A 228,054-nucleotide genomic window follows, 5' to 3' on the forward strand; every position below is an offset into this window, starting at 1 on the left:
CAGGAAAAACAGCCCATATAGAGCTCGCGAATCGAGCCGGAAACGGCGGCTCTTCCAAAGCCTCGGAATGTTTGCCTGCGTTCGCGAGAAAGCTTCAGCTGTGCGACAGGCGGCGCATCGCCTCGTCGATCAGCAGATTGGCGATCATCATGCGCCTGTTGGCATTGTCGCGGAAAGGCTCTGCGACGCCATCAGGATGATTGGCCTTGGCAAAGGCGCGCCGCTTCTCGTTCAGTGTCTGTTGGGTATCGGCGGCAACGATCGCCAGTTCCGCAGCGATCTCTTCCGGAGCGATGCGGGCGAGATGGTCCGGCATGACGGGCTCGGGTGGAGGCGCAGACGCCGGTTCCTCCGCGAGCGCGGCGGCGGGATCGAGATCCAGATTGTCGAAATAGGCCTGGCCGACGCGTTGTGAGGCGGCCGAGACACCTTCCATGACATCGAAGGCAAGCCCGGTCGCAAGGCCCGGCACCCGATGGGCCGCCGGCGCCTCGGCGCCTTCGTCCGTCTCGTCCTCCGCCTTCAGCCGCTCGAGGACTGATTGAAATACCGACTGCCCGAACAGCATCCCGCCTTCCTTGAGAGCATTTCCGCTTTTTCTTCGAACCACGGAAATGCTCTATCTCCTTGTTCACGCAATTCCGGACGCAAAACCGCTACACACTTTTGCTGGAATTGCTCGAGGCGTATTAAAAGAGAGCAAGATGGCGCAGGGCTTGCGGCTGTCGTCAGCCGGCCTGCTTGCGGCTCTCCTCGAGGATGATGTCGTAGAGCAGCCTTGCACTCGGCGGCAGCGCCCGTTCTCTGGCGGTGATCATGCTGTAGGGCTTGACGTTGATGTCGAAATCGATCGGCAGCATGCGCACATCGGAAGCCTTCGAGCCCTGGCTTGCAAGGAACTGCGCGACATCGACGGCGACGGGAGCGATCGCATCGGTTTCGCAGATGATGGCACAGGTCAAAAGCAGCGAGGAGGTGTTGACGATGTTTTCGGGCAACGCCACGCCACGCGACAGGAAGACGTCCTCGATCGTGCGGCGCAGCAGCGTACCCGGCGGCTGGAACACCCAGTCGTAATCCCTGACCTCGGCGAGGCTGCTCGTCTTTTGCTTCATGAGCGGATGGCGGCTGCGCACGATCAGGCAAGCCCGTTCGATGCCGATCTCCTTCACCTCGAACAGGCGCGGATTGAGATCATCGGGAATGCGGCCGATGATGAAGTCATGGCGGGCGGCGAGCAGCTCGCGGGCAAGCACGTTGCTCGTCTCCACCTGGATGTTGATCTCAATGCCGGGATAGGCCTTGCGCACCTTGTTGATTGCCGGCACGACGAGGCTCATGGCCGGCGCCGTCACTGCGCCGATGAAGACCGAGCCGCCCTTGCCGCTTTTCAATTCACCGATCTCGCGGCTCGCCTCGCGCAGCTCCAGGAGGATCTTCCGAGCCCTTCGAGCAAGCGCTGCGCCGAAGGTCGTCAGCACCACGCCGCGGGCCACGCGCTCATAGAGCGACGTCTTGGTGATCGATTCCATTTCGGACAACATCCGCGACGCGGCAGGCTGCGAAATGTTCAGAACCTCGGCTGCGGCGGAAATCTGTCCGCTATCTTCGATTGCGACGATCATGCGCAGGTGATTCAGCTTAAGTCCTGCGCGTAACAGGCTGTCATCGCCGAAATTATCGCTGTGGATATCGACGTGATCCATCGAAAATGGCTCAGAAACAATCGTCATGGTTGCAGCCTCCTCACTGCGCTCCATCAAAAGTAATACTTTTTAACGATATACCAAAATTGTTATGCATATTACCACTTATTCTATTTGACAGTTATAGGAATCCATACCAGTTTGCCGCCGTGTGCTGGTTGGCACTCAACACGTGTGAGATCGTGGAGGAGACCTACTTCGTTTCTCACCATCTGAAGTAACTATCCAATACGGAACCTGCCACAGTTTCGGGGCGGGCGATTTTTCGTCCGCTGCTCTATTAACAAGGGAGAGAGAAATGAAATCCATTATCTCATTGATGGCTGCGGCTGCCTTCGGCGTCGCTTCGTTCGTTATGCCGGCAATGGCGCAGGACAAGGGGCTTGTCGGCATCGCGATGCCGACGAAGTCTTCGGCTCGCTGGATCGACGACGGCAACAACATCGTCAAGCAGCTCGAGGCCGCTGGCTACAAGACCGACCTGCAGTATGCTGACGACGATATTCCGAACCAGCTTTCGCAGATCGAAAACATGGTCACCAAGGGTGCCAAGGTTCTCGTCATCGCTTCGATCGACGGCACGACGCTTTCCGACGTTCTCCAGAAGGCTCATGACGCCAACATCAAGGTGATCGCATACGACCGCCTGATCCGCGACTCGGCCAACGTCGACTACTACGCCACCTTCGACAACTTCCAGGTCGGCGTTCTGCAGGCTGGCTCCATCGTCGACGCCCTCGGCGTCAAGGACGGCAAGGGCCCGTTCAACATCGAACTGTTCGGCGGTTCGCCGGACGACAACAACGCCTTCTTCTTCTATGACGGCGCAATGTCGGTTCTGCAGCCTTACATCGACAGCGGCAAGCTCGTCGTGAAGTCCGGCCAGACCGGCATGGACAAGGTCGGCACGCTGCGTTGGGACGCTGCAACGGCCCAGGCCCGCATGGACAACCTGCTCTCGGCGAACTACACCGACGCCAAGGTCAATGCCGTCCTGTCTCCCTATGACGGTCTGTCCATCGGCATAATCTCGTCGCTGAAGGGCGTCGGCTACGGTACTCCGGACCAGCCGCTCCCGGTTGTTTCCGGTCAGGACGCTGAAGTTCCGTCGGTCAAGTCGATCATTGCTGGCGAACAGCACTCGACGGTCTTCAAGGACACCCGCGAACTCGCCAAGGTCACCGTTGCCATGGTCGATGCCGTCATGTCCGGCAAGGAGCCCGAGGTCAACGACACGAAGACCTACGACAACGGCGTCAAGATCGTTCCGTCCTATCTGCTGAAGCCGGTTGCCGTCGACAAGACCAACTACAAGCAGATCCTCGTCGACGGCGGTTACTACACCGAAGACAAGCTGAAGTAATGAGAGGGACCGGAACCCGCGCTTGCGGGTTCCGGTCTTCGATTTTATGATCGCCTAGCCGCTCGACGGCTGGAGGCGCTGGAACTTTGACTATGGACAATACCATCCTCGAAATGCGGAGCATCACCAAGACGTTCCCGGGCGTCAAGGCGCTGGAGAACGTGAACCTCAAGGTTCGCCAGGGTGAGATCCACGCATTGGTGGGCGAAAACGGGGCCGGCAAATCGACCCTGATGAAAGTGCTATCAGGCGTCTATCCGACAGGAAGTTATGAAGGCGACATCGTCTATGAAGGCGAGACGCGCAACTTCAAAGTCCTCAAGGATTCCGAAGAAATCGGCATCGTCATCATCCACCAGGAACTGGCGCTCGTGCCGCTGCTTTCGATCGGCGAGAACATCTTCCTCGGCAACGAGAATGCCAAGAACGGCGTCATCAGCTGGGAAGAGACGTTCAACCGCACGAAGAAGCTGCTGACCAAGGTGGGTCTGCGGGAATCTCCGAACACGCTGGTCACCGACATCGGCGTCGGCAAGCAGCAGCTCGTCGAGATCGCCAAGGCGCTGTCAAAGAGCGTCAAGCTGCTCATCCTCGACGAACCTACCGCTTCGCTCAATGAAAAGGACTCGGACGCGCTGCTCAATCTGCTGATCGAGTTCCGCAACCAGGGCATCACTTCGATCATCATTTCCCACAAGCTGAACGAGATCCGCAAGGTCGCCGACCAGATCACCGTCCTGCGCGACGGCATGACCGTCAAGACGCTCGACTGTCACACGGACGAGATCAGCGAAGACATCATCATCAAGAACATGGTGGGCCGAGATCTGGCCGACCGCTATCCGCCGCGCTCCGTGCCGATCGGCGAGACGATCTTCGAAGTGAAGAACTGGAACGCCTATCACCAGCAGCACCGCGACCGCCAAGTGCTGCACGACATCAACGTCAATGTCCGCAAGGGCGAGGTCGTCGGCATTGCCGGTCTCATGGGGGCTGGCCGCACCGAATTCGCGATGAGCGTCTTCGGCAAATCCTATGGCCACAAAGTCAGCGGCGAGGTCTTCGTCAATGGCAAGGCTGTCGATGTCAGCACTGTGCGCAAGGCGATCGACGCCGGTCTTGCCTATGTCACCGAGGACCGCAAGCAACTCGGTCTCGTGCTCAGCGACAGCATTCTGCACAATACGACGCTTGCCAATCTCAATGGGATTTCGAGCAATAGCGTCATCGACGACATCAAGGAGATGAAGGTCGCGACCGATTACCGGTCGAAGCTGCGCATCCGCTCCTCTGGCGTCTTCCAGGAAACGGTCAATCTTTCGGGCGGCAACCAACAGAAGGTCGTGCTGTCGAAGTGGCTGTTTTCCGATCCAGATATTTTGATCCTCGACGAGCCGACCCGCGGTATCGACGTTGGCGCAAAGTACGAAATCTATACTATCATCAACCAGCTTGCCGCCGATGGAAAGGGCGTTCTGATGATCTCATCGGAAATGCCCGAACTGCTTGGCACATGTGACCGCATCTACGTGATGAACGAAGGACGCATCGTCGCGGAACTGCCGAAGGGAGAAGCAAGCCAGGAAACTATCATGCGCGCTATCATGCGCTCAGGGGAGAAGAGACAATGACTCCGGTCAACCCGACAACCGAGCATAGCAACGTCGTTTCCGTTGCCGATTATATCCGCGGCAATATTCGTGAATACGGCATGCTCATCGCACTCGTCGCGATCATGGTGTTCTTCCAGTTCTATACCGGCGGCATTCTCTTCAAGCCGGTCAACCTGACGAACCTTGTTCTGCAGAACTCCTTCATCGTCATCATGGCGCTCGGCATGCTGCTCGTCATCGTCGCCGGCCATATCGACCTGTCGGTGGGCTCGATCGTCGCCTTTGTTGGTGCGCTCGCGGCGATCTTCACCGTGTCATGGGGCATGAATTTCTGGCTTGCCGGCCTGATCTGCCTGATCGTGGGCGGCATCATCGGCGCGGCGCAGGGCTATTTCATCGCCTATCACCGCATTCCGTCGTTCATCGTGACGCTTGCCGGCATGCTTGTTTTCCGCGGCCTGACGCTGACGGTTCTGAACGGCAAGAATATCGGTCCGTTCCCGAAGGAGTTCCAGGTCATCAGCACCGGCTTCCTGCCGGGCGACATGATCGACATTGCCGGCACACCCGTGCAGTCGACCTCGCTGATCCTGACCGTGATCCTGCCTGTGATCCTCTTCTACCTCGCCTGGCGTCGCCGCAAGGTGAACGAAGACCACGGCATCGATGTCGAGCCGATGGGTTTCTTCATCGTCCAGAACCTGGTCGTTTCGCTCGCAATCCTGTGGATCGGCTATCTGCTCTCCACCTATAAGGGCCTGCCGAACGTTCTCGTCGTCATGCTGGTGCTGATTGCGATCTACGCCTTCATCACCCGCCGGACCACGATCGGCCGTCGCATCTATGCCATGGGCGGCAATTCGAAGGCGACCAAGCTTTCAGGCATCAATACCGAGCGGCTGAGCTTCTACACCTTCGTCAATATGGGCGTGCTTGCAGGCCTTGCCGGCATGATCATCGCGCTTCGCCTGAACTCGGCAACGCCGAAGGCCGGCGTCGGTTTCGAGCTCGACGTCATTGCGGCCTGCTTCATCGGCGGCGCCTCGGCGTCCGGCGGCGTCGGCAAGATCACCGGCGCGGTCATCGGCGCGTTCATCATGGGCGTCATGAATAACGGGATGTCGATCGTCGGGCTCGGCATCGACTTCCAGCAGATGGTGAAGGGCCTCGTGCTTCTCGCCGCAGTGTTCTTCGACGTTTACAACAAGAACAAGGGCTGAGCGCCTCAAGGCGCCAGCCAGGCATTCGCAGTCCTATGAATGATGGATTCCGGCTCCTGATGGAGCCGGACAGGCGGAGCTTTTTCCTGTCTTCGCCGAAACGAGAAGGATCGAAGACGTGCTTATTTCACAGATCAAGGGTGCAAACGGAGAGATCATCGTCGCCGTGCGTGAGCAGGGCGGCGCTGCAAGGTCGGTCAAGAACGCCGTCAGCGTCTATGCGCTGGCGATGGAAGCCGCAGACGGCGGCAAGTCTCTTGCCTCGGTCATCGAAGCCCATGGCTACGGCGATGCCGTCGATCTTGAAAAGGCCTATGCGGAAGGCCGCTTCCTTCCGCCGATCACCCATCCAGATGCCGCGCACCTGCATCTGACCGGCACCGGCCTGACACATTTGGGCTCGGCGGCAACGCGCGATTCCATGCACAAGAAGACCACCGAAGCCGCCGAGGAAACCCTCACGGACTCGATGAAGATGTTCAAGATGGGTCTCGAGAACGGCAAGCCGAAGGCCGGCGAAAAGGGCGTCCAGCCCGAATGGTTCTACAAGGGCAACGGCCATGGCGCCGCAGCCCCCGGCGCGCCGCTCATCTCGCCTTCCTTCGCGCTCGACGGCGGCGAGGAGCCGGAGATGGCCGGCATCTACGTGATCGCCAAGGACGGCTCGCCCTTCCGTATCGGTTTTGCGCTGTCGAACGAATTTTCCGATCACGTTACCGAGCGGATCAACTATCTCTATCTCGCCCATTCGAAGCTGCGCCCGGCCAGCTTCGGCCCGGAAATCCGCGTCGGCGCGGCGCCTGAGGATATTCGCGGCACTTCGCGCATCAAGCGCGGCGACAAGGTGATCTTCGAAAAGCCGTTCCTATCAGGTGAGGCGAACATGTCGCACACCTTCGCCAATCTGGAATATCACCATTTCAAATATGGCCTCTTCCGTGCTCCGGGCGATGTTCATGTCCATATGTTCGGCACGGCGACCCTTTCCTTTGCCGACGGCGTCAAGACCGAAGAGGGCGACGTCTTCGAGATCGAAGTTGCCGAATTCGGCCTGGCGCTCCGCAACCCGCTGAAGGTGGCCGCCGAGGAAGAGATCGCCGTCAGGCAGCTCTGAATTCAAGACCTGGCCGCATTCGGCGGCCGGCTCTTTGCTCGTAAACGGTAAAGGAGGCTTGTTAAGCCCATGACCATTTATCAAAATCTGATCGCCGGCGAATGGGTCGGCTCGAATGCGACGAAGAACATCAACCCGTCGGATACGAATGAAGTCGTCGGCCTCTATGCCGACGGCAGCGCTGATGACACGAGAAACGCCATCGCCGCCGCCAAGGCCGCCTTCCCGGCCTGGTCGCGCTCGGGCATCTGGGAGCGCCACGTCATCCTGAAGAAGACGGGCGACGAGATCATGGCGCGCAAGGACGAACTGGGCGCGCTGCTTGCCCGCGAAGAAGGCAAGACGCTGCCGGAAGCCACCGGTGAGGTGATCCGCGCGTCGCAGATTTTCGAATTCTTCGCCGGTGAAGCGCTGCGGCTGGCCGGTGAAGTCATTCCGTCGGTTCGCCCGAATATCGGCGTCGAAATCACCCGCGAGGCGCTCGGTGTCATCGGCATCATCACGCCGTGGAACTTCCCGATCGCCATTCCCGCCTGGAAGATCGCGCCGGCGCTCTGCTACGGCAACACCATCGTCTTCAAGCCGGCCGAACTGGTGCCCGCCTGTTCCTGGGCGATCGTCGATATCCTCAACCGCGCCGGCCTGCCGAAGGGCGTGCTGAACCTCGTCATGGGCAAGGGCTCGGTCGTCGGCCAGGCCATGCTCGAAAGCCCCGACGTTCACGGCATCACCTTCACCGGTTCCACCGGCACCGGCAGGCGCGTCGCCGCCGCCTCCATCGAGCATAACCGCAAGTTCCAGCTGGAAATGGGCGGCAAGAACCCGATGGTCGTGCTTGACGATGCCGATCTCAACGTCGCCGTCGAGGCCGCCGCCAATTCCGGCTTCTTCTCGACCGGCCAGCGCTGCACCGCTTCCTCGCGCCTGATCGTCACCGAAGGCATTCACGACAAGTTCGTCGCAGCACTCACCGACAAGCTGAAGACACTCGTCGTCGACAACGCGCTGAAGGCGGGCACTCATATCGGACCTGTCGTCGATGAGCGGCAGTTGAAGACCGATACCGACTATATCGAGATCGGCAAGTCGGAAGGCGCCAAACTTGCCTTCGGCGGAGAGGTGATCTCGCGCGACACGCCCGGCTTCTACCTGCAGCCGACGCTGTTTACCGAAGCGACCAACCAGATGCGCATTTCGCGCGAGGAGATCTTCGGGCCTGTGGTCTCGGTAATCCGGGCGAAGGATTACGACGAGGCGCTTGCCATCGCCAACGACACGCCGTTCGGCCTTTCGGCCGGCATCGCCACCACCAGCCTGAAACATGCGACGCACTTCAAGCGCAATTCCGAGGCTGGCATGGTGATGGTCAACCTGCCGACGGCAGGCGTCGATTTCCACGTGCCGTTCGGCGGCCGCAAGGGTTCGTCCTACGGCCCGCGCGAGCAGGGCAAGTACGCCGCCGAATTCTACACAACCGTCAAGACCGCCTACACCCTGGCTTGAGACAAGTGCGATAACCTGGGCCGTACGAGGCGGTCCGGCGATATCCTGAAGGATAGAGACGATGAAAAAGAAAGCGGAATGGCCGCGCAGGCTGAGGTCGCAGGAATGGTACGGCGGTACGAGCCGCGACGTGATCTATCACCGCGGCTGGCTTAAGAACCAGGGTTATCCGCACGACCTGTTCGACGGCCGGCCGGTGATCGGCATCCTCAACACCTGGTCGGATATGACCCCGTGCAACGGTCATCTCAGAGAGCTCGCCGAGAAGGTGAAGGCGGGCGTATGGGAGGCCGGCGGCTTCCCGCTTGAGGTGCCGGTGTTCTCGGCATCCGAAAACACCTTCCGCCCGACGGCGATGATGTATCGCAATCTTGCCGCGCTGGCGGTGGAAGAGGCGATCCGCGGGCAGCCGATGGATGGCTGCGTACTGCTGGTGGGCTGCGACAAGACCACGCCGTCGCTTATCATGGGGGCGGCTTCCTGCGACCTGCCTTCGATCGTCGTCACAGGCGGACCGATGCTGAACGGCTATTTCCGTGGCGAACGGGTCGGCTCGGGCACGCATCTGTGGAAGTTTTCCGAAATGGTGAAGGCCGGCGAGATGACGCAGGCCGAATTCCTCGAGGCGGAAGCCTCGATGAGCCGTTCGTCGGGCACCTGCAACACCATGGGCACCGCCTCCACCATGGCTTCCATGGCCGAGGCGCTCGGCATGGCGCTCTCTGGCAATGCTGCGATCCCGGGCGTCGATTCCCGCCGCAAGGTCATGGCGCAGCTGACCGGCCGGCGTATCGTGCAGATGGTCAAGGATGACCTGAAGCCCTCCGAGATCATGACGAAGCAAGCCTTCGAGAATGCCATTCGCACCAACGCGGCCATCGGTGGATCGACCAATGCCGTCATCCACCTGCTCGCCATCGCCGGCCGTGTCGGCATTGATCTTTCGCTTGATGACTGGGACCGCTGCGGCCGTGACGTCCCGACCATCGTCAACCTGATGCCGTCGGGCAAGTATCTGATGGAGGAGTTCTTCTATGCCGGCGGCCTGCCGGTGGTGCTGAAGCGCCTCGGCGAAGCAGGCCTCCTGCACAAGGACGCGCTGACGGTATCCGGCGAAACCGTCTGGGACGAGGTCAAGGACGTCGTCAACTGGAACGAAGACGTTATCCTGCCGGCCGAAAAGGCGCTGACAGCTTCGGGCGGCATCGTCGTGCTGCGCGGCAACCTCGCGCCGAAGGGCGCGGTGCTGAAGCCTTCGGCGGCTTCGCCGCATCTGCTGGTGCACAAGGGCAGGGCTGTTGTCTTCGAGGACATCGACGACTACAAGGCCAAGATCAACGACGATAACCTCGACATCGACGAAACCTGCATCATGGTCATGAAGAACTGTGGGCCGAAGGGCTATCCCGGGATGGCCGAGGTCGGCAATATGGGGCTGCCGCCGAAGGTGCTGAAGAAGGGCATCCTCGATATGGTGCGCATTTCCGACGCCCGCATGTCCGGAACGGCCTACGGTACCGTCGTCCTGCACACCTCGCCGGAAGCGGCTGTCGGCGGGCCGCTGGCGGTCGTGAAAAACGGCGACATGATCGAGCTCGACGTGCCGAACCGTCGTCTGCATCTTGACATTTCCGAGGAGGAACTGGCGCGGCGGCTCGCCGAATGGCAGCCGAACCATGATCTGCCTACATCCGGCTATGCCTTCCTGCATCAGCAGCATGTCGAAGGGGCAGATACCGGCGCCGATCTCGACTTCCTCAAGGGATGTCGTGGAAACGCCGTCGGCAAGGACAGCCACTGACCGGGTGGAAAGAGACTGAAATAGATCAAAAGGCGGGGCATTGCCCCGCCTTTTTCTTGTTCTTCCCGGCCGATGGCAATCAGCCGTTCAATACTGCCATGTGGTGGTTTTCCCCGGCGCCATGTTCGAAGAGTGCGCGGATCGCCGGCCATTTGCGGCGGAAGGCAGCGACGCAGGCGGGGTCGAAATGCGATCCGCTGCAGGCGATGATTTCCTCGTAGGCCTGCTCGATCGGCCATGCCTGCTTGTAGGGCCGGTCGGAGCAGAGCGCTTCGAAGACGTCGGCGACGGCGACGATGCGGGCTTCGATCGGGATTGCGTCGCCGGACAGGCCCTTGGGATAGCCGCTTCCGTCCCATTTCTCATGATGGCCGGCGATGATGGCGGTTGCGACGCGCGAAAGCTCGGCGGAGCTGTTGGCAAGAATGGCGACACCGATCGGGACATGCTCGCGCATGCGTTCGATCTCGTGCCGCTCGAGCTTACCCGGCTTCTGCAGGATGGCGTCGGGAATGGCGATCTTGCCGATATCGTGCAGGGGAGCGGCGAGATAGATATTGCGCCGCTGGATGCGATCGAGGCCGAGGCCTTCGGCAATCAGCTCGGCGATATTGGCGACGCGCTCGATATGATCGCCGGTATTGCCGTCACGCGAGGCCATCGCCTGGGCAAGGCACCAGATGATCTCCTGTTCGCGCATGTCGGCCTGTTCTGTGGCATGCCGGAAGGCCATGTCGAGTGATTTTGCCCGGTCGGCAAGCGCCAGCTGGGCCTTATGCAGGGCCATCAGGTTGAGGACGCGCGCCTGCAGTTCCAACGGGTCGAAGGGCTTGGCGAGAAAATCCGTGGCGCCGGCCTCCAGCGCTTCCAGCCGAACCGACCGCTTCGCCTGCGAGGTGATCATCACAACGGGCACATCCTCATAGCCCGGCCGGCGGCGCAGCCTGCGGATCATCTCGATACCGTTCATCTGAGGCATCATATAATCGACCAGCACGACGTCGAAATCGACGGCCTGGCAGCGATCAAGGGCTTCGAGCGGATTGGTGAAGCTTTCGACCACACAGCCGGCGAAACCACGGACGGCGGTCTCAAGGGCGAGAAGGCTAGATTCGCTGTCGTCGACGATAAGAAGAGGCATGGACGATCCCGTTAAATCCCAGAAACAAACAGGCCGCCCTCATCGGAGGGCGCGTTCGTCGCCTCATCCGTGCCGGCAGCTGAATATCATCATGAAAGCCTGCATCATGCCGCTTCTTGAACGGCGCCTGCCGAAATACACCAGGCGTCGCCGCAGACAAGCTTGTGCCTGCGGCCTTAAAATAGAGTTTAGTCTGCAATGAAAAATTGAGGAACGGCAATTATAACGTGCGCCGCGTGCCGGAATCAGGCGAAATTTCGGGACCGCCGGGCTCTATATTCAAGTCCAACATGTTTGTTTCGCGGCGCGTTCGGCAGCTATTCCATCGGCCCTATCGCAGGTGCGGTAAAGCTGTCTGTATGCCCGGCTCAGCTTTGGCTCTGGCTTTGCATCTGTCCGCCATCCTCGACCTTCACGGTGACCGACAGCGTTTCGCCCGGCGTGCCGATGCGCATGCCTGAAATCGGCGCGGCATCACGATAGCAGAGGCCGGAGGCGACTCTGATGTAACGGGCATCCGGGCAGATCTCGTTGGCGGGATCGAAGCCGACCCAGCCGAGGCCGGGAATATGCGCCTCTGCCCAGGCATGGGTCGCCGCCTGTTCGATCTTTTCCTCCATCATCAAATAACCGGAGATGTAACGCGCCGGCACCTGCAGGGCGCGGGCGGCGGCAATGAAAATATGCGCATGGTCCTGACAGACGCCGCTCTTCCTCTCCAGCGCCTGCTCGGCGGTCGTCTCGGTATTGCTGGTGCCGGGCCTGTAATCGACCGTTTCGTGGATCGCCGCCATCAGCGCATGCATGCGGGCAAGCTCGTTATCGCCACCAACGCCCTTGATCAGTTCCTTCACCAGCTTGCCACCCTTGGTCAGCGGCGTGTCGCGCAGGAAGAGCCAAAGCGGGCAGAAGCCGGTATGCGGGCCGGTGACGCCGTTGTTATCCCCTGTCTCGACCTCGCCTTCGGCGAGGATACGCGTTACGTCCTGCTCGCCTTCCAGCGAGACCAGATTGACGTGATTGCCGTACTGGTCGTCATATTCGACCTCCGGCGTAGCGCCCTCGACCTTCAGGGCCCAACCGAGTACTTTTTGAGTGGCGTTTGTCGGCGGCGTCAGCCGTAGCCGTTGCAGCGAGAATTGCGCCGGTTCGTCGTAGCGGTATTCGGTGAGGTGGCTGATCTTCAGTCTCATATTGTTATCCGCTTATACATAGAACCGGTAGCCGTCGGAAATTTCCGCGCCGAGCTTGTTATTGCGCGAGACGAAATCCTCCAGGAACTCGTGCAGGCCCTGATCCATGATATCCCGGATCGCCCTCGTCTGCAGTGTCGTGCGGATTGAATCCGCGGTATCGTGGGCAGGGAGCCGCGCCTCGTAATCCTGGGCCAGATAGCCGAGATTGCTGACGATCTTCTCGTAGCAATAGGCAAGCGAGCGCGGCATCTGGACATTGAGGGTCAGGAAGTCGGCAATGTTCATTGCCCGGTATTCGCCGTCATAGGCCCAACTATAGGCACGGTGCGCGGAGACTGAGCGCAGGATCGATTCCCACTGCACGTTGTCGAGGGAAGAGCCGACAGCCGAGACCGAGGGCAGCAGCACGTAATATTTCACGTCGAGGATGCGGCTGGTATTGTCGGCCCGCTCGATGAAGGTGCCGATGCGGGCAAAATTATAGAGCTCGTTGCGCAGTGTCGAGCCATGGAAGGCACCGCGAATGAGGCCGGCGCGGCGCTTGATGACATCGATCACCTCTGGCATTTCGGCCGCCTTGACGCGCTTTTCGAGCAGTGACTTCAGGTCGATCCAGCATTCGTTGGTGGCTTCCCAGGTCTCACGCGTCAGCGCCGTGCGCACCATGCGGGCATTGTTGCGGCCGGAATCGATGCAAGACATGACGCTCGACGGATTGGTGCGATCGCGCAGGAGATAGTCGATCGCGTCGGCGTTGGTCAGCTTGTTGTGGCCTTCGTCATAAGCCTCGCGCACGCCCGCACTTTGCAGCACGCCATCCCAATTGTCATCGCCAGTGCTGCTGCGGGTCAGCGACATGCGCAACCCCGCATCGATCAGGCGGGCTATATTTTCGGCGCGCTCGATGTAACGAAACATCCAGTAGAGGCCGTTTGCTGTTCTTCCGAGCATCAGTCCTCCAATACCCAAGTGTCTTTGGTGCCGCCGCCCTGGCTGGAATTGACCACCAGCGAGCCTTGCTTCAGCGCCACGCGGGTGAGCCCGCCCGGAATGATCTGTACCTTGTCGGATACAAGCACATAGGGGCGAAGGTCGACATGGCGCGGCGCAATGCCCTTGTTGACGAGGATCGGCACGGTGGAGAGCGACAGCGTCGGCTGGGCGATGTAATTGTTCGGCTTGGCTTTCAGCTTCTCGGCGAAATCGGCGCGCTCCTTCTTCGACGCCGTCGGGCCGACCAGCATGCCGTAGCCGCCGGAGCCGTGCACCTCCTTGACCACGAGCTCTTCCAGGTGTTCCAGCACATATTTCAGGCTGTCGGCTTCCGAACAGCGCCAGGTCGGCACGTTTTCGAGCAGCGCCTTGCGGCCGGTATAGAATTCGACGATCTCGGGCATATAGGAGTAGATCGCCTTGTCGTCGCAAATGCCGGTGCCCGGCGCATTGGCGATGGTGATGTTGCCGGAGCGGTAGACATCCATGATGCCGGGAATGCCGAGCGCGGAATCGGATCGGAAGGTCAGGGGATCGAGGAAATCGTCGTCGACGCGGCGGTAGAGCACGTCGATCGCTTCGTAACCGCGTGTCGTCCTCATCTTCACCTTGCCGTCGATGACGCGCAGATCCGCACCCTCGACCAGTTCGACGCCCATCATGTCGGCGAGGAACGAATGCTCGTAATAGGCGGAATTGTAGATGCCCGGCGTCAGCACGGCGACGCGAGGCTTGCCCTTGCAGCCGGGAGGGGCGAGCGAGGCGAGGCTTTGACGCAGCAGATAGGGATAATCCTCGACACGCTGCACCTTGTTCTCGTGAAAGAGCTCAGGGAACATCTGCATCATGGTTTCCCGGTTTTCCAGCATGTAGCTGACACCGGAGGGCGTGCGGGCATTATCCTCCAGCACGTAAAACTGGTCCTCGCCGGTGCGCACGATGTCGGTGCCGACGATGTGGGTGTAGACGCCGCCGGGCGGCCGGAAACCGATCATTTCGGGGATGAAGGTGACGTTGTTTTCGATCAGCTCGCGCGGAACGCGGCCGGCGCGGATGATCTCCTGCTTATGGTAGATATCGTCGAGAAAGGCGTTAAGCGCGATCACCCGCTGCTCGATGCCTTGGGCGAGCTTGCGCCATTCGCGGGCGGAGATGATGCGGGGAATGATGTCGAAGGGGATGAGTTTTTCGGAACTGTCGGCATGGCCGTAGACCGCGAAGGTGATGCCGGTCTTCCGGAAGATGTTTTCCGCATCGCGGGATTTGGCAATCAGATGCGCCCGGTCTTGGCTGTTGTACCACTCGAAGTATTTTTCATAAGGCGGGCGAGAACTTTCGTCCCCGGTAATCATTTCATCAAATGCCAAAGGCTCGGCTCCCCTTTTTTGTTCATTTGAATACAACGCAAATGGCAATGCAAGAACCATGCGCATTTCGAGGAAAAGATTTTGCGCTGCGGGAAACGGGTGAAAATCTGGGCATTTAAAGTGATGCGGTGCGGCATGGCGGATGGTGGATCTCGATGCTTGCGCAAAATCTGAGCATGTGATTGTTTTTCGTTCGGCCTACTGCATAATTTCACCCTTAAATCGACTCCGCTTTAAGGGTGAAATTATGCCGCAATGAAAGTGCTACAACGTCCTTTGCGCCTCTCGAAAAGACGCGCGGCGCTGTAGACGGTCGAATATGGTCATGCGCGGGCAACCGCGGGCTGGCGCGACCGCCACTGGATCGCTGCCATCAGCGAAATTTCAGATAAGCATCAACGCTTCGCCTTTGACGGCGGCGGCCGGGTAGGGCTATCAGCACGGCACCTCTTCTCTCCCGAGCCGCTCCATGTCCCTCGATCGCCTTGCCCCCGCCGTCTTCGTCCTGCTCTGGTCCACGGGCTGGGTGGTGGCGAAATACGCCTCGCTGCATTCCGAGCCCTTCACCTTTCTTTCGATACGCTACGCGCTGTCGGCGGCGGCATTCCTGGCGCTCTGCCTGGTGGTGCGGGCGCAATGGCCGAGCCGGGCGGCGGCGCTGCGCGCCGTCTATTCCGGCTTCTTCCTGCATGGCTTCTATCTCGCCGGCCTCTGGTGGGCGATCGCCAACGGCGTGCCGGCCGGCATATCCGGCATCATCGCGGCGCTGCAGCCGCTGTTGACGGCGATGGCCGCTCCCTTCCTCATCGGCGAGCGGCTGCAGCAGGCACAGAAACTCGGCCTTGCCCTTGGCTTCGTCGGCATTGCCATCGCCATTTCGCCGAAGCTGCTCGATCCGGCGACCGCCGATCTCACGCATGCCGCCCTGCCGCTGGCGATCAATCTCGTCGCCATGGCGTCCGTCACCTACGGCACGCTCTATCAAAAGAAACACCTGCAAGCCGGCGACCTCCGAACCATCGCGACCCTGCAATATGTCGGCGCGCTGATCCTCACGCTGCCGCTGTCGCTGGTCTTCGAGCATCAGCATTTCGATGGCGCCGCGCAGGCCTATGGCGCGCTGGCCTGGTCGGTCTTCGGTCTATCGATGGGCGGCGTCGGGCTGCTGCTCTATCTGATCCGCCGGGGTCAGGTGTCACGCGCCGCCTCGCTGATCTACCTGATGCCGCCGGCGGTTGCTCTCGAAGCCTTCATCGCCTTCGGGGAACCGCTGACCCTGCCGCTGATCGTCGGCACCGTGGTGGTCGTGACAGGCGTCTATCTGACGAACCGCAGGGCGTTCAGAGAGCATAGGCCTGCAGAGGCGTAGATAACAAAAAGGCCGGAGATCTCCGGCCTTTTTGCTTTTCAATCGTTCGACGTTCAGGCGCGTTCGCGGCGCTGGCCGCCACCGTTGCGGGAGCCGGAGCCACCGCGACGATTGCCGCCGTTGCCGTCGCGGCGCGGTTCGCCGGCCTGGGCCTGCTGCGGGCCGCGGTCCTCGCCATGCTTGCGGGCCGGGCGGCCGTGGGCATGGCGGCTGTTGCCGCGGTGATGACCGCTCGGCTCACCATTGGCATGGGCGCCGTGATGGGCCGGACGCTGCGGCTTTGCAGAGGCGCGGAAATCGGAGGTCGAGGCCAGATCGTTGTCGGGGCCGAGATCCGGGGTCGCTTCACCGCGGCGCTGACCGCGGAAGTCCTCGTTGCGGCTGGTCGGGCGCTCCGGACGCGGACGACGCTCCTCGCCGCCGGCGCGGACTTCGCTGCCTTCACCTTCGCGGCGCGGGCGGCGTTCCTGACGGCTGCCGCGATGCTCGGAGCGATTCTGGTCGCCACGGCCTTCGCCACGACCCTGACCTTCGCGACCCTGGCCGCCATTGCGATTGCGGTTGTTGCCGTTGCCGTTGGCGCGACGGGGGCCGCCGCCGATGTTTGCCGGCGCTTCGCCGCTGGCGACAGTGATGTCGATGCCCATCAGGCGCTCGATATCACGCAGCAGCTTGGCTTCGTCGGGAGCGCAGAAAGCGATGGCGATGCCGTCGCGGCCGGCACGCGCCGTGCGGCCGATGCGATGCACATAGGCGTCGGGCACTTCAGGCAGGTCGTAGTTGTAGACGTGGCTGACGGCCGGAATGTCGATGCCGCGGGCGGCGACGTCGGTGGCGATCAGCGTCTTGATGCTGCCGTCGCGGAAGGCCTTCAGCGCCCGCTCGCGCTGACCCTGGCTCTTGTTGCCGTGGATCGAGGCGACGGAATAGCCGATGTTTTCGAGATGCTTCATCAGCTTCTCGGCACCGTGCTTGGTGCGCAGGAAGACCATGGCGCGGCCATCGGGGTTTTCGGTCAGCGACTTGCGGAGCAGCTCCGTCTTGTCGTTCTTGCCGGCGACGAAATGAACGTACTGCTCGACCTTGTCGGCAGCCTTACCTGGAGGCGTGACTTCGACCTTGACGGGATCGACGAGATATTCGCCGGCAAGATCGGCGATCGCCTTCGGCATGGTCGCCGAGAACAGCATGGTCTGACGCTTTTTCGGCACCATCTTGGCGATCTTGCGCAGATCGTGGACGAAGCCGAGGTCGAGCATCTGGTCGGCTTCGTCGAGCACGAGATAGCGAACGGCAGTCAGCGTGATCGCGCGGCGATTGATGAGGTCGAGCAGCCGGCCGGGCGTGGCGACGAGAATATCTGTGCCCTTTTCAAGCTGAAGCTGCTGCTTGTTGATCGAGACGCCGCCGACGACGACATTGATGCGCAGCGACGACTTGCGGATGAATTTCTTCAGGCTCTCGGCGATCTGGTTCACCAGTTCGCGGGTCGGCGCAAGGATCAGCGTGCGCGTCGTGCGGTTGTCGGGGCGCCGTTCATCGGCGAGCAGCTTTTCGATAAGCGGCAGTCCGAAAGCAGCGGTCTTGCCGGTGCCGGTCTGGGCAAGGCCGATCAGGTCGCGGCCTTCGAGGAGGAGAGGAATGGCATGTTCCTGGATCGGCGTCGGCGTTTCGATGCCGAGCTGGAACAAAGTAGCGACGATCGGCTTGGAGACACCAAGCGATTCAAAATTAGTCAAGGTATAACCTTTCGGGGCGCCACAATGACTATCGCCGGAACGCACCATGCGATCCGGTTTCATTCTGGCGTCAAGAACCCCGCGTGAAGTGGGAACTTGTGAGTTGGAAAAAGCTTTCCAGCGCTTCTGGCCGCTCATGGGAGTGCGGCGCTCTATCGAAATGCGCTTTTGTCCCTTCTTCCTGCATCTGTATTTTTCAGCAGGGGCACGCTCACGCGGCGGCCGGAAGGGTGAAAGCTGACCCGCATTTGGGCTAGTTCGCGTGGAAAGTCAAGTGCGGTGCACAAGAAAGCCTCAGCCTTGGTCAGGTGAGGGCATGACGAGGACGAAGCTTTGCGATGCGGTCTCCGCGCCGTTGACGAGGATGGCGATGCGATGTTCGCCTGGATAATAACGCCGCGTCGTGATCGGCCGCATGGCGTGGCGACGCCCAATTGTATGGCTTTGCCCCGGAGCGAGCATTATCGCCTTGCACTTGAACACCTTGGGTGAGAGCGAACCGTCGCTCTTCACATGGTGAACGGCGTAGTCGATCATCAGCGACTGCGCTCGCTCGCCTGCATTCGTCACCCGGATTTCGAAATCCAGCCCTTCGCCGAACATCACCTCGCCGTTTACGAGCCGCAGTTCGCACTCGAGCGAATCGCTGGCGGCGAAGCCGAAATTGGCGAGCGCCTGCGCGTGGCCGTTCTTCAGCAGCGTGCGCGAGGCATGTTTCAGCAGCCAGCGGCGTTCGGAGGAAGCGCCGTCGATATGGCCGGCGATGAAGGCGGCGACCAGATCGGGGTGATCCTTGGCGACATCGTTCAGGCTGTTGGCCACGGATCGGCGCACATAATCCTCCGGATCATCCATCAGCGCGGTCAGGATGGGCAGGATCGGCGCCGGATCCTTCACGAGCTGCGGCAGGCGCATCGCCCAGGGCAGGCGCGGCCGCGTTCCCTCGCTCGCCAGCCGGCGCACATGCTGGTCGGGATCGTCGACCCAGCCTGAAACGATGGCAAGCGCGCGCTGCTGGTCGCGGTGGATAAAGGGGCGGATGCCGAATTCGGCGGTGAAATGCGGCGTCAGCGCCTTTAGGAGATCGAGACCGAGATCGAAGTGATCAAGGCCGCGTGCGGCGATGAACTGATTGACTGGCAGCAGCATCCAGCCTGAGAGCCCCGGCCTGCCGGCGGCGGGCAGGCTGGCCTTGAGAATGGCTGCGGCCTCCCGGAAATCACCGGGAAGCGTGGCAAACAGCGCGTCGCGGATCAGCGCCGACCGCTCCATCAGCTCCAGCGCGGAGAGGCCCTCGGTCGCCAGCGTCACGAAGCGGTTTTTATCGAAGATCTGCGCGTTGCCGGCAATACGATCGGCCATATCGCCGACCAATGTTTCATGCAGCAAGTTCTTGAGCGGTTCCGGCATGCTGGTCCTTCCTCTTTATGCGACCACCGCATGCCGGCCGAATGAGGGCAGCATGGTCTGCGAAACATCTGGCGATTTGCTATCAGAGAATAGAGTGATCGCACCCACTCGAGCAATCGTGTGCAGATAGTGGGGGTATGCGTGTGGCGCGAGCTTTAGCGTATCGGTGCCGTCGATTTCCTTGGAATAAGGGTTGGGGCCGAGATCCGAATACGCTCGTCGGCAGGACTGTTGTCACCGGCAAGAAGATCAAGGGCGTTTGACGCAATTTGCTCGAACGGCACCCGCAACGTCGTCAGCGGCGTGGGGAGGTGGCTGACAATCGGAATGTCGTTATAGCCTACGATCGAGATGTCCTGCGGCACGGAAAGGCCAAGTTTCGTCAGTCCCGACAAGGCGCCGATGGCAGTATTGTCGTTTACGGCGAAAACAGCGGTTGGGCGCGGACTAAGACGCATCAGGGTTTCGACGGCTACCGCACCGGACTCAATGCCGAATGTCGAGGGAATGATGTATGAGGGATCTGCATTCAGTCCAGCCTCTTCCAGGGCGTGGCGGAAACCCTCCACGCGGCCTCGCGAACTGGAGGCATAGGATGGACCGGCAATGACGCCAATTTTGCGATGGCCGAGATCGAGGAGATGGCGGGCCGCGAGGTAACCACCGAGCCTGTCATCGCCGACCGACGAGAGGCTGTGGCCATCCGTCCGGAGGGCCAGGACATAGGGAATACCGCGTTTTGCCAGCTCGTCCGGAAAGTCATCGTCTTCCCGCGCCGTCGAAAGAATCAGTCCATCGACACCGCGCTTCAGCAGAGACTCGGCCGCAAGCCGGTCTGCCTTTGGCTTGTCGTCGGTCGTTGCGACAATCGCGAAGCGGCCACTACGGCTGCAGGCCTTGGCCAGTGCTTCGTAAAGCATGGCCATGACCGTATCCGTCAGCCTGGGCACGATCACCCCGATTGTCATTGTGTTGCCACGCCTAAGGCTCGCTGCGGAAACGTCCCGAACGTATCCCAGCTCTTCGGCAACCTTGCGCACGCGACGCGCGGTCTCGCTGTCGGAGCGGGGAAGCCTTTCGTCGAGAATGCGGGACACGGTAGACTTGGAGACACCGGCTGCGGCAGCGACGCCGTGAATAGTGACACGGGTCTGCCCCTGAACTTCATCCGTCTTTGAATTCATTGAGCCTTTTCCATTCGAGTCGGCATTGAGCCGCCGCTCTCCAGCATGCCTCAAAAAAGATATTGACTCCAGAGAATTCGAGAACGATAGTGGGAACGTTCCCGTAAACGATCCTATACCGATCGCGAGCGAACCGCGATTGCACGAAGGAGGAGACCAATATGCAACCGATGGATATGCGCGGGCTGAGCCCGGCCCCCGTTACCGCTTTCACCCGCGACGGTGAAATTGATCACAAAGCCAATGCCAAAATCGCCAAATGGCTGGTCTCGATGGAAGGCGTCAAAAGCCTCGTCATCCTCGGCCATGCCGGCGAGGGCACCTTCCTCACGGAAGAGGAGCGCCTTGCTCTCATCCGCACCTATGTCGAAGCGGTCGACGGTGCCGTTCCGATCATTGCCGGGATTACCGGTGAAGGCACGAGGGTCGCCGCTGAAGAGGCCAGGAAATGCAAGGCGGCTGGTGCCACCGGCGCACTCGTCTATCCGAACCACGGCTGGCTGCGTTTCGGCTTTCAGAAGGGAGCGCCTCAGGATCGCTACAAGGCAATCTGGCAGGAGTCTGGCCTCCAGTGCATCCTGTTCCAATATCCCGACGCCACCAAGGCATCATACGATCTCGATACACAGCTTGCGATTGCCACACAGGAAGGCGTCGTCGCCACCAAGAACGGCGTGCGCAATATGAAGCGCTGGTATGTCGAAATTCCGGAGCTGAAGAAGGCCAATCCAAAGCTGCAGGTTCTGAGCTGCCATGATGAATGGCTGCTGCCAACCATGTTCGATGTCGACGGTCTGCTCGTCGGTTATGGCAATATCGCGCCGGAACTGCTGATCGACCTGATCAAAGCTGGCAAGGCGCAGGACTATCCGGAAGCGCGCAAGATCTTCGAACGCCTTCTTCCGGTGACGCGTGCCGTCTATCACCGCGGCTCTCACATGGAAGGCACCGTGGCCCTGAAACTCGGCCTTGTCCACCGTGGTATCCTTGATCACGCCACGATCCGCGAGCCGCTGAAGAACCTTGGCGAAAAGGCCGAAGCAGAGATCTTTGCTGCCTTCGACGCCGCCGGTATTGGCCGCGTTGACCAGTTGCTGGCTGCCGAGTGACCTCTTGACGCCCCTGCGCAGGTCGCAGGGGCGCATTCCGAAGGGAGGAGGAAACCATGGAAACCCGCCGAGGCAGACTTGAACGTCTTTGAAGGCCATTGCTCTGACAGGACGAACTGACGCGCAGTAGCAACCATCAAGCAGGAGCGCCCCTGGCCGGGAGAGTGGTAGGCCACGGGGCGAGAAGGAGGAACCAATGAATGTCATGCAGCCAATGCCGGCTGAGACGGCGACTGTCGCTGATCCTCAGGCCGAAATCAGCGCTCGTCTGGAGCGCCTTCCCATCACCCGCGAGGTATTCTGGGCGCGCAATATCGTCGGCGCCGCAACGTTCTTCGACGGCTACACGGTCATCGCCATCGCTTATGCCATGCCCGTCCTCGTGCGCGAGTGGGGCCTGACCCCTTCACAGACAGGCATGATCCTGTCGATGGGCTATCTGGGGCAGTTGATCGGTGCGATCCTGTTTGGCTGGCTCGCCGAGAAGATCGGCCGGCTGAAAGTTCTCCTGTTCACCATCCTGCTCTTCGTCAGCATGGATGTCGCATGCCTGTTTGCTGCCGGGGCAGGCATGATGATGGCCTTCCGTTTCGTCCAGGGGATCGGCACCGGCGGCGAGGTCCCGGTCGCCAGCGCCTATATCAACGAGTTGATCGGATCGAAGGGGCGCGGCAAGTTCTTCCTCCTCTATGAGGTCATGTTCCTGCTGGGCCTCGTCGGCGCCGGGCTGATCGGCTACTTCTTGGTGCCGGTTTACGGCTGGAAGGCGATGTTCGTCGTCGGTCTCGTTCCCGCAATCATCATGGTTCCTCTGCGCTGGTTCCTGAAGGAATCACCGCGTTGGCTAGCTGCCAACGGCCGCTATGGCGAAGCAAACGCTATCGTCACCCGCATGGAAGAAAGTGCTCGTGCAGCCGGCAAGGAATTGCCCGAACCGAAGCTCATCCAGGCGCCGGTCCGCCGAAAGTCGGACTGGCGCGAGCTCTTCCAGGGCATTTACCTGAAGCGGACGCTTTCCATCTGGGCAATGTGGTTTACCGCCTATACGGTTGCCAACGGTACGATCACCTGGCTGCCGACCCTGTATCGACAGGTCTTCAACCTCCCGCTTCAAACCAGCATCTTTTATGGGTTCCTGACGTCGGTCGGAGGCGTGATCGCCGCCGTCATCTGCGCGCTGCTCATCGACAAAGTGGGACGCAAGCGCTGGTACACCGGTGCGCTGCTTCTCGCTCCCGTGCCGTTGCTGGCTCTCGCATGGCTCGGCGCGACCTCACCCATCCAGGTCTTGGTTCTAGCCGGCCTCGCTTATGCGATCGTCCAGACCGTCACATTCTCCCTTTACCTGTACTCGGCAGAGATCTATCCGACGCGCCTCAGGGCATTGGGAACCGGAACCGGCAGCGCCTGGCTTCGCCTGGGATCATCGGCCGGCCCGATCCTCGTCGGTACGGTGATGTCTTCCATGGGCATCCAGTATGTCTTTGCGAGCTTCGCAGCCATTCTGATCGTCGGTGCAATCATCACGATGTTGTTTGCGATAGAAACCAAGGACCGCGTGTTGGAGGAGCTTTCTCCGTAACGATTGAAAATACGGTCTGATCAACTTTGAGCTGGCGGATGAAAATCCGCCAGTTTCATTTGGTCGTCGTTGAGGGCACTGGGTCGGCGCCGCCGGGAGGTCAAGCGGCGCCGGATGCGGTTTTCCTATTCCGGGCAGACTTTGACGCGATAAGGCTCGCCCCAGCGATCGTGCCGCCATTCGATATGGCAATAGGACGGCCGGTAATAGGTCCTATAGACGGGATAGGGGCGATAAACAGGATAGGCAGGGTAAACAGGGTAAGCGGGACGGGCGGCCTCCGACAGCAGGGCGCCGCCTACGACGCCGGCGGCAAGGCCGCCCCAGAAGGCATCGCGTGGACGGGCATCGGCAGTGGTGGCGGTGGCGAGCGAGGCGCCGGCAAAAGTCAGCGCAATCAGGCCCGTCGCCATGGTTTTATGAAGAACGGACATGGTATTTTCCTTTCATGGGCATGGCTTCCATAAAGCCATGCCGCAGACTCGGCCCGGATCGCGGCGGCGCAATGGCCGCGCAAGCGCTTTCGGCATTAAATTTTCGTCATGATTTCAACGGATCCCGACGTCGAAAGGATTTATGGCGGGCGACCTTTCAGTCTCGTGCAAGCGGGGGCTGGTAATCCCGAATTATCTTCAGCTTGGTGAGCCGGCTTGTAAAATTCCGCTGTCGAAATTTATGGTTAAAACCTTGTTAAAAGCCTTGGCGTTATAGTTTTTGTAGTCGATATTTCATTCATTGCGGGAGCGATATTTTTTGAAATCAGCCGGGGAACTTCTGGAGTTGGCTTGCCGCCGGATCGCTGATCTGGATACCCCGGCCTATGTCAAGAACAGCGAGCTGCGCTATATCGCCGTCAATGAGGCCTATGCCCGCTTTCTAGGCCGCGAGATCTCCGATTTTATCGGCAGGCGCAGCCGCGAGCTTCTCGACCGCCCCGAGGAAGAGGAGCGCGAGGACAAGGAACGCCGCGCACTGGTGTTCGGCACTGAGGAAAACGCCATCTGCTTCGATGCGGCAGGCCTCGGCCATGAGCGCATCCAGATCGAAAGCTTCTCGCCGTCGCCGGATCGGGCCTATGTGCTCGGCATTTTCGAAGTGCGCGAGCCGCCGCGTCGGACGGTTGGCGACCCTGGGATCGCCGGCGATCCTCGGATGACTGGCGACGCCGGCGGCGCCGCCGATTTCGCCCGCGTGCGCGAGGCGCTGGAACAGCTCGACCAGCCGATCGGCATCTTTGCCGAGGATGGCCGGCCGCTGGTCGTCAACGCCGCCTATCGCAGCTGCGCAAAGCCCGCGGCTGTCAGCGACACGGCCTGGCACGAGAGCGTCAATGAGCTCGACCTGCTGCGGACCATCCTGGAGGACCTCCCGGTCGCAGCCTTCGTGCGCGACGAGAAGCATCGCCTCGTCTACGCCAATCAATATTACGAGACCTTCAGCGGCCATAGCCGTTCCCGGGTCCTTGGGATGACCGAACACGAAATGTTCGGTCCGGACGGGGGCGAGGCGATCTACCAGGAAAACCTGCTGGCGTTGCAGGGAGGCAGGTCGAAGGAGATCGAAAGCCTGCTGCCGAGCAAGGACGGCCATATCTATTCCGTCCTCTCGCGCGTCAACCGCGTCGTGACAGCGGATGGTCGGCCCTATGTCGTCGGCTCCTTTTCAGACATCTCGCCACTCAAGGAACGAGAGAAGGCGCTGATCGAGGCGCAGAAACACGAAGAGGTGCTGCACCGGGATATAGAGAATATCCTGCGCTCGCTACCGGTCGGCGTGCTGATCCTCGATAACGATCACCGGATCCTCTACGTCAACGACGAGTTCTACGGCATCTGGGAGCTGCCACTCGACGATCCCTTCGACGGCCGCCCCTTCATCGACGTCATCCACCGCAATTATGAGCTCGGTCGCTACGACGGCACGCAGACGCCCGAGGAGATCTACGATTTCCGCAAGCACCTGTTCGAGACCGAGGAGCCCGAGCCGATCGAGCTCGGCTGGGCGGGCGGCAAATCCGTCATCTTCGATAGCCGCCGTATCTCGAACGACCGGATCCTGCTCACCTATGCCGACATCACGGCCGTGCGTGAGCGGGAAAAGGAGATCCACGAGGCCCGCGCCGCGCTGGAGCGGCTCGGCGAAATGATGCGCGATGCGACCCATGCCATGCCGCAGGGCCTGGCCATCGTTCAAGACGGCATCATCAAGATGTCCAACGAGGCGCTTTCTGACATCCTGCAGATTCCGGCCACCTATCTCGAGCCTGGCGAGAGCTGGATTGGCATGTTCGAATTTTGCGCGGCGCGTGGCGATTTCCATGATGCGGCGGTCGAAATCCTGCAGGGCTGGCGCGACAATATCGCGGCCAGGCTGCCGATTTCCACCGTCTTCCATGTCGGCGGCGAGCGCTGGGTGAACATGGATGCGACGGTCAGCAAGGGGCAACACTGGGTGGCGCTTTTTACCGACGTCACCGAGCTCAAGGGCCGCGAGGAGGAGCTACGCCAGCTGCTGTCGCGCGCCGAAGCCGCCGATCGCGCCAAATCCGAATTCCTCGCCAATATGAGCCATGAGATCCGCACACCGATGAACGGCGTGCTTGGGATGGCGGAACTGCTTGCGAAGACCAACCTCGATACGCGCCAGAAGACCTTCGTCGATATCATCGTCAAGTCGGGCAACGCGCTGCTGACGATCATCAACGATATCCTCGACTTCTCGAAGATCGATGCCGGGCAGATGAAACTGCGCAAAGCCGCCTTCGATATCACCGAAGCGGTGGAGGACGTGGCGACACTCTTGTCCTCGCACGCCGCCGAGAAGAACATCGAACTCCTGGTGCGGGCCGCACCCGACCTGCCCGCCGCCGTGATCGGCGACGCCGGGCGTTTCCGCCAGATCGTTACCAATCTTGTCGGTAACGCCGTCAAGTTCACCGAGCGCGGCCATGTCTTCGTCGATGTCGGCTTCCAGCCGGCGGCCGGCGGCGAGATCATGGCGTGCATCCGCATCGAGGATACCGGCATCGGCATTCCGTCGGAGAAGCTCGAATCGGTCTTTGATAAATTCTCGCAGGTGGACGCCTCGTCGACCCGGCGGCATGAAGGAACCGGCCTCGGTCTTGCGATCACCGCCGGGCTCGTCGACCTTTTCGGCGGTTATCTCAACGTCGAAAGCGAATGGGGCAAGGGCTCCGTCTTCACTATCAACCTGCCGTTTCCGGTGGCGGCCGCCCGCCTTGAGCCGAAGCCGTTGCCGATCAACGTGCAGGGCGCGCGTATCCTCGTCGTCGACGACAATGAAGTAAACCGGCGAATCCTCACCGAGCAGCTATCTCTCTGGGGCTTCGACGGCGTGGCCGCAGAAGGCGGCGGCACCGGGCTTGCGATCCTGGAAGCGGCGGCCGGCCTCGGCGTTACCGTCGATGCCGTCGTGCTCGACTATCACATGCCTGATATGAACGGCGCCGATGTCGCGCGCCGGCTGCGCGCCGACCCTCGCTTCGTCGAACTGCCGATCATCTTCCTGACGTCGATGGATATTTCGGGCACCGAAAAGGAATTCGCGGCGCTGAACGGCCACGCGCATCTGATGAAGCCGGCGCGCGCCAACGTGCTGCGCAACACCGTCGTTGAAGTGGTGCGCGCCAGCCGCGTCAAGCAGGCTTCCGAGGCCGAGATTGCCCGGCTGCAGACGGAAGTGGCCGTGCCGGCGCCTGCGCCGCAGAAACGGGCCGCTGAATTCGTCGACGTGCTCGTTGCCGAGGACAACGAGGTCAACCAGATCGTCTTCACCCAGATCCTGCAAGGCACGGGTCTTTCCTTCCTCGTCGTGGACAATGGCGAGGAAGCAGTCGCCGCCTGGGAGCGGCATACGCCGCGCATCATCATGATGGACGTCTCAATGCCCGTCATGAACGGCCATCAAGCCACCCAGACGATCCGCGAACGCGAAAAGGGGCAGGGGCACCGGGTGCCGATCATCGGCGTTACCGCCCATGCGCTCGAAAGCGACCGCGAACTCTGTCTCGATGCCGGCATGGACGACTACATGTCGAAGCCGATCAGCCCCGAACTGCTCGAGGAAAAAATCCGCCAGTGGCTCGGAACGAGCGAGCAACTGCCGGAGCGCACCAGCTACTGATCTCCGGATAATTTTTATGAACGGCGATGGTTAGTGGGTAGCGCTTCAGCGCCCAATATTTTTTACGCCGCAGAGCATTTCGCGCTTGCCGGCAAAGCCCTTGCGGCGCTCAACGGCAAAACCTGCGGCGATGAGGTTGCGGCGCACGAAGCCCGCCGCCGCATAGGTGGCGAAGGTGCCGCCGGCTGTGCTTTTCTCGCAGATGAGCCGCATCAGTTCCTCCGACCACATATCGCTGTTGCGCGATGGGGCGAAGCCGTCGAGATACCAGGCGTCGAAGCCGCGCTTGGCTGCCGCGACGCCCTGCAAAGCATGACCGCAGACCACGCGGAGCGTCGTCTGGGCATCGAGATCGAGCTCAACGATGCCATCAGGTGCTTGCGGCCACGCCGCCATCAGCGCTTCGCGTTCTGCATCGATCTCCGGCCAGTGCGACAGCGCCCGGCCGATTTCTTCGCCGCGCATCGGGTGGAGTTCGAAGGAGATGAAATGCAGGTGCTGGCCGTCTGCACGGTGGAGTTTCCATTGCCGCCAGGTCTCGGCGAAGTTCAGCCCGGTGCCGAAGCCGAGCTCGCCGATCAGGAATCGCTGCCGCCCGTTCCAGCGCTCCGGCAGGCCATTGCCGGCGAGAAAAACGTGGCCGCATTCCAGCCGCCCGTCGGTCTGACAATAAAAATGATCGCCAAAGGCCATGGAATAGGGCATATCGCCGTCGCGCCATTCGAGCGGCTGCGGCGCGCCTGCGCCAATCTGATCGGGGTTCACGTCTGTCATGGAAAAAGCCGATAGTCCTCGGCCGGTCTCAGGTCAATCGTCCTCAGAATTGCTGATCGTCGGCGGCGGCATCATGGGGCTCTGGGCGGCCGTCCATGCCGAGCGCCGGGGCATCCGTGCCGTTATTGCCGACGCCGGCAGGTTGGGCGAAGGTGCAAGCGGCGGCCTGCTCGGCGCGTTGATGCCGCATATGCCGGACCGGTGGTCGGAGAAGAAGCAGTTTCAGTTCGATGCGCTGGTCTCGCTCGAAGCCGAGATCGCCGTGCTCGAAGCCGAGACCGGACTTTCTGCCGGCTACCGCCGTTCCGGACGGCTGATCCCGCTGCCGAAGCCCCATCTCAACACAATAGCGCGCGGCCATTTCGAGGACGCCGAACGCCATTGGCGGGCGGGCGAACGTCGCTTCCACTGGCATGTGGTCGACGGGCCTGATGTAGACGGTTGGATCGAGGCGTCTGCCGGCGAGAGCGGCTTCGTGCATGACACGCTCGCCGCCCGCGTTGCTCCCCGCTTGCTGGTCGCAGCGCTCATCGCCTTCCTGCGGCGGGCAAAGCATGTTCGCATCCTGGAGCATGCGACGGTTGCCGGCCTCGATCCCGATTGCGGTACGGCCGAAATCAACGGCGAAACCATTGTTTTCAGTCACTGCATCCTGGCTGCCGGCCATCAGTCCTTTCCGTTGTTGCAAGGTCTGACGCCGGGGCTGAAACAACCGCTCGGCCAGCCGGTCAAGGGGCAGGCGGCATTATTGAAAGCCGATATCGACCCGGCGCTGCCGACGATCTTCCTCGACGGGCTCTATGTCGTCGCGCATGAGGGCGGGCACGCGGCAATCGGAAGCACCAGCGAGAACCGCTTTGACGATCCTACATCCACCGACGTCCAGCTCGACGTGCTGATCGAGGCGGCACGGGGCATCGTACCGACGCTTCGCGACGCCCCTGTTATCGAGCGCTGGGCCGGGCTTCGCCCGAAGGCGATCGATCGGGATCCGATGATCGGCCGCCATCCCGACCACCGGCGCCTGATCGCGCTGACCGGCGGCTTCAAGGTCAGCTTCGGCCTCGCCCACCGGCTGGCGGAGGCGGCGATATGTATCGCAGGCGATACAGACTGCGGATTTTTGCTGCCGGAAAGCTTCGCAATTTCAAGCCACATCGCGGCGGCTTCACGTTAAACGTGAATTAGACGCCGCTGCGTTTCGTTATTCTGTCATGCAAATCACCTATCTGCTTGCGCATCGACAGCGCCGGATCTGAACGGTGCTCACTTCCTTGATGGAGGAAATTGCATGCGCTATGCCATTTGCTTCACGCCTCCGGCGAGCGACCCGTTGTCGCTCGTGGCCGCCAATTGGCTTGGCCGAAACGTGTTTTCGGGCGATATGATGGAGCCTCCGGCAGTTCGTGGCCTCGGTATTCACGAGATCGCCTTCCATACCGCCGTGCCGCGGCGCTACGGCTTTCACGGTGTTTTGAAGGCGCCCTTTCATCTGTCCCACGACATGCCCGAATCGCAACTCCTGCGCGATCTGATGCGTTTTTCCGGGACCTTCGTTCCCTTTCAGATTCCGCGTATCGAAGTCGCCCGGCTCGGCAATTTCTACAGCCTGCTGCCGAGCACTCCCTGCGAGCAGATCCAGTATCTCGCCTCGGCGATCGTGCAGGAATTCGATCGTTTTCGCGCACCGCTCAGCGAGGCCGAGATCGAACGCAGCGATCCGGACGGGCTGTCGGCGACGCAATTTTCCAATCTGCATCGCTGGGGCAATCCCTATGTGATGGAGGAGTTCCGCTTCCATATGCCTGTGACAGGCCCCGTCAACGCGATCGACATGCCGCGCATCGAGCCGGTGTTGCGGACGATCTTCGAGCCTGTCCTCTGCGAACCTGTAATGGTTTCCAACGTTGCCCTGATGATCGAAGAGGGCACTGGCGGTCCTTTCCGCGTTCACTCGCTGCATCCGATGGGCAAGGTCAGCGCGCGCAAAATCGCTTGAATCTGCTGATGAGCTAAAGGCTTGTGCCGTAAACGCAAATCCGGCCGAGCAGTTTCCGTCTCGACATTCCGGCTGCGGATGCTACCGTTCCCCGTCTTTTCAGAAGGTGATTTGATGGTATCCGAGACTTATCCGCGCAATCTCGTCGGTTACGGGCGTCTGACGCCCGATCCGAAATGGCCGGACGAGGCACGCGTCGCCGTGCAGTTCGTCGTCAACTACGAGGAGGGCGGCGAAAGCTCGATCCTCGACGGAGATCCGGCTTCCGAAAACCTGTTGTCGGAGATCGTCGGTGCGGCCGCCTGGCCAGGGCAGCGCAACCTCAACATGGAATCGATCTATGAGTATGGTTCGCGTGCCGGCTTCTGGCGGCTCTGGCGAATGTTCACCGATCTCAAGGTGCAGGCGACCGTCTACGGCGTAACGCTGGCGATGGCCCGCAACCCCGAGGCCGTCGCTGCGATGAAGGAGGCCGGCTGGGAGATCGCCAGCCACGGCTACCGCTGGCTGGAATATAAGGATTTTCCCGAAGATCTGGAGCGCAAGCATATCCTCGAAGCCGTGCGCCTGCACACCGAACTCACCGGCGAGCGGCCCTACGGCATGTATCAGGGCAAGCCTTCCGACAATACGCTTCGGCTGGTGCAGGAGGAGGGCGGTTTCCTCTATTCCTCCGATTCCTATGCCGATGACCTGCCCTATTGGGTGAAGGGCGTCGACGGGAAACCCTTCCTGATCATCCCCTATACGCTCGAAACCAACGACATGCGTTTTGCGACGCCGCAGGGCTTCAATGCCGGCGATCAGTTCTTCACCTATCTGAAGGACGCTTTCGACACGCTTTATGAGGAAGGCAAGGCGGGCAGCCCAAAGATGATGTCGGTCGGATTGCATTGCCGCCTCGTCGGACGTCCCGGCCGGGCGGCAGCGCTGAAGCGCTTCATCGAATATGTGCTGAAGCATGACAAGGTCTGGATTCCGCGCCGCATCGAGATCGCCGAGCATTGGCACAAGCATCATCAGCCGGAAGCGCTCTGATGATGTCGCGCGAGGATTTCGTCTCCCGCTTCGGCGGCGTCTTTGAACATTCGCCTTTCATCGCCGAGCGCGCCTATGACGCCGGCCAGGTGCCGGAGCCGCTGACGGCGGCCGGCGTGCATGCGTCGCTAACCGCTGTCTTCCAGGCGGCAAGCCCGCAGGAGCGCCTCGGCGTGCTCAGCGCCCATCCTGACCTTGCCGGGCGCCTCGCGATAGCGGGCGAACTCACCGAAGACAGCCGGAAGGAGCAATCCGGCGCCGGTCTCGACCGCCTGACCCCGGCCGAACATGCCCGCTTCACCGAACTCAATTCGGCCTATGTCGAAAAATTCGGCTTTCCCTTCATCATTGCGGTCAAGGGGCTCGGCAAGGACGATATCCTGTCGGCCTTCGAAACACGGATCGGCAATGGCAGGGACGAAGAATTTGCGACCGCGACGGCGCAAGTCGAGCGGATCGCGCTGCTGCGCCTGACGACGATGCTGCCGGAGGCTGAATGAACGAGCGGCGCGCGATCGACTATCTCAATGAGATGTATGAGGCGGCATCCGAAGCGCTGTCTTTCGTCGGCGGAATGGATGGGGCGGCGTTCGCCGGGGACAAGCTCACTTTCAAGGCGGTTACCTTTTGCCACTTCACCATCGGTGCCGCGGCATCCCGCTTGCTGGTGACTCATCCGGAATTTGCGACCGAGCATCCCGATCTGCCGTGGACGAAAATCTGCGGCACGGGCAACCGTATCCTCGACGGCGTCTTCGATCTCGATCCTTCCGACATCTGGGAGGCGACGTATCGCACGCTGCCGGAGCTTCTTTCCGCGATCGATGCCATCCGTCACTGGCATGCCGAAGGTGAGTGAGCGATTGCCCCCACGTCTCGACATCCGTCCGCTTACGAGATCCGCCTTTGCTCCCTTCGGCGAGGTGATCGAAGCCGATCCCGCCTCGATGCGGCTCATCAATGGCGGCACGACGGAGCGTTTCCATGCGCTCGCCGCCACTGAGGCGACGGGCGCGGGTGCGCGCGTCATCATTAACCTCTTTCGCGGCCAGCCGCGCAGCTTCCCCTATGAAGTCACCATGATGGAGCGCCATCCTTTCGGCAGCCAGAGTTTCTCGCCGGTCTCGGGCCGTCCTTTTCTCGTCGTCGTCTCCGAGGACGAAAGCGGCCGCCCGGGCAGGCCGCAGGTGTTTCTGGCGCGCGGCGACCAGGGCGTGAACTATCGCCGCAACGTCTGGCATCATCCGCTGATGGCGCTCGGTGAAGCCTCAGATTTCCTGGTCGTCGATCGTGACGGGCCAGGCAATAATCTGGAAGAATACTTCTTCGAAACCCCTTATATCATTAAAGAGCCAGCCCCATGACCGGACTGACCACACATGTTCTCGACACCGCTCTCGGTAAGCCGGCCGAAGGCTTGAGGATCGATCTTTTCCAGCTCGACGGCGAGATCCGCAGGCATCTGAAGACGGTGGAGACCAATGCCGACGGCCGGGTTGATGGCGGCCCCATCCTCATTGGCGAAAATTTTCGGGCCGGCACCTATGAACTGGTCTTCCACGCCGGCGATTATCTGAGGGCCAGCGGCACGCCGTTGCCGCATCCCGCCTTCCTCGATCTCGTACCGATCCGCTTCGGTATTGCCGACGTCACGGCGCATTACCATGTGCCGCTGCTGATTTCGCCCTATGGCTATTCCACCTACCGAGGGAGTTAAAAAATGCGGTTTGCGGCAATTGCCGATATCCACGGCAACCATCTGGCGCTCGAGGCCGTGCTTGCGGATATTCGTGCGCAGGAGATCGATGAGATCGTCAATCTCGGCGATTTCTTCAGCGGCCCGCTCGAGGCCGGCAAGACGGCAGACTTGCTGATGCCGCTCGGGTTGACGTCGATCCGCGGCAATCACGACCGCTATCTGATCGAGCAGGATCCGGCGGCAATGCATGCTTCGGATGCGGCCGCCTACGGTCAATTGTCGTCGTCTCATCTTAATTGGATTCGAAACCTGCCGTTCGATACCATCTATCGCGGCGAAGTCTATCTCTGCCACGCGACGCCGAAGGATGACAATCTCTACTGGCTGGAATCGGTCTCGCCGGAGGGCGTCGTCTTCCTGAAACCGATCGAAGCGATCGAGGCGCTGGCCGAAGGCATCGACCTGCCGCTGATCCTCTGTGGCCACAGCCACATTCCTCGCGCTGTGCGCCTCTCCGATGGCCGCCTGATCGTCAATCCAGGCAGCGTCGGCTGCCCGGCCTATGACGACGAACTGCCCTATTACCACAAGGTGGAAGCCGGCCATCCGCTGGCGAGTTATGCCATTCTGGAAAAGGCAGCGGGCGGATGGACATGGCAGTTCCGAACCGTCGCCTATGACCATATGGCGATGTCGGCACTGGCCGCCGAAAGGGGCCGTGCCGACTGGGCAGGCGCGCTGGCAGCGGGTTGGGTGAGATAGAGCATGATGCCCGAAAAGTGTGAGCAGTTTTCGGGCGACATCATCCTGTTCTAGTCCAGACCCGCTTGCGCGGCGATCAGTCCTTCTTTGGTACCGGCTTCGGCGCCGGAGGGATGATCGTTTGTGTCGGGGCTACGGTCGGTGTTGCCGGCTTTGCCGGGGCTGCCGCGGGCGTTGCCGGTCTTACCGGTTTTGCGCCATCGAGATTTCCAAGAAGGGATGAGATGGCATCGTCGCCGTCGAAGCCGGCTTCCTTCAGCAATTTGTCGAGGATCGGTTTATTCGCCTGATAGGAGAGGAGCTGGCTAGCCAGTCCTTCGCCGAGCCCGATACCGTTTCCGCCGGTCGCTCCGTTTCCGCGGCCGAGCATGCCGCCGGTATCGAATATCCTGATATCGGAGATCTTCTCGATCGGCTTGACCGCCTCGGCGAGCGCCTGCGGAATGATGCGGATCCGTTCGCGGGTGATCTCGAACTCGATGATGGCAGAGCTCAACTTGTTGCGAGCGTCGTTGAGCAATGCCTCGCTCTCAGCCGCGGCCTTGCCGGTTTCGAGAATGCCCTTGGCCTTGATGATCGCCGCATCCGCCTCGGCGGTCGCCAGCGTCTTGATGGCCTCGGCCTGGTCGCTTGCCGCTTGTTTTTCAGCTTCGGCGCCGACGGTGACGGCGGTCGCTTCCGTCTCGGCTTTCTTGCGTGCGTCGATGACGGCAATCTGCTTTTCGCGTTCGGCAATCTCGATCGCCTTGGCGGTGCCGACTTTTTCCTCCGCCGCTATCGCCAGCGCGCGCGCCGTCTCCGCAGCCGCCTTCGCTTCGGATTCTTCACGGCTCTTGTTGGCAACGGCGATGGCGCTTTCCTGTGCCACGATCTGGAGGTCACGCTTGGCCTCGGTTTCGCGTTGCTGGACGGCGCGGGCGGCGTCGATGTTGGCGCTTTCGCGAGCCTGCTTGGCAGATGCCTCGCGTTCGGCGATCGCCTGTTCGGAAGCGATGCGGGCTTCCTCCTCGGCGCGTTTTGCGGCCTGCTCCTGCTGCGCGGTTTCAGCGCGTGTCGCCGCGGATTTGTTGGCGATGTCCCGTTCCTGGCTGAGTTCGGCTTCCCGCTTGGTCCGCTCGATGGTTAGCGATTGCTGGCGGGCCTCGAGATCCTTCTGGGCGATGGCGACTTCGGTGTCGCGAACGATCTCGTTTCGCTCCTTCTTGCGTCCCTCGGTGATGCGGGTCAATGCCGCAAGACCCTGCGCGTCGAAGAAGTTGTTAGCGTTGAAATGCTTGATATCCGTCTGGTCGAGGCGTGTCAGCGACACGGATTCAAGTTCGAGGCCGTTCGACTGGAGATCGGCGCCGACAGCTTCCTGCACGGCCTTGACGAAATCCATGCGCTGTTCCTGCAGCGCGTCGAGATTCATCGTCGCGGCCACCGAGCGAAGGCCGTCGACGAATTTCGCCTCGATCAGGATGCGGAGAGCCTCGGCGTCGTTGGTGCGGTTGCCGAGTGTCTGAGCTGCAAGCGCAATCGAGGAGGCATCGGGTTTCACGCGCACATAGAACTCGGCGCCGATATCGACGCGCATGCGGTCCTTGGTGATCAGTGCATCGCCTTCACCGCGGCGAACCTCGAGCCGCAGTGTCTTCAGGTTAACCCGGGCAGTCGAATGGAAGATCGGCAGGACGACCGAACCGCCGTCGAGCACTACCTTCTGGCCGCCGAGACCGGTGCGCACATAGGCCTCGTCTCTGCTGGAACGCGTGTAAAGCGAGGCGAGGACAAAACCGATGCCGAAGATCAGAACAATCCCAATGCCGGCTGGTAGAATAACGTCGTACATCATTGCTGCTCCCTCAAAGATTGATTGTCCGCATCGGTGGGGTCGACCGGCGCGGGAATGGCGATAAATACATTTGCCTTGTGATCGACGAGAAGAACCGAAGCGCCGATCGAGAGTGGACCTTCGCCCTTGGCGGCTCGGGCTCGAAGCACATGCCAGTTTCCATGCTGATCCTTGACGCGGACGCGGCCCGGCAATCCCTGATCGAGCGGGCCGATCGACACCTCGGCTGTCCGGCCGAGCAAGGCGTCGAGATCGACCGCATAGGTTTCGTCGTGCGGTACGATCCGCGCCACGGTTCTGCTCGATGCCCTGACCATGGGGATGGTTGCGAGCGCGGCAGGTATGACGGCTATCAAGCTTGGCAGCGGCGCCCAGAAGGCGTTGGCGACGGCCTGCAACGCAAAGCCCGTCATCGCGAAGAAGCCGAGCGTCAGCATCATGAGAATCAGCAGCGGAACACCGCCGAGATTGAGCCAGGAGAGATAAGCCAGGATGCCGTCATGGCCATGAACCTCCGGCTTTCCCAGGAATTCCGTCATCGAAAAACCCATGACCATCGCGAGCATCTCGATCGCGGTCAGGCCGACAAGGATCGCTGCGGCGATGGCGAAGGGCGCACATTCAGGGGCGAAAAGGAGTGCCATCGTGTTATCGGTTATCCGCCTTGAAGCGTGCGAGCCGGGCTTCGATTGCCTGTTCGCGGTGCAGTCGGTCGAGTTCGTCCAATTCGGAACTGTGGCCATGCTCGCCAGCGGGAACTCCGGTCAGCCGCGAGACCGCCGCGGCAGCGCGCGCAGCATCTGCACCCGGTGCGGGCTGGCTGTGACCGGCCGCTGCCTGTTCGGGATGCCGGGCGAGACTGCGTTTGAAATCGGCAAGGCGGGCGTCCGCCTCGCGGCGTGTGGCGAGCACGGCCTGCAAGGCTTTCTGGCCTTCATCCAACTGTTCCCTGGCATCGGCCAGCGCCTTGTCGAGCGCTGCGATCTGGGATTCGAGATCGATCTGACGGGCGACGCCGGCCTTTGCCAGGTCATCCCTCCCGGAGGAGACGGCGAGGCGGATCTTCTGGTCGAGCGCGTTCATGTCTTCGACGATTTCGTCTCTGCGGCTCTGGATGCGGTATTCCTCCGCGCGCGCCTTGCCGAGATCGGTGCGGGCCTCATCAGCCGCCGCATCGATCTCGCGGACCGCCTGTTCGATGACGGCGATCTTGTTTACGCCTTCCGCCTTGTCGATCGCCGCATTCGCGATGCCCGCGATCAGGCGACCCATGCGTGAGAGAATGCCTTCGTTCGTCATGTTTTCCTCCATCCGAGCGGAATTCGGCGTGACGCCGATGTGAATCTCGTAACGGTCCTGGCCCGCAACGAGGTAGGCTGGAAAAATACTCTCCCATCCCCGTGAATAACCCGCGACATCGAAGGGCACGGCAACGCGTCCGTGCACTGTGGCGATCGTCAGGTCCGAGGGGCCCTTGATGGCGAAGAGCTTGTCATCGAGCGGCAGATGCGGCGGATCGGCGGTCACGCCGCGATTGGCGGCGAAATCGCGAAGGCCGAGCGTGACCAGCCTTGCCGGCAGGCCCGTCTGCTCGCGGACAGTTTCATAGGCAAGGTCATGCAGCACGACGAGATTGGCGCCCGCCTTATCGGCAACGAGGCTGGTCAGGATTTCAATCATCCTGAGGTAGGCGGCAATGGTGTCGTCCAGCGCGTGCCGGGCACTGTCGTCAGGCGCCAGCGTGTAGCGCAGCAGCGATGGATGCGGTGTCTTGCCTGTGGTAGCCATAGGCAAAACATAAAGCACCGCTTTTGTGCTTTCAAGAGGTCGCGCTAAAAATACAACCTAGCCTTAACGCGCAGTTAGAAGGACTGAGGGCAGCGTCCAGTATCGAGATATTTAGGGAGCCGTTGCTGCGTCCGTCGCTGGCGGCAGGTCACTGCCGCCCGTCGATGATCGATGAATTCACGTCGTTGATGTCGCGTTTGCCGCAGAGCGCCATGGTGATGTCCATCTCCTTGCGGATGATGCCGAGCGCCAGCGATACGCCTTCCTTGCCCATGGCGCCGAGGCCGTAGAGGAAGGGGCGGCCAATATAGGTGCCCTTGGCGCCGAGCGCCACAGCCTTCAGCACGTCCTGGCCGGAGCGGATGCCGCCGTCGAGATGGACCTCGATACGGTCGCCGACGGCGTCGACGATCTTCGGCAGCATGCTGATCGATGAGGGGGCGCCGTCAAGCTGACGCCCGCCATGATTGGAGACGACGATCGCATCGGCGCCGGTGTCGACGGCGGCCTTCGCATCCTCCGGATCGAGTATGCCCTTGATGATCAGCGGGCCGCCCCATTGTTCCTTGATCCAGGCGACATCCGCCCAGGAAAGCCGCGGATCGAACTGCTCATGTGTCCAAGCGGCGAGCGAGGCGATATTGGTTACATTTTTCGCATGGCCAACGATATTGCCGAAGTTGCGGCGCTTGGTCTGCAGCATGTCCAGGCACCAGAGGGGCCGGGTCGCCATCTGCCAGACATGTTTCGGCGTGAATTTCGGCGGCGCCGACAGGCCGTTGCGTAGGTCCTTGTGCCGCTGGCCGAGGATCTGCAGATCGGCGGTCAGCACCAGCGCCGAGCATCCGGCCGCCTTGGCGCGGTTGATGAGGTTGAGGACGAAATCCTTGTCCCTCATCACGTAGAGTTGGAACCAGAAGGGCCGTGTCGTCGCTGACGCCACGTCCTCGATCGAGCAGATGCTCATCGTCGAAAGCGTGAAGGGAACGCCGAATTCCTCGGCGGCGCGTGCCGCCAGCATCTCGCCATCGGCATGCTGCATGCCGGTCAGGCCGGTTGGCGCCAGCGCCACCGGCATCGACACTTTCTGGCCGATCATCGTCGTTTCCAGCGTGCGGTTGGTCATATCGACCATCACCCGCTGTCGCAGCTTGATCTGACTAAAATCGCTCTCGTTTGCCGCATAGGTCGATTCCGTCCAGGCGCCCGAATCCGCATAGTCGAAAAACATCTTCGGCACACGGCGCCGTGCGAGCTTTTTCAGGTCGGCGATGGTGAGCGGGGTGGCCATGAATTGAACCTTCACGTCTGAATACGGCCATCGGCCATAACATGAAATTGGCAGAAGCGTTATGGGAAATTGACCTTGTCGGACAGCTGTTACGGCCTGATTTCAAGAGCAACGAGATGTGTCATCGTAGCTGCGCTTTCAACGCAACGCCGGCCACATAGGTCTCTGCAACAGCTCGGTCGTCGCCCATCGTCTGCAGTAGGAAAAGCTCCTCGGGCAGCGTCTTAACTACTTCCATCTTTAGCGCCATCGCCGATGTCGCCGTCGCATCGAGGACGACGAGATCGGCCTCAGTGCCGGGTTCCAGCGTGCCGATCCGGTCCGCCAGCGACAGGGCCTCGGCATTGCCACGCGTCACCAGGTAATAGCTTTCCAGCGGGTTCAGCCGTTCGCCGAGCAACTGCTGGATCTTGTAGGCCTCGTCCATCGTCCGCAGCATCGAATAGCTGGAACCGCCGCCGATATCGGTCGCCACGCCGATACGGACCGGCTTTTCCCGCCGCGCCAGCGCCCTCAGCGGAAACAAGCCGGAGCCGAGGAAGAGGTTCGAGGTCGGGCAGTGGACGGCGACGGCGCCTGCCTCGCTCATTACATCAGCCTCGCGCTCGGACAGGTGGATGGCGTGGCCGAAGAGGCTTTTCGGCCCAAGCAGGCCGTAGTGGGCGTAGATGTCGGTATAGTCGATCGCGTCGGGATAGAGCTCGCAGGTGAATCTGATTTCGTCGTGATTTTCCGAAAGATGCGTCTGGATGTGCAGGTCGGGAAATTCGCGGGCAAGGGCTGATGTCGCTTCCATCTGCGCCGGTGTCGAGGTGATGGCGAAGCGCGGGGTGATGGCGACGTGGTTGCGGCCCTTGCCATGCCAGTCCGATATCACCTGGCGGGTCTCGTCATAGCCCATCTCGGGCGTGTCGAGCAGGCCCTGCGGGGCATTGCGGTCCATCATCACCTTGCCGCCGACCATGCGCATATTGCGCCTCATTGCCTCGGCGAAGAAGGCATCGGCCGAGGTCTTGTGCACGGAGCAATAGGCGACCGCCGTCGTCGTGCCGTGGCGGATCAACTCGTCGTAGAAATGCGTGGCGATCCTTTCGGCATGCGCGCTTTCGACGAAACGGCATTCCTCGGGAAAGGTATAGGTATTCAGCCATTCGAGCAGGTTGGCGGCGTAGGAGGCAATCACCTGCATCTGCGGAAAATGCAGGTGCATGTCGATGAAGCCCGGCATGATCAGATGCGGACGGTGGTCAATCTCGGCCGTGTCCGCGGCTGCTTTTGCCTTGACGTCGGCATAGGGGCCGATTGCCGTTATCAGCCCGTCCCCGACCAGCAGGCCGCCATCCTCTTCGTAAAGATAGCTTTGGCTGTCAGCGAGGCTCAACGGCGCGCGGTGAAAGGAAAGCAGGCGGCCGCGCAGGAGTGTCGTCGTCATTGTTTCTTGCCTTCGACTGCGCTCTCGAACCAGGCGACCAGCAGCTTGCGTTCGTCCGGCGTGATGTCGGTGATGTTGCCGGGCGGCATGGCATGGCTGCGGCCCGCCTGTATATAGATATCGCGCGCATGGGCGGCGATTTCCGCGTCGTTTTCGAGCATCACCCCGTTGGGCGGCCGCACGATCCCCTCATAGACCGGCTCGGCCGCGTGGCACATGGAACAGCGCGTCGAGACCAGTTGCTTGACGGCGGGGAAATGCGGATCGCCGGCGAATTGCTGGAAGGCGGGCGCGACCGTCGCCGCATCGGTTTCGCCGGTCAGCAGCTTCGGCACGGTCGAAAGCCACATGATCAGGATGAAAAGGATGACGGTGACGATCCAGGTCCAGGTCGGCCGGCCCTTCCTGGCATGCGTGGTGTTGAACCAGTGGCGGATGGTGACGCCCATCAGGAAGACCAGAGCCGCAATCACCCAGTTGAACTGCGTACCGAAAGACAGCGGGTAATGGTTCGACAGCATGAAGAAGATGACGGGCAGCGTCAGGTAGTTATTGTGTAGCGAGCGCTGCTTGGCGACCTGCCCATATTTGGGATCGGGAACCCGTCCGGCGATGAGGTCGGCGACGACGATCTTCTGGTTCGGAATGATGATCATGAAGACGTTGGCCGACATGATCGTCGCGGTGAAGGCGCCGAGATGCAGGAAGGCGGCGCGGCCGGTGAAAAGCTGCGTATAGCCCCAGGCCATGAAGACGAGCACGACATAGAGCACCGCCATCAGTCCCCAGGTGTTCCGCCCGAGCGGCGACTTGCAGAGCAGATCGTAGACGACCCAGCCGAGGGCAAGCGATGCCAGCGAGATCTGGATCGCGACGGGCGGGCTGATATCCAGCACATGCCGGTCGATCAGGAAGAGGTCGGCGCCGCCGTAATAGACGATGCACAGCATCAGGAAGCCTGATATCCAGGTGAAATAGCTCTCATATTTGAACCAGGTCAGGTGCTCCGGCATCTGGGCGGGCGCCACCAGATATTTCTGGATATGATAGAAGCCGCCGCCATGGACCTGCCATTCCTCGCCATAGGCGCCGGGCGGCAGATGCGGGCGTTTCACCAGTCCGAGATCGAGCGCGATGAAATAGAAGGACGATCCGATCCAGGCGATCGCGGTAATGACATGGAACCAGCGCGCCGCGAAGGCGAGCCATTCCCATGCTATGGCATATTCATACATCGAGTTCCCCTATCTTCCTCCGACTCGTGACATTGCGGAAATTTTGGCGGGGAGGGAAGAGGAGATTGAAGGACCACACGCTCAATCGCTGACGCGGCCAAAGGAGCAATGGAATGATCACCGCACTCTACAGCGATCAGGTCATCGCCGAAAACGCGCCGATGGACCGCCGGCTTGCCGCGCTCGTCCTCGCGCGCGGAAACCGCATCGGCTACATCGCATCCGGTCCGTGCTTTCCGGTGACGAAGAGATCGGCCGGCTGTTTTCCTGCGACGCCATCCATCTTTCCGGTGGGCATACCGGCGATTTTCTGAGACGGCTGCGCCGAAACGGCATGCTGGACAAGCTGCGCTCATGGGCATTGGACGACGGCATTCTCGTCGGAACCAGCGCCGGGGCGATTTTGATGACGCCGACCATCGCCGTCGACGCGCTCTTTTTCGGCGGTCCGCCTGATGCGGTGCAGGATGGCGCGGCTCTTGATCTCTTGCCCTTCGAATTCTTCCCGCATCTGAACGACGATCCCGGCTATCTCTCCGCGCTGCTGCGCTACAGCGAGACGACGGCAAGACCCATTCTCGCGTGCCGGGACGGCGAAGGTCTCATCCTCGGCAACGGGTTCGTCGAGATCTTCGGCGCTCCGCTGACGATTTCCGGCGGTTTTGCCGAAGCTGCCGATCGCAGCCGCATCGCCGATCTGCTGTCGCGTGCCTAAAAGCTGCCGAGAAGGCTGTGTATTATCTCTGCCTTATACTTGATCTGCTAATTCAGCAGGCCTTGAACTACGACGACTCGATTACAGTTATTTTGCGGGCCGCCGGAATAAAATAAGAACCGTTAGATCATCGGCGGCGCATTCATCGACGGAGAAGATGCCCATGCGCAGCATTCTGACGTGTGTGATGATTGCGTATGCGTCGTTGGCGACGGCTCACGACGCACCTTCGGGGTGGAGTTATGACCCCTATTGTTGCAACGGCAACAGTCATAATGGCGATTGCCAAATGATCCCTTCGAAAAGCGTGGCGGTGACGCCAGGCGGATATCGTGTGACGCTGATGCCGGGCGACCACCGGCTGGTCACCCATGCTCATGTCTTCCTGCTGCCGATGACGAAGGCGATGCAATCCGGCGACAACGACTATCATCTCTGTCTGTTCCCGAACGAGGACACGCCGCGCTGCTTCTATGCGCCGGAAATGGGATTTTGAAGCCGAGCCAGCGGACCGGACCCGGCTCACGAACCGGGTCCGGCATGTCGTTGTCTGAAAATGGCTGCACATTTTTAGGTGACATGTATCAATTTCCGGCTGCCTTCATCTCTTGGAGGATCCAGTTGCGGAAGGCCTTGATCTTGGGCACGTTGCGACGGTTTTCCGGGTAGACGAGCCAGTAGGCTTTGCCGTCGCTGCGGGTCAGTTCGAAGGGTTGATAGAGCCGGCCGAGCGCGATCTCGGCCGCATAGAAGGCAGGATGAAGGATGGCGACGCCATGGCCGGCGATCGCCGCATCGGCTTCCACCGCCTGAGAGCCGAGCTGGTTGCGCGGACGCCGATCGAGATCCGTCTCCGTAACGCCGGCTGCCTCGAACCATTGTTTCCACCAGATGTCGCCGGCGTCGAAGAGGTCGAAGTTCAGGAGATCGCGTGGCTCCCTGATGCCGCCTGCCGCCTCCGCCAGCTTCGGGCTCAGCATCGGCGTAAACTCCAGTCCCATCAGCCGGTGCAGCGCCAGCCCCGGCCAGTTGCCGTCGCCCCAGCGGATGCCGACATCGATCTGCTCGCGGGCGAAGTCGATGATATCCGAACTCGCCTGAAAGCGCACCGCGATGGCCGGATGCTTTAAGTGGAAGGAGCCGAGGCGCGGCGCCAGCCACTTCGAGGCGAAGGTATGGGTCGAACTGATGGCGAGCGTGCCTTCGACGCTGTCGCGGGCTGTTGCCATCGCGTCGTGCAGCATAGCGAAAGCTTCGGTCACCTTCGGCGCCAGCCGCTCGCCGGTGTCTGTCAGTGCGATCTGGCGGGGACGGCGCAGGAAGAGCGGCTCGCCGACATTCTCCTCCAGCAGCTTGATCTGGTAGCTGACGGCGGTCTGCGTCATGCCGAGCTCATCGCCCGCCTTGGTGAAACTTCCGAGCCGGGCAGCGGCCTCGAAGACGCGCAACGCATTCAGCGGGAATTGTTTGGACAGTTTCATGGATAAGTTCTCTTGATGCAGGCAGACGGTTGTTCGATTGGAATTGCAGCATTTTTGGCCGCAAACTGCAACTCATACCATCAAACCATCGAGGTGATGTCATGGATTGCTATGCTATCGAACAGAGCCCGCCGCAGCCGACCATCGGAATTTTCCGGCGCATCGGCGGCCGGCTGGCGCGGATCTGGCGCATGCCCAGCCTCGATCTCGACACGGCGCCCGATCGCGTCAAGCGCGATCTCGGTTTCCTCGACGGACGCGATCCCTATTGCGAAGACGAGCGCATGCGGTAGGCGCCAAGCGCCGTCAGGATCTCGGCGGCGGTCATGGCGGCGATCACTTCAGGGCGCTTGTCTCTGACCGCCGCGCCGCCGATCGGCAGCGTCAGCCGCTCGAGCCAGGCACGCTCACCGCCGCCTTCACGGGAAAGCCAGCTGGCGAAGGTGGCGCGCTTGGTTGCCGAGCCGATCATGCCGGCATAGGCGAGATCCGTTCTTTCCAGCGCTTCGCGGGCGATGAGGAAATCCAGCGCGTGGTCGTGCGTCAGGATGACGACCGCGCCGCCAGCCGGAATATCCTTCACCAGCGCTTCGGGCATCGGCATGAGCCGCGTCTTCGTCTCGGGCGGCAGGTTGGCAAGTTCCTCCTGCCGTGTTTCGACGACCGTCACCGACAGCGGCAGCGGCGCAAGGGCCATTGCCAGCGCCCGGCCGACATGGCCGGCGCCGAAGAGATAGACTTCGGGCAGGCGCTCGATCTCACTGGTTAGCCTGGCTCCGATTTCTTCGGCAACCGCCTGCGTCACCCGGCGAAACCGCAGCTGCGTGCGCCCACCGCAGCACTGACCGATGTCAGGCCCGAGCGGAATATCCATCTCCGCCATCCCGCCGGTTCCCGCCAACATGTCCCGCGCATTCGTGATCGCCATGAATTCGAACTGGCCGCCGCCGATCGTGCCCCACAATGCGGTTTGCGATACCAGCATGAAGGTACCGGCCTCGCGTGGGGTCGAGCCTTGTGTGCCGGTGATGTCGACGAGGATGCTGTCGGGGTGGGCGGTGAGGAAGGGGAGGATGTCGGTCATCGGTGGATGGTCGATGCGTTGGTAGGTGTGTCACCCCCCTCTGTCCTGCCGGACATCTCCCCCACAAGGGGGGAGATCGGTATGAGGCGGCGGCCTCCCGGAACAGAGAAATCGTAGCGTAGAACCGAACTTTGGTGATGTAGCGGCAGGATAGCGAGGCGCAGAGCATACCGTCTTGCTGATCTCCCCCCTTGTGGGGGAGATGTCCGGCAGGACAGAGGGGGGTATCGCTCACTCCAAGCTCTCTGCCCGTCCTGCTCAACCAACAAACGAGCCGGACGCGTTTCCATCTCTTACACCTGCTTCATCCGCTCGACCGCCATCAGCACCCGCTCCGGCGTCGCCGGGGCGTCGAGCCTCGGGCAGACCTTGTAGTTGGCCACACTTGCTGCCGCCATCGACAAGGCTTCCAGTACCGAGATCGCCAGCATCAAGGGTGGTTCGCCGACGGCCTTGGAGCGGCCGACGGCGGCCTCAGTGTTCTCGGACCATTCGGCGAGGCGCACGTTGAAGATCTTCGGACGGTCGGAAGCGAGCGGGATCTTGTAGGTCGAGGGGGCATGGGTGCGCAGCCGGCCCTTGTCGTCCCACCAGAGTTCTTCCGTCGTCAGCCAGCCCAGTCCCTGCACGAAGGCGCCTTCGACCTGGCCTATATCGATCGCCGGATTCAGCGAGCGGCCGACATCGTGGAGGATGTCGGTGCGGTCGATCAGATATTCGCCCGTCAGCGTGTCGATCGAAACCTCGGTGCAGGAGGCGCCGTAGGCGAAATAATAGAAGGGCGTGCCGCGGCCGGCCTTGCGGTCCCAGTGGATCTTCGGCGTCTTGTAGAAACCGGCGGCAGAAAGCTGGACGCGGGCGAAATAGGCCTGCTTGATGAAATCGGGGAAGGGGATCTCGATCTCGCCGACCCGCACGCGGTTCGGCAGGAAGACGACGTCGGCGGCCCCAACATCCCATTTCTCGGCGGCAAAGGCGACCAGCCGTTCCTTGATCTGGCGGGCGGCGTCATAGGCGGCCATGCCGTTCAAGTCCGAGCCGGAGGAGGCGGCGGTGGCCGAGGTGTTCGGCACCTTGGCCGTCGTCGTCGCGGTGATCTTGACGCGATCGATATCGACCTGGAAGCTGTCGGCCAGCACCTGCGCCACCTTGGTATAGAGGCCCTGGCCCATTTCGGTGCCGCCATGGTTCAGGTGGATCGAGCCGTCCTGGTAGATGTGGACGAGGGCGCCGGCCTGGTTGAAGGCGGTCATGGTGAAGGAGATGCCGAATTTCACCGGCGTCAGCGCGATGCCCTTTCTGATATAGCGGCTGTCGCGGTTGAAGGCGATGATGGCGTTGCGCCGCGCCCGGTATTCGGCCGTTTCCTCCAGCTCCTCGACGATGCGGGCGATGATATTGTCCTCAACCTCCTGATGGTAGGGGGTGAGTGTGCGCTCCGAACCCGGCTGGCCGTAGAAATTCAGCTTGCGGACATCGAGCGGGTCCTTGCTGACGGCATAGGCGATCTCCTCGATGAAGCGTTCGGCGCCGAGCATGCCCTGCGGGCCACCGAAGCCGCGAAAGGCTGTGTTGGAGACGGTGTGCGTCTTCAGCGGCTTCGAGGTCAGATGCACATGCGGATAGAAATAGCTGGAATCGGCATGGAAGAGGGCACGGTCCGTCACCGGCCCTGAGAGGTCCGAGGAGAAGCCGCAACGCGCAGCATAGGTCGCGTCGACCGCGTGGATGCGGCCTTCGGCGTCGAAGCCGAGTTCGTAATCGACGAGGAAATCGTGGCGCTTGCCGGTGGCGCTCATGTCCTCGTCGCGGTCTGGACGGAATTTGATCGCGCAGCCGAGCTTTTTGGCGGCGATGGCGGCGAGGGCTGCGAACTGATTGCCTTGCGTCTCCTTGCCGCCGAAGCCGCCGCCCATGCGGCGCACATTGACGGTCACGGCGTTCGAAGGAATGTCGAGCACGTGGCCGACGATGTGCTGGATCTCGCTCGGGTGCTGCGTCGAGGACCAGACGGTAACCTCGTCATCCTCGCCAGGGATCGCCGTGGCGATATGGCCTTCGAGGTAGAAATGCTCCTGCCCGCCGATGCGCATCTGACCTTTCAGACGCATGGCGGCATTGGTCATTTCCGTGTCCGGCTCGCCGCGCCGCAGCGTCATCGGGGTGATGACGAGCGGGCTGCCATTGGCGAGCGCGCCGTCGATATCGCTCCAATGCGGCAGGTCGCGATAGTCGATCTTTGCCAGTCGCGCGGCGCGGCGGGCGGCATTACGCGTCTCGGCGATGACGGCAAAGATCGGCTGGCCATGAAACTGAACCAAAGTTTCGGCCAGCAGCGGCTCGTCATGGCTGCCGTTGGAGCTGACGTCGTTGACGCCGGGCACGTCCTTGCCGGTGAAGACCCAGACGACGCCGGGATAGGCGGCGACCGCGGAAAGGTCGATGCTGAGGATTTCGGCATGCGCCCGGTCGGAGAGGCCGAGGGCGCCATGCAGCAGACCTGCGGGTTCGGGAATATCGTCGATATAATCGGCGGTTCCGGTGACATGCTTATGCGCTGAATCATGCCGCAGCGAGCCGTGCATCGGGCCTGCGATGATGGCCTTGCGGTCTTCGAAGGTGGATTTGTCCATTAGATACCTCCTTCGCGAGAACGTGTGGTGCCGTGCGGCCCCGTCATCCGCCCTTCGGGCACCTTCTCCCCGAGGGGAGAAGGGGGAAAAGAGACGGCGCGGCAGTCCCTTCTCCCCAGCGGGGAGAAGGTGGCGGCAGCCGGATGAGGGGGGTGCTTTGCGCTGACATGTATCATCTTCATCACGCCACCTCCTCAAACCGCTTCAGCTCAGCCGGCGCTCCAACCGTTTCCAGATAGAACCGCGTCAACAGGTTCTTCGCCGTCAGCTGGCGGTATTCCGCCGTGGCGCGCCAGTCGGTCAGCGGTTGGTAATCGGCGTCGAATGCGGGGCGGGCTGCGTCGATCGTCGCTTCCGTCCATGGTTTGCCGATCAGCGCCGCCTCCACCGTGCGGGCGCGTTTCGGCGTTGCCGCCATGCCGCCGAAGGCGATGCGGATGTCGGTAACGATTTCGGCCTCGTCGAGCGTCAGGAGGAAGGCGCCGAGCACGGCAGTGATGTCCTCGTCGCGGCGCTTAGTGATCTTGTAGGCGGCAAAGCGGCTCATTGCTGCCGGATAGGGAAGGAAGACGCTCTCGACGAATTCGCCGGGCTTCCGATCCTGCTTGCCATAGGCGATGAAGAAATCCTCGAGCGGCATTCTGCGCTGGCCTTGCAGGGACCGCAGCGTCAGTGTCGCGCCGAGCGCGATCAGCGGTGGCGGGCTGTCGCCGATCGGCGAGCCGTTGGCGATGTTGCCGCCAATCGTGCCCATGTTGCGCACCTGCTCGCCACCGATGCGATCGATCAGCCGCCCGATCGCCGGGATTTTCGTGGAGATCGCCTCGAAGGCCTTGGTGTAGCTGACGCCAGCGCCGATGGTAACGCCGTCCTCGCCTTCCGTGACCGACTGCAATTCGCTGAGGTGGCTGATGAAGACGACCGGGCTTAACCTGCGCAGCTGCTTCGTCACCCAGAGGCCGACATCGGTCGCGCCGGCGACGATAATTGCGTCGGGTTCCTGCGAGAGGACTTCGGCCAGTGCCTGCATCGAAGCCGGCACGATCAGCCGGTCTTCGCCATTGGCAATCCTGATCGTGCCGCTCGCCTGCATTGCCCAAAGCCGCGCAACGATTTCAGAGCGCGTCCGTTCCAGCGGGTCGAAGAGCGTGCTCGGCCGCATCAGGCTCACCTGCTCGGCGGCCTTGACGATCGGCTCATAGCCCGTGCAGCGACAGAGATTGCCTTGCAGCGCCTTTTCGATTTCCTGGCGGCTCGGCTTTTCCTTGGCGAGCCAGAGACCATAAAGTGACATGACGAAGCCCGGGGTACAGAAGCCGCATTGCGAGCCATGACAATCGACCAATGCCTGCTGCACCGGATGCAGCGCGCCGTCCCTGCCGGCCAGATGCTCGACCGTTACCACATGGGTGGCGTGCAGCGAGCCCATGAAACGGATGCAGGCATTGACGGATTCATAGGCGAGCTTGCCGTCCGCCAGCCGGCCGACGAGCACGGTGCAGGCGCCGCAATCGCCCTCCGCGCATCCCTCCTTGGTGCCCGTCAGGCGTCGCTTCAACCGCAGAAAATCGAGAAGCGTCTCGGTTGGCCTGACATCAGTGAGCGTGATGTCCTCGCCATTCAGGATGAAGCGGATGCTGTCGTTCATGATATTCCCGGTTGTTTTTCCAAATGGTTAAGCCGCCGTCCAGCCACCGTCAATCGAGATATGCGTTCCGGTCACCTGCCGGGCCGCATCGCTGGCAAGGTAGAGCGATAGCGCGCCGATTTCCTCGGCCTTGACGAATTCATGCGTCGGCTGCGCCTTGAGGATGACCTCGCTCTTTACCTGTTCCTCGGTCATGCCGCGGGCCTTGGCGGTATCCGGTATCTGCTTCTCGACGAGCGGTGTCAGCACGTAGCCGGGGCAGATGGCGTTAACGGTCACGCCGAATTCGGCAAGCTCCAGCCCTCCCGTCTTCGTCAGGCCTAATATACCATGTTTTGCCGCGACATAGGCGGATTTGAACGGGGAGGCGACGAGCCCGTGGGCGGAGGCGATGTTGATGATGCGGCCGTACTTTTTCGCCTTCATCAGCGGGATCGCGGCGCGCATGGTATGAAAAGAACTCGACAGATTGATCGCGATGATCTGGTCCCATTTCTCGATCGGGAAATCCTCGATCTTCTCGACGTGCTGGATGCCGGCATTGTTGACCAGGACATCGACGCCGCCGAAGGTCTTGGCTGCGGTTTCGATCAGGTCGGCGATCTCGGCGGGCTTGGTCATGTCGGCCGGATGATAGAGCGCCCGGCCTTTGGAGAATGATTCAAGCCGTTCGACGATCACCTTGATTTCATCGGCCTTTCCGAAACCGTTGATGACGATGTTGTCGCCGGTTTCGGCGAAGGCAGTGGCGATCGCAAGGCCGATGCCGCTGGTGGAACCGGTGACTACGACTGTTCTGCTCATGCTGTTCTCCCTGAAATCGCGATGCTGCGTTGCAGCGTTGGCTGCGAAGTTATGCCCAAAGCCGGCGGGCTGGCAATTCCGCTTTATTCGCTTTTCTCGCCCGCATCCGTGTCCTATTGATTTGTCACGATAATCGACATGTTAAGGGAGAGATTTCATGCGCGGATATGTTCTGGCGATCGATCAGGGAACGACGTCGACGCGGGCGATCGTCTTCGATGGCGACATGCATGTCGCCGGCAAGGGCCAGAAGGAATTCACACAGATCTATCCGCGCTCCGGCTGGGTCGAGCACGGTCCTGAGGAGATCTGGGATTCGGTCGTCTCCACCGTCAAGGCGGCACTGCGCGATGCCGGGATCGAGGCCAAGGATCTTGCCGCACTCGGCATCACCAACCAGCGCGAAACCGTCGTGGTCTGGGAGCGCGAGACGGGCCGGCCGATCCAGAATGCCATCGTCTGGCAGGACCGGCGCACGGCAAGCTATTGCGAAAATCTGAAAAGGCAGGATCTCGAGCGGCTGTTCACGAGGAAGACTGGGCTGATCCTCGATCCCTATTTTTCCGGCACCAAACTCTCCTGGATGTTGGCTAACGTGAAGGGCGCGCGGGCGCGCGCTGCCAGGGGCGATCTCTGCTTCGGCACGATCGACACCTTCCTGATCTGGCGGCTGACGGGCGGTAAAAGCTTCGTCACCGATGCCACCAATGCCTCGCGCACGCTGATGTACAACATTGCCGTAAACGCGTGGGACGAGGATCTGCTCGATATTCTGAGGGTCCCCGCCGCCATGCTGCCGGAGGTCAAGGATTGCGCCGCGGATTTCGGCACGGTCGATCCTGATATCTTCGGTGCTGCCATCCCCATCCTCGGCGTTGCCGGCGACCAGCAGGCGGCGACCATCGGCCAGGCATGTTTTGCACCGGGTATGATGAAATCGACTTATGGCACCGGCTGTTTCGCGCTGCTCAACACCGGTGCCGATATGGTGCGTTCCAAAAATCGGCTGCTGACCACCATCGCCTATCGCCTGAACGGCGAGACAACCTATGCGCTGGAGGGTTCGATCTTCATCGCGGGTGCGGCCGTGCAGTGGCTGCGGGACGGGCTCGGGATCATCGGCAGCGCGGCGGAGACCAACGCGCTTGCCGAAAGCGCCGATCCGACCCAGGAGGTCTATCTCGTGCCCGCCTTCACCGGCCTCGGCGCACCGCATTGGGATGCCAAGGCACGCGGCGCGATCTTCGGGTTGACGCGCAACAGCGGTCCGGCGGAACTCTCCCGGGCGGCGCTGGAAGCCGTCTGCTATCAGACCCGCGATCTGCTCGACGCCATGCAGAAGGACTGGAAAAACGGCACTGAAGACACGGTGTTGCGCGTCGACGGCGGCATGGTTGCTTCCAACTGGACGATGCAGCGCCTTGCCGATCTGCTCGATGCGCCGGTCGACCGTCCGGTCATTCTCGAGACGACGGCGCTGGGGGCCGCCTGGCTCGCCGGGAGCCGGGCAGGGGTTTGGCCGGACAGGGACGGTTTTTCGGCGACCTGGAAACGCGATCGGCGGTTTGAGCCCGAGATGGACGAGAAGGTGCGGGCGGCAAAGCTCAAGGGTTGGAAGAATGCGGTTAAGCGGACGCTGAGCGAGGGGTAAAAGTGATGAGAAGCGCGTCGTAGCCCCGCTCGTTTCCGCGAGTTGGTTCGCTATTTCTTCAACCACGGCGTCGCCGTGCTCCAGAAGATCACGTTCGCGCCGAGATAATCCTCGGCGAAGGCGGTGAATTCGGCCTTGGTGAAGGGTTTCTTCGTCGCCGGGTTCTTGTAGGTCAGCGTCGGCTCCTGCACGGCCATGCCGACATAGGCGAGCTTGCCCTTATACTTGTTGAAGAAGGGGTAGGAGTTCTTCATCTGCGCCTTGCGGTTCGGCACGATATCGGGGCCGCCGAGGCCGATATTGTTCTTCGCCGCGAAGTCGAAAAGGCGGCCCATGTAGTTATGGTCGTTTTCCCACTCGCAGGGCCAGAAGTTGACGTATTGCACCACCATGGACTTGGCGAAAGCCTTGCGGGCAAAGGCGAGGTTTGCCATCTCGCCCTCGAAATAGGCGTCGCAGCTATAGCCCTTCGGCTCGTGCTTGGGATCAAGGTCGATCGCGGTTTCCGGCAGGTTGATGCCGTAGACCTTGCCGTCGAACGTGTCGGCCAGCGCCTTCAGCAGCGCCTGGTAGCGCTCGCGCACAGCCGGGTTCCATTGCTGCGCCACCCAGCCGGAGCCCACCGGCTTGTTTTCGCCGGGATTGTCGAACTGGGCGGTGAGACCGCCGTCTTATTCCGGGTCGCTCAACATGTACTCGGGAATGTTGCGCGCCTTCGGCTCGAAGAAGCGGTCCTGGACCTGGATGAAGAGTTTCCGGTTCAGGCTCTCTGCGAGCGCCAGATCCTTCTCGATCTGCGAGAAATCATATTGGCCCTTGGCGGGCTCCAGGCTCTTCCAGTTGTAGACGATCTGCACGCCTGAGATATCCGGCCGCGAGAGCAGCATCTTGGAGGCCTCGAGTTCGCCGGAGCTGGTGTAGATGAAATTCTCCGCGGCGGATGCTGCCTGATGTAGGGAAACGAAGGCGGCGCAGGCAAACAGCAGGCTTTGAAGCGGTTTCATTTTGTGTCCTGATAGCGGCGAGTTGATCGGTGCGGCGGCAGACACATCCAATGCAAAATGGGCAACTCCGTGACATCTGCCCCAGAACCAGCGACTTGGTTCATCGCGCGGCGCGGCCTTCGTTAACGGCAGGGTTCAGGCATTTTCCAGCGCGCCGAGATGCACCTTGGCATGGCGCTTGCGGTATTCGGCCGGCGTCACGCCGATCTGCCTTGCGAAAGCTCGGCGCAGCGTATCGGCATCGGCAAAGCCGCATTCGACAGCGACTTGCTTCGGTGCATGGCCTTCTTCCAGCAGGCGCCGTGCGGCGGTGATGCGGGCGGCCTCCACCCAAGCCGCGGGTGTCATGCCGACTTCCTCGCGGAACAGCCGAGCGAAGTGGCGGGGGCTCAATTCCATCCGTTGCGCCAGCGTCGCGACGCTGTGATCGGCTGCGGGATTGGCGGCGACCCAGCGCTGGACCTCTTGCAGTGCCGAGCGGCCAGCAGGTGCCGCTTCGCCCTTGCGGCTGAACTGCATCTGCCCGCCCGGCCGCTTGAAGAACATCACCAACTGGCCCGCCACCTTCATGGCGATCTCATGGCCGAGGTCCTCCTCGACGAGCGCCAGCGCAAGATCGAGCCCGGCGGTGACGCCGGCTGCGGTTCGCAACTGGCCATCCCTCACATGGATGGCGTCCGCCTCCACCATGATGTCAGGATAGGCTTCGGCCAATCTGTCGGCGACAGCCCAGTGGGTGGTGACGCGGCGGCCGTCGAGAAGGCCGGTTGCCGCAAGCAGGAAGGCGCCGCTGCAGACGGAGCCGTATCGCCTTGCCTCAGGTGCGGCCGAGCGCAGCCAGGCGACCATCGCGGCATCCGGTTGAATATCCGCCGCATTCGGACAGCCGGCGACCAGCAGCGTATCCACCGCGCCGATATTGTCGCCGATGAAGTAGTCCGCCACCAGCCGAACGCCGGAGGAACTGCGGATATGACCGTGAGATATGGCGATCACCACGGGCCGGTAGATCTCGCTGCCTGCCTGCACATTGGCTTCGGCAAAAACGTCTAGCGGCCCCGAGACATCGAGAAGTTGGACGCCCGGCACGGCGAGAATGGCAATGGTCTTCGTTCTGGTCACCGTAGCGTCCTGTCGATACCGATTTTGGCAGAAAATGACGTATTACGTCGATTACTGACATTTGCGCCTGTTCTAATGTGGAAGCAGGTTCAAACGCAAGGAGAAAAGCCATGACCCTGACGATCGACGGCATCAGCATTCCCGACAGCAAGCTGGCGCGAGAGGTGACGGAGGTGGTGCGAGACACTGCATCGCCGCTGCTCTTCCACCATTCCAGCCGTGTATATTATTTCGGCGCGCTGGCCGGCAAACAGCGCGGCCTCCGCTTCGATCCGGAGCTGCTTTATACTGGCGCAATGTTCCATGACATGGGGCTCACCCACCAGCACAGCAGCGCGGATGAGCGTTTCGAGGTCGACGGCGCCAATGCGGCGCGCGATTTCCTGAAGAGCCGCGGCATTGCCCAGGACGATATCGACACAGTCTGGACGGCGATCGCGCTGCATACGACGCCGGGCATTCCGCAGCATATGCATCCTGTCGTGGCACTGGTGACGGCTGGTGTCGAGATGGATGTGCTCGGGCTGACCTACAAGGACTACAGCGATCAGCAGCGCGAAGCGGTGGTGCATGCCCATCCGCGCGGCGAGCACTTCAAGGAAAATATTATCCAGACCTTCTATGAAGGCATCAAGCACAAGCCGGAGACCACCTTCGGCAACGTCAAGGCCGATGTTCTGGCCGACAAGGATCCGCACTTCCACCGCGGCAATTTCTGCAGCGTCATTCGTTGCTCGCACTGGGCAAGCTGACCCAAAAGGGGCGGCGACCCTCTCCGGTCGCCGCCCCTTTATTATCAGTAGCGCTTTATTTCCCATCAATAATTTTTTGATGCACGCTGTCGGCCAAGGCGGTACTCCTTCGTCATTCGGAAAGAGGAGTGAGCAATGCTTTATGCAATCCTTTGTTACGCCCATGAGGAAACCGTCTTCGCCTGGACCAAGGAGGAGGAGGCTGCCGTCATGGAGAAACTCTACGCCGTGCAGGAGCCGCTTGCCGCATCCGGCAAACTCGGCCCCGTCGGCCGGCTGATGCCGACGACGGCTGCGACCACGGTGCGCAAGGGCAAGGACGAGCCCTTGGTCATTGACGGGCCTTTTGCGGAAACGAAGGAGGCGCTTCTCGGCTTCTACGTCGTCGACTTTGAAACGCTCGACGAGGCGATCGCCTTCTCGAAGCAGCTTTCATCCGTCAATCCAGGTTCCACTTCTTACGAAATTCGGCCTTTCTACGTCTTCAGGCCCGGAGATGCTTCATCATGACAGACATTGCCTGGATCGACCTCGCGCTTGCATCGGCCCGTCCGAAGGCGCTCGGCGCGCTGCTGCGCTATTTCCGCAATCTCGATACCGCGGAAGAGGCGTTTCAGGAAGCGTGTCTGAGGGCGATCCGGACATGGCCGGAGAAAGGGCCACCGCGTGATCCCACAGCCTGGCTCATCTTCGTTGGCCGCAACAGCGGCATCGATGCGGTGCGCAAACGGGCGAAGATCCAGGCTCTGCCTGATGAGGACGTCATCTCCGATACCGAGGATGCCGAAAGCGATATCGTCGAGCGGCTGGACGATTCCAATTATCGCGACGATATTCTGCGGCTGCTGTTCATCTGCTGCCATCCCGATCTGCCGGCAACCCAGCAGATCGCGCTTGCGTTACGCATCGTTTCCGGCCTTTCGGTGCCGCAGATCGCGCGTGCCTTCCTGGTTTCCGAAAGCGCCATGGAACAGCGCATCACCCGGGCCAAGGCGCGCGTCGCCAAGGCTAGGGTGCCTTTCGAAACGCCGAGCCCGCAGGAAAGAGCCGAACGGCTTTCGATCGTCAGCACGATGATCTACCTGATCTTCAACGAGGGCTACAGCCAGGCCGATCCCAGGCATGAGGCGGCTGCCTTCAGCGACGAAGCGATCCGGCTGGCGCGCTTGATGCTGCATATCTTCCCATCCGAACCGGAGCTGATGGGGCTGCTTGCGCTTATGCTCCTGCAGATCTCGCGCCGGCCGGCGCGCTTCAATGCCGGAGACGAGATCGTGCTGCTTGAAGATCAGGACCGGTCGCTCTGGAACCAACCGTTCATCAATGAGGCCTTGGCGCTGCTCGACAAGGCGCTGCGCCACCGCAAGCCCGCTCCTTATCAGATTCAGGCTGCCATCGCCGCTGTTCATTCCCGCGCAAAATGCGCCGAGGATACAGACTGGGTGGAGATCGATCTGCTCTATCGCGCGCTGGAGCGTCTCCAGCCATCGCCTGTCATAACGCTGAACCGGGCCGTCGTCGTCTCCAAGCTCCAGGGTGCGCAGGATGCGCTCGACCTCATCGATCCGCTTGGCGAAAAACTCGGCGGCTATTTCTATTATCACGGCCTGCGGGGCGGACTGCTGAAGCAGCTTGGCTTGACCAGCCAGGCGCGGGAAGCCTTCGACCGCGCCATTGCACTGGCCCATTCGGCGGCTGAGGCCGCCCATATCCGCCGGCAGATCGACAAGATGCAGGAAGAGGCCACGCGGCCGATTGCAAAATAAAATGCGAAAAGGCCGGCGCGGTGTCGGAACGGCGAACTTCGACACGTCCTTGTAACAACCTGACAGGAAACAGGTTTCATTTAGATGGAGAGATGTCGACATGACCGCCAGCACACAACATGAACTCGTCCTCGTTCGCGAATTCGACGCGCCGCGCGAGAAGATCTATAAGGCATGGACCGATCCTGATCTGCTGAAGCAGTGGTTCGTGCCGCGTCCCTGGGGTGTGGCGGAAGCTACGCTCGACGTCCGCCCCGGCGGTTCCAGCGTCGTCGTCATGCATGACCCCGAGGGCAATCAATACCCGAACCGTGGCGTCTATCTCGAGATCGTCGAGAACGAGAAAATCGTCTTCACCGATGCCTATACCAGCGCCTGGGTGCCTTCCGAGAAACCTTTCTTCACGGGCGTCATCCTGCTCGAAGATCTCGGCAACGGTCGCACGAAATATACGGCCACGGCGTTGCACTGGCGCGCCGAGGACAAGGAAGCGCACGAGAAGATGGGTTTCCACGAAGGATGGGGCAAGGCTGCGGACCAATTGGCGGAGCTGCTGGCGAAGATATGAGCGGCGCCGTGAGGCGGCGCGGCGAGACTGCGTCGTCCTAACACTTCAAGCAAGGTTTGAGGCGGTTCGAAAGTTGATTCCGCTGATGCTTTGAGGTCGTTGAATTCAGATTCGAATTGGCCGTCGATCGGTCTTTCAGATCGCCAAAGACCGCTATCGAGATTCTCGAACATTTGGTTCCAGAATTTGTATTTGCGCTGCATCCCCGGCATCCTTATCTCAGCCGAGAATTCAACAGGATGCCGATGATGGAACTGGGGCTTTACACATTCGCCGACGTCAATCCCAACCCCTCCCGCAGCAAGGGCGCGGAAGGGGCCGAGCGGCTGAAGCATCTTATCGAGGAAATCGAGCTTGCCGATCAGGTTGGGCTCGACGTCTTCGGCCTCGGCGAGCATCACCGACCCGATTATGCGGCGTCTGCTCCGGCGGTCGTGCTGGCGGCGGCAGCCGTCAAGACCAGGAATATCCGGCTGACCAGTGCGGTGACCGTGCTCTCCTCCGATGATCCGGTGCGGGTCTTCCAGCAATTTTCGACGCTCGACCTGATTTCCAATGGCCGGGCCGAGATCATGGCGGGGCGCGGCTCCTTCATCGAGTCCTTCCCGCTGTTCGGCTACAATCTCGAAGACTATGACCAGCTTTTCGAGGAGAAGCTCGATCTGCTGCTGGCGCTGCGCGACAGCGAGGTTGTGGAGTGGAAGGGTGAGCTTCGCGCGCCGATCAATGGGCGCGGTGTCTATCCCAGGCCGCTGCAGGATCCGTTGCCACTCTGGGTCGCGGTCGGCGGTACGCCGCAGTCGGTGGCGCGCGCCGGCGCCCTCGGCCTGCCGGTGGCGCTGGCGATCATCGGCGGCGAGCCGCGCCGTTTTGCGCCGCTCTTCGATCTCTACCGCGAGGCCGCGCGCCGGGCAGGGCAGGATCAGTCGAAGCTGAAGACCAGTATCAATGTCCATGGCTTCATCGCCGACACGACGGCGGCGGCGGCCGACCAGTTCTACGGCCCGCAGGCCGAGGTGATGAACCGCATCGGCCGCGAGCGCGGCTGGGGACCGACGAACCGGGCGCATTTCGACATGTCGCGCGGGCCGAACGGTGCGCTCTTCGTCGGTGATCCCGAGGTGGTCGCCGAAAAGATCATCGCCCATCATGCACTCTTCAAGAACGACCGCTTCCTGCTGCAGATGGCGATCGGCCTGATGCCGCATGCCGAGATCATGCGCGGCATCGAGCTTTACGGCACGAAAGTCGCGCCGATCGTCAGAAAGGCGTTGACTGATAACAGCGAAGAGGCGAAAGCCACGGCTTGACGAGCGCATAGCCGAAAATCGGAATCGATTTTCGAAACGGAGTATGCGCAGATTCGAAGTGACAGAGCGTCCTTAGGGCTCCCTGTTGGAGGCGCGGCGCTCTAAGGCGGCTGCTGCCGCCCTGCGCAAGGCCGGAACAGACGAATGGTTATCGCAAACGACGACGAACTGACCAAGCTCAAGGAGATCGGCCGCATCTGCGCAAACGCCATTCAGGTGATGGCGGCGGCGATGGAGCCCGGCATGACGACGCTGGAGCTCGACCAGATCGGCCGCAAAGTGCTCGAGGATTCGGGCGCGCGTTCGGCGCCGGAGTTCTGCTACCAGTTTCCCGGTGCCACCTGCATCAGTATCAATGAGGAAATCGCCCACGGCATTCCCGGCCCGCGCGTCATCCGCGCCGGCGATCTCATCAATATCGACGTCTCGGCGGAAAAGGATGGCTTCTTCGCCGATACCGGCGCCTCTTTCACGATGCCGCCGGTCAAGCCGAAGATCGAGCGGCTCTGCCGCGACGGCAAGCGGGCGCTTTGGATCGGGCTCAACCAGGTCAAATCGGGCGAGCCGCTGGCGAAGATCGGCACAGCCGTCGGCGCCTTCGCGCAGAAGAACCGCTATACGCTGGTCGCCAATCTGGCGAGCCACGGCGTCGGCCGCTCCCTACATGAGGAGCCGGCCGAGCTCTCGACGTGGCCGGACCCTTCGGAAAAACGGATGATGACGGAAGGTCTCGTCTTCACCGTCGAGCCGTTTCTCTCACTCGGCGCGACATGGGCCGAAGGCGGCGACGATGCCTGGACGCTCTATGCCGATCCGAAGGCGCCGACCGTGCAATACGAACACACGGTGGTGGCGACGCGCAACGGGCCGGTGGTTCTGACCTTGCCGGATGAGCGAGGGTAGGGCGTTAGGGGTGCCTCGCCCTTCGAGGTTGGCATCTCCAGGACGTCTTGTGACGCGCGCCCACTTCTCCTCCCTCATTCCTGTGCTCGTCACAGGAATCCAGCCAACGCGCGTCTGCGCGGTGAATGACTCCATATTGAAGAGAGCTTCCCGCGCCCAAGGACTTGGGCGCACTGGATTCCTGTGACGAGCACAGGAATGAGGGAGGAGAGGTTAGCGCACACGTCAACTCACCGAGCTTTGGTGGCCAGCCTTCCTTTTTAACCCCGCGTTCCCGGCCTGCCGCCCTGCAGGATTTCGGTGGCGGCGCGTTCGAGGATGGTGGCGATGCGGGCGGCTTCGGGTTTAGACCAGGGATAGCGCATCCGCAGGGCCGATCGCAGCAGCATGCGGGCGGCGCGGATATCGCCGCCGTCCTGCATGAAGTCGCCGTCATCGCCCTCGTCGCCGCCACGCTGGTCGGTTTCGAAGACACGCTTCACATGGGCCATCTTCTCGCCGATGCGTTCCAGCTTGGCGAAGGTCTGCAGGATCATGGCGCGATTTTCCTCGACACGGCTGCGGCCGGTCTCGGTGATGCGGTAGAGCTTCTTGGCGCCCTCGGCCTCCACCTCGGCGAGGCCGGTTTCCTCGAGATAGGTCAGCGCGGGATAGATGACGCCCGGGCTCGGCACATAGAAGCCGCCGGAGCGCTCCTCCAATATCTTTATCAATTCGTAGCCGTGGCGCGGCTGCTCAGCGAGCAGCGCCAGGATGACCAGCTGCAGGTCGCCCGCCGCGAATTTGCGGCCCATGCGGAAATCGCCGCCGAACATGCCGCCTTTAAAACCTCTCATGGTTCTTCCTTTCATCGTTAGACGTATCGTTAGCTATGTCGTAAAACATATATCGTACGATAGTAGCTTTCAAGCGCGACAGAGAATTTTTGATGTTTCGGGAAATTGATCGATCGATCAGAATTACTTGATTGTGATGCCGGTGCTGCGGCGTGATAAACGCGGCATGCTCGTCAGCACCCGAAACTCCCCGCCGAACCTTGTCTCCACCGCCGCTGCCGGTGCCGTTGCCATGGCCGCCGCCATGGGCTTCGGGCGCTTCTCCTACACGCCGATCCTGCCGGGGATGATCAGCGGCGTGCCACTTTCGACAGCGGATGCAGGCTTCATCGCGTCGGCCAATTTCGTCGGTTATCTCGTCGGCGCCGTGCTTGCAGCCTATGGCTGGGCGGCGGGGCGGGAGCGGCTCGTGGCGCTGTTGTCGCTGCTGGCAACCGCGATTCTGCTTGCCGCCATGGCCGCCACCGATTCCGTCGCCGTCTTTGCCATCATTCGTTTCCTGGCCGGTGTCGCCAGCGCCTTTGCGATGGTCTTCACATCCTCGATCGTGCTCAGCCACGGGGCTGCTGCCGACAACGATCATGTGCAGGCGGCACATTTCGGCGGGCCGGGGGCGGGCATCGCGCTGTCCTCGGTCATGGTGTTTCTGATCGGCCTCGGCTTTCACGACGGGCCGGGCGGCTGGCGCGCCGACTGGATCGGCGGGGCGCTCTATTGCGCGGCAAGCCTTGTCGTCGTTTTCCTGCTGCTGCCGTCGGCGCCGGCGCAATCGGCGCAGGCGGGCAAGGAGCCGGCGCTGGTCTGGAATAGGCCGATGGTGCTGCTGACGCTGTCTTACGGACTGTTCGGATTTGGCTACGTCATTACCGCGACCTTCCTCGTCACCATCGCGCGCCTTTCTGCAACCGGGCCCTTCGTCGAATTCCTCTGCTGGTTCATCGCTGGCCTGACGGCGGCGGTGGCGCTGTTTGCTTGGAAGCCGCTGGTCAAGCCGCTCGGGCTTGGCGGGGTCTATGTCGCGGCCCTTCTGGTCGAGGCCGCCGGCGTGCTTGCGACCGTGGCGCTGCCGCCTTCCGTTGCACCGCTGATCGGCGGCGCGCTGTTCGGGGCGACCTTCCTGGCGATCACCGCTTACGGGCTGCAGATCGGCCGCAAGCTTTCGCCTGACAGTCCGCGGCGGATCCTGGCGATGATGACGGCCGCCTTTGGCGTTGGCCAGATTGTCGGGCCTGTTGTTGCCGGCTGGATCGCCGAGCGCAGCGGCAGTTTTACCGTCCCGACGGTGATCGCCGCCATCGCGCTCGTCGCCTGCGCGGCGCTGGTCATGCCGGTGATCAAGAAAATCGCTTAGCCGGTGACATCTCCGTAACAATCGGCCGAACCCATTGCTGCTTCCTTGGAACTGCCTTAGTTTCCGGCACAATCAGTGTTGACGACACTCCCGAGACTCACAGTTCAGGAAAGCAAAGCCCCCCGTGTTTCATTCGTTTTTTCCCCGACCGAAGTTGTTTTTTACGTCCGCGGTCGTATGGACGCTCGCCTGCGTTTTCTTTTGGTATTTCGCAGGCATTGGCCTTTTGACCAATCTTGGCTTTCCTCCGCTGCCGGAGGATGCGCAGCCGGTCGGAGCCGCGTTCTTTGTCGCACCCGCTAATCTGTCATTTTATCTATTTTTCATACTCTGCTCCGCTTTGTTCTGCGGTGTATGGCACGTTATCGCCCACGCGCATCCTTGGAAAATATGGTCGGTCTGGGGATCGGCGCTGATTATTTTCATTACGTATTTCGGCGTTCAGATGGATGTGGCAATTAATGTTTGGCGAGGACCTTTCTTTGACCTTCTTCAAAATGCACTCGCCGGAAAACCGGGTATCACCAATGAAAACTTCTATTATTTGATCTTGAAGTTCTTGGAGATCGGTACGGTGGGCGTGATTGTGTCCGTGGTGTCTGCATTTCTCATCAACCACTATGTGTTGAGATGGCGCGTGGCGATGAACGATTTCTACATGTCGAAGTGGCAGAAACTTCGTCATATCGAAGGAGCGTCGCAACGTGTCCAGGAAGACACGATGCGGTTTGCAAACATCATCGAAGGCCTCGGCGTCAGCCTCATCGGCTCGGTCATGACGCTTATCGTCTTCCTGCCAATCCTGTCAGCGCTATCGGCCCATGTAACCGACCTTCCAATCCTTGGCGCGGTTCCGAATTCCCTCGTCTGGCTCGCGCTTGGTTGGTCGGTTTTAGGCACCGTCCTCCTGGCTGTTGTCGGCGTAAAACTGCCAGGATTGAATTTTCGCAACCAACGTGTTGAGGCGGCTTATCGCAAAGAGCTCGTCTACGGCGAAGATCATGAAGATAGAGCCCAACCGGTAACCGTCGCCGAGTTGTTCTCGAACGTCAGGCGAAATTATTTCCGTATGTATTTTCACTATCTTTATTTCAATGTCGCACGTTATTCATACGGGCAGCTTGATGCGATATTTCTTTATTTCGTTTTGGTGCCGACTTTCGTCGCGCATAAGATCACGCTTGGGATATGGCAGCAGATTGCTACGGCTTTTGGCCAGGTCAGCAATTCGTTCCAATACCTCGTGAGTTCCTGGACGACTATCATCGAACTACTCTCCATCCACAAACGCCTCCAGGCCTTCGAAGCGGCAATCGACGACGAGCCGCTGCCTGAGATCGACCAGCGTTATCTGGAGCGTGAGGCGGGTGTTGTTCACGCCGACGGCTGATGGAGCGGGGGTATTCTGCGAGCGATCGGAAAGTTCGCGTCTGCGGCACCCGTCCGCCCTGTCGGGCACCGACCGGGGTCGAGCCACAGGTCTCGACCCGTCCTTCGGACCTCCGGTGGGTAGAATGGGGAATCGCAGCGTCGCAACGAATCTCTTCTCCCCAGCGGGGAGAAGATGCCGGCAGGCAGATGAGGGGGCGGCCCGGCATGCCGTCTCGTTCAAGGGAACTTAGAGACACCTTGCCAGCTCGACGGCGCCATAGCTGCCATCAAAGACCTGACGTCTGCAATTTCCCGCGGGCTTCGATCATCGGGATCGCTTCCGAATAGCTGACACAGGCCACATCCGTTCGGTGGCAGACGTCGCTGACCAGCTTGTCGAGCGCCCGCCAATAGGCGCCGCCGTTCATTTCGACGAAGTGGAAGCCGAGCTGTAGCGGGATGCGGGCGCCTGCATATTGCTTGTCGAAAGCCTCCTTGAAGGCGGCATAGGCGCGGTCCTCGAATTCCGCGGAATCGGCCGTATCCTCCTCACCCTTGGAATGGCGGACGAAGAGATTGTAGTCCATGCCGATGATCGGCTTCTCGTTCGGGCCTTCGGGGATCAGCGGCAGGCCAAAGCGGATGATGCCGTCTTCCTCGACAGGCATGGCAGGCCCTTTGGTGACGAGGCTTGCGTCATAGGTGAAGCCCGCCTTCTTTTCGGCGGCGATCATGTCGGCGCCCGCAGTTGCGGCGAGATAGGGGGCGCGAAAGCCCTTAATGCCGTGATCGACCAGATCCTGCCAGCCGGCCGGCTCCTGGAGAGCGACGCTCTTCCAGGCATTCTCAAGCGTCTCGTGGAAGGTGGCGTACTCGGCCGACCAGTCGGCCTCGCTCCAGAGGCGGCCGTCGAAATGGCCACAGGCATGGCTCGATATGTCATGTCCTTCGAGGTGGGCGTGCCAGATATTGCCGAGGCGCTCGCGGATCTCGTCGTCGCTCTGGGCGAAGCCGACATTGGATTTTCCGCGTTTCTGGTGCGGCGCCTGGTAGGCCTTCTTCGCCGCCTCGTTCATCAGAAAAGTGCAGGAAAGGAAATAGGTGAAATGGGCGCCGTTTTTCGCCGCCATCTCGCGGCTTTTCAGCCACAGCGCGTTGTCGTGGGCGCCGTCGAAGGAAATGATGACGAGCTGTTTCGGCCGATCGACCGCCTGGGCAATTGCCGGAACGAGGAGCGAAACAGAAAGGCAGGCGGAGAGGAGGGAACGAGACATGGGCACCGCGACAATTTGTTCGCGGTTTCCCTCCGACAGAATTGCGGCGAAGCTGCGGTCGCGCTGGCATTTTCTCGCGCCAGCCGGTAAGCCATGACAAACGGCACGGAAGGGATCCGCAATGACATTGCTTATCGTCGGCATCATACTTTTCCTCGGGGTGCATCTGGTGCGGGTGCTGGTGCCGGACTTTCGCCGTTCGATGATCGCAAGCCTCGGCGAGAAGGGCTGGCGGGCGGCCTATTCCATTGCCAGCATCGCCACGCTGATCCTGTTGATCTACGGCTTCGGGCAGGCGCGGCAGGTGACCGGAATGCTCTACAATCCACCGGTCTGGATGGCGCATATAGCAATCACGCTGATGCTGATCGCGATGATCTGTCTCGTCGCCTCGCTGCTGCCGGCGGGGCATATCGCGACCAAGACCAAACATCCGATGGTGCTGTCGGTGAAGATCTGGGCGCTGGCGCACCTGCTCGCCAATGGCGAGACGTCGTCGGTTCTGCTGTTTACCGCCTTTCTCGCCTGGGGCGTCATCCTGCGCATTTCCTTGAAACGGCGGCAGCGGTCAGGCGAAATCACGCTCCGACCGTTCGTCTCGGCCAAATACGACCTCTATGCGATCGTCATCGGCATCGTCGTCTGGGCGCTGATCATCTGGAAGCTGCACGAATGGTTGATCGGGGTTTCGCCGCTCGTCATCTGACCTGCGCATAACCCCAAAAATCGATTCCGATTTTCGGAGAGGATTATGCGCGGATTCAAAGCGTTAGAGCGTCCTTAGCGCGTCCTGTTGGACGTGCGGCGCTCTAATCTTTCACATCCCCCTTACAACGGCGGCAAAATGGAGTAGAAGGCCCGACAATATGCGTTTTGCATGGTGTATGGGTATTTCCGCGGCCGGAGACGAGAATGGCATTCAACGACGACAGCTTCATCCGTGAAGTCAATGAGGAATTGCGGTCTGACCAGATGAAGGGCGTCTGGCGCCGGTTCGGCCGCTATATCGTCGTCGTCGCCATCCTGATCGTCGTCGGCACCGCCGGCAAGGTTCTCTACGATTATTGGGACGACAACCGCTCCTCCGGCACCGGCGACCAGTTCCTGGCGGCGATGAAGCTAGCCGACGAGAACAAGAACGACGAGGCGCTGGCCGCGCTCGACAAGCTCGAGAAGGAAGGCCATGGCGCTTACCCGGTGCTGGCGCGCATGCGGGCCGCGACCGTGCAGGTGCAGAAGGGCGATACTGCCGCGGCAATCGCCGCCTTCAACGAGATTGGCAAGGACAATGTCGTTCCGGCCGCCGTGCGCGATGCCGCCAAGATGCGCGCCGGCTGGTTGCTCATCGAGAACGGCACTTACGAACAGGTTTCGGCGGCGATCGAGGAAATGGCCGTTCCGGGCAACGCCTTCCGTCATTCGGCGCGCGAGGCACTCGGCCTTGCCGCTTACAAAGCCGGCAACATGGCGCAGGCGCGGCAGTGGTTCCAGTCGATCGTCGAGGATACCGACAGCCCGCGCAATATTGCCAATCGCGCCCATATGATGCTTGATCTGATTACCGCATCCGGCAAGGCGCCCGCCGCTCAGGGCTGATCGCGTTAAGGACAAGATATGAGTTTCACGGTCGCCATCGTCGGTCGTCCGAATGTCGGCAAGTCGACACTTTTCAACCGGCTGGTAGGCAAGAAGCTGGCGCTCGTCGACGACACGCCGGGTGTTACCCGCGACCGCCGGCCCGGCGATGCGCGGCTGATGGGCCTGACCTTCACGATCATCGACACGGCCGGTCTGGAAGAGGCCGATGCGGAAAGCCTGCAGGGCCGGATGCGGGCGCAGACCGAAGCGGCGATCGACGAGGCGGATCTTTCGCTTTTCGTCGTCGATGCCAAGAGCGGATTGACGCCCGTCGATACCGACCTTGCCGAAATGCTGCGCCGGCGCGGCAAGCCGGTGGTGCTCGTCGCCAACAAATCCGAAGCGCGCGGCTCCGACAGCGGCTTCTATGACGCTTATACGCTCGGCCTCGGTGAGCCGACGCCGATTTCGGCAGAACACGGGCAGGGCATGCTCGACCTGCGCGATGCGATTGTTGCGGCGATCGGCGAGGACCGTGCCTATTCCGAGAAAGAGGATGTGGCGGTTACCGACGTCGACATTCCGCAATCATCAGACGAGGGCGACGAGGACGAAGAGCCGACCTATGACGAGACGAAGCCGTTGCGCGTGGCGATCGTCGGGCGGCCGAATGCCGGCAAGTCGACGCTGATCAACCGCTTCCTCGGCGAGGACCGGCTTTTGACCGGGCCGGAAGCGGGCATCACCCGTGATTCCATCTCGGTCGAATGGGACTGGCGCGGCCGCACCATCAAGATGTTCGATACGGCAGGCATGCGCCGCAAGGCGCGGGTGATCGAGAAGCTGGAGAAGCTTTCGGTTGCCGATGCGCTGCGCGCCATCCGCTTCGCCGAAACCGTGGTCATCGTCTTCGATGCAACGATCCCTTTCGAAAAGCAGGATCTGCAGATCGTCGACCTCGTGCTGCGCGAGGGCCGTGCCGCCGTGATCGCCTTTAACAAGTGGGACATGATCGAAGATCGGCAGGCGGTGCTTGCGGATCTGCGCGAAAAGACCGACCGGCTGCTGCCGCAGGCGCGCGGCATCCGCGCCGTGCCGATCTCCGGCCAGACCGGCTGGGGGCTCGACAAGCTCATGCAGTCGATCATCGATACCGACAAGGTCTGGAACAAGCGCATCTCGACGGCCAGGCTCAACCGCTGGCTGGAGACGCAGCAGATCCAGCATCCGCCTCCGGCCGTTTCCGGCCGCCGCATCAAGCTGAAATATATGACGCAGGTGAAGGCCCGCCCGCCGGCCTTCATGATCTCGTGCACCCGGTCCGATGCGCTGCCGGAATCCTATACGCGCTATCTGATCAACGGGTTGCGCGCCGATTTCGACATGCCGAGCGTGCCGATCCGCATCCATTTCCGCTCGCCTGACAATCCGTTCGAAGGCAAGAAGAGACGGACCTAGGGGCGGTCCTTTTTACGGCGTCCCGTGTCAGCCCCCCTCTGCCCTGCCGGGCATCTCCCCCACAGGTGGGGAGATCACAAGTGGCTAAATCTTCTCGTCACATCAACGTTTCGCCGAGCTGCAATGGATATTTGGTTGGGGAAGCCACCGCGCCCAGCCGATCTCCCCACTTGTGGGGGAGATGCCCGGCAGGGCAGAGGGGGGTATCACGAGCACTGCCGCAGCTATTTCAGCGGCTAAGCAACGCTTCGGTTCAGCGCTTCTCGCAACGCCGCGATCTCTGCCTGCAGGCGGTTGAGGTCGACTGCGTCGCGGCCGCTGGCGTCGACGATGCAGCTCGGGATGTCGCGGGCTTTTTCCTTCAGACGCATGCCTTCGTCGCTCAAGCGGATGACGACGACGCGTTCGTCCTCCCGGCTGCGTTCGCGTCTGACATAACCTGCGGTTTCGAGGCGTTTGAGCAGCGGGGTCAGCGTGCTCGATTCCAGGAAGAGCTTTTCACCCAAGCCGCCGACGGTCTGGCCGTCCTGTTCCCAGAGCGAAACCATCGCCAGATATTGCGGATAGGTGAGACCCAACGTATCGAGCAGCGGCTTGTAAACGCGGTTCAGTGCGTGGCTTGCCGTATAGACGGCGAAGCAGATGAAATTGTCGAGCTTCAGCTGATCCTGCATGGGGTTATCTCCAGAACTGATGGAAGTTATATCGCGCGATAAATAATCGTAAGCGATTTTTATGCATGGCTGCTATGCGCAAATTTAAATTGTCCAATAAACAATCGTGCGCGATATAAAAATAGTGTTCAGGACGAACATCGAACCCGAGAGGACAAGACAATGTCGACCATCAAGACCGCAGTTTCCGCAGCAGCACTCCTGACAGCTTCCGCCGTCGGCGCGCTTGCCGATCCGGTACTCGAACCGACAACGCAGAAATTCATCGACGGGCTTGCCGGCGGCAAGCCGATCTACACGCTGTCGCCGGCCGATGCCCGCAATGTTCTGGCGGGCGCGCAGAAGGGCGACGTGAAGAAGCTTGCCGCCCAGGAAGAGGACAGGGTCATCAGGGCCGGTCCGACAGGCAACATCAAGCTGCGCATCGTCCGCCCGGAACATGCCAAGGGCACGCTGCCGGTCATTCTCTATTTCCATGGCGGCGGCTGGGTGCTGGGCGATGCCGATACACATGATCGGCTGGTGCGCGAGATCGCCAACGGCGCCGATGCCGCCGTCGTCTTCGTTGACTACGAGCGCTCTCCGGAAGCCCGCTATCCCGTTGCCATCGAGCAGGCCTATGCTGCGACCAAATATGTCGCCGAGCATGCCAAGGAGTTCAAGGTCGATGCCTCCCGACTCGCGGTCGCAGGCGATAGCGTCGGCGGCAACATGGCGGCGGTGGTGACGCTGCTTGCCAAGGAGCGTGGCGGTCCTGCAATCGACCAGCAGGTGCTGTTCTACCCCGTCACCGACGCCAATTTCGACAATGGGTCCTACAACCAGTTCGCCGATGGGCCGTGGCTGACCAAGGAAGCGATGAAGTGGTTCTGGAACGCCTATCTGCCCGACGAGACCAAGCGCAAGGAGCCGACGGCCTCACCGCTGCAGGCGTCGCTGGAGCAGTTGAACGGCCTGCCGCCGGCGCTGGTCATCGTTGACGAAAACGACGTGCTGCGCGATGAGGGTGAGGCCTATGCCCGCAAGCTCAGCCAGGCCGGTGTCCGCGTCACGTCGATGCGATACAACGGCACGATCCACGACTTCGTGCTGCTGAACGCGATTGCCGAAACGCCTGCGGCGCGCAGTGCGATTGCGGTCGCGAACGACACGCTTCACAGCGCGCTTCACAAGTAAAACCAATCAGTCTGCGGACGGGAGAGGCCCGGCGGTTTCGCCGGGCTTTCTGCTTCTTGGGAGCGACTTGGTGGCAAACTGCCAGGCCTTCTTCCATTTCGGCGTGATGACGCCGTTGGCGGCGCGGATATTGTTGATGAACTGCAGCGTCGCCGCTTCCCAGGAATATTGCATGGCGAGTTCACGCGCCTTCTCTCGCGAGGCGGAGAGGGCGGCTAGGCAGGCGGCCTGTAGGTTCTGGTCGAGCGCCCCGACTTCGCTATCCTCGCCGATGATGTCGAGCGGGCCGGTGACCGGATAAGCTGCGACCGGCACGCCCGATGCCAGCGCCTCGAGGATGGTGTTGCCGAAGGTGTCGGTGAGCGAGGGAAAGACGAAGACATCGGCCTGGGCGTAGGTTTTCGCCAGATCCTCGCCGAACTGCACGCCCGCGAAGAAGACGTCGGGATATTGCTTTTCAAGCTCGGCGCGGGCAGGACCGTCGCCGACGACGACCTTGGAACCCGGCAGATCGAGATCGAGGAAAGCCGGCAGGTTCTTTTCCAGCGCCACGCGGCCGACGGTCATGAAGATCGGGCGCGCCAAGCCGAACGGGGTTTCCTCGAGCGCCATCGGACGGAACTGCGTGGCGTCAATGCCGCGGCTCCAGGGCATGAGGTTGCGGATGCCCTTTTCCGACAGTTCGCGGGCAAGGCTCGGCGTCGCCACCATGCAGCCGGCGCCGCCATTGTGGAACCAGCGAACGAAGGAGTAGAGCCAGCTCTTCGGTATCGGCAGGCGCGCGGAAACGTATTCCGGGAAGCGGGTGTGGTAGCTCGTCGAAAACGGCATGCGGTTTCTCAGGCACCAGCGGCGAGCGGTCAGCCCCAGCGGACCTTCGGTGGCAATATGCACGTAGGACGGATTGTGCTTTTCGATCTCGCGGGCGATGCGGCGGTAATTGGCGATCGACAGGCGGATCTCAGGATAGGTCGGGCAGGGGATGCTGTTGAATCGCTCCGGCGTCACCATCGAAACCTCGACGCCCATCTTCGCCAGTTCGCGGTTGGTGTTCTCGATCGAGCGCACGACGCCGTTGACCTGTGGGTGCCAGGCATCGGTGACAATCACCAGCCTCTCAGGCAGGTTCCCGGCGGCTGCGGCATTGGCCCAGCTCTCGCCGCTGTAAGTGTTTGCCGGACGTTGCAGCATGTCACGATTTCCATCCGCGTCGCAGTGATATGCCAACGCTCAACCCCTAAGCGGGGTTCCGGAACGGCGATTCCCGCTTCTCTATTTTGAGGCATGACCATGATGGAAATATTACAGCCCATATTGCGAGGATTGCAGGGCTTTCGCCGGTCTGATCGCCCCGATTATGTCGGCGGCTGGCGGCGGTTGTTTTTCATTTGAAAGAAGAAAGTCACGGCGCCGGTCGTGGACCGACGCCGCCTGGGAGGTCAAGCTGCAGCGGAAGCCGAGCTTGCGGTCGGAACTTCCGAGATCGTCTTCAGAACCTGCGAAGCGATCTGGTAGGGGCAGCCCTGCGAATTCGGGCGGCGATCTTCCAGATAGCCCTTGTAGTCGTTCTTGACGAAGGAGTGCGGCACGCGGATCGAGGCACCACGGTCGGCAACGCCGTAGGAGAACTTGTTCCACGGAGCCGTCTCGTGCTTGCCGGTCAGGCGCTTGTCGTTGTCAGGACCGTAGACGTCGATGTGGTCCATCAGGTTCTTGTCGAACTGCGCCATCAGCGCTTCGAAATAAGCCTTGCCGCCGACTTCGCGCATGTACTTGGTCGAGAAGTTGCAATGCATGCCCGAGCCGTTCCAGTCGGTGTCGCCGAGCGGCTTGCAGTGATACTCGATGTCGATGCCGTACTTTTCGGTCAGGCGCTGCAGGAGGTAGCGTGCCATCCAGATCTGGTCGGCGGCCTTCTTGGAGCCCTTGCCGAAAATCTGGAATTCCCACTGGCCCTTGGCCACTTCGGCATTGATGCCTTCGTGATTGATGCCGGCAGCGAGGCAGAGGTCGAGATGCTCTTCGACGATTTCGCGGGCAACGTCGCCGACGTTCGAATAGCCGACGCCGGTGTAATAAGGGCCCTGCGGAGCGGGGTAGCCCTGCTCAGGGAAGCCGAGCGGACGGCCGTTCTGGTAGAAGAAATATTCCTGCTCGAAGCCGAACCAGGCGTCTTCGTCGTCGAGGATGGTGGCGCGGGCATTCGATGCGTGCGGCGTGACGCCATCCGGCATCATGACTTCGCACATGACGAGAGCGCCGTTGGTGCGGGCCGGGTCGGGATAGATGGCGACCGGCTTCAGCACGCAATCGGAGCTGCGGCCTTCAGCCTGCTGCGTCGAGGAGCCGTCAAAGCCCCAGAGCGGAAGCTGTTCCAGCGTCGGGAATACGTCGAATTCCTTGATCTGCGTCTTGCCACGCAGGTTCGGTACCGGAGTGTACCCATCGAGCCAAATATACTCGAGCTTATATTTTGTCATCGTGACTCTCTCAATGCTACGAAGGTGAGCAAATCCGGAGGTGATCTCGGCGCGCAAGCGCATCCGACCGCCAGGGATGACGCTTTAAAAGCACGTAGCGTGCCAGTTTTGGCGCTATGCGAAAGAAAGATCGCGAATCAGCGTGCCGGCCGATTTTTTCCCTTTTGGAAAATCGGGCTGTTTTTAACGCTCGCAGGCGGTATCGCCCATCAAAACGCAGTTTTTTCATCTGGAACCGGATGAAAATTGTGGCGTTAGGCTGAAATGATGAAGTGTTAAACAAATTATCGGAAGCTTTTAGCCGAGACAGCATGCCGACCGATTACAATTGCAACATTGCCCTTATTTTATGCAATTTGCATAAACTATGTGCATTGTGCTATGTAGATGGTCCTGAAATGTTGATGCGCCGAACTGAATGGAGGCGATCTCATGCCCACCGGTTTCCATCGCGAATCCGCTACGATCTACCAGTTTCCCGTTAAGGCGATACGAAACGCCAACCGGTTCGAACGCGCCAGGCTGATGGAGCGCGAGGCCGCAGACGTCTGCGATGCTGCGCTCGACAGCTGCTGGTACCATGACGAGGCAGTTCGCGACGGCGATCGGCCGACGAAGTCCTGATTTCTTCTGGCAGCGGGGCAAACGATGCGGACAAAGCGGGGAGCGCTCGCACATGGCGTTCATACTGCGTCCGCATGTGCGGCCCAAAAGCATGTTTCGCTAAGCGAATCTGAAAGATCGCGCCGCTTTAGCCGCCATCCAATCCAAGCTTTTCCCTTACGACCAATGCGCCATGTTCGCTGACGACGCGGGCAGCGACCTTTGCTGCGAAGCGGGCGGCGGCAGACGCATCGCCTGCTTCGAGATATCGTGCGAGAAAAGCGCCGTTGAAGCTGTCGCCGGCGCTGGTCGTGTCGACCACCTTCTCCACCTTTTCGGCCGGAACGAAGGTCTGCTCGCCGGCAAAATTCAGCGTAACACCCTCCGCGCCGTTCTTGACGACGATATGGACGGCACCCAGTGCGCGGTAGCGGTGGATCGTCGCCTCGATGGAATCATCGCCGAAATGGGCCGCCTCGTCGTCGAAGCTCGGCATGACGAGCACGGAGGAGCGGGCACCTTCGCTGATCGTCGTGTGCATTACGTCGTAGCTCGACCAAAGCCGCGGGCGGATGTTCGGATCGAAGACGACGAGCTTGCCTGCGGCCTTGGCGCGACGGACTTCGGCAAGCAAAGTCTCGGCATCCTCATGCGGCAGTATGGCAAGCGTGATGCCGGAGAAATAGACGACTTCAGCGCTCTCCACCGCCTCGCGCAGGCGGTCCGGATCGGCGGCCAGGCTGCGGGCAGCCGAGCTGTCGCGCCAGTAGCTGAAGGAGCGTTCGCCGTCCTTCAGGTTGATCATGTAAAGGCCCGGCGTCCTGCCCCTGATGCGGCGAATGAGGCTGGTGCCGATGCCCGCCTTGTCGATAAAGGCCGCCATCTCGTCCGACATGGCGTCGTCGCCGAGCGCGGTGAAGTAGTCGACCGACCAGTCGGCGGCAAGGCAGGCGCGGGCATACCAGGCGGTGTTGAAGGTATCGCCGGCAAAGCCCTTGCGCAGCAGACCATCGCCTGCCTGCGAGAGTTCCACCATGCATTCACCGATCGATAGAAACCGTCTGCTCACCTTGTCCTCCCGGCACTAGAGCGCCGCGCGTCCAAGGACGCGCTAAGGACGCTCTATCACTTTGAATTGGCGCATACCCCCGAGAATCGATTCCGATTTTCGGGGGTATGCGCTGGCCCTCATTCGCTGATACGCGGAGAGTATGAAGGTGGCAAGCGCCTATATTCGGGAATGGAACCCCGCCTTCGCGGGCGAGGCAAAGGCCGCTTGCGCGGCCTTTGTATCACTCATGGCCTGTCCATGTGATAACAGGCGGCCTTCTGGCCGGGGCGGACCTCCTCGGTCGGCGGCATTTCGGTGCGACAGATGTCGGTCGCCTTCCAGCAGCGCGGTGAGAAGACGCAACCCTTCGGCGGATTGAGCGGCGAGGGCGGGTCACCCTGCAGGCGGATGCGGGTGCGCAGGCGCGCAAGCTTCGGATCCGGGATCGGCGCGGCGGAAAAGAGCGCCTGCGTATAGGGGTGGGCGGGGTGATCGAAGACGGTGGCACAACTGCCTGCTTCCACCACCCTACCGAGATAGAGCACCAGCACATCGTCGGAGATCAGCCGCACAACGGAGAGGTCGTGGCTGATGAAGATCAACGTCAGGCCGAATTCCTTGCGCAGCTTGCGCAGAAGCGTGATGACCTGGCCCTGGATCGAGACGTCGAGGGCCGAAACCGGCTCGTCGCAAATGATGAGCTTCGGCTTGGTGACGACCGCGCGCGCGATGCCGATGCGTTGCGCCTGGCCGCCGGAGAATTCGTGCGGGTAGCGGTTGATCATCTCCGGCACCAGGCCGACGGCGGTCATGATCTCGCGGACCCGCTCGGTGCGCTCGGCCCTTGATAGCTTCGGCTCGAAGACTGTGAGAGGCTCGGCGATGATGTCTCCAACAGTCATGCGCGGGTCGAGCGAGGCGATCGGATCCTGGAAGATGATCTGCATGTCGCGGCGGGCGGCTCGCATTTCCTCGTCCGACAGGTCGAGCAGGTTGCGGCCCTGCCAGAGGATGCGGCCCTTCTGCGATTTCAACAGCCGCAGGATGGACCGGCCGAGCGTCGACTTGCCGCAGCCGGATTCGCCGACGATACCGAGCGTGCGGCCTTCGCTGAGGTCGAAGCTGACATTGTTGACGGCGGTGAGGAAGATCGGCGGCTTGAAGAGGCCTTTCGCCGGCAGTTCGAATTGGGTCGTCAGGTTCTCGACCCTCAGAAGCGATCGTTCAGCCATGGTTCAGCAGCTCCTCGCGACGCGGGAAGGGGTGGTAGCATGCGGCGCAGTGATGCGGCGCCAGCACTTCGAGCGGTGGCGGGCGGTCGATGCAATCGTCCTGGACCTGCGAACAGCGTGGCGAGAAATTGCAGCCCTTCGGCAGGTGCTGCAGGTTCGGCGGACGTCCGGGGATGACGACGAGGTCGTCGACATCCTGGTCCGGCCGCGGGATCGAGGCATGCAGTGCTGCGGTATAGGGATGGGCCGGATTGTCGAAGAGCTCATCGACCGGCGCTTCCTCGACGATGCGGCCGGCATACATGACGGCGACGCGGTCGGCGAGGCCGGCAACGACGCCGAGATCGTGGGTGATCATGATCAGCGCCGTGTTCATCTCCGCCGTCAGATCGTTGAAGAGATCGAGGATCTGCGCCTGGATGGTGACGTCGAGTGCGGTCGTCGGCTCGTCGGCGATCAACAGTTTCGGCCGGGTGAGCAGCGCCATGGCGATGACGATGCGCTGGCGCATGCCGCCGGAGAGTTCGTGCGGGTAGAGATGGAAGCGCCGCGTCGGGTCGGGGATGCCCACACGCTTGAGCATGTCGAGGGCTGCCGCCGATGCAGCGCGCGCCGTCAGCCCGCCGTGAACCTCGAGCTGTTCCGTCAGCTGCCGGGAAATCTTCAGCGATGGATTGAGGGCGGTCATCGGATCCTGGAAGACCATGGCCATGTCCTTGCCGCGGATCTGGTCGAGCTCGCGCGGTTTCAGCGCCAGCACGTCCTTGCCTTCGAGCAGCGCCTGTCCCGTCGTTTTGCCGTTCTTGGCAAGCAGGCCCATGATACCGAGGAAGGTCTGGCTCTTGCCCGAACCGGACTCGCCGACGATGGCGATGCGTTCGCCGCGTTTGACCGTCAGGTTCATGTTGGAGACTGCCTTGACCTCTCCATCCGGCGTTTTGAAGGTGATCGAATAGTCTTTGAGTTCGAGAAGGGTGTCTTTTTGTGTTTCTTGGGACATTCTTATCGATCCTTCGGGTCGAACGCGTCGCGCAGGCCGTCGCCGATGAAGAGCAGGCTGAGCAGCAGGGCCACGAGGAAGCTCGCCGGGAAGACCAGCAGCCACGGCATGCTTTCCATGGCATCGGTTCCCTCGGCGATCAGCGTGCCGAGCGAGGTCAGCGGTTCCTGCACGCCGAAGCCGAGATAGGAAAGGAAGCTTTCGGTGGCGATGATTTCAGGCACCGTCAACGCTGCGAAGATGACCACGGGTCCGACGAGGTTCGGGATGATGTGCTTGATGATGATCTTGAACGGCCGCTGCCCGGATGCGCGGGCCGCTTCGATGAATTCGCGGTGCTTGATCGACAGCGTCTGGCCGCGGACGATGCGGGCCATGGTCAGCCATTCCAGCGCGCCGATCGCGGCAAAGAGCAGATAGACGTTGCGGCCGAAGATCACCATCAGCAGGATGACGAAGAGGATATAGGGAAGCGCATACATGATATCGACGAAGCGCATCATGATCGCATCCAGCCTGCCGCCGATATATCCCGATACCGCCCCGTAGAGCACGCCGATGAAGACGGAGACGACGGTCGCCGTCAGCGCGACGGCAAGCGAGACGCGAGTGCCGTAGAGGACGCGGGCGAGAAGGTCGCGGCCGTTCGGGTCGGTGCCGAAATAGTGGCCGGTTTCGATCGAGGGCGGTATGCGGAAGGCCGCCCAATCAGGATCCTCATAGTTGAAGGGAATGAACCAGGGGCCGAGGAAGGCGGCGAGGATCAGAACAGTCAGGACGACGATCGACAGGACGGCCGCCTTGTTGCGCCCGAGTCGGCGCAAGGCATCCTTGGTGAGCGAGCGGCTTTCGGGCGCAAGGCCCTCCGCCTCCAGAAGCTCCTGGGCAAGCAGCTCGCGTTTTGCGGGGTTGAGGATCATCGGTTTCTCACTTTCGGATCGAGCCACGCATAGGCGATATCGACGAGAAGATTCAGGAACACGATGAGCACCATGTAGAAAATGACCGTGCCGAGAACCATGCCGTAATCGCGGTTCAGCGCTGCGTTGACGAAATAGCGGCCGATGCCGGGCAATCCGAAGATGCTTTCGACAACCAGCGAGCCGGTGAGAAGGTAACTTGCCGCCGGTCCGAGATAGGAGACCACAGGCATCAGCGCGGGCTTCAGCGCATGGCGCATGACCGTCAGGCGGGGGCCGATGCCTTTGGCCTTAGCGGTGCGGATGAAGTTCTGGTTCATTACCTCGATCATCGAGCCGCGGGTGATGCGCGAGATACGGCCGGCATGCGGCAGGGCCAGAACGACGATCGGCAGGATGAGGTATTTGATCGAGCCGTCACCCCAGCCGCCGACCGGAAACCACGCAAGATGGATGCCGAAGACGAGCTGCAGGATGGGCGCGATCAGGAAGTTCGGTAGCACGACGCCGATCAGAATGAGCGCGCCCAGAATATAATCCGGCGCCTTGTTCTGATAAAGCGCCCCAAGACAGCCGACCGCCACGCCGACAATGATGGCAATCAGGAAGGCAGCCGTACCGATGGTGAAGGTGTAGGGCAGACCGATCATGATCTGCTGGGCGACGGTGAAATCTTCGCTGGCGAAGGACGGGCCGAGATCGCCGCGGAGCAGGTCACCGACATAGATCAGGTACTGCTGGATGAGCGGCTTGTCGAGATTGTAGTGGATAGCAAGGTTCTTCAGGATCACCGGCGGCAATGGCCTTTCGCCATCGAAAGGGCCGCCGGGGGCAAGGCGCAAAACAAAAAAGCAGGCTGTGACGGCGATCCACAGAACGGGGATCGTCGATAGCAGGCGACGGAGTGCGTATTTGATCATGATCGTGGGCCGGTCCTTTCCGCAGTGCGCGGAAAGGACCGTTTTCCCTTACTCTTTCATCGACAGCCAGCGGGTGCGGTGGATGTCCTGGATGTTGTCGACGAAGCCTTCGATCTTCGGCGAAACGACATTCTTCGAGACGTAGTAGTAGATCGGCAGGGCGGCGGATTCATCGAGCGCCAGCTGTTCGGCCTTCTTGAAGATCGCGGCACGCTTGGTGAGATCCGTCTCGGCGTTACCTTCCTTGATCATCTTGTCGTACTCGGGATTCGACCAGCGGCCGTAGTTCATCTGGACGCCCGTCACCAGGAGGTTCAGGAAGTTGTCCGGGTCGTTGTAGTCGGCGAGCCAGCCGGCGCGGCCGATTTCGACCTGGCCACGCTGCATCTGGTCGTAATGCACCTTGGTTTCGGCATTGACGAGCTCGACATCGACGCCGAGCGGCTTCCACATGGAAGCGATGGCGACGGCGATGCGCTTGTGGTTGTCGTTGGTGTTGTAGCTGAGGACAGCGTGAAGCGGCTTGTCCGGACCGAAACCGGCTTCGGTCAGAAGCTTCTTGGCTTCGGCGACCTTCTCGCTATAGGGCAGATCCTTCCAGCTGACATAGGCCGGCTCGCCGTAATTCGCCGTGCCCGGCGGAACCCATGAATAAGCCGGCAGTTCGCCGGTGCCGAGGATCTGCGGGCCGATCACTTCACGGTTGATCGCCATGGACAGAGCCTGGCGGACGCGCTTGTCGCTGAAGGGCGGCTTCTGCGAGTTGACGACATAATAGTAGAGGCCGGAGAAGGGAGCGACATGCGCCTGGCCAGGCAGGTTCTTCTTCATCCACTCGTACTGGTCGGTCGGGAAGTCGGTGAGGATGTCGAACTCGCCGGCGCGGTAGCGCTTCAGCGCGGCTTCCTGATCCTCGAGCACGAAGAACTTCGCGCCATCGATCTTCAGGTCCTTGGTGTCGTACCACTGGTCGTTCTTGACCGTCGTGACATGCGAGCCCGGAACCCATTCGACCGGCTTGTAAGGGCCGTTGGTGACGATGTTGCCGATCTTGACCCAATCCTGCCCCTTCGCCTCGACGACATGCTTCGGCAGCGGATAGGCGGTGTAATGCATCAGGGCATTAAGGAAATAAGGGGTGGAGTTTTCGAGGGTGATTTCGAGCGTCTTGTCGTCGATCGCCTTGACGCCGAGCTGGTTGAGATCGGTGATCTCGCCCTTGTTGATCTTTTCGGCGTTCTTGATGGTGAATTGCAGATAGGCATAATCGGCGGCATTCTTCGGGTCGACGAGGCGCTGGAAGGCGAAGACAAAGTCTCCTGCCGTTACCGGCTGGCCATCGGACCACTTGATGCCGTCGCGAAGCTTGAAGGTGTAGACCTTGCCATCAGGCGAAATCGTCCAGCTTTCAGCCTGGCCGGGGATCGGATTATCCTTGGCGTCCTCAGTGACGAGGCCTTCGAAAATGTCGCCGGCGATACGGTTCTCCCAGTCGCCGGAAAGCTTCTGCGGATCGAGCGACTGCGGGTCGCCACCATTGTGAATGTTGAGCGTGGCCGCATGGGCCGAAAACGCCAGCAATGTGCCAAGCATTGCAGAGGCGAGAAATTTTTTCGCGAAATGGTTCATGGTGGGTCCACCTTTCTAGGCTTTTCGCCTTTATTAGACATTTGTTCCCGGTGTTTGACCTCTTACGTGCAGGTCAGCGCGCACATTATCGCAAAGGCTTTGCGTTGCAACCCCAAATCCGGAGGGTGGAAACGGGTTGTGGACAAGCCAATATACGTCTCCCCCTTGTCGGATCGCGACGACGTGTCGCGGCGTTTCGCAACACCTTCATAACCGCTTCACATGGTTGTCTTTTGTTTCGTCCGCTTTAGTGTGACGAGCGCAAACGAGGCAGGAGATGTAGCCGATGGCATTGCAGGCAGGCGGGAGTGCGGACTGGTGGCGTGGCGCGGTGATCTATCAGGTCTATCCGCGCTCGTTTCAGGACACCAACAGCGATGGTCTCGGCGATCTCAGGGGAATCACCCGCCGGCTGCCGCATATTGCCAGCCTCGGCGTCGACGCGATCTGGCTCTCGCCTTTCTTCAAGTCGCCGATGGCCGACATGGGCTACGACGTTTCCGATTATTGCGACGTCGATCCGATCTTCGGGACGCTGGCCGATTTCGACGAAATGATGGGCGAAGCGCACAAGCTCGGCATTAAGGTCGTCATCGACCAGGTGATCTCGCACACTTCCGACCGGCATCCCTGGTTCGTCGAGAGCCGATCGAGCCGGACCAATCCCAAGGCGGACTGGTATGTCTGGGCCGATCCGAAGCCTGACGGTACGGCGCCGAACAACTGGTTGTCGATCTTCGGCGGGCCGGGCTGGGAATGGGATGGCGTGCGCCGGCAATATTACCAGCACAATTTCCTGACCTCGCAGCCGGACCTCAACTTCCACAGCAAGGCCGTGCAGGATGCGGTCCTCGAGACGGTAAAGTTCTGGCTCGACCGCGGCGTCGACGGCTTCCGCCTGGATACGGTCAACTATTATTTCTGCGACAAGCTGCTGAGGAGCAATCCGCCGCACGAGCCTGATGAAGATGACGCAGGCCTCGATGCGCCCGACAGCAATCCCTACGGCATGCAGAACCACCTCTACGACAAGACGCAGCCGGAAAATGTCGATTTCCTCAAGCGCTTCCGGGCGTTGCTCGATCAGTACGAGGATCGCACGACCGTCGGCGAAGTCGGCGATGGGGCGCGTTCGCTGAAGACGGTTGGCGCCTATACGAGTGGCGGCGACAAGCTGCACATGTGCTACACATTCGACCTGCTCGGGCCGGATTTCACCGCCGAGCATATTCGCGGCTGCGTCGAGGCCTTCCAAAAGGCCGTCACGGACGGCTGGGTCTGCTGGGCTTTTTCCAACCACGACGTCATGCGCCATGTCAGCCGTTTCGCGCGGACGGAGGAAGAGCGGCCTGTCATCGCCAAGCTGGCGATCTCGGTGCTTGCGGCGCTGCGTGGCTCGATCTGCCTCTATCAAGGCGAGGAACTCGGCTTGCCCGAGGCGGAACTCGCCTTCGAGGATCTGCGCGACCCCTACGGCATCCGCTTCTGGCCGGCCTTCAAGGGCCGCGATGGATGTCGCACACCGATGCCCTGGGAAGCCGGCAAGGCGCATGCGGGCTTCACCTCGGCGGAAAAGAGCTGGCTGCCGGTGCCTTACGAGCAGGCAGCGCTTTCCGTCGATACGCAGGAAGAGAGCGAAAGCTCTGTGCTGCATCACTATCGCAGGACGCTCGCATTTCGGAAGAGCCACCTGGCGCTGATCGACGGCGACATGACCTTCATCGGCACCAACCAGGATCTGCTCGCCTTCACCCGCGAAAAGAACGGAGAAAAACTGCTCTTCGTTTTCAACCTGACGCGCAAACCGGCGGAATTCCGCCTGCCCGATGGCATTGCGCTCAGAGAAGCGCTTGCCATGCCCGGCTTCGAGGCGGTGGTGAGTGCGGGATCAGTGAAACTTGCCGCGCTGGATGGGTTTTGTGCGCGGATTTGACATTCGCGCTGTCGTCGAGGGTCATGGATTTCGATAGGGCTGTATTTTTTAAATTACAACTGATATGTTCATCTTGAAGCAGACGGCCACTTTCCAGAAGTGGCACAAACGGTTGAAAGACGGAAAGGCCAAGGCAATGATTGCTTTACGCCTTCAGCGTCTTGCAACCGGGCATGCCGGCGATGCCGCTCCGGTCGGTGAAGGGGTGAGTGAGTTGCGCATTCACTATGGGCCTGGCTATCGGATCTACTACCGCAAGCGGGGAGAAACGATCATCGTGCTTCTCTGCGGCGGCGATAAAAGCACGCAGGAAACCGACATACGGACGGCAAAGAGAATGGCCATGGAATGGAGCGACGATAATGGCTGAACAGATTTTCGACTTCGATCCGGCTGAGCTACTCGATTCCGACGAGGCTATCGAAACCTTTATCACCGAGGCCCTGCAGACCGGAGATGCGAAATTCATCGCTTCTGCTCTTGGCGTCGTTGCACGCGCCAAGGGCATGAGCAAAATCGCCAAAGAAACCGGCCTTGCGCGCGAGCATCTCTACAAGGCACTCAGTGAAAACGGAAATCCCACACTCGAAACCACGCTGGCGGTGATGAAGGCCATCGGGCTTGAACTCACGACGCGACATCACGCGATTTGAGACCGTCTGGCGTTCACTGAAGCCCTCTCGCAAGTGAGAGTTCCGATATCCTGCATCATCCGATCAGCGCGAACTTGTCCACATCAACCATACCGCGGTCTGAAATCTTCAGGTGCGGGATGACCGGCAGCGGCAGGAAGGCGAGCTGGAGGAAGGGTTCCTCCAACGTGGCGCCGAGCGCGAAGGCGGCCTTGCGCAGATGGTGCAGTGTATCGCGGACGGTCTCGTAGGGCTCAAGGCTCATCAAGCCGGCGACGGGCAGGGCGATTTCGCCGGTGACCTTGCCGTCTTCGACGACGACGAAGCCGCCGTTGATCTCGCCGAGGCGGTTTGCGGCGCGCGCCATGTCGTCTTCGTTGACGCCGACGACGCAGATATTGTGGCTGTCATGGCCGACGGTGGAGGCGATCGCGCCCTTCTTCAGGCCGAAGCCCTGGACGAAACCGTTGGCGTGGTTGCCGTTCTTGCCGTGGCGTTCGATGACGGCGACCTTGATGATGTCGTTGGCGAGATCGACGGTCGTCTCATTGCCCTTGACGGGCAGGCGGTAGCGGCGATGCTCGGTGATGATCTTGCCCGGCATGACACCGATGACAGGCGTTTCGCCCTCGGCGACAGGCACGCCGAAATGGGCGGCGTTGACGGGCCTTGCCTTGACGCTGTCGAGGCCGATCGGGGCAATCGGCCTGCGTGTGGCAAAGAGCGCGTCGGTGACGCGGCGGCCGGCCGAGAAGACGATCTCGGCGCGGCAGCTTTCCAGGCTGTCGAGAACCACCAGGTCTGCGCGCCAGCCTGGCGCGACCAGGCCTCGGTCCCTGAGACCGAAGGCGCGGGCGGCAGAGATCGAGGCGGCGCGATAAATTGCCAGGGGCTCGACGCCGCTTGCGATCGCCGTGCGGATCATGTGATCGAGATGACCCTGTTCGGCGATATCGAGCGGATTGCGGTCGTCGGTGCAAAGCGCGAGGAAGGGTGAAAGCCGCTCGGTGATAATGGGTATCAGCGCCGCGAGATCCTTGGAGACCGAACCCTCGCGCACGAGGATATGCATGCCCTTGCGGATCTTCTCCAAGGCTTCGCCGGCGGTCGTGCATTCGTGCTCGGTGCGGATGCCGGCCGAGAGGTAACCGTTAAGGTCGTTGCCTGAGAGCAGCGGCGCATGACCGTCGATATGGCCGCCCTGGAAGGCGTCGAGCTTGGCCATGCAGACGGGATCCTTGTGGATCACGCCGGGGAAATTCATGAATTCGGCAAGTCCGATCACCTTCGGATGGTGGCGGAAGGGCAGGAGGCGCTCGATCGGCAGATCGGCACCGGAGGTTTCAAGATGCGTCGCCGGCACACAGGAGGAGAGCTGGACGCGGATGTCCATGATCGTCTCCAGCGCGGATTCGAGAAAGAATTCGATTCCGGCGGTTCCGAGCACATTGGCGATTTCGTGCGGATCGCAGATGGCGGTGGTGACACCATAGGGCAGAACGCAGCGATCGAATTCATGCGGTGTGACGAGTGAAGATTCGATGTGCAGATGCGTGTCGATGAAGCCGGGAACGACGATCCTGCCTGAGATGTCGATCTCGGTTTCGCCCTCATAATTGCCTGAGGTGCCGACGATGCGATCGGCGCCGATCGCAATGTCCGACTGGACGAGTTCGCCGGTGACGAGATCGAAGAAGCAGCCGCCCTTCAGCACGATATCGGCCGGCACACGGCCAACGCCCTGATCGATGAAGCGCTCGAGTCTGCTGGTCATGGTATTGCTCACATTACAACCGATTCCGAAACTTATAGCCGATCTGCCGCGACAAGCGAGTGCCGCAAAACGAAACCGGGCGCCACAGGGCGCCCGGTCGGTGACGGTCAGCGATGGTTTACTCGGCGGCGACGATCTTGCCGGCTTCCCACTTGTAGAGCGAGAAGCTCTGCGAGGTCAGGTCGCCGGTCTCGCCGTAGGTAACCTTGCCGATGGCGGTCGGGATCTCCTTGCCGTCCTTCAACGCGGTCGCGACGGTTTCCGCATCCTCGGCGCTGCCGGCCTTCTCGATGCCGGCCTTCAGCACTTCGACGGCGGCATAAGCGTTCAGCGTGAAGGCTTCGGCCGGGATGTTCTTGGCGGCGAGCGCATCGGCTGCGGCTTTGGAATCCGGGCTCTTGGTGGCGTCCGAAGCGTTGGTGAAGATCGTCCCTCCTGCCGCATCCGTGCCGATTGCCCAGAATTCGGTGTTGGAGAGTCCGTCGCCGCCGATGATCGTCGCGTTGGCGGCGAGGTCATGCAGCTGGCGGGCGAGCAGGCCGCCTTCCGGGTGGTAGCCGCCGAAATAGACCACATCGACCTTCTCGGACTTGATGCGGGTGGTGAGCGCACTGAAATCCTTGTCACCAGGCGTGATCGCGTCATTGACGACTTCGGTGATACCGCCGGCGTTCAGCGTCGCCTTGAAGGCGTCGGCGAGGCCCTTGCCGTAGGCGCCCTTGTCGTTGACGATGGCGACGCGCTTGTCCTTGAAATTCTTCAGCACATATTTGGCGGCGACTTCGGCCTGCTGGTCGTCGCGGCCGCAGGTGCGCAGCACGTTGGTCAGACCGCGCTTGGTCAGGTCGGGGGCCGTCGCAGTCGGGGTGACCATCAGCACGCCGTTTTCAGCAAGCACGTCCGAAACCGGAATGGCGACACCCGATGTCACCGGACCGACGACGAAGCGGATGCCGTCGCCGACGACCTTGTTGGCGGCGGAAACGCCCTGTTTCGGTTCGCCGGCATCATCGGCCAGTTCGAGGACGACCTTCTCGCCGAGAATTCCGCCCTTCTTGTTGATCTCGTCAACGGCGGTCTGCGCACCGTTCTTCACTTGGTCGCCATAGGCGGCGACGGGGCCGGTCAGCGGCGCGATCAGGCCGATGGTGATATCGGCATGGGCAAGCGGCGCAAAGGCGAGCGACGCGACGAGGGTCGCCGTCAATGTCTTGAGGGTCATTGTCTGTCTCCTTGGATGGGGTCATTCGACCCGCGATGAGGTGCCGCGCCGGATTTTCCGGATCGTTCAACGGCCCTCAGGCCGTGCCAAGGACGATCGATATCGGCGCGATCGATGCGCCCTCCGGCCATATTTGGCTCGAATGGGCGCAACGGCAAGATTTCTAGGAATTTTGGTGGAATTCCGCAAGTTGATAACAAAATGAAACGAAAATCGAGCCGATTCGGCGCGAAATAATCCAAAATCGTCGATCGTGGCGCCGTCTGCAGATCTCCAGAAGTGCTGTATCCGCATTTGCGCGGTGCCGATGAACCTGCCGAATTTCGCGAAACTCTTCGTCTTTCCGAATAGTCGAATTCGGTTTCGAGATTAACACTTGATTCTACCAATTAGAGTAGAATCATTGTTCGTGCATATATTGCTGCGATGCAAAATAACGGTCGATAATAGACAGAGAGATATTTCAGGAACAGAGATCTGGATGCTCAAGCGTATCGAAGCCAGACAGGTGCGCAACGGAATGTTTGTGGAGGCGATCGAGGGTGCATGGCAGGACCCCCATCTGTCCAAGCGAAGATTTCTGCTACGCCGTGAAGTCGATGCCCTGAAGCTTCGCAAGAGCGGCATTGAAGGTGTTGTTATCAACACCAGCAGAGGCCTCGACATCGACGGTCTGCCGGGCGGCAATGTCGAGATCGACACCAAGGCGGCACGCGAGACCATCCAGAAATCCGTGCAGGTCCTGGAAAGCGTTTTCGGCCGGCTCCAGCATGGCGATGGGATCAGCGTCGATCAGGTGGCGCCGGTGATTTCCTCGGTCTCCAAGTCGATGGATGACAATCCCACTGTCTTTCTGAGCGTTACGCGTCTGAAATCCAAGGACGAAGTGACGTTTCTGCATTCCCTTTCGGTGAGTGCGCTGATGATCCTTTTCGGCCGTCACCTCGGACTTGACGAGGCTACCGTGCAGACGCTCGGCACGGCAGGATTGCTGCACGACGTCGGCAAGCTCGAAATTCCGCTTGAGATACTCAACAAGGAAGGGCGCCTGGACGAGGACGAGATCAAGATGATCCGCGATCATCCGGAAAAGGGGCACGCAATCCTGTCACGCCAGGAAGGCATGCCGGAGATCGTTCTCGACGTCTGCCTCAACCATCATGAGCGTATCGACGGCAAGGGCTATCCCCGCAGGCTTTCCGAGGCGCAGGTCAGCTTCCATGCGCGTCTTGCTGCGATTTGCGATGTCTATGACGCCATGACCTCCGTGCGGCCGTACAAGGCGCCATGGAGCGCGAGCCAAGCACTGAAATGGATGTTTGGCAACGAAGGGCAATTCGATCGCCGGCTGCTGAAGAAATTCGCCCTCTGCCTTTCCGTCGCCGCCGTGACCTGAGGCCTATCGGTCTTCCCAACAAAAGGGCCTGCGTGGACTTACAGCGCCGCGCAGGCCGTGATGCCGGAGGCCTTCAGCGCTTTCTCAGATGTTGTTCTGTAGGATGGTCCGCAGCTTGCCGAAGAGCTCGTCGATGTGGTGCTTCTCGATGATCAGCGGTGGGGAGAGTGCGATGATATCGCCGGTGGTGCGGATCAGCAGGCCGCTTTCATAGGCTTTCAGGAAAGCGGTGAAGGCGCGCTTGGTCGGCTCGCCGGCGATCGGGTCGAGTTCGATCGCGCCGATCAGGCCGGTGTTCCTGATGTCGATGACATTGGGGCAGTCCTTCAGCGAATGCAGCGCGTCGGCCCAATAATCGGAAAGCTCGGCGGCGCGTGTCAGCAGCCCCTCTTCCTTGTAAGTGTCGAGCGTGGCGAGTGCGGCGGCGGAGGCGATCGGGTTGCCGGAATAGGTGTAGCCGTGGAAGAACTCGATCATGTGTTCCGGGCCGTTCATGAAGGCATCATGGATCTCGGAGGTGACGAAGACGGCGCCCATCGGAATGACGCCGTTGGTCAGTCCCTTGGCGGCGGTGATCATGTCAGGCTTGACGTCGTAATATTGCGCGGCAAACGGGGCGCCGAGGCGGCCGAAGCCGGTGATGACCTCGTCGAAGATCAGAAGGATGCCGTGTTTGGTGCAGATCTCGCGCAGCTTCTGCAGGTAGCCCTTCGGTGGGATCAGGACGCCGGTGGAGCCGGCCACCGGCTCGACGATGACGGCGGCGACGGTGGAGGCGTCATGCAGGGTGACGATGCGCTCGAGTTCGGTAGCGATGTCGCCGCCATGCTCGGGCTCGCCGCGGGTGAAGTTGTTCTTGCCGGGCTGGTGGGTGTGCGGCATGTGATCGACGCCGGTCAAAAGCGTGCCGAACATCTTGCGGTTGGTGACGATGCCGCCGACGGAGATGCCGCCGAAATTGACGCCGTGATAGCCGCGCTCCCGTCCGATCAGGCGGAAGCGTGATCCATTGCCCTTCACACGGTGATAGGCGAGAGCCACCTTGAGCGCGGTCTCCACGGATTCGGAACCGGAATTGGTGTAGAGAACGTGGTTCAGGCCTTCCGGGGCAATGTCGACCAGGCGGTTTGCCAGTTCGAAGGCCTTGGGATGGCCGAGCTGGAAGGCCGGCGCGTAGTCGAGTTCGCCGGCCTGCTCGCGGATCGCCTCGGTGATCTTCGGGCGGCAGTGGCCGGCATTGACGCACCAGAGGCCAGCCGTGCCGTCCAGCACCTGACGGCCGTCATGGGTCGTATAGTACATGTCCTTGGCGCCGACGAACAAACGCGGCTCCTTCTTGAACTGGCGATTTGCCGTAAACGGCATCCAGAAGGCGCGAAGATCGTTCGGTGCATTGAGGCGATTGGACATGCTGTTCTCCTGGCCGCCGACGGCCATTTCCCGGGGCTTCACGCCCATATTTTTACTGCCCGGTCAAATTATCAGGGCTTCCCAAGGCGTCAACGGGAAAAGTCCCCAGAGCCCCTCCTGATGGGAGGTTCAACGAGCGTCGCTCGATCCGGAAATATCCAGGGTCAGGCACTGCAGGCGGCCCGTCATCAATCCTTTGCCTCGGCTTGTTACAAAAACCGATAGCTCGCAGGACGCAATTGCATTTCATCAATTCACTGAAATCAAACGATATTTTGATCGGAGATACTGATGTCTGACCGCCAGAAGACAAGGGCGCGCCCCACGCGGCGCCATGCATTCGCGCCAAGTTATGGCGCCATTCTCGAAGAGGGCGTTCGCCGCCGCAGCGTGCTCAAGGGCTTTCTCGCAGCGATAGGCGCTGCGGCACTTTCGCCGGCGCTCGGCACCGCGCATGCCGAGGCTGCCGGCTCCAGCCTGACATTTCCGGAACTCAAGCGCGTGCGCGATACCGCCGACCACTGGCCGGAGGGTTATGAGCGCCAGATCCTGGCGCGCTGGGGTGATGCACTGTTTGCCGACAGCCCGGAATTCGATATCGCGACGCTTGATGGTAAGGCGGCCGAGCGACAGTTCGGCTACAACAACGACTTCACGCAGTTTCTGCCGCTGCCCTGGGGCGAGAAGAGCTCCGACCATGGGCTGATGGTCGTCAGCCATGAATATGCAACGCCTTTCCTGATGTTTCCCGGACTGACCGACGAAAACTATCGCGAGAAGCTGACGGACAATCAGATCCGCGCCATCATGGCCGCCCTCGGCGTCTCGATCTTCGAAGTGAAGAAGACGGACGGCAAATGGGCGATCGTCAAGGACGGCAAATACAATCGCCGCGTTCACATGAGCACCGAAATCGGCATCTCCGGTCCCGCCGCCGGCGACGACCGTCTGAAGACCAAGGCCGATCCGACCGGCACGGTCGTCTTCGGCACGATCTCGAACTGCAATGGCGGCATCACGCCCTGGGGCACGATGCTTTCGGGCGAGGAAGGCGCGATGGACGTCTTTTCCGGCGACTACAAGAAATTGCCGAACCAGGAACTGGTCGAGCGTCAGGGCTGGGACGAGGACGAAAACGACATCTATTCCGTCAGCCGCATCGAGCCGCGCTTCAAGTTCGAGGAAGAGCCGAACGAATGGATGCGTTTCGACTGGGTAGTCGAGATCGATCCGTTCGATCCCTCCGCAAAGCCGGTCAAGCGCACCTCGCTCGGCCGCATGACGCATGAGGGCGCGCAGTGTTGCGTCGCCCCTGACGGCCGCGTGGTGGTCTTCATGGGCGATGACGACGACTTCGAATATATCTACCGCTTTGTCACCCGCGATCCCTGGAACCCGAACGACCGCGCCGCCAACAAGGACCTGCTCGACCACGGCACGCTTGATGTCGCCAAGTTCGAAAGCGACGGCACGATGCGCTGGATCCCGCTCATTGCCGGCGAGGGGCCCTTGAGCGCGGAAGCCGGCTTCAAGAGCCAGGCCGACGTCGTGCTGGCGACGCGCGCCGCCGCCGATCTCGTCGGCGCCACGCCGATGGACGCGCCGGAAGGCTTCATCCCGCATCTCGGCACCGGCAAGCTTTACGTCGCCATGACGGAGAACGAGGACCGGCTGCCGAAGGTCGAGGGCGGCGACGAGAAGGAGATGGTCAACATCGCCAATCCGCGCGGCCCCAACCCGCACGGTCACCTGCTGGAACTCGCAGCACCTGGCGGTCCCGAAAAGCCGGATTATGCAGCTGACAGCTTCAAATGGGATGTCTTCATCCTCTGCGGCGATCCTGCCAAGGCTGAGGATCAGGCGATGTTCCATCCGGCCACGACCTCGGCCGGCTGGTTCACAGACCCCGACAATCTCGCCGTCGATCCGGTCGGGCGCCTCTGGGTCACCACCGACGGCCCGCCGCCAGAAGGCATTGCCGATTCCGTCTATGTGATGGATACCGAAGGCCCGGGCCGTGCGTTGCCGAAACTGTTCTATATTGCGCCCGTCGGTTCGGAAGCCTGTTCGCCGACCTTCACCCCGGACGGCAGCAGCGTCTTCCTCTCGGTCCAGCATCCGGGAGAATTGCGGATGGCCGACAACGAGGATGCGACTTCGATGGAGGATGCAGGCACCAACTGGCCGGACTTCAAGTCCGGCATGCCTGCCCGTCCGTCGCTGGTGGTGCTGAGCCGCATCAACAACGACGTGGTCGGCAGTTAAACAATTCCGGCAAAAGTGCGCGGCAGTTTTACGTCTGGAATTGCGCTAAAAAGATCGATTGCGGGACGGGCGCTCCGGCGCGACCGGGTTGCCATTCCAAAAGCACGACCGGCAAATCGCAAATTTGCCGGTCGTGTCATAAGGTTCACGTGCTGAAATATCGTTGCCAAGCCTCCGGGAACATTCCCTTGCAGCATGGCATCGGCCGACATTCATGTCAGCGCTATCATTAAGCGGCGGATCTATTCCGGTTTTGCACGAGGTAGATGTCTTCGAGCGTTGCCAGGATCTTCATGACCGGCTCGGAGGTGCTCGAATAATAGATGGTTTGTGCGTCCCGGCGGGTCTTGACCAGCTTTTGGGCGCGCAGTTTCGACAGGTGCTGAGAGAGAGCCGACTGGCTAAGCCCGACCTGCGTCGCAAGCACGCCGACGGCCACTTCGCCCTTCACGAGGCTACACAGGATCAGCAATCTCTTCGGGTTTGCCATGGCCGACAATAAAGCTGCCGCCACGTTCGTGTGATCGGCCAAATCAGAGGTTTCCATATGTTATCTTCCTAATGCGAAACGTACATCAAGCGTGTTGGCGCAGGCCGCCAGCCGGGATTTTGACTGACATCAAAAACTAGCAACTGGGCTCGAAGATTGTATATACCTAAATTTAAGGTATCGAGTATGCTATTTTAGATATGTTTGAACAAATGTGATCGACATCCACAGCGAGGGTTTCGAACTCGTATCGCAGCAGAAAATCGCTGGAAATCATGTCGAAACCTGAGGGATCGATACCACAAATGCGCCAAGAACCCGATTTCGGCGCCTCTAGCCTGATAGCGAGGCTTTCCTCCACATCGGGGTGACGTTCTACTAAATCTCGCACTGCTTCTGTTGCCCCGGCGGCAATCTCCTCATTCGCGGCCGACTGGATTATGAGATCGTTCCCATCGAGTTGGTAGGCGCGGCCGAAGCCGCCATTGAGGCTGGCCTTTTCCGGCTTGAGTCGGAAGAACAGGAAATCAGGAAAGTCGATATAAAGCTTCGCCTTGGTGTGGCGAGCGAGAAAACGCGTGCGGATACGCTCGTAGAATGCATTGCCGCGCTCGACAGGTTCTGCCACGCACTGGGTCGTGAGACGAGGATAGGCGAGGGGATCGCCTTTGCCGGGCTCGCCGGTCAGGAGCGAGGCGCGCAGGTCTTTGGCGAGCGCCCTGGTATGGGCCGACAGCTGCGAAACCAGGATGACCGGCGTGCCGTCGATATCAGTGGCAATCAGCACGCGGCTGGCGAAGGGAAAGCCGGTCTCGGGGTCGAGAACGGCAATCGCCGCGTGCCGTGCGGAGCGCAGCAGTACGCGGGCGAGCTTGCGGGCATCGTCGTCTGTTTCGCGTAAGGGGGAAGGCTGATCTTTCATATCCGCTTTGTGGCAAAGCGGATGGAAAACATCAAGCTTCCTGCTTGCGGCGATGGCGGGTGAGGCCGGCAACGATATCCTGAGCCGAGATGGTGCCGACGATCGCGCCGTTCTCGACGATGCCGATACTGCCCGGCTGGCGGGCAAGGGCATCGAGGATATCGATGAGCGGGGTCGCGGCGCGGGCAGTGGCGCTGACGCTCATGCCGGCGGCAGTCTGGCCGAGGCCAGGCTGCATGACGTCGGCCGCCGTCAGCATGTTGATCGGATTGAGGTTCTGCACGAAATCGGCGACATACTGGTCGGCGGGGTTCTTGACGATATCGTGCGGCGTCCCGCACTGGATGATGCGGCCGCTCTCCATGATGGCGATGCGATTGCCGATGCGGAAGGCCTCGTCGAGATCGTGGCTGACGAAGAGGATGGTCTTCTTCAGCCGCCGCTGGAATTCCAGGAGTTCATCCTGCAGGCGGGTGCGGATCAGGGGGTCGAGCGCCGAGAAAGGCTCGTCCATGAGCAGGATCGGGGCGCCGGTGGCAAAGGCGCGGGCGAGCCCGACACGCTGCTGCATGCCGCCGGAAAGCTCGTTGACCTTGCGATCGGCCCATTTCGTCAGGTTGACGAGTTCGAGCTGCTCGCCGACCCGGAGCTTGCGTTCGGCTTCCGGCATGCCGGCGAGCTCGAGACCGAAGCCGACATTGTCGGCGACGGTGCGCCAGGGCAGGAGGGCGAATTGCTGGAACACCATGGAGACGGTGTGGGTGCGCAGCTCGCGTAGCGCCTTGGCATTGCATCTGTAGGGGTTGACGGGGCCAGTGGCCGCCGAGACCGCAACATCGCCACGCACCACGGGAGCGAGCCCGTTGACGGCGCGCAGCAGCGTCGACTTGCCGGAGCCGGAAAGCCCCATCAGCACCAGGATCTCGCCTTCCTCGATCGTCAGCGAGGCGTTGGCCACACCGAGCACCAGACCGGTGGCGGCACCGATCTCGTCGCGCGTTTTGCCCTGGTCGACCATGGCAAGCGCGGTTTCCGGCCGATCGCCGAAGACGATGCTGACATTGTTAAAGCTTACCGCGGTCATGCAGCGCCTCCTTCGCCCGTGGTGCGGAACATCCGGTCGAGAATGATTGCCAAGATGACGATGCAGAAGCCCGCCTCGAAGCCCTTGGCGATATTGACGGTGTTCAGCGCACGGACGACGGGCACGCCAAGCCCGGGAGCGCCGACAAGGGCGGCGATGACGACCATCGACAGCGACAGCATGATGGTCTGGGTAAGACCCGCCATGATCTGCGGCGTGGCAAAGGGAAGCTCGATCTTGCGCAGCACCTGTAACGGCGTCGCGCCGAAAGCGACGGCGGCTTCGACGAGGGACGGCGGCGTCGAGATGATGCCGAGGCGCGTCAGCCGGATCGGGGCGGGGATTGCGAAGATGACGGTCGCGATCAGGCCCGGCACCATGCCGAGGCCGAACAGGATGAGCGCAGGGATCAGATAGACGAATGTCGGTATGGTCTGCATGAGATCGAGCACCGGGCGCATGGCAGCATAGACCCAAGGGCGGCGGGCGGCGGCAATGCCGAGCGGAATACCGATCACCATACAGACGAAGGTGGCGGCGAGCACGAGGGCGAGCGTCTCCGTCGTTTCCTTCCAATAGTCCTGGTTGACGATCAGCAGCAGCCCGAGACAGGTGAAGATGGCGACCGCGATCGACCGGCGCAGCCAAAAGGCGATGGCGGTGATGGCCGCGATGACGATCAGCGGATGAGGCTTCTGCAGCACGAAGAGCAGGCCGTCTATGGCGCTCGACAGCAGGAAGGCGATCTGGTTGAAGAACCATTCGCCGTTCGAGGTCAGCCAATCCACGAAGGATTTGGCCCAGGGGCCAACGGGAATCTTAAATTCGGTGATCCAATTCAAGGGCGCGCCTATCCAGAAAAACAACAATCGGACAAAAATGAAACGGGGCGGCGAGCCGCCCCGTTCGTATCATCAGAGGCCGAGGCCGGTCTTGGCGGCCGCGAGAGCTTCGCCCTTGCCGTCGCGGGTCTTGACGCCCGCGAGCCAGGGCTCGAGTGCTGCGGGGTTGGCCTTCAGCCATTCGGAAGCCGCAGCTTCCGGTTCCTTGCCGTCGTTGAGGATCTTGCCCATGATCTGGTTCTCCATGTCGAGGGAGAACGTCAGGTTCTTCAACATCATGCCGACATTCGGGCATTCTTCGAGATAACCGGCACGGACATTGGTGAAGACCTTGGCGCCGCCGAAGTCAGGGCCGAAGACGTTGTCGCCGCCTGTGAGGTAGGTCAGCTTGAAGTTGGTGTTCATCGGATGGGGTTCCCAGCCGAGGAAGACAACGGGCTTGCCCGCTTTGTCGGCACGGGCGACCTGGGCGAGCATGCCCTGTTCTGAGGACTCGACGACTTCCAGATCCTTGAGGCCGAACTCGTTCTTCTCGATCATGTCCATGACGAGGCGGTTGCCATCATTGCCAGGCTCGATGCCGTAGATCTTGCCGTCGAGATCGTCCTTGTGGGCGGCAATGTCCTTGAAGTCCTTGATGCCGAGCTCGGCGCCTTTGGCATTGGTGGCGAGCGTGTACTTGGCGCCGACGAGGTTGGGGCCGAAGGATTCGACCGACTTATCGTCGATATAGGGACGGACGTCCTTTTCCTGCGTCGGCATCCAGTTGCCGAGGAAGATGTCGATGTCCTTGTTCTTCAGCGACGTGTAGGTGACCGGCACCGAGAGAACCTTGACGTCGGTCTCATAGCCGATGCTCTTGAGGATCACGGATGCGGTGGCGGTGGTGGCGGTGATATCCGTCCAGCCGACGTCCGCGAAGCGGACGGTGGCGCAGCTGTCAGGGTCTGTGGCGAAGGCGGCGGTCGCAACGGAGAGGGCGGCGACGGCAGTTGCGGTAACGAGTTTGAACGTGCTTGTTGTTTTCATTTTAGACTCCCAGTCTTTAAGTTCCCAAGCCAACCATCAATAACCGAGTTTGACAAGCGACCTCAGTGCGTTTGCGCCGTATCGACCCATGCGATTGCGACGTTCGCGGATTTTTTGGCAATGCCTTGTTTTCGGGGCTTTCAGCGGTTTTCGAGCCGGATTCCTGTGATTATCGCTCACTCAGGGCTTTTCTTTGCCATTCCGAGCTTTCAATAAGCCGATCAAGGAGAAATCGGATGGCAAAACTCTATTTCAACTACTCGACGATGAACGCCGGCAAGTCGACGATGCTGCTGCAGGCCTCCTATAATTACCAGGAGCGCGGCATGCGCACGGTGCAGCTGATCGCAGCCTTCGACGAGCGCACTGGTCGGGGCGTCATCGGCTCGCGGATCGGGCTGGAGGCGAGCGCCATTCCTTTCGAGTCGCACGAGGACCTGTTCCGGTTGATCAAGGGACTGAATGGCGAGGGCGCGCCGATTTCCTGCATCTTTGTCGACGAGGCGCATTTCATGACGCCTGTCCATGTCTGGCAGCTTGCCCGCGTCGTCGACAGGCTCAATATCCCTGTGATGGTCTACGGGCTGAGAACCGATTTCCAGGGCAAGCTGTTTCCGGCCTCGCAGGAACTGCTGGCGATCGCCGATGAGATGCGCGAGGTGCGCACGATCTGCCATTGCGGGCGCAAGGCGACGATGGTCGTGCGGCTCGACGCGGAAGGAAAAGTGTTGCACGAGGGCGCGCAGATCGATGTCGGCGGCAACGAGAAATATGTCTCGCTCTGCCGCAGGCATTGGGACGACGCCATGAACGGTGCCTGGATCGCCGAGCCGGTCTGAAGCCGGCGACACCGCCTGTTTTCTTTGGCGCCGCAAGCGGCTAGTTTGGGCCAGGAGATTCCCTGGAGAGGCTTGGTGCGCAAACCCCCGTCATTCGACAGCCAGTATGAAGCTGCTGGCAGCCTTGCCGAAAGGATTGCAGGCGAGGGAGTCTATTGTGTGGCTGCGATCGGCGCCTTCAGCGGCGACGAAACACAGTCGGCCGACGAGGTTTTCCTTGAACAGAATGCCCGCTTCCAGGCCCATATCGCCGATGCTGCGGCGCTCGACGCTCAACTGGCCGAGCTGGTCTTTTGCCTTGATCGGCTGACGGCCGAGGTTTCAGCCGATCTCGACAGTTTCCGGGGGCTGACGCTGCGCGAGAAGATGGCCGGCTGGGTGTCGCGCCAACGGATGTGGCGCATGTATACCGAACGCGTGCGCGAGGCGCCCGTCATCGAGCGGCTGCTTGACCTTTTGACGAAATCGGACGCGCTCGCGGGGCTGATCGCCGGCCAGCGCGCCGCGCTCACCGAACGGCACAAGGCCGCCGAACTCAGCCTTGTCGATATCGTCGAGCAGCGGCGACGGCTGGTCGTTTCCATCGACATCGCCCGCCTCAAGATGAAGGAGCTCAATGCCAAGGCGCTGACGACGCAAGGCCGTATCGGTGTCTATGGCAACAGGGCGCATTGGGAGCAGATGGAGGCGGAGCGGCGGGCGCTGAAGGCGGAGGCCGAGCGGATTTCCGCCGGCGAGCGCGAGATGCGCGACGACAGCCAGCGGCGCGAGCGCTTCATCGGCCTGTTCCAGGCCTTTGTCGATTCGCTGAACGGCCGGATCGCCGCCTGCAACGTGCTGCTGCGCAAGCTGCTGATCGACGTGGAAGAACGGCTGATCATCTATCAGGCGCAGGTCGATACCGACCGGCCGGGCATGAAGGTGAGGATCAAGCCGGAGCTCTTTCCCGATATCGCGGCACCGATCAGGTTGTTCGAGAAGGGCATGCTGGTCGCCCAGGATCTGGAGCGGCGCAAGAGCCGCGCCGATCTCGAATTCGCCAGAAGGTTTCCGACCTATGCCGAACCGCCGCCGGAAACATCGGGAGCGCCTCTGATCGACACGGCGCGCAGGTCTTTTCGTTTCAGCCTGCCTTTCCTGCGCTCCTGACCAGCAAGGGCGCGGGCAGTATCGCTCTTGCGCAATGCTTTCATTCCGAAAAATCGAAGGGCTCGTGTTGTGCTCTGCCCATCGAGCGCATATGTGGGATGCAGCGGGGCGGCAATGTCCCGATGTTCGCCTCGCCTGACAGGAGACGACGATGCTTGACCGGATAGCCGGTTTTTTCAGGCTGATCGGCCAGACGATCGGCCGCTGGGCCCGCCTTTTTTCCGCCTGGGCCTTCTGGCCCTTTCTTGCCGCGCACGGCTGGTATCAGCGCCGGAGCTGGATGATCCGGCTGCCGGTCATCGCTTTCGTGGCGCTGCTGGTCGTACTCTACGGTTATTTCTTCTTGCAGACGCAGGTCTGGACGAATTTCAACCCCGCCTTCGTCGATCAGTACCGGCTTTCCGAACGCAAGGTTGCCGCCGGGCAGGAAGTGCCGGCCGCCGAGAGCGCCAATGCGACGGCGCCGAAGACCTGCCAACGCTCGGCGATCGTCGACGTCGCGGCCGATCTGACCGATTTCAATGTCAACCAGAACGCATGGATCTCCTCCATGCTGCTTTACAAGATGGGCTTCTTCGGCATCGACTGGGATCACACCCCCTTCCTCGACAACAAGGCCTCTTTCCAGCGCGGCATCAACCAGGCGGTCCGGCGGACTTCGGCGGAGCTTGTCGATACGCTCGGGCGTGTGCGCGGCACCTCGGGCATCAACAACGACCTGCAGAGCGCGCGCGGCAATCTGCAGTTCGACGAAAACAGCTGGTATTTCGGCCTCAACCCCTTCGGGCCGAAGACGCCGACGCCCTCCTATTATCGCTCTGCGATCGGCAGCCTGCGCAAATTCAACACCGATCTCGCCCTCTGCAACGTCGTTTTCGACGGCCGCGCCGACAATCTGATGCAGTTCATCGACCGTATTGCCAACGATCTCGGCGGCACCTCCGACATGCTCGCCGAGCGCTCGGAAAACCACAATCGCGGCTGGTTCGATACACGCGCCGACGACCGGTTCTGGTTCGCTTACGGCCAGCTCTACGGCTATTACGCGATCATGGCCGCCGCCCAGGCGGATTTCTCGCAGGTGCTGGCGGAACGCAATCTCGGAGCGATCTGGGGCGGGACCATGCGGCAGTTTCAGGCGGCGCTGCGCATCCAGCCGGCGATCATTTCGAACGGGCGCGAAGACGGCTGGATCATGCCGAGCCATCTCGCCACCATGGGCTTCTATATTCTGAGGGTGCGCTCGAACCTCGTCGAGGTCCGCTCGGTGCTCGACCGCTAAAACGTCTGGAGTCAGCGGGGTTTCGTGTTGTCCTCGAAGCCGACGACGCGCAGTTTCTCGACGAATTCATAGGTGATGCCGACGATGCCGCGGCCGCTTCCATCGTTTCGGAAGCGGCCGACGCTACGCACCAGCTTGTAGCCGCCAAGCCGGTTGTCGACGCGATAAACGAAATGGAAGCCGACGCCGTGAAGGCTCGCCTCTTCGAAGGTTTGGGCGATCAGGCTGCGGTCCTCCTCGTGGATGCGCGACATCAGCTCTGTCAGGTTGACAGGGCCGTCGCTGTAGGAGAGTCCGAAGATCGCGTGGACATCCTCGCTTGCAAAGAAATGTCCGGTCTCGATGTCGATGCGCCAGAAGCCGAAAAGACGATAGGCAGCAAGCATCTGGACGACTTCCGCATCGGTGATGCCGATGTGGGTGCGGGATTGTTCTGTCTTGTCAATAACGGGCTGTTCGAAGTGAAGAGGCACGATTCCCCCAGATCACGGGACGACGTGCCGACTCTCTTCTGATTCCTCAGTTGATCAGCTTCAATCGAATTGCCTTAGCTACCAACTGGGTCCGGTTGACGCAATCGAGTTTTTTGATCGCGTTCGTCATATAGGCGTTCACCGTATGATCCGAGAGCGTGAGGATCTGACCGATTTCGATCGAGGTCTTGCCCTGGGCAGTCCAGCGCACAACCTCTAGTTCTCGAGTTGATAGCGCGTTATGCGCGCATTCCTCGTTGCGTTTGACTGCATTGTATGCATCGAGTGCATGGAGAATGATCATTGCCAGCTCGTTGATTTCGCTCTGGCCGAGTGCGGCGCGCTCGCCGCAGAACCAAAAGACCAGACGCTGGCCGTCGGCTGCAATGGTCGGCATGGCAACGCCTGCTGGTATGGCATGGCGCAGCATCAGGGCACGAAGTTCGGCGGGGAAAGCCTGACCATTGGAGGCGTCGTTGAGGTGCCAGGCCGGCGGCACGGCAGACGCTCTTAACCTTACGCCGAAAGGGCAGCCGCGCATCATGTGGGCGCGGTCGAAATCCCTGACATAGGCGGCCGGAAGCGAGCTCTCGATCAGCAGGGGTTTCAAGAGAAGATCTTCCGGGGAGGGGGCGTGCATCAGCGTCGCATGCGACAATCCGAAGGCTGTAGAGACCCTGCCAAGCGCCTGTGCAAACAGGTTGCGCGTTCGTGCGGTCGAAAGTTCTGCCGAAAGCAATGACTGTCTTTCAGAGGTAGTCATGTAAGACATTTGTACGCCCCCGGCAGTCCCAATGTTACCGCTATCAAATACAGAAAGTCGGCGGGATGCTAGCCCCAATTGACCTAACGCAAGCCGATTCATTCAAATTGTGAAAAATTAGCCACAGTCGCTCGCGCCTCGGTTGAGTTTCGACTTGCAAACATAGCGTTGCGGTATCGTTGAGTTCCCTCATGGCAGCATCGCGATGGTCTTGCGCAACCGGGCAAGGAGAGAATCACTTGGGAGAGTTTCGGGGGGAGAGCTCGGGTCTCTCCGGCACGGGCGCAAAGGCGGTAGACCGGCCTACGTGCAGCACTTTGCGCGGGAGCAAGTGAACTGCGTGAAGGCCGCCGCAGCGGGTCGCCATGTCAGCCTGATTGGGGTGAGAGAACAGAGATAAGAAGGGATGGTAGCAGGCGGCGAAATCCGACTTGCTGCCAGTCAAGCCAATTGCTAAGCGTATGCTCAGTACAACTGAGGCAATTTAATCGTGCGCTTTGCAATTTCCTTTTTGGTGAAGTGTCTATTTTCCAGATTGTTACTTGTTTTTCTCCTTTTGACCTTGCCGATCGGCGCGGCAACCTCGCAGGCCGCCGGGGAGAAGAAGGCAGCGCATCCCCCGATGAATTTCATCCTCGTGCGTAGTCTCCTCTGCCAGGAAAACTGTCCGGAATGGATATCGGCGGAGGGACGCATAACGTCCGATACGCCCGCGCGGCTGAGAAAAATACTCAAGAAGATCGGCGGCCGTAAATTGCCTGTCGTTTTCCGTTCGGAAGGCGGCGACGTCGATGCCGCCTATGCGATGGGCCGGATGATCCGCAAGGCCGGGCTGGAAACGGCGGTCGGCGGCACGCGGCTCAAAGATTGCCCGGTTGGGGATACGCGCTGCCAAGCCGCTATTGCCAAGGACGGTAGCGCGGTCGGTTACACCTATTCGTCCGGTGCATACTGCTTTTCTGCTTGTCCGCTGGCGTTGGCGGGCGGTGTGTCGCGTGTCTCGTCGCAATGGGCCTTTATCGGCCTCCACCAGATCACGACCGTCTACAACAAGGTGCGTGTTTCCTATCGCATCGAATACAAGATCGTGAACGGCAAGAAGAAGGAGATCTCCCGCAAGGAGGTTGGACGCAAGGTGGCGGGGCAGGGCAGTTCCACCAAACTTGGAAAGAAGGCTACCGCTGCTTTGACGGCCTATTTGAAGGAAATGGGCGTCAGCGAAGATGTGATCGGTCTGATGATGAGCGCCACGCCTGACAACATCAATATCGTACCGGCTACAGAGGCACTTCGAACAGGTCTCATCACGGACATGTTGTCCTACAATGAGTGGCCCGGTATGCCGCTCTGCGCCCCGGATGCAGTGGCAGAGACTGTCTGTCATAGCCATCCGGTAGCGGAAGCCCCTGTGGTGGCTAAGGCGCCTGTCCCTCAAGCCCCCGTGGCCGCAGAGACAAGCGAGAAACTGCCAAAAACCCAGCCGATGGACTTCCTCCTGATGTCCAATGGCAACTGCCGGGAAGAGTGCACGCAGTGGATTTCTGCGGACGGAGACATCACGCCGGATACGCCGGCTCGGCTGAAGGCGATGTTGACGACGCTCGGCGAAAGAAAGTTGCCGATCGTCCTTCAATCTAATGGCGGGGACATGGATGCGGCTTTCGCGATGGGGCGTATGATCCGTGCTGCAGGTCTGGAGACCTCGATTGGCAGAACGCTGTTGCCCAATTGTCCAAAGTTGGATCCGCGTTGCAAAGCCAGCATCGCCAAAAACGGATGGACCGAGGGCGAAGTCTTTGCCGGGCGGGCGTACTGCCTTTCGACCTGTACTCTTGTCCTGATGAGCGGAACGCCGCGGCTTGTCGGATATTCTGCGATCGGCGTCGTTAGGCCCACAACGACTGAATATACGACATTTTTCGCTTATTTCGACGAGATGGGCGTCAATGCCGAGACATACGGGACGATGATGCCCGCCACATCAACCGAGCGAGGAAGGATCATACTTCCTACTGAGGCGCTCAAGCTTGGCATCATTAATGGTATCATCCCTTATGATGAAGAGCCCGGCTTGCATGTCTGTGGGCCGGAGGCGAAGGAAAGCCTTCGATGCCCGCGAAAAGCTGAGGCAGAGATCGCTCCTGTCGCTGCTTCGGTCAATTGATCTCAGGGCGCGAAAGAGCAGAGCTCGGCGTTTTGCGTGGGGCTTCTGTTTGTTCAAGCGCCGAAGGCGCCTCGTACCGCCTGTCAGTCCTTATCCTTCAGATCATTTTTCGACGTGACGCTCATTAGCTTCTCCAGGAAGCCGAGCATGACGGCGGAGGCGACGAAGGCGAGGTGCATGAAGGTCAGCCACATGATCTTGCCGTCCGCATATTGGTCGGCGTTGAGGAAGACCTGCAGCAGATGGATCGAGGAGATGGCGACGATCGAGGAGGCGACCTTGATCTTGAGGCTGCCTGAATCGAGTTTGCCGAGGAAGGAGACTTCGCTGTCGGTCTCGTCGACCTCGTCGAAGCGGCTGACGAAATTCTCGTAGCCGGAGATCATCACCATGACGATCAGGCTTGCGACGAGGGCCGCATCGATCAGGCTGAGCATGGCAAGGATCATCCCCGCTTCGTCCAGTACGAAGACGCTGGCGGCAATCTTCAGAAGCTTGTAGCCGAAGGAAACGGCATAAACAGCGAGCGCCAGCACCAGGCCGATATAGAAGGCCACGAGGATCCAGCGGCTCGACAGGATGATCCGCTCGACGAAGATTTCCAATGCTTTCATGTCTTCACCCTAAGAAGCCGCAATCGTTGACCGCCACATAAACGCCTAGCGCATCGACCCGAAAATCGAAACCGATTTTCGGGTCGATGCGTAGATTCAAAGTGTTACAGCGTCCTTTGCGCGTCTGAAAAGACGCGCGGCGCTGTAAGCGTGGCGGCCGCAAGGCGCAGCGCTATTCACACCCCGCCGATATTTCGCTATCTCGATGAAGAGAAAAACAACGACTCCGCTCCCGCGGGGCCGGACGGGGGAACATCCATGCCATCAATCAAATCCGATATCGAAATCGCGCGCGCCGCGGCCAAAAAGCCGATCTTCGAAATCGGGGCGAAACTTGGTATTCCGGTCGAGCAACTCGTTCCCTATGGTCACGACAAGGCGAAGGTCAGCGCCGAGTTCATCGCCGCGCAAGCGGGCAAGAAGGACGGCAAGCTGATCCTCGTCACCGCGATCAATCCGACACCGGCGGGCGAGGGCAAGACGACCACCACCGTCGGGCTCGGCGACGGGCTGAACCGGATCGGCAAGAAAGCCATAGTCTGCATCCGCGAGGCCTCGCTCGGTCCGTGCTTCGGCGTCAAGGGCGGGGCGGCTGGCGGCGGTTATGCGCAGGTCGTGCCGATGGAAGACATCAACCTGCATTTCACCGGCGATTTCCATGCGATCACATCGGCGCACAATCTGCTGGCGGCGATGGTCGACAACCACATCTATTGGGGCAACGAAGAGAATATCGACATCCGCCGCATCACCTGGCGGCGGGTCATGGACATGAACGACCGGGCACTCAGAAGCATGGTCTCATCGCTCGGAGGCGTCGCCAACGGTTTCCCGCGCCAGGGCGGGTTCGACATCACCGTCGCCTCCGAGGTCATGGCGATCCTCTGCCTTGCCACCGATCTCAAGGATCTGGAGCGGCGGCTGGGCGACATCATCATCGGCTATCGTTTCGACAGGACACCGGTCCATGCGCGCGACCTGAAGGCCGACGGCGCCATGGCGGTGCTGTTGAAAGATGCGATGCAGCCGAACCTGGTGCAGACGCTGGAGAACAATCCGGCCTTCGTGCATGGCGGGCCCTTCGCCAATATCGCCCATGGCTGCAATTCGGTGACGGCGACGAAGACGGCGCTGAAGCTCGGCGACTATGTGGTGACGGAAGCAGGGTTCGGCGCCGATCTCGGAGCGGAAAAATTCTTCGACATCAAGTGCCGCAAGGCGGGGCTGAAGCCGGATGCGGCAGTCATCGTCGCGACCGTCCGGGCGCTGAAGATGAATGGCGGGGTGAAGAAGGACGATCTCGGCACGGAGGATGTCACGGCGCTGAAGAAGGGCTGCGCCAATCTTGGCCGGCACGTCGCCAATGTGCGCCGTTTCGGGGTGCCCGTCGTTGTGGCGATCAACCATTTCGTCTCGGATACCGACGCCGAGATCGCGGCGGTCAAGGAATTCGTCTCGAGGCTTGGCGCCGAGGCGATCCTCTGCCGCCACTGGGCGCTGGGTTCGGCCGGCATCGAGGAACTGGCGCACAAGGTGGTGGAACTGGCCGAATCCGGGCAAGCGAAATTCCAGCCGCTTTACGGCGACGATCTTTCGCTGTTCGAGAAGATCGAGATCGTCGCCTCGAAAATCTATCACGCCGGCGAGGTGACGGCCGACAAGGCGGTGCGCGACCAGTTGCAGACATGGGAGGAGCAGGGTTACGGCAAGCTGCCGATCTGCATGGCGAAGACGCAATATTCCTTCTCCACCGATCCGAACCTGCGCGGCGCGCCGGAAGGCCACATCGTCACCGTGCGAGAGGTGCGGCTTTCGGCGGGAGCGGGCTTCGTCGTCGCCATCACCGGCGAGATCATGACGATGCCGGGCTTGCCGAAATCACCCTCGGCGGAACGGATTTTCCTGAACGACCAGGGTTATATCGAGGGGTTGTTCTGAGCCGGTGACGGCTTACCAAAGCGCTCGACCAGATGTTGCTGCCGACGCTTTTCAAAGTCCGGATCGATGAACAGCCAGATGAAAAGGCTTTGCAGCGTGCCGATGAACAACATTCCTATGGCAAAGAGCCAATGTAACTCACCGGTAAAAATGAATCCGATAGCGGCAACCAGGAGAACCAGGATCACGTTCCCAATGATCTTCATATGCTGCTGGCCTCTTCTACAAATTGCAGCTTCGATTTGGGTATTTCGCGGCTCGATTCAAGCGGGAATCGCAAGCTACTGAAATGACTAGTGACAGTAGCGATAGCCGCCCTTCCTCTCGATCACGTCGAGATGGAAATGCGTCTCATGGGCGGCGTCGCTTTCGGGGTCGAGGACGGTGGTGAAGTAGAGGCAGCCGGCGGCGCTGACGGTGCGCTGGAAGGCGCCGGTCAGCGTCGGATCCTCGCGGCGGGAGCGGACGGCGACATCCTCGCCCTTTTCGAAATGGAAGCTCGCAATATCGATGGCGTTGCCGCGGGCATGCTCGGAGATCTTGCCGGTTCCGGCGCCGTTGCGCAGACGGCACATATAGGACGTTGCCTGGTTGACGGTGGTGATGCGGCCCTGCTCCGGCAGGGCGGCGGAAGCCGCCGGGATGACGCTGTCCTTCATCCAGCGGGCAAGGGCGAGTGCCGCCGGGCAGCGCATCGTCGCCTCCGGCTTCAGCCTGATGCCGGGCAGGGCTTCGGAGACGATGATCGGCTTGTCGATGCCGCAGCCGTTGCCGTCGTCGATGCGCTGCGTGTCCTTGAAGACGACGCCCAGGGACTGGAGTGCGGCCGTGCATTTGGCATGCTCGGCATCGCTTTCGGGTTCGATCGTCAGGTTTTGCTCTTCAAGTGTCTGCTCGCCGGGCGGCTTACCTTCTTCCGTCGGCGGCTGCGAGCTATCGGGGCTACCTGGCGGCCGCGGCGGACCTTGCATCGGCTCTGCCGACCCGGGCTTTGAGGGTGCGGCCTGCGGCGTTGGCGGCGGGCTCGATGCCGGTGCCTGCGGATCCTTTAGATCGGGTTTCGGCTGAGGGGCCGGGACCTCTTCAGGCTTGGGCGGTTCTGCCTTTTCCGAAGAAGGGGAGGCGGGGCTGGTCGCCTGTCCGGCATCTGGCCGAGGTTCGGGCATTGGGCCTCGCGGGGGCAGGCGGGCGCCGGCAAGAATAGCGGTTGCGGCGAAAAGGATCGCCAATGTCGAAAGTTTTCTCAACGCGTCCGATTCCTCGTATCCGTGGCTAAAGACAACGCATGAGGGCGTTTTTCGTTGCAATTGTGCAACGTGATTGAAGATCGCTAAAACTTGATAGATATATTCAACATAAAACGAGGACTTATGTTGACAATGCTCCTCATGTTTTTTATGCGGCAAAAAGAAGGCGGAATTCTGCTCCGCCTTCATCCGTAAAAGCCCAGCCAGCCCCTCGAGCGTGCGAACGCCACGACCAGCCAGCCCGGTAGTCATCATTAGAGGGTAGGTTATGATCGTCCGGCATTGGCGCTCGGTTCTATTGGTCTGCACGGCAGCCACAGTTGTTCTTCCTGTTTCGCAGTCTTTCGCGCAAAGCGCTCCGGCAACGGCGCCGCAAGCCACGGCGGAGGACAGCACCGTCCTGCAGAAGATCGTCGTCAAGGGCAAACGCGTGGCGCCGGGCAGCGTCGCCGATACGCCGCTTGCCACCGAGATCACCGCCAAGCAGCTCGAAGAAAAGCAGGTCACCAATTTCGACGATATCGGCCGCAGCGTCGATGCAGGCGTGAATTATTCACGCGGCGACGCGGGCTTCAACCTGCGCGGCCTTTCCGGCGCTCGCATTCTGACCACCATCGACGGCATTCCGATCCCGTATATTTCGAATAGTTCGCGCCAGGGTGCCTTTGCGCCGGCCAACGCCAATGGCGGCGGCGACACCTTCGATTTCGATTCACTGTCCTCGCTCGATATCGTGCGCGGTGCGGATTCGAGCAAGGGCGGTTCCGGCATGCTCGGCGGCGCCATCGTTCTCAATACGCTGGAGCCGGAGGATCTTATTCCCGAAGGCCGGGATTGGGGTGCGATCGTCAAGTCGACCTATGACAGCGAAGACCGCAGCATTTCCGGCTCGGCCGCCGCTGCCAAGAAGATCGGCAACACGTCGATCCTCTTTCAGGGCGGCTACCGCAAGGGCCATGAACGCGACAATATGGGCGACAATGATAGCTACGGCCGTTTCCGCACCGAGGCGAATCCGGCTGATTTCGATCAGAACAACCTGCTCTTCAAACTGCGCCAGGAGCTGGAAGGCGGCCATCGCATCGGCTTGACAGCGGAGCGATTCCGCCGCGATCTTAAGACCGACCTGCGCCAACTCCAGGGAGGCACCAGTCCTCGCAACTTCATGATCAACAATTATGACAGTCGCGAACTGCGTGACCGCGATCGCGTATCGCTCGATTATGATTATGAAGCGCAGTCCTCCGACGCGTTCTTCAGCAGTGCACGTGCCACGCTCTATTGGCTGGATTTGAAGAAGGAAGCCGGCAGCAGGGGCCGTACGACCGCCAATGTCGCCTATGGACGTAACAACGAGATTGAAAACGAAACCTGGGGCTTCAGTGGTACGGCAACGAAGGATTTCGAATATTCCGGTCTTAGCCACTCCGTTCGGGTGGGCCTCGACGTCGGCGTTTCGAGCTGGAGCCAGTATAGCTGGGCACTTTGCCCGACGCCCACAACGTGCCCGGCGCTGAACAACCAGGCGGAAGTGCCCAATGTCGACAGCCAGAATCTTGGGCTTGTTGTCGAAGACAAGATCGAAATCGGCAATACCGGCTTCGCGCTGACACCCGGCTTCCGCTTCGACTGGTTCAACTACAATCCCTCGACCGGCGGGAGTTTCGCAAGCAATACCGGGCTTACCCGTTTCGGGGACCTGAACGACCGAACGGAAGCTGGCCTGTCACCAAAGATTCTTGCGACATACGAGCTGACGCCTGACGTGCAGCTCTACATGCAGCTGGCAGTGGGGTTCCGGGCACCCACCGTGGACGAACTCTACAGCCGCTTCTACAATCCGACGGGCCGCTACGCCCAGCTCGGCAATCCCGATCTGGAATCCGAAATCGGCCGCGGCGTCGAAATCGGCGCTAACTTTGACACGGGCGATTTTACCGGTCGGGTCGCGGCCTTCCACACCCGCTACCAGAACTTTATCGAGACGGTGACGAGCGTCGACGCGACCGGCTTTACGGAATTCAACTACACGAACGTGTCTGCGGCCACGATCTCCGGTATTGAAGCCAGCGCCGCCAAGACATTCAATAACGGCATAAATCTGCATGCGTCACTTGCCTATGCATATGGCAGAAATGAAGAAACCACTCAGCGCCTACGCTCGGTGGCACCGTTCAAGGCGATCGTCGGCGGCGGCTGGAGCAACGAGAATTTCGGCTTCGACCTTTCCTCGACGCTGTCGGCCGGCATGCTCACAGACCATCTCGATACGCCCGTCAGCAACACCAACGACACGACCTTCGATGCGCCCGGCTACGCAATCGTCGACCTGACTGGCTGGTGGACGCCGGAACAGGTGCCGGGCCTGCGCGTGCAGGCAGGCGTCTACAACATCTTTGATCAGGAACATTACAACGCGCTCGCCGTGCGCGAGGTCAATCTGAGCTCGGCGACGGCGTCCCAGCCGCGGGAGTGGTATTCGGAGCCGGGCCGTACATTCAAGGTCTCGATCACCAAGACTTTCTGATCGCGATCACGCCTTCAAGGCTGGGGAGGGGCGGCTTTTGGGCCGCCCTTTTTCATTCCCACAATCGCCTCTTGCGCAATGGCTGATCTCAGGCTAACAATTTTCTCATGATCAAGTCATTGAACATTGCTGTTTGGTGGTGGGTTCGCTAAGGCGGCCTCGACCAATCGTGTCCAAAGACGACGAGTGAGCCGCCCGAAACTTCGAGGCGGCTTTTTTTGTTTTATGGCCGCCTGTCGTCCGGGCCCCGATAACGGAGTGGAACAATGGTAACGATCCTGCGGGATGATGGTGCGGAAATCTACGAGACCAAGGGCGGCATTACGGTCACGCGGCAGCGGCGGGCGATCCCCTACGGCGATGCGGTCTCTTCCTATATCGACAAGCTCGACGAGCGCCGCGGCGCGGTGTTTTCGTCGAACTACGAATATCCGGGCCGCTATACACGCTGGGATACGGCCGTCGTCGATCCGCCGCTCGGCATCTCCTCATTCGGGCGCGACGTCTGGATCGAGGCCTATAATGAACGCGGCGAGGTTATCCTCGGCTTCGTGACCGAGCGGCTGAAGACCGTGTCCGACATCGTGCTCGGCGCTTCCTCGGCTCGCCGTCTCGACCTCACCGTCAAGACGCCGGACCGGGTGTTCACCGAGGAAGAACGCTCGAAGATGCCGACGGTCTTCACGGTGCTGCGCGCCGTCACCGACCTGTTTTATTCGCAGGCAGATGCAAGCCTCGGGTTCTATGGCGCCTTCGGATACGACATCGCCTTCCAGTTCGATGCGATCGATCTGAAGCTGACGCGACCCTCCGACCAGTGCGACATGGTGCTCTACCTGCCGGACGAGATCCTCGTCGTCGACAACTACGCCGCCAAGGCCTGGGTCGACCGTTACGACTTCGAAAAAGACGGCGTGACGACCGAGGGCAAGGCCCAAGATATCGCAGCGGAGCCCTTCAAACACACGGATGCCATTCCGCCGAAGAGCGATCACCGGCCGGGCGAATATGCCGAGCTCGTCACCAAGGCGAAGGAAAGTTTCCGCAAGGGCGACCTTTTCGAAGTCGTGCCCGGGCAGAAATTCATGGAGCGCTGCGACAGCAAGCCGTCCGACATTTCCAAGCGGCTGAAGGCGATCAATCCGTCGCCCTATTCCTTCTTCATCAATCTCGGCCATCAGGAATATCTGGTCGGCGCCTCGCCCGAAATGTTCGTGCGCGTTTCCGGCCGTCGCATTGAGACCTGCCCGATTTCGGGCACGATCAAGCGCGGCGACGACCCGATCGCCGACAGCGAGCAGATCCTGAAGCTCCTGAATTCCAAGAAGGACGAGTCCGAGCTCACCATGTGCTCGGATGTCGACCGCAACGACAAAAGCCGTGTCTGCGAGCCGGGTTCGGTCAAGGTGATCGGCCGCCGGCAGATCGAGATGTATTCGCGCCTCATCCACACGGTCGACCATATCGAGGGGCGGCTGCGCGACGATATGGACGCTTTCGACGGTTTCCTCAGCCACGCCTGGGCCGTCACCGTCACCGGCGCCCCGAAGCTCTGGGCGATGCGCTTCATCGAGAGCCATGAAAAAAGCCCACGCGCCTGGTATGGTGGGGCGATCGGCATGGTCGGCTTCAACGGCGACATGAACACCGGCCTGACGCTGCGCACCGTGCGCATCAAGGACGGTATCGCCGAGGTGCGCGCCGGCGCGACGCTGCTCAACGATTCCATTCCTGACGAAGAAGAAGCCGAAACAGAACTGAAGGCCTCTGCCATGCTTTCCGCCATCCGAGACGCCAAGACGGGCAATTCCGGCAGGGTCCAGCGCGATGTCGCAAGCGTCGGCAAGGGCGTCAGCATCCTGCTCGTCGATCACGAGGACAGCTTCGTCCACACGCTCGCCAATTACTTCCGCCAGACGGGGGCGACGGTTTCGACCGTGCGCACGCCGGTGCCGGAGGAAATCTTCGACCGGCTGAACCCGGACCTCGTCGTGCTGTCGCCCGGACCCGGAACACCGAAGGATTTCGACTGCAAGGCGACGATCAAGAAGGCACGGGCGCGCAACCTGCCGATCTTCGGCGTCTGCCTCGGTCTGCAGGCGCTCGCCGAAGCCTATGGCGGGGAACTGCGCCATTTGGCGCTGCCGATGCACGGCAAGCCCTCGCGCATCCGCGTGCTGGAACCGGGCATCGTCTTCTCCGGCCTTGCCAAGGAGGTGACGGTCGGCCGCTACCACTCGATCTTCGCCGATCCCTCGACGCTGCCGCGCGAGTTCATCATCACGGCGGAAAGCGACGACGGCACGATCATGGGCATCGAACACGCCAAGGAACCGATCGCCGCGGTGCAGTTCCATCCGGAGTCGATCATGACGCTCGGCGGCGATGCCGGGATGCGGATGATCGAAAATGTCGTGGCGCATCTGGCGCGCAAGGTGAAGACGAAGGCTGCCTGAGGATTTCGACGGTTATTCGGCCTGCCCTTTCACCGACTGCGGGGAGGGGCAGGCCGTTTTCGAAAGGCCGGTTGACTTCTTCAGACAAATCAGAACATTTCAGGAACGATCAATCGGGATATTCGACGTGGCCAATGCTGAAAAGTTCATCGTTCTTCCCTATCGCAAGAACCGCGGCAATCTCGTCCCCGGTGAAATGCGCCAGGCATCGAACTCCGTCAGCGCGGAGAAAATCGCCTCGGCGATGTCGGAGCGTTTCGTCGGCGTGGCGGCTTATGCCGTGATCGTCGATGAGGAAACCGGGGATATGTCGTCGCCGCGGCTGCTTGCAAAATACGGTGAGATTGCCGATCTCAACGCCGCCTGAGGCGCGGGTTTCAATATGGAGACATCGCTCTACCTGCCGGTCAAAGCTTTCCTGGAGGCGGCCGGTTATGTCGTGAAGGGTGAGGTCGGCGGGTGCGATCTCGTGGGCCTCAGCGATGCCGAGCCGCCGGTCGTGGTGGTCTGCGAACTCAAGCTCTCCTTCAACCTCGAACTGCTTCTGCAGGCGGTCGACCGTGCGGCGATGAGCGATGAGGTCTGGATCGCGGCCCGCGTCTCCGCCAAGGGTCGGGGGCGGGAGACCGACAAACGCTATCGCGATCTCTGCCGCAGGCTCGGCATCGGCATGCTCGGCGTCTCCGATGCCGGCGAGGTCAGCATCATCGTCAGCTCCGTCTCGCCGATGCCGCGCACCAATCCCAAGCGGCGCACGCGCCTCGTCAAGGAGCATCAGCGCCGCCACGGCGATCCCGCCGTCGGCGGCAGCACGCGGGCGCCGATCATGACCGCCTATCGTCAGCAGGTGCTGCTCTGCGCCGCCGCAATCGAGCGTGGGGTCGGGCGGCCGCGGGATATGAAGGCTCAGGTGCCCAATGCCGGCCGAATCCTGCTCGACAATGTCTACGGATGGTTCGAACGCAAGGAGAAGGGCGTCTACGCCCTTACGCCTGCAGGGCAGGCGGCGCTCTTGCGCTGGCCGCAGACTATTCTCTCCGAGCCTGCTCCTTGAGCCACTCGGAAGGGGAACCTCATTGCCCTTTGACAAATCCGCCGTCTTCCCCCATATCACCCTGAACTGAACCGCCTGCGCGACATTCGCGTGGGCGGTTTTGCGTTTCAACGGCTTGAAAGCTGCAATTCATTCGCAACCGCAGGGGAACGATATGAGTGACAACGGCGATCTTACGGTTCGCAAGCTGGCGATGTGGGGCATTCCGCTGTCGCTCGGCGTCATGGGGCTGAAGATGGTGGCCTGGTGGGTCACAGGGTCGGTGGCGCTGCTGTCGGACGGGCTCGAATCGTCGGTCAACGTCGTTGCCGCTTTCATCGCCTTCTTCGTCATCCGCTATGCGCAGAAGCCGGCCGATCACGACCATCCCTTCGGTCATCACAAGGCGGAATATCTGTCTGCCGTCACCGAGGGCGTGCTGATCGTCGTCGCCGCCCTGCTGATCGTCAACGAGGCGGTTGGTTATCTCGCCGAGCCGCGCATGCTGGACGCACCCGTGCTCGGCCTTGCGATCAACTTCGCGGCCGGTGTCATCAATGCGATCTGGGCGCGGTTGCTGATCCGGACTGGACGCAGACATCGCTCGGCAGCGCTGACGGCGGATGGACAGCATATCATGTCCGACGTCGTGACCTCCGTCGGCGTGCTCGTTGGCCTGCTGCTGGCGCTGGCAACGGGATATGCGATCTTCGACCCGGTGCTTGCCATTCTCGTTGCCGTCAACATCCTCTATCAGGGTTGGAAGGTGATCTCGCAATCGATCGGCGGGCTGATGGACCAGGCAGTCGAGCCGCAGGAGGAGGAGGCGATCAAGCAGGCGATCGCCAGCCACGCGGCGGGCTCGATCGGCGTGCATGACCTGAAAACGAGGCGGGCGGGCACCGTCACCTTCATCGATTTCCACATGGTGGTGCCCGGCGGGATGTCGGTGCGGCAGGCGCATGATATATGCGACCGCCTTGAGGATGCCATCAGGGCGGTGCACGAGGGCGCCACCATTGCAATTCATGTGGAACCGGAGGGCGAAAAGGCTCACGGCATCCGCGTCAAAGTCGTCAAGGAGGCATAATGCCGAATACCGATGTTTCCAGCCTGTCGATGCTGGGCCAGCAAACCGAAACAGCGCAGTCGCCGGAGGAGGCGGTGCTTGAAAAAGTGCCGTCCAACCATGCCGGCACCGATTACGTCGTGCGCTTTACCGCGCCGGAATTCACCTCGCTCTGCCCGATGACCGGGCAGCCGGATTTTGCCCATATCGTCATCGACTACATTCCGGGCGAATGGCTGGTGGAATCGAAGTCGCTGAAGCTCTTCCTGCATTCCTTCCGCAATCACGGCGCTTTCCACGAGGATTGCTCGGTCTATATCGCCAAGCGCATCGTCGAGCTACTCGATCCCCGGTGGCTCAGGATCGGCGCCTACTGGTATCCGCGCGGCGGCATTCCGATCGATGTTTTCTGGCAGACGGGCAAGCCGCCGGAAGGCGTGTGGCTGCCGGAGCAGGGCGTTGCCACCTATCGCGGCCGTGGGTGAGCCGCGGTGGGGCGCAGCCCGAGCAATCGATCCAGTGAATCGATTGCAGCGGCGAACGCCCTGAGCCCAAGCGAAGGGCCGGGCAACGGTGCAGCAAACGCTGTCCGTCGCCGGCCCCTAGAACTCACACATCCGTAACGTCGTCGCCGGACGAGTCGTCGCCATCGTCGTAATCGGCCTGCTGCACGTTGGCGTTATCGTTGTCATCGGCAGCGTTGTCGGAGGCCTGGCGGGTGTCGTCATTGCCGTAATAGTTGTTGATGACGGTTTCTTCGGTCGGCGCGCTGGCATTGCCGAAGGGGTTGGCGCCGAAGGGCGAGCCCCAGCCGAGCGAGGACATGTGGTTGCCGAAGATGCCGCTCAGCGAATTGGCAAGCAGCATGCCGCCGGCAACGCCCGCCGCTGTGCCGAGCGCGCCGCGCAGGAAGCTACCGCCGGCGGACGGCGCATAAGCCTGCTGGCTCCAGGGGCCGGTCGGCTGCTGCGGCATCTGACGGACATCGCCACCGCGGGTATCGTCATATTGCGACTGAGAGGCCTGGCGCGGCGCGCTGCCCCAGGGACCGGGAACGGGTGCCGACTGCTGCGTCTGGCTGGTACCGAAGATTGAGCTCAGGAAGCCGCCGCCCTGTTCGGCCTGGCGGTGTTCGCTCTCGCCGGCTTCCAGCTGGTGGACACGCTCTTCGAGTTCCTTGATGTGGTTGGCGGCCGCCTCCAGCCCCTTTTCCTGAACGATGACGGCCTGGGCCAGATAGTAGGTAGCGGAGGGCTGTTCGCGCGTCGCCTGGTCGATCAGGGCCTCGGCGTCGCGGTCGCGCGGTGTGGCCGCGGCGGTGCGTACGCGGTCGAAGAGGGCGGTCAGCAATTGGCGTTCTTCGGGTGACATTGTCCTGCCTCCTAATCATCTGATGCGGCGTTTGCCGCGTGAGGGCTGAGGTAGGAACCGATTTAGGCTTTTCAAAGCCTTTCGCCGTTACAATTCAGTAAGGCTTGCAGAACGGCGCGCGGCTTCTTAAGGATATCTCCATCGCTTCGGTGCCTTGTGTTTTTCCCGCATTGTTTTAGGCATTGAGTCGCACTATGTGCGAGGAACCCGAATTCATCTCCAAGAGGTTCGAATGAACGACGAAGACCAGGACGACAAGACGAAGGAACTGCCGCTCGGCAAGGAAACGGAGGCGAATCTTTTCAAGTCGCGTTCGATCTTCATCTACGGACCGATCAATCAGGAATTGGCGCAGAAGGTCTGCTCGCAGCTCGTGGCGCTTGCCGCGGCCAGCGACGAGGACATCCGTATCTATGTCAATTCGCCCGGCGGCCACGTCGAATCCGGCGATTCCATTCATGACATGATCAAGTTCATCAAGCCGAAGGTCTGGATGATCGGCACCGGTTGGGTCGCCTCCGCCGGCGCGCTGATCTATGTCGCCACTCCGAAGGAGCGGCGCCTGTGCCTGCCGAACACGCGCTTCCTGCTGCATCAACCCTCCGGCGGCACGCGCGGAATGGCATCGGACATCGAAATCCAGGCGCGCGAGATCATCAAAATGAACGAGCGCCTGAACAGGATCATGGCAGCAGCCACCGGCCAGCCGCTCGACAAGATCGACAAGGATACGGATCGCGACTACTGGCTTTCGGCCGAAGAGGCGAAGGAGTATGGCCTCGTTTCACGGATCGTCACGTCGCAGGCCGATATCTAAGTTTTATCAGCCAAAGCTGCCAGGAACCCGCCCTTGCCTGCCGATCGCAGGTGAGGGCGTTCTGTTTTCGGATAGTGCTTGAACGGAGATGGTCTCCTATCGGCAAGGTCTGAACGGAAAGCACTGAATCCGGACTTGCGTCTGGGACAACCATCATGCTCCATGCGCCATTCCAGCAGCCTACGAGTCCCGCCATGCTCAAAGATTTTTCCGTCCAGGCCCTGTTCATGGGGCTGCTGACCGCCTTCGTCGGTTCCGCCAGCTCCTTCGCCGTCGTGCTGCACGGGTTGCAGGCGGTCGGCGCCACGGAGGTGCAGGCGGCTTCCGGGCTGATGGCATTGTCGATTTCCATGGGCGTCTGCGCGATCGTGCTCAGTGCCGTGACCCGATTGCCGGTCAGCATCGCCTGGTCGACACCGGGCGCCGCACTGCTGGCAAGCACCGGGGCGATCGAGGGCGGCTTCAATGCGGCGGTCGGGGCATTCCTGATCTGTGCTGCGCTGATTATCGTTGCTGGGCTGTTCAAGCCGCTCGGGCGAGCGGTTGCCGCCATTCCGGCACCACTCGCCAATGCGATGCTCGCCGGCGTGCTGATCGGCCTCTGCTTCGCGCCGGTGAAGGCGATCGGCTTCAATCCGCTGTTCGGCCTGCCGATCGTCGTCGCTTGGATCGTCGTCGGCGCCTTCAAGCGGCTTTGGGCGGTGCCGGCAGCACTCGCGGCCTTCGTGCTGGTGCTCGCCTTCGGCGTCGATATCCCAGACGGTGCGCTCAGCTCGCTGGAACAATCACTGGTGCCGACGGTGGAAATCGTCCGGCCGGTGTTCAATCTTGCCGGCCTCATCTCGATCGCGTTGCCGCTCTTCATCGTCACCATGGCCTCGCAGAACATTCCCGGCATCGCGGTGCTGAAGGTCAATCACTACGACCCGAAGCCCGGTCCGCTCTTTGCCGTCACCGGCTTCTTCTCGCTGCTCTCGGCGCCGTTCGGCGGCCACGCGGTCAATCTGGCTGCGATCACTGCGGCGATGTGCGCGGGGCAAGATGCCCATGCCGATCCGAAGCGGCGCTACTGGGCATCGCTGATTGCCGGCGTCGGTTATATCATCCTCGGCTTGCTTGCCGGCGCGGTGACGGCCTTCGTCGCATTGGCGCCTCCCATCCTGATCGAGGCGGTGGCGGGACTGGCGCTGGTCGGCGCCTTCTCGTCCTCGGCAATGTCGGCCTTCCAGGCTCCGGACTCACGGGAGGCGGCGGCAATCACCTTCCTCGTCACCGCCTCCGGCGTTTCCTTCGGCGGTATTTCCGGTGCCTTCTGGGGCCTGATCGCGGGTGGGCTGATGCTCGCACTGTCTCGGCTGGTGAAGATTTGGAAAGACCGGGCTCAGTCGAGGTAACGGAAGCTCGTCGACCGTTGGCGGCGACCAAAAGCCGGGCAAGGACTTGCCAGCGTCACCGCCCGAGGCTATAAGCGCGGTCATGAAGACCACTGGCGCCAGAATTTCTGACACGATTGCACGCGGCCGCATCGCCCTGCGTGACAATACGCGCGCCCTGACCTCGCTTCTTCTCCTCGGCCTTACGCGCGGTTGCCGGGTCCTTTGAGGAGCGCCCGGCGGCCGAAAGCCCGCCCGGCCATCGCTCCTCGCGACTCACTTTCAAAATTGACCTAACGACCGACAAGGTCCGCATTTGTTTATCGCCAAGCCCGACGTGATCGGCTAAGAGCGGGCAAATGCCGGGACGAGGAGACGATACGATGGACGCGAAGACGCAATCCCCCCGAGATAAGATGGCCTCCAAGAGCGAGATGAGCCCCGCAAAAGGCATGCCCGACGCCGCGGTGAAATACCGGGCCTATCCGCAGGTGAACATTCCCGACCGCACATGGCCGACGAAGACCATTACCAAGGCACCGGTCTGGTGCTCGGTCGACCTGCGCGACGGCAACCAGGCGCTCGTCGACCCGATGGGCCACGATCGCAAGGCGCGGATGTTCCATCTGCTGATCGAGATGGGCTTCAAGGAAATCGAAATCGGTTTCCCCTCGGCTTCGCAGACCGATTTCGACTTCGCCCGCTGGTGCGTGGAGGAGGGCAATGTGCCCGACGACGTCTCCCTGCAGGTGTTGGTGCAGTGCCGCCCGGAACTCATCACCCGCACCTTCGAAGCGCTGGAAGGTGCAAACCGGCCGATCGTGCACTTCTACAACTCCACCAGTGAGTTGCAGCGCCGCGTCGTCTTCGCCAAGGATGTGCAGGGCATCAAGCAGATCGCCGTCGATGCCGCCAAGATGATCACCGATATGGCCACGAAGGCTGGCGGCGGTTACCGTTTCGAATATTCGCCGGAGAGCTTTACCGGCACGGAACTCGATGTGGCGCTGGAGATCTGCAACGCCGTCATCGAGGTCGTCAAGCCGACGCCCGATAACAAGCTGATTATCAACCTGCCGTCCACCGTCGAGATGGCGACGCCGAACGTCTATGCCGACCAGATCGAATGGATGTGCCGTAACCTCGACAATCGCGAGAACCTGATCGTTTCGCTGCATCCGCATAACGACCGCGGCACCGGCATTGCCGCTGCCGAACTGGCACTGCTGGCAGGGGCCGACCGTGTCGAGGGCACGCTGTTCGGCAATGGCGAGCGCACCGGCAATGTCGACATGGTGACGATGGCGCTGAACATGTTCACGCAAGGCGTCGATCCCGAGATCGACTGCTCGAATATCGAACGCATCAAGGAAGTGTTCGAATATTCGAACCAGATGGCAATCGGCGAGCGTCATCCCTACGTCGGCGAGCTGGTCTATACGGCCTTCTCCGGCTCGCATCAGGATGCGATCAACAAGGGCATGAAGGCAGCACAGGTCGCCAACCATCCCGTGTGGGAGGTCCCGTACCTGCCGATCGATCCGCGCGATGTCGGTCGTTCCTACGAGGCGATCATCCGCATCAACTCTCAGTCCGGCAAGGGCGGAATCGCTTATATCTTGCAGCAGGATTACGGGCTGAACCTGCCGCGTAACCTGCAGGTGGAATTCCGCGAGGATATCCAGCGTATCACCGACGTAGAGGGCAAGGAGCTTCCGTCCCGGCGCATCTACGACCGCTTCATCGAGCGCTACGTGACACAGCCGGAAGGGCGCCTGCGCTTCGTCGACCATCACACCTATCCCGACACCGAGCACAAGGGCCAGCGGATCGTTGCAGCCGAGATCACCGACAATGGGGAGATCAAGCGCATCGAAGGGCGCGGCAACGGCCCGATCGACGGCTTTATCAATGCGCTGTCGCATTATCTCGGCATCGAGATGTCGGTCGAGGACTATTCCGAGCATTCGCTCCAGCATGGCTCGAACGCGGCGGCGATCTCTTATGTCGAGACCTCCTATCCCGGCGGCAAACTCTTCGGCGCCGGCATCAATACCAACATCGTCGCGGCGTCGCTGGAAGCGATCGTCTCGGCCGCCAACCGCGTGCTCGACGTGAAGGCTGGCAAGGCCTGATTTCGGAAGGCTTCAGGCCGCGATCGCAGCAATTCAAAGTGTTACAGCGTATTATGCGCGTCTGAAAAGACGCGCGGCGCTGTAGCGCGGCGCGGCCTGACGATGCAGTCGGCGATCTCGTCGGCTTCATTTCGCGCCTCTGCGTGGCGCTGGCCCCATTGGCAGAGCGCCAGCAGCACCGGTTCGAGACCGAGGCCGAGTTCAGTCGCGCTGTATTCGACACGGGCGGGGACCTCGGCAAAGACTTGGCGGGCGACCAGCCCATGCTCCTCCATCTCGCGCAGCTGCTGGATCAGCACTTTCTGGGTAATGGCGGGCATCATCCGCTTCAGCTCCGAAAGACGCTTCGGGCCGGAGAAGACGTAATAGAGGATGATGGGCTTCCAGCGTCCTGAGATCACCTTCAGCGCACGCTCGACCGGCAGCTCGGGGAGTCTTTTCATCGGCTCAGCCATGGTCACCTCCTGGTGGGTATGGCACGAAAGAGTGTGTATTTTTATGTGATAGTCTATTGCTAAACCTGCCCCACGCCAATCAGACGTGAGGTGCATCTGCCATGAAAGCCGTCCAATTCACTCGCTTCGGTCCGCCCGATGTCCTCGAGGTCGTAGAACTGCCGGTGCCCGAGCCGGGGCCGGGTGAGGTTCTCGTCCGCGTCCATGCAGCGGGTGTCAACTTCTTCGAGGTGTTGATGCGGGCCGACCGTTACGCCGCAACGCCCGACCTGCCGATGTTTCCCGGTGTCGAGGTCGCGGGTACGATCGAGCGAGCAGGGCCTGGTGCCGACCGCTCGCTCATTGGCATGCGGGTTGCCGTTCCTCTCTTTGCGATCGGGCGCGGTTCGGGCGGCTATGCCGAATTCGTCGCGGTCGACGGCGGGGCGGTGATGCAGCTGCCGGATGCGGTTTCTTTCGAGGCGGCTGCCGGGCCGATGGTGCAGGGGCTGACGGCGCTGCATCTGCTGCGCCGCAGTCCCGCGAAAGGCAAGAATGTTCTCGTGAGTGCGGCAGCGGGCGGTGTCGGGTCGCTGCTTGTGCAGCTCGCGAGACGTGACGGGGCGAAGATGGTGATCGCGGCGGCGAGCAGTGACGAGAAGAGGGCGCTTTCCCTGTCTCTCGGCGCCGATCATGCGGTCGATTATACGGCGCCTGGCTGGCAGGAGGACGTCAAAAGGCTGACCGGAGGGCTCGGCGCGGATATCATCTATGAAACCGTCGGCGGCGTGTTTTCAAGGGCGGCACTCGATGCGCTGGCGCCTTGCGGCGAGCTGGTGCTGGCGGCGATGGGGCGGTTCGGGCTCGAGGCGGCCGATGTCGAGCACATGCTTGACGACAATCAGTCAATCAAGGGATTTTCGTTGCTGCCGCTGCTGACGCCTCAGGGGGTGCGGGAGGATCTTGCCGCGCTCTTCGAGCTTACCGCGGCGGGCGCCGTGACGGTTATCGACAGCGGTCGTTTCCCACTGCATCAAGCGGCGGAAGCGCATCGCGCCATCGAAGGGCGGCGGGCGGTCGGCAAGGTAGTGCTGGTGCCTTAAATCAAAGCGACGCACGATGTCGTACGATACTGCTCGGCATCATGCTCCGGCAATCAGATCGCGGTGGCGATCTCCATGGCGAGCTGGCCGAGCGTTGCTTCGGCGGAGGGGCCGGCAAGCACATAGGAGGTGCCGGCATTGTGCCAGGTCACGAGGCCGATCTCGTCCTTGATCGTTTCCTTGAAGTCGTCGGTCTCCGGCGGTTGCGCGTCCTTGCGGAAGCAAATGGAGATGATGTCGCCATCGGAATTAGAATAGACGAGCTGTCCGACAGGGCGGCTGTCGCCAAGGATGACGCGCGCGCCCTGGAAGGTCCAGGCTTCGGCGCTCAGATCCGGCACGCGGAAGGGCACGCCGATCGCCGTCGTCAGCCAGCTGGAGATTTCCTCGGCCTGCGAGGCGGGCACTTCGACGAGATGACGGGGTTGGCGGATCAGCAGGCGCTGATAGGCGGTGACGTCGCCCAGCCAGTCGCTGGTATTGGCCGGTGCCGCATTGGTGGTCGCCGTGCTGGCAATCTCGTCGGCATCCGGCGCGGTGCCGACGAAATAGCCGATACCACAACCGACGACAAAGAGGATGAGGGCGGCGGCCAGCGCCTGCGGGCCGCTCGGCGCCAGTTTCACTTGCGGGCGCGTGGCGCGCTGGGCGATCGGCGTTTTCGGCGGCTGCGTGCTCTTGATCGAGCGGACGAGGGCGAGCGGTACCGGCTCCTTCAGGATATCGTCGAGGCGGCGGCGGCCGAAATCAGCCCCGTGGCGCAGCTTCTCATGCAGCCGGCGTGCATTCTCGTCGCTTGCCAGACGCTGCTCCAGTTCGTGCCGCTGTTCGGGCGAGACTTCGCCGTCGAGGAGGGCGGTGAGCTGGGCTTCGAGCGGCAATTTCCTAAGATCGAGCAAATTCAGAACCTGTGGATCGGGTGGGTGCCGGCAAGCGCGGCGAAATGCAGCCTCGCGGTCGCGAGCTGCGAGACGACGTTTGCCACCGGAATGCCCATGATGTCGGCCGCCTGCTGGTAGCTGTGGCCTTCGACGTCTACCAGCAGGAACATGCTGGAAACGCCATCCGGCATATCGGAAATCATGTGATGGATGGTGTCGGGATCGACTGCGGCCGAGCGATCGCGCGCGGCCTCGCGAATATCGGTGACGTTGCCGCGGACGGAAGCCTTCGGCTTGCGCTTGCGGTTGTCGTCGGTCCATTGTTGGCGGGCAAGCGTGTAGATCCAGCTTTCCAGCCGGCCTTCGCCGCTCCATTGATGACCTTTGGAGATGGCGCGCTGACAGACGGCCTGAACGAGTTCATCGGCCACGGCAACCTCACCCGCGAGCGTGATCGCGAAGCGGCGAAGGCGGGGCAGGAGGCCGACGAGATCACGCCGGAGATCGATGGTCGTTGCGGGCTGACGCATTGTCTATCCAAAAAGCATTCACAATGGTTTCGCGGACGAAGGGTTCGCCGTCGGGCGCGAAACCGACTTTATCGACGCCGTCGATGCATGTGCTTTATGAAACAAGTCTCCTGCACTTCGCAAGCATCCGGTCGTCTTCATCCCTCTTTCCCAAGGGATTTTCGTATTGTGGCCTGCAAAGCTTGCGTCAATATGTCTTGTAGCCGTTCAAGCTTTGCAGCAGGGAGCGATAGGCCCAGGTGCCTTCGCCGCCGCGATCACGGATTTCGACAAGCTGGACGCGGGCGCCCTGGATGTCTCCCTGTTCCACCAGCGCCATGCCCATATAGGAGCGGGCGAGGATATAGTTCTCATCCGCCTGCAGCGCCTTGCGGTAGTAGGACATGCCGAGCTCCATGCGGCCGGCCTTGCGGTTGGCGTAGCCGAGATAGTTCAGGACGCGCGGGTCGTTCTGGTTGCGAGCGAGATTGAGCACGGTGATGGCGTTGTCATACTGGCCGGCATAGGCAAACTCGCGGGCGAACTGATAGAGATCGTCGTCGTTGAAGCTGCTCTTCTTCGGGTTGACGCATTCCTTCTTGGTCTTGTCCCAGACCTTGCCGCCGGTGCAGGTCTTGGTCGTCTGGGTCTTCGGCGGCGGATTGGTGTCATCGTTGCTGTCGCCGGCCGCGAAAGCGGCCGTGGCGATGCCGAAGGCAAAGCCAACGGCGAGCGAAAGTCTGGACAGGTGGCGGAAAGAAGAAGTCATCGGCGCGCTCCGTTCTCAGGCAATGCAGTTGCTCGGATTGTACGCTTACCACTAAAAATACCAAGAGGGTAAGCAACCTCCCTGGCAAATGTTGCGACGGCGGCCGGATGTCCTCGCGGATCGATTCAAGCGCTGCACAAAAAGAGTCTGGAACTGGAGCTAACGCGCGAAAATATCGGCGCTTTCCGGCATCACCGCGTCGCCGGCCCTGTTGAGGCTGAAGCGCTCGCCGCTGAGCTCCCAGGCGCCGGGAGAGCCATCGATGGAGAAGAGGTTGTAGGCGGCGGGCGGCTTGATGCTGCCAGGTCCCTGCGAGGCAGAGGCGATGCCGACGACCGGCACTGGCTGCATCTGGCCGCGCAGCCAATGCAGCGTGTTCAGGTGCGTATGGCCGTGCAGCACGAGTTCGGCGCCGCCCGTCGAAATCACGGCGGCGAAGCGCCGGATGCCGATCATCCGTTTGTAGAAGGCAGTGGCGCCGCGGATCGGCGGGTGATGGATCATGACGACGCGGAAAAGACCAGCTTCGCCAGCCGCACGCAGTATGTTGACAGTATCGCGGGCCTGTCGCGCGCCGAAAAAGCCAGAGGCGGCGAAGGGCGGGGTGGCGACCGCCGTCGAACAGCCGACAATCGCGACTTTGCCGCGGACGCGCAGATAGGGGAAGATATGGCGGTCGTCCTGCCATTGCGGCGGAGCGAGATCGCCGCGGACATAATCGTACCAGGCGCGCATCGTCTTCTCATAGGCGCCTGGCACATAGGCGTCATGATTGCCGGGAACGACCGACGTGTCTGCGGGATCTCCGAGCGCGCGCAGCCATGCAGCGGCGGCGCGAATCTCAATGCCGCTCGCCAGATTGACGAGGTCGCCGGTGACGGCCACGTGATCGGCCTGATGGGCGCGAATATCGTCGAGCAGCAGATCCAGCGTGCTGCCGAAAAGGTGCTTGCGTCGATTTCGATGCCAGTTCACAAAGCCTGTTATGCGTTTTGAAAACAGCTCTTGAATGGAAAGACTGGGCAACGGCCCGAGGTGGACGTCGGAGATATGCGCGAGCTTGAACATGCTACGAGACATAGACCAGCTTATTGACAAATCAAACACATCCGGCGCGATGAAGAGCTGAAACGGAGCGATGGTGGATAAAGAGAACCGGCCCCTTATCATGAGGCTGGCGTTGCGCCTGCTGCATGTCTATTTCAGTTTCGTCCGCAGCATGACGGTGGGCGTGCGGGCTGCCTGTTTCGATGCAGAGGGGCGCATCTTTCTCGTGCGCCACAGCTATATCGGCGGCTGGCACATGCCGGGCGGCGGGCTGGAGCGCAACGAGACGGTCGAGGAAGCGCTCGTCAAGGAATTGCGCGAGGAGGGCAACCTCAGGATCATCGGCAAGCCGCAGCTGTTCCAAGTCTATTTCAATACCACGACCACAAGGCGCGACCATGTCGTCTTCTACCGCGCGACCGTCGAGCAGACGGCGCCGCGGCCGCCGGACTGGGAGATATCCGACAGCGGCTTCTTTTCCCTCGACAGCCTGCCCGAGGGCACGACCAAGGCGACGCATCGCCGTCTCGCCGAGCTTCGCGGCGAGCAGGAGCCTGCCCACCGCTGGTGAGCTTCAGCCAGCCATTCAAACTGCTACAACGTCCTTTGCGCGTCTGAAAACACCCGCGGCGCTGTAGCGCGGCCATGCGGACTGTCGAGATCGAGCGCCGGGCCGACGGGAACGATGCCTGTCGGATTGATCGTCTTGTGGCTGCGATAATAGTGCTGCTTGATGTGGTTGAGGTTCACCGTCTCGGCAACGCCCGCCGTCTGGTAGAGGTCGCGCAGATAGTCAGGCAGGTTGCGGTAGTCGGCGATGCGGCGGATGTTGCACTTGAAATGGCCGACATAGACGGCGTCGAAGCGCACCAGAGTGGTGAACAGGCGCCAGTCGGCCTCAGTCTGACGGTTGCCGAAGAGGTAGCGACCCTTGCCGAGGCGTTCGTCGAGCATGTCCAGTGTTTCGAACAGCGTGCCGACGTTTTCCGCATAGGCCTCCTGGGTGGTGGCAAAGCCCGCCTTGTAGACGCCGTTGTTGACGGTGTCGTAGATGGTAGCGTTCAGCGCATCGATTTCGGAGCGAAGGTCCTCGGGATAGAAATCGGCTGTCGAGCCGGTCAGCCCGTCGAAGGCGCCGTTGAACATACGGATGATCTCGGCGGATTCGTTGTTGACGATCGTGCCGGTCTTCTTGTCCCAGAGCACGGGAACGGTGACGCGGCCGGAATAGTGCGGATCGGCCCTGACATAGACCTGCCAAAGCGCGGATGCGCCGAAGAGGTGGTCGCCGGTGGCGCCGTCGCCGACCTTGAACTCCCAGCCGTTCTCGAGCATCAGCGGATCGACGACGGAAACCGAGATCAGCTCTTCGAGCTTCTTCAGCTTGCGGAAGATCAGCGTGCGGTGTGCCCAGGGGCAGGCGAGCGAGACATAGAGATGGTAACGCCCGGCCTCGGCCTTGAAGCCGCCGCTGCCGGAAGGGCCGGCCCCACCGTCCGATGTCACCCAGTTGCGGAACTGCGAGGGCTGTCGCTTGAAATGGCCCTTACTCTCCTTCGTGTCGTACCAGGCGTCATGCCAGACGCCGTCCACCAGCATTCCCATGATCTTCATTCCCTTGATTGCGTGTTGGAACGGAAGATATCGCAGATGTCAGGGCTTTACAGGCGGCAAAGATTGAACAGTGCGTCACATCGTTCGGGACCTGCATAATTCAGTATTGCAGCGTCCTTTGTAGCTCTCGAAAAGATGCACGGCCCTGTGGTCGTGCATTTTGCGTTGGACGACGGAAATTTTTCCTGCTATCGGCCTTTTCACGATTTTCGGACCCCTGCCTGATGTTCATTTCCAGAAACCCGCGACGACGCTGATGCTCCCGAACGCCCAAGGCGTGTTCGAGACCCATCAATCTGTCCATCCGGTTTCTGTCATCATGTACAAGCACGATCTCGTCTACCTCACTGAAGACGCGTCTCACGACGCCGCCATCGAACACATCAACGAAGAAGCCTTCGGTCCCGGCCGCTTCACGCGCGCTGCCGCGCGCATCCGTGAGCAGGGGCCGCATGATCTGTCGCTTTCCTTCATCTGCACCGATAATGGTGAGACGATCGCCTCCGTGCGCATGACGCCGGTGCTGGCCGGCACGGTGAAGGGACATCTGCTCGGCCCGCTCGCCGTCCGCCCCTCCCACAAGAACAAGGGCATCGGCCGGGAACTGGTGCGGATTGCGGTGGAGGCGGCAAGACGCAAGGGCTCGGAAGCCGTCATCCTCGTCGGCGATCCACCCTATTACGGCCCGCTCGGCTTCGAGAAGGTCGCCTATAACGCGCTGTCTTTTCCAGGCCCGGTCGATCCCGGCCGCGTGCTCGTCGTTCCGATCGCCGAGGGCGTGCACGCGCGGCTGAAGGGCACGATCGCCTGGCGCGAATGATTTAGAGCGCTGTGCGTCCTTCCGGACGCAGAAAGGACGCTCCCAACTCTTTCAATCCGCGCATCGTGCTTTCCGAAAATCGGTTCCGATTTTCGGGCCGATGCGCTAGAGACTTTTCCGGAGGAAGCTGCGCGTGCGGCCTTCCGGGAAATCCTTAAGCTCTCCGAAAACCTCATAACCCTGGCGCAGATAGGCGCGCAGAGCCTGCGGGCTGAAGGTGTCGATCCAGGCGCCGCGGCACCCCCTAGCTCTCGCCTCTTCTTCCGCCTTTGCGAGGATATTGCCTGATATACCGGTGCCGCGCAGGGTATCGGGAATATAGAGCATCTGGGTGAAGAGCCAGCCCCAGGCGGTGAAGCCTGAAAGACCGCCCGTCACCTTGCCGTCGGTATCGCGGATGAGGACCGCGAGCGGCCGGCGATCCGATGGGCCGAGATCGGCGTTGTTGAAAGCCGAGAGCGCATCGGTGATCACTGCCAGTTCCTCCGGCGAGGGCGAGGCGGTGAGCTCGAATTCCGGCATGAGTGAGAGCCTTTCCTGGTCAGATTGAAGCATTCTGCCGGAGCAGGTTTTCGTCAGGGCAAAGGCGATTGGCGAAGGGCATACCTCTTGGTACGTCCGAGCCGATCGCCTCTGATCCTGGCGGATGCCCGGCCCTTCGGGTTGGCTGAAACGGGCCGGCTGATCGACCGGCCGGCTTGGCCGTAGAGCTGGGCTACGACGCGCGCCGGCCGGTCGACCATCCGACACCGTTTGAGCCAACAGAATGCTTCAATCTGACCAGGAAAGGCTCTAACGCCCTTCGCGCCACCACATGGCGCCGAAGGCGAGCAGCAGGATGCCGACGCCGGCGAAACCGGCAAAGAGCGGCAGCGTGTTGATGCCCTTCAAGACCGTCTCGTTGGTCATGCGAATCATCATGCGATCGTTGTCGGAGACGCGGACCTGGCCGCGCACCGGCAGGATCGGCGGCACGGAGATCGCGCCATTTGCATTGGAGACGCGGGCGACGAGACCCTTGCTTCTGTCGGCGACCGGCTGCAGTACATCGGTCGTCGAGATCATCGCCTTGAATTCCGGTGCGTCGACGGCGCCGATATGGACAAGCGTCGACAGCCTGCCGTTGCGGATTTCGAAGAGGCCGATTTCGTCCATCCTCTTCTCGGCCTTGTAGAGCCCCGGTTCGGACTGGGTGAGCGGCAGGGTTTCGGTCTTGCCGGAGGGATAACGCACGGTGGCATTGCCGGGATTGTCGCCGATCGTTTGGCGGGTGACTTCAAGGGTCCGGCCGGAGGCGCGCGCCGTCAGCGCTTCTTCCTCGAGCGCCGGTTCCTTCATCAGCCAATGGGCGATACGGCGATAGAGCGAAACGTTCGGACCGCCGCCTTCGAAGCCGCGCGCCCAGAGCCAGCCCTGATCGGAAAGCAGCATGGCGACGCGGCCCTGGCCGGCGCGGTTCAGCACCAGCAGCGGGTGGTTGTCGGCGCCGAGCATGATCGTCTCGCCCTGCGGCCGGTCGACATCGACGCTACGGAACCAGCGGCCCCAATGCGGCGGGTCCTCGCCCGAGCCGTCCAGGCCGCGCGTGACGGGGTGTTTGCGGCCTTCCTCGGAGAGGCGGGGATAGAAGGCCTTCTCGATCATCTCTCCGGTGGGCGTTGCGGGCAGGACCGAGGAAAGCGGCGTCAGCGCAATGGAATCGGGACCGGCATGCTCGGGACCGGCGGCGATCAGCAGCGCGCCGCCATTGTCGACATATTGCGCGATGTAATCGTAGTAGAGCAGCGGCAGCACGCCGCGATGCTGGTAGCGATCGAAGATGATCAGGTCGAAATCCTTGATCTTGTCGACGAAGAGCTCGCGGGTCGGGAAGGCGATCAGCGACAGCTCGTTGATCGGCGTGCCGTCCTGCTTTTCCGGCGGACGCAGGATGGTGAAGTGGACCAGATCGACCGAGGCATCGGATTTCAGCAGGTTGCGCCAGGCGCGCTCGCCGGCATGCGGCTCGCCGGAGACGAGCAGGACACGGAGATTCTGGCGGATGCCGTCAATGACATGGACGGCGCGGTTGTTGGCGGTGGTGACTTCGCCGGGAAGTGCTGCGACCGAGAATTCGAGCACATTGCTGCCGCCACCCGGCACCTTGAAAGAGAACGGCGTATCCTGCCCGGGTGTCGCCTGCAGGGTGGCGATCTCATCACCATTCAGCTTTACCGTGACATCGGCTGTGCCGCCGGGGCTCGGGCCGTCGTCGAAGACGCGCAAGATCACCTGCTGCTCTTCGTTGACGATGCCGAAACGCGGTCCCTTGATGACTTCGATGCGGCGATCGAATTCGTTGGCCTTGCCGGTGACGAGGCCATGGATCGGCGCGTCGAAACCGAGCGCCTGATTGGCGCCCGGAACATCATGGACTTCACCGTCGGTCAGCATGATGGCGCCGCCGATACGGGCGGGCGGGACATCGGCAATGTTGGCCGACAGCGCGTCGAACAGGCGCGTGGACGGCACGTCGGAATTGACGTCGCCTTCGACATCGACGAAGCGGGGCTCTATCTGGGGGAAACGGGCGAGCTGTCCCTTCAAGGCCGCAAGCGCATCGTCGGTCATCTTGACGCGATCGGGCGTCTGCTGGCTCTGGCTTCGATCGACAAGGACGGGAACGATCGTCGACAACTGATCCCGATCTTCCTGCAGCAGCACAGGATTGGCAAGCGCGGTCAGCATGGCGAGCGCTGCCAGTGTTCTGATCCAGGCGCCACGAATGCCACGCCAGATCGCGAAGGCGGCGATAACAGCGCTGACGACAGCCAATGCAGCCAGAACCGACCAGGGCAGGAAGGGCGAAAAGTCGAATGTCATCTCATTGTCCTAACCGTTCGAGGAGGTCGGGAACATGGACCTGGTCGGTCTTGTAGTTGCCGGTCAGCATGTACATCATGATGTTGACGCCGGAACGGTAGGCATATTCGCGCTGCGTTTCATCCGACGGCACGGTCGGCAGTATCGGTACGCCGTTCTCGTCGATCGCCCAGGCGCCGGCGAAATCATTGCCGGTGATCAGGATCGGCGAAACGCCGTCGGCCGTCGCCGCCGATTTTTCGCTCGGCCCCTGACCGCCTTGCCGGGCCTCGATCCAGAGAGGGCTGCCGGCATAGCGACCGGGAAAGCTCGACAGGAGATAGAAGGATTTCGTCAGCACGTGATCCGATGGTACCGGCTCGAGCGCCGGGATGTCGAGATTGGCGAGGATTGCCTGCAGCCTCTCACCGTTGGCGCTGACATTGCCGCCATTGTCCAATGCGCTGATCTGATCGCGCGTATCGAAAAGCACGGTGCCGCCATTGCGCATATAGGCATCGATACGGCTGATCGCCGCCGACGATGGCATCGGCGCCGTTGCCGAAACCGGCCAGTAGATGATCGGATAAAAGGAGAGCTCGTCTTTGGTGAGGTCGATGCCGACGGGCGGCGCTGGTTCCAGTGTCGTGCGAAAAGTCAGGAACTGGGTCAGTCCCTCGAGACCGCGCTCGGATATATTGTCCACGTCCTGTTCGCCGGTGACGACATAGGCGAGGTGGGTGTTATCAAGCCTCTGCAGGATGAGGTCGTCGCCGGGCTGGGAGTCGTCGGCGTGAAGCGTGCCGGGTTGGATGAGAAAGCCGGCGCAGACGGTGATCGCGATCATCGCGGCGGTGCGGACAGCCGGGCGCAATCGCGAGAATGCGCCATTCATGAAGAGGACGATCAGGCTATCGGCCAAGAGCAGCAGGAAGGCTGCGAGAAAGAGTGCGGGTTTTGCCGACCAGCTTTCGCCGCCGATCAGGCCTTCGCGCACGGCATTGGTCCCTGTTGTGTCGATCGGCTTCAGTTCGGCGTTCTCGGGCAGCACGTTCAGGGAGGTGAAACCATCCTCCGAACCGTAGAGCCCAGGAGGGTTGTCGAAATTCGCCGTCGGTTCGACTCCGGCCTGTGGAATGAGCGGCCGCGCCGATCCTGTCTCGGAGACGAGCGTGCCCTTGGCCGTCAGCATGCGGAATGGCGGCAGGGTTTCGGAGACACGCGCATTGCCACGCGCCTCCGGTGTCACGCCGCCCGAGCGCGATATCTGCAGGAGGTGGCGCAGCATGTCGACGAAAGTGCCGGAGATCGGCAGATCGGACCATGTCGCTTCCGCGGTGACGTGAAACAGGACGATCTGACCGGAGGCGAGCTGCTTCATCGTCACGAGCGGCGTGCCGTCAGCCAGGCTTGCCCAGGTGCGTTCGGCAAGATCGGGCGTCGGTTCGGCAAGCACCTGCCGCTTGACGACGACATCGGAGGGACGCGCTATGCCGGCGAAAGGCCCGAAACTCGGAAATTCGGCAAGCGACTGCGGCTCGCTCCAGGACAAGGTGCCGCCCAGCGCCCGTTCTCCCTGCCGCAGGATGACAGGGATCAGCGGATCGTCCGCAGGGGCTGCCGCCATGCGCGGGCCGGCAAAACGCAGGAGCATGCCGCCATTCGATATCCAGCGCGTCAAAGGCTCGTAGGTCTCCTCCGGCAGCCGGCCGATATCGGCCATGATGATGATGGAGGGATTGCTGGTGAGAAGTTTTGGTATTGCGACCGAAAGATCGGAATCGGCAGGTTGGATCAGATCCGCATAGGGTTGCAGCGCCCGCTGGATATAATAGAGCGGCGAGAGCAGCGGCTGGAACTCGTCCCCCCCTTCACCTGACAGCAAGACGACGCGGCGGCGCTTGAATGCGTCGTCGAGAAGGTGGACGGCGCCTGCCGTCGCGCCATTGTCGACGCTGACGCGCGCGAAATCGTTGCGCATCTCGAAGGGGGCGGTGATCGAACTCGTCGCGACGCTCTGGCCGGGGCGGAAATCCGCCCTGCCATTGGCGATCGAGCGTCCCTGGGTATCGACGGCGTTCAGCGCTACCGATGCCGCCTGCGAACTGTTGAGCCGCGTGACCTTGACGGTCATGGCATCCGCCGCATTGTTGGCCGCCGTGATCGCGACCGTCCTTGCGGCATCGCCCTCGATCAGGCGCAGATCGGTGGGCTGGAGTTCGGCGAGCCTGCGCACCGTCGCGTCGTCAGGCTTGGCGGCGGCGCCGTCGGTCAGGAAGGCGAGGGTGCCGGGCTTGATGCCGTTCAGGGCGGCGCGCAGCGCCTGGAAGGCGCGTTCGCGGTCCGGCACCAGCGGTCGTGGCTCGGCGGCGCGCAGTTTGTCGCGGGCGGCAGCGGCGGTGCCGGGCACGGCGTCGTTGGTCGGATCGGCGGTGAAGGCGATCGACACAGGCGTGCCGGCGGATTCGGCGTCGTCTATCAATGCGTCGGCGGTCTGGATGCGGCGCTCCCAGTCGGGTGCCGCCGCCCAGCTATTGTCGACGAAGAGGACGAGCGGGCCACCTGATGCGAGCGAACTGGTGCGTGGATTGAAAACCGGATCGGCGATCGCAAGGATGATGGCGGCGGCAAGCAGCATGCGCAGCAGCGTCAGCCACCACGGGCTTTGCGCCGGCGTCTCCTCGCGCTTCAGCACGGAGGCGAGGATTTTCAGCGGCGGGAAGACTTCGGTCTTCGGACGTGGCGGCGTCAGCCGCAGCAGCCACCAGATGACCGGCAAGGCAACGAGCGCGCCGAGAATGGCGGGATAGGCGAAAGCGAAGGGAAGGGCGTTCATAGCTGCCCTCCATGCGTAGCCTTGGCCGGCATGCCTGACAGATACATGTGCACCGCGACCAGCGCCTCCGACGCAAGGTGATCGGTGCGGTGGCTCGCGAAGGTCCAGCCGAGATGGCGCAGCGACTGGCCGAGGCTGTCCCTGCGGGCGAGGTAGGCGTTGCGATAGGCCTCGCGGATATGTTCGGCGCGGCCGGAGATAAGCTTGGCGCCGCTCTCCGGATCGGTGAATTCGGTGCGGCCGCTATAGGGGAATATCTCCTCGGCGGGATCTGATATCTCGACCACGTGGCCGCGCAGGCCGCGGCGGGCAAGCGGGCCGAGCCGTTCCATGATTGCCGGCGCATCGTCGAGGAAATCGCCGATAAGGACGAGGTCGCTCCAGCCGCGGATCATCGCCGTTTCCGGCAGGCCGCCGGTCAGCGGCGTGTGCATGAGAGCGGATGCGAGGCGTTCGGCGGCGTTACGGGCGGAAGCGGGTTCCATGATGCCGGGGCAGCCGATGCGCTCGCCGGAGCGGGCGAGGATTTCGGCAAGCGCCAGCATGATGACCAGCGCGCGGCTTTCCTTGGAGACGTTGCCATAGCTCGACTTGTACATCATCGAGGGCGACATGTCGCACCAGAGCCAGATCGTGTGCGCAGCCTCCCATTCGCGCTCGCGCACGTAGGTATGATCGTCGCGGGCGGAGCGGCGCCAATCGATGCGCGACAGGCTCTCGCCCTCGGCATAGGGTCGGAACTGCCAGAAATTCTCGCCGATGCCGCGCTTGCGGCGGCCATGCCAGCCGGCGATCACCGTGTTGGCGATGCGCTTGGCTTCCACCAGGCAGTCCGGCACTAGGGCTGCCCGCTGCCTGGCGCGGGAAAGGGCATCGCTGCCTGACGTCGGGTTGACGATCTGTCCGATAGATGCCACGCGTCCGGCTTCCTTATCCCTTTGCCTGCTTGACCAGTCCGGCGATGACGTCACGCACCGACATGCCTTCGGCGCGGGCGGCGAAAGTCAGCGCCATGCGGTGCTGGAGAATGGGTTCGGCGAGCGCGAAGATATCGTCCAGAGACGGTGCGAGACGGCCTTCGTAGAGTGCGCGGGCACGCGCGCAGAGCATCATAGCCTGGCCGGCGCGCGGGCCTGGACCCCAGGCGACGTTCTTGTCGGTCGAGGCATTGCCCTGTCCCGGGCGGGCGGAACGCACGAGCGCCAGGATGGCATCAACGACCGTGTCGCTCACCGGCATCTGGCGCACCAGGGTCTGGATCTCGATCAGCCGCTGGGCATCGATGATGGCTTCCGGCCGGGTTTGGCCCAGGCCCGTCGTCTCGAGCAGGATCTGGCGCTCGGCGGCGAGTTCGGGGTAGTGGACGTCGACCTGCAGCAGGAAGCGGTCGAGCTGGGCTTCGGGTAGAGGATAGGTGCCTTCCTGCTCGAGCGGGTTCTGGGTGGCGAGCACATGGAAGGGCGCCGGCAGGTCATAGCGCTGGCCGGCGATCGTGATGTGATATTCCTGCATGGATTGCAGAAGGGCCGACTGGGTACGCGGCGAGGCGCGGTTGATCTCGTCGGCCATCAGGAGTTGGGCAAAGACAGGGCCCTTGACGAAACGGAAGGAGCGGCGTCCACTGTCGTCCTGGTCCATAACCTCGGAGCCGAGAATATCCGAGGGCATCAGATCCGGCGTGAACTGGATGCGGTTGGCGGCAAGGCCGAGCACCTCGCCGAGCGTCGTCACCAGTCTGGTCTTGGCAAGGCCGGGAACGCCGACGAGCAGGGCATGACCACCGGACAGCACAGCGAGAATGGTGTTCTCGACGACGCTTTCCTGACCGAAGATCACTTTCGAGACTTCCCCGCGAATGGCGGCGATATCGGAGAGCGCCATTTCGGCGGCGGCGACGATCGCCTTGTCATCGAGGCTGGCTTCGGTCTTCATCATACCCATGCGTATCTCCAACGGCTGAAATCATTCGGCAGCGAATCGGCGGACTTATACATGTGCCTCATACCCGATAGAGTTATGGAGATGTGACGGGCTGACAAGTTCGTTGCGAATGACTATCTCGTGACTTTACTTCGTTAAGGACAAACCGGGACGGAAGAATGGCAGCCGAGGAAATCAGCGGACAGGCGGATGCGGCGGGACTTGCCGCACTGATTTCGCGCGCGTCTCAGGAAAATGGCGAGAAAAAACGCGGTTTGCCGCCGGTCGAGCGGTGGAATCCGCCTTTCTGCGGCGATATCGACATGGAAATCCGGGCTGATGGTACCTGGTTCTACATGGGCACGCCGATCGGCCGACCGGCGCTGGTGCGGCTGTTCTCAACGGTTTTAAGAAAAGATGACGACCAGAAGACCTATCTCGTAACACCTGTGGAAAAGGTCGGTATAAGGGTCGTCGACGCGCCTTTCATCGCCGTGGAGATGAGCGCCACGGAGGGGCAAGGCCAGCAGGTGCTGACCTTCCGCACCAATGTTGGCGATGTCGTGGAGGCGGGAGGAGAGCATCGGCTGCGCTTTGCCATTGCGGGCGAGAATGCCGAATTGAAACCCTATCTGCATGTGCGGGGGCGGTTGGAGGCGCTGGTGTCGCGTGCGGTGATGTATGAACTGGTGGCGTTCGGCGAGACGCTCGAGGTCGAGGGACAGGCGATGTTCGCCGTCCGCTCCGCCGGAGAGGTCTTTGCGATGATGCCGGCCGATGAACTGGATGCGCTTTCTCGATGAATGATGCGATTACCCAACGTTATCCGCTGTTTTCCGCAGCCGAATTCCGCCGCCGCGCGCTCAACCAGAATGGCGGGCCGGTCGATCATGCCTGGCGCGATCATGGAGACCATATCCTCAACCCCGATATCGTCGCCGAGGTCGAGACTTTCAAGCTGCGCGACGCCGCCGTGCTCGTGCCCGTCGTCGATGACGGCGATGAAGCGCATGTGATCTTCACCAAGCGCACGGCGACGCTGCGCAAACATTCCGGGCAGATCGCCTTTCCCGGCGGCTCGATCGATCCCGCCGATATCTCGCCCGAAATGGCGGCGATCCGAGAAACGGAGGAGGAGATCGGCCTGGCTGGTTCCTTCGTCGAAACCGTCGGGCGGCTGCCGAATTACCTTGCCTCGACGGGCTTCCGCATTACGCCGGTGCTCGGCGTCGTCTCCCCGGGCTTTGCGCTGACGCTGAACCCGACCGAGGTGGCCGACGTGTTCGAGGTGCCGCTTTCCTTCCTGATGGATCCTGCCAATCACACCCGCGACAGACGTGTCATCGACGGCATCGACCGGCATTTCTACCGCGTGCCCTATGAAACCAGAATGATCTGGGGCATCACCGCCGGCATCGTCCGCACGCTTTACGAAAGGCTTTATGCATGACCGGCATCGCCGACCAAGCATGGTTCCGCGACCCGGCCCTTGGCCGGATCTTAGCGCTTCTCAACGCCGATGGTGGGGCCGATGGCGGGGAAGCTCGGGTGGTTGGCGGAGCGGTGCGCAACAGCCTGATGGGCCTGCCGGTCAATGATGTCGACATCGCCACGACACTCAGACCGGAGGCGGTGATGGAGCGGGCGGCGGCGGCCGGCATCAAGGCAGTCCCAACCGGCCTGGAGCACGGCACGGTGACGCTCGTCATCGACGGCAAGCCCTTCGAGGTGACGACCCTTCGCACCGACGTCGAGACCGACGGACGCCATGCCAAGGTTGCCTTCAGCACGGACTGGAAGGCAGATGCCGAACGGCGGGATTTGACGATCAACGCGCTCTATGCCGATGCAAAGGGCGAGGTGGTGGATCTCGTTGGCGGGCTTGCCGACATCGAGACGCGCAACATCCGCTTCATCGGTGATGCCGCAAGGCGTATTGCCGAGGATCATTTGCGTATCCTGCGCTTCTTCCGCTTCTTTGCCTATTACGGTTCCGGGCGGCCGGATGCCGAGGGGCTGAAGGCGTGTTCCGTCGCGCGTTCGAAACTGACGACGCTTTCGGCAGAACGCGTCTGGTCTGAACTGCGAAAGTTGCTAGGTGCTGCCGATCCTGGCCGGGCGCTGCTCTGGATGCGGCAGGTGGCAGTGCTGACGGAAATCCTGCCGGAATCGGAACGATGGGGGATCGATGCGATCCCTTCGCTGATCGCCACCGAAAAGGCGCTCGGCTGGACGCCCGATCCTTTGCTGCGCCTTGCGGCGATCGTGCCGCCCGATGCGGCGCGCATGGAGGCGCTCGCAGCCCGGCTCAAGCTCTCGAATGCGGAAGCGGCCACTCTCAAGGCCTGGGCAATGGCAGCGCCTGTTAATGACGAGATGTCGTCGGCCGCCTTCGAACGGCTGCTTTACCGCAACAGCACCGACGGCATCTCGACACGGCTGAAGCTGGCGCTTGCGGTTGCGCGCGGCAAGGCTGAAAGCGATTTCGATGAAATGGCGCGGTCGGCGCGGCTTATCAAGCTGCTGGACAGGGCAATGCACTGGAAGAAGCCACAGTTTCCGCTGAACGGCGGCGACGTGATTTCGGCAGGAATCGCGTCCGGCCCGCGCGTCGGCGAGCTGCTTGCCGGCCTGGAAAACCAATGGGTGGAGGAAAACTTTGCTTCCGACCGGGCGGCGCTGCTCGCCCGGCTGCAGGAACGCGTGCAATAATCAGGCGGCGGTCGCTTCGTCACGGATGCGAGCCTTGATATTATCCACCATGTTCTCGCGGATCGTGGTTTCGCCGTGAGCATCTTTCAGGTGCTCGACGGCACGGCGGACCACCTCGGCGTCACTATCCGCTCGTGTATGCCAGGCGCAGCCCGGAACGAGAGTGCCGCATTCGAAAAGTCGCATGGTCTTCTCCTCTGTTCGAAACACAACGACGATCGCGATCTTACGCGATTTAAGAATGTGCGGGGGGAGGGAAGGTTCCGGCCGGCATCGACATGCCGGCCAGTAAAGGCCGTATCAGTCGGGCATCGCCCAGGCTTTGTAGGTATCCGAAAGCTGACCGGGCATGTTGCTGTTGGCGGCCGCTGCTTCGTTCTGCAGCTGTTCCGGCGACTTCCCGCCAGCCAGTTGCAGCTTGACCTGCTCGATGAAGCAGGACAGCGGCAGATCCGAGCCGCTCTTGGTCCGCAGTTTCTCGGCGATGCGCGTCAGAAACTCGGATGTGTCGATCGTGCGGGATGTTTCCTGGACATCCGTGGACGCTGGCGAGCCACTTTGTATCGTCATGACAATCCTCCTCCGATTGTTACGCACATACATATAAAGTTAGGACGCACTGAGTTTTCGTGAAGGTCTATCACCTCGAATTTATCGATGAGATATCACAGTTTCATGGCCAGCGGACGACGGGGGGCAACGAAGAGAGAATGGATTCAACGTTGCCGCCGGTCTTCAGGCCGAAGATCGTGCCGCGATCATACAGCAGATTAAATTCGACGTAGCGGCCTCGGCGGATCAATTGTTCGTCGCGATCGGCCTCTGTCCACAATTTATTGAAGTTGGAGCGGACGATTTTTGGATAGACCATGGCGAAAGCCCGGCCGACATCACGTGTGAAAGCGAAATCGGCGTCCCAGCCGCCGGCTTCCTCGCTTGAATGCAGCCAGTCATAGAAGATGCCGCCGATGCCGCGGGCCTCGTTGCGGTGTTTCAGGAAGAAATATTCGTCGCACCAGGCCTTGTACGCATCGTAATCGGCGACGGCATGATTGCGGCAGGCGATCTCCATGGCCTTGTGGAAGAGCTGGCTGTCTTCGTCCTCCTGAGTGCGGCGGCGCGACAGCACCGGCGTCAGGTCGGCGCCGCCGCCGAACCAGCGGCTGGTGGTGACGACCATGCGAGTGTTCATGTGCACGGCCGGAACGTTGGGGTTGACGGGATGGGCGATCAGCGAGATGCCCGAGGCCCAAAAACGCGGATCGTCCTTGGCGCCGGGTATCTGGGCGCGGAAATCCGGGGCGAATTCGCCGTAGACAGTGGAGGTATGGACGCCGACCTTTTCGAAGACGCGGCCTTCCATCATCGACATCCGGCCACCGCCGCCGGCGCCGTTTTCGCGTGACCAGTCCTTGGCGACGAAGCGGCCGGGCTCCTGGTCGGACAGCGGTCCTTCCAACTCATCCTCGATGGCTTCGAAGGAGGCGCAGATCGTATCGCGCAATCCCTCGAACCAATTGCGGGCGGCAGCCTTCTTCTCTTCGATATCGTCAGGCAAGCCGATCGGCAGTTCCGGTCTTTCCATTTACGCCTCCAACGGTCGACATCTCCTTTAGAGGCGACTCGCTCATTCTTGATTGCACGCCATGATTAGCAGTTGATGCTGCATCCCGCCAAGCCGAGGCAAGCACCCGGCGCTTCCAAGATTCGACTCGCAAATCGAGAATTTCGATACTACCTTTTCCGAGGAGGTAGGTTTGATGAAGAAAGTTCCAGGGCCTCCGTCCTTCGACGGCCTGAAGCGCAGGATAGCGAGACATCGGGCGGAAAATCCCCCGAGCAAGAAAGACCATTTCGTGCGTGAGACATATTGCCTCGGCCTCATGGACGCACGGGCCAAGGCGCGTGAATGGTTCGACGAATATCCGAAAGCCGCCTACTGGACCGAGGTGGAAAGCTGGCGCCAGCTCGACGGCGATCAGATCGAATTCACCATGCGCCGCCTGCCTTCGGCCGATTGACCGTCACTTCGCAGTGGCGCGCACGCGGCTTTCGATCAGCAGGCCGCTTTCATCCATGATCGGATGTGCCACGGAAACGATGTGGGCGTTGATGCGCTTCAGGTCGCGCAGCATGTCGAGATGCAGCGAACTCGTCTGCAGGCTGTCGGCGCGTCCGTCACGCAGGCGTTCGAGGTGGCGCTCGGCAGACTGTTTCTCCATCCGGCGCACCTCGACCTTCACCTCCATCATCTGGCGCGCCAGATTGAAATCGCGGGTGACGAAGATCGTCTGGGCGACGCGCAGATTGTCGATGGTCAGGTCGAACAGCTTGCGTAGTTCCTGATGACCATCCTCGGAAAATTTCAGGCCAAGGGAGATCTTCTTCGCCACCTGCTCCAGCAAGCCCTTCTCGATGATATCGCCCATATGTTCGAGGTTGATCGCATAATCGATGACGACGATCGAGCGGCGAGCGTTCTCGTCGCTGAGACCCTCGCGGCCGAGCTTCGAGAGATAGACCTTCACCGCCTGCTGCAGCCGGTCGACGCGCTCTTCGAGGGCGGATATCTCGGCAAGCTTCGATGCGTCGTTACGCTCGAAGGCTTCGGACACCCGGATCAGCATGCGCTCGATCAGGTCGCCGACGCCGAGCACTTCGCGGGTGGCGCTGGCAAGGGCCACGACCGGCGTTGAAAGCTCCTGCGCATCCAGATATTTCGGGGCGCTGTCGGGCTCGGCCTGATCCGGCACCAGCCGGGCCATCAGGGCGGCGAGCGGCCGGGAGAATGGCCAGGCCAGCGCCGCCAGCAGAAGGTTGAAGGCAAGATGCGCATCGACCGGCAGCTTGGCAGGACCGAAGGGCAGCATTTGGATGAGTTCCGCGCCATATCCCGCCAGCGGCAGGGCGATGAGGCAGCCGAGCGTCCGGACGGCGAGATTGCCGAGGGTGACGCGCCGAGCCGAAGCCGGCCCGGACAATGTCGCGACGACAGGCGGTATTGCGCCGCCGAGATTGGCGCCGAGCACGAGCACAATGACAAGTTCGGCGGAGACCATGCCGGCCGAGGCGAGCGACAGGATGAGCACCACCACCGCAAGGCTCGACGAGGACGCGAAGGCAAGTGCTGCCGAGACGATCATCGCCACGGGCAGGGCGCCGTCCAGCAGGCCGATGAAGGCGGCAAGGGCGGGAGAGGCGCGCATCGGTTCCGTCGCAAGGCCAAGGAGGTGCAGCGACAACAGCATCAGCCCGATGCCGATCAGCGCTGTGCCGCCGCCCTGGCTGGCGCTGGAACGGCCGCGGCAAAGCACGATGCCGGCAAGGATCAGAAGCGGAGAGAGCCATTCGATGCCCGTTGCCACGATCCAGGCGGTGATCGCGGTGCCGACATTGGCGCCGAGCAGGACAATCTGCGCCATGCGCGGCTTGATCAGGTCACGCTCGACGAAGGAGGCCGTCATCAGCGCCGTTGCCGTGGAGCTCTGCAGCGCGATGGTTGCGACGAGGCCCGACAGGAAAGAACGAAGGCTGCCGCGCGTGCCGGTCGCCAGACCTGTTCTCAGGCGGGCGCCGAAGGCCCTGGACACGCCATCCTTCACCTGTGCGAGGCCGAACAGCAGCAGAGCCACGGCGCCGAACAGGTTGATCATGATGATTGTAGAGTCCATTTTATTGTTTTTATTCTTCTTTCACAGAGCTGGAGAAGTGCTGTTTTTCTCACATGGCCATTCCAACTTGTTGGAATCATGGAAGCCAATGCGGAGTTTTTGATTGCCCGGCTAATAAATATACGCCGGTTTGACAGATAGACAACGCTATTTTGCGACATATTCTGGAGCGGATCGGCAATTCCGCCGGCTTTGCTCCGCCAGCGCCGGTGTCCGTCAGGCCCAGACGGTTTGGCGCATCGCCTCGCCGACGATCATCGCGGCCGAGACGGCGACGTTGATCGAGCGCTGGCCTTCGACCATCGGGATCAGCACGCGCGCATCGGCTGTTTCATGCACCTGATCCGGCACGCCGGCGCTTTCGCGACCGAAGAGCAGGACATCGTCCGGGCGGAAAGCAAGATCGGTGTAGCGCTCCGCAGCCTTTGTCGAGGCAAGGATCAGGCGGCGGCCGGTGCTCAGACGCCACGCCTCGAAGCGGTCCCAGTTGACATGGCGGGTGAGGGCGGCGGCGGCGATATAGTCCATGCCGGCCCGTTTCAGGTTGCGGTCGGAGATGTCGAAGCCAGCGGGTTCGATCAGATCGACCGCGAAGCCAAGGCAGGCGGCAAGACGCAGGATGGTGCCGGTATTGCCTGCTATATCCGGCTGATAGAGTGCCAGTCTGAGTGAAGTCATAATGCGCCGTTTTCCCGCTTTCGCCGCTCAAGGCCTAATGCAACTGTGATTTCGGCGCAACAGGGCGCGTTTTGACCCGAAGAGATGAAATTTTTGGCACAACAGGGCTGGAAAATTCCTCGTTTTCGCGTTATCGGTGCATATCTTCAATCGCCAGCAAGGAGCGCCAGAATGAATATTTTGCTGTATGTGCGCCTCCCGGCCACGATGCCAAGCAGTGCGATTTTCCGCCGATAGGGCGGGTTTCTTCCCTGAATTTCCTTTTTTGATCCATTGTGCGGCTGTCTCAGCCTCGCCCCTTGAACGTTCGGTTCCCATATGTGCTTGCATAGCGCTGGGATGGCGCGAAGCCGGGAGCCGGAACGCTGACGTTTCGGAGCAATTTCATGTTTGGCTGGTTCGAACAGCGACTCAATCCCTTTCCAAGCGAGGACCCTGTCGCCCCGCCGAAAGGTCTCTTTGCCTTCTGCTGGCATTACAGCAAGCCGGCTGCACCCTGGCTCGGCCTGATGGCCGTGCTGACCGCGCTGATCGCTATCGGCGAAGTGGCGCTCTTCCAGTTCCTCGGCGACATCGTCGACTGGCTGACCAATGCCGACCGCGCCACATTCCTGGAGAGAGAAGGCCACAAGCTTTTCTGGATGGCGGCACTGGTGCTGGTCGGCCTGCCTGTGGTAGCCGGGCTCGATTCGCTCATCATGCACCAGATGATGCTCGGCAATTATCCGATGATCGCACGCTGGCAGATGCACCGCTTCCTGCTGCGCCACAGCATGTCGTTCTTCGCCAACGAGTTTGCCGGGCGTGTCGCCACCAAGGTGATGCAGACCTCGCTTGCCGTACGCGAAACGGTGATGAAGATCCTCGACGTCTTCGTCTATGTTGTCACTTACTTCCTGACGATGATCATCGTGATTGCGGCGGCGGACTGGCGGCTGATGATCCCGATCCTCGTCTGGCTCGCGGTCTATATCAGCATCGTCGCCTATTTCGTGCCGCGGCTTCGCAAGATCGCGGCGGCGCAGGCGGATGCGCGTTCGATGATGACGGGCCGCGTGGTCGACAGCTATACGAATATCGCGACGGTCAAGCTGTTTTCGCATGCGGGCCGCGAGGAGGTCTATGCCAAGGAGGGCATGGACGAGTTCCTCCAGACCGTACACAAGCAGATGCGCAAGGTGACGCTCTTCCACATCTTCGTCTACATGAACAACTGCGTTGCGCTCTTCGTCATCTCGGGCCTGTCGATCTGGTTCTGGCTGAACGGGGCCATCTCGGTCGGCGCCATCGCCATCGCTATCGGTCTTGCCATGCGCGTCAACGGCATGTCGCAATGGATCATGTGGGAAGTCTCGGCGCTGTTCGAGAATATCGGCACGGTCTATGACGGCATGGAGATGATGAGCAAACAGCACGACATCGTCGACAAGCCGGGCGCACCCACCCTGACGGCGAAGAAGGGCGCGATCCACTACGACCGCATCCGCTTCCACTACGGCAAGAGCAAGGGCATCATCGACAACCTGTCGCTCGACATCAAGGCAGGCGAGAAGGTCGGTCTGGTCGGCCGTTCCGGCGCCGGCAAGACGACGCTGATGAACCTGCTGCTGCGCTTTTACGATCTGGAGGCCGGCCGCATCACCATCGACGGGCAGGATATCGCCGGTGTCTCGCAGGAAAGCCTGCGTTCGCTGATCGGCGTGGTGACGCAGGACACCTCGCTGTTGCATCGCTCGATCCGCGACAACATCGCCTATGGTCGTCCCGAAGCAACGGACGACGAGGTGATCGAGGCCGCCAAACGCGCCAATGCCTGGGAGTTCATCGAAGGCCTCGTCGACATGCAGGGGCGCGCGGGGCTCGACGCGCAGGTCGGCGAACGCGGCGTCAAACTGTCAGGCGGCCAGCGGCAGCGCGTCGCGATCGCCCGCGTCTTCCTGAAGGACGCGCCGATCCTGGTGCTCGACGAGGCGACCTCGGCGCTCGATTCGGAAGTCGAGGCGGCGATCCAGGAAAACCTCTTCGCCTTGATGGAGGGCAAGACGGTGATCGCCATCGCCCACCGGCTGTCGACGCTGACGGAGATGGACCGGCTGATCGTGCTCGACAAGGGCCGGATCATCGAGGCCGGCTCGCACGGCGAACTGATCGAAGCAGGCGGTATCTATGCCGACCTCTGGAACCGCCAGTCCGGCGGCTTCCTCTCCGATCACGCCGACGAAGCGGAAGAGGCTGCGGAATAAGATGAATGAGGCCCTCCCTGCGAAAGCGGAGAGGGCCTCTTTAATTCTTAGGATGGCTATAAGCTTGCCGGACGGTTGCTGAAGGCCTGACTGCGTTTGCCCCTTATCCGTTCAAAGACTGTCGGCCCAATCGATCACGCGGTGATGCTCGACGACCACCATGGTGTTGGCGGCGGCGATCGTGCGCAGCGCGACCAGGCGGCGGTGCTCCTCCTGATCGATCCAGGTGGCAATGGCCTCGGCGACGATCTCGTCGCGCGGCAACCCCAGGGCGAATGCGAGGGCATCCAGCCTTTCTGCAAGCGGAAGCGGAATATGCACATCGAGCATTTTCGTTTCCATGGAAGTGGTCTCCGGTAAAGCGCGATCGTAACGTGAGATTGTGACCGGTTCGGGGGCATTCAATGGGTATGCCGCCGATGTTACCATTAATTACCAAAATATAAGGTTTCGGTCGCTTTTCATTCCCTTTGCCGGTCCGGTTATTCCGCCTATATCGCTTCTATGTTCTTAAGCCCCATCCTCCGCCGGTTCGAAACCTGGATCGATCCGTTCCGCCCACGCGCCAATCTCCAGCCGCCGCGCTCGACGCTCGGATTCATCTGGTTCTATATCGGCCAGGCGAGGATGCCGTTCATCGCCATGCTCGTTCTCGGCGGCGCGTCGGCGGCGATCGAGGCAGCGCTCTTCTGGTTTGTCGGGCGGCTCGTCGATATCCTCGGCAGCATCACGCCAGGGGCCGGCTGGAGCGGCCTTCTCGCTGCCCACGGCGGCGAGCTGTTCGGCATGCTCGCCCTCATCGGGCTCGTGCGCTTCGTCATCGCCTTCCTGATCGCGCTGGTCGACCAGCAGGTGATCACGCCGGGCTTCTACAATCTCGCACGCTGGCAATCCTATCTCCACGTCTCCAGGCAGTCATTGTCGTTCTTCCAGAGCGATTTTTCGGGACGCATCGTCACCAAGGTCTGGTCGGCGGGGCAGGCCACCGGCGATCTTGTCACCTCGCTGATGGAAAGCGTCTGGTTCGTCGGCATCTATGCCGCAACGACGCTCGTGCTCGTCGCCCGGCTGGACTTTTCCCTTGCCGCCGTCGTGCTGTTCTGGCTTGGCGCCTTCAGCCTGCTGGCGCGCCACTTTGTCCCGCGGATCCGCCATCATTCCCGCGAAACGGCGGAAGCCGGATCGATGCTGAACGGCAGGATGGTCGATTCCTACAGCAACATGCAGACGCTGAAGCTGTTTGCACGCGACGAGGAGACCGACCGCTACATGCGGCAAGGCTTCGATATCTATCAGGATACGGTGCTGCGCTTCACGCGGTTCATCACCGGCGTCAGGGCCTCGATGGCGCTGCTCTCCGGCCTGATGATCGTGACGATGGCGGGACTGAGCGTCGATCTCTGGCTGCGCGGCCTCATCAGCTCGGGTGCGGTGGCGTTTTCGCTGGCGCTGGTGCTCAGGCTGAATTTCCTGCTCGGACGGTTGATGACGCAATTCAACGGCATCATGCGCAACCTCGGCACCATCCAGAACGCTGCCGAGCTGATCTCCCAGCCTCTGGGGCTCGTCGATCGGGCTGATGCGAAGACCCTGATAATCCGGCAGCCCGGTGTCCGCTTCGACAATGTTTCCTTCCGCTACGGCAAGGGCCATCAGCCGGTCGTCGAGAATTTCTCGCTGACCATCCGCCCGGGCGAAAAGGTCGGGATCGTCGGCCGTTCGGGCGCGGGGAAATCGACGCTGATGAACCTGCTGCTGCGCCTCTACGATATTCAGGACGGCCGTATTCTGATCGACGGCCAGGATATTGCAGCCGTGACGCAGGAATCTCTCAGGATGCAGATCGGCGTCGTCAGCCAGGACACCTCGCTGCTGCATCGTTCGGTGCGTGACAACATCCTGTTCGGACGGCCCGATGCCGGTGAGGAGGGGCTGGTCGAGGCGGCTAGGCGCGCCGAAGCCATCGACTTCATCGAACGCCTGCAGGATCAGCAGGGCCGCAGAGGTTTCGATGCGCATGTCGGCGAACGCGGCGTCAAACTGTCCGGCGGGCAGCGGCAGCGTATCGCCATTGCCCGCGTCATGCTGAAGGACGCGCCGATCCTCGTTCTCGACGAGGCGACATCAGCGCTCGATTCGGAGGTGGAAGAAGCCATCCAGTCCAATCTCCATCGGATCATGGAAGGCAAGACGGTGCTTGCGATCGCCCATCGGCTGTCGACGATCGCCGCGCTCGACCGGCTGATCGTCGTCGATCTCGGACGGATCATCGAGGAAGGCAGCCATGACGCACTGCTTCGCCACGGCGGGCTCTATGCCGAACTTTGGGCGCGCCAGTCCGGCGGCTTCCTTGCTACGGACGAGGATGCGGGCTCAAGGGTCGACGACGAATTCCGCCATGAGGCCAAAATGATTTGATCCGAAGCCGTTCTCGATGCGGCGGACCGATTTCAGCCGTAGCGGCGCCCGGGTAAAGATATGATCGATAGGAATACCGATGGCGCCGGCGCGGATCGGCCATGTCGCGGGCTCCAGCGATGCCGTGCCCAAGCCTTGAGTGCGCATGAGATACTGCACGTCGGGCGCCAAAATCGACGTATTGAAATCACCGGCAAGGACGAGCGGTCCCGAAAGGGAAGGGATGATCTCTGCTAGATCCCAGATTTCGAGGCCGTGGAACTCGTCGTAATAAGGTTTTGTCAGGTGCGCGGCGAGGAAATTGACCTTCTGGCCATCGAAATCGATTGTCGAGATCGTCAGCCGGTTGCGCCAGAGCAGGCCGAGATTCCGGATGCGCGGTTCGATCAGCGGACGCTTCGACAGCACCAGCGTATCGCATTGCTCCATGCCGACACCGCAGCCGATATAATAGGGATAGATCTTCAACAATCGCGGCAGTTCCGACAGCAGCGGTTCGGCCTCCAGGATGTTGACGACATCGGCGCCTGAGGCGATGACCATGTCGGCGATGTCAGGGCCGTTTGCGAAATTATCGTTCTCGATATTGAAGGACATCAGCCTGAACAGTGCGGGGCGGCTCTCCTCCACAGCCGGCTCGACAAATTCGCGCATCATCACGACACCGTGGATGGCAAGGGCCACCGATACTGCTAGGGTCAGCAGGCCATACCAGTGCCGCTTGACGAGAAGGGCAGCGACCGAGGCCACCGCGCCGGCTGCCGCCAGATGAACCTGGAAGCTGTAAAAGAAGGAGAGCAGATAGAAATCGGTGACGTATCGCAGGGAGACGATGGCGAGAACAAGCGTCGTAAGAACGCTGAATACGCAAAAAATCGTGTCTCTCATCCGCTCCGGTCCGGCTCACTGGCATGGCTCGGACTGCGCCTATCACGAGGGCCTTTTTGTTGCAATGCAACATAATGGCAGGCGCGTGTTTGCCTTAAAAAATTCATCCGAAATTTCCCGCGACATTGTGCCCTCATCCCCTTGCCAAGGCTGGACATAATTTGCGATCAAGCATAGAACGCGCCGGATTGCTGGGGAATCTATGGCCGAATTGTGTCTAGAGAGATTCGCCGGTAGAGGGGTAGGGCGGAATTCCGCGAAAATTGCGCAGAGGATGTTAGCCGTGAGCGAACACGAAACGACAAGCGAGGGCACGGGCGAACCCACTCGCCGTGATTTCCTTTATCTCACCACTGGTATGGCGGGCGCCGTCGGCGCCGTCGCGGTCGCTTGGCCGTTCATCGATCAGATGCGTCCTGACGCTTCGACGCTTGCTCTCGCCTCCATCGAAGTCGACGTTGCCAGCCTCGAGCCCGGCATGTCGCTGACAGTCAAGTGGCGCGGCAAGCCGATCTTCATCCGCAATCGCACGCCGGAAGAAGTAAAGGCCGCAGCCGATGTTCCCGTGTCGGACCTTAAGGATCCGGCAGCTCGCAATGCAAACCTTCCTGCCGAGGCTCAGGCAACGGGCGTCGACCGCTCGGGCGGCGAAGGCAAGGAAAACTGGATCGTCATGGTCGGTACCTGCACTCATCTCGGTTGCGTCCCGCTCGGCCAGGCCGGCGAATACAATGGTTGGTTCTGTCCCTGCCATGGCTCGGTCTACGACACGGCCGGCCGCATCCGGAAGGGTCCTGCGCCCGAGAACCTGGCGATCCCGACCTTTTCATTTGTGTCCGATACCAAAATCAAGATCGGTTGAGGGGAGACTGATATATGAGTGGCCATTCCAGCTACGAGCCATCAACCGGCCTCGAGAAATGGGTCGATGCGCGCCTTCCACTGCCGCGCATGGTCTATGACAGCTTCATCGCCTACCCGGTTCCGCGTAACCTGAACTATGCCTATACCTTCGGCGCCATGCTCGCCGTCATGCTGGTGGTGCAGATCCTGACGGGCGTCACGCTCGCCATGCATTACGCCGCTGAATCGTCGGTCGCCTTCAACTCCGTTGAAAAGATCATGCGCGACGTCAACCAGGGCTGGCTGCTGCGCTATATGCATGCCAACGGCGCATCCTTCTTCTTCGTTGCCGTCTACCTGCACATCGCCCGCGGCCTCTACTACGGCTCCTACAAGGCGCCGCGAGAAATTCTCTGGATTCTCGGTGTGGTCATTTATCTCCTGATGATGGCGACTGGCTTCATGGGTTACGTTCTGCCCTGGGGCCAGATGTCCTTCTGGGGTGCGACCGTCATCACCGGCTTCTTCTCGGCCTTTCCCCTGATTGGCGAATGGTTGCAGCAGTTCCTACTCGGCGGCTTTGCCGTCGAACAGCCGACGCTGAACCGCTTTTTCTCGCTGCATTACCTGCTGCCCTTCATGATCGCCGGCGTCGTCGTCCTGCACATCTGGGCGCTGCACGTCGTCGGCCAGACGAACCCGACGGGCGTCGAGGTCAAGACGAAGACGGACACGGTGCGCTTCACGCCCTATGCGACAATGAAGGATGCGCTCGGCGTATCGGTGTTCCTGTTGGTCTATGCCTATTTCGTCTTCTACATGCCGAACTTCCTCGGCCATGCCGACAACTACATCCCGGCCGACCCGTTGAAGACGCCAGCCCACATCGTTCCGGAATGGTACTTCCTGCCGTTCTACGCGATGCTGCGTTCGATCACCTTCAACGTCGGCCCGATCGATTCCAAGCTCGGCGGCGTGCTCGTGATGTTCGGCGCGATCATCGTGCTCTTCTTCCTGCCCTGGCTCGATACCTCAAAGGTCCGTTCCGCCGTCTACCGCCCCTGGTACAAGCTGTTCTATTGGCTGTTCGTGATCAACGCGATCATCCTCGGCTGGCTCGGCTCGCAGCCGGCGGAAGGCCTGTTCACCACGATCTCGCAGATCTGCACACTCCTCTACTTCGCTTTCTTTCTGGTCGCGATGCCGGTTCTCGGCTTGGTGGAAACACCGCGCCGCATCCCGAATTCGATCACCGAAGCGGTGCTCGAAAAGCGCAACAAGACCGCAGCGGTCAAGGCATAAGCGAGCGACGGAAGGGAATAGAAATATGAAAACGCTTGTTACAAGCATTCTCTCGTTCGCATTCGCCGCCGGTCTCGGCAGTGCGGTGCTGGCCCAGGAGGCGACGCCCGCCAACGGTGCGGCTCCGGCCCATCACGCGGAAGGTGAGACCCCGCATTATCCGCTGAAGCATCCGAAGGAGGAGGAATGGTCTTTCGCCGGTCCGTTCGGCCATTACGACAAGGGCCAGCTCCAGCGCGGCCTCAAGGTCTACACGGAAGTCTGTGCAGCCTGTCATTCGATGAAGCTCGTGCCTTTCCGCACGCTCGACGAACTCGGCTATTCCGAGGCGCAGGTGAAGGCCTTCGCCGCGAATTACGAGGTCCAGGACGGTCCCGACGCCAGCGGCGAGATGTTTACCCGCAAGGCGGTTCCTTCCGATTACTTCCCGTCGCCTTTCCCCAATGCTGAAGCCGCGGCTGCTTCCAACAATGGCGCGGCTCCGCCCGATTTTTCGTTGATCGCCAAGGCCCGCTCAGTCGAGCGCGGCTTTCCGCAGTTCGTTTTCGACATTTTCACGCAATATCAGGAAAGCGGCCCGGACTATATCCACGCACTGCTGACCGGCTATGAAGAGCCGCCGGCCGGTTTCCAGGTGCCGCAGGGCGGACATTATAACCCTTATTTCAATGCTGCCGCCGTCCTTGCCATGCCGAAGCCGCTCTCTGACGGCCAGGTGACCTATGACGATGGCGCGCCGGCGACGGTCGACCAGTATTCGAGGGACGTTACCGCCTTCCTGATGTGGGCCGCTGAGCCGCATCTCGATGAGCGCAAGCGCACCGGCTTCATGGTCATGATTTTCCTGGCGATCTTCACGGTGCTGATCTACCTGACGAAGCGCTCGATCTACGCCAATAAGGAACATTGAGCGGTTCCCCGCCGGATTTCGAAAGGCGGCCTACGGGTCGCCTTTTTTGTTGGTTCCGCCCCTGGCAATTGATAAAGTCCAGCCAGTTTCATGCGTTCGCAGATATGGATTTTCCATGAACAATACGATTTCGGAGCTCGCAGCCAGCATCCGCTCCATTCCTGACTATCCCAAGCCCGGCATCATCTTCCGCGACATCACCACGCTGCTTGGCAACCCTCGGGCTTTCCGCCGGGCGGTCGACGAACTCGTGCAGCCCTATGCGGGCACGAAGATCGACAAGATCGCCGGCATGGAGGCGCGCGGCTTCATCCTCGGCGGCGCGGTGGCGCACCAGCTTTCCTCAGGTTTCGTACCGATCCGCAAGAAAGGTAAGCTGCCGCACGAGACCGTGCGCATCGCCTACAGCCTGGAATATGGCGTCGACGAGATGGAGATGCATCGCGATGCTGTCCAGCCCGGCGAGAAGGTGATCCTGGTCGACGATCTGATCGCCACCGGCGGCACGGCGGTCGGTGCGACGAAGCTACTGCGCCAGATCGGCGCGGAAGTGGTCGGCGCCTGTTTCGTCATCGACCTGCCGGATCTTGGCGGCCGCAAGAAGCTGGAAGACCTCGGCGTCGTCGTGCATACGCTGGTTGAATTCTCCGGCCACTGAGCCCTCGTCCTGCTGCCTGCAGCGTCAGTCGAATTCGAGCACGCCGCTTTCGAAGCGGATAACGGCATCGCCGTTTTGATTGACGCCCTCGCAGAGGATGGTGTTGAGGTGCCATCCCGGCCGCGACGCGAGCGCCCGGCTGGCGAGGAAGGCGACGGAGTAGGTGACGACGTCGCCTGCGAAGACCGGCCGCAGCCATTGCAGTTTCTGGAAACCGGGCGAAGGACCGAGGTTCGGCGACGTCTGGCCCCTTTGCGCGAGTGCGGCGCTCTGCCTTTCCCAAAAAGCGAGGAAGGTCCGCATCCAGGCGGCGGTGGTGTGCCAGCCCGAGGCGCAGAGATCGCCGAAGAGGGTGTCCTTGGCGGCTTCTTTGTCGACGTGGAAACGCTGCGGATCGTAGCGCGTCGCGAAACGGATGATGTTTTCCTCGGTAAAAGTGTAGCTGCCGATCTCGGCCTTCTCGCCAACCGCGTAAAGCTCGGACATCCTCATGCTGATGTCTCCGGGTTTATGCCGATTTCCGCGGGCCGGGCGCGCATGCCGAACATGACCGAGTTCTCCGAGACGCAGACGAGTTCGCCGCGCTGGTTTTCCACGTCGTGGCGAAACTTGACGATGCCCATGCCGGGGCGCGATCGCATCGGCCGGGCTTCAAGCACGGTCGAGTGGCCGGACAGCGTGTCGCCGGCAAGCACCGGCTTTCGCCATTCCATCAGGTCGACGCCCGGCGCACCTTCGCAGAGCGAGTTCAGCACATAGCTGTCGGCCATCATGCGCATGAACATCGAAGAGGTATGCCAGCCGGAGGCGGCAAGGCCGCCGAGAATGCTGGCGCGGCCGGCAGCCTCATCGAGATGCATCGGTTGCGGGTCGAATTCGCTTGCGAACTCAATGATTTCCTCTGTGGTCACCGGCTTCGGGCCAAGCGCGAAGCGGCGGCCGGGCTGGAAATCCTCGAAGGAAAGCTTTTCTGCCGACATTCGCTCCTCCCGCCATATGCAGCGCACAATGCTTACAATAGCATCCGCGCGGGCTCAATGATTCCGGGGAGATAAACCGGCATGACTGAACTAAGGTCGATACTCGACGAGGCCGTGCGCCAGGAGCTGATTTCGCCGCAGGCGGGCGTGCGGCTTTTGCCGTTCCTGACGGAGCGCGGGGTCGTCATCGCTGAGGCACAGCCGGCAATGGAAGCGGAGGGGCAGGCCTGGTCGGATACCGAGACGCCACGCTTTGTGCGCGGCTTCCACGATGTGCTGATCACCATCGGCGTCGTGGTGGCGCTCGGCGGCCTCTGGGGGCTTGCCGCACTTTATGCCGTGCTGCCTGCGATCATCGTGCTTTCGGAAATCCTGGTGCGCCGCCAGCGGCTCGCTTTGCCGGCCGTCAGCCTGACGATTGCGCTGTTCTGCTGGACATTCGTGCTGATGTCCTTCTTCTTCAAGCCGGGAACATCAGCCTTCAATGATATCGGGGCGGAGGCGACGCAGTTCGTCGCCGGCTTCCCGATCATTCTCGGCCTCTATTATGCCCGGTATCGCGTGCCTCTGTCGCTGGCGCTCTGCATCACCTCGGCCCTTGCGCTGGTGCTCACCCTGCTATTGCGCCTCATGCAATGGGCGAGCGGCGATCCGCAATTCTTCGCCAACCATCCCCTCCTGCTCGCGGTGGTCTTCCTCGTTTGCGCGCTCGGGCTGTTTGCAACGGCGCTCCATTTCGACCTCGGCGATCGGCTGCGCCGGACAACGCGCTCCGATATCGCCTTCTGGCTTCACCTCGGCGCGGCACCGGCCCTGCTCTTCAGCGTAAGGCTGCTGATGTCGTTCGACGGCAATTTGCTCGATGTTGCTCAGGAGGTATCGATCAAGACACCCATCATTGTTATCAGCGTGGTGGTGTTGATGCTGATCGGCCTTGTCATCGATCGACGCGCCTTCGTCACGTCAGGCCTGCTGTCGCTCGGTTTTGCGATCTACGGCATTTTCCGGCAGGGGAGTGCGACGGTTGACACCTATATCTTCACGACGCTGATCGTCGTCGGAGCGATCGTGCTCATCATCGGTACCGGCTGGATGCCGCTGCGCCGCATCGTGCTGCGGGCACTGCCGGCTGCCATTTCGCAAAGACTGCCGCCGGCCGTCTTAGGGGCAACCCCGTAAATGTTACGATTTCGCCCAAACCGCTGAGCGATTTGGGCGAAATGAATTGATCGGGATAGCGGCAATTTCCGTTCAGGTGTTGAAGCGGAAGTGGATGACGTCGCCGTCCTGGACGACGTATTCCTTGCCTTCGTCGCGCGCCTTGCCGGCATCCTTGGCGCCGACTTCGCCGTTGTATTTGATGTAGTCGTCATAGGCGATGGTGTTGGCGCGGATGAAGCCACGCTCGAAATCCGAATGGATGACGCCGGCGGCCTGTGGCGCCTTGGTGCCGCGCTCGATCGTCCAGGCGCGCGTTTCCTTCGGGCCGACAGTGAAATAGGTGATGAGGTGGAGCAGCTTGTAGCCGGCACGGATCAGCCGGTCGAGGCCGGCCTCGTCAAGGTCGAGGGCGGAGAGGAATTCCTTGGCTTCCTCCTCGGGAAGCTGGGCAACCTCCGATTCGATCGCCGCCGAGATGACGACGGTTTCGGCACCCTGTTCCTTCGCCATGACGGCAACGGCCTCGGTGAATTCGTTGCCGGTCGAGGCATCGCCTTCGGCGACGTTGCAGACGTAGAGCACCGGATGCGAGGTCAGAAGATTGAGGCTCTTGAGGATGACGATTTCTTCCGCATCGAGCGTCGACAGCAGCGTGCGAACCGGCTTGCCTTCGTTGAGCAGCTTCAGCGAGGCATCCATGATCGGCAGCATCGCCACCGATTCCTTGTCCTTGCCGGTGGCGCGCTTGCGCGTCTGCTCGGTGCGGCGCTCCAGGCTTTCGAGGTCGGCAAGCATCAGCTCGGTCTCGATCGTCTCGGCATCGGCGACGGGGTTGATGCGGCCCTCGACATGAGTGATGTCGCTGTCTTCGAAGCAGCGGAGCACATGGACGATGGCGTCGACCTCGCGGATATTGGCGAGGAACTGGTTGCCGAGGCCTTCACCCTTCGAGGCGCCGCGCACCAGGCCGGCAATGTCGACGAAGGAGATGCGGGTCGGGATCAGTTCCTTGGACTTGGCAATGTCGGCAAGCTTGCGCATGCGTGGATCGGGAACGGCGACTTCGCCGGTGTTCGGCTCGATGGTGCAGAAGGGATAATTCGCCGCCTGTGCGGCGGCCGTCTTGGTGAGCGCGTTGAAGAGGGTCGATTTGCCGACATTCGGCAGCCCGACGATACCGCATTTGAAGCCCATGGCTAAAACCTGCTGTTCTTGAATTCCTTGCTGGTGCCTATGGGATAAAGGAGCAATATGGTCAAGTCTTAGAGAGCTTTTAGCGTCGCTCACTTGCCGACAGATCGGTGCTGGCCTATTCTTGAAAGCGACGGAGATTTGGACGTATTGCTGATTTCACCAGAATGCCGGTCGCTGTTCGCATAGACGAAGTTGACCTTTCGGTGACGATGCCGGCGACCAGCTCCTGCCCGTTTGAGGTCGGGAGCCGCACCGGTTAACCGTCAAAAATTCGTCATCGACAATGATTAGATGGTTTTGAAGATTGCTGACCCCATGTCATCAACGGGTGGATTTTTCCGATGAGTGACAATGACATTGCACTGAAACCGAAGGCCAAAGTGAAGCTCAAGCTGGACAAGCCGAAGCTCTACAAGGTCATTCTCGTCAATGACGATTATACGCCGCGCGAATTGGTGATCATGATCCTGAAGGCCGTCTTCCGCATGAGCGAGGAGACCGGCTACCGGGTGATGATGACGGCGCACAAGCTGGGTTCCTGCGTGGTCGTGGTCTGCGTCAGGGACATCGCCGAGACCAAGGCCAAGGAAGGCATCGACCTTGCCAAGGGCATGGGCTTTCCGCTGATGTTCACCACCGAACCGGAGGAATAGGCGTTTTCCGAGGGCCGCCCCGAATATGGATTCAGGGCCGGCGGATCTGATAGCCGGTCTTGTCCTGCACGAAACCGCAATTCTCATAGAACCGCAACGTTGCCGGATTCTTCGAGCCGGTAAGCAGCATCACCTTGTAGCATCCGTCGTTCCAGGCGTCTGCGACCGCGTGGCCGATGACGGCGCGGGCATAGCCGCGCTTGCGATGATCGGCATGGGTGACGACGTTTTCGATGAGCGCATAGGGCGCGCCGTTCCGTGTCAGGTTCGGCACGACGACGCTTGTGACGGTGGCGACGGCGACCTCACCCGCAAAACCGATGAAGACGGTCATGCCGGGCTGGGCCAGGATGGCGAAAAAGCGTTCTTCGGCGATGGCCTCGTCAAGAACCGGATCGGTGGGGTTCAGGTGACGGTAAAGCCTCATGAGACCGGCAAGATCGCCGCGGGCAGCCGGGCGGATGACGACGTCTTGATCCGGCATCGGTCTCAATCGCCCTTTTTGCCGAACATCTTTTTCAGCATGTCGGCCAACGGGCCGGTGGCCGGCAACTTCGGCTGATTGTGGTTGCGGGCCCGATGGATATGTGACTGGCCGGCCGGCTTCTTCTCGGCGTCCTTCTTTTCCTTCGCCGGTTTCTCCTCCTCGGCCTTTCCGCCGAGCGCCAGCGCGATCTTGTTCATCAGCTGCGAATCTTCGTTTCGCACCAGCATGTCGGCATTGTCGGCGAGCGTGTCGAGAAGCGGCTCCAGCCAGGCCTTGTCGGCCTTGGCGAAATCGCCGAGCACATGGTTCTGCACCATTTCCTTGATGCCGGGATGGCCGATACCGAGGCGTAGCCGCCGGTATTCCCTGCCGCAATGCGCATCGAGCGACTTGATGCCGTTGTGGCCGTTGTGGCCGCCGCCGGTCTTCAGCCGCGCCTTGCCCTCAGGAAGGTCGAGCTCGTCGTAGATGGCCACGAGATCGGCCGGCTGGAGCTTGTAGAAACGCATCGCTTCGCCGACGGACTCGCCGGAAAGGTTCATAAAGGTCTGCGGCTTCATCAGCAGCACTTTCTCGCCGCCGACCTCGCCCTCGGCGATCTCGGCCCTGAACTTCTTCGACCAGGGCGAAAAGCTGTGGCGCCTATGGATGGCGTCGACGGCCATGAAGCCGATATTGTGGCGGTTGCCGACGTATTTGCCGCCGGGATTGCCGAGACCCGCGATGATCAGCATGGCCTGTTTTTCCTCGCTAAAGCATGTCGCGCAAAAGTGTGCAGCGGTTTTGCGACAAACGACATGCGTAAAAACAAAGACCTAAAGCACGACAAGCGAATCTGAAAGATCGCGACGCGCTTTAGAACTTCCCGCCGTTCACCACCGCGAAATGAAAGCAAAGTCAAGCGGAAAGGGCAGTTGTCTTCGGAGTCATTCCGACAGGTTCATGCCGTATTTCAGGAAGATCTGCTTCTGGTCGCCATTGGCGATCAGCTTGTCGAGAGCAGCCTGCATCCTGGCGAGCAGATCGTCCGGAAAGTTCTTCTCGCAAGCGATGCCCATTGGCTGGGCGGAGAGCACGGTCACCAATTCCACCGGCTGGTCGGCCTTCAGCTTTTCGAAATAGAGTTCGGAGATCGGCATCATGTCGATGCGCCGGCCAAGCAGCTTGCGTAGCGTCGCATTGAAGTCGCTGGCGACATCGAGCTTGGTGAAACCCTTCTCCTTCAGGATCGTCTCGGTATAGTCCTCGCGCTGCGTGCCGACCGTATACTTCTTCGCCTCGTCCAGATTGCCGGCGGTGACGCCCGAGCCCTTGCGGGTGATCAGGATGTTGCGGTCGATGAGCAGCGGCTCGACCCATTTGAACAAGGGGTCGCGTGCGCCGTTGTGGGCGGTCGCAAAGACACAAGTCATCGGCGCCGTGCGGGCAAGGCCGAAGGCGCGCGCCCAGGGCATGATCTCGATCGTGTAGTCGACGCCGATCGCGGCCATCACCTTTTCGACCTGCTCGACGGTCGCGCCCTTGATCTCCTTGCCTTCGCGATAGTTGAAGGGGGCATAGTCCTCGGTCGTGAACGTCACCGTTTGCGCATGGGCGGTGCAGGGCAGCGCCAGGCATGCGAGAAGCAGGAGCTTTTTCATCTGCATCATCTCCTTGGTTCTTCGTTCACGAGGCGCGTGCGACGGCCGATTGCGAGGCCGCCAGTTCCTCGATCAGCGTGGCTGCGTGCTGCGGACGATGGAAGAGATAGCCCTGGCCATAGTCAAGCCCCATCTGATGGAGCGTGCGGCATTCCTCTTCGGTCTCGATACCCTCGGCAATGACGGTGCAATTCATCTTGTGGGAAAGCGTGGTGATGCCTTCGATCAGCATGCGGCTCTTCTGACGCACGTCGTCGTCGCCGTCGTTGATCGCGCGGGTGAAGGACTGGTCGATCTTGATGATGTCGACGGGGAAGCGGTTGAGGTAGCTCAGCGACGAATAGCCCGTGCCGAAATCGTCAAGCGCGATGCGGCAGCCGAAACGGCGAAGCTCCGTGACGATCAAGCGGATTTGCGGGTTGTCGTGCATCAGCACGGCTTCGGTGATCTCGACGACGATGCGCTCGGGCCGGATGCCGTGGCGGCCGACGATGGCGGCAAGACGGGCCGGCAGCGCCGGTTCGAACTGCAGCGGCGAGAAGTTGATGGCGAGATAGGTATCCTGCATGCCTGATATGCGGGAAATCTTCGCGAGGTTGGCGATCGCCTTTTCCATGATGACGTTGCCGACGCGGACGATCTTTGCCGTTTCCTCGGCGACGCTGATGATCTCGGCCGGCGGCATCAAGCCCTTCTGCGGATGGTTGAGGCGCATCAGCGCCTCGAAGCCGGCAATGCCGCGGCCGTTCAGGGTGACGATCGGCTGCAGGAAGGCTTCGAACCAGTTGTCGACGAGGCCGGCTTCGATATTGGCCTCGATTTCGGCGCGGCTGCGGGCACGGTCGAGCATGGCATTGTCGAAGAGCTGCGCGCCGTTCTTGCCGTCGCGTTTCTTGGCATACATCGCCATGTCGGATTTTTGCAGCAGTTCGGCCGCGGTTTCGGCATGATGCGGATAGATGGCGATGCCGACGGAAGCGCTCAGATGCATGTCGGGGGTGAATGGCGTTTCGAAGATCGAGGCGATCTGCTCGCACATCACCTTGGCGCGGGTTTCGGCGTCCTTGGCCGGCAGCAGGATGGCAAATTCGTCGCCACCGAGACGGGCCGCCTCGTCGGAGGGGGCAAGATGGGTCTTCAGGCGCTCGACGAGCTCGACCAGTGCCATGTCACCGGCGGCATGGCCCATATTGTCGTTGATCCACTTGAAACGGTCGAGATCGACGAAGAGACAGGCGAGTTCCTGGCCGGCGGCATCGGCGGCGGCAATCTTGTTGTCGAGGACGGCTTCGAAGCCCTGGCGATTGAGAAGCCCGGTCAGGTGATCGGTGATTGCCTGGCGGTGGTTGCGGTCCTCGGAGGCCTTGAGTTCGGTCACATCGGTCATGACCGATAGCGAGAGGCGGTCTTGAGCGCCAGCTCCCGCCTCCGATTCCATGATGAGGACGTCCATGGTGCGGCCGTCCAGGCAAACGAACTTGACGGTGACGGTCATGCCGCTTTCGGCTTGGCGGCGCTTGACGAATTTGTCACGGGTCGCGGGGGTGACGAGATTGGCGAAGTTGCGGCCGATGACGGCGGCACGGTTATAACCTGTGGCAAGCAGCCAATAATCGCTGACGGCGGTGATGCGGTCTTCCTCGTCGAGCGAGAAGAGCATGGCGGGCGTCAGATTGTAGATGTCGGTGGCGCGGCGGTGTGCGAGCTTCAGCTCCTTTTCCTCGCTTTCGAGCTTGGTCTGCATCTCGTTGAAGCTATGGGCAAGCCGTCCCATCTCGTCGTTCGACTGCCAGTCGACATGATGGCGGGAGCCCAACTGGCGGGTGGCCTCGATTGCCGCCGTCAGCCGCATCAGCGGCTGGATGACGAAGAAGCGATTGCCGATCAGCGCCGTGCCGAAAACGGTCAGCACCGCGAAGATGAAGATCGAGATGAAGACGACCTCTTCCTGCTTCAGGCCGGAAAACAGGCCGAGCGCAGGATAATAGACGCTGATGCTGCCGAGGTTTTTCGGACCGTCGACGGTGTTGTAGATGATGGCGCGCGACACCTGCACGAGCTTGCCGTCGAAGGAGCGCGGAATGGTGGACTGGCTGACGTCGAGCTGGCCTGACTGGTCACGCACTTCGACCCTGACGATGGCGCCCTGGGAAACGACCGTCGCGCTGATCTGGGTGACGCTGTCCTCATCGAGGTCCCACAGGGGTTTGGCCAGCGCCTGGGCATTGGCGACAAGAAGAACGGAGATATGGTCGCGTATTTCCTTGTCGGCCCGCTCGGAGGAAAGAAAAAGGAAGAGAACAAAGAGGGGAGCGACAAAAACAAGCAGCGCTCCGCAAACTATCGCAAAAAATCTGTTCTCAACGGAATTGTTCATGGTTCCGTCTACTCCCCAGGCCGGCCATATTTGCTGTCGTGCGTTGAGGCGGGCTTCTTCGCAACTGACGGAGCATGCTTTCACGAATTTGTTAAATGTTGCTGAAACGGGGCGTTTCCGGGCAATGAAAAGCCCGCTTTCCAGGGGAAAGCGGGCCATATGCTTTACAAATTGGTCGAAGCGATCAGGCTTCGGCTCCACCTTCCGCAGCAGTCTCGTCAATGCCGCCAGCCGGGGCAATGATGGTCGCGATCGTGAAGTCGCGGTCGATCACAGGAGTGACACCCTTCGGCAGGGTGACTTCCGCGATATGGATGCTGTCACCGATCTTCTTGCCGCTGAGGTCGATGTTGAAGAACTCAGGGATCGCATCGGCCGGGCAATGAACTTCGACTTCATGGCGAACGATGTTCAGAACGCCGCCGACCTTGAGGCCCGGGGACTTCTCTTCGTTGATGAAGTGAACGGGGATTTCAACGGTCACCTGGGTGTTGCCGGAGACGCGCAGGAAATCGACATGCATCGTGAAGTCACGGACCGGATCGAGCTGGTAGTCCTTCGGCAGAACCTTGTGCTTCTTGCCGTCGACGTCGATCGTCGCCACGGTGGTCATGAAACCACCGGCGTGAATGCGCTTCGTCACCTCATTGGTGTTGAGAGCGATGGCAATGGGGGCCTGCTTGTCACCATAGATGACAGCGGGAATCAAACCGTTGCGGCGAAGTTCACGGGCGGACCCCTTACCAACCCGTTCGCGCGCCTCGGCCTTGAGCTCGTAAGTTTCCTGGCTCATGGCTATTCCTTTCGAGGTTATTTGGAGAGTTCGGCGGCGGGCAAAAGCCTTGTTCCGACGAACCGGAGGCGGTATGACCCGACCTCATCCGCGTTGCCTCCAAGGGTGTCTACACGGACCGGTGGCCTATATTATAAGTCGATCGGAAACGCAAGTTGCGGATTTTGGTTGTTTTTTGCCCATATACACGCTTTCGCCAAGGTTTAACCATCGAAAACGAAATCGGCGGCGATTAATAAATCCTGCGTTTACCCGCCAATATAAGCAGGGCCGTCTCAATTTGCCGGTTGCCTCTCATGTTGCGCGTCCTTTCCTGTATCACCGTCGAACACAGCCTTCCGCATCTGATCTTCGCCACCATTATCTGTGTGCTCGGATCGATGCTGTCGATGCGCCTCTTCACCCGGGTGCGCCGATCGCAGGGGCTGCAGAAAACCAACTGGCTGTTTCTCTCCGGTTTCGTTGGCGGCTCGTCCATCTGGACGACGCATTTCATCGTCATGCTCGGTTACCAGACGCCGGTGGCGAACGGCTATGAGCCGACGTTGACGCTGCTGTCGCTGTTTGCCGCCGTCGCGACGACGATGATCGGCTTTGCCATCGCGTCAATCGCGCAGAAGAGCGCGCTTATTGAGGCAGGCGGCGTGATCGTCGGCCTCGGCATCGCGGTCATGCACTATGTCGGGATCGCCGGTTACGAGATCGAGGGTCGTCTCGAATGGCAGGCCTCCTATGTCGTCGCCTCGCTGGTCTTCGCCGGCTTGTTCGGCGCGGTCGCCACCAATCGCATCGGTCGGCCGATCACGCGTTTCTGCCGCCACGGGGCTGCCCTTTCGCTGATCCTTGCGATCGTGCTCACGCATTTCACCGGCATGGCGGGACTGACGATCCTGCCGGATGCCACTGTTGCGGCACCCACCGAGATCATCTCGGACGGCATCATGACCGGTCTTGTCAGCGCCGTCATGATCATCATCCTGGCGCTGGGTGCCTCCACCTATATCATCGACATGCAGTCGACGCAGGCAGCCGTCGAGCGTTACCGCCATCTGTCGCTGCATGACCCGCTGACCAATCTTGCCAATCGCGCCGCCTTCAACGAGCATCTGTCGGCTCTGGTCAACAAGCCGAAAGACATGACGGCCAATATCGCCGTGCTTTCCTTCGACCTCGACCGTTTCAAGGAAATCAACGACGTTCATGGCCACGCCGCCGGCGATGCCGTGCTGCGCGCCGTCGCCGAGCGGCTGTCCAGGATCATGCAGAACGGCCAGTTCGTGGCGCGGGTCGGCGGCGACGAGTTCGTGGCCGTCATGTGCGATTATTTCGTCCGTTCAGACGCCAAGGGACTGGCACAACGCATGCTCGACGAGATCGCCCGGCCGATCGAATGGAACGGCCATGCGCTCACCGTCGGCTCCAGTATCGGTATCTCCACCTATCCCGGACAGGCGGACACTTTGGACGACCTGCTGTCGCAGGCCGATATCGCCATGTATCGGGCAAAATCGACAGCGACCAACAGCATATGCTTCTACGAGCCCTCGATGGACCAGGCAGCGCGCGAACGCAACGCGCTGGCGAGCGAGATGCGGGAAGGATTGGCGCGCGGCGAATTCGAGCTGTTCTACCAGCAGCAGAATGACACGCTGACGCGCGACATCGTTGGCCTGGAAGTGCTCCTGCGCTGGAGACATCCCGTGCGCGGCTACATCTCACCCGTCGAATTCATTCCGATCGCGGAAAAGACCGGCTTTATTATTGAGCTTGGTGAATGGGTGCTGCGGGCCGCTTGCGCGGAAGCGGCGACCTGGAAGAACCCGCTGCGCATCGCCGTCAACGTCGCGCCGCAGCAGCTCGGCGACAACCGCCTACCGCAGATCGTGCATCAGATCCTTCTCGAGACCGGCCTGCCGGCGGCGCGACTCGAGATCGAGATCACCGAATCCGGCATCATCGCCGATCATCAACATGCGCTGCAGGCAATCCGCCGGCTGAAAGCGCTTGGCGTGAAGGTGGCGATGGACGATTACGGCACGGGTTATTCGTCACTGTCGACACTGCAGAGCTTCCCGTTCGACAAGATCAAGATCGACCGCGCCTTCGTCGACGGCGTCGTCACCAACAAGCAGTCTGCGGCAATCGTGCGTTCGACGCTCATTCTTGCGGCAAGCCTCGACATACCGGTGCTTGCTGAAGGCGTCGAAAACGAAGACCATATCGACTTCCTGCGACGGGAAGGCTGTCTGCAGGTGCAGGGCTTCCTCTTCGGTAAGCCGGGACCGCGCTCGGGCATCGAGGCGATCGTCAACGGCGAGGTGCCGGCCGTACAGCAGGAAAGGGTTCTTGCGCCGGCCGTGAAGAAATCCGCGGCCGCGTGAGTGGCAAATTGCCATTCTCTGCCGCAGCTGAGGTTGACATCGGCGCGCTTCGCATCTTTGGATGGCCCGCATTCAAAAAAGCGGCTGAGGAGAAATCGGACTATGCGTCTCAAACTTGTCACGGCAACGAGCTTGCTGGCACTTTGCCTTGTCACCACGGCCCAGGGTGTCGAGATCAATCAGGATGGCGCCAATGCGGTCAAAGACACGCTGACGAAGCTGCTTCCCGAGGATCTGGCGAAGAGCGGCCTGATCACGGTCAATCCGGCGGGGGCGCGATACGAGATCATCTACGATCTGGCGAAGCTGCTTGCCAAGGCCGATCCGGCGACATTCGCGATCAACGGGCTGACGCCGTTCTCGATGTTCGCCACGCCGCTCGACAGCGGGCTCTGGAACATCGAGGGTGACAACAACCTCAACGTTTCCGGCCATTTCAAGGGCCCCGACCAGAAGCCGACGGATTTTTCCTATTCCATCGCTTCGCTTGTCTACACCGGCGTCTTCGACCCGGCGATCAGCTATCTGCGCTCCGGCACCTTCACCGGCAAGGACATCAAGGTCACCAGCAAGTCCGACACCGAGGAAGTCCATGCCAGCATCGCCGCGATCGACCAAAAGCTGAGTTCGACGGACAGCGCGGGCGGCAACGGGCGTATCGATTTTGCGGGCAGCGGCTCGATGTCCACTTTCGTCGAGCAGGTTTCCGGCCTGCAAATGCCGCCCGTTGAAATCCGGGCTGATTCGATCGATTTCGATGCCAAGGTAAACGGCCTGCCGGCCAAGCAAATCCGCGAGATCGTCCTTTTCGTTCTCGACCATCTCGAAGAGAAGGAACTGAGCCCCGAAAACAGCGACAAGATAAAGGGAATGCTCAAGCAAGCCTTCCCGCTTCTTGCCTCGTTCAGCGAAACGATCGGGGTCAACAATCTGACCATCAGCAGCCAGATGGGCAATGGCGGCGTCAAGGCGTTCGATTACAATGTGGCTGTCGACGGGCCGAGCGACGCCATGCGTTTCGGCTTCGGCATCAATGCGCAGGATATCAGCCTCGACAGCCCGCTGATGCCGGCAAGCTATTCGCCTTTCGTGCCGACCAGCTTCGATCTGCAGCTGGCCATTCCGAATATGGATTTCGCAACCTTCGGCGACGCATTCATGGCGGTGGATTTCAGCAGCGCCGAGGCGCCTGAGACGAGCGGCGAGGAGATGGCGAAGAAGCTCTTCCGCGACGGCCGGCTCGCCGTCGAGTTTCCGAAGATCAGCGCCAAATCCGATGTCTACGACCTCGATATGACCGGCAAGATCGAGGGGCGGGTCGACACCGAAAAGGACTATTCGATGGAAGCGACGATCCTTGCCCGTGATCTCGACAAGACGATTGCCGCGGTTCAGGAGCTTGCCAAGACGGATCCCGATCTCAACCAGGTTTCCTTCGGCATCATGATGGTGAAGGGCTTCGCCAAGACCGATGCAGATGGCCGTTCGCGCTGGGACATCAGCATCAGCCGCGACGGCGCGATCGCCGTCAACGGGCAGGTGGTCAAGGGGCCGGATGGCCCGGACCAGGATCAAGATCAGGGGCTGGAGTCAGACCAGGAGCAAGAACCGGATCAGGGGCAGGACGCGGTACCTGCGCCGCCGCAGCAGCCTTGAGCGTTATCAATTGGGATCAGAAATGAAAAGAAGCCGGCCTTGTGCCGGCTTTTTTGTGCCCAACGATCGTAACGGCGGTTTATTCTGGGCTTTCGTAGTCGCCGAACGCGGCTCGGCGACAATCAACGGGCCAGCAATTCATGCGGCTCGGAGCGCATGCCCGGTAATAGCTTGGTCTCTGATGCAGAAATTGAAAGAGCCGGTCGAATGCCGGCTCTTTTTAATCGAAGAGGCTGGAGACGGACTCTTCCTGAGCCGTTCGGCTGATGGCTTCGCCGATCAGAGGGGCCGTGGTCACGATGCGGATATTGTGCGCCGAGAGAACCGCGGTGGTCGGCTGGATCGAATCCGTGATGACGAGTTCGCGCAGCTTCGAGGAAGTGACGCGGGTGACTGCGCCGCCCGAGAGAACGCCGTGGGTGATATAGGCGGTGACGCTGGATGCGCCCTTGGCCAGCATCGCGTCGGCCGCGTTGCAGAGCGTGCCGCCGGAATCGACGATGTCGTCGATCAGCAGGCAGTCCTTGCCGCTGATGTCGCCGATGATGTTCATGACTTCGGATTCACCCGGCCGCTCGCGACGCTTGTCGACGATGGCCAGAAGACAGTCCAGCCGCTTGGCAAGCGCGCGGGCGCGAACCACACCACCGACGTCAGGCGAGACGACCACGACGTTGCTGAGGTCATAATGGCTCTTGATGTCGCGCGTCAGCACGGGCATGGCGAATAGATTGTCGGTCGGGATATCGAAGAAGCCTTGGATCTGCCCGGCATGGAGATCGAGCGTCATGACACGGTCGGCGCCGGCTTCGGTAATGAGGTTTGCGACCAGCTTGGCGGAGATCGGCGTGCGGCCTGAAGCACGGCGGTCCTGACGCGCATAGCCGAAATAGGGAAGGACGGCGGTGATACGGCGGGCTGAGGAACGACGCATGGCGTCGATCATGATCAGCAGTTCCATCAGGTGGTCGTTTGCGGGAAAAGCGGTGGGCTGTACAAGGAAAACGTCCTCGCCGCGCACATTTTCCTGGATTTCCACGAAGATTTCCTGATCGGCAAACCTTCGAACACTGGCTTTCCCCAAGGGAACGTTGAGATAGTTGCAGATCGCTTCGGCGAGTTGCCGGTTCGAATTGCCCGCGAAAACCTTCATTTTGGTCCGCCTGTTACGCGCTGATAGCCGCGCTTTTTAGTCAGCTTCCCCGTGAATGCAAGGGCAAAGGCGCCACAGGCTTCCATATTTGCAAAAAGTTTGTGACTAACCGCCCTGAGCCTGCCGCCAGGAAGAGAATTCCGCGATGGTTTTCGAGGCGATCTGCTGCATCACCGAGGCTGGAACGCCCGCCCATGGATCGGCCGCGGCCGTCGGCACGCTTTCCTGGCCCTGGATGCGGTGCAGACGGCCGCCGCCGCTGTCGAGAATGTCCCAGACATAGACCACGGTGACCTTGCCATCGTCGCTGAAGGCGGAGAGGTAGCCCTTGAGGATGTAGTCGCTGCTCGCGTCGTTCGAACTCTTGATGGAAAGGCCGTGCGCGCGCGCCTCGGCACCGAGCTGGCGCGAGAGCGGTGTCACGGCCTGCACCGGCGCGCCGATGATCGGTAGGAAGCGCACGGTATTGCCGCGGGCGGAGGAGGAACTGGGGGGGAGGGCGGCGGTCTGCTGCGGCTGTTGCGCCTCGGCCGGCGGAGCCGGTTGTGCGGCAAGCTCACCACTGGCCGCCGGCGGGGGCAGCGATTGTCCGTCGATCGGAGCAGAGGCGGCCGGTGAGGAGCCGCTTCTCGACAGGGCGTCTGCCTGTTCCTGCATCGTCGTCGGCGCCGCGCCGGTGCCGGGCCGATAGGCCCGCTGCGACTGATCATAGGCTGGATGGTAGCCGCCCTGCTGCGAGCTTCCCGAGAAACGCGGCTGGCGGGTGCCCGCCAAACGCTCGGCTTCGCTCTGCGTCACCGGGCTCGACGGGGCTCCCCCGGAGGAATTGCCGATATCGACCTGGGGCGTCAGCGCATCGGTCGTATTGCAGGCTGTCAATAGAGCCATGACGAACAGGAGCGTGGGCACAATCGCAGCTCGCGTCATCCCTTGGTCTGTCCTTCCCGCAATCGCAATCAGCCCCACCCGAATTTATGCGGGTGGGGACGGTCATCTGTCAATTCCGGATTCTCACCGGTCAGAGCCCGATGAAATCGAGCGGATGGCGGGATAGCGCGCGCGGCGCGTCCGCTGTCGTCAGATAGGTCTGGCCGAGCGTCATCGCCGTGCCAGTATCGGAATCGGCGATGATCATGTGCACGAAGAGCGACATGTTCGGCTCGATCGGCTGCGGATTGCCGACATGGAACATCTGATGCTCCATCCAGGAGGGCGAGAAGCGGGCGCCGAGCGAATAACCGCAGGCATTCAGCCGGTGGCGGGCCAGGCCGCGCTCGTCAATGATCCTGGCATGCATGTCGAAGACATCGCCAAAGGTCTGGCCGGGCTCGAGCACGGTCTCGATCGCCTCGATAGTTTCACGGCAAGCGTTATAAAGCTCGCGGTGGCGATGCGTCGGCTCGCCGATGACGATCGTGCGCATCATGGCGGCATGGTAATGCGCATAGGCGCCGGCCCATTCGAGCGTCAGCTGGTCGTTGGCGTCGAGCTTGCGGCGGCCGGCCTTGTAGCGGCAAAGCAGGGCATCGGCGCCGGAGCCGATGATGAACTCGTTGGCGGGGTAGTCGCCGCCGCCGGAAAAGATCGCGCCCTGCATGGCGGCGAGGATATCGGCCTCGTCGGCGCCAGGTTTTGTCAGCCGGATCGCGGCATCGAGCGCATCGTCGGCGAGAACGGCGGCGCGCTCGACATAGGCGACCTCCGTCGGGCTCTTGATCAGGCGCAGGCGGCTGACGAGGTAGGAGGCGTCGACGATCTGGCCGAAGGTGGTCAATTGTGCGTCGAGCAGCCGGGCGACGCGGCCGGTCATGCCGTGCGTATCATATTCGATGCCGATGCGGGCGCCGAGCAGGTCCATCTCGACCAGCAGGTTCTTCAAGTCGAGCGTCGGGTCGGCGTTGACCCGGTCGACCCAGATATGGATGTCCTCGAGGATCGAGGTATGCCTGGCCTGGCGAAGATCGGCCGAGCGGGTGATCAGCGCCATGGTGCCGTCGCTCTTGACGACCAGCGTCTGGAAGAAGCAGTAGCCGAAGGTGTCGTAGCCGGTCAGCCAGTACATGCTTTCCTGGGCGAAGAGCAGCAAGGCGTCGAGCTTTTCTTCCTTCATCTTCTCGGTGAGGCGCGCAAGCCGGCTTGCGAATTCGGCCTTTTCGAAATGCAGTGCCATTCTGCTCAAGTCTCCCTGATTGATATCGCGGAAATCTGGCGGCCGTAATCCGGCTCCTTGCGATGTGTCGTCCTACGGTAGGAAAAGAAGCGCTCATTGTCCGGATAGGTGCAGAGGCCGAGGCTTTCGGCACGCACGCCGGCTTTCGTCAACCGGTCGACCGTCAGCGCCGGCAGGTCGAACATGGCGTGGCCGGGCGCTTCGGAAGGTACGAAAAAGCGCTCGTCCTCCGGGTTTTCGGCGACGAAACGCTCGACGAACTCAGGGCCGACCTCATAGCTCGCCTGGCTGATCGAGGGGCCGAGGCAGGCGACGATGCGAGCGCGGTCCGCACCGAGCGCCTCCATGGCGGCGATGGTGTTTTCGAGCACGCCCGTCAGCGCCCCCTTCCAGCCGGCGTGGGCGGCACCGATGACGCGATTGTCCGGGTCGGCAAACAGGATGGGTCCGCAATCGGCGGCGAGCACGCCAAGCGCAATGCAAGGAGTGCGCGTTACCATCGCATCCGCGTCGGGGCGGGCGCCGTCGTAATCGGCGCCGATCGTCACTACATCGGGGGAATGGACCTGATGCACGGTTGCCAGCCGCTCGACCGGCAAGCCGAACCAGGCGGCGACGCGACGGCGGTTCTCCAGGACCTTGTCGCGTTCGTCGCTGGAGCCGAGGCCGACATTGAGGCCGCGATACAGCCCTTCGGAAACGCCGCCGGCCCGAGTGAAATAACCGTGCCGGATCGTGGCGCCCGCCGCTTCGTTCAGGAGCGCGCTTTCGATCGGTGCGGGAGAGGCCGCGTCCTGCATCTGTGATTCCGGGGTTTTCGAGGGGTTTGTTATTATCCCAAGCGCATCGCATATACGGCGCGCTTCAAGTTCTTGTTTCGGGCGGATGTTGAACCAGCCGCGTGCGCCCTGTCAATCCACCGGACGAAAGGGCATGAGATCGAGGGCGGGATAGGAGACCGCCATCACCTTGAAGAGTTCGCCCATCCGGCCTTCACCGGCGCCGGCGAGCCTTTCGACCGCCGCCTGGATGACCTGCTGGGTTTGCAGCTCGCGATCGCGGCCGAGGGCGGTTGCGCGCTCGAGGATGCCGAGGCCGGTCAGGAAATCACCCTGATGCAGGGCGCCGTTCAGATGGAGGCCGGCCGCGAGCGCCGTTTCGGCGAGCTGCTGGAAGTCGACATGGCTCGTCAGATCGGCTTCGCCGGGATGGGCGAGCGGCGGGTCGAATTCATGCATGCGCACCGCCTGCAGCGTATCGCCGAAGCCCGTGACGAGATGGCCGTAGTCGATCGTAAGCGCCGTGCCGCCGAAGGCGCGCAGCCGCTCACAGATCGCCATCATCACCGCCTGGCGGGCAGGCGAGATCTCAAAGAGGGTGCCGACCGGCACGTTCTGCACCGGTTCGGGAAGAAGCGTGGGATCGAGACCGGCGACGCCGGCGGCGAAAGTCAGCTCGCCATCGGCGTCGATACCGACCATGCGCTCACGGAAACCCGTCGGCATGCGGACGAACTGGCGGATCGGGATGGCGTCGAAGAGTTCGTTGGCGGCAATCAGCGTGAAGCCGGGCGGTACTTCGTCGAAGCCATCATGCCAGGTGATCTTCTCGCCGTGCGGTTCGAGCGTCTGGCTCTGGACGTCGCGCAGCCGCTCGCTGGTTTCGACGAGATGCACGGTCATGGCGTCGAAAAGCGGTGGAGCGATGCGGGAGATGACGCGCAGCATGTCTGATATCATGGTGCCGCGGCCGGGGCCGATCTCGACGAGGCGCACATCAGTCGGTGTGCCATGGCGCTGCCACGCATGGACGATGAAGACGCCGATCATCTCGCCGAAGATCTGGCTGACCTCCGGCGCGGTGACGAAATCACCGGAACGGCCGAAGGGCTCGCGGGTGCGGTAATAGCCGTGTTCGGGGTCTGCCAGGCAGAGCGAGAAATAATCGGTGACGCTGATCGGGCCGTTGGCCTGGATAATCGCCTTGATCTTTTCGCCTAGAGCGGTGGTCATGTCGCGCGTCCTGCCGTTTTCAGAGCTGCAGCGCAGCCTGGCGGCGAGCCCGCAGCATCGCCCAGAGGCCAAGCAGGATCATCGGGGAGGAGAGCACCATGCCCATGGTCAGCCAGTTCGTGCCGAGAAGGTAACCGAGCTGGGCATCAGGCTCGCGGAAGAATTCGACGAAGATGCGTGACAGCGCATAACCGCAGACGAAGACGCCTGTAATGAAGCCGGGGCTTTTCAGCGCGCGCAAGCCATAGACGAAGGCGGCCAGCACCAGGAGCAGAACGATGCCTTCGAGGCCGGCTTCGTAAAGCTGGCTCGGATGGCGGGCGAAGGGACCGCCGGTCGGGAAGACCACGGCCCAGGGCACGTCGGTCAACCGGCCCCACAGTTCGCCATTGATGAAATTGGCGATGCGGCCGAAGAACAGGCCGAAGGGAACGACGGCGGCGACGATGTCGAACAGGCTCCAGACCGGGATGGCGTTGCGGCGGGCAAAGAGGATCATCGCGATCGTCGTGCCGGTCAGACCGCCGTGGAAGGACATGCCGCCATTCCAGATCTCCAGCGCACGGACGGGACTGCGCAGGACGGCGGGGAGATCATAGAAGAAAATATAGCCGAGACGACCGCCGAGGACGACGCCAAGCGCTGCCCAGACGATGAAATCGTCGAGCTGCGTCTTTGATATCGGCGAGACGTTGCCGGGCCAGAGACTGTCATTGGCGGCGATGCGGCGCGCATAGGCCCAGCCGAGCAGGATGCCGGCGACGTAAGCGAGACCGTACCAGTGAATCGCCAGCGGACCGATCGAAAAGGCGATCGGATCGATATCCGGGAAAGGCATGATGGCAAGGAGATCGGCTGCTGTCGGCAAGGTTTTCCACCCGTTGAGTTGCGCGGAACATGCCGCTGCGATCCCGGACGGTCAAGTCCATTGTTCGTGATGGCCAGTTCCCGGCCGGTTCCGGCAAGCTTATCCCGTGTAAAGCGCTTGCATCGTCGATGGCGAAGCCCTACCTCAATCCTCGAGGCCCTGAAGGGCTGAATTCACCTCATGCCAAGGGAGAAAAACGCCATGACGACCGGAACGAACCGAATCATGGACGAATTCGCCAAGCTGATGACCGATGCGGCCGGTGCCGCCCAGGGCGTCCGCAAGGAGATCGAAACCGCCTTCAACGCTCAGGCCGAGCGTTGGCTGAACAGCATGGACATCGTCAAGCGCGAGGAGTTCGAGGCCGTGCGCGAGATGGCGATCAAGGCACGCGACGAGAACGAGGCGCTTGCCGCCCGCATCGCAGCGCTCGAGGCGAAGCTTGCCGGCGAGGGCGCTTAAGTCCCGATAAGACACAGATGCGGCGTTGCCTTCATGCCACACGCCGCATCTTCCGTAAAAAAACCAGGTGAGTTTTCCACCTGTGGACACTGCCAAAAAAGCCAATTCGCAGAGTCGCTTATTCTCCCTTCTGAATTGAATTTCGAAGAGCCTTTCCACAGTGGTCGGTCCTATTTTCCGTTCGGGGGGCTGGCAGGGGGCAAGGGGCGCTATACACTGATTTTAAATGATGATTCGAAGCGACTTGGTAAGCTCCGGGCAGGTTATCTGCGTTAAGTCTGGCAGCGGTTCAACGATCATCCGAGTGGTGGTTCCGGTATTTTGCGTGTGTCTTTCTTGTGTTCGTACACCAAGTTAGGTCGCATTCGTTCCGGTCAAGAAGGTGCTGCATGAACCTGATGGAATTGGAAGTCGAGCGTCAGTCGAACCCGGTCGATATGATCGAGTACGTTGCCTCCAACAACGACTGGTCGTTCGAACGGTCCGGCGAGGACGAGATCGCGATGACGGTCGAGGGCCGCTGGACGGACTACCATGTCTCCTTCTCCTGGATGGAGGAATTCGAGGCGCTGCATCTTGGCTGCGCTTTCGATATCAAAGTTCCCGACATCAGGGTCAACGAGGTGGTCAAGCTGCTCTCGGCGATCAACGGGCAGGTGCTGATGGGTCATTTCGACCTCTGGCGCCAGGAAGATGTCGTCATTTTCCGCCAATCGCTGCTGCTTGCCGGCGGTGCGGAGCCTACCAATCGCCAGGTGGAGGTGCTGCTTTCCAGCGCGCTCGATACCTGCGAAGCCTATTTCCAGGCATTCCAGTTCGTCGTCTGGTCCGGCATGGAAGCGACGAAGGCGATGGAAGCCGTGCTGTTTGAAACGGTCGGCGAGGCATAAGATGCCGACGACCCCTTTTCCCTCGACACATCCCGTCGTCCTGATCGGTGCCGGAAACATGGGCGGGGCGATGCTCTCCGGCTGGCTGAAAAGCGGCGTTCCGGGCTCGGCCGTCATCGTTGTCGATCCCGGCCCGTCGCCGGCCATGCTTTCGACGATCAGCGAGGCTGGTGCGACCCATCTGACCGCGCTTCCTACGGATTTGAAGGCAAGCGTGCTGTTCCTCGCCGTCAAGCCGCAGGTGATGGAGACGGTGCTGCCGGCGGTGAAGAGCGCCGTCGGGCCGGATACGGTCGTCGTCTCGGTCGCAGCGGGCAAGACGCTCGGTTTCCTCGAGAAGCATCTTGGTAAGGCCGCCATGGTGCGGGCCATGCCGAACACGCCGGCCATGGTCGGGCGTGGTGTCACCGGCGCTTTTGCGAATTCAGGAGTCAGCGATCCGCAGCGCGAACGCGTCCATTCGCTTCTCAGCGTCTCGGGGCCGGTCGAATGGGTGCCGGCGGAAGCCGATATCGATGCCGTGACGGCGCTTTCGGGCAGCGGTCCGGCTTATGTTTTCTATCTCGTCGAATGTATGGCGGAGGCAGGCCGTAAACTCGGCCTGCAGGCGGACCTCGCCATGCGTCTTGCGCGGGAAACAGTCGCGGGGGCTGGTGAACTCATGCACCAGTCCCCCGACGACGCTTCGCGGCTGCGCGAGAACGTGACCTCTCCCGGCGGGACCACGGCGGCGGCGCTCGCCGTGCTGATGGCCGAAGACGGCATGCAGCCCTTGTTCGACGCAGCCCTTGCGGCGGCGCGCAAGCGGGCCGAGGAACTGGCTGGCTGACGGAGACCATATGGCCGAAGAGATCACCTACGCCGATTTCGAGCGTGTCGATATCCGCGTCGGAACGATCATCGAAGCCAGTCCCTTTCCGGAGGCGCGCAAGCCGGCGTTCAAACTCCTGATCGATTTCGGTCCTGACATCGGCATTAAAAAATCCTCAGCGCAGATCACCGTGCATTATACGCCGGAAAGCCTGATCGGCCGGCAGGTGCTCGGCGTCGTCAATTTCCCGCCGCGCCAGATCGGGCCATTCCGCTCGGAAGTACTGACGCTGGGTTTCGAGGATGAGAACGGCGCGATCGTGCTTGCTGCGGTCGAACAGCCGGTGCCGAACGGCCAAAAGATGATGTGAGCGCGAGCTCACACTAAAGCGCGTCGCGTCGAATCGGATTCACGCGACGCGCTTCAAGTCTTTATTTTATGCAAGTCGTTATCCCAAAACCGCTGCGCACTTTTGGGCGACATGCATTAGTTGTTCGGAGCTTCGCCTGACGTGGTCGCATCGGATCCTCCACGAGGCCTGATCTCCTGCAGGAATGGATTGCTTCGCCGCTCGTCGCCGATGCGGCCGCCGGGGCCGTGGCCGCAGATGAAGCCGACGTCGTCGCCGAGCGGCAATACCTTGTCGCGGATCGAATCGAGAAGCTGCTGATGATTGCCGCCGGGCAGGTCGGTGCGGCCGATCGAGCCGTTGAAAAGCACGTCGCCGAGATGAGCGAAATTCTGCGCACGGTTGAAATAGATGACGTGGCCGGGGGCATGGCCGGGCGTGTGATAGACTTCGAATTCATGGGCGCCGAAAGAGATCTTGTCGCCATCCTTCAGCCAGCGGTCGGGCACGACGTCGCGCAATCCTGATATGCCGTATTTTTCAGCCTGCGTTTCGATCCGTTGCAGCAGCGGCAGATCGTCCTGATGCGGGCCGACCACGTCGATGCCGAGGGCTTCCTTCAATTCACTGGCGCCGCCGGCATGGTCGAGATGGCCGTGTGTCAGCCAGATTTCCTTGATGGTCAGGCCGTTCTGGGCAATCGCCTGCAGGATGAGCGGCACGTCGCCGCCGGGATCGACGACGACGCCTTCCTTGGTATCGGGATCGAAGAAGATCGTGCAGTTCTGCTGGAAGGGTGTCACCGGAATGATGCCGGCCTGGAGCATGCCCATATGTGCCTCGCTTCGTGTCTCTGTTGCTTCGGGTATAGTCCGAAACCACGGCAAGGACAGCCGGAATCTTCCGCCATTGCGGCCTGCCTCACGGCAAAAAGACGGACTGAAACAAGAGTTTATGCCTCTCTTCGCCATTGCCGTAGAGCGGAAAAATCGAATTTTCTTCAATTCTTCAAGGCACTTGGATGAAATCTCCACAAGCGGCATTTCGCTGGGCGGAGTGCCGGGGAACATCGTGGAACCCCGCGCGTTGTCAGCCCATCGAAACCAAGGAGACGCTCACATGACCTTGAAGAGAAACATTCTGTTGGCTGGAGCCGTGCTCCTGGCAAGCAGTGGTCTTGCGCAGGCGGAGATGATGGCCACGACGGTCAATGATCTCAACGTTCGCGCCGGCCCGGGGCCGCAATATCCGACGGTCGGCCTTGCTACCCGCGGTTCGACCGCGGTGCTTGATGGCTGCATCGAAGGCAGCCGCTGGTGCCGTGTCGACGTCAACGGCATGCGCGGCTGGGTCTATGCCGATTATCTGCAGGTCGATCATGGCGGCAGCTCTGTCATCGTCGAACAGCACCGCGCCGAGATCGGCGTTCCCAGCGTGACTTACGAGTCCACTGCAAGTGTCGTTCCGGCCGATCCGCAGCCGGCACCGGGCGACGAGTTGCTCGGCCCCGTGGGAGCGGTCGAGACCATCACCCCGCCGGAGACGGTCCGCACCTATATCGACACCAATCCAGGCCAGACGGTACAGCTTGGCGGCGACGTCGTCGTCGGCGCGGAAGTGCCTGGCGATGTCACCTTCCAGACGATTCCCGACTACGAGTACCGCTATACGAGGATCAACGATCGGCCGGTGCTGGTCGATCCCGGTACGCGCCGGATCGTCTACGTCTATCAATGACGTGATCGACAGAAACTGAGGCGAGGCGGACATCGGACCGCCTCGTTCCGGGGCGCTTCTCCCTGCCTTAATCCCGCACCGGTTGATTTTTCTTAACGCTTTCCTCCAAAATATGATAAAATACTAATATGCCGAAGGTTCGGCATGGATCGGCGATCGGGGAGATCGCAGAGGAGGAAATCATGGAAGCCCTACTTCCGCTCATCACACAATTGATTGCCGGCGCAATCGGCGGCAACGCCGCGAGCGCCGCTTTGAAGCAGCAGGCGATCAACGTCGTCGCCCGTACGATCGCCGGTGCGATCGGCGGCGTCGCCGGCGGCATGCTGCTCAGCATGGTCGGTGGGGAAGCGGCTATGACCGGCCTGATCGCCGACGGCATCGGCGGCCTGATCGGCGGCGGCATTCTCTCGACGCTCGCGGGACTGGTCATGGCGCGGGCGCATAGATAAAGGCCCGACGGGTCTGTATCTACAGCGCCGCGCGTCTTTTCAGACGCGCAAAGGACGCTGTAGCACTTTGAACCGCTGCGTAATTTCATCCTTAAACCGATTCCGATTTAAGGAATTATGCAGTGGCCGGACCGATTGCGTGAGGCCCTTATCCGGCGGCGATCGCCGCCGGATAGACTTCCTTCATGTAGTCGTTCATCGGCGTTTCGGAGATCGTCGACGGCGCGAAGCGATACGGGCCGATTTCGGAAACCGGGTCGATGACAGTCTGGCGGATGATACCGTTCAGGAAGCAATCCGGGGTCGGCGTATGAATGACGCCGTCCTTGGTGAAGAAAATGTTGGCGCCGGTCGCTTCGGCGATCTGGCCGCGATAATCGAGCATCATTGCATCGGCGTAGCCCTTGGCTTCGGCGGCGTGCTTGGAAATGGTGCAGATCATGTAGAGACCGGCAGCCTTGGAGGCGCAGGGCGCCGTCTTCGCATCGGGACGCGGTATTCGGCGATATCGAGGCGGAGGCCCTTCAGCTTTTCGCTCGGGTTGAAATAGCTGCCCCATTGCCAGATGGCGATGGCGACATTGATGCGGTTGGCCTGCGTCCCCGTCCAGCTGATTCAAAGGAATCGAAGCCATCCCCAAACTCCTCCGGCGCTTCAACGCTATGCCTGTTGATTGTTGTCCCCATTACGTTTTATCCACAGACGCAAGGGGAAATCGCGTATTGCGTCGGAGTGCCGGACGGGCCTTGTTTTCTGGGGAAATGCCAGGGAGATGAGAGGGCGTGCGGGGCTCCCGCAGAGTTCGCGGAAGCTAATAGCGACGCAAATTTATGTCAATAAAGCTGACATATCTTCGCGAAAGCTTCCGGCAGCGCGCGGAAAAGAAAGGAAATGCCGAGTGTCACGACAGACCGGCCCGAAAGCAGGCAAGCCAGAGCCGCTAGCCACGCCGATGGAAGATACTGATATCATCGATTTCGAGATCATCGAGCTGTTCTTCTTCGCCTATCGCGACTTCGTTTCCGATCCTGACGCTATCCTCGAAAAGAGCGGCTTCGGCCGGGCGCATCACCGCGTCGTGCATTTCGTCAACCGCAATCCCGGTATGACGGTAGCCGATCTCCTCGAAACGCTGAAGATCACCAAGCAGAGCCTTGCAAGGGTGCTGAAACAGCTGATCGACTCAGGCTATATTCGCCAGGTGGCAGGTCCTGAAGACCGGCGGCAGCGCAAGCTCTATCCGACGAAATCGGGACGAGAGCTGGCGCTTGCCCTTGCCGAGCCGCAATCGCGCCGCATTGAGCGGGCATTCGAAGGGGCTTCTGCGGAGGTGCGGGAGGGCGTAAAAGCTTTCCTCAGCGGCATGCGGGACAGACAGAAGGCGGATTGAATGGCGGTCAAGACAGATATTTCCGACGATGCGGCGCACTTGCTGGTGGTCGATGACGACTCCCGCATCCGTGCGCTGCTCAATCGCTATCTCGCCGAAAACGGCTTCCGTGTCACCGTCGCCGCCGACGGCGCCGAGGCGCAGCGCAAGCTTGCGGGTCTCGATTTCGACCTGATCATCATGGATGTGATGATGCCCGGCGAATCCGGCATCGAGGTTACCCGCGGGCTTCGCGCCATCAAGAACGTTCCGATCATCATGCTGACGGCGCTGGCAGAATCGGGCAACCGCATCGAAGGCCTCGAGGCGGGCGCCGATGACTATCTTTCCAAGCCCTTCGACCCGCGCGAACTGGTGCTGCGCATCAACAACATCCTGCGCCGCAACGCCGGCGGCGAGGGACCGAAGATCGAACAGGTGATGTTCGGCCCCTACACCTTCTCGCTGACCCGCAAGGAGCTGAAGAAAGCCAGCGAGGTGATCCGGCTCACCGACCGCGAGCAGGAGATCATGCTGCTCTTTGCGCGGCGCGCCGGCGACACGATCCCCCGCCATGAACTGATCGGCAACGATACCGAAGTCGGCGAGCGGACGATCGACGTGCAGATCAACCGGCTGAGGCGTAAGATCGAGGACGATCCCGCCAATCCCGTCTGGCTGCAGACCGTGCGCGGCATCGGATACAGGCTGAGCATCGACTAAACTCAAGGTTCGGGACCGGCGCTGATGGTGACGATCGACAGCTTGCGGCGGGAAGACCGCACTTCTGCGCCGGGCTGGCGCTCGATCGTCCGCTGGCTGCGCCGGCGGCTGCCGACCGGACTTTACGCGCGTTCGCTACTGATCATCATCATTCCGATGGTGCTCCTGCAATCCGTCGTCGCCGCCGTTTTCATGGAGCGCCACTGGCAGATGGTAACGGAGCGGCTGTCGCTTGCGGTCACCCGTGACATCGCCGCGATCATCGAGATCATCGAGACCTATCCGCAGAATTCGGACTATAGCGAGATCATCCGCATCGCCCGCGACCAGCTCAGCCTGCAGATCTCGATCGAGCCGGACGGCGACCTGCCGCCACCGCGCGTCAAGCCGTTCTTCTCGATCCTCGACGGCATCCTCAGCGACGAGATCACCGACGAGATCCATCGGCCTTTCTGGATCGACACGGTCGGCAACTCGAACCTCGTCGAGATCCGCATCAAACTCGACAACAAGATCCTGCGGGTACTGACCAAACGCAGCCAGACCTATGCCTCGAACACGCATATCTTCATCGTCTGGATGGTCGGCACCTCGCTAGTGCTGATCGGCATCTCGATCCTCTTCCTGCGCGGGCAGATCCGGCCGATCCTGACCTTGGCGCGCGCGGCCGAAAGCTTCGGCAAGGGGCAGAAGCCCGATAATTTCTATCCGCGGGGCGCCGACGAGGTCAGGCGCGCCGGCCTTGCCTTCATCCTGATGCGCGAGCGAATCGAACGACAGATCGAGCAGCGCACCGCGATGCTCTCCGGCGTCAGCCATGATCTGCGCACCATCCTCACCCGCTTCAAGCTGCAGCTGGCGCTGGCCGGCGACAATCCCGACCTGCATGGGCTGAACGACGACGTCAATGATATGCAGACCATGCTGGAGGCCTATATGGCCTTTGCACGCGGCGAGGTCGAAGAGGATGTCGGCGAGCTGAAACTCAGTGAGATCTTCGCGAAGCTGGAATCCGATTTCGCCCTGCACGGCAAAAAATTCAGCTACTCCATCGAAGGCGATGACGATATATCCGTCCGGCCGAACGCTTTCATGCGGCTCGTCACCAACCTTGCCTCGAATGCGCGCCGATATGCCGATAGGCTCGACATCGAGGCCAAGCACAACGCCAAATGGCTGACCGTCATCTTCGACGATGACGGGCCTGGCATTCCCGAAAAGAACCGTGAGGATGTGTTCAAACCATTCTTCCGGCTGGATACGGCGCGTAACCTCGATGCATCAGGCACCGGGCTCGGCCTTGCGATCGCCCGCGACATTGCCCGTAGCCACGGCGGCAACGTCACGCTCAGTGACAGCCCGCTCGGCGGGCTGAGGGCGACGATCCGCATCCCGGCTTAAGCGTTGGCGGTAGCCGCCAGCTTGACGGCTTTGCGCGCATCGAAATCGTCGAGGTGTTCGACGATCCAGCGCCATAGCGAGACGACCTGCATGAGGAGGTCGCGTCCGAGCGGCGTCAACTCGTATTCGACGCGCGGCGGCACTTGGGGATAAAGCGTGCGGATGACGAGGCCATCCCTTTCGAGGGTGCGCAGCGTCTGCGTCAGCACTTTCTGGCTGATGCCCTCGACCCTCTCCATAAGGCGCGAGAAGCGCAGAGGAGCGCCGGCATCGGAGAGCACATGCAGGATGCGCAGCGGCCATTTCGCCGCCGCCCGTTCGATCAGTTCACGGGCCCGCCCATCTTGTTCGTCCGTCATACTGCTGCAGAAATCGAACATGTCACTGGTCAACTCAGTTACCTCAAGGTGTGTATAGATCGTTTGGGTACCTTCTTTCGATCGGATACAATAGATCATACATGAACCGGGAACCAAACAAGGAGGGTTTCCGATGTTCAGAGTCTGGTTGATAACAGGGAGTTCACGCGGTCTCGGCCGGGCGCTGGCGGAGGCGGTATTGGCCGCCGGCGACAATCTGGTGGCGACGGCGCGCGATCCCGGCCAGCTTGCCGATCTTTCCGAACGGTATGGCGATCAGGTCCTGACGCTGGCGCTTGACGTGACAGACGAGGCAGCGGCAGCGGCGGCAGTCAAGGCTGGTGTGAAGCGGTTCGGGCGCATCGACGTGCTTGTCAACAATGCCGGCTACGGCAATATCGGCTCGATCGAGGATACCAGCCTTGCCGATTTCCGGGCCCAGATCGAGACCAACCTCTTCGGCACGGTCATCATGACCAAGGCAGTTATTGCCCTGATGCGCGGGCAGGGGGCGGGGCACATCATCCAGTTCTCATCCGTCGGCGGCCGGATCGGACCTGCCGGCCGCGGCGCCTATTCGACGGCGAAATTCGGTGTCGAGGGTTTTTCCGAGGTGTTGTCGAAGGAGGTCGCGCCGTTCGGCATCAGGGTAACGGTGATCGAGCCCGGCGGCTTCAGGACCGATTTCGCCGGCTCTTCGACGGTGCTTGCCGAAGGGCGACAGGACTATGCGGAGACGGTCGGCGCTACGGTGCGATTCCAGCGTGAATATGATGGTCGGCAGCCCGGCGATCCTGCCAAAGCGGCTGCGGTCGTCATCCACATCGCCGATCTCGACGAGCCGCCATTCCGGCTGCTGCTCGGCAGCGATGCGGTCCACAATGTCGAAAAGGCGGATGCGGCGCGTATCGAAGCCGATCGGATGTGGCGCACCGTCAGCGTCTCGACCGATTTTGATGCTGAGGCCGAGTCGCTACCCTGGAAAAAGAAGGCCGGTTGACCCAGGCAAAACAAAAGCGCCGCTGAAAAGCGGCGCTTTGCATCAGGGATATTCGACGATTCAGCCGGCGGTGCAGAAGTGGCTGCGACCGTCATTGCCGATATAAGTGCCGCTGCGCGGATCGAAGGTGCGGTAGCGGTAGGAGCAGTAACGCTGCCATTGCGGCGACCAGGGCTCCACCGCCGTGCGGACCGGCTCGTAATATTGCGGCTGATCGACATAGACGCGGCGCGGGGCGCGATAGACCGGAGCCGGCTCGTAGTAATCCGGCTCGTAGGCCGGGTCGATGTAGCGGCGCTCTTCGTAAACCGGACCGTTATTGGCATTGGCGATGGCAGAGCCGACGATCAGGCCGGTCGCAAGGCCGACGGCGCCGCCGACCCACGCATCGTTGTTGCCGTGATTGCCATGGCGCCAATGGCGGTCGCGGGCCGACGCTTCACCGATGGCGGAAAGCGTGAGTGCGGCAGCGGTTGCCGTCAGCAGAAGGGTCTTGGCGAGCCTGTTCATCAGCATAAATCCTAATCCCGGGAACCGAACGCCGGTCCCTTTCTCGATGGTCGCAGTCGTACAGATTTTTAGCTGAACGAAGGCTGAACGACAAAACCCGGCATTGCTGCCGGGCTTCAACTCGAATTCGCCAGCCTTGTTAAGGGTTCAGCCCGCAATCTGCAGATTGACGGCCTTCGGGCCCTTGCCGCGGCGATCCGGCTCCGTGTCGAAGCTTACCTTCTGGTTTTCCGTCAGACCGGCCAGGCCGGAGGCCTGAACGGCAGAAATGTGAACGAAGATATCGGCGCCGCCCCGGTCCGGCTTGATGAAGCCGAAGCCTTTGTCGGTATTGAAGAATTTTACAGTGCCAGTCTCTGCCATGCCTCAGGTCCTTTTCTCTCTGCCCGCCATCCACACGGGCAGCATCATAGCATTGCCTCCTTGCGGGAGGTGTTGGCAGGCAATTCTTGAAATTTGAGAAAAAGGTCCCCTCTACCTCGGCCTGTTCCAGGCAGGACTTTCGCCCGCCATTTTCGGAACCGGCTGACCGGGATATTAGCGTTCCCGGCGCGCAAATACTTAAGGACTTCCCATGCTCGCAAAATGCCCGAACGCGCTGAGAGTGCTGCGTTTAAAGGATTTTGGCAAGCAAAAGTTTTTTAACGTGTCGTTGCGGGCACACCCCTGCCGATATCCAATTTGCGCAAAAACGCAAAATTTCCTTCGCCGATAGGGAATGATTAACGTTTTATATCGTCGGCAATATAAGTTCCGAGCAGATTTTCCCAAAAATGCAACGTGAACGCGTCTCCCGCATTCGATAAATTTTTTTCCCGATGGGTGACCCACCCATATTTGGACGCGTGTTCACGTGGCTGGCAGGCGTCGGCGGGTCAATCCCGGCACGAGTTCGACCACAAGCATAGCGATAAACATGAGCGCGCAACCTGCATAACCTGTTACCGGCATCGTCTCACCGAGCAGCAGGGCTGCAAGCGAGGCACCGAAGAGCGCTTCGGAAGAAAGAAAGATCGCGGCCTGCGAAGGCGTCGTGTAGCGCTGGGCGATCACCTGCAGCACGAACGCCACGCCCGAGGAAAAGATGCCGACATAAAGGATTTCCGGCGCCGCGGCCTGTATTGCCGAAAGGCTGACAGGTTCGACGGCTGCGGCAACGGCCAGCGCACAGACTGCGGTAACGGCAAATTGCGTGGCGGAGAGCGCGAGCGGCCTTCCGGTCTCCGAAACGGTCGTGCCGGCAAGGGTGATCTGGATCGCCCAGAAGACGGCACAGACGACGGTCAGCAGATCGCCAGGTGTCAGCGCCGAGAGGTGGCCGCCGGACAGGAGATAGATGCCGGTGACCGCCATCAGCGCGCCTGGCCAGATGATCCAATGCGGGGCACGGCGCAGAAAGAACACGGCGATAACAGGTACGAAGACGACATAGAGGCCGGTGATGAAGCTGGAATTCGTCACCGTCGTCGTCTGCAGGCCGACCTGCTGCGTGGCTGCGCCGCCGAAAAGGGCAAGGCCGATCAGGATATAGAGCTTCGCATGGCGTGCGCTGGTCTTCTCCTTTGCCTTGCGCGCTTCAAAAAGGACGAAGGGCAGCACGGCCAGCGTGGCGACGGCAAAGCGCAGGCCAATGAACCAGAAGGGGCCGATCGCCTTCATCGCCGTCGACTGCGCGACGAAGCCGCCGCCCCAGATGGCGGCTGCGAGCAATAGGAGAAGGTTCGCCTGAACGCGCGTCATGTCGTCCTCAATGGGAAGGGAGATGTGCCCCGGCGGTTAGCAGTTGCGTTTCCTCCAGGCAAGGGTGAAGATTTCATGCCTGACGACGGAGGTGAGGCCATGCGACACCAAGAATGGAAGCCGGCCGGTGATGCCTCGCCCAGAACGGCAGGCTATTCCGGCACGCCGCTCGTCAGGAAACTCGGCCTTGCACACGGGCAGGCGGCTGCTCTTCTCGGCATTCCTGAAACGATCGTCGCCATCAATGGTTTCGACGGTTTTGCGTCGGTCGTCCGCGCGCTTCCCGAGACGCCTCAGCGCATGTTCGACTATGTGCATTTGTTTACGACAGAACGGGCGGCGCTGGAGGCGGCCGCGCTTGCGCTTTTCCATGCCCTGAGGCGGGATGGGATGGTCTGGATTTCCTGGCCGAAGAAGAGTTCCCGCGTGCCGACCGACATCACCGAGGACGTGCTGCGGGAGGTTCTGCTCCCAATCGGTCTGGTCGACGTCAAAGTCTGCGCCGTCGACGAGATCTGGTCCGGGCTGAAGTTTGTCATCCGCAAGGAGCTGCGCGGCGCGTTGTGACGTCTCAGCCGTTACGGGCTTGGGCCCTCGAGATCCTGAGCAGCGCGCCGTCGTCCTCGTCCGTAACCATCAGCAGCGCTCCGTCGGGTGCAACGACGACGTCGCGGACGCGGCCGTATTCGCCCTTGAACAGGCGCTCTTCGGTAACGAAGGCGCCGCCGTCGTCACGCTGCATGCGCGAGAGCAGCTGGAACTTCAGCGCCGCGACGAGGAAATTGCCGTCCCATTCCGGGAACATGGCGCCGCGATAGACGACGAGCGCGCCCGGCGCGATCGAAGGATCCCAATAATGCAGCGGCTGTTCCAGCCCCTCCTTGGCGGTGCCTTCGCCGATCTCGGCACCCGAATAGTCTCGGCCATAGGTGATGATCGGCCAGCCGTAATTCTTGCCGGCCTCGGGCTGATTGATCTCGTCGCCGCCGCGCGCGCCGTGTTCGACGGTATAGAGCTTGCCATCCTTGGCGTCGAAGGTGATGCCCTGCGGGTTGCGGTGGCCTTTCGACCAGATTTCCGGCAACGCCTTGCCGCCGTCCTTGAACGGATTGTCGGCAGGAATGCTGCCATCGGCATTGATGTGGATGATCGAGCCGGCATCGTCCTGCCAGTTCTGCGAGCGGTCGCGATTGCCGCGATCGCCGACGCTGATGAACAGCGAGCCGTCACCTGATATCGCGATACGCGAGCCGTACTGGATATTGCCTGACGTGAAGCGCCGCATCGTGAAGATAGGCGTCACGGCATCGAGTGCCTTTTCGTCAGTGGAAAGCGTGGCGCTGAAGGCTTGAGTGCCGGAGCCCTGGCTGTTGGCGATGGCGGCGGTGAAATAGAGTTTGCGAGATGTGGCAAAGTCCGGTGCGAGCGCCACGTCCATCAGGCCACCCTGGCCACGGGCGCTGACCTTGGGCACGCCCCCAATCGGGTCGGAGACCTTGCCGTCGCGGACGATGCGCATGCGGCCCGGCCGCTCGGTGACGAGATAGGCGCCATCGGGCAACACCTCCACCGCCCAGGGATGTTCGAGGCCGTCGGCGAGCTTGTCGACACGAACCGCGAGATCCTGAGTGTTGATGGTATCGGCTGCATCCGCGGACACGGCGCCGAACAGGACCAGCGCTGCGGCGAAATGGAAGGCGGGCATTCTCTTCATCTTGCTTCCCCGTCGTCTCTTCAGGCTGAACGTGGAGCGGGCAGGGGAGAGCTTCAACCTCATTCGGTCTGCAATAACGGCTTTGTGTTCGGCGGCTGAACCGAGCCCGTCGCCTGGTCGTCGACCAATTCTGTCTCAAGGATGTAGCGCAGCGGCCCGCGTTCGGTGGCATTGAAGGGCCAGCAGGTGGTCAGCACCAGGCGGTGGCCATCGGAGGAGGGATCGATGCCGTTGGCATCCCACGGGGCGATGCGGCCCTCGCCGGCCTTGAAGGTCAATAGTTTGCCGTCGCGGCGAGTGACCTCGATCGTATCGCCCGGCCTTATATATTGCAGCCAGCGGAAATGCGTGTCGCGATGGGCGGCGATGACGGAGGTGCCTTCCTCGCCGGGCTGCGGCGTGTTGGCGAGCCAGGCCGGACCGAAGGCCAGAGCCTCGCCGGAGGCGCCGGAGAGCACGATCGCCTCCTTGCCGAGGCGCGGGGCGCGCACCTTGGCCTCCGTGGTGAAATCCGCCCAGGGCCAGGGTTTTGTCTCTTTCCCCTGAAGCTCCGCGGCGAAGGCGCGTTTCAGCAGGATCTGGGAGAGTTCCGCTTTCGCCTTTAGCAGGAAACCGTCGCCGATCAGCGCCAAGCCATAGAAGGCAAGGCCGGCGATGGCAAAGGCGATCGCCTTTTCGATCGAGGAAAGACGCCAGAGGAAGAAACCCTTCCGCTGGCGAGGCTTTGGCATGTCGTGGGCCGTGGCGGCGGCCATGGCGAGTTCCAGATAGGTCGGAAGCGGCTCGAATTCGGCCGCTTCCTCGTTCTGGCTTGCGGAGAGCCTAGAGACCATTGCGCTTGGCTCCGACCGCGATCATGCGCTTGAGGCGGCGGCGCCAGACGGCCAGTCCGCTTGCCGCCGTCAGCGCCAGGAGCAGCATGGTCAGCCCGCGGATGATCTGCTCGTCGGCGCGCGTCGCCGTCTGCGGCAGGTTCACGGTCGTGCTTTTTTGCGCGATTATGGTGGCTGCCTTGGCGGTCGGGGCTGCGGCCATCATGTTTGCGATCTCAGGCGATGCGACAAGTGCCTGTGTTTCGGCTGCAGCCTGCTCCGGTCCGGCGTTTCCTGCCGGCGTAGCCGAGCCACGACGTTCTACGCCGCCAAGAGGAGCAGCGTTTTCGCCGGAGACTTTATCGAAATCCCAGCCATCCGGCAGGTTGAGCGGCAGCTTGGCCGAGCCGAGCGGCTGATCGGCCGGGCGCGACGGGGTGACATCCACGGCGACCAAGCTGGTGACGCGGGAGACGAGATGGTGGACGAGCGCCACGGTCTCGATATCTTTGTCGAGCGCGGCCGGATCCTGCCGTTCATAGGCACGGGCCTCGAAATCGTCGATCTTGCGCCGTGCCCAGAGCTTGGAAATACCGTTGCCGTCGGCGGCATTGGCGATATCCATCTCGACGCGCCAGGGCTGATCGCCTGTCTTGCCGATGATCTGCAGCTTGCCGGCGGGCTTATCGTCAGGCAGCTGCGCGGTCAGCACGACGGGTTCGCCGCTGTAGAGGTCCGGCATCGGGTTCGGCGTGATATCCTCGACTTTTATGCCTTGGAAGGTCGCGGCGATATCGGTCATGGCCGGGTTCTGCAGCTTGGCGAAAAGCTCGCCCATGCGGCTTGCCACCTGGTCGGTCGAGCCGATCGCCGTAAAGGTCCCGCGGCCGATCTCGGCAGCTTTGGTCATGAAATAGGTGTTCGGGGCCGAGCCGATGCCGACGGTGAAGACGCGGGCATCGCCGCGGTTTGCGGTGATTTCCTGGAACAGCTGCCGTTCGTTGCCGATCGCGCCATCCGTCAGGAACACGACCTGACGCAGCGCGCCGCTTATAACCGGTCCCTGGTTTCGCAACGCATCCTCAAGAGCAGGCAGCATTTCCGTGCCGCCGTCAGCGGTGAGGCCCCTGACATAGGCGATCGCCTTTTCGCGATTGTCAGGCGTCGCAGCAACGAGACCCTTGAAATAGTCAGTCATCGTATCGTCGAAACGGATGACGTTGAAGCGGTCGTCGGGGTTCAGCTTGGAGATGGCAAGCGCCAGGCTCTGCCTCGCCTGCTCGATCGACGGGCCGGACATGGAGCCGGAATTGTCGATGACGAAGACCACTTCGCGTTTTGCCGGCGGCGCTGCCGTATCCGGGGCCGTGGGCGGGGTGACGAAGGCGAGCAGATAGGTCTTACCATCAATCACTTCGCGGAAGAGGCCGGCGCTCGGCATCTTTCCGGGAGCGGCCTTCCAGGTGAGTTCGAAATCCTTATCGGCGGGAACGGTGTCCGCCTTCAGGCTGATCGTCCTCGCCTGGTCGCCATCCTGGCTGATATCGACCGCATGGAAGGACGACTTAACATCGCCGAGTGGGAAACCGGCCCGGAGGTCGACGGTCAGCGAAACCGGATTGATCCTGGCGTTCTCACGCGGATCGAGCACGGGGGCTTCGATCTTGTCGCGGTTTTCCACCGGGTCGCGCGGCGTGGCGAAACCGGCGCCGTTGTTGAACTCGACAGTCTGGACGATCGGCGCCGGATTGTAGCGCGGAGCGACGACCATCGGGAAGCGCAACGAGAACTCGCCACCCGACTGGTGGATGGTCTGCTGATATTCGATCTGGACGACGATGGTTTCGCCGGGACCGATATTGGCGACCTGGTTGGTGAAGATGTTCGGCCGCTGCTGCTCGAGCAAAGCCGTCTTCTTGCCCTCGGCCTTGGCCTGTTCGTAGATCTCGCGGGCTTCCTGGCGCGGTTTGATCTGGCCTTCGATGAAGCGTTCGCCGATCTGCATTTTCAGCGCGTCGACGGCGGAATTGTCCGGCAGCGGGAAGACATAGGTGCCTTCGACCCAACCCTGGCTCGGATTCTGGAAGCGCTGCGTCACCTTCACCCTGGCGATCGGGCCGGAGACATCGATGGCGACATCGGTTTTCAGCCGCGGCGCTTCGACATAGAAGCCCGGCTCTTTCGACGGAAAGAGCAGCGAGCCGCTATTGACGTCGTTCGGCCGGACAAGCGCTGCGAGCTGGGCGGATGCCTGCGGCGTCTCGGCGGCGCGGGCGGCGGAGGCAAGCCCCAGTATCGCGGCGATGCAGGCGGCAAAGGCGGTGACGGCAACAAGGACTGAAACGGAAATTCGGCGCGCACGAATGCGCCCTATGGCAAACTCATCTTCCAGAAACATTGGCATACCCTCAATAACCAATTTCGGATGCCGGATGATGCGGCTTCGATCTCGGCGCGCTCGCGACCGAATTGCGGCGTGGCGCGGCATTTGTTGCGGCTTATTCGTGGCAATGGCCGAATCCGACGATGCCACTGATTTCAGGGGATAAATCCGGATGACTTCAGAGATTGATTCAAGATCTTCGCATGGCGTTTCGACCTCGTGAAGCAAGCCTCTCCGAAGGGGACGGCATGCCGGGTGGGCGGCGTGGCGAACCGATCAATAAGAATCATGCCACCATGACGCCTTTCCGCTTGAAATGCCGTCATACATTGGACATAGAGCTAACCGCAGAACTCCGGTCCCGGCTTTCTGCCCGTTTCAACCAATAGGACCGTTATCATGGCTTTCCTTGCCGATGCTCTTTCCCGTGTGAAGCCTTCAGCCACCATCGCCGTCTCCCAGAAAGCGCGCGAGCTGAAAGCAAAAGGACGTGACGTCATCGGCCTTGGCGCGGGTGAACCGGATTTCGATACGCCCGATAATATCAAGACGGCCGCCATCGACGCGATCAACCGCGGCGAGACGAAGTACACGCCGGTTTCCGGTATCCCGGAACTGCGCAAGGCGATCGCCGCCAAGTTCAAGCGCGAGAACGGCCTCGACTATTCCTGGGAGCAGACGATCGTCGGCACCGGCGGCAAGCAAATCCTTTTCAACGCCTTCATGGCGACGCTGAACCCCGGCGACGAAGTCGTCATCCCGGCGCCTTACTGGGTTTCCTATCCTGAGATGGTGGCGCTGTGCGGCGGTACACCGGTTTTCGTTTCGGCCACCCAGGAGCATAACTTCAAGCTCCAGGCCGCCGATCTCGAAAAGGCGATCACGCCGAAGACCAAGTGGTTCATCTTCAACTCGCCGTCCAACCCGACGGGGGCGGCCTATACGCAGGACGAACTGAAGGCGCTGACGGATGTGCTGATGAAACATCCGCAGGTCTGGGTGCTGACCGACGACATGTATGAGCACCTGACCTATGGCGACTTCAAGTTCGTCACGCCTGTGGAAGTCGAGCCGAAGCTCTACGACCGCACGCTGACGATGAATGGTGTCTCCAAGGCCTATGCGATGACCGGCTGGCGTATCGGCTATGCCGCCGGTCCGATCCAGCTTATCAAGGCCATGGACATGATCCAGGGTCAGCAGACTTCGGGTGCGACATCGATTGCCCAGTGGGCGGCTGTCGAAGCGCTGAATGGCACGCAGGACTTCATCCCTGCGAACAAGAAGATCTTCGAGGGCCGTCGCGATCTCGTCGTTTCCATGCTGAATCAGGCCAAGGGCATTGTTTGCCCGGTGCCGGAAGGCGCTTTCTACGTCTATCCGTCCTGCAAGGGCCTGATCGGCAAGACGGCTCCGTCGGGCAAGGTGATCGAGACGGACGAGGATTTCGTTTCCGAGCTTCTGGAAACGGAAGGCGTCGCCGTCGTTCACGGTTCGGCCTTCGGTCTCGGCCCGAACTTCCGCATCTCCTACGCGACTTCGGAAGAGCTGCTCGAGGAAGCTTGCCGCCGCATCCAGCGCTTCTGCGGCGCCTGCAAGTAAGCGGTTCTCAAAAACACCAATCGAAGGCCTGCTGGCGACGGCGGGCCTTTTTCTTTGCGGCGACGTTGACGATGTAGCTGCATGTAGCTACATTTACCCTCATGAAGACCGTTTCGATCCGTGATGCGAAGAACCGCCTGACCGAACTCGCCCGTGAGGTCGAGGAAGGTGAAACCATTGTCGTGACACGCAACGGCCGGCCGGTGTTCGATCTCGTGCCGCATCAAAAACGCGGCGGTTTGAACCTGGAGGCCGGCGAAGCCTATCTTCGTTCCAAGGGTATCACGCGGACGGAGATGTATATCGCCGACGACTTCGACGATCCGTTGCCCGAAGATTTCCTTCTCAAGCCGCTGCCGTGATCATGCGTGTGCTACTCGACACGCATATGGTCATCGCAATCGTCCAACGAAAGCTGACGGACCGTTTTCCTGATGTCCAACGCGTGCTTTTGAACGCTGCGACCGAAGGTTTCGTCAGCGTCGCAAGCCTTTGGGAAATCGCGATCAAGACACGACTTGGCAAGTTGCAGCCGGGACTAACCCTGGACGTTATTCCAGCCTACCTGCAGGGCACCGGGCTGACGATCCTGCCCATCGATATCGCGCACGTCATCACCGCCGCCGACTCCGAGCCGGAGACGCGCGATCCCTTCGATCGCCTGCTGCTTGCGCAATGCAAGGTCGAGGGGCTGCAGCTTGCAACAGTCGACCGGCTGCTCGTTGATCATCCATTGGCCCTGCGGCTCTAAGTTCACGTTCCGATTCAATATGCTCCTCATCTGAATCCGCTTTACCTCGCAAGTCGTTGAATTCCGATTCAAAACGTGACGCAGAGGGACGTTTTGGCGGGTGATCTGCGGTTGCGGGTTGGCATCAAACCAACTAGATATCCGGCATCAGTTTAAGTCGCCGCTTCGGGAGGCCGGGATTTTGCAGCAGAGTGCCGTGATCGTCTGTTCGGATGTCAACATGCTGCCGGCCGCCTGCTGCACCCTGCTTTCCGTCAAGCGCAATCTCTCAGGTTCCACTGTTGAGTTTCTGCTTCTCGGCATCGACCTCAAGCCGAACGAGATCGCCGAGGTCGGAAATTTCGCTCGGCTGCACGGCATGGCTATCAAGGTGCTGCCCTACAATACGCCGGATACGGCGCTGCAGGCGCGGGGTCGCTGGTCGGGCGCGACGCTCGCGCGGCTCTACATGGATCTGCACATTCCCGATCATGTCGAGCGCCTGCTTTATCTCGATGCCGATGTGCTTGCGGTTGCGCCGGTCGACGACATCTTCGCCATGGATTTGCAGGGCAAGGCGCTTGCCGCCATAGACGATTATGTCATGGCCTTTCCCGAGAAGGCCGGCGCACGGCAGCGGAAGATCGGCATGGGCGAGGGCGGCCGCTATTTCAATGCGGGCGTGCTGCTGTTCGACTGGTCGGCCTGTCGGTCGAGGGGGCTTTTTGCCAGGACACGGGAGATTTTCGAGGAGCGGTCGCATCTTTTCGAGAATAACGACCAGGATGCGCTGAACGTCACTTTCGATGGCGACTGGCTGGTGCTCGATCCGCGCTGGAACACGCAGACCGGCCTCCTGCCTTTCGTCGGCCAGCCGGCGATCATCCATTTCACCGGCCGGAAAAAGCCGTGGCAGGCGACTGTGCCGTGGGTGCATCGCCGGATGGCCAAGCGTTATGCCGAGGATCTCGCCAATACGCCATGGGCTTCCTTCTGCAGGCAGCCGTCGATGACGGGCCGGATCGCGGGGTTCCTTTCGCATTTGGGAAAGCGGATCGGCGGGCTGGCGCGGCTGGCACGGACACGCGCTTATTTCAGCAACAGCTAGTGGGGCGGCAAAGCGCATCGTCCTTGGAAAGTGCATGTGAGCCGATATGGAAGCAATCCCCAGCGACACGCAGACAATGGCCGCCCCGGATAGCGGCTTCAATTTTCTGACGCCGGAGGCGTGGAAGGCGCTGTTGTCGCATTATTCCCACGTCGTGCTGGTGGCAAACAGCGAAGCCGTCGACTTCAAACGGCTGCGAAGCGAATTGCCGGAGACGGCGCTCTACGTCTTCTTCAACAATGTCTATAAGGTGCTCGACGAACCCTTCGCCGGCCATGCGGTGCTGTTTGCCCGCAGCGGCGTGATGGGCGCCAATATCGTCCACAGGCGCGAGGCGGCGGATGTCCTGCGCTTCTTTGCCGGCGACGATTTTTTGGGCGTCGTCAACATTCGCGTTTCCCCGGAGGAAAACTTCAGCGAAGAGGGCCGCTTCGAAGGCGCTGAAACCCGTCACCTTGATCTGACGAAAATGCTCGTCGATCTCTACCCGGTGGGCAAGATCGCGACGAGTGGTTTTGCGGTGGCGCTGTGGCTCGCCGAGCTGCAACTGCCGGGCAAGATCCTGCTTGCCGGCTTTTCGGCGAAGAGGAGCGAGAAGTGGAAGGTCTTCGACGTGCACGACTGGACGTTCGAGCAGATCTTCCTGCGTCTCTTTGCACGGATGGGCACGATCTCGATGATGGGCGGCGTGGACGCTAGCCCCTATGCGGCAATTGCCAGACGGTTTCCACAGGTGCCGCCGATCGAGATCGCGATGACGGCGGCCGAAGTCCTGTCGGAACGGCTCCACAACGCAAATAGCCAGATCGACAGGCTCATGTCCGTCACCAAATCCATCCGCGCCATCGAGGGTTTCTTCCGGCGCTTCAAGCCGAAAACCCGCAAGCAGCGTTTCCTCGAAAAGTCGAAGGAATGACTGTCGAAGCTCTCCTCAAAAGGTGGGGCTGGCAGGCCGCTCTGTGAGTTGACGCTACGTGCACGGATAGCTGCTCTTGTCGGGGAGGCGCAGCCTTCAAAGCCCCAGCGCCGTCAGCATGACGAAGGTGGCGAAGAGGATGAAATGCGTCATGCCCTCGATGGCGTTGGTCTCGCCGTCGTTGAGGTTGATCGCGGCGGCAATCAGCGTGATCGCCACCATCACCGTCTGTACCGGGGTCATCGCCATGATGAAGGGCTGGCCGGTATAGAGCGCGATCGCCTCCATGACGGGCACCGTCAGAATGACCGTCGACAGCGAGGCGCCCATGGCGATGTTGACCGTCGCCTGCATGCGGTTCCTGAGTGCTGCCCTCAACGCGGTCAGGATCTCGGGGGCGGCCGAAATCGCTGCGACGACGACGGCGGTCACGGCGATCGGCGCGCCGCTGTCGCGCAGGCCTTCGGTCATGAAGGCCGCCATGAACTCCGCGAGCAGGCCGATGATGACGACGCCGGCGAGAATGGTGGCGATCGAGATCGCGGCCGACCCGTCGGGGCCATGCGCATCCGGGCTTTCTTTCTTCCGTTCGGAGCGCGGATAGCTGTAGCTGAAGAAATAGCTGTGCTGGCCAACCTGCATGCGCAGGAAGAGGCCGTAGAGCGCGATCATTGCGACGATGGTGAAGGCGGAATAATAGTGCCATTTGTCGCTGGGCACGAATTCCGGCACGATCATCGAAATGCCCATGGCGGTGAGGATCATCACGCCGTAGGTCTTGCCGGAATTGTCGTTGTAGGGCTGTTCGCCGTGCTTGAGGCCGCCGAGCAGAGCGGCCAGGCCGAGAATGCCGTTGATATCGAGCATCAAGGCCGAATAGATAGTGTCGCGCACCAGCGTCGGCGAGCTCTCGCTGCCCATCATGATGGCGAGGATGATGACTTCGACGGCGACGGCTGAGAGCGTCAGGATCATCGTGCCATAGGGATCGCCGACCTTGACGGCGAGCAACTCGGCATGATGGGCCACGCGGATCGAGGCGAGTACGATGGTGCCGACCAGGCCAGCGGCGGCAATCAGTGCGACGCCGCGCCCCATCTCGATCACCGCGTGTTCCAAGAAATAGGCGATCGCTGCAACGACAAGTGCGGCGACCAAAAACTTTTCCTCTTTAAAGCGTGACGCGATCCCCAAGCCTTAGCTCCTGTCCCGATTCGTGCGTTCTATCTAAGTCACTGATTTCGCATATCAAGAAAGCTCCGGTCGAGTGCCATTTGCAGTCTTCGGCGTTTAATGGAATACTGAACGTCATCGGGGCCGGAAAGCAGATCGCGGCGTCCTCGAATTCTCGTCAAGCGGCCGCGATGATCCGGATCTTTTCCGGAAGCGTGCGAATGCGCAACAAGAAGATGAGGAGACGGATGCATGATCAAGGTGGTCTACGAAGTCGTGCCGCATGACGGCGGCTGGGCCTACAGGCTGGGAGGTGTCTATTCAGAGGCATTCCCGACCCATGCCGATGCGCTCGAAGCTGCGCGCATCGTCGCGGCCGAACAGCAGGTCGGCGGCGATTCCGCCGAGATCAGTTGGCAGGACGAGAACGGCAAGTGGCATGAAGAATATGCCGAAGGCGGCGACCGGCCGGAAACCGAGGTGGTGGACGGCCAGTGGAAGGATCGCCCGGCCGAGGCCTCGCAAGGCATCGGCAGCTAACCATCTCCCGCCAATGCCCGCGCGACGATCGCATCGACGAATTCGCGCTTACGCGCAGTATAGCGGTCGCCGTCCATCCGGAATTCGGCTGCCAGCCTGCGTTTGAGTACGGCATAATCGGCCGCCGCCTGCGGATGCGCGATGAGATAATCCCGGAAAGCCAGCCTGTTTCGATGAGTGCCGTTGCCGGAAGGGCAAAGGTAGACCCGTTCTGCCGGCACCGAACCTTTCGATAGAAAAGCCCAGACATCGTCGTCATAGCGGTTGCCGCGCGGCTCGTAGCCTTCGGCCAGGAGCACGCCTGTGGCGCCGTCGACATGCCCGAGGCCGGGAAGGACGATGTCGATATCGATGAGCGGCTTGGCTGTCATGCGTGGTATCGACGTGCTGCCGATGTGGTCGATGGAGAGCGCCTGCGGCAACAAGGCCAGCAACCCGTCGCGGATACGTCGGAAGGCTTGCGGCCATTGCGGATCGTAGGGCACTAGTTCAACCGGATTGTGCGTTCTCATTCCCGTCCCGCTGGAGTGGCGCGCGTCCGACAGAATGCGCTAAGGACGCTCCATTATTTTGAAATTTGCGCATGATTCTTTCCGAAAATCGATTCCGATTTTCGTGGTCACGCACCGGCCGAATATCGGTGATAGTCCTGCAGGCCCTTGACCAGTACGTCGAAAGTGGCGCGGCAGCGCGGTGAAGTCTTCAGGTTCTCATGCATCGCCACCCACGTGCCGAGCGGAATGGCGAAGGCATCGGGCAGGACGTGGACAAGGTCAGGGTTCCCTCGGGCAAGTCCGATCTGGCAGAAACCGATGCCGACGCCGGCGCGGATCGCCGAAAGCTGGGCAAGATTGCTGTCGGTTCTGTAGGAGAAATTGATGCCGGGCACCGCATAGCGTTTCATCGCCATGCGGACATAGGCCGTCTGCCGGTCGAAGCCGATGAGCCGGTGGTTTGCGAGGTCGGCCAGGGTTTGCGGAATGCCGTGTCGTTCGAGATAGCGGCGATGGGCATGAAAGCCGAGGGGGATATCGCCGATGCGGCGCACGACGAGTGCAGCCTGCTGCGGCTCGGCCATGCGCACGGCAATATCGGCCTCGCGGTTCACCAGATCCTCGATCATATCGGATGCCGAGAGTTCGATCTGCAGTTCGGGATAGGTCTCCTGCAGCGGTCCGAGAATCGCCGGCAGCACTTCGACGGCGATGACTTCGCTGGCGCTGACCCTGACCGTTCCCGCCACGCGCTCGCGCTGGCCGGATGCGGTGCGCAAAAGGGCGGCGGTGGTTGCCGCCAGCGTTTCGGCATAGGGCTTCAGCGCCAGTGCGGCGTCGGTCGGCAGCAGGCCATTCGGTGAGCGGGTGAAGAGTTCGGCGCCGATCGCCAGTTCCAGTGCATCGACATGGCGGCCTATGGTCGGCTGGGTCAGCCCCAGTTCGCGGGCGGCGGCCGAAAGCGACCCCTGCTGAAGCACAGTCAGAAAACTGCGGTAGAAATCCCAGCTCGGTTCCTCGCTCATATATTTTTGTATATCAGATGTATTTCTTTCGTCAATTTCGTTTATGCCGCTCTGATGGCATGATCCTCTCATCCGATCGAAGGAGATGATTGTCATGAGCAGTGAAATGAAGACGACGGCCCTGGTTCTCGGCGCAACCGGCGGTATCGGCAGCGCGGTTGCCCGCAAGCTGCTTGCGCGCGGCTGGCGCATTCGGGCGCTTAACCGTGATGCTGCCAAGGCGTCGAGGAGCGAGTCGGCTTTCGAATGGGTGCAGGGCGATGCGATGAATGCCGGTGACGTCCTGAGGGCGGCTGAAGGCGTCGGCCTGATCGTCCATGCCGTCAATCCGCCCGGCTACCGCGACTGGGAAACGCTGGTGCTGCCGATGCTCGACAATGCCATCGCCGCTGCTCGCGCTGTCGGCGTGCGCATCGTGCTGCCGGGCAACGTCTATAATTTTGGGCCTGATGCTCTGCCGGCGCCGACGGAAGAAAGCCCGCAGCATCCGGTGACGAAGAAGGGGGCGATCCGGGTCGAAATGGAGAAGCGGCTGAAGGCGGCGTCACAGTCCGGCGCCGGCGTCATCATTGTCAGGGCGGGGGATTTCTTCGGCCCAGGCACGACGGCCAATAGCTGGTTTTCGTCCGGTCTCGTGACCCCAGGTAAGCCGGTCGGCACGATCAGGAACCCGGGTCGGCGCGGCATCGGTCATCAATGGGTCTACCTGCCCGACATGGCGGAAACCATCGCCCAGCTCGTCGAGCGGGCCGATCGGCTGCCGGCCTTCGCCGTCTATCACATGGAGGGCTTCTGGGATGCGGACGGTATGCAGATGGCCGAAGCAATCAAGCGCGTCGCCGGCGGCAAGGCGAAGATCGGTGGCTTTCCCTGGTGGATCGTGCCGCTGGCGGCGCCCTTTATTCCTGTGATGCGGGAGATCAAGGAGATGCGCTATCTCTGGAAGGTGCCGGTGCGGATGCGGAATACCAGGCTTACGGCGGAACTCGCCAGCGAACCGCAGACACCGATCGACGAGGCGGTCAGGGCTTCGCTCGTGGCGCTCGGCTGCCTGCCCGAACCGCATCGTGACACGGCAGTTGCCTTTATCGGCCACCCGTCGCAGAACGCGGGTTAGCTCTCGAGTTCGGCCAGCGCGATCCGGGCGACCGTCAGGGCCGTTTCTGCCTGCTGAATATTCGGATCGCCGAGGAACCAGGCGGCGGAAAGACCGGAATAGGCGGCGACCCATTGCAGCAGCCGCTTCGGCTCCAGCTTCGCCTCCGCTGAGACGATGGCGAGTTGGCGGCGAAAACGGGCGGGATCGGTGATGACAGGCAGTTCCTCGTTGGCGAAGATATTGGCGAAATCGAAGCCGCGTTCGCCGTACAGCCGCTTCGGATCGATCGCCAGCCAGCCGCGTGCCTCGAAATCGAGGATATTGTCGTGGTGGATGTCGCCGTGGAGGATGGTCACATCACGCTGATCGGCAAGGAGGATGTTGGCGATCGCCGAGCAATCGGCAAGCGTGCCGCCATGCTTGCCTGCTGCCGGCTCCAGATCGCGGAACCAGCGGGTAAGGGGGATGGGATCGGGAAGCGGTTTTTCGCGCGGCGCATGCAGCCGTGCCGCCGTGCCGCAGAGGATGCGGCTTGCCTCGTCGTCCTCGCCGTTCATGGCCATGGCAAGCAGCGAGCGTTTTCCCGTCGCCCTTTCGAGCAGCACGGCATCACCTTCATGGGCATAGACATAGGCTGCGCCGTCACCGTCCCACCACTGCATCAGAAGCGCGCCGTATCGTTCGTCGATATCGGCCGCCACTTTCAGCATGGCAGGCCTGTCCTGCCAGAGGACCGGCAGGAGGCGGCTGGAGTGGGTGATGATGGGGTCGCCGTCTGATATCAGCGACCAGCGATCAAGATAGGGAGCAAACATGGCGGCACCCTACAAAAACGCGTCGAAGATGGAAATCCCGCCTTTCGGCGGGATTCGCGTTGGCGTGTGAAAGGTCAGGCGACCTTTTCGAGAATGGGATAGTCGATATAGCCCTTGCCGGTGCCGCCATAGAAGGTCGACTGTTCGGGCGTGTTGAGCGGCAGATTGTGTACCAGGCGCTCGACGAGATCGGGATTGGCGATGAAAGGCTTGCCGAAGGCGACGAGTTCGGCGCGGCCGCCCTCGACGGCTTCAATCGCCAGATCGCGATCGTAGCCATTGTTGACCATCCAGTCGGCTTTGCCGCCGGCCTTTTCATAAGTCTGGCGAAGTGCCTTGTAATCGAAGGCGGGATTGTCGCCCTGCTTGTAGTCGCGGTCGCCGCCGGTCTGGCCTTCGACGATATGGATATAGGCGAGGTCGTATTTGGCCAGTCCTTCGACGACATTTGCGAAGGTCGCCTGCGGATTGGAATCGTAGCTTTCGCCTGATGGCGTCACCGGCGAGATGCGGATCGCGGTGCGGCCCGCGCCGATTTCCTTGACCACGGCATCGACGACTTCGAAGGTCAGACGGGTGCGGTTTTCGATCGAGCCGCCATATTGGTCGGTCCGATCGTTGATACCGTCGCGGATGAACTGGTCGAGCAGGTAACCGTTGGCGCCGTGAATCTCGACACCGTCGAAGCCGGCGTCGATCGCCGCCCGGGCAGCCTTGCGGTAATCCTCGATGATGCCGGGGATTTCGGCCGTTTCGAGCGCGCGCGGCTCGGAGGTGTCGGCAAAGCTGCCCGTGCCGTCGGCATTGACCAGATAGGTCTTGGCCTTGGCGACGCGGTTGGTCGAAGAAACCGGCTTGCCGTCATTCGGCTGCAGCGTCGTGTGCGAGATGCGGCCGACATGCCACATCTGGACGACGATCTTGCCGCCGGCTGCGTGAACGGCGTCGGTCACGCGCTTCCAGCCGTCGAGAGCCTCTTTGCTGTAGAGACCAGGCACGTTGGCATAACCCTGGCCCTGATGGGTGATCGCGGTTGCTTCGGTGATGATCAGGCCAGCGGTAGCGCGCTGACGGTAATATTCGACGTTGAGGTCGTTGGGGATTGCGCCCGGCGAGCGGTTGCGGGTGAGCGGCGCCATGACGATGCGGTTCTTGACGGATATGTCGCCGACTTTCGTGGGTTCGAAAAGCTTGGCCATGATGGTCCTTTCTTTTGCGGGAGGATCACTCGGCAGGGGCAAGGGCGGCCCGGCCCCTGGCGGAGAGATAGGTGAGCGCTGTCGCGCCAAGGCCGATCAGGGCCATCAAGGCTGCGGCGAGCGGAACGCGGGTGAGATCGAAGCCGGCGTCGATGACCAGGCCACCCACCCAGGCGCCGAGCGCATTGCCGGTGTTGAAGGCGCCGATATTGATCGTCGAGACGAGGTTCGGGGCGCCCTTGCCGAAGCCGACGACGCCGACTTGCAGCGCCGGTACGGCAGCAAAGCTTGCCATCGCCCAGAGGAAGAGGGTGATTTCAGCCGGGATGAAGAAGCGGCTCGTATAGCTGAAGGCGATCGAAGTGATGGCGATCGCGGCGAAGACGCCGGCAAGCGTCGCGCCGAGCCGCCAATCGGCAAGCTTGCCGCCGACGAGGTTGCCGATGGTCAGCCCGAGGCCGATCAGGAACAGCGTCCAGGTGACGCCTTCCGGCGAAACGCCGGTGACGTCGCGCAGTAGCGGCGCGATATAGGTGAAGAGGGTAAACATCGAGGCGGCGAAGAAGACGGTGGTGGAAAGTGCCAGCCACAGGCCGCCATTCCTGAGTGCTGCGATCTCGCGCAGGATGCTGCCGTTTTCTTGCTGCTTGTCCCTGGGCAGGATGGCGATCAGGCCGAGAATGGTGACGATACCGATGACGGTGACGACGCCGAAGGTGGCGCGCCAGCCATAAGCCTGGCCGATCGCAGTGCCGAGCGGCACGCCGAGAACATTGGCAAGTGTCAGGCCGGTAAACATCAGCGCGATGGCGCGGGCCTTGCGGTCTTCGGCAACGAGGCCGGCGGCGACCACCGAGCCGATGCCGAAGAAGGCGCCGTGGCAGAGTGCTGTCACGACACGGGCGATCATCAGCACCCAGTAGTCGCTCGCCAGAGCGCACAGCAGGTTGCCGGCGATGAAGAAGGCCATCAGCGCAATCAGGGCGGTGCGGCGCTTCAGCTTCGCAGTCGAAATCGCCATTACAGGTGCGCCGATCGCGACCGCCAGGGCATAACCGGTCACCAGCCACCCGGCCTGCGGGATGCTGACCGAGAGATCGGCGGCGACCTCCGGCAACAGACCCATGATGACGAATTCGGTGGTGCCTATCGCAAACGAGCTCAAGGCAAGAACGAGGAGGGCGAGGGGCATTCTAAAGGTCCTGCGTCAGTTGCTTGAGGAAAGCGGCGATGGTTTCTTCGTTGCGCTTGTAAAAGATCCACTGGCCGACGCGTTTGGTAGTGACGAGGCCGGCGCGATGCAGCGTGCCGAGATGAGCCGAGACCGTCGACTGTGACAGGCCGCAGCGCTCGAACTGGCTGGCGCAGACGCCCATTTCGAAAGGATGCTCCTGCGAGGGGAAATGCTCCTCGGGATTTTTCAGCCAGTTCAGAATGTCCATCCGGGTGGGATGGGCGAGCGCCTTGATAATTTCGTCTTTGTCCATCGTCTTTCGCCGAACTGTAAATCGTCTCTGGCCGATATATCGATCGTCAGACTTCGATATGCAAATCACGGAGGCGTGAGGCGATGGATTTTCTTGAATGAGCAAAATTTAGGCAAAAAAAGAGGGCCACCGGAAAACCAGGGCCCTTATAATTGTGAAGGTCAAAAAACCTCCAGAGGGGAACAGCTAATGCGGTGGTACTGGGAGAGAAACCACAAGATGCATCAGCTGAGAGGGATATGGTGCTTCCTTGAGCAGGTTTCAATGCTTTTTTGTGCATGTCTGCTATGCGTCGCACAAATTTTTTGCGGTGCGGCATTTCGCTGAGGAAGAAAGGCAAAAAAAGAGGGCCACTGGAAAACCAGGGCCCTTATAAGTGTGAAGGTCAAAAACCTCCAGAGGGGAACAGCTAATGCGGTGGAACTGGGAGGAAAAGCCACCATGTGCATCAGCTATGAGCGATATGGTGGTTTATTGGGCAAGCGGCAACCCTCATTTGTGCATGCCAGTCATGCGTGTTCTGCATAGTCGGCAATTCATCAATAAAACCGGGCTCAAAAGTTCCAGTTTCTGGCCTTGCTGACGATGAAATCGCGGAAGGCTTTCAGCTTGGCGGCGTTCTTGATCTCATCGGGATAGCAGAAATACGTGTCGAAGGAGGGGACGTCGGCATTGATCGCCAGCTGGATCAGGCCTGGGTCGCGGCCGACGATGTAATCCGGCAGGCAGGCGACGCCGATGCCGAGCAGCGCGGCCCGCTTGATCGAGGTCTGGCTGTTGATTTGCAGATGCGGGATGCGCTTGTTGTCGGAGGAGCGGCCGGCGACCTCAAGCCAGTTGACATCGAGCAGGTAACTCGGCGCCGGTTCGCCGAAGGTGATGATGCGGTGATTGTCGAGATCCTCGACCTTCTGCGGCTCGCCGTGACGGTTGATGTAGGACGGGGCCGCATAGACGTGCATGTGCACGGTGAAGAGCTTGCGTTGGATGAGGTCGGATTGCTGCGGCTGACGCAGACGGATCGCGCAGTCGGCATGACGCATGTTCACATCCACTTCCTCATTGTCGAGGATCAGCTGGATCTGCACATCGGGATAGAGCTGCAGGAATTCCTGGATCTTGTCGGTCAGCCAGCCCTGGCCGAGGCCGACCGTCGTCGTGACGCGCAGCTTGCCGGATGGCGTCTCGGTCGTCTCGGTGAGCTGCATCTTCACGGTTTCGAGCTTCAGCAGCACGTCATGGGCGGTGCGGTAAAGCAGTTCGCCCTGTTCCGTCAGAATCAGGCCACGCGCATGGCGGTGAAACAGCTTGGTGCCGACATCCTGCTCCAGCGCGCTGACCTGGCGGCTGATGGCGGATTGGGACAGATGCAGTTTATCCGCCGCATGCGTGAACGAACCCGCCTCGGCAGCTGCGTGAAAAATACGCAGCTTGTCCCAATCCAATGGCATTCCCCCACCCCTCATGCCGATCTTACTCCGCGGCCACGGCGACGGGCATGTGGCCCGTCAGATATCGCTCGGCTTCAAGTGCTGCCATGCACCCGAGGCCCGCGGCAGTGATCGCCTGGCGGAACGTATCATCCGTCACGTCGCCCGCAGCATAGACGCCGTCCAGGCTGGTCGCAGTCGAATCCGGCGCGGTCCAGAGATAACCATTGTCCTTCAGCTTCAGCTTGTCCTTGAAGAGCTCGGTTGCCGGAGCATGGCCGATGGCGACGAAGACGCCATCGATCACCATGTCCGTGATCGTGCCGGTTCTGACGTCGCGCAGGCGCGCGCCGGTTACGGATTGCGGCATCGGCGGCTTGGCCGGCGTGCCGGTAATCTCAGCCACTTCGGTGTTCCACAGAACCTTGATGTTCTCCTTGGAGAACAGGCGTTCCTGCAGGATCTTCTCGGCTCGGAAAAAGTCGCGGCGATGCACTACTGTCACCGACTTCGCGATATTGGAGAGATAGAGCGCCTCCTCGACGGCGCTGTTGCCGCCGCCGACCACGATCACATCCTTGTTGCGATAGAAGAAACCGTCGCAAGTGGCGCAGGCCGAAACGCCGAAGCCCTGGAAATGCTGCTCGCTCTCAATGCCGAGCCACTTGGCCTTGGCGCCGGTGGCAATGATCAGCGTATCGGCGGTCCAGACCTGGCCGCTGTCGGTGCGGGCGACGAAGGGGCGCTGGTTCATGTCGACTTCGGTCACCAAGTCGTTGACGATCTCGGCGCCGACATGTTTTGCCTGCTGCAGCATCTGTTCCATCAACCAGGGACCCTGGATCGGATCGGCAAAGCCCGGATAGTTCTCGACATCGGTGGTGATCATCAGCTGGCCGCCCTGTTCGAGACCGGCGATCAAAACCGGTTTCAGCATGGCGCGCGCGGCATAGACCGCGGCGGTATAGCCTGCAGGTCCGGAACCGATGATGAGCACCTTCGTATGGCGGGCGGGCATGTCATTTCCTTTCGACTGGCAGGAGGGCGGCAGCTAGATAGCAATTGCGGCCGCTTCGCATCCCTGCGCCATTTATGAACGTCCAATGCTTTTATTCAAGGGCAGCCTTGCGTTACCAACAAGGCAAATCACCCGGATGTGCAAGAATCCGTCAGCGGCGTGAAACTTTCTTGCGTATTCCGCGGCTTTATATAGAAGCTCCCCGCGGAGAATTAAAGAAAGGCAATGATGTGGGTCGTGCGGAACTCGACGTCATCGATATAAAGATCCTCCGGGAACTGCAGGCCGATGGCCGCATGACCAATGTGGAGCTCGCCGATCGCGTCGGCATCTCGGCGCCGCCTTGCCTGCGCCGGGTGCGCAAGCTCGAGGAAGCCGGCATCATTGAGGGCTACCACGCGATGCTGAACAGCCCGAAGCTCGGCTTCGACCTCGTCGCTTTCTGCATGGTCGGCCTCAAGCACCAGTCGGAAGGCAATCTCAAAGCCTTCGCCGCTGCCACCGCCGAATGGCCGCTGGTGCGCCAGGCCTGGATGGTTTCCGGCGACAGCGATTTCCTGCTGCATTGCGTGGCGGAGAATCTCACTCGCTTCCAGGATTTCGTTATCGAGGTGCTGACGGCGAACGAACATGTCGATACCGTGCGCACCATGCTGACGATCCGGCAGGTGAAGAAGCTGGGCCTAGTGGAAGTCTAAAGCCACTCGGCAGATAGACCGTCATCGCCAACTACTTGCGCGAGATATAGCCGCCCCGGTTGATGCCGTGGCGCTGAAGTTTGTCATAAAACGTCTTTCTCGGAATGCCGAGCGCCTCGAGGGTGCGGCGGACGTCGCCGTCATTGGCCGACAGCGCGTCGCGAATGATCTCCGCCTCGTAGCGTTCCAGCCGTTCGGGAAGCGTCGCATCCGTCGGCTGCGGAGGGACCGCTGCCGCTCCACCGCCTTCCACGCCAAGCACCACGCGTTCGGCATAATGCGAGAGCTCGCGGACATTGCCCGGCCATGTGTGCGAGGCGAGATGCCGCCGCACATCAGGTGAAAGCGGTGGGACATCGCGACGGAAGCGCTCGGCGGCGCGCGCGGCGAAGTGCGAAAACAGCAGCGGAATATCGTCGCGGCGTTCTCTCAGCGGCGGTATGGAGATCGTCACGACATTCAGCCTGTAATAGAGATCCTCGCGAAAATCGCCGCGCACCGAGGGATCCCCGAGGTCGATCTTGGCCGCCGCGACGACGCGAAGATCGACCGGACGCACCTCGTTGGTGCCGAGCGGCGTGATCTCGCGCATCTCCAGCACCCTCAGCATCTTGACCTGCGTGGCGGCCGGCATGCTTTCGATTTCGTCGAGGAAAAGCGTGCCGCCGCTTGCATGTTCGATGCGGCCCGTGCGGCGCTTCTGGGCGCCGGTAAAGGCGCCGGCCTCGTGGCCGAACAGTTCGCTTTCGATGACGGTTTCGGGCAGCGCGCCACAGTTCAACGCCACGAAATTGCCCTTCCGGCGGTGGCTCCATTGATGCAGGAGCTGGGCAACCACTTCTTTGCCGCTGCCCGTTTCCCCGGCGACGAGCACGTCCACGTCGGTATCGGCAATATGGCGAAGAATGTTTCTGAGGTTTTCCATGACAGGCGTCTGGCCGATCAGCGGCAAATTCTCCTGCGCATCTTCGGCTGCCTTCCGCAGCATGCGGTTTTCCAGAACAAGCCGCCGCTTCTCGCTTGCGCGACGCACGCTCTGGACGAGCCGATCGGCTGCGAAGGGTTTGGCGATGAAATCATAGGCACCATCCTGGATCGCCTGAACGGCCATGGGGATATCGCCGTGGCCGGTCATCAATATCACCGGGAGGTCGGCATCCATGCCTTGCAGCGTGGCGAAAAGTTGCAGTCCGTCGATCTCCGGCATGCGGATATCGGTGACGACGGGGCCGGCAAAGTCCGCCGGCAGGTCCCCCAGCGCGGCTTTTGCACCGTCATAGGCGGAAACGGAAAATCCGGCGAGTTCGAGCGTCTGGGTGGTGGCGCGGCGCAGATCCTTGTCGTCATCGATCAGCGCAACGGGCATCGGTGTGTCCATGACCTTAAGCCTTCCTCAGCTGAACGATGAACCGGGTTCCGTCGCTGTCGCTTGCAACCTCCATCCGGCCGCCGTAGTCGCCGATGATATCCTTGGAGATGACGAGGCCAAGGCCGAGGCCGCTTTCCTTCGAGGTGTTGAACGGCGTGAACAAGCCCTTGCGAATATCAGGCGGGATGCCGGGGCCGTTGTCGGCGACCGTCACCGTTACCATCCCTGCATCGGTGGATGTTCTGACCTCGACGCGACCGTCTCCGGCCTTCGGCGCCACCGCCTCCAGGGCGTTTTGAAGCAGGTTGATGAGCACCTGCTCGAGACGAATCCGGTTTCCCATCACCTGCAGTTCGTCGGGCGGCAGGTCGATGTCGAGCGTATCCATCCGCCCGGCAAACCGGCTGCGCAACAGCATCACCGCCCCCTCGATGACGTCTTTCAATCCGGTTGGTTCGGCGCTGCCGCGGCCTTTGCGGGCAAAGGTCTTCAGCTCCTCGGTGATCGAACCGATACGCTCCGTCAGCGCCGCGATGCTTTCGAGATTTTCGCCGGCAGGCGCAGTCTGGCCGCGATCGAGGAAGGTGCGGGCGTTATCGGCATAGGCACGGATGGTCGCCACCGGCTGGTTGATCTCATGGGCAACGCCGGCGGCCACCTGACCCAGGATGGCCAACCGGTTGGCCTGCACCAGATCCTGTTGCACGGCTTGCAGCTTCTGCTCCGTGCTCTTGTGGCCGATGATTTCAGCCTGCAGCCGGTCCCGCGCCTGGCTGAGATCCAGTGTCCGCTCGACTACCCGCCGTTCCAGTTCCTCCCGCGCCTGCTGTTCGCTGGAGATTCGCAGGGCGATCGCATGGCGGCGGCGCAAAAGGAAGGCTGCTCCGGCCAGCAGTGGCAAGAGTATCAGCAATGCCAGCATGCGGGCTTCGCGAATCCCCGCATCGACGGACGGCCCCAGCGCCACCAGATGCTGCAAATGCCATGCGGTCGCCGGCACCGACGTTGCGACATCGAGAAACCTGGTTTTCCCGGCATCGCCGGGCATGACGATCTCGACGACATCGAGCCCGTCGCCGAGGTTTCGGACCATGTCGAGGGGCAGGGGTTGAAGTGGCGCATCGCCGAATTGAAGGCTTTCGCGGATCGCCGTCAGCCGGTCTTTGGCGATCCGGCCGATCGTCATGAACCGCCATGATGGAAGACTGGTGATGAGGACAATGCCGCGCTCGTCAACGACGTAGGACGGGGTGCCTGAGGCGTTCCAATCCGCCTCGACGTCGTCGAACTCGACCTTGACCACGACGACGCCCAGCAGGCCATCGCTGCCCGAAATCCGTTGGGAGATATAGAGGCCCGGCTTCTTGCTGACCGTGCCGAGCGCGAAGTGCTCGGCCTGTCCTCGTTCGACCGCCCCCTGAAAATACTCGCGGAAACGATAGTCATTGCCGACGAAACTCGTCGGTTCGCGCCAGTTGCTGGCCGAAACCGCCATGCCGTCCTTGTCGATGACATAGATGACGGCAGCCTTCGTGCCCGCCGCCAAATTTTCCAGCTTCTGACTGAGGCGCTCGAACGCGCCGGCATCGTTTCCCGCCAGTGCGGCGGCGAGTGCCGCGTCCTGCGACAGCACGAAGGGAAGCGCCCGGTATTTTTCGAGAACCGTGCGCAGCAAAGCCGCATTCAGCCTCGAATCCATGCGGGCCTGTTCCTCGAGGGCAACCTCCGCACGGTGCCGACCGATCTCGCCGCTGGCCCATAGGCTTGCCACGACAGCGAGGAGGGCGAGCACAGTGTAGACCCACCACATCCGGCGGATGCGGTGTTGCAGGGGCAGCGAAGGCCACAATTTCTGCGACAGGGACATGGCAAATTTGTGCATCTTTCCGCATGAAACGCAAATGGATTTGTGCGGATTTCCGCATTGTTTAATGAGCCATTAGGAGCCCCGTAAATTTTTCCTTAATAAATTCAATCTGTTGGATGGTCGGCGCAAAACTGGCACGGCGATTGCGAAGAACCTGGGCAACAACGGCTGAGCTGTTGGACTTGAAGCGAACGGCTCGGGAGGCCGGAGTTCGTTCCGGACGAGCCATTAGGAGGACATCATGATCGCAGCACCACTCGATGCAGTCGCAGACAGCAAGGGCAAGAAGCCCTTTTATACCCATCTTTACGTTCAGGTTCTCGCCGCCATCGCCGCGGGTATCCTTCTCGGCCATTTCTATCCCGAATTCGGCACCCAGCTGAAGCCGCTCGGCGATGCCTTCATCAAGCTCGTCAAGATGATCATTGCCCCCGTCATCTTCCTGACGGTTGCGACCGGCATTGCCGGCATGAGCGACCTGCAGAAGGTCGGCCGCGTCGCCGGCAAGGCGATGCTCTACTTCCTGACATTCTCGACATTGGCGCTCATCATTGGCCTGATCGTCGCCAATGTCGTCCAGCCCGGCGCCGGCATGAACATCGATCCTGCCTCGCTGGATCCGGCCGCCGTCGCCGGCTACGCCGCAAAGGCGCATGAGCAGAGCATCGTCGGTTTCCTGACCAACATCATCCCGACGACGATCGTCGGCGCTTTTGCCGATGGCGACATTCTGCAGGTACTGTTCTTCTCGGTGCTCTTCGGCATCGCGCTCGCCATGGTCGGCGAAAAGAGCGAACCGGTCGTCAACTTCCTCAATGCCCTGACGGCGCCCGTGTTCAAGCTCGTCGCCATCCTCATGAAGGCAGCGCCGATCGGCGCCTTCGGCGCCATGGCATTCACCATCGGCAAGTACGGCGTCGGATCGATCGCCAACCTCGCCATGCTGATCGGCACCTTCTACATCACCTCTCTGCTCTTCGTCCTCGTCGTTCTCGGCGCGGTCGCCCGCTACAACGGCTTCTCGATCGTGGCGCTGCTGCGCTACATCAAGGAAGAACTGCTGCTGGTCCTCGGCACCTCGTCTTCGGAGGCTGCCCTTCCGGGGCTGATGAACAAGATGGAAAAGGCTGGCTGCAAGCGCTCGGTCGTCGGTCTCGTCATCCCGACCGGTTATTCCTTCAATCTCGACGGCACCAACATCTACATGACGCTGGCAGCGCTGTTCATTGCCCAGGCAACCGGTATTCAGCTTTCCTGGGGTGATCAGATCCTGCTGCTGCTGGTCGCGATGCTGAGCTCCAAGGGTGCCGCAGGCATCACCGGCGCCGGCTTCATCACGCTTGCCGCAACGCTCTCCGTCGTGCCCTCCGTGCCGGTCGCCGGCATGGCGCTTATCCTCGGCATCGACCGCTTCATGTCGGAATGCCGGGCGCTGACCAACCTCGTCGGCAATGCGGTCGCCACGATCGTTGTGGCACGTTGGGAAAACGAGCTGGATACGGCGCAGCTTGCCGCGGCACTGGGCGGCCAGACCGGAGAGGATATTTCGGCTGCCGGGCTGCAGCCGGCTGAATAACTGACCGAACTGTCCGCAGTCCTAAAATTCTTTCAACGGCCCGTCATCCAGCGGGCCGTTTCTCTTTTCTGCCTCAGCTGCGATTGTCGCCGAAAAGGCTGTTGTAAATGGCGCCGATCGCGCTCGCTTCTTTCTCCAGTGCGAAATTCGCCCTGACATGCCGCAGCGCATTCTCGCCATGCGCGATCGCCAGCGCGGGATCTGCGATATAGGGCGCGATTGCCCGCGTCAGCGCCTCGCCATCGCCGGCGGCGACGACCGAGCCCGTCTCGCCCGTGACGATGAGTTCGGCATAGGCGCCGGCGTCCGATGCCACCACCGCAGTGCGCGAGGCCATGGCTTCGAGCGGCGTCAGGCCGAAACCCTCGTTGCGGGAGGGGGCGACGTAAAGCGTCAGGCGGCGATACCAGACCTTGATGTCAGGCACTTCGCCGAGGAAGAGGATACGGTCGCTGAGCCCGGCGGCCGCGACATCCGCCTTAAGTTTGTCGCCAAATGCCGTGTGTTCGGCCGTCACCCGGCCGGAGACGACCGCCGTCCACTCGGGGTGCTGCGGCAGCAGTTCGATCATCGCCTGGACGAAAAGATCGGTGCCCTTCTGATGGCGCACGCGGCCGAAGCAGCCGATGAGATGGCGGCCCGGCAGGCTGGTGGCGGCGATGCCGTCCTCCGCTGTTTCCGGCGGATGGAACAGAGCAAGGTCGACGCCGTGCTGGATGACCGTGTGCGGCACCTCGAGGAACGAGCCGGATCGATCGCTAGTCGCGATGACGGCGTCCATGCGACGGATCAGCCATTTCGTATAGGCGGTGTGCCGGCGTTGCGCGGCCGAGGTGAAGAGAAGCTTCAGCGGCATGCGCAACAGTTGGCGCAGCAGGATGCCGACCGCCATCTCGTTGTTGCGGCGAGCGTGCCAGACGCGCTGGCGCCGGCGCGCCGGCGGGCGCCAGAGGCCGAGGAGCTGCCGCCCCTTAAGTTTCGGCAGGTCCTCCGGCAGGCCGGGCCCGAGTGTCGCGATCTTGATGCCGAGCCGGATCTGGCATGGGATGAGCTGGACGATAGTCGATGTGACGCCGGAGAGCCGGCGCTTGAAATTGGGCGCAATGATCTCGACGTCACGGATATCGGGCAAGGGAGGGGTCTCGCGGCTGGCGGGCGATCAGCCCCAGGAAACCTGGAGGATTTCGTAGGCCTTGGAGCCGCCCGGCGCATTGACCTCGATGGAATCTCCGACTTCCTTGCCGATCAGAGCACGGGCGATCGGCGAGGAGATGGAGATGCGGCCGGCCTTGACGTCGGCTTCCTGGTCGCCGACGATCTGGTAGGTCTTTTCTTCATCGGTGTCCTCGTCGATGAGTTTCACCTTGGCGCCGAACTTGATCTTGTCGCCCGACATCTTGGTGAGGTCGATGACCTCGGCGCGCGCCGTCAGGTCTTCCAGCTCGCTGATGCGGCCTTCGTTGTGACTCTGGGCTTCCTTGGCGGCGTGGTATTCGGCGTTTTCGGAAAGGTCGCCATGGGCACGGGCTTCGGCGATCGCCTCGATGATTCGAGGGCGCTCCTCCTGCTGACGCCAGCGCAGCTCTTCCTGCAGCTTGACGAAACCGCCCGGTGTCATCGGTACCTTTTCAACCATTTTTCTGTCCTTCAATCCTCGTATCCGCACAATTAGCGGCGAACACAAAAGAAAACAGGTCCCGAAGGGGAGCTTCGGAACCGTGCCACAATCTTAGTCGGACGCTTATAGCAGATCGCCAAGGCCGATTTCCAGAAAATTCGCATAAAAGAAACGCGGCCCGCCCCGATATCAGGTGGTGCGACTTGAAAATGGGCAGAAATCGGATCGTCCCGATTGACTCTGCATGCCGGAACATATAGTGAACATACTAATGAAGAAGTCGCTCACAGAACGCTTGGCCATCCTTTCCGATGCCGCGAAATATGATGCTTCCTGCGCTTCCAGTGGAACGGTGAAGCGTGATTCTCGGGCAAGCGGCGGGCTCGGTTCGACCGAGGGATCCGGCATCTGTCATGCCTATGCACCGGACGGGCGGTGCATTTCGCTTCTGAAAATACTGCTGACCAATTTCTGCATCTACGACTGCGCCTATTGCGTCAATCGCTCGTCGAGCAATGTCGAACGGGCGCGCTTCACGCCCGAAGAGGTCATCTGGCTGACGCTGGAATTCTACCGCCGCAACTATATCGAAGGCCTGTTCCTTTCCTCCGGCATTATTCGTTCGTCCGATTACACGATGGAAGAGATGGTCCGCATCGTCCGCGAACTGCGCGTGACACATAATTTCCGCGGCTATATCCATCTGAAATCGATCCCCGAGGCGTCGCCGCGTCTGATTGAGGAAGCGGGGCTTCATGCAGACAGACTGTCGCTCAATATCGAGTTGCCGACGGATAACGGCATCACCCGCTTCGCGCCGGAAAAGAAGCCTGCCAATATCAGGCGATCGATGGGGGATCTGAGGTTGAAGATCGAGGCCGCCGGCGAACCGACGCTGCGCACGAAGAAGCGTCAGCGTTTCGTGCCGGCCGGCCAAAGCACACAGATGATCGTCGGCGCCGATGGCGCGAACGATGCGACCATCCTTGCGACCAGCGGCCGGCTTTACAGCAGCTACGGGCTGAAGCGCGTCTATTATTCCGCCTTCAGCCCGATTCCGGACTCGTCGAAAAACCTGCCGCTGATCAAGCCGCCGCTGATGCGCGAGCACCGGCTCTATCAGGCCGACTGGCTCTATCGATTCTACGGTTTCGGCATCGACGAGATCACCGCAAACCAGGCGGGCGGCATGCTCGATCTCAGCCTCGACCCCAAGCTTGCCTGGGCGCTCGCCAATCGGGCCGAATTTCCCGTCGATATTAACAAGGCCGAGCGTGAGCGGTTGCTGCGCGTGCCCGGTCTCGGCACCAAGACCGTCAAAGCGATCGTTTCGGCGCGGCGTTTTCGCCGGTTGCGGCTCGATGATCTCCAGCGGCTCGGCATTTCGATCAAGAAGGTTCAGTCTTTCATCTCGGCGGAAGGCTGGTCGCCGCGCCGATTGATCGAGCGCCCCGACCTTCGCGCCATGTTCGAACCGCAACCCGAACAATTGTCGTTGCTGTGATGCGCCGGGTCGTGCTTGCAGGACGCGGGGAGCTTGCCGAATGGCGTGACGCCGCGCGCGCTTTCGCGGTCGCCGGCATCCTGCCGGAAGAGATCGATTGGCGCGAAAAAAGCGAGGAGGCGGACCTTGCGTTTCAACGCGACGCCATGCCGCCGGCGCCTATCATGGCACGCAAGCCGATGACGGTGCCGCCCGCCTTCATCGATCTCGCGGAGACAGTTCTCTGCCATTCCGACGCGGCGCGTTTTTCCCTGCTTTACCGTCTGCTCTGGCGGCTGCAACTGGACCGGCAACTGCTTGAAGTGGCTTCCGACGAGGACGTCGCCCGTGCCAGGCTGATGGCGAAAAACGTTCGGCGCGACGCGCACAAGATGACGGCCTTCGTTCGCTTCAAGGAGGTTGGTGCGGTGTCGGTGGGCCGTCGAAAATTCCTCGCCTGGTTCGAGCCGGATCACCATATCGTCAGGCGCACAGCGCCCTTCTTTCAACGGCGCTTCACCGACATGGACTGGCTGATCGCGACGCCCAAGGGATCGGCCGCCTGGGACGGCGAGCGGCTGACGATGAGCGACGAACCGTGTGAAAAACCCAATCTCATCGATGCTACCGACGAACTTTGGCGCACCTACTACGCCAGCATTTTCAATCCGGCGCGGTTGAAGCTGAAGGCGATGCAGGCGGAGATGCCGAAAAAATACTGGAAGAACCTGCCGGAAGCCGATCTCATCCCTGGGCTGATCGCATCGGCGGAGAGCCAGGTGCGGGCCATGGCTGCACGGGAGGCGACCCAGTCGTTGCCCTTTCACGATCGCCTGCAGGAAGCCGCGCGCAGCATTCCGGCCGAGCCCGAAGCGCCGGCGGGCACGCTGGAAGCACTGCGCGCGGAAGCTGCCGCCTGCACCCGCTGTCCGCTTCATGCGAAGGCCACGCAAACCGTATTCGGGGAGGGGCCACGCGATGCCGAGGTGATGTTCGTTGGCGAGCAGCCGGGCGACCAGGAGGATATATCAGGGCGCCCCTTCGTCGGTCCGGCCGGCAGGCTGCTGGATCAGGTGATCACTGAAGCGGGCATTGATCGCTCAACGCTTTACGTCACCAATGCCGTCAAGCATTTCAAATATGAGCCGCGCGGCAAGCGTCGCATCCATCAGAAGCCCAATATGGGCGAGGTGAAGCATTGCCGCTGGTGGCTCAATCTGGAGATGGCACTGATCAAGCCGAAGCTCATCGTTGCGATGGGGGCGACGGCGCTCGCGGCGCTGACCGATACGAAACAGCGGCTTCAGGATGTCAGGGGGAAAGCGATCGCGATCGATGAGGAGCGAACGCTCTTCGTGACGGTGCATCCATCCTATCTGCTGCGTATTCCCGATGAGCGGCTGAGAGCGGAGGAACTGGCACGATTTCGCGAAGATATGCTGATGGTTCAGCGCCTTATGGTGGCCGCTGCATAAACTGATTCAGAAGCCTCCGGTGGTGCCCCAATGCCAAGGCTGGCGCCATCGCTCATCGAGCGATGGCGTTCCGTATCTCAGGCGAAATAGCTCTGCAGCGGCCGCACTTCCAGATTGCCGGCCTTCAGCGCCTTGATTGCCTGGGCGGCGGCTTCGGCGCCTGCCATCGTCGTGTAATAGGGCACCTTCTGCATCAGCGTCGCACGGCGCAGCGACTTGGAGTCGGAGATCGCCTTGTTGCCATCGGTGGTGTTGATGACGAGCTGGACCTGGCGGTTGCGGATCGCGTCCTCGATGTGCGGACGGCCTTCCAGCACCTTGTTGATCTTGGTGGCGGTGATACCGTTTTCGGCGAGGAAGCGGGCGGTGCCGCCGGTCGCCAGCACTTTGAAGCCCTGTTCGACGAGGATGCTGATCGCCGGCAGCACGCGCGGCTTGTCGGCGTCGCGGACGGAGACGAAGACCGTGCCGTCACGCGGCAGCTCGACGCCGGCGCCGAGTTGCGACTTGGCGAAGGCCAGTGCAAAATCGGTATCGAGGCCGATGACTTCACCGGTCGAGCGCATTTCCGGGCCGAGCAGCGTGTCGACGCCGGGGAAACGGGCGAAGGGGAAGACGGCTTCCTTGACAGCGATGTGCTTCAGCTTGCGCGGATCGGGCTTTTCGCCGTAGGCGGCGAAGGTCGCATCGAGTTTTTCGCCGGCCATGACGCGGGCGGCGATCTTGGCGATCGGCGCGCCGATGGTCTTGGCGACGAAGGGCACGGTTCGCGAGGCGCGCGGATTGACTTCGAGAACGTAGACGGTGCCGTCCTTGATGGCGAACTGGACGTTCATCAGGCCGCCGACATTGAGCGCCTTGGCCATGGCTTTCGCCTGGCGTTCCAGCTCGTCGAGCATCTCGTTGGAGAGCGTGCGCGGCGGCAGCGAGCAGGCGCTGTCGCCGGAATGGATGCCGGCTTCCTCGATATGCTCCATGATGCCGGCGACATAGACGTCGGTGCCGTCCGAGAGGCAGTCGACGTCGACTTCGATGGCGTGGCTGAGATAGCTGTCGAAGAGCAGCGGGTTCTTGCCGAGCAGAGTGTTGATCTGGCCGGTCTTGTCGTTGGGATAGCGCTGCTTGATATCCTCAGGCACCAGTTCAGGCACGGTATCGAGCAGGTAGCTCTGCAGCTGGCCTTCCGAATGCAGGATCTGCATGGCGCGGCCGCCAAGCACGTAAGAGGGACGCACGACCAGCGGGAAGCCGATTTCGGTGGCGACCATGCGGGCCTGCTCGACCGAATAAGCAATGCCGTTGTTCGGCTGGTTGAGGTCGAGCTTCATCAGGAGCTTCTGGAAGCGGTCGCGGTCCTCGGCAAGGTCGATCATATCGGGCGCGGTGCCGAGGATCGGGATGCCGTTCTTTTCCAGCGCCTCGGCAAGCTTCAGCGGCGTCTGGCCGCCGAACTGGACGATGACGCCGACGACTTCACCTCTTTCCTGTTCTGCCCGCAGGATCTCGATCACGTCCTCGGCCGTCAGCGGCTCGAAATAGAGGCGGTCCGACGTGTCGTAGTCGGTCGAGACTGTTTCCGGGTTGCAGTTGATCATGATCGCCTCATAACCCGCATCCTTCAGCGCGAAGGCGGCGTGGCAGCAGCAATAGTCGAACTCGATGCCCTGGCCGATACGGTTCGGGCCACCGCCAAGGATGACAACCTTCTTGCGGTCGGACACTTCAGCCTCGGAGCGGGCGGCGCCGACGAAAGGCGTCTCATAGGTGGAATACATATAGGCGGTCGGCGAGGCGAACTCGGCCGCACAGGTATCGATGCGCTTGAAGACAGGGCGGACGTTCAGCTTGTTACGGAATTCGGCGACTTCCTTCGGGCGCTTGCCGGTCAGCGTCGCCAGGCGCGCGTCGGAAAAGCCCATGGCCTTCAGCATGCGCAGGTTGGCGGCATCATCAGGCAGACCGTGCTCGCGGATCCGGGCTTCCATCTCGACGATATTCTTGAGCTCGGCGATGAACCAGGGATCGATCTTGCAGCCTTCGTGGACTTCGGCTTCGCTCATGCCCTGGCGCAGCGCCTGGGCGACCATGCGCAGGCGATCGGGCGTCGGCGTGCCGATTGCGGCGCGGATGGCGTTCTGGCTGGATTCGCCTTCTTCAAAGCCGGGGATCTCGATCTCGTCGAGTCCGGTCAGACCGGTTTCGAGGCCGCGCAGCGCCTTCTGCAGCGATTCGGCGAAGGTGCGGCCGATCGCCATGACTTCACCGACCGATTTCATAGCGGTGGTCAGAACAGGCGAGGCGCCGGGGAATTTCTCGAAGGCGAAACGCGGGATCTTGGTGACGACGTAGTCGATCGACGGTTCGAAGGAGGCAGGCGTTGCGCCGCCGGTGATGTCGTTATCCAGCTCGTCGAGCGTATAGCCGATCGCGAGCTTGGCGGCGATCTTGGCGATCGGGAAGCCGGTGGCCTTGGAGGCGAGCGCCGACGAGCGCGAGACGCGCGGGTTCATTTCGATGACGACGAGACGGCCGTCTTTCGGATTGACGGCGAACTGGACGTTCGAGCCGCCGGTCTCGACCCCGATCTCGCGCAGCACCGCGATCGAGGCGTTGCGCATGATCTGGTATTCCTTGTCCGTCAGCGTCAGGGCCGGGGCGACGGTGATCGAATCGCCGGTATGGACGCCCATCGGGTCGATGTTTTCGATCGAGCAGATGATGATGCAGTTGTCCGCCTTGTCGCGGACGACCTCCATTTCATATTCCTTCCAGCCGAGCACCGATTCCTCGACCAGCACTTCGGTGGTCGGCGAGGCATCGAGGCCGCCGCCGACGATCTCGAAGAATTCCGAACGGTTGTAGGCGATGCCGCCGCCGGTGCCGCCGAGCGTGAAGGAGGGACGGATGATCGCGGGAAGGCCGACATGGTCGATCGCCTGGGCGGCAATCGCCATGGCATGGCTCATATAACGCTGCTTGCGGTCGCTCTCGCCGAGGTTCCACTGGTTTTCCAGCTCGTCCAGCGCCTTGTCGAGGTCGGATCCCGAGAGGCTATCACGCAGCTTGACGCGCTCGGCCTCGTGCGTCTTGCGGTCGAGGTCCTTGATGTCGGTGGCGTTCGCCAGCATCGAGCGCGGAGTTTCCAGCCCAATGCGGGCCATCGCCTCGCGAAACAGAGCGCGGTCCTCGGCCATGTCGATGGCGGCGGGCTTGGCGCCGATCATCTCCACATTGTAGCGGTCGAGCACGCCCATGCGCTTCAGCGAAAGCGCGGTGTTCAGCGCCGTCTGACCGCCCATGGTCGGCAGCAGCGCATCCGGGCGTTCCTTGGCGATGATCTTGGCGACAACCTCGGGGGTGATCGGCTCGACATAGGTGGCGTCGGCAAGGCCCGGATCGGTCATGATCGTCGCCGGGTTGGAGTTGACGAGGATGACGCGGTAGCCTTCCTCCTTCAGCGCCTTGCAGGCCTGGGTGCCGGAATAGTCGAACTCGCAAGCCTGGCCGATAACGATCGGTCCCGCGCCGATGATAAGGATCGATTTGATGTCTTGGCGCTTCGGCATGGGTGCTTCCGTTTTCTGGCTGCGCAGAAAGCCGGCCAGGGTGGGAGATCACCGGGTCGGGTCGCGCATGCTGGGTCTTTTCAGGCTAGAAGCGGCTTATAGGCAAATGTATTTGCAAACGGAACCCCATAAATCGCGGAATCGACAGGAATCCAACACGCGAAAGACTATTTCCCATCAGGCACGACCGCCACCCCGATTTCGCTGTCGCCCTGCTTCCGGAAGAGCGAAAGCGGGAGTCCCGTCAAGCGCTTGGTGCCTCTTCTTTACGTGAAGCGGTGGCGCACATCCTCGGCATAGCTGCGGCTGACCGGTATTGCCGTGCCGTCGCGGGTAAGGATCAGCAGCCTGCCATTGTCGCGTTTCAAGCTTTCGACATGGGCGTCGGCCACCCAGTGCGAGCGATGGACGCGAAGGCCCGGCGTCGCGGCGGTTTCCTTCAGCGCATCGGCGAAACGCAAGAGCACCAGTTCGCGCCCGCGGCTGGTCACCACCTCGGTATAGTGATCCTGGACGGAAAGGCGCAGCAGCGAGCCACGATTCTCAGTCTTCAGCCGGTCGAGGATCGAGGCTGCGGGGCTGGTTTCCGTAGGTGCTGCGGCTTCGGCTATTTTCTGGCTCATCGCCATGTAGGTCAAAAGGCAGAAGAGGGCGCAGAGCGGCACCGCAAAAAGCGCGCGCTGCAGGCCGCTTTCCAGCGTGGTCGCTTCGCCGGTGAAGACATAGTCGACGAGGCCGATGGCAAAACCGATCGGCAGGGCGGCTATGAGCGAGCCCGCCATCATGCGGGCGAACATCGAAACGATCACTCCCTGCAGCAGTCTTTCGGCTGCGACTGCGCAGAGAATGGCGATCGTCCAGGCAATGGCATGCAGGCTCAGCCAGTAGGCGAGGCGTTCGCCGAAGGCCATGCTTTCCATCGTGCCGTAGGGACCGGTGAAGGCAAAGAGCAGGACGATCGCGGCAAAGGTTCCCCAGAAGCGCCGGGAGTGGAGAAAGACCTGCAATTCGCGAAGCGTGGATTGCAAGAAGAGGTAAATCACGAAGTTTTCCTGCCGTTTGCGCGGTTCGGATTGAGGCGGATGAAGTCTTGGCGGAAAGAAGGACCGAATTCAACCGGATGTCGCTGATGACCCTCGAACCGCTCCTCGGCGCCCCGCTCGCCGTTCAGATCCATGTCACTGCTGTTACGCCGGCGGCACTTCTCGGCGCCTATATCCTGCTGCGCCCCAAGGGCACGCCGCTGCACCGTCTGCTCGGCAGGATCTGGATGGCGCTGATGGTTGTCACGGCGGTATCGAGCTTCTTCATTCACGAACTCGATCTCTTCTATGGGTTCAGCCCGATCCATCTCCTGTCGATTGCAACGTTGTTCGGCAGCTGGAATGCGATCGCGGCGGCTCGCCGCGGCGATATCCGTCTGCATAAGCGCATCGTCGCCGGCCTTTATTTCGGCGGCATCGTGCTTGCCGGCCTGTTCACTTTCCTGCCCGGCCGGATCATCCATGCGGTCGTCTTCACCGGCGCGGAACGGCCGGCTGTCCTTGCTGCGGCGGTGATCGGCTCGATCCTGATCGCAATCGTGCTGCGTCGCCGACGCGGGCGCCTGATTGCTCGATGAAGTCGCTGGAATTCCGGCCGCCGACGGATATATAGATTCCTTGAGTGCAAGCACAGGCATTGCCGGGGAGAGCGAAGATGGAATGGAGAGGCCGGCGTCAGTCCGACAATATCGAGGATCGCCGTGGCGGTCCGACCGGCGGCGGTTTCGGCCGCGGCGGTGGCTTCAACTTTCCTTCCGGCGGCGGCGTTCGCCGCGCCGGCGGCGGCCTCAGCATCGGCACGATCATCTTCCTCGTCGTCATCTATTTCATCTTCAAGATGATGGGCATCGATCTGCTGCAGATGCTCGAGACCGGCGGCACGACGAGTGGCCCGGGCTACGAGCAGAGCCAGTCCGGCGGAACACGCGCGCCCGCCAATGACGAGATGACCGCCTTCATGCGCACCGTTCTTGCTGAGACCGAGGATACCTGGCAGGGCATCTTCCAGGCGCAGGGCCAAAATTACGAGGAGCCGCGCCTCGTGCTGTTCTCGGGCTCGACGGCATCGGCCTGCGGCTCCGCATCATCTGCAACAGGTCCTTTCTACTGCCCCGGTGACCACAAGCTCTATCTCGATACCGAATTCTTCCAGGAGCTTTCCGACCGCTTTGGCGCGTCGGGCGATTTCGCCGAAGCCTATGTCGTTGCCCATGAGGTCGGTCATCACGTGCAGAACCTGCTCGGCATCCTGCCGAAGTTCAACCAGGCCCGCCAGCGCATGAGCGAAGCCGACGCCAACAAGATGTCGGTGCGCGTCGAGCTGCAGGCCGATTGCTTTGCGGGCATCTGGGGCAAATATACCCAGCAGAAGGGCCTGCTCGAGTCAGGCGATCTGGAGGAAGCGCTGAACGCAGCCCAGCAGATCGGCGACGATTCGCTGCAGAAGCGGTCACAGGGTTACGTCGTGCCGGAAAGCTTCAACCACGGTACCTCGGAGCAGCGGGTCAAATGGTTCAAGCGCGGCTTCGACAGCGGCCAGCTGTCGGCCTGCGATACCTTCTCAGGACCGGTTTGAAGAGAGATGAAGGGGCGCATGGCACGAAGCACATCGCAGCCCCTTCCACTCCTTGCTTACTTCTCGCTGTCCATATGCTGCAGCATATGCTCGGGATAACGCCCACCCGCCGCCGCGTCTTTCGGCACGGCGCGTTCGATGACGGCGAAGTCTTCCGGTGACAGGTCGACGGCGCGTGAGCCGAGCGCTTCCAAGTCGGTCGCGGCGGCGAGCGCCGATGATCGGGACGATGTCCTTGCCCTTGGCGGCGACCCAGGCGATGGCGATCTGGGCGACCGAGACGCTCTTTGCCTTGGCAATCTCGCGCAGCTTCTCCACCAGAGCGAGGTTCTGCTCGATATTGCCTTCCTGGAAGCGCGGGCTGTAGGCGCGGAAATCGCCGGCCGTTCCGCCCTGACCCTTCTGCCAGTGGCCGCTGATCAGGCCGGGCGAGAGCACGCCGTATGCGGTGATCGAAATGCCGAGTTCACGTGTCGTCGGCAGGATCTTCTCCTCGATGCCGCGCGAGATCAGCGAATATTCGATCTGCAGGTCGACGATTGGGGCCACAGTGGCGGCGCGGCGGATCGTGTCGGCGCCGACTTCCGACAGGCCGATATGCTTGACATAACCCGCCTTGACCATGTCGGCGATGGCGCCGACCGTGTCCTCGATCGGCACGTTCGGATCGAGGCGGGCGGGACGGTAGATGTCGATGTAGTCGACGCCGAGGCGCTGCAGCGTATAGCTGAGGAAGTTCTTCACCGCGACCGGGCGGGCGTCGATGCCGCTCCAGCCGCCGACGGGATCGCGCAGGCCGCCGAACTTGACGCTGATGACGGCGTCTTGGCGCCTGCGACCCTTCAATGCCTCGCCGATCAGCATTTCGTTATGGCCCATGCCGTAGAAATCGCCGGTGTCGAGCAGGTTGATGCCGGCATCGAGCGCGGCATGGATCGTCGCGATGCTTTCTGCGCGATCGGAGGGGCCGTACATGCCCGACATGCCCATGCAGCCGAGGCCGATGGCCGAGACATCGGGTCCGGTCTTTCCCAAACGATAGGTCTGCATTGTTTTCTCCATCAGTTTGCGCCGCGCGATCGGACATCCGCGCCGGGCGTCGTCCTCGATACCGTTCTACCGCTTTCGCATTCGGGCGATAATCGGACGGCATCGAACAGGCTGTGCGGCGAAATGCACAATGACCGGTCTTCTCTTGGACCAGTCTTCTCTTGGACTGGGCTTCTCTGGTGATCTGGATGCCGTCGCGGCGATTGCAAGGGACTCTTCGCCCGGCGATCCGCTGGGCGGCTCTCGATCTCCTGAAGCTGGAACGGCAGCGCGCGCCCATCGGTTGAGGCCTCTCATAAATTTCCCGTTGAGCATTATCAAAAACTTTGAAATGTTCACGGATTGTTTCGGTTTCTTTTCTGAGCTATGTCACTTTCTCGGCGACGAGATCGTCTTTTCAGAAGCAACCGCTGTAGAGATGCCTCATGCTTGACCCTAAATTCGTTCGCCGCGGCCTTTTCCTGGTCTTCATCATCCTCTTCCTCGACATTATCGGTATTGCCATCATCATGCCGGTGCTGCCCGCCTATCTGGAGCAGCTGACCGGCGACAGCGTCAGCGACGCAGCGATTGACGGCGGCTGGCTGATGCTCGTCTATGCCGGCATGCAATTCCTGTTCGCGCCGCTGCTCGGAAACCTGTCCGACCGTTTCGGCCGCCGGCCGATCCTGTTGCTTTCGGTGCTGACCTTCGCGATCGACAATTTCATCTGCGGCATCGCCACCAGCTTCTGGATGCTGTTCGTCGGCCGCGTGCTTGCTGGTATCAGTGGCGGCAGTTTCGCCACCTGCTCGGCCTATATCGCCGATATCAGCACGGAGGAGAACCGGGCGAAAAATTTCGGGCTGATCGGCATCGCCTTCGGCGTCGGCTTCACCATCGGCCCCGTCGTTGGCGGTGTCCTCGGCGAATTCGGCCCGCGTGTGCCGTTCCTCGGCGCGGCTGCGCTGTCGCTTCTGAATTTCATCGCCGCCTGTTTCCTTTTGCCCGAGACGCTGGAGGCGAAGAACCGCCGCCGGTTCGAGTGGAAACGTGCCAATCCGCTCGGCGCGTTGCGCCAGATGCGCCATTATCCTGGCATCGGCTGGGTCAGCCTCGTCATGTTCCTGTTTTTCCTGGCGCATGCCGTCTATCCCTCGGTCTGGTCGTTCGTCTCGACCTATCGCTACGGCTGGAGCGAGGGACAGATCGGCCTGTCGCTCGGCATTTACGGCATCGGCGCCGTGATCGTCATGGGGCTGGTTCTGCCGCGGATCGTGCCGGTGCTCGGCGAGTGGAAGACCGCTCTTCTCGGCCTGTGCTTCTCGGCCGTCGGTCTCACCGGCTATGCCTTCGCCTGGGAGGGCTGGGTCGTCTATGTCATCATCGTTGCGACTGTCATGGAAAACGTCGCCGATCCGCCGCTGCGCAGCATTGCCGCCGGCATGGTGCCGCCTTCGGCGCAGGGTGAGCTGCAGGGCGCGCTTACCAGCCTCAGCAGCGTCACCACCATCGCCGGACCGTTGATCTTCACGCAGATGTTCGGTTACTTCACGCGGCCCGAGGCGCCGGTCACTTTTGCCGGCGCGCCCTATCTTGCCGCCGCCCTGTTCATCCTGGTGGCCGCCGGCGTGTTCCTCCTGCGGGTCCGGGTCCGCGAGCCGGCTGAGGCGCTGGAAGCGGCCGGTTGATCGATCAGAAACGCTGATGCGATGATGAATTTTTCATCATCTGCCTCATTTGGGGTAGTTCTTTGCAGGGCTTTGATCTAAGCCCGGATGATATTTCGCCGCAAGCTGCGGCGACGCATATTTCAATCACAGGACTGGTGTCATGGACACGCCGATCGACGCGCGCAGACTTGCGCCGACAAACGATAATCGTTGGAGCGCACATTTCCGTGCCACGCTGGCGCTCGGCATTCCGCTGATCGGCGCCCAGCTCGCTCAGCTCGGCATCCACACCACCGACGTGATGATCATCGGACGTCTCGGCGCCGAGCAGCTGGCGGCGATGGTGCTGTCGGCCCAATTCCTCTTCACGATCCTTATCTTCGGATCGGGCTTTGCGATCGCCGTCATTCCGCTGGTGGCCCAGGCCTATGGCCGCGGCGACGTCGTCTCGGTGCGCCGATCGCTGCGCATGGGTCTCTGGGTGGTGATCGGATTCTGGATCATCATGCAACCGGCCTTCTTCAATGCGGAACAGATCCTGCTTTTTGCGCAGCAGAAGCCCGAGGTGGCCAAGCTCGCACACGGCTACATCATGATCGGTCAGTTCGGCGTGTTGCCGGCGCTGCTCTTCAACGTCATGCGCTCGCTCGTCAGCGCCATCGGCAAGGCGGGCATCATCCTCAACGTCACCATCGCCACGCTGGTGATGAACGCGATCTTTGCCTATATCCTCGTACTCGGCCATTTCGGCTTTCCGGCGATGGGGCTCGAGGGTGCGGCGATCGTTTCGGTCGTGGTGCAGACAGCCGGCTTCCTCTTCATCCTGGCTTTCGTGCAGCGGCGGGAAGAGACGCGGCGCTACGAGATCTTCGTGCGGTTCTGGAAACCCGACTGGCACGCGCTGCTGGAGGTCATCCGGCTCGGTTTCCCGATCAGCGTCACCATCCTTGCCGAGGTCAGCCTGTTCACGGTGGCTTCGCTGCTGATGGGCTATATCGGCACCATCGAGCTTGCGGCTCATGGCATTGCCCTGCAATGGGCCTCGATCGCCTTCATGATTCCGCTCGGCCTCAGCCAGGCGGCAACGGTGCGCGTCGGTGTCGCCCACGGGCAGGGCGATTATCAGGGGCTGGTGCGCGCTTCGATCACCGTGCTCGTCCTCGCCTGCGCCATTTCGGCGGTGGGCAGCGTGCTCTTTGCCTCCATGCCGCAATTCCTCGGCAGCTGGTTCCTCGACGTCAACTCGCCCGAGGCGCCCGAGGTACTTGCCTATGCCGGGCCGCTGATCGTCGTTGCCGGCCTTTTCCAGCTGGTCGACGGGCTGCAGGTGATCGCCAATGGATTGCTGCGCGGCCTCAAGGACGCCCGTGTGCCGATGATCATGGCGTTGATCGCCTACTGGCCGATCGGCTTCTTCCTCGCCTGGGCCTTTGCCTTCCCGCTCGGTTTCGGCGGCATCGGCATCTGGTTCGGCTTCCTCGTCGGGCTGGCGGCGGCTGCCGTCATGCTCTGCGCGCGCTTCTACCTTCTTCTTCGCCGGGAGGGAGTGACGGCGGGCGCCTGATATCTCCTGATCAGGCTGCGACCGGCTTGTAGCCGGCGATATCGGCGCGGATGCCGAGCCGTTCGAACATTTCCTGCGGACTAAGGTTCGCCGTTGCCTGCGCGGCGGCGACCGCTGCCTGCGACCGCTCGAACGCCTCGGCATTTTCCCATTCGGCGATCGCCACGAAGTTGAATTCGCCGGGTCCGGCGACCTGTTCCAGGACGGAGTGACGGGTGAAGCCTTCCTGCGCCTGCAGCAAGGTATGTGTGCATACCATATGCATCAGGAACTCGTCGCGCGCCGGGGGCGGTACGGCGAACTTGTCGATCCTGTAGAAAACGCCGTTCATCCATTCTCTCCTGCATCATATGTTTGCAGGTAGCTCTGTAATTCCTCAAGTTAGGTTGAGGTCAATATACGAACGAAGAAAAAGGCCCACCTGTGCGAGCCTTCATCAGAAGTGTGAATTATTTGAAATCAGCGTTCGGCGAGCGCCGGTTCGCCCTTCTTCTCGCGCACCATGTTGATGAAGCGGCGGAAGAGATAGTGGCTGTCCTGCGGGCCCGGAGAGGCTTCCGGATGGTGCTGGACCGAGAAGACCTGCTTGCCGAGGACGCGCAGGCCGCAATTGGTGCCGTCGAAAAGCGAAATATGAGTCTCTTCAACGCCATCCGGCAGCGACTTCGAGTCGACCGCGAAGCCGTGGTTCATCGAGACGATCTCGACCTTGCCGGTCGTATGGTCCTTGACGGGGTGGTTGGCGCCGTGATGGCCCTGATGCATCTTCTCGGTCTTCGCGCCGAGTGCGAGACCCAGCATCTGGTGGCCGAGGCAGATGCCGAAGACTGGGATATCGGTCTTGATCAGCGTCTTGATGACAGGCACGGCATAGTCGCCGGTTGCCGCCGGATCGCCCGGGCCGTTCGACAGGAAGATGCCGTCCGGCTGCATGGCGAGCACGTCTTCGGCGCTCGTCGCGGCCGGCACGACGGTCACCTTGCAGTCGAGGCCGGCAAACAGGCGCAGGATGTTGCGCTTGACGCCGTAATCGAGGCAGACGACGTGGTATTTCGCGTCCGTTGCCTTGAGTTCACCGTAGCCTTCATTCCAGACCCACGGCGTTTCGGTCCATTGCGAGGACTGGCCCGACGAGGCGATCTTGGCGAGGTCGAGACCTTCAAGCCCACTCCAGGCTTTGGCTTCGGCCTTCAGCGTCTCGATGTCGAAGACGCCGTTCGGATCGTGGGCGATGACCGCGTTCGGAGCGCCGTTCTCACGGATCCAGGCGGTCAGTGCGCGCGTGTCGATGCCGCAGAGACCGATGACGCCGCGGGCCTTCAGCCATTGGTCGAGGTGCTTGGCGGCGCGGTAGTTCGAGGGCTCAGTGATGTCGGCCTTGAAGATGACGCCAACGGCGCCGTGGCGGGCGGCAGGCGTCAGGTCCTCGATGTCTTCATCATTGGTGCCGATATTGCCGATATGCGGGAAGGTGAAGGTGACGATCTGGCCGAGATAGGAGGGGTCCGTCAGGATCTCCTCATAGCCGGTGAGCGCTGTGTTGAAGACCACTTCGGCCGGCACCTTGCCGGTGGCGCCGATGCCCTTGCCTTCGATGACCGTGCCGTCGGCAAGAACGAGCAGGGCGGTCGGCTTTTCGATTGTCCAGGGTGCTGTCGCGGTCATCTTCATCCCGTTTCCGGCAGGTGGGCGCGTTGCCGCGCTCGTCGCCATTTGATTTCGCAGGCGTGTGGACACGGCAATGCCGCGCGCTTCAGGCCTGATCACGAATTTTGGTGCAGGTGGCGGTAAATAGCCACGCAATCGCTTAGCGTCAATCTTTGTAGCCGAGATCGCGGCCGTTTTCCTGCGCTTTATCGCACTGACCGCGCAATTTATTTGATCCGCCGCATCAGCGTGGTTTATGAAGCGGCATCAAAACAGGAGTGAAGACCATGCTGCGCGATCAACTCGCCACCCAGCTGAAAGAGGCGATGAAGGCCAAGAATGCGGAGCGGCTTTCCACCGTCCGGCTGATTCAGGCCGCGGTCAAGGACCGCGATATCGCCAACCGCGGCACCGGCAAGGAGCAGGCGAGCGACGACGAGATTCTGCAGATCCTCGCCAAAATGGTGAAGCAGCGTGACGAATCGGCCAAGATCTACGAGGAGAATTCCCGGCCGGAGCTTGCCGCCAAGGAGCGCGCCGAAATCATCGTCATCCAGGATTTCATGCCGAAGCAGCTTTCGGACGGCGAAGTGCGCGCCAACGTCTCGGCGATCATCACTGAAACGGGTGCCGCAGGCGGCAAGGACATGGGCAAGGTAATGGCGGCGCTGAAGGAGCGTTATGCCGGCCAGATGGATTTCGCCAAGGCGTCGGCGACCGTCAAGGAACTGTTGAACGGATAAGCCTCAGACAACTTGCCTTGCCTGCGGTTCGTCACGGACCGCAGGCCCGAGCACCGCTTCGGCGGCGGCATCGATGATGGCGAATTTCGCCGCCTGATAATTCCAGTATTCGCGGATGAAATGGGCCGACAGCCAGAAGTCGCCCTTGCGGGAGGGTTCGGTCCAGCCAATGCTCTCCATGGTTGCTGCCTGCATCAGAAGCCGCTTCAGGTGGGTATTGGAGATCATGAACTGTTCGCGGATTTCCCTGAGCGACAGAGGGCCGAGCACGACGCGTTCGGCCGTCCTTGGAAATTCGGGAAGGCGCGAGATCAGGTAGTCCATCACCAGCCCGCCGGAATTCGCCCAGTTGAAGAGGTTGAAGGTGGCGCCCGGATTGCGGACCGCTTCACTCCCGATGATCGCCCTTGCGATCAGCGGCTGGATCGCTGCCATCATTGCCGAGGGATCGGCGGCAATCTTATCGGCGCGCTCACCGCCGTCGAGACCGTCGAGGATCATCATATGGGCGACGAGCCATCGGGTAAAATGCTGCTCGGCGATTTCGGTAGGCTCCAGGTAGCGTGTGCGCTTGTCGGGGCCGGGAACCGGCCGCAGGAAGCGATAGGCCAGCATTTCCTGCATGAAGGCTGCGGCCGTGTTGCGGCTGGCGATGTCGTTCCTGACCGCAAAATCGATGAAGCGGCCGGAATAGAGGCCGCCGCTCTTCCCGTCGTCGGAATAGCCGTAATGAAGCGCGAAGCCGGCATGGGCCATCAGCCAGCGCTGCTGCGCGGCGAAGATGGAGGCGATGCGCGGGCTCTCGCGATAGATGGCGAGCATCTGATCGGCGCAATGCAGGATGGCAGCGAGAAAGCGATCGTCTGCTGCAAGGTTGTCCGCGGTAAAAGCCATTTGGAGAGGTCCAGGGAGTTCGGCGCATACATCTTTCATGCGAGCGCCGCCTGTCAACGGTTTTATCGATAAGCGGTTAATTTCAAAGGGAGAGTTGTCGCAGCAGAGCCCAAAATTTAAGAAGGCAGGAGCTGGGGGCGCTCCTGCCTTCTTGCTCTTTGCTTCCTCCGGCACGCAGGGCCGAAGCCCAAGCCGGAGGGTATTTGCAAAGGCACCCTTGCGAAGCGGCGCCGGGGGTAGGGATGGTGCTTCGCTCGGGGATCGCTTTGTTGAGATCGAACCTATTGCGGTGCGGCGGCGTATTCAAATTACAAAAAAATAATAATTGCCGGAATCGGCGGTTTGGGAGGCGCCTAGGCGGCTTCTCGGGAGGTGGCGCGAGGGATGATGAGGCGCAATCACCTGATGGAATAACCATTTGTTTCAAAAAGATTTTTTCTCAACTGTGTTGGAGGTCCACGCTCTCGCGGAAGCTTTTCTGACGGCGGAATTCCTGCTCCGAAGAGACAATAATGTCGCACCCTGTCGCAGGGGGCGATAACGCGTTGTTGATTGGATAACCGGAGCCGCCGATGACGGCCGCATAGCCTGTGAATAGCGGGTTTTCATGACAAGTTTCGTGGCATGGAGCGGAAAAGCAGCTTATATGGGAGCTGGCCAAGAGGTATAAATGCGCTTTTCCAACACCTTTCTCGATGATATTCGCGACCGCGTTCCGATTTCGAACGTGATTGCGCGCCGCGTGAGCTGGGACAAGCGCAAGACCAACGTGTCCCGCGGCGACTACTGGGCCTGCTGCCCGTTCCACGGCGAGAAATCGCCGAGCTTCCATTGCGAGGACCGAAAGGGCCGCTATCACTGCTTCGGCTGTGGGGTGACAGGAGACCATTTCCGTTTCCTGACAGAACTTGAAGGTCTGAGTTTTCCCGAGGCGGTACAGCAGATCGCCGATATGGCCGGCGTGCCGATGCCGCTTGCCGACCCTGTGATGGAGAAGCGCGAGAAGGAGCGCGGCTCGCTGATCGACGTCATGGAAATGGCGACACAATTTTTTCAGGATCAGCTGCAGACGGCGAATGGGGCGAGGGCGCGCGCCTATCTGCGCGACCGCGGATTGACGGGGCGCACCATCGAGACCTTCCGTCTCGGCTATGCGCCCGACAGCCGCAATGCGCTCAAGGAATTCCTCGCTGGCAAGGGCGTACTCAAGGAGCAGATCGAGGCCTGCGGTCTGGTCGTCCATGAAAACGTGCCGGTTTCCTACGATCGTTTCCGCGACCGCATCATGTTCCCGATCCTGTCGTCGCGGGAAAAGGTGATCGCTTTCGGCGGACGCGCCATGTCGGCCGACGCGCCGGCGAAATATCTGAACTCCAACGAGACTGAACTCTTCCACAAGGGCAATGTTCTTTACAATTTTGCCCGTGCGCGGCGGGCGATCCAGGGACCTGGCCGCGGTGATTCTCAGGACGACAATGCGACCGGCACCATTATTGCCGTCGAAGGCTATATGGACGTGATCGCGCTGCATCAGGCGGGCATCGAGAATGCCGTTGCGCCGCTCGGCACGGCGCTCACCGAAAACCAGCTCGAGCTGCTCTGGAAAATGGTGCCGCAGCCGGTGCTCTGCTTCGACGGCGACGGTGCCGGCATCCGCGCGGCCAATCGCGCCGCCGAACTGGCGCTGCCGCATCTGAAGCCCGGCCGTTCCGTTCGCTTCGCGCTTCTGCCCGACGGCAAGGATCCCGACGATCTCGTGCGCGATGACGGGCGCACGCCTTTCGACAAGGTGATGAGCCAGGCAAAGCCGCTCTCCGAGATGCTTTGGAGCCGGGAGGTCAACACCGGCAAGTTCGACACGCCTGAGGCGCGCGCCGAGCTCGAGGCGCGGCTGAAGCAACTGGTCGCCGTCATCGCCGACGAAAACGTCCGCCGTCACTACCAGCAGGATATTCGCGATCGGCTGAACGCCTTCTTCCAGCCGCAGTTCCAGAACCGCAACAATGGCGATCGCCGCGGCGGCTTCAACGGCAATGGCAATTACCGGACGGGCCGCGACAATGCCGGCAAGGCCGGGCCGAAAAGCCCCAGCGTCATTTCAGAAAGGCTCGCCCGCTCGGGTCCCGTGCGCGGCCACCAGAACAATACGGCGCTGCGCGAATGCGTGCTGGCGCTGACCGTCGTCAATCACCCCTCGCTGATGATCGACGATTATGACGAGATTGCCGCGATCGAATATGACAGCCGCGAGCTGCAGCGGCTCTGGTCGGCGATGCTGGGAGCAGCGGCTTCCGTCGCCGCCCCGCATCTGACGCGCGAATATCTGACCGAAAGGCTGGAATTCGAAGGCTTCGGCCCGCTCATCAAGAGCCTCGACCAGCAGGTGCGCAATGCCCGGCTGTGGATCGCGACCGAGCAGGCGGCGATGGAGGATGCGCGTGAGGGATACCGCCAGGCGCTGGCCTCCCACAAGCGGGCGAAGGCGCTGCGCCGGCAGAAGATCGAGCTCGAGCGCGAGATCGCGCTGGCAACCGAAGCCGGCGACGGCGAGGCGATCGTTCAGCTGATGCGAGCGCAGCAGGAAGTGCATTTCGAAGGGGTGCGCCTTGAGAACCAGGAGGCCATCATCGATGGCTTCGGCGTGCTTTCCGGCCGCGTCAAAGGGGCGGCGAACCACTGATGTCGCTGACCGAACGAAACGAACCGGGCTTTTCCGCTTCCGGCGCGCTATTTTCTTCCGGCCGCTCGCCGCTCGATATCCTCAAGCAGGTCTACGGCTATTCCTCCTTCCGCGGCAAGCAGCAGCAGGTGGTCGAGCACGTGGTTTCCGGCGGCGATGCGGTCGTGCTCTTTCCCACAGGTGCGGGTAAATCGCTGTGCTTCCAGATTCCGGCGCTCTGCCGCGACGGCGTCGGCATCGTCGTTTCGCCGCTGATTGCGCTGATGCGCGATCAGGTGGAGGCGATGAAGCAGCTCGGCATCCGGGCGGCCGCGCTCAATTCGTCGCTGTCGCGCGAGGAGTTCGTCGAGGTTCGCCGCGCGCTTTCGGCAGGCCAACTCGACCTTCTCTACGTAACGCCCGAGCGCATTTTGACCGATGGTTTCCGCGATCTGATCGCCAACGAGAAGATCGCGCTGCTTGCGATTGACGAGGCCCATTGCGTCTCGCAATGGGGCCATGATTTCCGGCCGGAATATCGTGCGCTCGGCCGGCTCGGCGAGCAATATCCCGGTGTGCCCAGAGTGGCACTGACGGCGACGGCCGATCCGCATACGCGCGACGACATGATCGAGCGGCTGGGTTTGGATACAGCCCGGATCTTCACCACCAGCTTTGACCGACCGAATATTGCCTACGAGATCGTCGAGCGTGACCAGCCGCGCCAGCAGCTGTTGCGGTTCCTGTCCGGCCACAAGGGCGACAGCGGCATCGTCTATTGCCTGTCGCGCGCCAAGGTCGAGGATACGGCCGAATGGCTGAACGGGCAGGGCATTCGCGCGCTTGCCTACCATGCCGGCATGGACAGGGCGGTTCGTGACGCCAATCAGGATGCCTTCCTGAAAGAAGAGAATCTTTGCCTGGTCGCCACCGTCGCCTTCGGCATGGGCATCGACAAGCCGAACGTGCGTTATGTCGCCCATCTCGACCTGCCGGGTTCTGTGGAAGCCTATTATCAGGAGACCGGCCGCGCCGGGCGTGACGGTCTGCCGTCCGAGGTCTGGATGGCCTATGGCATGGCCGACGTCATCCAGCGCGGCCGGATGATCGACGAGGGCAGTGCCGCCGCCGAAATCAAGCGGGTCGAGCGCGCCAAGCTCAACGCATTGCTGGCGATCTGCGAGACCGCCTCCTGCCGCCGCCAGGCGATCCTTGCCCATTTCGGCGAGGCGCATGCCGGCCAGTGCGGCAATTGCGATACCTGCCTGAAGCCGGTCGAGACCTGGGAGGGCACGGAAGCGGCGATCAAGGCGCTGGCCGCCATCTATCGCACTGGCGAGCGTTTCGGCGCTGGCCATGTCGTCGACGTGCTCCTCGGCAACGTCAACGAAAAGACCGAACGTTTCGGCCACACCGAAATGCCGGTCTTCGGTGCCGGCAAGGATATCCCGGCGCGCGTCTGGCAGTCGGTCTTCCGCCAGTTGCTTGCCATGGGGCTGATCCGCGTCGACCACGAGGCCTTCGGGGCGCTGAAGCTCGAGCCGGAGGCGCGCCCCGTCTTCAAGCACGAGCGGCAGGTGTTCTTCCGCAAGGACCGCCCGGCCTCGGAACGGCGCACGAAGAAGGCGGAGCGCAACGAGCGCAAGTCGGGACTATCGGGCGCCGACGGCAGTCTCTTCGAGGCGCTGCGGGCCGAGCGCATGGCGATTGCGAAATCGCTCGGCGTGCCGCCCTATGTCGTCTTCCCCGATACGACGCTGATCGCCTTCGCCACGGAGAAGCCGCGCAGCCGCAAGGAATTGCTCGCCATATCAGGCGTCGGGCAGGCGAAGCTTGAGCGTTACGGCGATGCCTTCCTGGAGATCATCCTGGCGCAGGACAACGGCTGAGGGGACCCGCCTGATCCTTGAGATCGGGCAAGGGGGCATGGTAGTGCTGCCTCTAAAGGAGGAGCGCCGATGGCCCAGAATATCTACGACCGACCGGAATTCTTCGCCGGATATAGCGGCATGAGGCGATCCTTGCACGGGCTCGACGGAGCATCGGAGTGGCCGGCGGTGCGTGCGCTGCTGCCCGATCTTTCCGGCAAGCGTGTTGTCGATCTCGGCTGCGGCTTCGGCTGGTTTTCGCGTTTTGCCGTGAGTCAGGGTGCTGCAAGCGTGCTTGCGCTGGACATCTCGGCAAAGATGATCGCAAGAGCAAGGGCCGATACGGCGGATGCGGCGATCACCTACGAGATCGCCGATCTCGAGCATCTCACGCTTGCTCAAGCTTCTTTCGATTTCGCCTATAGCTCGCTGGCGCTGCATTATATCGAGGATTTTGCCGGTCTCGCCGCGACTGTCTATCGCGCGCTTTTGCCGGGATCGCAATTCGTTTTCACCATCGAGCATCCGATCTTCATGGCGCCGACCAATCCCGCCTGGGCAGCCGATGCCGAGGGGCGGCGCATCTGGCCGCTCGACCGCTATTCCGTCGAAGGTCCGCGCACCACCGACTGGCTCGCCAAGGGTGTCGTCAAGCAGCACCGCAAGCTCGGCACGACGCTCAACACCTTGATCGCGGCCGGTTTTGCCATTCGCCATGTCGAGGAGTGGAGCCCGAACGAAGATGAGATCCACGACAATCCGGATTGGGCGGAGGAGATGGACCGGCCGATATTCCTGCTGATTGCGGTCCAGCGCTGAAGAAGACAAGCCGGCGGCAATATGCTAACCCGGCGGGCAAAACGGAAATCTCTGGGAAAGGCCGTCCATGACCTCGCAATTTCTCTCCCATCTCAGCAACGAGATCTCAGCGCTGAAGGATGCCGGCCTCTACAAATCCGAGCGCGTCATCAGCTCCAAGCAGGCGGGCGAGATCGCGATTTCCACCGGCGAGCGGGTGCTGAATTTCTGCGCCAACAACTATCTCGGCCTTGCCGACAACAAGGAGCTGGCCGAGGCCGGCAAGCAGG

The 228,054-nt window shown here is 61.4% G+C and carries 210 protein-coding genes and 3 pseudogenes (1 of these 213 running past the window's edge); 103 read left to right on the plus strand and 110 right to left on the minus strand.

Features of this window, described 5'->3' with window-relative positions:
• Positions 1–94: 94 nt before the first annotated feature.
• Both FFM53_RS18990 and FFM53_RS18995 read right to left on the minus strand, forming a co-directional pair.
• Positions 95–568 (minus strand): hypothetical protein, encoded by a 474-nt coding sequence (locus tag FFM53_RS18990; protein WP_138386852.1) that lies wholly within the window; start codon positions 566–568, stop codon positions 95–97.
• 160 nt (positions 569–728) lie between these two features.
• Positions 729–1,733, minus strand: coding sequence for a LysR family transcriptional regulator (locus FFM53_RS18995; protein WP_129421650.1), 1,005 nt, complete (start codon positions 1,731–1,733; stop codon positions 729–731).
• A 271-nt stretch (positions 1,734–2,004) separates the two neighbouring features.
• Between FFM53_RS18995 and chvE the strand changes: the two genes are divergently transcribed.
• From chvE to araD, 6 genes are all read left to right on the plus strand, one after another.
• Positions 2,005–3,069 (plus strand): multiple monosaccharide ABC transporter substrate-binding protein, encoded by a 1,065-nt coding sequence (gene chvE, locus FFM53_RS19000; protein WP_029872335.1) that lies wholly within the window; start codon positions 2,005–2,007, stop codon positions 3,067–3,069.
• Positions 3,070–3,161: 92 nt separating this feature from the next.
• Positions 3,162–4,700 carry a multiple monosaccharide ABC transporter ATP-binding protein gene (gene mmsA, locus FFM53_RS19005; RefSeq protein ID WP_003542034.1) on the plus strand — a complete coding sequence of 513 codons (1,539 nt, stop codon included), beginning with the start codon at positions 3,162–3,164 and terminating at the stop codon, positions 4,698–4,700.
• Complete coding sequence (gene mmsB, locus FFM53_RS19010; protein ID WP_011653085.1) at positions 4,697–5,902, plus strand: multiple monosaccharide ABC transporter permease; 1,206 nt, start codon at positions 4,697–4,699, stop codon at positions 5,900–5,902. Before mmsA ends, mmsB begins: the two co-directional genes overlap by 4 nt.
• A 118-nt stretch (positions 5,903–6,020) precedes the next feature.
• Positions 6,021–7,016, plus strand: coding sequence for an AraD1 family protein (gene araD1, locus FFM53_RS19015; RefSeq protein ID WP_011653084.1), 996 nt, complete (start codon positions 6,021–6,023; stop codon positions 7,014–7,016).
• Positions 7,017–7,085: 69 nt separating this feature from the next.
• The gene (locus FFM53_RS19020) at positions 7,086–8,519 is read left to right on the plus strand and encodes an aldehyde dehydrogenase family protein (RefSeq protein ID WP_011653083.1); all 1,434 of its coding nucleotides are present in this window, start codon (positions 7,086–7,088) and stop codon (positions 8,517–8,519) included.
• Positions 8,520–8,580: 61 nt separating this feature from the next.
• Positions 8,581–10,320: an L-arabinonate dehydratase gene (gene araD / locus FFM53_RS19025; protein ID WP_020051223.1), complete on the plus strand. Its 1,740-nt coding sequence runs from the start codon at positions 8,581–8,583 to the stop codon at positions 10,318–10,320.
• A gap of 79 nt (positions 10,321–10,399) precedes the next feature.
• Here araD and FFM53_RS19030 read toward each other — a convergent pair whose 3' ends face one another.
• From FFM53_RS19030 to FFM53_RS19045, 4 genes are all read right to left on the minus strand, one after another.
• A complete protein-coding gene (locus FFM53_RS19030; protein WP_138386853.1) occupies positions 10,400–11,461 on the minus strand; it encodes an HD domain-containing phosphohydrolase in 1,062 nt (353 codons plus the stop codon).
• Positions 11,462–11,829: 368 nt separating this feature from the next.
• On the minus strand, positions 11,830–12,654 hold the full coding sequence (locus FFM53_RS19035; RefSeq protein ID WP_138330297.1) for a transglutaminase family protein: 825 nt from the start codon (positions 12,652–12,654) through the stop codon (positions 11,830–11,832).
• Between the two features lie 12 nt (positions 12,655–12,666).
• A complete protein-coding gene (locus FFM53_RS19040; RefSeq protein WP_003561792.1) occupies positions 12,667–13,608 on the minus strand; it encodes an alpha-E domain-containing protein in 942 nt (313 codons plus the stop codon).
• Positions 13,608–15,017 carry a circularly permuted type 2 ATP-grasp protein gene (locus FFM53_RS19045; protein ID WP_138330298.1) on the minus strand — a complete coding sequence of 470 codons (1,410 nt, stop codon included), beginning with the start codon at positions 15,015–15,017 and terminating at the stop codon, positions 13,608–13,610. The genes FFM53_RS19040 and FFM53_RS19045 overlap by 1 nt, the downstream gene beginning before the upstream one ends.
• 469 nt (positions 15,018–15,486) lie before the next feature.
• On the opposite strand from FFM53_RS19045, the gene FFM53_RS19050 reads away from it, so the two are divergent.
• Positions 15,487–16,386 carry a DMT family transporter gene (locus FFM53_RS19050; RefSeq protein ID WP_138330299.1) on the plus strand — a complete coding sequence of 300 codons (900 nt, stop codon included), beginning with the start codon at positions 15,487–15,489 and terminating at the stop codon, positions 16,384–16,386.
• A gap of 53 nt (positions 16,387–16,439) precedes the next feature.
• Here FFM53_RS19050 and FFM53_RS19055 read toward each other — a convergent pair whose 3' ends face one another.
• The 3 genes from FFM53_RS19055 to FFM53_RS19065 all read right to left on the minus strand — a co-directional run bounded on the left by FFM53_RS19055 (position 16,440) and on the right by FFM53_RS19065 (position 20,719).
• On the minus strand, positions 16,440–18,173 hold the full coding sequence (locus tag FFM53_RS19055) for a DEAD/DEAH box helicase (protein WP_029872329.1): 1,734 nt from the start codon (positions 18,171–18,173) through the stop codon (positions 16,440–16,442).
• A 246-nt stretch (positions 18,174–18,419) separates the two neighbouring features.
• Entirely contained in the window at positions 18,420–19,535 is a 1,116-nt protein-coding gene (locus FFM53_RS19060) for a DNA alkylation repair protein (RefSeq protein ID WP_138386854.1), read from the minus strand.
• A gap of 155 nt (positions 19,536–19,690) precedes the next feature.
• A complete protein-coding gene (locus tag FFM53_RS19065) occupies positions 19,691–20,719 on the minus strand; it encodes a LacI family DNA-binding transcriptional regulator (protein ID WP_138330301.1) in 1,029 nt (342 codons plus the stop codon).
• 161 nt (positions 20,720–20,880) lie between these two features.
• On the opposite strand from FFM53_RS19065, the gene FFM53_RS19070 reads away from it, so the two are divergent.
• Positions 20,881–21,828, plus strand: a complete 948-nt coding sequence (locus tag FFM53_RS19070; RefSeq protein WP_171598477.1) for a dihydrodipicolinate synthase family protein — start codon at positions 20,881–20,883, stop codon at positions 21,826–21,828.
• Positions 21,829–22,024: 196 nt separating this feature from the next.
• Positions 22,025–23,410: an MFS transporter gene (locus tag FFM53_RS19075; RefSeq protein ID WP_138386855.1), complete on the plus strand. Its 1,386-nt coding sequence runs from the start codon at positions 22,025–22,027 to the stop codon at positions 23,408–23,410.
• Positions 23,411–23,535: 125 nt separating this feature from the next.
• Here FFM53_RS19075 and FFM53_RS19080 read toward each other — a convergent pair whose 3' ends face one another.
• Positions 23,536–23,844 carry a hypothetical protein gene (locus FFM53_RS19080; protein ID WP_138330303.1) on the minus strand — a complete coding sequence of 103 codons (309 nt, stop codon included), beginning with the start codon at positions 23,842–23,844 and terminating at the stop codon, positions 23,536–23,538.
• 319 nt (positions 23,845–24,163) lie between these two features.
• Here FFM53_RS19080 and FFM53_RS19085 point away from each other — a divergent pair, with 319 nt between their 5' ends.
• Positions 24,164–27,553 (plus strand): response regulator, encoded by a 3,390-nt coding sequence (locus FFM53_RS19085; protein WP_138386856.1) that lies wholly within the window; start codon positions 24,164–24,166, stop codon positions 27,551–27,553.
• 45 nt (positions 27,554–27,598) lie between these two features.
• On the opposite strand, the gene mnmC2 is transcribed toward FFM53_RS19085, so the two are convergent.
• Complete coding sequence (gene mnmC2, locus FFM53_RS19090) at positions 27,599–28,327, minus strand: tRNA (5-methylaminomethyl-2-thiouridine)(34)-methyltransferase MnmC2 (protein WP_138386857.1); 729 nt, start codon at positions 28,325–28,327, stop codon at positions 27,599–27,601.
• Between mnmC2 and FFM53_RS19095 the strand changes: the two genes are divergently transcribed.
• The 8 genes from FFM53_RS19095 (at position 28,326) to FFM53_RS19130 (ending at position 33,825) form a co-directional block, all read left to right on the plus strand.
• A complete protein-coding gene (locus FFM53_RS19095; protein WP_138386858.1) occupies positions 28,326–29,504 on the plus strand; it encodes an NAD(P)/FAD-dependent oxidoreductase in 1,179 nt (392 codons plus the stop codon). The genes mnmC2 and FFM53_RS19095 overlap by 2 nt on opposite strands.
• Before the next feature lie 114 nt (positions 29,505–29,618).
• Complete coding sequence (locus tag FFM53_RS19100; RefSeq protein ID WP_011653058.1) at positions 29,619–30,326, plus strand: DUF1045 domain-containing protein; 708 nt, start codon at positions 29,619–29,621, stop codon at positions 30,324–30,326.
• 114 nt (positions 30,327–30,440) lie between these two features.
• A complete protein-coding gene (gene puuE / locus FFM53_RS19105; protein ID WP_138330307.1) occupies positions 30,441–31,364 on the plus strand; it encodes an allantoinase PuuE in 924 nt (307 codons plus the stop codon).
• The gene (gene uraD, locus FFM53_RS19110; RefSeq protein WP_138330308.1) at positions 31,364–31,864 is read left to right on the plus strand and encodes a 2-oxo-4-hydroxy-4-carboxy-5-ureidoimidazoline decarboxylase; all 501 of its coding nucleotides are present in this window, start codon (positions 31,364–31,366) and stop codon (positions 31,862–31,864) included. Before puuE ends, uraD begins: the two co-directional genes overlap by 1 nt.
• Positions 31,861–32,223 carry a HepT-like ribonuclease domain-containing protein gene (locus FFM53_RS19115; RefSeq protein ID WP_003541963.1) on the plus strand — a complete coding sequence of 121 codons (363 nt, stop codon included), beginning with the start codon at positions 31,861–31,863 and terminating at the stop codon, positions 32,221–32,223. Before uraD ends, FFM53_RS19115 begins: the two co-directional genes overlap by 4 nt.
• Positions 32,207–32,728: an ureidoglycolate lyase gene (locus tag FFM53_RS19120; RefSeq protein ID WP_173883606.1), complete on the plus strand. Its 522-nt coding sequence runs from the start codon at positions 32,207–32,209 to the stop codon at positions 32,726–32,728. The genes FFM53_RS19115 and FFM53_RS19120 overlap by 17 nt, the downstream gene beginning before the upstream one ends.
• Entirely contained in the window at positions 32,725–33,081 is a 357-nt protein-coding gene (gene uraH, locus FFM53_RS19125; protein ID WP_003541961.1) for a hydroxyisourate hydrolase, read from the plus strand. Before FFM53_RS19120 ends, uraH begins: the two co-directional genes overlap by 4 nt.
• A 3-nt stretch (positions 33,082–33,084) precedes the next feature.
• Positions 33,085–33,825 carry a metallophosphoesterase family protein gene (locus FFM53_RS19130; RefSeq protein ID WP_138330310.1) on the plus strand — a complete coding sequence of 247 codons (741 nt, stop codon included), beginning with the start codon at positions 33,085–33,087 and terminating at the stop codon, positions 33,823–33,825.
• A gap of 76 nt (positions 33,826–33,901) precedes the next feature.
• Here the strand turns inward: FFM53_RS19130 and FFM53_RS19135 are convergent, their stop codons facing one another.
• From FFM53_RS19135 to puuD, 6 genes are all read right to left on the minus strand, one after another.
• Entirely contained in the window at positions 33,902–35,659 is a 1,758-nt protein-coding gene (locus FFM53_RS19135; protein WP_138330311.1) for a flotillin family protein, read from the minus strand.
• Positions 35,656–36,303, minus strand: coding sequence for an OB-fold-containig protein (locus tag FFM53_RS19140; RefSeq protein WP_138330312.1), 648 nt, complete (start codon positions 36,301–36,303; stop codon positions 35,656–35,658). The genes FFM53_RS19135 and FFM53_RS19140 overlap by 4 nt, the downstream gene beginning before the upstream one ends.
• A gap of 4 nt (positions 36,304–36,307) precedes the next feature.
• Positions 36,308–37,465, minus strand: a complete 1,158-nt coding sequence (locus FFM53_RS19145; protein WP_138386860.1) for a PspA/IM30 family protein — start codon at positions 37,463–37,465, stop codon at positions 36,308–36,310.
• Positions 37,466–37,595: 130 nt separating this feature from the next.
• Positions 37,596–38,738 (minus strand): alpha-hydroxy acid oxidase, encoded by a 1,143-nt coding sequence (locus FFM53_RS19150; protein ID WP_138386861.1) that lies wholly within the window; start codon positions 38,736–38,738, stop codon positions 37,596–37,598.
• A gap of 121 nt (positions 38,739–38,859) precedes the next feature.
• On the minus strand, positions 38,860–40,170 hold the full coding sequence (gene guaD / locus FFM53_RS19155) for a guanine deaminase (protein WP_138386862.1): 1,311 nt from the start codon (positions 40,168–40,170) through the stop codon (positions 38,860–38,862).
• Positions 40,167–41,405, minus strand: coding sequence for a urate hydroxylase PuuD (puuD, locus tag FFM53_RS19160; protein ID WP_138386863.1), 1,239 nt, complete (start codon positions 41,403–41,405; stop codon positions 40,167–40,169). Before puuD ends, guaD begins: the two co-directional genes overlap by 4 nt.
• Positions 41,406–41,518: 113 nt before the next feature.
• Here puuD and FFM53_RS19165 point away from each other — a divergent pair.
• Both FFM53_RS19165 and FFM53_RS19170 read left to right on the plus strand, forming a co-directional pair.
• Positions 41,519–42,120, plus strand: a pseudogene (locus FFM53_RS19165) (Type 1 glutamine amidotransferase-like domain-containing protein).
• A 163-nt stretch (positions 42,121–42,283) separates the two neighbouring features.
• The gene (locus FFM53_RS19170) at positions 42,284–42,616 is read left to right on the plus strand and encodes a hypothetical protein (RefSeq protein WP_138330318.1); all 333 of its coding nucleotides are present in this window, start codon (positions 42,284–42,286) and stop codon (positions 42,614–42,616) included.
• An 88-nt stretch (positions 42,617–42,704) separates the two neighbouring features.
• Here FFM53_RS19170 and gcvA read toward each other — a convergent pair whose 3' ends face one another.
• Positions 42,705–43,601, minus strand: coding sequence for a transcriptional regulator GcvA (gcvA, locus tag FFM53_RS19175; RefSeq protein ID WP_138386864.1), 897 nt, complete (start codon positions 43,599–43,601; stop codon positions 42,705–42,707).
• A 101-nt stretch (positions 43,602–43,702) separates the two neighbouring features.
• On the opposite strand from gcvA, the gene FFM53_RS19180 reads away from it, so the two are divergent.
• Positions 43,703–43,894, plus strand: a complete 192-nt coding sequence (locus tag FFM53_RS19180) for a hypothetical protein (RefSeq protein WP_138386865.1) — start codon at positions 43,703–43,705, stop codon at positions 43,892–43,894.
• On the opposite strand, the gene xdhC is transcribed toward FFM53_RS19180, so the two are convergent.
• The 4 genes from xdhC to FFM53_RS19200 all read right to left on the minus strand — a co-directional run bounded on the left by xdhC (position 43,867) and on the right by FFM53_RS19200 (position 49,770).
• Positions 43,867–44,685: a xanthine dehydrogenase accessory protein XdhC gene (xdhC, locus tag FFM53_RS19185; RefSeq protein WP_138386866.1), complete on the minus strand. Its 819-nt coding sequence runs from the start codon at positions 44,683–44,685 to the stop codon at positions 43,867–43,869. The genes FFM53_RS19180 and xdhC overlap by 28 nt on opposite strands.
• Positions 44,686–44,978: 293 nt before the next feature.
• On the minus strand, positions 44,979–47,318 hold the full coding sequence (gene xdhB, locus FFM53_RS19190; protein WP_138386867.1) for a xanthine dehydrogenase molybdopterin binding subunit: 2,340 nt from the start codon (positions 47,316–47,318) through the stop codon (positions 44,979–44,981).
• Positions 47,319–47,499: 181 nt separating this feature from the next.
• On the minus strand, positions 47,500–48,966 hold the full coding sequence (gene xdhA / locus FFM53_RS19195; RefSeq protein WP_138386868.1) for a xanthine dehydrogenase small subunit: 1,467 nt from the start codon (positions 48,964–48,966) through the stop codon (positions 47,500–47,502).
• Between the two features lie 27 nt (positions 48,967–48,993).
• Entirely contained in the window at positions 48,994–49,770 is a 777-nt protein-coding gene (locus FFM53_RS19200; RefSeq protein WP_138386869.1) for a 3-hydroxybutyrate dehydrogenase, read from the minus strand.
• A 157-nt stretch (positions 49,771–49,927) separates the two neighbouring features.
• Between FFM53_RS19200 and glpK the strand changes: the two genes are divergently transcribed.
• The gene (glpK, locus tag FFM53_RS19205; RefSeq protein ID WP_138386870.1) at positions 49,928–51,421 is read left to right on the plus strand and encodes a glycerol kinase GlpK; all 1,494 of its coding nucleotides are present in this window, start codon (positions 49,928–49,930) and stop codon (positions 51,419–51,421) included.
• A gap of 50 nt (positions 51,422–51,471) precedes the next feature.
• Here glpK and FFM53_RS36375 read toward each other — a convergent pair whose 3' ends face one another.
• From FFM53_RS36375 to FFM53_RS19215, 3 genes are all read right to left on the minus strand, one after another.
• Entirely contained in the window at positions 51,472–52,044 is a 573-nt protein-coding gene (locus FFM53_RS36375) for a hypothetical protein (RefSeq protein WP_246413006.1), read from the minus strand.
• A 48-nt stretch (positions 52,045–52,092) separates the two neighbouring features.
• Positions 52,093–52,425, minus strand: coding sequence for a hypothetical protein (locus FFM53_RS36380; RefSeq protein ID WP_246413008.1), 333 nt, complete (start codon positions 52,423–52,425; stop codon positions 52,093–52,095).
• A 135-nt stretch (positions 52,426–52,560) separates the two neighbouring features.
• Entirely contained in the window at positions 52,561–53,547 is a 987-nt protein-coding gene (locus FFM53_RS19215; protein WP_138386871.1) for a GlxA family transcriptional regulator, read from the minus strand.
• Positions 53,548–53,657: 110 nt separating this feature from the next.
• Here FFM53_RS19215 and FFM53_RS19220 point away from each other — a divergent pair, with 110 nt between their 5' ends.
• The 6 genes from FFM53_RS19220 (at position 53,658) to map (ending at position 58,846) form a co-directional block, all read left to right on the plus strand.
• The gene (locus FFM53_RS19220) at positions 53,658–54,299 is read left to right on the plus strand and encodes an HD domain-containing protein (RefSeq protein ID WP_138386872.1); all 642 of its coding nucleotides are present in this window, start codon (positions 53,658–53,660) and stop codon (positions 54,297–54,299) included.
• 135 nt (positions 54,300–54,434) lie between these two features.
• Positions 54,435–54,809, plus strand: a complete 375-nt coding sequence (locus tag FFM53_RS19225) for a YciI family protein (RefSeq protein ID WP_003561490.1) — start codon at positions 54,435–54,437, stop codon at positions 54,807–54,809.
• Positions 54,806–56,065, plus strand: a complete 1,260-nt coding sequence (locus FFM53_RS19230) for an RNA polymerase sigma factor (RefSeq protein WP_138386873.1) — start codon at positions 54,806–54,808, stop codon at positions 56,063–56,065. The genes FFM53_RS19225 and FFM53_RS19230 overlap by 4 nt, the downstream gene beginning before the upstream one ends.
• Before the next feature lie 100 nt (positions 56,066–56,165).
• The gene (locus FFM53_RS19235; RefSeq protein ID WP_138386874.1) at positions 56,166–56,633 is read left to right on the plus strand and encodes an SRPBCC family protein; all 468 of its coding nucleotides are present in this window, start codon (positions 56,166–56,168) and stop codon (positions 56,631–56,633) included.
• A 248-nt stretch (positions 56,634–56,881) separates the two neighbouring features.
• Entirely contained in the window at positions 56,882–57,943 is a 1,062-nt protein-coding gene (locus FFM53_RS19240; RefSeq protein WP_138386875.1) for an LLM class flavin-dependent oxidoreductase, read from the plus strand.
• Between the two features lie 144 nt (positions 57,944–58,087).
• Positions 58,088–58,846, plus strand: coding sequence for a type I methionyl aminopeptidase (gene map / locus FFM53_RS19245; RefSeq protein ID WP_138386876.1), 759 nt, complete (start codon positions 58,088–58,090; stop codon positions 58,844–58,846).
• Positions 58,847–59,106: 260 nt separating this feature from the next.
• Here map and FFM53_RS19250 read toward each other — a convergent pair whose 3' ends face one another.
• A complete protein-coding gene (locus FFM53_RS19250; RefSeq protein WP_138386877.1) occupies positions 59,107–59,682 on the minus strand; it encodes a PadR family transcriptional regulator in 576 nt (191 codons plus the stop codon).
• A gap of 166 nt (positions 59,683–59,848) precedes the next feature.
• Between FFM53_RS19250 and FFM53_RS19255 the strand changes: the two genes are divergently transcribed.
• Complete coding sequence (locus FFM53_RS19255; protein ID WP_138386878.1) at positions 59,849–61,033, plus strand: YbfB/YjiJ family MFS transporter; 1,185 nt, start codon at positions 59,849–59,851, stop codon at positions 61,031–61,033.
• 124 nt (positions 61,034–61,157) lie between these two features.
• A complete protein-coding gene (sbmA, locus tag FFM53_RS19260) occupies positions 61,158–62,423 on the plus strand; it encodes a peptide antibiotic transporter SbmA (RefSeq protein WP_138386879.1) in 1,266 nt (421 codons plus the stop codon).
• Between the two features lie 268 nt (positions 62,424–62,691).
• On the opposite strand, the gene FFM53_RS19265 is transcribed toward sbmA, so the two are convergent.
• Entirely contained in the window at positions 62,692–63,678 is a 987-nt protein-coding gene (locus tag FFM53_RS19265) for a polysaccharide deacetylase family protein (protein WP_138386880.1), read from the minus strand.
• 121 nt (positions 63,679–63,799) lie between these two features.
• Here FFM53_RS19265 and FFM53_RS19270 point away from each other — a divergent pair, with 121 nt between their 5' ends.
• From FFM53_RS19270 to der, 3 genes are all read left to right on the plus strand, one after another.
• Positions 63,800–64,384 carry an NnrU family protein gene (locus tag FFM53_RS19270; protein WP_138386881.1) on the plus strand — a complete coding sequence of 195 codons (585 nt, stop codon included), beginning with the start codon at positions 63,800–63,802 and terminating at the stop codon, positions 64,382–64,384.
• A gap of 206 nt (positions 64,385–64,590) precedes the next feature.
• Entirely contained in the window at positions 64,591–65,274 is a 684-nt protein-coding gene (locus FFM53_RS19275) for a tetratricopeptide repeat protein (protein ID WP_138386882.1), read from the plus strand.
• 18 nt (positions 65,275–65,292) lie between these two features.
• Positions 65,293–66,714, plus strand: a complete 1,422-nt coding sequence (gene der, locus FFM53_RS19280; RefSeq protein ID WP_138386883.1) for a ribosome biogenesis GTPase Der — start codon at positions 65,293–65,295, stop codon at positions 66,712–66,714.
• 236 nt (positions 66,715–66,950) lie between these two features.
• On the opposite strand, the gene FFM53_RS19285 is transcribed toward der, so the two are convergent.
• Entirely contained in the window at positions 66,951–67,388 is a 438-nt protein-coding gene (locus FFM53_RS19285) for a MarR family winged helix-turn-helix transcriptional regulator (RefSeq protein WP_138386884.1), read from the minus strand.
• 162 nt (positions 67,389–67,550) lie between these two features.
• Between FFM53_RS19285 and FFM53_RS19290 the strand changes: the two genes are divergently transcribed.
• Positions 67,551–68,564, plus strand: coding sequence for an alpha/beta hydrolase (locus FFM53_RS19290; RefSeq protein ID WP_138386885.1), 1,014 nt, complete (start codon positions 67,551–67,553; stop codon positions 68,562–68,564).
• Positions 68,565–68,570: 6 nt separating this feature from the next.
• Here the strand turns inward: FFM53_RS19290 and FFM53_RS19295 are convergent, their stop codons facing one another.
• Both FFM53_RS19295 and FFM53_RS19300 read right to left on the minus strand, forming a co-directional pair.
• Positions 68,571–69,755: a glycosyltransferase family 4 protein gene (locus FFM53_RS19295; RefSeq protein ID WP_138386886.1), complete on the minus strand. Its 1,185-nt coding sequence runs from the start codon at positions 69,753–69,755 to the stop codon at positions 68,571–68,573.
• A gap of 248 nt (positions 69,756–70,003) precedes the next feature.
• Complete coding sequence (locus FFM53_RS19300) at positions 70,004–71,044, minus strand: glutamine synthetase beta-grasp domain-containing protein (RefSeq protein ID WP_003541898.1); 1,041 nt, start codon at positions 71,042–71,044, stop codon at positions 70,004–70,006.
• Between the two features lie 432 nt (positions 71,045–71,476).
• On the opposite strand from FFM53_RS19300, the gene gstI reads away from it, so the two are divergent.
• A complete protein-coding gene (gene gstI, locus FFM53_RS19305) occupies positions 71,477–71,668 on the plus strand; it encodes a glutamine synthetase translation inhibitor GstI (protein WP_138386887.1) in 192 nt (63 codons plus the stop codon).
• A 127-nt stretch (positions 71,669–71,795) separates the two neighbouring features.
• Here gstI and FFM53_RS19310 read toward each other — a convergent pair whose 3' ends face one another.
• The 6 genes from FFM53_RS19310 to FFM53_RS19335 form a co-directional block, all read right to left on the minus strand.
• Positions 71,796–72,716, minus strand: a complete 921-nt coding sequence (locus FFM53_RS19310) for a sugar kinase (protein WP_138386888.1) — start codon at positions 72,714–72,716, stop codon at positions 71,796–71,798.
• Positions 72,717–72,943: 227 nt separating this feature from the next.
• Entirely contained in the window at positions 72,944–73,930 is a 987-nt protein-coding gene (locus tag FFM53_RS19315) for an ABC transporter ATP-binding protein (protein WP_077978952.1), read from the minus strand.
• Positions 73,923–74,930 carry an ABC transporter ATP-binding protein gene (locus FFM53_RS19320; protein WP_138386889.1) on the minus strand — a complete coding sequence of 336 codons (1,008 nt, stop codon included), beginning with the start codon at positions 74,928–74,930 and terminating at the stop codon, positions 73,923–73,925. The genes FFM53_RS19315 and FFM53_RS19320 overlap by 8 nt, the downstream gene beginning before the upstream one ends.
• A 2-nt stretch (positions 74,931–74,932) precedes the next feature.
• Positions 74,933–75,850, minus strand: a complete 918-nt coding sequence (locus FFM53_RS19325) for an ABC transporter permease (RefSeq protein ID WP_018495229.1) — start codon at positions 75,848–75,850, stop codon at positions 74,933–74,935.
• Positions 75,847–76,770, minus strand: coding sequence for an ABC transporter permease subunit (locus tag FFM53_RS19330; RefSeq protein WP_003541883.1), 924 nt, complete (start codon positions 76,768–76,770; stop codon positions 75,847–75,849). The genes FFM53_RS19325 and FFM53_RS19330 overlap by 4 nt, the downstream gene beginning before the upstream one ends.
• A 48-nt stretch (positions 76,771–76,818) precedes the next feature.
• The gene (locus tag FFM53_RS19335; protein ID WP_011653015.1) at positions 76,819–78,399 is read right to left on the minus strand and encodes a peptide ABC transporter substrate-binding protein; all 1,581 of its coding nucleotides are present in this window, start codon (positions 78,397–78,399) and stop codon (positions 76,819–76,821) included.
• A 286-nt stretch (positions 78,400–78,685) separates the two neighbouring features.
• On the opposite strand from FFM53_RS19335, the gene bglA reads away from it, so the two are divergent.
• The 3 genes from bglA (at position 78,686) to FFM53_RS19350 (ending at position 80,985) form a co-directional block, all read left to right on the plus strand.
• The gene (bglA, locus tag FFM53_RS19340) at positions 78,686–80,332 is read left to right on the plus strand and encodes a beta-galactosidase BglA (RefSeq protein WP_138386890.1); all 1,647 of its coding nucleotides are present in this window, start codon (positions 78,686–78,688) and stop codon (positions 80,330–80,332) included.
• A 64-nt stretch (positions 80,333–80,396) separates the two neighbouring features.
• Entirely contained in the window at positions 80,397–80,702 is a 306-nt protein-coding gene (locus FFM53_RS19345; protein WP_138386891.1) for a type II toxin-antitoxin system RelE/ParE family toxin, read from the plus strand.
• Positions 80,695–80,985, plus strand: coding sequence for an addiction module antidote protein (locus tag FFM53_RS19350; protein WP_138386892.1), 291 nt, complete (start codon positions 80,695–80,697; stop codon positions 80,983–80,985). Before FFM53_RS19345 ends, FFM53_RS19350 begins: the two co-directional genes overlap by 8 nt.
• A 55-nt stretch (positions 80,986–81,040) precedes the next feature.
• Here FFM53_RS19350 and ade read toward each other — a convergent pair whose 3' ends face one another.
• Positions 81,041–82,738, minus strand: coding sequence for an adenine deaminase (ade, locus tag FFM53_RS19355; protein WP_138386893.1), 1,698 nt, complete (start codon positions 82,736–82,738; stop codon positions 81,041–81,043).
• Between the two features lie 118 nt (positions 82,739–82,856).
• A complete protein-coding gene (locus tag FFM53_RS19360) occupies positions 82,857–83,960 on the minus strand; it encodes a branched-chain amino acid ABC transporter substrate-binding protein (RefSeq protein ID WP_138386894.1) in 1,104 nt (367 codons plus the stop codon).
• 481 nt (positions 83,961–84,441) lie between these two features.
• Between FFM53_RS19360 and FFM53_RS19365 the strand changes: the two genes are divergently transcribed.
• The gene (locus tag FFM53_RS19365; protein ID WP_138386895.1) at positions 84,442–85,356 is read left to right on the plus strand and encodes an HD-GYP domain-containing protein; all 915 of its coding nucleotides are present in this window, start codon (positions 84,442–84,444) and stop codon (positions 85,354–85,356) included.
• 84 nt (positions 85,357–85,440) lie between these two features.
• Here the strand turns inward: FFM53_RS19365 and aptA are convergent, their stop codons facing one another.
• Positions 85,441–86,766 carry an omega-aminotransferase AptA gene (aptA, locus tag FFM53_RS19370; RefSeq protein WP_018243099.1) on the minus strand — a complete coding sequence of 442 codons (1,326 nt, stop codon included), beginning with the start codon at positions 86,764–86,766 and terminating at the stop codon, positions 85,441–85,443.
• A 291-nt stretch (positions 86,767–87,057) separates the two neighbouring features.
• On the opposite strand from aptA, the gene FFM53_RS19375 reads away from it, so the two are divergent.
• Positions 87,058–89,031, plus strand: a complete 1,974-nt coding sequence (locus tag FFM53_RS19375) for a PhoX family protein (protein WP_138386896.1) — start codon at positions 87,058–87,060, stop codon at positions 89,029–89,031.
• A 229-nt stretch (positions 89,032–89,260) separates the two neighbouring features.
• Here the strand turns inward: FFM53_RS19375 and FFM53_RS19380 are convergent, their stop codons facing one another.
• From FFM53_RS19380 to FFM53_RS19400, 5 genes are all read right to left on the minus strand, one after another.
• Positions 89,261–89,578 (minus strand): ArsR/SmtB family transcription factor, encoded by a 318-nt coding sequence (locus FFM53_RS19380; protein ID WP_003561417.1) that lies wholly within the window; start codon positions 89,576–89,578, stop codon positions 89,261–89,263.
• Positions 89,579–89,693: 115 nt separating this feature from the next.
• The gene (locus FFM53_RS19385; protein ID WP_138386897.1) at positions 89,694–90,443 is read right to left on the minus strand and encodes a HugZ family pyridoxamine 5'-phosphate oxidase; all 750 of its coding nucleotides are present in this window, start codon (positions 90,441–90,443) and stop codon (positions 89,694–89,696) included.
• A gap of 31 nt (positions 90,444–90,474) precedes the next feature.
• Entirely contained in the window at positions 90,475–91,527 is a 1,053-nt protein-coding gene (gene choV / locus FFM53_RS19390; RefSeq protein ID WP_028740765.1) for a choline ABC transporter ATP-binding protein, read from the minus strand.
• Entirely contained in the window at positions 91,524–92,369 is an 846-nt protein-coding gene (gene choW / locus FFM53_RS19395) for a choline ABC transporter permease subunit (protein WP_129419669.1), read from the minus strand. Before choW ends, choV begins: the two co-directional genes overlap by 4 nt.
• A 72-nt stretch (positions 92,370–92,441) precedes the next feature.
• Positions 92,442–93,398 carry a choline ABC transporter substrate-binding protein gene (locus FFM53_RS19400; protein WP_138386898.1) on the minus strand — a complete coding sequence of 319 codons (957 nt, stop codon included), beginning with the start codon at positions 93,396–93,398 and terminating at the stop codon, positions 92,442–92,444.
• A 236-nt stretch (positions 93,399–93,634) separates the two neighbouring features.
• Between FFM53_RS19400 and FFM53_RS19405 the strand changes: the two genes are divergently transcribed.
• The 3 genes from FFM53_RS19405 to FFM53_RS19415 all read left to right on the plus strand — a co-directional run bounded on the left by FFM53_RS19405 (position 93,635) and on the right by FFM53_RS19415 (position 96,668).
• Complete coding sequence (locus FFM53_RS19405) at positions 93,635–94,237, plus strand: thymidine kinase (RefSeq protein ID WP_138386899.1); 603 nt, start codon at positions 93,635–93,637, stop codon at positions 94,235–94,237.
• Between the two features lie 75 nt (positions 94,238–94,312).
• Positions 94,313–95,386 carry a hypothetical protein gene (locus FFM53_RS19410; protein ID WP_138386900.1) on the plus strand — a complete coding sequence of 358 codons (1,074 nt, stop codon included), beginning with the start codon at positions 94,313–94,315 and terminating at the stop codon, positions 95,384–95,386.
• Between the two features lie 151 nt (positions 95,387–95,537).
• Positions 95,538–96,668: a DUF2333 family protein gene (locus tag FFM53_RS19415; RefSeq protein ID WP_138330354.1), complete on the plus strand. Its 1,131-nt coding sequence runs from the start codon at positions 95,538–95,540 to the stop codon at positions 96,666–96,668.
• An 11-nt stretch (positions 96,669–96,679) separates the two neighbouring features.
• Here the strand turns inward: FFM53_RS19415 and FFM53_RS19420 are convergent, their stop codons facing one another.
• Both FFM53_RS19420 and FFM53_RS19425 read right to left on the minus strand, forming a co-directional pair.
• The gene (locus tag FFM53_RS19420) at positions 96,680–97,141 is read right to left on the minus strand and encodes a PAS domain-containing protein (protein WP_138386901.1); all 462 of its coding nucleotides are present in this window, start codon (positions 97,139–97,141) and stop codon (positions 96,680–96,682) included.
• Positions 97,142–97,187: 46 nt separating this feature from the next.
• On the minus strand, positions 97,188–97,913 hold the full coding sequence (locus tag FFM53_RS19425; protein ID WP_138330685.1) for a helix-turn-helix transcriptional regulator: 726 nt from the start codon (positions 97,911–97,913) through the stop codon (positions 97,188–97,190).
• 481 nt (positions 97,914–98,394) lie between these two features.
• Between FFM53_RS19425 and FFM53_RS19430 the strand changes: the two genes are divergently transcribed.
• Positions 98,395–100,068 carry a COG3904 family protein gene (locus tag FFM53_RS19430; protein WP_138386902.1) on the plus strand — a complete coding sequence of 558 codons (1,674 nt, stop codon included), beginning with the start codon at positions 98,395–98,397 and terminating at the stop codon, positions 100,066–100,068.
• 83 nt (positions 100,069–100,151) lie between these two features.
• Here the strand turns inward: FFM53_RS19430 and FFM53_RS19435 are convergent, their stop codons facing one another.
• The gene (locus FFM53_RS19435; RefSeq protein ID WP_138386903.1) at positions 100,152–100,682 is read right to left on the minus strand and encodes a TIGR00645 family protein; all 531 of its coding nucleotides are present in this window, start codon (positions 100,680–100,682) and stop codon (positions 100,152–100,154) included.
• A gap of 258 nt (positions 100,683–100,940) precedes the next feature.
• On the opposite strand from FFM53_RS19435, the gene FFM53_RS19440 reads away from it, so the two are divergent.
• Entirely contained in the window at positions 100,941–102,620 is a 1,680-nt protein-coding gene (locus tag FFM53_RS19440) for a formate--tetrahydrofolate ligase (protein WP_138386904.1), read from the plus strand.
• Here the strand turns inward: FFM53_RS19440 and FFM53_RS19445 are convergent.
• Both FFM53_RS19445 and FFM53_RS19450 read right to left on the minus strand, forming a co-directional pair.
• Entirely contained in the window at positions 102,599–102,826 is a 228-nt protein-coding gene (locus FFM53_RS19445; protein WP_138386905.1) for a hypothetical protein, read from the minus strand. The two genes, FFM53_RS19440 and FFM53_RS19445, sit on opposite strands and share 22 nt — an antisense overlap.
• 87 nt (positions 102,827–102,913) lie before the next feature.
• Positions 102,914–103,927: an extensin-like domain-containing protein gene (locus tag FFM53_RS19450; RefSeq protein ID WP_173883607.1), complete on the minus strand. Its 1,014-nt coding sequence runs from the start codon at positions 103,925–103,927 to the stop codon at positions 102,914–102,916.
• 208 nt (positions 103,928–104,135) lie between these two features.
• Between FFM53_RS19450 and FFM53_RS19455 the strand changes: the two genes are divergently transcribed.
• The 6 genes from FFM53_RS19455 to queF all read left to right on the plus strand — a co-directional run bounded on the left by FFM53_RS19455 (position 104,136) and on the right by queF (position 111,437).
• On the plus strand, positions 104,136–106,394 hold the full coding sequence (locus tag FFM53_RS19455; RefSeq protein ID WP_138386907.1) for a TonB-dependent hemoglobin/transferrin/lactoferrin family receptor: 2,259 nt from the start codon (positions 104,136–104,138) through the stop codon (positions 106,392–106,394).
• 266 nt (positions 106,395–106,660) lie between these two features.
• Positions 106,661–108,850 carry an anthranilate synthase gene (locus FFM53_RS19460; RefSeq protein ID WP_138386908.1) on the plus strand — a complete coding sequence of 730 codons (2,190 nt, stop codon included), beginning with the start codon at positions 106,661–106,663 and terminating at the stop codon, positions 108,848–108,850.
• A gap of 127 nt (positions 108,851–108,977) precedes the next feature.
• Entirely contained in the window at positions 108,978–109,217 is a 240-nt protein-coding gene (locus FFM53_RS19465; protein ID WP_017961519.1) for a hypothetical protein, read from the plus strand.
• Positions 109,218–109,232: 15 nt separating this feature from the next.
• Positions 109,233–109,904, plus strand: coding sequence for a DUF2161 domain-containing phosphodiesterase (locus FFM53_RS19470; RefSeq protein WP_025395495.1), 672 nt, complete (start codon positions 109,233–109,235; stop codon positions 109,902–109,904).
• Positions 109,905–110,058: 154 nt separating this feature from the next.
• A complete protein-coding gene (gene emfA / locus FFM53_RS19475) occupies positions 110,059–110,973 on the plus strand; it encodes a CDF family cation efflux transporter EmfA (protein ID WP_062944421.1) in 915 nt (304 codons plus the stop codon).
• Complete coding sequence (queF, locus tag FFM53_RS19480) at positions 110,973–111,437, plus strand: preQ(1) synthase (protein ID WP_012758487.1); 465 nt, start codon at positions 110,973–110,975, stop codon at positions 111,435–111,437. The genes emfA and queF overlap by 1 nt, the downstream gene beginning before the upstream one ends.
• A 124-nt stretch (positions 111,438–111,561) precedes the next feature.
• Here the strand turns inward: queF and FFM53_RS19485 are convergent, their stop codons facing one another.
• On the minus strand, positions 111,562–112,323 hold the full coding sequence (locus FFM53_RS19485) for a DUF2076 domain-containing protein (RefSeq protein ID WP_138330364.1): 762 nt from the start codon (positions 112,321–112,323) through the stop codon (positions 111,562–111,564).
• 232 nt (positions 112,324–112,555) lie between these two features.
• Between FFM53_RS19485 and FFM53_RS19490 the strand changes: the two genes are divergently transcribed.
• The 3 genes from FFM53_RS19490 to leuA all read left to right on the plus strand — a co-directional run bounded on the left by FFM53_RS19490 (position 112,556) and on the right by leuA (position 116,648).
• A complete protein-coding gene (locus FFM53_RS19490; protein ID WP_003561390.1) occupies positions 112,556–113,140 on the plus strand; it encodes an ATP-dependent Clp protease proteolytic subunit in 585 nt (194 codons plus the stop codon).
• A gap of 194 nt (positions 113,141–113,334) precedes the next feature.
• The gene (locus FFM53_RS19495; protein ID WP_138330365.1) at positions 113,335–114,534 is read left to right on the plus strand and encodes a benzoate/H(+) symporter BenE family transporter; all 1,200 of its coding nucleotides are present in this window, start codon (positions 113,335–113,337) and stop codon (positions 114,532–114,534) included.
• Between the two features lie 362 nt (positions 114,535–114,896).
• Positions 114,897–116,648, plus strand: a complete 1,752-nt coding sequence (leuA, locus tag FFM53_RS19500) for a 2-isopropylmalate synthase (protein ID WP_027664091.1) — start codon at positions 114,897–114,899, stop codon at positions 116,646–116,648.
• 41 nt (positions 116,649–116,689) lie between these two features.
• Here the strand turns inward: leuA and FFM53_RS19505 are convergent, their stop codons facing one another.
• Entirely contained in the window at positions 116,690–117,199 is a 510-nt protein-coding gene (locus FFM53_RS19505; RefSeq protein ID WP_171598460.1) for a winged helix-turn-helix transcriptional regulator, read from the minus strand.
• A gap of 5 nt (positions 117,200–117,204) precedes the next feature.
• On the opposite strand from FFM53_RS19505, the gene FFM53_RS19510 reads away from it, so the two are divergent.
• Positions 117,205–118,185, plus strand: coding sequence for a quinone oxidoreductase family protein (locus FFM53_RS19510; RefSeq protein ID WP_138386909.1), 981 nt, complete (start codon positions 117,205–117,207; stop codon positions 118,183–118,185).
• Between the two features lie 53 nt (positions 118,186–118,238).
• On the opposite strand, the gene FFM53_RS19515 is transcribed toward FFM53_RS19510, so the two are convergent.
• From FFM53_RS19515 to FFM53_RS19530, 4 genes are all read right to left on the minus strand, one after another.
• Entirely contained in the window at positions 118,239–119,084 is an 846-nt protein-coding gene (locus FFM53_RS19515; RefSeq protein WP_064651968.1) for an anti-sigma factor family protein, read from the minus strand.
• A gap of 2 nt (positions 119,085–119,086) precedes the next feature.
• Positions 119,087–119,596, minus strand: coding sequence for an RNA polymerase sigma factor (locus FFM53_RS19520; protein ID WP_138330369.1), 510 nt, complete (start codon positions 119,594–119,596; stop codon positions 119,087–119,089).
• 187 nt (positions 119,597–119,783) lie between these two features.
• Entirely contained in the window at positions 119,784–120,344 is a 561-nt protein-coding gene (locus tag FFM53_RS19525) for a tetratricopeptide repeat protein (RefSeq protein WP_138386910.1), read from the minus strand.
• A gap of 159 nt (positions 120,345–120,503) precedes the next feature.
• The gene (locus FFM53_RS19530) at positions 120,504–121,412 is read right to left on the minus strand and encodes a metallophosphoesterase family protein (protein ID WP_138387480.1); all 909 of its coding nucleotides are present in this window, start codon (positions 121,410–121,412) and stop codon (positions 120,504–120,506) included.
• A gap of 70 nt (positions 121,413–121,482) precedes the next feature.
• Between FFM53_RS19530 and FFM53_RS19535 the strand changes: the two genes are divergently transcribed.
• Complete coding sequence (locus FFM53_RS19535; RefSeq protein ID WP_138330370.1) at positions 121,483–121,962, plus strand: NUDIX domain-containing protein; 480 nt, start codon at positions 121,483–121,485, stop codon at positions 121,960–121,962.
• Between the two features lie 23 nt (positions 121,963–121,985).
• Here the strand turns inward: FFM53_RS19535 and FFM53_RS19540 are convergent, their stop codons facing one another.
• Positions 121,986–122,996, minus strand: a complete 1,011-nt coding sequence (locus FFM53_RS19540; RefSeq protein ID WP_138386911.1) for a glutathione S-transferase family protein — start codon at positions 122,994–122,996, stop codon at positions 121,986–121,988.
• A 265-nt stretch (positions 122,997–123,261) separates the two neighbouring features.
• Here FFM53_RS19540 and FFM53_RS19545 point away from each other — a divergent pair, with 265 nt between their 5' ends.
• A complete protein-coding gene (locus FFM53_RS19545; RefSeq protein ID WP_003541792.1) occupies positions 123,262–123,825 on the plus strand; it encodes a GNAT family N-acetyltransferase in 564 nt (187 codons plus the stop codon).
• 105 nt (positions 123,826–123,930) lie between these two features.
• Here the strand turns inward: FFM53_RS19545 and FFM53_RS19550 are convergent, their stop codons facing one another.
• From FFM53_RS19550 to FFM53_RS19570, 5 genes are all read right to left on the minus strand, one after another.
• A complete protein-coding gene (locus FFM53_RS19550; protein ID WP_138330373.1) occupies positions 123,931–124,347 on the minus strand; it encodes a GNAT family N-acetyltransferase in 417 nt (138 codons plus the stop codon).
• A 270-nt stretch (positions 124,348–124,617) separates the two neighbouring features.
• On the minus strand, positions 124,618–126,687 hold the full coding sequence (locus tag FFM53_RS19555; protein ID WP_064651963.1) for a hypothetical protein: 2,070 nt from the start codon (positions 126,685–126,687) through the stop codon (positions 124,618–124,620).
• 1 nt (position 126,688) lies between these two features.
• Positions 126,689–129,502 carry a DUF4159 domain-containing protein gene (locus FFM53_RS19560; protein WP_138386912.1) on the minus strand — a complete coding sequence of 938 codons (2,814 nt, stop codon included), beginning with the start codon at positions 129,500–129,502 and terminating at the stop codon, positions 126,689–126,691.
• Positions 129,499–130,419, minus strand: a complete 921-nt coding sequence (locus FFM53_RS19565) for a DUF58 domain-containing protein (RefSeq protein WP_138330375.1) — start codon at positions 130,417–130,419, stop codon at positions 129,499–129,501. The genes FFM53_RS19560 and FFM53_RS19565 overlap by 4 nt, the downstream gene beginning before the upstream one ends.
• A gap of 13 nt (positions 130,420–130,432) precedes the next feature.
• Positions 130,433–131,443, minus strand: a complete 1,011-nt coding sequence (locus tag FFM53_RS19570; RefSeq protein WP_138386913.1) for an AAA family ATPase — start codon at positions 131,441–131,443, stop codon at positions 130,433–130,435.
• Between the two features lie 158 nt (positions 131,444–131,601).
• Here FFM53_RS19570 and FFM53_RS19575 point away from each other — a divergent pair, with 158 nt between their 5' ends.
• The 3 genes from FFM53_RS19575 to FFM53_RS19585 are packed head-to-tail and all read left to right on the plus strand — an operon-like array spanning position 131,602 to position 134,134.
• Complete coding sequence (locus tag FFM53_RS19575) at positions 131,602–132,225, plus strand: DUF1285 domain-containing protein (protein ID WP_138386914.1); 624 nt, start codon at positions 131,602–131,604, stop codon at positions 132,223–132,225.
• Positions 132,222–132,872 carry a CoA pyrophosphatase gene (locus tag FFM53_RS19580; protein ID WP_138330378.1) on the plus strand — a complete coding sequence of 217 codons (651 nt, stop codon included), beginning with the start codon at positions 132,222–132,224 and terminating at the stop codon, positions 132,870–132,872. Before FFM53_RS19575 ends, FFM53_RS19580 begins: the two co-directional genes overlap by 4 nt.
• Entirely contained in the window at positions 132,869–134,134 is a 1,266-nt protein-coding gene (locus FFM53_RS19585) for a CCA tRNA nucleotidyltransferase (protein WP_138386915.1), read from the plus strand. Before FFM53_RS19580 ends, FFM53_RS19585 begins: the two co-directional genes overlap by 4 nt.
• On the opposite strand, the gene FFM53_RS19590 is transcribed toward FFM53_RS19585, so the two are convergent.
• From FFM53_RS19590 to hemF, 3 genes are all read right to left on the minus strand, one after another.
• The gene (locus tag FFM53_RS19590) at positions 134,135–134,320 is read right to left on the minus strand and encodes a DUF1059 domain-containing protein (RefSeq protein ID WP_003561358.1); all 186 of its coding nucleotides are present in this window, start codon (positions 134,318–134,320) and stop codon (positions 134,135–134,137) included. It abuts the gene before it with no gap.
• Between the two features lie 114 nt (positions 134,321–134,434).
• Positions 134,435–134,704 (minus strand): hypothetical protein, encoded by a 270-nt coding sequence (locus FFM53_RS19595; RefSeq protein ID WP_018243056.1) that lies wholly within the window; start codon positions 134,702–134,704, stop codon positions 134,435–134,437.
• 103 nt (positions 134,705–134,807) lie between these two features.
• Positions 134,808–135,719 (minus strand): oxygen-dependent coproporphyrinogen oxidase, encoded by a 912-nt coding sequence (hemF, locus tag FFM53_RS19600; protein WP_138386916.1) that lies wholly within the window; start codon positions 135,717–135,719, stop codon positions 134,808–134,810.
• A gap of 175 nt (positions 135,720–135,894) precedes the next feature.
• Here hemF and FFM53_RS19605 point away from each other — a divergent pair, with 175 nt between their 5' ends.
• Positions 135,895–136,155: a hypothetical protein gene (locus tag FFM53_RS19605; RefSeq protein WP_003541775.1), complete on the plus strand. Its 261-nt coding sequence runs from the start codon at positions 135,895–135,897 to the stop codon at positions 136,153–136,155.
• Between the two features lie 3 nt (positions 136,156–136,158).
• Here FFM53_RS19605 and FFM53_RS19610 read toward each other — a convergent pair whose 3' ends face one another.
• Both FFM53_RS19610 and FFM53_RS19615 read right to left on the minus strand, forming a co-directional pair.
• Entirely contained in the window at positions 136,159–137,805 is a 1,647-nt protein-coding gene (locus tag FFM53_RS19610; RefSeq protein ID WP_138386917.1) for a Na/Pi cotransporter family protein, read from the minus strand.
• 216 nt (positions 137,806–138,021) lie between these two features.
• A complete protein-coding gene (locus FFM53_RS19615; protein WP_029873279.1) occupies positions 138,022–138,483 on the minus strand; it encodes a tRNA (cytidine(34)-2'-O)-methyltransferase in 462 nt (153 codons plus the stop codon).
• 386 nt (positions 138,484–138,869) lie between these two features.
• Between FFM53_RS19615 and FFM53_RS19620 the strand changes: the two genes are divergently transcribed.
• Entirely contained in the window at positions 138,870–140,726 is a 1,857-nt protein-coding gene (locus FFM53_RS19620) for an ABC transporter ATP-binding protein (RefSeq protein ID WP_138386918.1), read from the plus strand.
• Positions 140,727–140,837: 111 nt separating this feature from the next.
• Here FFM53_RS19620 and FFM53_RS19625 read toward each other — a convergent pair whose 3' ends face one another.
• Entirely contained in the window at positions 140,838–141,068 is a 231-nt protein-coding gene (locus FFM53_RS19625) for a CopG family ribbon-helix-helix protein (RefSeq protein WP_026159969.1), read from the minus strand.
• A gap of 162 nt (positions 141,069–141,230) precedes the next feature.
• On the opposite strand from FFM53_RS19625, the gene FFM53_RS19630 reads away from it, so the two are divergent.
• Positions 141,231–143,144, plus strand: a complete 1,914-nt coding sequence (locus tag FFM53_RS19630) for an ABC transporter ATP-binding protein (RefSeq protein ID WP_138386919.1) — start codon at positions 141,231–141,233, stop codon at positions 143,142–143,144.
• Here FFM53_RS19630 and FFM53_RS19635 read toward each other — a convergent pair.
• Positions 143,100–144,032: an endonuclease/exonuclease/phosphatase family protein gene (locus tag FFM53_RS19635; RefSeq protein WP_138386920.1), complete on the minus strand. Its 933-nt coding sequence runs from the start codon at positions 144,030–144,032 to the stop codon at positions 143,100–143,102. The genes FFM53_RS19630 and FFM53_RS19635 overlap by 45 nt on opposite strands.
• 283 nt (positions 144,033–144,315) lie before the next feature.
• Here FFM53_RS19635 and petA point away from each other — a divergent pair, with 283 nt between their 5' ends.
• From petA to FFM53_RS19655, 4 genes are all read left to right on the plus strand, one after another.
• Positions 144,316–144,894 carry a ubiquinol-cytochrome c reductase iron-sulfur subunit gene (gene petA / locus FFM53_RS19640; RefSeq protein ID WP_138330388.1) on the plus strand — a complete coding sequence of 193 codons (579 nt, stop codon included), beginning with the start codon at positions 144,316–144,318 and terminating at the stop codon, positions 144,892–144,894.
• Between the two features lie 14 nt (positions 144,895–144,908).
• A complete protein-coding gene (locus FFM53_RS19645; RefSeq protein ID WP_138330389.1) occupies positions 144,909–146,177 on the plus strand; it encodes a cytochrome b in 1,269 nt (422 codons plus the stop codon).
• A 25-nt stretch (positions 146,178–146,202) separates the two neighbouring features.
• Positions 146,203–147,087 carry a cytochrome c1 gene (locus FFM53_RS19650; protein WP_138330390.1) on the plus strand — a complete coding sequence of 295 codons (885 nt, stop codon included), beginning with the start codon at positions 146,203–146,205 and terminating at the stop codon, positions 147,085–147,087.
• Between the two features lie 115 nt (positions 147,088–147,202).
• Positions 147,203–147,745, plus strand: coding sequence for an adenine phosphoribosyltransferase (locus FFM53_RS19655; protein WP_138386921.1), 543 nt, complete (start codon positions 147,203–147,205; stop codon positions 147,743–147,745).
• 24 nt (positions 147,746–147,769) lie between these two features.
• Here the strand turns inward: FFM53_RS19655 and FFM53_RS19660 are convergent, their stop codons facing one another.
• Both FFM53_RS19660 and FFM53_RS19665 read right to left on the minus strand, forming a co-directional pair.
• Positions 147,770–148,237, minus strand: coding sequence for a MaoC family dehydratase (locus FFM53_RS19660; RefSeq protein ID WP_138386922.1), 468 nt, complete (start codon positions 148,235–148,237; stop codon positions 147,770–147,772).
• The gene (locus FFM53_RS19665; protein WP_138330392.1) at positions 148,234–148,725 is read right to left on the minus strand and encodes a MaoC family dehydratase; all 492 of its coding nucleotides are present in this window, start codon (positions 148,723–148,725) and stop codon (positions 148,234–148,236) included. The genes FFM53_RS19660 and FFM53_RS19665 overlap by 4 nt, the downstream gene beginning before the upstream one ends.
• An 81-nt stretch (positions 148,726–148,806) precedes the next feature.
• Here FFM53_RS19665 and FFM53_RS19670 point away from each other — a divergent pair, with 81 nt between their 5' ends.
• Positions 148,807–149,904 (plus strand): hypothetical protein, encoded by a 1,098-nt coding sequence (locus tag FFM53_RS19670; protein ID WP_138386923.1) that lies wholly within the window; start codon positions 148,807–148,809, stop codon positions 149,902–149,904.
• A gap of 72 nt (positions 149,905–149,976) precedes the next feature.
• Here the strand turns inward: FFM53_RS19670 and ychF are convergent, their stop codons facing one another.
• Positions 149,977–151,080 (minus strand): redox-regulated ATPase YchF, encoded by a 1,104-nt coding sequence (gene ychF / locus FFM53_RS19675; protein ID WP_012758451.1) that lies wholly within the window; start codon positions 151,078–151,080, stop codon positions 149,977–149,979.
• A 341-nt stretch (positions 151,081–151,421) separates the two neighbouring features.
• On the opposite strand from ychF, the gene clpS reads away from it, so the two are divergent.
• Positions 151,422–151,733: an ATP-dependent Clp protease adapter ClpS gene (clpS, locus tag FFM53_RS19680; RefSeq protein WP_003541733.1), complete on the plus strand. Its 312-nt coding sequence runs from the start codon at positions 151,422–151,424 to the stop codon at positions 151,731–151,733.
• A 31-nt stretch (positions 151,734–151,764) separates the two neighbouring features.
• Here the strand turns inward: clpS and FFM53_RS19685 are convergent, their stop codons facing one another.
• The 5 genes from FFM53_RS19685 to FFM53_RS19705 all read right to left on the minus strand — a co-directional run bounded on the left by FFM53_RS19685 (position 151,765) and on the right by FFM53_RS19705 (position 157,030).
• Complete coding sequence (locus tag FFM53_RS19685; RefSeq protein ID WP_425504944.1) at positions 151,765–152,217, minus strand: GNAT family N-acetyltransferase; 453 nt, start codon at positions 152,215–152,217, stop codon at positions 151,765–151,767.
• Positions 152,218–152,222: 5 nt separating this feature from the next.
• Positions 152,223–152,954: an aminoacyl-tRNA hydrolase gene (gene pth / locus FFM53_RS19690; RefSeq protein ID WP_138386925.1), complete on the minus strand. Its 732-nt coding sequence runs from the start codon at positions 152,952–152,954 to the stop codon at positions 152,223–152,225.
• 192 nt (positions 152,955–153,146) lie between these two features.
• Positions 153,147–153,860: a substrate-binding periplasmic protein gene (locus FFM53_RS19695; protein ID WP_138386926.1), complete on the minus strand. Its 714-nt coding sequence runs from the start codon at positions 153,858–153,860 to the stop codon at positions 153,147–153,149.
• Positions 153,861–153,885: 25 nt separating this feature from the next.
• Positions 153,886–156,237 carry an EAL domain-containing protein gene (locus FFM53_RS19700; protein ID WP_138330397.1) on the minus strand — a complete coding sequence of 784 codons (2,352 nt, stop codon included), beginning with the start codon at positions 156,235–156,237 and terminating at the stop codon, positions 153,886–153,888.
• 184 nt (positions 156,238–156,421) lie between these two features.
• Entirely contained in the window at positions 156,422–157,030 is a 609-nt protein-coding gene (locus tag FFM53_RS19705) for a 50S ribosomal protein L25/general stress protein Ctc (RefSeq protein WP_003561325.1), read from the minus strand.
• A gap of 296 nt (positions 157,031–157,326) precedes the next feature.
• On the opposite strand from FFM53_RS19705, the gene FFM53_RS19710 reads away from it, so the two are divergent.
• Together FFM53_RS19710 and FFM53_RS19715 are read left to right on the plus strand one after the other, a co-directional pair.
• The gene (locus FFM53_RS19710; RefSeq protein WP_138386927.1) at positions 157,327–159,411 is read left to right on the plus strand and encodes a putative bifunctional diguanylate cyclase/phosphodiesterase; all 2,085 of its coding nucleotides are present in this window, start codon (positions 157,327–157,329) and stop codon (positions 159,409–159,411) included.
• Positions 159,412–159,513: 102 nt separating this feature from the next.
• Positions 159,514–161,067 (plus strand): hypothetical protein, encoded by a 1,554-nt coding sequence (locus FFM53_RS19715; protein WP_138386928.1) that lies wholly within the window; start codon positions 159,514–159,516, stop codon positions 161,065–161,067.
• Between the two features lie 220 nt (positions 161,068–161,287).
• Here the strand turns inward: FFM53_RS19715 and FFM53_RS19720 are convergent, their stop codons facing one another.
• From FFM53_RS19720 to lgt, 6 genes are all read right to left on the minus strand, one after another.
• Positions 161,288–162,220: a ribose-phosphate pyrophosphokinase gene (locus FFM53_RS19720; RefSeq protein WP_163882283.1), complete on the minus strand. Its 933-nt coding sequence runs from the start codon at positions 162,218–162,220 to the stop codon at positions 161,288–161,290.
• Positions 162,221–162,325: 105 nt separating this feature from the next.
• Positions 162,326–163,147 carry a hypothetical protein gene (locus FFM53_RS19725; protein ID WP_138386930.1) on the minus strand — a complete coding sequence of 274 codons (822 nt, stop codon included), beginning with the start codon at positions 163,145–163,147 and terminating at the stop codon, positions 162,326–162,328.
• Positions 163,148–163,238: 91 nt separating this feature from the next.
• Positions 163,239–164,390, minus strand: a complete 1,152-nt coding sequence (locus FFM53_RS19730) for a M24 family metallopeptidase (protein WP_138386931.1) — start codon at positions 164,388–164,390, stop codon at positions 163,239–163,241.
• Between the two features lie 5 nt (positions 164,391–164,395).
• Positions 164,396–165,190, minus strand: a complete 795-nt coding sequence (gene pgeF, locus FFM53_RS19735; RefSeq protein WP_138386932.1) for a peptidoglycan editing factor PgeF — start codon at positions 165,188–165,190, stop codon at positions 164,396–164,398.
• Between the two features lie 111 nt (positions 165,191–165,301).
• A complete protein-coding gene (locus FFM53_RS19740) occupies positions 165,302–166,402 on the minus strand; it encodes a class I SAM-dependent methyltransferase (RefSeq protein ID WP_138386933.1) in 1,101 nt (366 codons plus the stop codon).
• A gap of 19 nt (positions 166,403–166,421) precedes the next feature.
• Positions 166,422–167,270 (minus strand): prolipoprotein diacylglyceryl transferase, encoded by an 849-nt coding sequence (lgt, locus tag FFM53_RS19745; RefSeq protein ID WP_138386934.1) that lies wholly within the window; start codon positions 167,268–167,270, stop codon positions 166,422–166,424.
• 201 nt (positions 167,271–167,471) lie between these two features.
• Here lgt and FFM53_RS19750 point away from each other — a divergent pair, with 201 nt between their 5' ends.
• The 4 genes from FFM53_RS19750 (at position 167,472) to FFM53_RS19765 (ending at position 169,803) form a co-directional block, all read left to right on the plus strand.
• Positions 167,472–167,732, plus strand: coding sequence for an accessory factor UbiK family protein (locus tag FFM53_RS19750; RefSeq protein WP_003541711.1), 261 nt, complete (start codon positions 167,472–167,474; stop codon positions 167,730–167,732).
• A 389-nt stretch (positions 167,733–168,121) separates the two neighbouring features.
• On the plus strand, positions 168,122–168,622 hold the full coding sequence (locus FFM53_RS19755; protein WP_003541709.1) for a type III secretion system chaperone family protein: 501 nt from the start codon (positions 168,122–168,124) through the stop codon (positions 168,620–168,622).
• A 1-nt stretch (position 168,623) separates the two neighbouring features.
• The gene (gene proC, locus FFM53_RS19760) at positions 168,624–169,451 is read left to right on the plus strand and encodes a pyrroline-5-carboxylate reductase (protein ID WP_138330403.1); all 828 of its coding nucleotides are present in this window, start codon (positions 168,624–168,626) and stop codon (positions 169,449–169,451) included.
• A gap of 10 nt (positions 169,452–169,461) precedes the next feature.
• Positions 169,462–169,803 carry a tRNA-binding protein gene (locus tag FFM53_RS19765; RefSeq protein WP_138386935.1) on the plus strand — a complete coding sequence of 114 codons (342 nt, stop codon included), beginning with the start codon at positions 169,462–169,464 and terminating at the stop codon, positions 169,801–169,803.
• A 116-nt stretch (positions 169,804–169,919) separates the two neighbouring features.
• Here the strand turns inward: FFM53_RS19765 and FFM53_RS19770 are convergent, their stop codons facing one another.
• Positions 169,920–170,615 carry an MBL fold metallo-hydrolase gene (locus FFM53_RS19770; protein WP_138386936.1) on the minus strand — a complete coding sequence of 232 codons (696 nt, stop codon included), beginning with the start codon at positions 170,613–170,615 and terminating at the stop codon, positions 169,920–169,922.
• 286 nt (positions 170,616–170,901) lie between these two features.
• On the opposite strand from FFM53_RS19770, the gene FFM53_RS19775 reads away from it, so the two are divergent.
• The gene (locus FFM53_RS19775; RefSeq protein WP_138386937.1) at positions 170,902–171,519 is read left to right on the plus strand and encodes a DUF1236 domain-containing protein; all 618 of its coding nucleotides are present in this window, start codon (positions 170,902–170,904) and stop codon (positions 171,517–171,519) included.
• A gap of 182 nt (positions 171,520–171,701) precedes the next feature.
• Positions 171,702–171,971 carry a hypothetical protein gene (locus FFM53_RS19780; RefSeq protein ID WP_003541697.1) on the plus strand — a complete coding sequence of 90 codons (270 nt, stop codon included), beginning with the start codon at positions 171,702–171,704 and terminating at the stop codon, positions 171,969–171,971.
• Between the two features lie 148 nt (positions 171,972–172,119).
• On the opposite strand, the pseudogene FFM53_RS19785 reads toward FFM53_RS19780, so the two are convergent.
• Positions 172,120–172,586: pseudogene (locus tag FFM53_RS19785) on the minus strand (aminotransferase class IV); the annotation flags it as partial.
• A 283-nt stretch (positions 172,587–172,869) separates the two neighbouring features.
• Here FFM53_RS19785 and FFM53_RS19790 point away from each other — a divergent pair.
• From FFM53_RS19790 to FFM53_RS19800, 3 genes are read left to right on the plus strand one after another with little or no spacing between them, the layout of a single operon-like run.
• Complete coding sequence (locus FFM53_RS19790; RefSeq protein ID WP_017989072.1) at positions 172,870–173,361, plus strand: MarR family winged helix-turn-helix transcriptional regulator; 492 nt, start codon at positions 172,870–172,872, stop codon at positions 173,359–173,361.
• Positions 173,362–174,063, plus strand: a complete 702-nt coding sequence (locus tag FFM53_RS19795) for a response regulator (protein ID WP_011652933.1) — start codon at positions 173,362–173,364, stop codon at positions 174,061–174,063.
• 24 nt (positions 174,064–174,087) lie between these two features.
• Complete coding sequence (locus FFM53_RS19800) at positions 174,088–175,464, plus strand: ATP-binding protein (RefSeq protein ID WP_025395442.1); 1,377 nt, start codon at positions 174,088–174,090, stop codon at positions 175,462–175,464.
• Here FFM53_RS19800 and FFM53_RS19805 read toward each other — a convergent pair.
• Positions 175,461–175,922 carry a winged helix-turn-helix transcriptional regulator gene (locus tag FFM53_RS19805; protein WP_138386938.1) on the minus strand — a complete coding sequence of 154 codons (462 nt, stop codon included), beginning with the start codon at positions 175,920–175,922 and terminating at the stop codon, positions 175,461–175,463. The genes FFM53_RS19800 and FFM53_RS19805 overlap by 4 nt on opposite strands.
• A 34-nt stretch (positions 175,923–175,956) precedes the next feature.
• On the opposite strand from FFM53_RS19805, the gene FFM53_RS19810 reads away from it, so the two are divergent.
• Positions 175,957–176,823 (plus strand): oxidoreductase, encoded by an 867-nt coding sequence (locus tag FFM53_RS19810; RefSeq protein WP_138386939.1) that lies wholly within the window; start codon positions 175,957–175,959, stop codon positions 176,821–176,823.
• A 60-nt stretch (positions 176,824–176,883) separates the two neighbouring features.
• Here FFM53_RS19810 and FFM53_RS19815 read toward each other — a convergent pair whose 3' ends face one another.
• The 3 genes from FFM53_RS19815 to FFM53_RS19825 form a co-directional block, all read right to left on the minus strand.
• Positions 176,884–177,339: a BA14K family protein gene (locus FFM53_RS19815; protein WP_171598436.1), complete on the minus strand. Its 456-nt coding sequence runs from the start codon at positions 177,337–177,339 to the stop codon at positions 176,884–176,886.
• A 141-nt stretch (positions 177,340–177,480) separates the two neighbouring features.
• Entirely contained in the window at positions 177,481–177,696 is a 216-nt protein-coding gene (locus FFM53_RS19820; protein WP_003561293.1) for a cold-shock protein, read from the minus strand.
• 486 nt (positions 177,697–178,182) lie between these two features.
• The gene (locus tag FFM53_RS19825; RefSeq protein WP_138386940.1) at positions 178,183–179,073 is read right to left on the minus strand and encodes a DMT family transporter; all 891 of its coding nucleotides are present in this window, start codon (positions 179,071–179,073) and stop codon (positions 178,183–178,185) included.
• 99 nt (positions 179,074–179,172) lie between these two features.
• Here FFM53_RS19825 and FFM53_RS19830 point away from each other — a divergent pair, with 99 nt between their 5' ends.
• Positions 179,173–179,640, plus strand: a complete 468-nt coding sequence (locus tag FFM53_RS19830; protein ID WP_138386941.1) for a DUF3052 domain-containing protein — start codon at positions 179,173–179,175, stop codon at positions 179,638–179,640.
• A gap of 4 nt (positions 179,641–179,644) precedes the next feature.
• On the opposite strand, the gene FFM53_RS19835 is transcribed toward FFM53_RS19830, so the two are convergent.
• The 3 genes from FFM53_RS19835 to FFM53_RS19845 are packed head-to-tail and all read right to left on the minus strand — an operon-like array spanning position 179,645 to position 183,997.
• Positions 179,645–180,787 (minus strand): PQQ-dependent sugar dehydrogenase, encoded by a 1,143-nt coding sequence (locus FFM53_RS19835; RefSeq protein WP_138386942.1) that lies wholly within the window; start codon positions 180,785–180,787, stop codon positions 179,645–179,647.
• A gap of 59 nt (positions 180,788–180,846) precedes the next feature.
• Complete coding sequence (locus FFM53_RS19840; RefSeq protein ID WP_138386943.1) at positions 180,847–181,620, minus strand: class GN sortase; 774 nt, start codon at positions 181,618–181,620, stop codon at positions 180,847–180,849.
• A complete protein-coding gene (locus FFM53_RS19845; protein WP_138330412.1) occupies positions 181,610–183,997 on the minus strand; it encodes a marine proteobacterial sortase target protein in 2,388 nt (795 codons plus the stop codon). Before FFM53_RS19845 ends, FFM53_RS19840 begins: the two co-directional genes overlap by 11 nt.
• 384 nt (positions 183,998–184,381) lie before the next feature.
• Between FFM53_RS19845 and FFM53_RS19850 the strand changes: the two genes are divergently transcribed.
• The 5 genes from FFM53_RS19850 (at position 184,382) to FFM53_RS19870 (ending at position 188,338) form a co-directional block, all read left to right on the plus strand.
• Positions 184,382–185,584 carry a pyridoxal phosphate-dependent aminotransferase gene (locus FFM53_RS19850; protein WP_138330413.1) on the plus strand — a complete coding sequence of 401 codons (1,203 nt, stop codon included), beginning with the start codon at positions 184,382–184,384 and terminating at the stop codon, positions 185,582–185,584.
• Positions 185,585–185,685: 101 nt separating this feature from the next.
• Entirely contained in the window at positions 185,686–185,946 is a 261-nt protein-coding gene (locus tag FFM53_RS19855; RefSeq protein ID WP_011652922.1) for a type II toxin-antitoxin system Phd/YefM family antitoxin, read from the plus strand.
• A 2-nt stretch (positions 185,947–185,948) separates the two neighbouring features.
• Positions 185,949–186,335, plus strand: coding sequence for a type II toxin-antitoxin system VapC family toxin (locus FFM53_RS19860; RefSeq protein ID WP_138387481.1), 387 nt, complete (start codon positions 185,949–185,951; stop codon positions 186,333–186,335).
• A 181-nt stretch (positions 186,336–186,516) separates the two neighbouring features.
• Complete coding sequence (locus tag FFM53_RS19865) at positions 186,517–187,422, plus strand: glycosyltransferase family 8 protein (protein ID WP_210258806.1); 906 nt, start codon at positions 186,517–186,519, stop codon at positions 187,420–187,422.
• Positions 187,423–187,468: 46 nt separating this feature from the next.
• Complete coding sequence (locus FFM53_RS19870; RefSeq protein WP_138330415.1) at positions 187,469–188,338, plus strand: 3-deoxy-manno-octulosonate cytidylyltransferase; 870 nt, start codon at positions 187,469–187,471, stop codon at positions 188,336–188,338.
• Between the two features lie 96 nt (positions 188,339–188,434).
• On the opposite strand, the gene FFM53_RS19875 is transcribed toward FFM53_RS19870, so the two are convergent.
• Complete coding sequence (locus FFM53_RS19875; RefSeq protein ID WP_138330416.1) at positions 188,435–189,532, minus strand: calcium:cation antiporter; 1,098 nt, start codon at positions 189,530–189,532, stop codon at positions 188,435–188,437.
• Positions 189,533–189,763: 231 nt separating this feature from the next.
• On the opposite strand from FFM53_RS19875, the gene FFM53_RS19880 reads away from it, so the two are divergent.
• Entirely contained in the window at positions 189,764–190,051 is a 288-nt protein-coding gene (locus FFM53_RS19880) for a DUF2188 domain-containing protein (RefSeq protein ID WP_012758413.1), read from the plus strand.
• On the opposite strand, the gene FFM53_RS19885 is transcribed toward FFM53_RS19880, so the two are convergent.
• On the minus strand, positions 190,048–190,563 hold the full coding sequence (locus tag FFM53_RS19885) for a GrpB family protein (RefSeq protein WP_138386944.1): 516 nt from the start codon (positions 190,561–190,563) through the stop codon (positions 190,048–190,050). The genes FFM53_RS19880 and FFM53_RS19885 overlap by 4 nt on opposite strands.
• Positions 190,564–190,670: 107 nt before the next feature.
• On the minus strand, positions 190,671–191,570 hold the full coding sequence (locus FFM53_RS19890) for a LysR family transcriptional regulator (protein ID WP_138386945.1): 900 nt from the start codon (positions 191,568–191,570) through the stop codon (positions 190,671–190,673).
• A 94-nt stretch (positions 191,571–191,664) separates the two neighbouring features.
• Between FFM53_RS19890 and FFM53_RS19895 the strand changes: the two genes are divergently transcribed.
• Positions 191,665–192,687: an NAD-dependent epimerase/dehydratase family protein gene (locus FFM53_RS19895; RefSeq protein ID WP_138386946.1), complete on the plus strand. Its 1,023-nt coding sequence runs from the start codon at positions 191,665–191,667 to the stop codon at positions 192,685–192,687.
• Here FFM53_RS19895 and FFM53_RS19900 read toward each other — a convergent pair.
• The 6 genes from FFM53_RS19900 to trxB all read right to left on the minus strand — a co-directional run bounded on the left by FFM53_RS19900 (position 192,684) and on the right by trxB (position 198,618).
• Complete coding sequence (locus tag FFM53_RS19900; RefSeq protein ID WP_138386947.1) at positions 192,684–193,484, minus strand: aminoglycoside phosphotransferase family protein; 801 nt, start codon at positions 193,482–193,484, stop codon at positions 192,684–192,686. The two genes, FFM53_RS19895 and FFM53_RS19900, sit on opposite strands and share 4 nt — an antisense overlap.
• 74 nt (positions 193,485–193,558) lie before the next feature.
• Positions 193,559–194,683 (minus strand): alkene reductase, encoded by a 1,125-nt coding sequence (locus FFM53_RS19905; protein ID WP_138386948.1) that lies wholly within the window; start codon positions 194,681–194,683, stop codon positions 193,559–193,561.
• Positions 194,684–194,708: 25 nt separating this feature from the next.
• Positions 194,709–195,875, minus strand: coding sequence for an MFS transporter (locus tag FFM53_RS19910; protein WP_138386949.1), 1,167 nt, complete (start codon positions 195,873–195,875; stop codon positions 194,709–194,711).
• A 1-nt stretch (position 195,876) separates the two neighbouring features.
• A complete protein-coding gene (locus FFM53_RS19915; RefSeq protein WP_011652911.1) occupies positions 195,877–196,170 on the minus strand; it encodes an ArsR/SmtB family transcription factor in 294 nt (97 codons plus the stop codon).
• A 554-nt stretch (positions 196,171–196,724) separates the two neighbouring features.
• The gene (locus FFM53_RS19920; protein ID WP_018446649.1) at positions 196,725–197,621 is read right to left on the minus strand and encodes a LysR family transcriptional regulator VtlR; all 897 of its coding nucleotides are present in this window, start codon (positions 197,619–197,621) and stop codon (positions 196,725–196,727) included.
• A gap of 22 nt (positions 197,622–197,643) precedes the next feature.
• Positions 197,644–198,618, minus strand: coding sequence for a thioredoxin-disulfide reductase (trxB, locus tag FFM53_RS19925; protein ID WP_138386950.1), 975 nt, complete (start codon positions 198,616–198,618; stop codon positions 197,644–197,646).
• 230 nt (positions 198,619–198,848) lie between these two features.
• Here trxB and FFM53_RS19930 point away from each other — a divergent pair, with 230 nt between their 5' ends.
• The gene (locus FFM53_RS19930) at positions 198,849–199,316 is read left to right on the plus strand and encodes an Lrp/AsnC family transcriptional regulator (RefSeq protein ID WP_003541645.1); all 468 of its coding nucleotides are present in this window, start codon (positions 198,849–198,851) and stop codon (positions 199,314–199,316) included.
• Between the two features lie 31 nt (positions 199,317–199,347).
• On the opposite strand, the gene FFM53_RS19935 is transcribed toward FFM53_RS19930, so the two are convergent.
• Both FFM53_RS19935 and FFM53_RS19940 read right to left on the minus strand, forming a co-directional pair.
• Entirely contained in the window at positions 199,348–200,694 is a 1,347-nt protein-coding gene (locus tag FFM53_RS19935; protein WP_138386951.1) for a sigma-54-dependent transcriptional regulator, read from the minus strand.
• Between the two features lie 4 nt (positions 200,695–200,698).
• A complete protein-coding gene (locus FFM53_RS19940; protein WP_138386952.1) occupies positions 200,699–202,567 on the minus strand; it encodes an ATP-binding protein in 1,869 nt (622 codons plus the stop codon).
• A gap of 226 nt (positions 202,568–202,793) precedes the next feature.
• Between FFM53_RS19940 and FFM53_RS19945 the strand changes: the two genes are divergently transcribed.
• Entirely contained in the window at positions 202,794–204,128 is a 1,335-nt protein-coding gene (locus FFM53_RS19945) for a dicarboxylate/amino acid:cation symporter (RefSeq protein WP_029873324.1), read from the plus strand.
• Between the two features lie 73 nt (positions 204,129–204,201).
• Here the strand turns inward: FFM53_RS19945 and FFM53_RS19950 are convergent, their stop codons facing one another.
• Positions 204,202–205,260 carry a glycosyltransferase family 4 protein gene (locus FFM53_RS19950; RefSeq protein WP_138386953.1) on the minus strand — a complete coding sequence of 353 codons (1,059 nt, stop codon included), beginning with the start codon at positions 205,258–205,260 and terminating at the stop codon, positions 204,202–204,204.
• 27 nt (positions 205,261–205,287) lie between these two features.
• Positions 205,288–205,764, minus strand: a complete 477-nt coding sequence (gene greA / locus FFM53_RS19955) for a transcription elongation factor GreA (RefSeq protein ID WP_012758398.1) — start codon at positions 205,762–205,764, stop codon at positions 205,288–205,290.
• A 253-nt stretch (positions 205,765–206,017) separates the two neighbouring features.
• Here greA and FFM53_RS19960 point away from each other — a divergent pair, with 253 nt between their 5' ends.
• On the plus strand, positions 206,018–207,250 hold the full coding sequence (locus tag FFM53_RS19960; protein WP_138387482.1) for a putative DNA modification/repair radical SAM protein: 1,233 nt from the start codon (positions 206,018–206,020) through the stop codon (positions 207,248–207,250).
• A complete protein-coding gene (locus tag FFM53_RS19965; protein ID WP_138386954.1) occupies positions 207,250–208,704 on the plus strand; it encodes a UdgX family uracil-DNA binding protein in 1,455 nt (484 codons plus the stop codon). The genes FFM53_RS19960 and FFM53_RS19965 overlap by 1 nt, the downstream gene beginning before the upstream one ends.
• Positions 208,705–208,781: 77 nt before the next feature.
• Here the strand turns inward: FFM53_RS19965 and carB are convergent, their stop codons facing one another.
• Positions 208,782–212,270 (minus strand): carbamoyl-phosphate synthase large subunit, encoded by a 3,489-nt coding sequence (carB, locus tag FFM53_RS19970; RefSeq protein ID WP_138386955.1) that lies wholly within the window; start codon positions 212,268–212,270, stop codon positions 208,782–208,784.
• 266 nt (positions 212,271–212,536) lie between these two features.
• Positions 212,537–213,313 (minus strand): LytTR family DNA-binding domain-containing protein, encoded by a 777-nt coding sequence (locus FFM53_RS19975; RefSeq protein WP_138386956.1) that lies wholly within the window; start codon positions 213,311–213,313, stop codon positions 212,537–212,539.
• A 47-nt stretch (positions 213,314–213,360) separates the two neighbouring features.
• Here FFM53_RS19975 and FFM53_RS19980 point away from each other — a divergent pair, with 47 nt between their 5' ends.
• Entirely contained in the window at positions 213,361–213,891 is a 531-nt protein-coding gene (locus tag FFM53_RS19980) for a DUF2306 domain-containing protein (RefSeq protein WP_138386957.1), read from the plus strand.
• A 77-nt stretch (positions 213,892–213,968) separates the two neighbouring features.
• Positions 213,969–214,889 (plus strand): KPN_02809 family neutral zinc metallopeptidase, encoded by a 921-nt coding sequence (ypfJ, locus tag FFM53_RS19985; RefSeq protein ID WP_138386958.1) that lies wholly within the window; start codon positions 213,969–213,971, stop codon positions 214,887–214,889.
• Between the two features lie 56 nt (positions 214,890–214,945).
• On the opposite strand, the pseudogene FFM53_RS19990 reads toward ypfJ, so the two are convergent.
• Positions 214,946–215,939 (minus strand): annotated as a pseudogene (locus FFM53_RS19990) (aldo/keto reductase).
• Between the two features lie 130 nt (positions 215,940–216,069).
• On the opposite strand from FFM53_RS19990, the gene FFM53_RS19995 reads away from it, so the two are divergent.
• The 3 genes from FFM53_RS19995 to FFM53_RS20005 all read left to right on the plus strand — a co-directional run bounded on the left by FFM53_RS19995 (position 216,070) and on the right by FFM53_RS20005 (position 219,155).
• Complete coding sequence (locus FFM53_RS19995; RefSeq protein WP_138330435.1) at positions 216,070–216,372, plus strand: hypothetical protein; 303 nt, start codon at positions 216,070–216,072, stop codon at positions 216,370–216,372.
• Entirely contained in the window at positions 216,365–217,609 is a 1,245-nt protein-coding gene (locus FFM53_RS20000; RefSeq protein WP_138386959.1) for a TCR/Tet family MFS transporter, read from the plus strand. The genes FFM53_RS19995 and FFM53_RS20000 overlap by 8 nt, the downstream gene beginning before the upstream one ends.
• Positions 217,610–217,751: 142 nt before the next feature.
• Positions 217,752–219,155, plus strand: coding sequence for an MATE family efflux transporter (locus FFM53_RS20005; protein ID WP_138386960.1), 1,404 nt, complete (start codon positions 217,752–217,754; stop codon positions 219,153–219,155).
• A gap of 10 nt (positions 219,156–219,165) precedes the next feature.
• On the opposite strand, the gene FFM53_RS20010 is transcribed toward FFM53_RS20005, so the two are convergent.
• The gene (locus tag FFM53_RS20010) at positions 219,166–219,486 is read right to left on the minus strand and encodes an antibiotic biosynthesis monooxygenase (RefSeq protein ID WP_138386961.1); all 321 of its coding nucleotides are present in this window, start codon (positions 219,484–219,486) and stop codon (positions 219,166–219,168) included.
• Positions 219,487–219,614: 128 nt separating this feature from the next.
• A complete protein-coding gene (gene carA / locus FFM53_RS20015; protein WP_011652894.1) occupies positions 219,615–220,820 on the minus strand; it encodes a glutamine-hydrolyzing carbamoyl-phosphate synthase small subunit in 1,206 nt (401 codons plus the stop codon).
• A gap of 269 nt (positions 220,821–221,089) precedes the next feature.
• Between carA and FFM53_RS20020 the strand changes: the two genes are divergently transcribed.
• Positions 221,090–221,545, plus strand: coding sequence for a GatB/YqeY domain-containing protein (locus tag FFM53_RS20020; protein WP_138386962.1), 456 nt, complete (start codon positions 221,090–221,092; stop codon positions 221,543–221,545).
• A gap of 3 nt (positions 221,546–221,548) precedes the next feature.
• Here the strand turns inward: FFM53_RS20020 and FFM53_RS20025 are convergent, their stop codons facing one another.
• Positions 221,549–222,439: a hypothetical protein gene (locus FFM53_RS20025; RefSeq protein WP_138386963.1), complete on the minus strand. Its 891-nt coding sequence runs from the start codon at positions 222,437–222,439 to the stop codon at positions 221,549–221,551.
• A gap of 670 nt (positions 222,440–223,109) precedes the next feature.
• On the opposite strand from FFM53_RS20025, the gene dnaG reads away from it, so the two are divergent.
• The 4 genes from dnaG to FFM53_RS20045 all read left to right on the plus strand — a co-directional run.
• Entirely contained in the window at positions 223,110–225,119 is a 2,010-nt protein-coding gene (dnaG, locus tag FFM53_RS20030) for a DNA primase (protein ID WP_138386965.1), read from the plus strand.
• Positions 225,119–226,987: a DNA helicase RecQ gene (recQ, locus tag FFM53_RS20035; protein ID WP_138386966.1), complete on the plus strand. Its 1,869-nt coding sequence runs from the start codon at positions 225,119–225,121 to the stop codon at positions 226,985–226,987. Before dnaG ends, recQ begins: the two co-directional genes overlap by 1 nt.
• A gap of 69 nt (positions 226,988–227,056) precedes the next feature.
• Complete coding sequence (locus FFM53_RS20040; RefSeq protein WP_138386967.1) at positions 227,057–227,785, plus strand: class I SAM-dependent methyltransferase; 729 nt, start codon at positions 227,057–227,059, stop codon at positions 227,783–227,785.
• Between the two features lie 67 nt (positions 227,786–227,852).
• Positions 227,853–228,054, plus strand: the start of a protein-coding gene (locus tag FFM53_RS20045) for a glycine C-acetyltransferase (RefSeq protein WP_138386968.1). Its footprint extends 986 nt past the window's final position; only the first 202 of its 1,188 coding nucleotides appear in the window; it begins with the start codon at positions 227,853–227,855; its stop codon lies off the right edge, out of view.

Source organism: Rhizobium indicum, from assembly GCF_005862305.2.
Lineage (GTDB): Bacteria > Pseudomonadota > Alphaproteobacteria > Rhizobiales > Rhizobiaceae > Rhizobium > Rhizobium indicum.

Coding starts and splice junctions, on each gene's coding strand:
- FFM53_RS18990 (WP_138386852.1), bottom strand. CDS start 568: ATGCTGTTCGGGCAGTCGGTATTTCAATCAGTCCTCGAGCGGCTGAAG.
- FFM53_RS18995 (WP_129421650.1), bottom strand. CDS start 1,733: ATGACGATTGTTTCTGAGCCATTTTCGATGGATCACGTCGATATCCAC.
- chvE (WP_029872335.1), top strand. CDS start 2,005: ATGAAATCCATTATCTCATTGATGGCTGCGGCTGCCTTCGGCGTCGCT.
- mmsA (WP_003542034.1), top strand. CDS start 3,162: ATGGACAATACCATCCTCGAAATGCGGAGCATCACCAAGACGTTCCCG.
- mmsB (WP_011653085.1), top strand. CDS start 4,697: ATGACTCCGGTCAACCCGACAACCGAGCATAGCAACGTCGTTTCCGTT.
- FFM53_RS19020 (WP_011653083.1), top strand. CDS start 7,086: ATGACCATTTATCAAAATCTGATCGCCGGCGAATGGGTCGGCTCGAAT.
- araD (WP_020051223.1), top strand. CDS start 8,581: ATGAAAAAGAAAGCGGAATGGCCGCGCAGGCTGAGGTCGCAGGAATGG.
- FFM53_RS19030 (WP_138386853.1), bottom strand. CDS start 11,461: ATGCCTCTTCTTATCGTCGACGACAGCGAATCTAGCCTTCTCGCCCTT.
- FFM53_RS19035 (WP_138330297.1), bottom strand. CDS start 12,654: ATGAGACTGAAGATCAGCCACCTCACCGAATACCGCTACGACGAACCG.
- FFM53_RS19040 (WP_003561792.1), bottom strand. CDS start 13,608: ATGCTCGGAAGAACAGCAAACGGCCTCTACTGGATGTTTCGTTACATC.
- FFM53_RS19050 (WP_138330299.1), top strand. CDS start 15,487: ATGTCCCTCGATCGCCTTGCCCCCGCCGTCTTCGTCCTGCTCTGGTCC.
- FFM53_RS19055 (WP_029872329.1), bottom strand. CDS start 18,173: ATGGTGCGTTCCGGCGATAGTCATTGTGGCGCCCCGAAAGGTTATACC.
- FFM53_RS19060 (WP_138386854.1), bottom strand. CDS start 19,535: ATGCCGGAACCGCTCAAGAACTTGCTGCATGAAACATTGGTCGGCGAT.
- FFM53_RS19065 (WP_138330301.1), bottom strand. CDS start 20,719: ATGAATTCAAAGACGGATGAAGTTCAGGGGCAGACCCGTGTCACTATT.
- FFM53_RS19070 (WP_171598477.1), top strand. CDS start 20,881: ATGCAACCGATGGATATGCGCGGGCTGAGCCCGGCCCCCGTTACCGCT.
- FFM53_RS19075 (WP_138386855.1), top strand. CDS start 22,025: ATGAATGTCATGCAGCCAATGCCGGCTGAGACGGCGACTGTCGCTGAT.
- FFM53_RS19080 (WP_138330303.1), bottom strand. CDS start 23,844: ATGTCCGTTCTTCATAAAACCATGGCGACGGGCCTGATTGCGCTGACT.
- FFM53_RS19095 (WP_138386858.1), top strand. CDS start 28,326: ATGGAAAAAGCCGATAGTCCTCGGCCGGTCTCAGGTCAATCGTCCTCA.
- mnmC2 (WP_138386857.1), bottom strand. CDS start 28,327: ATGACAGACGTGAACCCCGATCAGATTGGCGCAGGCGCGCCGCAGCCG.
- FFM53_RS19100 (WP_011653058.1), top strand. CDS start 29,619: ATGCGCTATGCCATTTGCTTCACGCCTCCGGCGAGCGACCCGTTGTCG.
- puuE (WP_138330307.1), top strand. CDS start 30,441: ATGGTATCCGAGACTTATCCGCGCAATCTCGTCGGTTACGGGCGTCTG.
- uraD (WP_138330308.1), top strand. CDS start 31,364: ATGATGTCGCGCGAGGATTTCGTCTCCCGCTTCGGCGGCGTCTTTGAA.
- FFM53_RS19115 (WP_003541963.1), top strand. CDS start 31,861: ATGAACGAGCGGCGCGCGATCGACTATCTCAATGAGATGTATGAGGCG.
- FFM53_RS19120 (WP_173883606.1), top strand. CDS start 32,207: ATGCCGAAGGTGAGTGAGCGATTGCCCCCACGTCTCGACATCCGTCCG.
- uraH (WP_003541961.1), top strand. CDS start 32,725: ATGACCGGACTGACCACACATGTTCTCGACACCGCTCTCGGTAAGCCG.
- FFM53_RS19130 (WP_138330310.1), top strand. CDS start 33,085: ATGCGGTTTGCGGCAATTGCCGATATCCACGGCAACCATCTGGCGCTC.
- FFM53_RS19135 (WP_138330311.1), bottom strand. CDS start 35,659: ATGATGTACGACGTTATTCTACCAGCCGGCATTGGGATTGTTCTGATC.
- FFM53_RS19140 (WP_138330312.1), bottom strand. CDS start 36,303: ATGGCACTCCTTTTCGCCCCTGAATGTGCGCCCTTCGCCATCGCCGCA.
- FFM53_RS19150 (WP_138386861.1), bottom strand. CDS start 38,738: ATGGCCACCCCGCTCACCATCGCCGACCTGAAAAAGCTCGCACGGCGC.
- guaD (WP_138386862.1), bottom strand. CDS start 40,170: ATGACGACGACACTCCTGCGCGGCCGCCTGCTTTCCTTTCACCGCGCG.
- puuD (WP_138386863.1), bottom strand. CDS start 41,405: ATGTATGAATATGCCATAGCATGGGAATGGCTCGCCTTCGCGGCGCGC.
- FFM53_RS19170 (WP_138330318.1), top strand. CDS start 42,284: ATGCGCAGCATTCTGACGTGTGTGATGATTGCGTATGCGTCGTTGGCG.
- gcvA (WP_138386864.1), bottom strand. CDS start 43,601: ATGAAACTGTCCAAACAATTCCCGCTGAATGCGTTGCGCGTCTTCGAG.
- FFM53_RS19180 (WP_138386865.1), top strand. CDS start 43,703: ATGGATTGCTATGCTATCGAACAGAGCCCGCCGCAGCCGACCATCGGA.
- xdhC (WP_138386866.1), bottom strand. CDS start 44,685: ATGACCGACATCCTCCCCTTCCTCACCGCCCACCCCGACAGCATCCTC.
- xdhB (WP_138386867.1), bottom strand. CDS start 47,318: ATGGACAAATCCACCTTCGAAGACCGCAAGGCCATCATCGCAGGCCCG.
- xdhA (WP_138386868.1), bottom strand. CDS start 48,966: ATGAACGACAGCATCCGCTTCATCCTGAATGGCGAGGACATCACGCTC.
- FFM53_RS19200 (WP_138386869.1), bottom strand. CDS start 49,770: ATGAGCAGAACAGTCGTAGTCACCGGTTCCACCAGCGGCATCGGCCTT.
- glpK (WP_138386870.1), top strand. CDS start 49,928: ATGCGCGGATATGTTCTGGCGATCGATCAGGGAACGACGTCGACGCGG.
- FFM53_RS36380 (WP_246413008.1), bottom strand. CDS start 52,425: ATGAAACCGCTTCAAAGCCTGCTGTTTGCCTGCGCCGCCTTCGTTTCC.
- FFM53_RS19220 (WP_138386872.1), top strand. CDS start 53,658: ATGACCCTGACGATCGACGGCATCAGCATTCCCGACAGCAAGCTGGCG.
- FFM53_RS19225 (WP_003561490.1), top strand. CDS start 54,435: ATGCTTTATGCAATCCTTTGTTACGCCCATGAGGAAACCGTCTTCGCC.
- FFM53_RS19230 (WP_138386873.1), top strand. CDS start 54,806: ATGACAGACATTGCCTGGATCGACCTCGCGCTTGCATCGGCCCGTCCG.
- FFM53_RS19235 (WP_138386874.1), top strand. CDS start 56,166: ATGACCGCCAGCACACAACATGAACTCGTCCTCGTTCGCGAATTCGAC.
- FFM53_RS19240 (WP_138386875.1), top strand. CDS start 56,882: ATGGAACTGGGGCTTTACACATTCGCCGACGTCAATCCCAACCCCTCC.
- map (WP_138386876.1), top strand. CDS start 58,088: ATGGTTATCGCAAACGACGACGAACTGACCAAGCTCAAGGAGATCGGC.
- FFM53_RS19250 (WP_138386877.1), bottom strand. CDS start 59,682: ATGAGAGGTTTTAAAGGCGGCATGTTCGGCGGCGATTTCCGCATGGGC.
- FFM53_RS19255 (WP_138386878.1), top strand. CDS start 59,849: ATGCTCGTCAGCACCCGAAACTCCCCGCCGAACCTTGTCTCCACCGCC.
- FFM53_RS19265 (WP_138386880.1), bottom strand. CDS start 63,678: ATGTCTCGTTCCCTCCTCTCCGCCTGCCTTTCTGTTTCGCTCCTCGTT.
- FFM53_RS19270 (WP_138386881.1), top strand. CDS start 63,800: ATGACATTGCTTATCGTCGGCATCATACTTTTCCTCGGGGTGCATCTG.
- FFM53_RS19275 (WP_138386882.1), top strand. CDS start 64,591: ATGGCATTCAACGACGACAGCTTCATCCGTGAAGTCAATGAGGAATTG.
- der (WP_138386883.1), top strand. CDS start 65,293: ATGAGTTTCACGGTCGCCATCGTCGGTCGTCCGAATGTCGGCAAGTCG.
- FFM53_RS19285 (WP_138386884.1), bottom strand. CDS start 67,388: ATGCAGGATCAGCTGAAGCTCGACAATTTCATCTGCTTCGCCGTCTAT.
- FFM53_RS19290 (WP_138386885.1), top strand. CDS start 67,551: ATGTCGACCATCAAGACCGCAGTTTCCGCAGCAGCACTCCTGACAGCT.
- FFM53_RS19295 (WP_138386886.1), bottom strand. CDS start 69,755: ATGCTGCAACGTCCGGCAAACACTTACAGCGGCGAGAGCTGGGCCAAT.
- FFM53_RS19300 (WP_003541898.1), bottom strand. CDS start 71,044: ATGACAAAATATAAGCTCGAGTATATTTGGCTCGATGGGTACACTCCG.
- gstI (WP_138386887.1), top strand. CDS start 71,477: ATGCCCACCGGTTTCCATCGCGAATCCGCTACGATCTACCAGTTTCCC.
- FFM53_RS19315 (WP_077978952.1), bottom strand. CDS start 73,930: ATGGCTGAACGATCGCTTCTGAGGGTCGAGAACCTGACGACCCAATTC.
- FFM53_RS19320 (WP_138386889.1), bottom strand. CDS start 74,930: ATGTCCCAAGAAACACAAAAAGACACCCTTCTCGAACTCAAAGACTAT.
- FFM53_RS19325 (WP_018495229.1), bottom strand. CDS start 75,850: ATGATCCTCAACCCCGCAAAACGCGAGCTGCTTGCCCAGGAGCTTCTG.
- FFM53_RS19330 (WP_003541883.1), bottom strand. CDS start 76,770: ATGATCAAATACGCACTCCGTCGCCTGCTATCGACGATCCCCGTTCTG.
- FFM53_RS19335 (WP_011653015.1), bottom strand. CDS start 78,399: ATGAACCATTTCGCGAAAAAATTTCTCGCCTCTGCAATGCTTGGCACA.
- bglA (WP_138386890.1), top strand. CDS start 78,686: ATGGCATTGCAGGCAGGCGGGAGTGCGGACTGGTGGCGTGGCGCGGTG.
- FFM53_RS19345 (WP_138386891.1), top strand. CDS start 80,397: ATGTTCATCTTGAAGCAGACGGCCACTTTCCAGAAGTGGCACAAACGG.
- FFM53_RS19350 (WP_138386892.1), top strand. CDS start 80,695: ATGGCTGAACAGATTTTCGACTTCGATCCGGCTGAGCTACTCGATTCC.
- ade (WP_138386893.1), bottom strand. CDS start 82,738: ATGACCAGCAGACTCGAGCGCTTCATCGATCAGGGCGTTGGCCGTGTG.
- FFM53_RS19360 (WP_138386894.1), bottom strand. CDS start 83,960: ATGACCCTCAAGACATTGACGGCGACCCTCGTCGCGTCGCTCGCCTTT.
- FFM53_RS19365 (WP_138386895.1), top strand. CDS start 84,442: ATGCTCAAGCGTATCGAAGCCAGACAGGTGCGCAACGGAATGTTTGTG.
- aptA (WP_018243099.1), bottom strand. CDS start 86,766: ATGTCCAATCGCCTCAATGCACCGAACGATCTTCGCGCCTTCTGGATG.
- FFM53_RS19375 (WP_138386896.1), top strand. CDS start 87,058: ATGTCTGACCGCCAGAAGACAAGGGCGCGCCCCACGCGGCGCCATGCA.
- FFM53_RS19380 (WP_003561417.1), bottom strand. CDS start 89,578: ATGGAAACCTCTGATTTGGCCGATCACACGAACGTGGCGGCAGCTTTA.
- FFM53_RS19385 (WP_138386897.1), bottom strand. CDS start 90,443: ATGAAAGATCAGCCTTCCCCCTTACGCGAAACAGACGACGATGCCCGC.
- choV (WP_028740765.1), bottom strand. CDS start 91,527: ATGACCGCGGTAAGCTTTAACAATGTCAGCATCGTCTTCGGCGATCGG.
- FFM53_RS19400 (WP_138386898.1), bottom strand. CDS start 93,398: ATGAAAACAACAAGCACGTTCAAACTCGTTACCGCAACTGCCGTCGCC.
- FFM53_RS19405 (WP_138386899.1), top strand. CDS start 93,635: ATGGCAAAACTCTATTTCAACTACTCGACGATGAACGCCGGCAAGTCG.
- FFM53_RS19415 (WP_138330354.1), top strand. CDS start 95,538: ATGCTTGACCGGATAGCCGGTTTTTTCAGGCTGATCGGCCAGACGATC.
- FFM53_RS19425 (WP_138330685.1), bottom strand. CDS start 97,913: ATGTCTTACATGACTACCTCTGAAAGACAGTCATTGCTTTCGGCAGAA.
- FFM53_RS19435 (WP_138386903.1), bottom strand. CDS start 100,682: ATGAAAGCATTGGAAATCTTCGTCGAGCGGATCATCCTGTCGAGCCGC.
- FFM53_RS19440 (WP_138386904.1), top strand. CDS start 100,941: ATGCCATCAATCAAATCCGATATCGAAATCGCGCGCGCCGCGGCCAAA.
- FFM53_RS19445 (WP_138386905.1), bottom strand. CDS start 102,826: ATGAAGATCATTGGGAACGTGATCCTGGTTCTCCTGGTTGCCGCTATC.
- FFM53_RS19455 (WP_138386907.1), top strand. CDS start 104,136: ATGATCGTCCGGCATTGGCGCTCGGTTCTATTGGTCTGCACGGCAGCC.
- FFM53_RS19460 (WP_138386908.1), top strand. CDS start 106,661: ATGGTAACGATCCTGCGGGATGATGGTGCGGAAATCTACGAGACCAAG.
- FFM53_RS19470 (WP_025395495.1), top strand. CDS start 109,233: ATGGAGACATCGCTCTACCTGCCGGTCAAAGCTTTCCTGGAGGCGGCC.
- emfA (WP_062944421.1), top strand. CDS start 110,059: ATGAGTGACAACGGCGATCTTACGGTTCGCAAGCTGGCGATGTGGGGC.
- queF (WP_012758487.1), top strand. CDS start 110,973: ATGCCGAATACCGATGTTTCCAGCCTGTCGATGCTGGGCCAGCAAACC.
- FFM53_RS19485 (WP_138330364.1), bottom strand. CDS start 112,323: ATGTCACCCGAAGAACGCCAATTGCTGACCGCCCTCTTCGACCGCGTA.
- FFM53_RS19490 (WP_003561390.1), top strand. CDS start 112,556: ATGAACGACGAAGACCAGGACGACAAGACGAAGGAACTGCCGCTCGGC.
- FFM53_RS19495 (WP_138330365.1), top strand. CDS start 113,335: ATGCTCAAAGATTTTTCCGTCCAGGCCCTGTTCATGGGGCTGCTGACC.
- leuA (WP_027664091.1), top strand. CDS start 114,897: ATGGACGCGAAGACGCAATCCCCCCGAGATAAGATGGCCTCCAAGAGC.
- FFM53_RS19505 (WP_171598460.1), bottom strand. CDS start 117,199: ATGCACCTCACGTCTGATTGGCGTGGGGCAGGTTTAGCAATAGACTAT.
- FFM53_RS19510 (WP_138386909.1), top strand. CDS start 117,205: ATGAAAGCCGTCCAATTCACTCGCTTCGGTCCGCCCGATGTCCTCGAG.
- FFM53_RS19520 (WP_138330369.1), bottom strand. CDS start 119,596: ATGCGTCAGCCCGCAACGACCATCGATCTCCGGCGTGATCTCGTCGGC.
- FFM53_RS19525 (WP_138386910.1), bottom strand. CDS start 120,344: ATGACTTCTTCTTTCCGCCACCTGTCCAGACTTTCGCTCGCCGTTGGC.
- FFM53_RS19530 (WP_138387480.1), bottom strand. CDS start 121,412: ATGTTCAAGCTCGCGCATATCTCCGACGTCCACCTCGGGCCGTTGCCC.
- FFM53_RS19535 (WP_138330370.1), top strand. CDS start 121,483: ATGGTGGATAAAGAGAACCGGCCCCTTATCATGAGGCTGGCGTTGCGC.
- FFM53_RS19540 (WP_138386911.1), bottom strand. CDS start 122,996: ATGGGAATGCTGGTGGACGGCGTCTGGCATGACGCCTGGTACGACACG.
- FFM53_RS19545 (WP_003541792.1), top strand. CDS start 123,262: ATGCTCCCGAACGCCCAAGGCGTGTTCGAGACCCATCAATCTGTCCAT.
- FFM53_RS19550 (WP_138330373.1), bottom strand. CDS start 124,347: ATGCCGGAATTCGAGCTCACCGCCTCGCCCTCGCCGGAGGAACTGGCA.
- FFM53_RS19555 (WP_064651963.1), bottom strand. CDS start 126,687: ATGACATTCGACTTTTCGCCCTTCCTGCCCTGGTCGGTTCTGGCTGCA.
- FFM53_RS19560 (WP_138386912.1), bottom strand. CDS start 129,502: ATGAACGCCCTTCCCTTCGCTTTCGCCTATCCCGCCATTCTCGGCGCG.
- FFM53_RS19570 (WP_138386913.1), bottom strand. CDS start 131,443: ATGGGTATGATGAAGACCGAAGCCAGCCTCGATGACAAGGCGATCGTC.
- FFM53_RS19575 (WP_138386914.1), top strand. CDS start 131,602: ATGGCAGCCGAGGAAATCAGCGGACAGGCGGATGCGGCGGGACTTGCC.
- FFM53_RS19580 (WP_138330378.1), top strand. CDS start 132,222: ATGAATGATGCGATTACCCAACGTTATCCGCTGTTTTCCGCAGCCGAA.
- FFM53_RS19585 (WP_138386915.1), top strand. CDS start 132,869: ATGACCGGCATCGCCGACCAAGCATGGTTCCGCGACCCGGCCCTTGGC.
- FFM53_RS19590 (WP_003561358.1), bottom strand. CDS start 134,320: ATGCGACTTTTCGAATGCGGCACTCTCGTTCCGGGCTGCGCCTGGCAT.
- FFM53_RS19595 (WP_018243056.1), bottom strand. CDS start 134,704: ATGACGATACAAAGTGGCTCGCCAGCGTCCACGGATGTCCAGGAAACA.
- hemF (WP_138386916.1), bottom strand. CDS start 135,719: ATGGAAAGACCGGAACTGCCGATCGGCTTGCCTGACGATATCGAAGAG.
- FFM53_RS19605 (WP_003541775.1), top strand. CDS start 135,895: ATGAAGAAAGTTCCAGGGCCTCCGTCCTTCGACGGCCTGAAGCGCAGG.
- FFM53_RS19610 (WP_138386917.1), bottom strand. CDS start 137,805: ATGGACTCTACAATCATCATGATCAACCTGTTCGGCGCCGTGGCTCTG.
- FFM53_RS19615 (WP_029873279.1), bottom strand. CDS start 138,483: ATGACTTCACTCAGACTGGCACTCTATCAGCCGGATATAGCAGGCAAT.
- FFM53_RS19620 (WP_138386918.1), top strand. CDS start 138,870: ATGTTTGGCTGGTTCGAACAGCGACTCAATCCCTTTCCAAGCGAGGAC.
- FFM53_RS19625 (WP_026159969.1), bottom strand. CDS start 141,068: ATGGAAACGAAAATGCTCGATGTGCATATTCCGCTTCCGCTTGCAGAA.
- FFM53_RS19630 (WP_138386919.1), top strand. CDS start 141,231: ATGTTCTTAAGCCCCATCCTCCGCCGGTTCGAAACCTGGATCGATCCG.
- FFM53_RS19635 (WP_138386920.1), bottom strand. CDS start 144,032: ATGAGAGACACGATTTTTTGCGTATTCAGCGTTCTTACGACGCTTGTT.
- FFM53_RS19645 (WP_138330389.1), top strand. CDS start 144,909: ATGAGTGGCCATTCCAGCTACGAGCCATCAACCGGCCTCGAGAAATGG.
- FFM53_RS19650 (WP_138330390.1), top strand. CDS start 146,203: ATGAAAACGCTTGTTACAAGCATTCTCTCGTTCGCATTCGCCGCCGGT.
- FFM53_RS19655 (WP_138386921.1), top strand. CDS start 147,203: ATGAACAATACGATTTCGGAGCTCGCAGCCAGCATCCGCTCCATTCCT.
- FFM53_RS19660 (WP_138386922.1), bottom strand. CDS start 148,237: ATGAGGATGTCCGAGCTTTACGCGGTTGGCGAGAAGGCCGAGATCGGC.
- FFM53_RS19665 (WP_138330392.1), bottom strand. CDS start 148,725: ATGTCGGCAGAAAAGCTTTCCTTCGAGGATTTCCAGCCCGGCCGCCGC.
- FFM53_RS19670 (WP_138386923.1), top strand. CDS start 148,807: ATGACTGAACTAAGGTCGATACTCGACGAGGCCGTGCGCCAGGAGCTG.
- ychF (WP_012758451.1), bottom strand. CDS start 151,080: ATGGGCTTCAAATGCGGTATCGTCGGGCTGCCGAATGTCGGCAAATCG.
- clpS (WP_003541733.1), top strand. CDS start 151,422: ATGAGTGACAATGACATTGCACTGAAACCGAAGGCCAAAGTGAAGCTC.
- FFM53_RS19685 (WP_425504944.1), bottom strand. CDS start 152,217: ATGCCGGATCAAGACGTCGTCATCCGCCCGGCTGCCCGCGGCGATCTT.
- pth (WP_138386925.1), bottom strand. CDS start 152,954: ATGCTGATCATCGCGGGTCTCGGCAATCCCGGCGGCAAATACGTCGGC.
- FFM53_RS19695 (WP_138386926.1), bottom strand. CDS start 153,860: ATGAAAAAGCTCCTGCTTCTCGCATGCCTGGCGCTGCCCTGCACCGCC.
- FFM53_RS19700 (WP_138330397.1), bottom strand. CDS start 156,237: ATGAACAATTCCGTTGAGAACAGATTTTTTGCGATAGTTTGCGGAGCG.
- FFM53_RS19705 (WP_003561325.1), bottom strand. CDS start 157,030: ATGAGCCAGGAAACTTACGAGCTCAAGGCCGAGGCGCGCGAACGGGTT.
- FFM53_RS19710 (WP_138386927.1), top strand. CDS start 157,327: ATGTTGCGCGTCCTTTCCTGTATCACCGTCGAACACAGCCTTCCGCAT.
- FFM53_RS19715 (WP_138386928.1), top strand. CDS start 159,514: ATGCGTCTCAAACTTGTCACGGCAACGAGCTTGCTGGCACTTTGCCTT.
- FFM53_RS19720 (WP_163882283.1), bottom strand. CDS start 162,220: ATGAAGGTTTTCGCGGGCAATTCGAACCGGCAACTCGCCGAAGCGATC.
- FFM53_RS19725 (WP_138386930.1), bottom strand. CDS start 163,147: ATGACGCGAGCTGCGATTGTGCCCACGCTCCTGTTCGTCATGGCTCTA.
- FFM53_RS19730 (WP_138386931.1), bottom strand. CDS start 164,390: ATGGCACTGCATTTCGAAAAGGCCGAATTCGCAAGCCGGCTTGCGCGC.
- pgeF (WP_138386932.1), bottom strand. CDS start 165,190: ATGCAGGACGCGGCCTCTCCCGCACCGATCGAAAGCGCGCTCCTGAAC.
- FFM53_RS19740 (WP_138386933.1), bottom strand. CDS start 166,402: ATGACCACCGCTCTAGGCGAAAAGATCAAGGCGATTATCCAGGCCAAC.
- FFM53_RS19750 (WP_003541711.1), top strand. CDS start 167,472: ATGACGACCGGAACGAACCGAATCATGGACGAATTCGCCAAGCTGATG.
- FFM53_RS19755 (WP_003541709.1), top strand. CDS start 168,122: ATGAACCTGATGGAATTGGAAGTCGAGCGTCAGTCGAACCCGGTCGAT.
- proC (WP_138330403.1), top strand. CDS start 168,624: ATGCCGACGACCCCTTTTCCCTCGACACATCCCGTCGTCCTGATCGGT.
- FFM53_RS19765 (WP_138386935.1), top strand. CDS start 169,462: ATGGCCGAAGAGATCACCTACGCCGATTTCGAGCGTGTCGATATCCGC.
- FFM53_RS19770 (WP_138386936.1), bottom strand. CDS start 170,615: ATGGGCATGCTCCAGGCCGGCATCATTCCGGTGACACCCTTCCAGCAG.
- FFM53_RS19775 (WP_138386937.1), top strand. CDS start 170,902: ATGACCTTGAAGAGAAACATTCTGTTGGCTGGAGCCGTGCTCCTGGCA.
- FFM53_RS19780 (WP_003541697.1), top strand. CDS start 171,702: ATGGAAGCCCTACTTCCGCTCATCACACAATTGATTGCCGGCGCAATC.
- FFM53_RS19795 (WP_011652933.1), top strand. CDS start 173,362: ATGGCGGTCAAGACAGATATTTCCGACGATGCGGCGCACTTGCTGGTG.
- FFM53_RS19800 (WP_025395442.1), top strand. CDS start 174,088: ATGGTGACGATCGACAGCTTGCGGCGGGAAGACCGCACTTCTGCGCCG.
- FFM53_RS19805 (WP_138386938.1), bottom strand. CDS start 175,922: ATGATCTATTGTATCCGATCGAAAGAAGGTACCCAAACGATCTATACA.
- FFM53_RS19810 (WP_138386939.1), top strand. CDS start 175,957: ATGTTCAGAGTCTGGTTGATAACAGGGAGTTCACGCGGTCTCGGCCGG.
- FFM53_RS19815 (WP_171598436.1), bottom strand. CDS start 177,339: ATGCTGATGAACAGGCTCGCCAAGACCCTTCTGCTGACGGCAACCGCT.
- FFM53_RS19820 (WP_003561293.1), bottom strand. CDS start 177,696: ATGGCAGAGACTGGCACTGTAAAATTCTTCAATACCGACAAAGGCTTC.
- FFM53_RS19825 (WP_138386940.1), bottom strand. CDS start 179,073: ATGACGCGCGTTCAGGCGAACCTTCTCCTATTGCTCGCAGCCGCCATC.
- FFM53_RS19830 (WP_138386941.1), top strand. CDS start 179,173: ATGCGACACCAAGAATGGAAGCCGGCCGGTGATGCCTCGCCCAGAACG.
- FFM53_RS19835 (WP_138386942.1), bottom strand. CDS start 180,787: ATGAAGAGAATGCCCGCCTTCCATTTCGCCGCAGCGCTGGTCCTGTTC.
- FFM53_RS19840 (WP_138386943.1), bottom strand. CDS start 181,620: ATGGTCTCTAGGCTCTCCGCAAGCCAGAACGAGGAAGCGGCCGAATTC.
- FFM53_RS19845 (WP_138330412.1), bottom strand. CDS start 183,997: ATGTTTCTGGAAGATGAGTTTGCCATAGGGCGCATTCGTGCGCGCCGA.
- FFM53_RS19850 (WP_138330413.1), top strand. CDS start 184,382: ATGGCTTTCCTTGCCGATGCTCTTTCCCGTGTGAAGCCTTCAGCCACC.
- FFM53_RS19855 (WP_011652922.1), top strand. CDS start 185,686: ATGAAGACCGTTTCGATCCGTGATGCGAAGAACCGCCTGACCGAACTC.
- FFM53_RS19860 (WP_138387481.1), top strand. CDS start 185,949: ATGCGTGTGCTACTCGACACGCATATGGTCATCGCAATCGTCCAACGA.
- FFM53_RS19870 (WP_138330415.1), top strand. CDS start 187,469: ATGGAAGCAATCCCCAGCGACACGCAGACAATGGCCGCCCCGGATAGC.
- FFM53_RS19880 (WP_012758413.1), top strand. CDS start 189,764: ATGATCAAGGTGGTCTACGAAGTCGTGCCGCATGACGGCGGCTGGGCC.
- FFM53_RS19885 (WP_138386944.1), bottom strand. CDS start 190,563: ATGAGAACGCACAATCCGGTTGAACTAGTGCCCTACGATCCGCAATGG.
- FFM53_RS19890 (WP_138386945.1), bottom strand. CDS start 191,570: ATGAGCGAGGAACCGAGCTGGGATTTCTACCGCAGTTTTCTGACTGTG.
- FFM53_RS19895 (WP_138386946.1), top strand. CDS start 191,665: ATGAGCAGTGAAATGAAGACGACGGCCCTGGTTCTCGGCGCAACCGGC.
- FFM53_RS19900 (WP_138386947.1), bottom strand. CDS start 193,484: ATGTTTGCTCCCTATCTTGATCGCTGGTCGCTGATATCAGACGGCGAC.
- FFM53_RS19905 (WP_138386948.1), bottom strand. CDS start 194,683: ATGGCCAAGCTTTTCGAACCCACGAAAGTCGGCGACATATCCGTCAAG.
- FFM53_RS19910 (WP_138386949.1), bottom strand. CDS start 195,875: ATGCCCCTCGCCCTCCTCGTTCTTGCCTTGAGCTCGTTTGCGATAGGC.
- FFM53_RS19915 (WP_011652911.1), bottom strand. CDS start 196,170: ATGGACAAAGACGAAATTATCAAGGCGCTCGCCCATCCCACCCGGATG.
- FFM53_RS19920 (WP_018446649.1), bottom strand. CDS start 197,621: ATGCCATTGGATTGGGACAAGCTGCGTATTTTTCACGCAGCTGCCGAG.
- trxB (WP_138386950.1), bottom strand. CDS start 198,618: ATGCCCGCCCGCCATACGAAGGTGCTCATCATCGGTTCCGGACCTGCA.
- FFM53_RS19935 (WP_138386951.1), bottom strand. CDS start 200,694: ATGGACACACCGATGCCCGTTGCGCTGATCGATGACGACAAGGATCTG.
- FFM53_RS19940 (WP_138386952.1), bottom strand. CDS start 202,567: ATGCACAAATTTGCCATGTCCCTGTCGCAGAAATTGTGGCCTTCGCTG.
- FFM53_RS19945 (WP_029873324.1), top strand. CDS start 202,794: ATGATCGCAGCACCACTCGATGCAGTCGCAGACAGCAAGGGCAAGAAG.
- greA (WP_012758398.1), bottom strand. CDS start 205,764: ATGGTTGAAAAGGTACCGATGACACCGGGCGGTTTCGTCAAGCTGCAG.
- FFM53_RS19960 (WP_138387482.1), top strand. CDS start 206,018: ATGAAGAAGTCGCTCACAGAACGCTTGGCCATCCTTTCCGATGCCGCG.
- FFM53_RS19965 (WP_138386954.1), top strand. CDS start 207,250: ATGCGCCGGGTCGTGCTTGCAGGACGCGGGGAGCTTGCCGAATGGCGT.
- carB (WP_138386955.1), bottom strand. CDS start 212,270: ATGCCGAAGCGCCAAGACATCAAATCGATCCTTATCATCGGCGCGGGA.
- ypfJ (WP_138386958.1), top strand. CDS start 213,969: ATGGAATGGAGAGGCCGGCGTCAGTCCGACAATATCGAGGATCGCCGT.
- FFM53_RS19995 (WP_138330435.1), top strand. CDS start 216,070: ATGACCGGTCTTCTCTTGGACCAGTCTTCTCTTGGACTGGGCTTCTCT.
- FFM53_RS20000 (WP_138386959.1), top strand. CDS start 216,365: ATGCTTGACCCTAAATTCGTTCGCCGCGGCCTTTTCCTGGTCTTCATC.
- FFM53_RS20005 (WP_138386960.1), top strand. CDS start 217,752: ATGGACACGCCGATCGACGCGCGCAGACTTGCGCCGACAAACGATAAT.
- FFM53_RS20010 (WP_138386961.1), bottom strand. CDS start 219,486: ATGAACGGCGTTTTCTACAGGATCGACAAGTTCGCCGTACCGCCCCCG.
- carA (WP_011652894.1), bottom strand. CDS start 220,820: ATGACCGCGACAGCACCCTGGACAATCGAAAAGCCGACCGCCCTGCTC.
- FFM53_RS20020 (WP_138386962.1), top strand. CDS start 221,090: ATGCTGCGCGATCAACTCGCCACCCAGCTGAAAGAGGCGATGAAGGCC.
- FFM53_RS20025 (WP_138386963.1), bottom strand. CDS start 222,439: ATGGCTTTTACCGCGGACAACCTTGCAGCAGACGATCGCTTTCTCGCT.
- dnaG (WP_138386965.1), top strand. CDS start 223,110: ATGCGCTTTTCCAACACCTTTCTCGATGATATTCGCGACCGCGTTCCG.
- recQ (WP_138386966.1), top strand. CDS start 225,119: ATGTCGCTGACCGAACGAAACGAACCGGGCTTTTCCGCTTCCGGCGCG.
- FFM53_RS20040 (WP_138386967.1), top strand. CDS start 227,057: ATGGCCCAGAATATCTACGACCGACCGGAATTCTTCGCCGGATATAGC.